The organism is Virgibacillus xinjiangensis (assembly GCF_042643145.1).
Lineage (GTDB): Bacteria > Bacillota > Bacilli > Bacillales > Amphibacillaceae > Virgibacillus_O > Virgibacillus_O xinjiangensis.
This window is the reverse complement of the sequence record NZ_JBHRSA010000003.1, coordinates 1-172,755: the sequence shown is the minus strand read 5'-3', so window position 1 is coordinate 172,755 and position 172,755 is coordinate 1. Positions and strand designations below refer to the sequence as shown.

Here is a 172,755-nt window from a genome sequence, read left to right as displayed (position 1 = left end):
TCACCCCGGACACCCTTGCCTTTAGCTAACGGTTACAATGACCTTCACCGCTCGGGACTCGAACCCTAAAGCGTGCGCACATGCCGGGCACACAAAGAGAAGGCATAACCCCAGTTATGGGTCATGCCCTCTCTTTTTATTAGAATTAGAATATCAAGCATCCAGCACTTTCATCAGTTTACGCAGCCCCTTCAGGAGCCGGGGAGAAGGTCTGCAGTACAAAGACTCCTCCAGTACATGGATGTTGCCATTTCTGACCGCTCGCATCTCATCCCAGCCCGGGCGTTTCTTCACCAGCTCAGGATTCATTTTTTCTTCCTTGACGCCGACCCAAACCATACAGATATGGTCGGGATCCCTTCGCTTGACATCCTCCCAGTTTGTTTGAACACTTGCCTCTTCTTCCGTTGAGTAAACATTCATGGCACCGGCAAGTTCACTGATCTCCGTGAGCCAATTCACTGCTCCCGGTGTAAAAACCGGCTTCGGCCACCATTCCCAATAGAGTCTCGGCCGCTCTTCCCGCATGTCTGACTGTTTGCGACAGGCATCGATCTCCTGAAGGAATTCACCCGCCTTTTCAGCCCCAAGGTCCGGACATCCAAGGGAGTCAGCTGTCTTACGAATATCAGCGGCAATCTCTTCCAGGGAGTTCGGATTGAGGATGATATAGGGAAGTCCTTGCTGCTCAAGTGCTTCAATATTTTTTTCCATTCCCGGGACACTTAAGGAGGCAAGGACCAAATCAGGTTCCAGTGAGGCCACCCGCTCCATATCGATGGATAGATCAGGACCTACTTTGGGCAGTTCCCTCACCTGTTCTGGCCAGTCGGAATAATCATCCACACCTACCAGTTCCTCTGTCTTCCCCAGATATTCCACAATCTCCGTATTGCTCGGACATATGGATACAATACGCATATGACTCCCCCCGTAATGTACTATTCTCCTTGATCAGTGGTAAGCACAGGCCCATCTTTCGTGATGACGATGGTATGCTCATATTGTGCGGACCGCCCTTGGTCCACCGTACGGGCGGTCCAGCCGTTATCGTCCATTTTACTGTGCCAGCTTCCTTCATTGATCATTGGCTCTATGGTGATCACCATGCCCTCTTTCAGACGAAGTCCTTTATTAGGCAATCCAAAATGCGGGATATGCGGATCCTCATGCAAGGTTGGTCCAATGCCATGCCCAGTGAAATCACGGACGACCGAGAAACCTTCCCCTTCAGCATATGTCTGGATCGCATGGCCGATATCTCCGAGCCTTTTACCGACCTGCGCCTGTTCGATTCCTTTGTAAAGAGCGGTTTTCGTGACATCCATCAGACGTTTCCCTTTTTCATCCAAATTTCCAACAGCATAGGTCCAGGCAGAATCAGCAAGACCTCCATCCAAATTGACGACCATATCCACCGTCACGATGTCCCCATCCTCAAGCTTTTCATTCCGCGGAAAGCCATGACAGATTTCATCATTGATGGATGCGCAAGTGGCATATTGATATCCTTGGTATCCTTTCTGCTCCGGTGTCGCCCCATGCTTTTTCATATATTCCTCTGCAAAGGCATCGATTTCCATGGTGGTGATCCCCGGTCGGATCATCTTGGCGATTTCCTGATGGATTTCGGCAAGCAGATCTCCTGCTGCCTGCATTTTTTCAATTTCTCGTTTACTTTTTCTTGTGATCATCTAATTCCCCTCTTTCCGTCTATAACACCATCTATATGTTAAAATAACTGGTATACATGTTTTCAAGTACAAACTCCATCATAAAGTGTATCATAAAACACGCGGCTTTTCAGTAGGCACTATTCATTACAGGAGGCATTTATTTGATTGATATAAAGCATGTCGATAAAAATTATGGCGGAAAGAAAAAAGCCATCGATAATTTGAATCTCACCATCCCAGATGGAAAAATCACCGGTTTCCTCGGCCCAAATGGTGCAGGAAAGTCCACGACCATCAAAATGATGACAGGGGTGCTCCCGTTGGATAACGGAACCATCACCTTGAATGGCATCGATATTGAGGAATCACCTTTGGAAGCAAAGAAGATCTTCGGTTATGTTCCAGACCAGCCGGATATGTTCCTCCGCCTGAAAGGAATCGACTACCTGAACTTCATCGGAGATATATACCAGGTGCCGGCACCTGTCAAGAAAGAGAAAATTGAAACCCTGACAAAGCAGTTCGATATTTATGATGCACTGAATGATTATATCCAAACCTATTCGCATGGAATGAGGCAGAAAATCATCGTGTCCGGTGTATTGCTGCATGACCCAGATATATGGATTCTCGATGAACCGTTGACCGGCTTGGATCCTAAATCAGCCTATATACTGAAAGAAATGATGAGGAAGCATGCCGACCAGGGAAATGTTGTCTTCTTTTCCAGCCATGGGCTCGAAGTCGTCGAACAATTATGTGACGAAGTAGCAGTAATCAACCAAGGGAACGTGCTGTTTCACGGAACCTTGGACCAATTGAGGGAAACCTATCAGACCGGGGATTCGTTGGAAAAGGTATTTTTGGAGTTGACCAACGATGCGTAATACTTGGCTGCTCACCAAAACTGTACTGAAAATGCAATATTCCCGTTCAGGGGGTAACAATTCACAACTGTGGGTCTATGTATTTGCTGCCTTGTTTTTGGTTCCGATGGCCATCATCTACTTGACTGTCGTCCATAATCTTGTTGGGTCGTTATATTCAATCCTCGCCCCGCTCGAACAGGAACATTTGATACTCGGTCTGCTGTTTCTTATGGTACACCTATTGCTTTTCCTAGTCGGCTTTATGACGGTGGTTGGCGCTTTTTATTTTTCGGAAGATGTGGCATCCTTTATCCCATTTCCTTTCCATCCCTATCAGATACTCTTGGCCAAAGCTTCCAATCCTCTCATCTACATGTATGTCATCAGTGCTGCCGTGTATTTTCCTGTGTATTTAGCCTATGGGGCGGCTAGCGGTGCCTCGTTGCTTTTTTACATATATGGCTTCTTCCTGTACCTTGCATTGCCGCTGGTTCCGTTTACCGCTGCCTCACTCGTGCTGATGGTCATGATGCGGTTCATCAATATCTCGAAAAACAAAGACCGCTCTAAAGTGCTTGGCGGTATTTTATCATTGTCCATGATTATTCTGGTGAATGTTCTCATCCGGATGAATACGGGTTCAGATGATACCATACAGAACCTGGCAGGATTACTCCAGGAAAACGGGGGATTATTGAAGGCGGCAACTTCTTTCTATCCGCCTGCATATTTCAGCGCAATGGCATTAGGTAATGCAGCTGCATGGTCCGGTGCTCTCCATCTTTTGCTGATGATGGGCATCAGTCTGGCGGCTGTCCTGCTGTTCATCTGGATGGGGCAACACCTATACCTCAAGGGCGTACAGGGAACAGGTGGTGGTAGCCAAAGAAAAACAGGGAAAAATCCCAGGGAGAAAATAAAAACCCGTCCGGTATGGATGGCTTATATCCTCAAAGAACTGCGGCTGATCTTCCGGACACCGACGTTTCTGATGCAGTGTGTCATCCAAAGCTTGTTTGCTCCCATTTTTATTTTGGTGCTGTTCATCATGGACTTCGGTGATAACCCTCTAGGAACGCTAGGAAGCATGTTCAATGCCAAAGAGTGGCTATTGCTCTTGTCCGTCATCGGCCTGTTTACCCTGGCAGGAAATGGTACATCGATATCCTCCATATCCCGGGAAGGGAAAAACTGGCAGGCCAATCTATTTCTCCCACTTCCTATGAAACAGGTGCTATTCAGCAAGATTGCAACAGCTTGGATCATCAACCTGTTGGCAATCAGCCTGGTTTTTATTTTGGGATTGTTCATGGGCGCTCCATTGATCATTCTGCCGTTCTGGTTGATGATCATGTTCACTGCCAGCTGGCTGATCAGCCTATTGGGAACCTACCTGGATTTTCTCAGCCCCCGGTTGAATTGGACAGATGAACAGGAAATTTTCAAAGCTCGTGTGACCGGCCTGTTCCTCCTGCTCTTTTCTATGGTGCCTATTGGTATCCTTGTCCTGTTATTGTGGCGGATACCTGTTTTCCAGGGCATATGGTCCACCGCTTTTCTGTTGATGGCCTTTCTGTTGGGGGGAATCTTCCTCATCCACCAACTTCTGGTCAAGAAATTGGATACCGACCACCATCAACTCCTCTAGAAATATAAAAAATGCAGCGGCCCATCAAATGGAGCCGCTGCATTTTCTATTCATTAATAACCGCCATAACCTCCGCCGTAGCCGTGACCATTATAAGCAGTTCCGATGATAATCAACAAAATGAAAAGTACGACCAACAGCGCAAAGCTGAACCCGTTACCTCTACCTTTATCGCTCATGAATAATTCCCTCCCTATTTTCAATCTACATTACTGTATGCATTGAAAATAATTTGGGTAGGGCATTCGCACAGATTATAGATAATCTTTTACATTATAGATTTCTCCATTTCTGATCCCCTCATCTGTGAGAATATCCACAAGGACGCCTCCAACTGCATCCGTGTCCCGGAGCAGATTCTTTTCCTTGTAATTTTTGAAGGTATCGACAGCAGTGAACTGATCTTGGGAACTGGTACGGATTTTTTCCTGCATATCTGTATCCATGATTCCTGGACTGAACGCAATTACTTTATTATCGGTCTTCAACTCTGCCTGTTCCAAGGCAACCGTCTTCGTATACATGTTGATGCTTGCCTTTGAGCTGCTGTAGGCACTCCAACCGTATGTGGCCCTCTCAGCCGCTCCCGAGGTCACGTTGGCTCCATAAAGAGGCACATCAGCCTCCACGGATTTTTTCAGAAAAAGATTCATTAATGTCATCGGTGCGATGGTATTGATTTGATAATGCTTGACTAAATCACTGCCACTCACGTTCATGGCCTGATCGATCGGTTCCACCACTCCGGCATTATTGACCAAATAGACAGCATGTAGATCTTCTGTGTATATTTCTTCCTCAATTTTCTCAAAAGTGTCCGTCAGTTCATCCATGTTTGCTAGATCACAGGAGAAATGCTGGTATTGTACATGATTTTCTTCTGCATGTTTCGGCAGGGTGCTGCTTTTGCTTCTGGAAATACCAATCACATTGATTCCTGACTCCAGAAACAACTTGGCTACAGACTCCCCCAACCCCTTGGAAGCTCCTGTTATAACTGCGTATTTCATCGGTTTCCCCCCTTATGTTGACTACCACTACCTCATATTTCCCCGTTATTAACGGTTGAAAACTCGGTTATTCCTTGACCTCATTCCAGTAATGTACCAATGTCTCCATTCCTTTGTCGAAACTGTCGATAGGAAAGCTCTCATTCGGTGAGTGCAGCCGGTCTTCTGGTGTACCGAACCCAAGCAATACAATTGGCATTTGATAGATGTCATCCATCCACTCCACCACTGGGATCGATCCGCCCATCCGGACAAACACCGTTTCCTTGTCATAGGCTTTCGTATAACTATTTGCCGCTTTTTTGATCAATGGATGATCGGGCTCCACTTTGTATGCCTTCGCAGATAATTTCTCTTTTTTGACATCCACCGTTACACCGGAGGGAGCCACCCTCTTGACATGGTCTTCCAGCAGCTGTTGAATCCGGTCCGGTTCCTGTCCAGGCACAAGGCGGCAAGTGATTTTAGCTGTTGCAGAAGAAGGGATGATGGTTTTCGTTCCTTCCCCTTGATATCCGCCGTATATTCCATTGATCTCGAAAGTCGGCCGGGCCTGTGTATGCTCTTTTGCAGTATACCCTTTTTCCGAGACGGTTTCCGGCACCCCTGTTGCCTGCTGGAAATCCTCCCCTTTGACCTCGGCAATCAGCTTTCTTTCCTCTTCGGTAATCGGCTCTACACCATCATAGAAGCCATCGACCGTCACCACTTCTTCTTCGTTCTTCATCGAGGAGAGGATATGGCTGAGAGCCATGATCGGATTTCGAACCGCGCCACCGTACATGCCGGAATGGAGGTCATGATCGGGCCCGTCCACGGTTATTTCTACACCGGTGAAACCTTTCAGTCCATAGAGAATGGTCGGCTGATTTTCGGCCACCATGCCAGAATCGGATATTACAGCAAAATCGGCCGAAAACTGCTCCTTTTTTTCCTGCAAAACATTGTAGAGGTTTTCGCTGCCGATCTCTTCCTCCCCCTCGATACATACTTTGACATTGAGGGGCAGTTTTCCTTCTGTTTTCATAAACGCTTCAAAGACAGCAAGATGTATGAATACCTGTCCCTTATCATCGCTGGCTCCTCTTGCATAAAGACGTCCATCCCGGATTTCAGGCTGGAATGGATCGCTGTTCCATTGTTCAAGCGGATCTGCAGGCTGCACGTCATAGTGGCCATAGAACAGAACAGTCGGGGCTTCCTCACCCGCTCCATTATATTCAGCGTATACCAGCGGATGTCCGCCAGTTTCCTGTTTTTCTACCTTCTCAAAGGGAATGTCCTTTAGATATGTAACGATAAAATCTGCCGCCCGCTGTACATCCTCTTTATGTTCCGGATCGGTACTCACGCTTGGGATGGAAAGAAACTCATTCAATTTATTCAGCAGTTGCTCCCGATTTTCATTCAGATAGGCCAAAACGTTCTCCGTCATCAGAAAGCCCTCCTTCTTCTTTGTCCCATTAATTTTAGCATATTCTGCCACTGGATAAACAGCAGAGTACCATTTATAATCGCCCAATATAGGGGAAGGGGTATGTAATGTGTCGGTAAAATTTCCCGGGCAATAAAAATGAGCGATCCTTATTATCGAATCACTCATTTTTATGTCATTAATTGTTGCCGTTTTGCGGAAAAATACGCTGAATCATGTTGCCCATTTGGTCGAACATTCCTTCAACAGGATCCCCATTGTTTGCATCATCCACATAATTATTGGTCAAATCTAGAAACTCTGGGTTCGTTGACACATATACGTTATCAATTTCATTATCGACAGATTGTACAACGTCACGGATCTGTTCTTTCACTTCATCGCTCAACTGGTCTTCACCATCGGCATTCCCGGTATCACCCTGATCACCGCCATTGGTGCCATTGATTTCACCTGCACCTTCATTGTCTCCACCGTTTGTACCGGTCAAATTTCCATCATTTCCAGCATTATTTTGGCCATTCCCCTGATTTCCGGCTTTGTCATTTCTTTCCGTACTGTCTACATCCATGCCCGCAGCAACATAGGCTGTGTTTTCTGTAGTCAGAACGTAAGCACGATTAATTCCTTCCACTTCTTCGGTTATTCTTTCCGCCGCTTGTTCAGATACATCGTATCGTGTTGCACCATTGCCGTCCTCCTGATCGCCTTCAGAATCCCGGATCAGTTGATATTCTCTATCCCTGTTCATTCGTTCACCAGTATCATTCACATTATTATACCTGGTTTGATCGACTTCCGGATCCCCTGCAGCTCCATTGTCATCTGTATTTCCTCCATTGCCGCAAGCTGCGAGGATGACAAGCAATGCACTAAGCAAACTCAGTATTTTCCATTTCATCATTTATTCCTCCTTACTGATTTGCTTTTAGTATGCAACATAGAACACTTATTATTCCGTTGTAAAAATCTCCTGATTTTGGCAACGAAGCCACTTTAAATGCTGGAAATATTATTGGGTGATGGGGAAGGATATAAACAACCCTTACACTTAGAGGAGGGGAACCATTGAAGATACCTGATTATGACAAAGCGCTCTACTATACACTCTGGGGACACTGGGACGATCTACTGGTGCTGATGGTACGGACCGATGATGATCTGCTTTCCAAAAAAATCCAGCTATTCCTCAATTCCTACCATCACTCGCTTGATGAAAGGAAAATCATGCAGAACCACGACAACCTTCTTTATTACTTGGACCACGCCATGAAACAGGAACCCGTCGTACTGATGGAAGTCTAAAATAATAATCCGGGATGCCAAAGGTGGCATCCCGGTTTTGATTTATTGTGTGCTGCCGATATATTCGCTCTGCCGAGGATATCGCGGGCGTCCTGCTGATTTGTTCGCTCTGCGGAGGATATCGCGCAGGTGCTGCTGATATATTCGCTCTCCCGCGGATATCCAGCAGGTGCTGCTGATATATTCGTTCTGCGGAGGATATCGCGCAGGTGCTGCTGATATATTCGTTCTACGGAGGATATCGCGCAGGTGCTGCCGATATGTTCGCTCTTCCGCGGATATCGCGGGCGTTCTGCTGATTTGTTCGCTCTGCGGAGGATATCGCGCAGGTGCTGCTGATTAATTCGCTCCCCGCGGATATCGCGCAGGTGCTGCCGATTAATTCGCTCTCCGGCTGATTTCCTGCACACGACTCACCGATTATCAACCATTTTCCCCACTATAAAAGAGTGCCCGTGACCCGGCACTCCCTTCGTTTATTTATCTCCCATGGGGCACGTTGCTTGGAGGTCCATTATTTCCTGGTCCTCCCCGGCCATTGCCGTTATTTTCAACCGGGCCATTTCCATTTTTTCCCATACTCCCATTTTTGCCGGGCTTCTCCCTTATGCTGTCATTGTTTCCATTTTTCGCTGGAGGTTTTCCATGGGGAGGACCTATATCTTCATCTTTTCCTCTTCCATTATTATTTCCTTTGCCAGGGCTTGCATTCTTGGCGTTTTTTTCAGAGGGGGGATGATCATTGTTTCGTTCATCCCCCCTCTTCGGTCCCTTGGGTTCTTCTTTTGCTTTGTCGCTGTTCCCTTTCATGGATTGTCCTTGGTTGGCATGATTACCTGGTGTTTTCTCTCTGTTATTGGCCGAGTCTGATCTATCCTTTTCTGCAGAAGGGGGTGTTTTGTTTCCTTCCGCATTCTGCTCTTTCCGTTCACTTGGATGTTTAACCGGTCCGGATACAGGGTCCTCTTCCTCTTCCTTCGATTCCTGACGGTTTGCTGATTCTTGTTCAGTCGCTGAAGTTTCTTTCTCTTCCCCATAATAAGAATGAATAATATCTATATCTTCTTCACTTAATGAATCAGCTGTATCCTCCGGTATTTCCTCTTGGTTTTCCAGTACATCCGCCATTATTTCGTTCATCGATCTATTTTCTTCCATTGCTTCCTCGTGCCAATCCCTTGGAACTTGGAAGGAGGCAATGTTCCAATTCGTTTCTTCATCTTTGATAAACTTCTCGATGTTTTGGTCGAGGGAAGGGTCGTTGCGATGTTCTGATATGTAACTGATTCCGATCAACATGCTCCGCTCTTCTCCCAGCTGGATAATCCCTGCCTCTTTTCCTTCCTCGATGATGCGTGCTATTACCTTATCCAGCTTCTCATGTTGATAATCCGTCAGATTATCGACGATATTGCGGGCATCTTCATTGATGGCACGAATGCCCTTGACCTGGAATGCTTCGCCAATTTCGAGTTCAATACTTGGATTGATTGCCAGGTTGACATAGGCATAGCTCTTTTCAGCCTGTGTCAGGAAGTAAACGGGAAATACCGCAAGCAGCAGGATGGAGGCAATCGCAAGCAGGCGGATATACTGGCTGCCACTTAAAGACCTCGGCGGCTCAGTCAATGGTTCGAAACTGACTTCCATCCCAACATGTGCATCCTTTATTGGCGCAGCTTTTTGAAATGTGCCATCCCTTGTGAGAATGATGGTACATTTCTTCTCATGTTCCATTATGATTCCCTTTGGCATCCATCCACCCCCTTCAAATAATCCTTGAGATATAGATAATCCTCACTTAATATGATGAAAATAGCCAGAATGAATTTCCGGTTTCTTTCCAAGGTTTTCTTACTTACATTCACTGACTTCACTAGTTCTTTTATTGGCAGTTTCTGTTTCTTCTGCACCTTCTCACGCAAATGCTCGTCATCATACAGCACCATTGCCGTATGTATGGCTGATTCACGCGCGTCCCGGTGCTTAGGCGAAACGTCAGCGATCTCAGCTAAACTCAATTTATATTCTGCCAACTTTTCCTTGAAATCCGCAATTTCCTCACGAAGATGCCAAGCGTCTTTCTCTATCTGGTATCTCTCCTGAACGGCAGTGATTTCCCTTGGAGTCTCAGCCCGATCCATATCATACGTTTCATCCAAAGAGACCACCTTTGGCCTCTTGACCATGGACCTGATATAGTCGATGACCCTCCGTTTCACTACCAATTTCGCAAAAGAAAGAAACGAACTGCCGCGCTCAGGGGAATAGGAGAATATGGCATCATTGAAAGCGGAAAGTCCTATACTGAATTCGTCATCTCTGTGCGGGTCGATATACCTTTTACAAACCTCGCAAACGCATGTTGCAATGAAGGGTTTATATGTATCGAGAATATAATTCTGTATAGAATGATCACCGTTTTGCGCCATTTCAACCATTTCTTCCAAAGAAGGGTCATTCAATCTGCTGCTCATCATCAAACAGAGGCACCCCTTCCTTCATAAATTTCGTTATCGTCCAATCTTTTGTGGGTATAATTTTCAAGTAAATATTGCCACCTATTGCAGTTATATCCATCATGGGTTCACCAGCTTTTATCGTAGTCATCATTACTTTTCGAGAATAAACCATCTTTCATCATAAACTATCCAGCAATGGGAAGCTATCTCATTCACATTACAGTTTATTTAAATATCAGTTGCAGATATTTTTGCCTGACGTATTCATAAAAAAAATGCCTCTGAATAGAGGCATTCTGGATCTTATCAGCGTTCGACAAGAATATCCGCTTTTTTGGGGTACACTTGCTTTTGATTAACTGTTTCCAACGGGATATCCAGGTAGATATCCTTCTCATACCAATCAACGGATTCTATCTCTTCCGGTACCGCCAGCAGATATCTCTCTTCGATATAGCTTTCACTGCTCTGAATGACCAGCTGCTGGATTTTCCAGTCTTCATCATCAAAGATCATGTCTGCCACCGTTCCTACTTTTCCATTATTCGCATGGACTTTGAAACCGGTTGTTTCTTCGTCGCTTCGGAGGTTGTGAGAAGTATCCTCGCTTACAGGAACATCATTGGCGGCCTTGTCCCTAAGAGATTCAGCCTGATCGAAGGTAGAAGTGATCGGGCTATTGTCCACATCCCACATGGAGCTGGTCAACCAGTAACGGCTCCAGCCATAATAGCCGATCAATGAATTCTCAGCTTCTGCAGTTATATCCTGCCCTTCTGGTATAGCCGGACTATTTTTTACGGTATCTTTATCATATTCTACTTCAAGCTGTCTTTCTGTTTCGTTCAGATTGGTAAACGAAGACGGCGCCAGCAGGACTTTCCTGCCCGGCAGCCACTTTCTCGTGTCTACCACCGCATAGCGGATCGTCCAATCGGTGTCATCAAAGTATAGATCTTTCACTTTGCCCATCTCACCATCTGTTGCTTGAATATTATAGTCTCGTATATCTGAAGTAAAAAAACGCACGAGAAATCCTCCTTCCAAATGGATGGTACAGAGAATATTCCCTCGATCCTATAACACCAAACCAAATGGACTTTATGGAAGAGAGGATGCCTCATACTTCGCGTGAAAATAATCTATCGGTACAAACAACCCTACCCTGCCATGCTCTTCATGTCTCAGCGTAGCAAAAACAATACCTGCCACTTTCCCATCCATGCTGATCACCGGACTTCCACTGTTTCCCCTATATACAGGAGCATCCATCATCATAACTGGTTGATCCCAATCATCCAACTGCGTAGAGCCGATCACTGACCCTTCGTTGGCAATCCCATTAAACCGCAGGGGGTTACCAATAAAATACACCGGCTCTTCTTCTTGGAATTCTGACTCCTTTTCCAATTGAAGATAAGGAAGGTTCTCTTCTTCGGAATCCACTTCCAGTACAGCCAGGTCAATCGATGGATGGGTCTCCACCACATCTGCTTCAAACAGCCCCTGTTCTGGAAAGGCAACAGTTACGTTCTCCTCCCCCTCGATGACATGATGGTTGGTAAGAATGGTCCCCTCCTCAGAAATTCCGAAGCCTGTACCTTTTCCGTCATCTGTCTCTACTACTACCACCGCTTCTTTATATGTTTGGATATCTTCTTGGGAGGATAAGCGTGCAGAGGTCGTCAGGAATTCGATCGCAGGGATGGAAAATGTTTGGGGAAGCAATGCGGCCACATGGAAAAGCATCACCAGGGCAATCAGCCAGAAGATCCACCTTGGAAACGGGGGCTTCTTTGTTTTCTTCTCTTCTTCTTGCTCCCTTCCCCATGTCTTTCGACGCTCTTCTTCCAGAATTTCATATATCTCTTCTTCCCCGAGATCTTCGTATAGGTCTGTATCGATGATATCCTGCTGCGTCTCTTTGTCTTTATCCATGGAAATCCTCCTGAAGGCTGGTCCTGTATACGATCCGACTCATAAACTACTTCATTTATATGGTATCATCTTGTTGCAGAAAAATCCTGTACTTGCTTCTTCTCTTTGTGTGCTTCACCCGCCGCTTCGAAAGTTCCGCTTCGCCTTCCGCGGGTGACCCGTTGGCTTCCCGGACGGTCGTTCTCCGGGATCTCACTTTGGCCACTGTTCCTGCGGGAGTCTTCGTTGATTTCCTCCGCTAGAGTCATAGCTTGAGTAAAATTCATGGAACGATTGGAATTAAAAAAAATCATATTGACAAAGTGAGAAAGCTTCACTAGGCATTCATTCCATGATCCACGCACATTCGAAAACCAGAAAACTACCCCTAGCGTAGACAAAATACGAAGACTCCAGTGGGAACAGCACGAGCTTGAAGGCCCCGGAAGAAGCGCCCTTCTTCTGAGGAGACTGAAGCCGTGCCCATGGAAAGCGAAGTATTTTGTCGCAGCGGTGGCAGTCCTTATCATTTCTATAAGAGATTAGCAAGAGAGGTTATGGAAACTTAACCCTCTCGCTTCTCTAATCATCTAAGAATCAGAATTTCGCCCCAGCAGAGGCAAAGTGCGAGATTACTGCAGAAACTGAAGAAAAGGCCAAAAAAAAAAGAACACCCTGCCGTTCAAGGTCCTCTGTAAAATGGTATGCTGTTAGCGGGTTTCCGTTCCTAGATTGGTTTTACTGTTGAATCCCAGTTTTACCATCTGTCTAATTTTACTCTCGGCTACACCCGTAGCCAGAGAAATTTCTGAGAGGGATACCTGTGGATTTTTTGTGATAAAGGCACGGACTTTGTCACTTTCTTTGAGACAATGAGGGCACATCATGAAAGGACTGCTTTTCATAGGATCTTTGCATAGGCGGCATTTACGGTCTATGCTGGACATTTCCTCCCCCCTCTTGTTCATTTTCCCACTATTATATAACATTCTGTAAATTATAACAATAAAACGCCGAATAAAAATTGGAATATATTTACAATAGATGGACAATTTCATCTTCTTACAGCTTTTTCTGTGCGAAATTTGGCGTGCAATGCTATAGTAACCATAAAGTTTAGTTAAAACAGATAAGGAGCTGAATGTGATGAATTTGGATGAAATGCTCGCTTTCAATGAGCAGTTTGTTTCCGATAAGGAATACGAAAACTATAAGACGGACGGACTCCCGACAAAACGGACGGTCATCTTCTCCTGTATGGATACACGCCTGCTGGAATTGCTGCCAAAAGCTCTCAACTTGAAGAATGGAGACGTAAAAATGGTGAAGAATGCTGGGGCAGTCATCCGCGATCCCTTCGACAGCACCATGAAGAGTATCCTGGTCGCTATTTACAACCTGCAGGCGGAACAGGTCATGGTAATTGGCCACCATGACTGTGGGATGTCAAAAATGGATGTACCAGCATTGGAAGACAAAATGAAAGAGAGAGGCGTAGCTAAGGAGACACTGGAAACCTTGAGCCATTCAGGAATCGATTTGAATGAAGAATTCCGTGGCTTCCGTTCGGTTGAAGAATCAGTCGAACAGAGTGCGGAGATCATTCGCAACCACCCGCTCCTCCCAGCCGAGGTGAAAGTCCATGGGCTCGCGATCGACCCTGGTACCGGGAAACTCGATTTAGTTACAAGAGATGACTGATGATTTTAGGAAAGACTGCCATATTACTGGCAGTCTTTCCTGCTTTTCCTGGGATTTCCTCATAATTATTCCCTTTCTCCGCATACTATGGGTATCTTGAATCATTCTTTGATTATCTACGGAGGCACCTATGCGTATGCAGCGTCAGAAACGATCCTCAAGCGGCATATTTCCCACCAAACCGGAAAAATTGAAAAACATACTTGAGCAGAAATTTGAAAACAATCCGGATGTCAGCTTTACCGTATATGAAGTACAGAAACAGAAGATTGCTGTCTTCTTCATCACTTATCAAATCAAACCTGAAAAAGTCGAACGTTCCCTGTTGAGCAAACTTCTCAACAAAGACAAGGAATGGACGAATAAAGATCTCTTGAATGAAATCCCGCTTCATAACGGAGAGTCAGTTGAAAAGCTCGATGATATCCTTGATGGACTCATACAGGGAAAGGTATTCATCTATATAGAGGATGAAGATCGTTGTCTCTCCTACCCACTGGTGAATGTGGAAGCCCGACAGATTGGGACGTCTGAAACAGAGTCTGTAGTGGTCGGCCCAAAATCCGCTTTTACCGAAACCCTTACGACCAACTTGAACTTGATCCGCTGGCGGGTAAGGTCCACCGACCTGGTAATGGAAGAAATCAAATTCGGTAGTCGAGCAAAGACCAAGGGACGGCTGGTCTATATCAAATCACTCGCCAATCAGACCGACATCGACACCATGAGGCAAAGGCTGGAAGATCTGGATATCGACCATGTGGATGATACCAATATGCTGATGCAATATGTGGAAGATTCATCGTTCACACTGTTTCCCCAATTCTATACTACGGAATTGCCGGACAGAGCCTCCTATTCTCTGCTTCGTGGCAGAATCTGTGTCATGTTGGAAAACAGCCCATCCGTCATCGTTGCTCCTACTACTTTCTTAAGTTTCTATGAATCACCCGAAGACTTGTATATGCGCTGGAATACCGGTACGTTCCTCCGGTTCATCCGCGTCCTGTCACTGGCCATCACCCTGTTGCTGACACCGATGTATGTGGCTGCTGTTACCTTTCATTATGAAATGATACCAACAGAACTGCTTGTATCTATTGGGGAGTCTAGAGCAGGGGTGCCCTTTCCACCCATTTTTGAAGCGCTGCTTTTGGAATTTCTGATTGAACTGCTCCGGGAAGCTGGTGCGAGGCTCCCGACGAAGATTGGTCAGACCATCGGGATTGTAGGTGGTGTAGTAATTGGGACAGCTGCCGTACAGGCAGGGATCACCAGCGATATCCTGATCATTTTCACGGCACTTAGTGCCCTGGCGTCATTTACTGCTCCTAGTTATTTGATGGGGACTGCCAGCCGTGTGCTTCGCTTTCCAATGATCATACTTGCTGGCAGTCTGGGGATACTCGGCATTATGTATGGTATCTGTTTGCTGATTATCCATCTGTTGAAAATCAAGTCGCTCGGCCGGCCGTATCTTACTCCGCTTTATCCATTCCGCATGAAGGATTTCAACAAAGTCGTCTTTCGCCTGCCACCTCAGTTCCAGGGAAGAAGGTTCGCTTCTTTCCAGCCGAAAGATAAAAGGCGACTGGACAAAAGGAAATCGTCGGCAAAAAAAGATATTGATAAGTAGGTGTAGAAATGGACGTGAACATGAACCTGAAAGAAAACCGAAAACTCCAGGCATTCTACTTATTTTTCATTCTCACCTCGGCACAGCTTGGGGTAGGGATTGTCGGCCTGCCTAGGCTTGTGTACCAGGAATCCGGCCAGGACGCCTGGATTTCCGTTCTCCTGTCCTATGTCTTCCTCGTTATCATCATGACTGTTATGTTGATAATCCTGAAACAGTACAAAAGTGCGGACATCTTCGGCATTCAGGTGGATGTTTTCGGGACATGGCTCGGTAAGCTATTAGGGACGGTCTATATCCTATACTTTCTCTTGCTGCTATTTTCCGTCATCATCACCTATATTGAGATCTTGAGAGTGTTCTTGTTTCCTTATATTCATCCCTTGGTGCTTGGAGTTTTGCTTATCTCCTTAATTGTCTATACCGTAACAGGGGGACTGAGGATTATTGTCGGTGTCTGTTTCCTGTTTTTCTTCATGACCCATTGGCTTGTCCTGCTCTTAATCGAACCGGCAGCCGATATACAGATTGCCCACTTCCGTCCACTTTTTCAAGCTTCTTTCACAGAACTGCTCAGTGGTGCACGGAGCACCTCCTATACGTTTACGGGCTTTGAAATACTTTTTCTTATCTACCCGTTCATCCAACAGAAGGACAAAATCCATAAACCTAGCTATTTTGCTGCTTTTTGGACGGTTTCCCTGTCCTTGTTGGTCACCATGATCAGTATCGGCTATTTCAGTAAAGAACAGTTGCAGCAGAGGGAATGGGTAGGGCTGTCACTGTTTAAGATACAAGAATTTCCCTTTATTGAGCGGCTGGATTATGTGGTGGTGGCCGAATGGCTGATGGTCATCCTTCCAAATATGCTGCTGTTCATGTGGGCGGTCACCTATGGAATGAGCCGCTTATACAAAGTTCCACAAAAGACCACTCTGTACATAACTGCAGCACTGCTACTGGTAGGTTCTGTTTTGATCAATGACCATTTTGCCGTTCAGAAAGTCATTAATATGACAGATACTATAGGATTCTGGCTGGTATATATTTATCCGCTGATCTTGCTTCCCATGGTATTCATCAAGAAAAAATGGAAGAAGTCTAAAGGGGGCAAAGGTAATGCCCGATAAAAAAACTGTTTTCCACCTGTTGATCATACTTCTTCTCTTGACAGCCTGTGCACCAACAAGGGAAATTGAACGGCTGGGAATCATCCACACGTTGGGAATCGATGTAACTGATGATGGCCAGCAGATAGAAACGACCATGGTTATCTTTCAATTTGATGAACAGGCAGCGACCTTGACTAAGAATGTCATTGGCCAAGGTAAAACCGTGAGAGGGGCGCGAAATGATGCAAGCAACCAATCCGCCTACCACCTCGCATCAGGGCAGATGCAGTTGCAGCTTTTCGGTAAAGAGGCGGCAGAACAGGGGATCCTTCCGTATTTGAATATGTTGGTAAGGGATGCCACGGTTTCCGACACCATGTTCCTGACTGTTACCAACCAGACAGCGAAAGAGATACTGACCACCGGTAGGGAGCTTACAGAAATCAACATCGGACAGTTTCTTTATGGCGTTATTGAACAGGAGAAGAATGAACATAAAATCCCAAGAAGCGACTTGCAGATGTTTTCCCGCACGTACTTCGAGCCTGGGCAGGATCCATGGCTTCCGGTGATGGATATAGAAGAGGAGCTTCCAGCCATAGTTTCCATGGGCATATTCCAGGATGACCGCTATGTCGGTGAACTATCGTTGAAAGAAGCATTCTATTTGAATCTGTTCATCAATAAGATTGCGCCTGCTCCGCTTGAACTGTCCCTCCCCAGGGAGCCATTTCAGGATTACATGCCCGAAAAAAACAATGACAGTGAAGAGAGCCTTGATATCAAAATCCAACTGAAAGGAAACACGAAAACAAAACTAGTGGATAAAGAGGAACTTCGTTATCAAACAAATGTAAAGGTACAGTTCCGGCTGGACGAATTCTCTGAAGTTATTGTAGTGGAGGATGAGAAGGTGGCCGAGCTCTTCGAAAAGGAAATCGCCAAGAAGATGGAGGAGGAGTATGGAAGCCTTCTGAGAAAACTGCAGGATATGCAGTCAGACCCATTCGGTTTCGGGAAGTATTACCGTCTCCAGAAAAAGAATGGCGAGATGACTTCAGATGAATGGAGGGAACTCTACCCTGATATTTCGGTCGATTTCAATGTGGACGCTGAACTAATCCATTATGGAACCATCCAATAACTGAAGACAAATGTAAAAACTCCCCTGCATTGGATCTGCAGGGGAGTTTCCGTCATTTGGCCGTTTCTTTTAGAATCTCAAGCACCCGTTCACGCGCCTGTTCACTTTTGTACTTCTTCATATAATCCAGCATGACCGGTGCATGTTCTTTCAGCTGCATGATTTCTCTTACAAGTTTATCGGTCGTAAGCTCCTCTTCCTCCAGCACTCGGGCATAGCGTTTTTCTTTGAATGAGCGGGCATTGACGATTTGGTCTCCTCTGCTCGCCTGTCTGGATAATGGCACAAGAAGCATCGGTATTCTCAAGGCGAGAAATTCAAAAATGGCATTGGACCCTGCTCGGGACAAAACGTAATCCGTGGCAGCGAAGACATCCTTCAGCTCTTCATTGATGTACTCGAATTGAGCATAGCCCTTTTCCTGAATGGACGGATCAGTTTTTCCCTGCCCGCAAATATGGATGATCTGCATGGATGGAAGGAGTTCGGGCAGGCTTTCCCTGACAGCGGCATTGATTTTCTCAGCACCACCGCTTCCTCCCATGATGAGAAGGACCGGTTTAGAATCATCCAATCCCGCGTAGGAAAGTCCTTTTTCCCTGCTTCCTTCAAACAGCTCTTCACGGATGACCGCTCCAACATATTCCCTCTTCTTCTCGGGAAGATACTGCATGGTCTCCTCAAAGGTTGCCAACACCCGTTTAGCAAAGGGAATCGCAATCTTGTTGGCAAGTCCCGGGGTATAATCCGACTCATGGATGACAGCAGGAACATTGCGCAGTTTGGCGGCAGCCACCACAGGCACGGAAACAAATCCGCCTTTGGAAAAGATGACAGCCGGCTTCCTTTTCCCGATGATCCGCCACGCCTGCATGGTCCCCTTCATTACCTTGAATGGATCCTTCAGGTTTTCTTTCGACATATACCGACGCAATTTGCCCGTCGACACGGCATGATAGGTGACCCCTTCCAGCGGTTCGATCAACTTTCGTTCAATTCCATTCTCCGATCCGATATAATCTATCTCCCATCCGTCCTGTCGATATACAGGGATCAAAGCCAGGTTGACGATGACATGGCCTGCTGTACCTCCACCGGTAAAGAGAATTCGTTTATTCATGTTATGTACGTCCTTTCTATCTATCTTATTACAGAACAAAGCAGTATAATGGACACGATGCTTTGCCGACCATTCCAATCCAAACGATCTACGGAACAGGCTGGTGCATTCGTGATTACCTGATTAAAGTGTAATAGATACCTGGAAAAAAAGGAAGAGAAGTATGCATGAAACAAAAACACTGAAAGAAAAACTGAAACTGTTCATGGTGATTGTCATCCCCGTGCTGATCACCCAGCTCGGCATGTCACTGATGAATTTCTTCGATACCGTGATGTCCGGCCAGGCGGGAGCAGATGACTTGGCCGGTGTAGCCATCGGAGCCAACTTGTGGCTGCCGGTATTTACGGGAATCAATGGTGTGATTCTCGCCATTACGCCAATTATCGCTCAGCTGACCGGGTCGATGCAGCAGGATGAGGTACCCATTAAAGTTCAGCAAGGAATCTATTTATCCTGCGCCCTGGCCTTATTTGTCATCACAGCTGGCGCACTGGCGTTGAACCCAGTCCTCTATGCAATGGATCTGACTTCAGAAGTCCGGCATATTGCCAGATATTACCTGGTTACTTTAAGTCTTGGAATCATTCCATTATTCCTATTCAATACCTTGCGCTGCTTCATCGATGCACTGGGCAGAACACGCACCTCTATGTTCATTATATTGATGGCCCTGCCGTTGAATGTATTTTTCAACTATATTTTCATTTTCGGCGGCCTCGGGATTCCAGCATTCGGGGGGATCGGTTCCGGAATCGCCACTGCTGCAACCTATTGGGTCGTCTGTCTGATTTCCCTGGTCATCATCCATAGACTACAGCCATTCCGGGGATACGGGGTCCTGTCCAACTGGGTAAAACCCTCTCTTATCGCTTGGTGGGAACAGCTGAAAATCGGGATACCGATCGGGCTCGCCATTTTCTTTGAAACAAGCATTTTTGCTGCAGTAACACTCTTGATGAGTGTCTACAGCACCTATACCATTGCCGCCCATCAGGCGGCCATGAACTTTGCTTCCCTTCTGTATATGATGCCGTTGAGCGTAGGGATGGCCCTTACCATCGCAGTGGGGTACGAAGTCGGGGCGAAGCGCTACAGGGAGGCGCGCACCTATGGATATATCGGGATATCCGGAGGCCTCCTGTTCGCCATCTTCGCTGGGATTGTGCTGTATGCCTTCAACGAGCCGGTAGCCGCTTTATATAATTCAACACCCGAAGTTGTTGAGCTGACCAAGCAATTCATCATCTATGCCATCTTCTATCAGTTGGCAGATGCCATCGGAGCACCTATCCAAGGTGCCTTGCGTGGCTACAAGGATGTGAATATGACGCTGATGATCGCCCTCGGCTCCTACTGGGGGATCGGCCTGCCGACCGGCTGGATCCTCGCAAATTACACGGCCCTCGAACCATTCGGGTATTGGGTCGGAATCATTACCGGCTTGAGTGTTGGTGCCCTGGCATTGCTGTGGCGCCTGCTCCATATCCAACGCAGATATCAGGGGTAAGGGGCCCTAAACGATGGACACGCAGGAATTCTGTCTGATTATTCGTCTCCAAGCGCGCTCCATTCTCCTAAAAAAGAAAGCGAGAGCGCCCCCTCGCTTTCTTCCTATCCATCCAGATTCCATACAACTAAACGTTCCTCTGTCATCTCCTCGATGGAATATCTCGGGCCTTCTTTTCCCCATCCACTATCTTTCACCCCACCATACGGCATTAAGTCCACGCGGTACTGCGAAGAATCGTTGATCATCAAACCGCCGACTTCCACTCTTCTGGCTGCATGGAAAGCCGTATCCAAGTCACGTGTGAAGATACCTCCTTGGAGACCGTATGGGGACTCGTTCAGTTCGTCAATGCAGGCATCAAGGTCTTCATATTCCAGAATGCTCACCACCGGAGCGAAGATCTCCTCACTGACAACCTTCATATCTTTCCGGACGTCTGTCAAAAGTGTAGGTACATAAACAGCACCATTCCTTGTGCCTCCTCGCACGATCGTGGCGCCAGCTTGCTCTGCCTCTTTCACCCATTCTTCTGCCCGCTCCGCCTCTTCTTCATCGATCATCGGGCCGACCACTGTCGCTTCATCACTTGGGTCGCCCACTTCCACCTCTTTGATTGCTTTGTCCAGCTTTTCCTGGAATTCCTCTCTGACGTCCCGGTGGACATATAGCCGTTGGGGGGTGATGCATGTCTGTCCGGCAAAAGCAAAGCTCGCTGTTGATAAGACGGAAGCTGCTTTATCAATGTCAGCGTCTTTATGGATGATCACTGGCGAATTATTGCCAAGTTCCAGGATCAATTTATTCAACCCGGTGTTCTGCTTGATTTTCAGGCCTACTTCAGCACTGCCTGTAAAGGTATAAGTCGAAATACGGGAATCTTCCTGCATCTGCTTACCTACCACTGAACCTGACCCTACCACGACATTCAGCAATCCAGCCGGCAGGCCTGCCTGGTCAAACAGCTCTGCCAATTTCAGTGCCGACACGGGAGTCGCACTTGCCGGTTTAAGGACAACTGCATTCCCCGCCGCCAGTGCTGGTCCGATTTTATGTGTGACCAGGTTCACTGGAAAATTGAACGGAGTAATGGCGCCAACGACACCGACAGGTACTCGGACCGTGTATGCCATACGATTTTCCGATCCAGGAGCAGCATCCACGGGGACCCCATGTCCACTGATGCGTTTCGCTTCTTCTGCGGAAACCTCCAGTGTCTGTGCAGCACGTTCTACTTCTGTTCTTGCCTGTTTCACCGGTTTACCTGCTTCGGCGACCAGTATCTGAGCAAATTCCTCTTTTTCTTCCAATAGTTGATCCGATACCTTTTTCAAAATTTCATAGCGTTCATAGGGAGATAATTGTGTTGACCGGAAGGCTTCTGCCGCACCGGCAATTGCATCATCCACCTCTTTTTCTCCGGCTTTCGAGACATTGGCATATACTTGCTGTTTATATTTATCCATCACTTCAAGCTTTTCCTCGGTAGTCACCCATTTTCCGTTGATAAAAAGATCTGTCTTGGTACGCATATTCATCCCTCTCCTTCCTATTCATTGTTTATCCTTTTTGAAAAGGAGAGAAACATTTCCATATGGGAGAGGGCCGGTGACACTTGAGGACGGTGATGGAGCTGCGGGATTAGGAATATCAGCAGAACAGGCGCGATATCGACAGGTGCGCACGCTTATCGGCAGCACAGAACGGATATCGCTAGGTGCGCATGGATATCAGCAGCACAGGCAGGATATCGCTAGGTGCGTTGGGTTATCGGCAGAACAGCTCGGATATCGACAGGTGCGCACGCTTATCGGCAGCACAGAACAGATATCGCTAGGTGCGCATGGATATCAGCAGCACAGGCAGGATATCGCTAGGTGCACTGGGTTATCGGCAGAACAGGCGCGATATCGACAGGTGCGCACGCTTATCGGCAGCACAGAACGGATATCGCTAGGTGCGCATGGATATCAGCAGCACAGGCAGGATATCGCTAGGTGCGTTGGGTTATCGGCAGAACAGCTCGGATATCGACAGGTGCGCACGCTTATCGGCAGCACAGAACAGATATCGCTAGGTGCACACCGATAAATCCCACTTCCTTCTAATAGATATAGAAAAAGCAGACGCTATGAGCGTCTGCTTAAAATATTTATTCTCATTTTCTAGCTAGTGTGACTGCTCTTCAAGACCGTTTTCTCTATTTTATAAGAACAGGCCAGCTACTGTAGCGGAAAGGATGGATGCCAGGATAGAACCAACAAGCAGCTTCATACCGAAGCCGGATACGCTTGCTGCTTTCTCACCATCAATCCCTTTAACCGTACCAGCAATAATCCCGATAGAGGAGAAATTGGCAAAGCTCGTCAGGAATACTGTTACAATCCCGATGGTCTTCTCGCTCATTGTTTCCATTAGCGGTTGGAACTCCAACATCGCAACGAATTCGTTGGTCACGATTTTAGTACCCATGACAGACCCTGCTTGCAGGACTTCCCCTGGTGCGATACCCATCAGCAACCCGATCGGAGCCAAAACATAACCGAGAATTTCCTGTAGGGTAACACCTGCGAAGATCAACTGGATCAGCCAGTTCACCAATTCAAGGGAGGCAATAAAGGCGATCAGCATGGCGGCGACAATCAAGGCGATTTTACCACCTTCAAGGGCACCATTTCCCATTGCTTCGAATATACTTTTATCATTTGTAACATCACTGATATCCACTGTATCTTCTGCCTTTGGCACTCGGACAGGCGCAATGACGGAAGCGATCATCAAGGCACTGAACATGTTCAGTGGGAGTGCTACCAGGATATACTCAGCCGGCAGCATTTGGATATAGGCGCCGACAATGGAAGCAGATACAGAACCCATTGCAGACGCACTGACTATATAAAGGCGGTTGTCTGTCAGATGGTGGAACTGTGATCGGATGGCAATCAATGCTTCAGATTGTCCGAAGAAGATACTGTTGACTCCGTTGAACGACTCGATTTTAGGCAGTCCGGTCAGCTTGGAAAGCGCCGTTCCTATCCATTTGATGAGAGTCGGAAGTATTTTCAGATACGTAAGGACCTGAAGAATTGTTGCAAAGAAGATGATCAAAAGAAGTACATTGAAGAAGAACACTCCGCCCTCCTGCACTTCAAAACCTCCAACAACAAAGTTGATTCCTTCTGTCCCGAATTCAATCAATTTATTAAACCCGGCTGAAATTCCATTGATGATGACTTGTCCAATTTGCGTAGTGAACATGAACCAAGTGATCAGCAGCTGCAGTCCAAGCATGATGCCGATCCCTTTGTAATTGATATTTTTCTTATCATTAGATAATAGAAATGCAATCCCCAGCACGACGACAATTGCTAATAACCCAAGGATGATACCCACCTTATAGCCTCCCCATATATATTTTGTAAATGGTTACATTTTATAAAAACCACAGTAATTGTACCAAGATGTCTGACGTCCTGCAAGTGATTATTTATTCTGAATTCACTTGGTGGTTGCATAGTCCTATCTACCCAGTCGCTGTCCTTCTTAAACAACAATTGGTTACTTCTTCCAAGTCCAAAATAGTTATGTATCAAGTACCCAGAAGACAGTTTTAAAATGAGTAGTTTCAAGGAATGAAAAATAGCATACCAATCTATGCGATTTGGTATGCTATTTCTCTCATACTTTCATTTTCCTGTAAAAGAGCATCCCTTATATTTTCTAAAATAAGAAGAAGTGCGGATTAACCCTCCAGCAACAGATCATATGGATCTTCAATCATTTCCTTCACGCGTACAAGGAATCGTACAGCTTCTGCGCCATCCACAATCCTGTGGTCATAAGACAATGCAATATACATCATCGGACGGACCTCGATGGAGTCATCCGGCATGACCATGGCACGCTTTTGAATATTGTGCATCCCCAGGATACCAACCTGTGGTGCATTCAGGATCGGTGTAGACAGCATGGAACCGAAGATCCCGCCGTTTGTAATGGTAAAGGAACCGCCCTGCATTTCATCCAGTCCCAGTTTATTGTCCTTTGCCTTTTTGCCTAGGTTCGCAATCTCTTTTTCGATTCCGGCAAAGTCGAGACGGTCAGCATCCCGTACAACCGGTACAACCAGACCTTCTTCTGCAGATACGGCAATACCGATATCATAGAATTTCTTCACGATCAGTTCTTTATTATCACGGATTTCTGCGTTCAACAGTGGGAACTCTTTCAAAGCACCGACCACAGCTTTGGTAAAGAAGGACATGAAGCCAAGCTTGATATCATGCTTCTCCAAGAACTTATCTTTGCGCTGACTGCGCAGCTTCATTACATTGGTCATATCCACTTCATTGAACGTCGTCAACATCGCTGAATTCTGCTGTGCATCCACCAGACGTTTGGCGATTGTCTGACGGCGGCGGGACATTTTCTGTACATCCACTGGTTTATCGAATTCGGATTCAGTAGATGGTTGTGGCTTGCTTTCTTTCTGCGGCTTCGACGGTTTTTCTTCTTTCCCGCCTTGGGCAGCAGCATCCACATCTTCTGGACGGACGCGACCGAGTGGATCACGAGGGCTCACCTGACTGAGATCGATGTCAAGTTCACGGGCACGCTTTCTCGCGGCAGGAGAAGCGATGACCTCGCCATTGCCATTATTGCTGCTTTCCTGCTCTTTTTCGGATGTTTCTTCGGCAGACTTCTCCTCTTCCTTAGGTGCTTCTTTTTTAGGTTCTTCTTCCTTCTGTTCTTCCTTTTCATCGGAACCTTGGTCAGAAGCGCCGGCTTCCCCATTTTCATCCAGCTTGGCGATGACATCGCCTACTTCTACGTCATCCCCTTCCTCCACGACGAATTCGGTGACGACTCCGGCGAATTCGGAATTCACTTCGACATTGACTTTATCTGTTTCCAGTTCCAGTACAGGGTCGCCTTTTTCGACCTTATCTCCTTTTTGGACGAGCCACTCTGCTACTGTTCCTTCTGTAATCGATTCTGCTAATTCTGGTACTTTGATCTCTTTCACTGGGAATCTCCTCCTTCGGTCGGTTGTAAAGCTTCTTCTATGATATGGTTTTGTTCGGTTTTATGCACATTCGGAACCCCGACTGCAGGTGCAGCACGATGTGGGCGTCCAATATAGCGCAAGCGTTGTCCGTCCTTCAACAATTCTCTCAGGTAGTTGTCGACGAAATCCCAGCTCCCCATATTTTTCGGTTCTTCCTGCACCCAGACAATCTCTTCCAGATTTGGCAGTGATTTCAGTTCTTTCTCCATTTCTTTCATAGGGAATGGATAGATCTGTTCCAAACGGAGGATCTGCATCCAGTCGTATTTCTCCTCGGATTTATCCATGGTTTCTTCCAGATCCACCATGACTTTTCCTGTTCCGATCAATAGACGTTTCACATTCTTCTTCACCGCTTTGTGACCAGGCTGCTGGCGCAATGTCTGGAATTTGCCTTCCGCAAACTCTTCCGGCGCAGATGCCACGCGCTGGTTCCGCAACAGGCTCTTCGGTGTCATCAGCACAAGCGGACGTGCGGACTCGGTGTCACGCAATGCAGCCTGCCTGCGCAGCAAGTGGAAGAATTGAGCCGATGACGTGACATTGGCCACAATCCAGTTATTCTCTGCACACATCATGAGGAAACGTTCCAGGCGTGCACTGGAATGTTCCGGACCTTGTCCTTCATAGCCATGCGGCAGGAGCATCACCATATTCGATTTCTCGCCCCATTTAGCCCGTGCAGCAGAAATGAACTGATCGAAAATAACCTGTCCGGCATTGGCGAAGTCACCGAATTGTGCTTCCCAGATCACTAGCGTGTTTGGTGCCTGTACACTGTACCCATATTCAAAACCAAGTACTCCAGCCTCAGACAATGGACTGTTGCGGATATCGAATGCCGCCTCCGCCTGTTCCAGGCCATGGAGCGGGCTGTATTTCTCATCCGTTTCGGTATCATGGAGAACGAGATGACGGTGGGCGAACGTTCCTCGCTCCGTATCCTGGCCGGTGATTCTGATCGGAATCCCGTCGCTCAGGATGGAAGCATAGGCAAGTGCTTCCCCTGCTCCCCAATCCGCTTTATTTCCTTCTTCCAGTGCCTCACCGCGCTTTTTCAGGATCTTTTCGACTTTTTTGAAGCCGTTGAATCCTTCCGGACGCTTCAGCAGCCCCTCATTCAATTCCTTCAACCTTTCCAAAGGAACAGCGGTTTCAATGGAACTCAAACCATTCCGGAGAGCTTTCGGCACTTCATCCGCTTCCGCTTCCTCCACCTGGTTCTCTTTCATTCCTGTATAGATATCGCGCAGTTTCTGATAGACATCCTCTTTCATCTGCTCGAATGCACCTTCTTCCAGTGCACCTTTTTCTTCGAGCTCATTCGCGAAGACAGTGGCAGCTGTCGGATGGTTGTCAATGTCCTGATAAAGCTTCGGCTGTGTAGAGCGCGGCTCGTCCATTTCGTTATGTCCGTAACGGCGGTAGCCGACCAGATCGATCAGGAAATCCTTATGGAATTTCTGACGGTATTCGTAAGCAAAACGGACGGCGGATACACAAGCAATCGGGTCATCCGCATTCACCCGGATGATCGGGATTTCAAACCCTTTCGCCAAATCACTGGCATAACGGGTCGACCGGCCTTCTGTCTGATTGGTGGTATAGCCAAGCAGGTTGTTCGCAATGATATGAAGGGTTCCTCCTGTCGTATAGCCAGGAATGCCGCTCAAATTCAGGGATTCAGCTACTACTCCTTCACCGATGAAGGCGGCATCTCCATGGATCACTACGCCGAACGCTTTATTTTCATCTCTGTCCGGATACCCTTTCTGGAAACGATAGTCCTGTGCAGCCCTTGTGAATCCAGCAACCACCGGGTTCACAAACTCGAGATGTGACGGGTTATGGGCTAGCGTGATTCGTGTGGACTGTTCATCCGACTTGACTTCCTTTTCCGCACCAAAGTGATATTTCACATCTCCTGTCCAGCCATAGTTGATCCCCATGGAGCCCTCTGAAGGGACGAGCTCTTTGTTCGGAGACGTATGGAATTCGGAAAAAATCTTGTCGAACGGCTTCCCAAGCACGTGGGCCAGTACAGAAAGGCGGCCACGGTGCGCCATCCCCATCATGATGTGTTCAAACTTGTCATTGGTCGCATACTTGACGATCTGGTCCAGCATCGGAACCATGGACTCGAGGCCCTCGATGGAGAAACGTTTTTGCCCGACAAATGTCTTATGAAGGAATCCTTCGAAACCTTCCACATCCACCAGACGGCCAAGCAACTGCTGCTTCTCTTCATTCGAAAGGTTGGCACGTGCATTCCCTTCTTCGATGAAATTCGTCAGCCATCTGCGCTCCTGTTCATTATTAACGTGGTCAAATTCAAAAGTAATGGTACCTGTGTAGTACTTTCTGAGTTCCTTGATCGTATCCAAACCATTATCCACACCAGCAGGTGCCTTGTCCCATAACCAGGACGCGGGGATACTTTCCAGGTCCTCTTCCGTCAATCCATATGTAGCCGGGTCAACCAAACTGGACTTCCGGGTCTGGTCATGGCCGACCGGATAAATGTCCGCTTCGAGGTGGCCGAAACGACGAATAGCCTCAACAAGTTTCCATGCTGAGGTTAATTTCTTCACATCTTTTACAGATGTTGTACCAGACGGCTGGATATCGCTTCCTGATGCTTCCAGCCACGCGGGTGCCCCATGTCGCTCGAAAATCTCCCTTGTTGATGGATCTACTGCCTCCGGATCCTTTTTATAAAGTTCATATTGTTCTTCTGCATACCCAATGTTAGGTCCATGAAACTGTCCCCAGAATCTTTCACTAGATTCTTCATTTTGTGCCACGTCTTATTACCCCCATTAGAAGTTAGCTTCTCCCGCTGTGAAACGGTTACATTTTACTTTTACTACTAGCATATAAACTAGTAATTAATCTTCACAAACTAATATACCTCATTTCCCGACAGGAAACAATATATCCAAGTATAAATTTTACCAAACAAATCGATAAATAAAAAATATCGGATTAATCGGAAGAAAGAGACAGGAAATCATACAGAATCCTCGGCTTTTTCCTGATTTTGTTTCCATTCCGGCATATATTTTGTATAATGGAACCATACGACAAGAAGAATGTTTCTTACATACAGCTAAAGGAGGAAGGCAAAATGAAACTGGCATTGTTAATGGGTGTCATCCTGACATTCATCACATCATTTTTCACAGCTGGCTATGACGCTAAACCGGGAGTTCCAAAAAAAAATCAATAACAGTTCAGAAAAAGACGCCACGCAGTCAACCATGCATGGCGTCTTTTTTATGTCATTTCTGGAAAACCCTGCTGCCTCAGTGCTTCATAGATGATGATGGCTGCCGTGTTCGAAAGGTTCAAGGAGCGGATGCTGTCAGTCATAGGGATCCGCAGACATTGTTCCTCTTTTCCTGCCAGCAGTTCTGTTGGGATTCCACTGGTTTCCCTGCCGAATACGAAAAAGATGTCTTCCTCCGGATTGCTGAAATCAACATCGGTAAAATGCCGACTCCCGAAATTCTCTATATAATAATAGCTTCCTGCAGGATATTCGGCATATAGATCATCCAAGGATGAATGTTCCTTGATGGCTACATCCTTCCAGTAGTCCAAGCCCGCCCTCTTGACCATCCGGTCATCAATGGAGAAACCGAGCGGATGAATCAGATGCAGCGTTGCCCCTGTCCCTAAGCAGGTCCTGGATATATTCCCGGTGTTTGCCGGAATCTCCGGCTGAAACAATACGACATGTATACTCACGTTCCATTCTCCTTATCAGCTGAAATTGCGTCAATTATTGATTATACCATCAATCCGCTCCGATCCGGAAAAATTTGTACGTAATTTCCGGCGTCCATGCGGTGGAATCCTCGTAGGACCAGTAACGGTTTCTGCTGTTGTCGGTATGTGCATTCACAAGCGGCATCCCATGGGCATCTTTGGCCACGACGATGGTGTTGTGATCCCAACGGCCGTCCCCTTGGAAATCATAGCAGATGATATCACCAGGGAGCAGCTCTTCTGCGCTTTCCACTTCTCTGCCTTGCAGCCCTTTCGTCGAACCGCTCAAATACCAGCGCAGGGAATGGGCAACGGCCCAGCTGTAACTCCAATTGTCCCCACTATACCACCACCCGCGGTCACGGGCCGGCTGGCCATGCATGGGGGCGCCACCAGCCCGCAGGCATTGGGAAACATAATTGGTACAATCCACATCGAACGTGCGGTAGGCAGGGTTATAGCTGTTCCACCACCGCTCTGCATACTGTACAGCCGCCATCCGGTCATAGGTGAAACGATATTCTCCCGCATCCTCCCCTCTTTGGAGGATATCCAGCTTTCTCTCCGACTGAGGATTTTTCGGGACTTCTCGATGGTCCTCCACTTTTCCATTTATCCAACGGAATTCATAAGGGATCACCAGCTCTTCGACATGGAAACGGTCTTTCTGTTTGATCAGAAAGGTATGATGAAGCAGGTAACGATAGAAACAGTTGCCGTCATAACGGAACTGGCGGTATCTTTCACCTTGTCCGTGGATGCGTACGATTTCGGCGCCCCGGTTCTTCCAGAGTGCCTTTTTGCGCAGCCACCAGCTGTTCTCATTCCTCTCATCTGAAAAGAAACGGAGCCACTCCTTCTTCAATGCTTCCATTAAAAATCCCCTCCATCAACAAGTATATGGAGGGGATGCTTGTATCACGCCTGTTATTTGGATGCCAACGTAAAATCGAGTCCCTTCTGCATCTCTGTAAGGACCCTGTCGTCCGACTCTTTGTGCATCGCCATTTCAATTGCCTCGACTGCTTCTTCTGTTCCGATTTTGCCGAGGGACCAGGCGGCCGTCCCCCGGATCACCGGCCGAGGATCATTGTTCATGACCGCAATCATCTCTTCGACCGCCGTCTTATCTTTATAATGGCCAAGAGCAATCAAGGCATTCCGCTGGAGCGGCTTCTTTCCGCGCCAGGAACCGGATATATGCCCGAAGGTGTCCTTGAATTCCCGGTTGGAAATCCGGAGCATCGGCTTCAGCTTGGGTTTGGCCACATCATGTTCCGGTTCGAATTCCTCATGAAGATGGAAATCAACCTGCTTATTTTTCGGGCATACCATCTGACAGGTGTCACAACCATATACCCTGTTGCCGATTTTCGTACGGAATTCATCCGGAAGAAAATCCTTCGTCTGGGTCAGGAAGGCGATACATCGCTGTGCATTAAGCTGTCCGCCTTCCACCAAGGCACCTGTTGGACAAGCATCCATACACTTGGTGCACTCCCCGCAACTGTCTTCTACCGGATCATCGGGAACGAAAGGGATATTGGTGATCAATTCCCCAAGGTAGACAAAGGATCCGAATTCTGGGGTGATGATGGATGTATTCTTGCCGCTGAATCCGATTCCGGCACGCTCTGCCACTGCACGGTCCGACAATTCGCCAGTATCTACCATCACTTTATTGGAGGTTTCCGGAACTTTTTCTTTAATGAATGCTGACAGCTTCTCCAATCGGTCACGGAGGACGTCATGGTAATCCGTCCCCCAGGAGGCTCTGGCAAACAGACCTCTCCGCTCCTCTTTCGTACTCTTCGGTGCTCCCTTCATCCTCGACGGATAGGCAAGAGCGATGGAGATGATGGACTGTGCTTCAGGGAGCAGGCGTTCCGGTTCGGTCCTTTCTTCCACGGAACCTTTTTCAAAGCCGGATTGATACCCAAGTTCCTGCTGGCGTCTCAATCGCTCCCTCAATTCCCCGAATACATCTGCAGAAGCAAAGCCGATCTTGTCGATACCTATTTTCTTGCTGTATTCAATGATCTCCTGTTTCAGTTGTTCGGTACGCATCGGCCCCGCTCCTTTCCCAATTTTATTATTTATGCTCGACCTTTGCTGTCCGCATACGGTTGAGCACTGCTGCTATTTCATACCTTCTCGGTCGGGCAATATCACCTGGATGCTGTTGCCGGAAGGTAGTGAAAGAGGCCAGACCATCACGGTCCATCTGTCTCTCGATTCCGTCCAACAGTTCATGCAGGGACTTCCCGCCGAGTCCATCCGTCCGGTCCAAATACTGAATGATTTCTGCAATCATGCGGGTTTGGGACGGATCGACAAGCTGCTCTGTATTCTCGAAGGAAATATCCGTTTTTCCCATCAGGATTTTATACAGGCCTTTCGCCTGGGTCTTTTCCCGTTTGCCTTTCTTCGTCTGGAGGGAGCCCCGTTGGAAATAGCGGGCAGAAATAGTGCCGAATCCTTCTTCGACAGCTGCATCCCTCTCAAGCGGATATTCCTCCATGATGGCATTCGCTTGCTCTGTCACATTGTAGGGAACATATTCATCCAGCATGATGACGGTATCTGCTGTATCGAAATAATCACCAGAACCACCCATTACCATGATCGTCGACACATCCAGTTCATCACGCAACTGCCTGATTTTGTCGATGAACGGGGTGATCGGCTCCTTATTTCTGCTGACCAATTGCTGCATCCGGTGGTCGCGGATCATGAAGTTGGTCGCACTCGTGTCCTCATCCACCATCAAAGTAGTCGCACCAGCTTCCAGCGCCTCCATTACATTGGCAGCCTGTGATGTGCTTCCGCTTGCATTTTCCGTAGAGAAAAACCCAGTGTCCTGGCGATGCGGAAGGTTATTGATGAACGGAGAAATATTCACTCCGGTGACCTGCCGGCCGTCTTCTGCCCGGATTTTTACCGCATCCGGGTCAGTCAGTACGAATTCCCTGCCATCACCGGCCGTATGGGAATAGACGCCTCGTTCAATAGCTTCCAGCATTGTACTTTTCCCATGATAGCCGCCGCCGACAATCAAGGTGATGCCTTTCTTGATGGCCATTCCTTTTACAGGCTCTTTCCGGTGTGGGATGTCGATTTCTACCTCATCCTCTGCCGGGCTTTGGAATGCTACTGCCTTTTTCAGCGGACGATTGCTAATTCCGCTTTCCCGCGGCAAGATGGATCCATTGGCCAGGAAAGCAACCCAGCCTTCCTGCTTCATTTTCTCTCGAATGGCATCCTGCTGATCCGCAAGCTCCACAGCCTGCTGAATATCATCATCGGAAATGCTCATGACAGAATCCTTGATAATCGCCGGCAGGGCCTTAGCGAACAGCTTTTCTGCCTCACTTCCATTGATTTTGCGTCCATTCGCAGGCAGTCCGACAGAGATGCAGACCGTGATGGACGTGTCGCTGATCTGTACAGCGCTCCGTTCAAGCATTTCTTGGCCTGGAGCGTCAAATAGGATCATACCGCTTTTTCCCGAGCCTTTGATGAAGAAGCCGCCTTTGGCGACCGCTCTATTCACACTGCGGGCGACTGCATCTTCAGCTGCTGTCTTCCTGGAATAGGTCCGGAGCCATTCCTTTTTCACCGGACGCTTGGCAGCCGGGATTTCCAGCCGCAATTTGGATGGAGTCGCGAACGGGTCCCCTTGTACATAATCTATATACAAACGGAAATCTCCAAAACTGTAATTTCCTTGGATGCTCTTATAAGCTTTGTATCCTTTATGATCAATCTGTTTTAATTGCTGCAATAAATTCTTCATTCATATCCCTCAATCATATCGTTGTTTCTTACAGAATACTATGCGGCAAATGGGGAATTCAAGTGGTGTAGACAAGAGTGGAAGAACTTTAGGTAAATTAAAAACGCAACGCCCCGTAGCTTACTACAGAACACTGCGTTATGACATATGTATGGAGCGGGTGAAGGGAATCGAACCCTCGTCATCAGCTTGGAAGGCTGAGGTTTTACCATTAAACTACACCCGCATTTTGTAAGATGATTTACTTTTTATCAATTCCACCTAAGATGGATGATATGTATTACGTCGACTGCCTTGTTTGCGACGACAAATATTATTATAACGTGGTAGTCATAAAAACACAAGGGATATTTCGACTTTTTTTACCAAAAAATTACCTTTTCTTTAACTGGTTGCAATTTCAGAAATATTTCAGTTTTGTAGTAAAGTCCGTTTACATTGCTGGAGATACGTTATAGAATATTGATATGTTTAAGGAGGAATTTGAATCATGGCTGTTTATCCAATCATTTTATCACAGACAAGTTACACCCACCGCGATGACCTGACATACCCTTATCAGGAACGTGCCCTCCAATTTGGAGACGGTATCTACGAAGTGATCCGTATCTATAATGGAAGGTATTATCTGCTGGAAGAGCATGTGGATCGTCTCTTCCGCTCGGCAGAAGCCGTAAAAATCGAACTGCCGTTCACCAAGCAGGAAGTGACCGACCTCCTGTTGGAACTATTAGAAAAGAATGAGATGAAAGAAGATGGCAAGATGTATATGCAGGTCTCTCGCGGCTCTGCACCACGGGATCATGTTTTCCCTGCAGATGTACCGGCAAACATCTATGCCTATGTACAGCAGTTGCCACGTGCGGAAGAAAAGCTGAAAAATGGTGTACCAGTGATCACCCAACGTGATATCCGCTGGGAGAACTGTTATATCAAGAGCTTGAACCTGCTCCCGAATGTCCTGGCAAAACAGGAAGCTAAGGAACAGGGATGTGATGAAGCCATCCTTCACAGAGACGGCCGTGTCACTGAATGCAGCTCATCCAATGTATACTTGGTCAAAAACGGCGAAATCCGTACCCATCCGGCAACAAACAACATACTCCATGGTTGTGTCCGGATGAAAGTGAAGAGCCTTGCAGAAGAGCAGGAAATCCCTTTTATCGAGGAAGCCTTCCATGTGGAAGACATAGAGGATGCCGATGAATTGTTTTTGACAAGCAGTACATCGGAAGTCATGCCGATCACCAAAGTCGATGGAAAAGATATCGCAAACGGTGCACCCGGCCGGATTACCAGGTTGTTGCAGCAAGCCTATGACCAAGATGCCGGAATTGCTTCTACCGAGATTAAAGAACCGGTATCTTCCGCCGACAGTAAATAACGAGATCATTATGCCGAACAAATGAACTAGCATACCGCCCCATACTGGGTAGGTATGCTAGTTTTTTATCTCCATCGTCTATGCACACTCCCACGAATCGTCTGCCATAACGAAGAGAAACAAAGAATCAGACCTACTAGCGGAGGAAATCCACGGAGACTCCAATGAAATAACGAGCCTTAGAGATCCCCAAGGAGGCACCACGAGGTAGCTCGTAGGGAGTCCGCGGAAAGCGCAGGGTATTTCCGCAGATCATAGCCACTCCATCCTTGCAATCTTCAAATAATTTAATTGATTCGTCAATCGAAGCAGTTTAAACTGTACATACAATCACTTACCAATTGGAGGATCATTCCATGCCAGAAAACAAACGTGCCATCCAAACAGAAGATTTCACCCGCCTGGAAGTATTCAGTGACCCACAGTTCACACCAGACGGCAAAGCATATACCTACACTTCCACCACAGTGAACGATGACCAAGAATACATCTCCCATATCCATTACCATCAACTCGGAGATGCCGCCCCTGTTCAGTGGACGTTCGGTGATAACAAAAACAGCCACCTGCGCTTCTCCCCCGACGGATTAAAAGCCGCCTTCCAATCGAAGCGTTCGGGGCTGCCGCAGATATGGATCCTCTCCACAAAGGGCGGTGAAGCAAGACAGCTGACCACCTTCAAACACGGAGCCATGAATCCGGAGTGGGCAGAAAACGGCCGGTCCATTATTTTCAGCGCCCCATTGGACCCAGATGATGATGTCTCCAGTCAAAAAGAACAGACGAAAGAAGAACGACAGAAAGAAGCAAAGAAAAAGCAGAACCAGCCGCTTGTCGTCAGTCGGCTGAAATATAAGTCGGATGCCAAAGGGTTCCATGACAACAAACGAACCCAGCTGGTCCAGCTTCATCTGGATACAAACACCTTCACCCAGTTGACAAACGAGGACGCAGATCATGGCCTGCAAGGCATCTCACCCGATGGTCAGCAATTATTGCTTGCAGCCAACCTCGGAAAGGATCCGGATTACGAGCTGAGCAATGATCTATTCATTCTGAATCTAGCATCCAAAGAGATTACAAAACTTACAAACAGCAAAGGGAGCTATCATAGCGCCTCCTTCTCCCCCGATGGAAAGAAAGTGGCCTACTTGGGGCATGGTTTCGAGTTTGATGGAGCAACATTGAATGAACTGTTTGTCCATGACCTGGAAACAGGGGAACGCATTTGTCTTAGCAATGAATGGGATATGCAGCTGGGCGATGTACTGATCGGTGATACAAGACTCGGAGAATCCAATGCATCACCTGTCTGGAGCAAGGACGCCAGTTCCCTATACTTCCTTGCCACCGACCATGGAGCAACCGGACTGTATCAGGCAACATTGGAAAAAGATCTGAACCTTCTCTATCAGGAAGATAACCATGTCTTCGGGTTTTCCTATCACGGCAAGACAGGTGCATTCATTCTGGGGATCAGCACACCGACAGACCCTTGCAATTTCTATAAGCTTTCGGAGAACCAGAAGCTGAAACGGCTGACCAATGCCAATGCTGCATTCCTTGATGAGGTATCACTCCGTGAACCGGAAACACTCTCGATCACAGCCAGGGATGGATGGGAGCTTCAAGGCTGGCTCCTCCGCCCATATGGTTTCGAGGAAGGCAAGAAGTATCCGTTCGTTCTGGAAATACACGGAGGACCACACGCCATGTATGGACAGGCATTTTTCCATGAACTGCAACTGTTGGCCGCCAAAGGCTATGTCGTCCTTTATATCAATCCCCGAGGGAGCCACGGTTATGGCCAAGAATTCGTCGATGCCGTCCGGTCCGATTATGGAGGGAAGGATTATGAGGATCTCATGGATGCGGTGGATGTGGCCCTGGAACAATTCAGCTTCATCGACAGAAACCGTCTCGGCGTCACCGGTGGCAGCTATGGAGGCTTCATGACCAATTGGATCGTCAGCCATACCAACCGTTTCCAAGCTGCCGTCACCCAACGTTCCATATCCAATTGGCTCAGTTTTTACGGTGTCAGTGATATTGGCTACTTCTTCACAAAATGGGAGCTTGGCCATCATCTGCTGGAAGACCCTGAAAAATTATGGGATTTTTCTCCGCTGAAATATGCTGCCAATGTCGAAACCCCGTTGCTCATCCTACATGGGGAGGAAGATTACCGCTGTCCGATCGAGCAAGGAGAGCAACTGTTTGTGACATTAAAGCATCAACGGAAAGAAGTAGAATTCGTCCGCTTCCCGAATGCCAGCCATGAGCTGAGCAGAAGCGGCAGACCTGATCTCCGCATCGAACGGCTCAATCATATCTGCCGCTGGTTTGAAGAATATCTGTAAATGCATAGCAACATATAAAAGATCCGCATGGAGTAATTTCCATGCGGATCTTTTTCAAACGATAGATTAAACGGTTTGGCCTGCTTTCAGCATACTGGTATATTCATGCAGAGAATGTGCCGAGAGTGATGGCTCTTTCTCTAGGAGTAAACTTGCAGCTGCACGGAAGGTATCCAAACTGGTAAAGTATGGAACCTGATGGCTTACCGCCAGTTCCCGGACAAGGAAGCCTGCTTTTCCTTTTTCCCTGCCGACGCTTGGTATATTCAACACGAGGTCCGGAACAGCTTCTTGCCAGTCCTCCACGATCTCCTGTTGATTATCCAGCTTATTGGCGATATGGATGCCTTTTCCCTCCAGGAAGGAGGCAGTTCCGGCTGTTGCGGTAATCTCCACTCCTGTTTTTACGAAGTCAGCCAGCAGCTCGGCACTTTCTTCTTTCATCCGGTCAGAGATGGACACAAACAACCGTGTATTTTTCCCAGGCTCCCTTTCCGGCATGACCTCGCCGAATGCCGCATCCACTTTTCTCAATGCTTCTTTTTCCGTATATCCCAAGCCGATAATTTCCCCGGTCGATTTCATTTCAGGTCCCATGACATGGTCGACGCCTTTCAATTTATTGGCGGAGAATATCGGTGCTTTGACGGTAAAGTATTCTGGCTCCTCAAGGAGATCAAGTTGATCGGTAATCTCGGTCAATGGCACGCCCATCTGGGCTTTCACCGCCCACTCGATCATCGGCACATCCGTCACTTTACTGAGGATCGGTACGGTTCTGGATGAACGAGGATTGACCTCAAGCACATAGATGGTGCCGCGGTCCAATACAAACTGGATATTCATCATCCCGATCACCGGCAGTTTTTTGCTGATCTGCCGGGCAATCTCTACCATTTTCTGCTTCACATCGTCCGACAAGGTGACCGGCGGCAGATATGTCATACTGTCCCCTGAATGGACACCCGCTTTCTCGATATGTTCGAAAATGCCGGGAACGACGATATCCTTTCCATCACTGATGACATCCATTTCACATTCCACACCGGAAATATACTGGTCAATCAAAAGCGGGAATCCACGGCCATGGGTGTCTTCCTGGATCCGGTGCAAGCATTTGTCCAATTCCTCTGCATTATAGCAGATGAACATCGACTGGCCGCCGATTACATAGGAAGGACGGATCAGTACAGGGAACCCTAGCTCATAAGCGGAGTTGGACAATTCTCTGGCATTATGGACGATATGCCCTTCAATATGTGCGATTCCCAATTCATCGAGGATATCATAGAATTGTTCCCTGTCTTCGGCACGATCTATATTTTCCGGAGTGGTCCCAAGCACACGGACACCTTCAGCTTCCAGATCATTCGCCAAGTTGATGGCTGTTTGGCCGCCGAATTGGACCAGCACTCCTTCCACTTTTTCCTTCTCAATGACGGCGAGGACATCTTCCAATGCCAGCGGTTCAAAATAAAGCCTGTCGGCAATTGAATAATCTGTGCTGACCGTTTCCGGATTATTGTTGATCACCACTACTTCGTATCCCATCTGTTTCACCGCCAAGGCAGCATGCACCGAACAATAGTCGAACTCCACACCCTGCCCGATCCGGATTGGGCCTGAACCAAGCACAAGGATCTTTTTGCTGCTGTCATCATCCGGTACTTCATCCTGCCCCTGCCATGTAGAATAGTAGTATGGTGTCACTGCATCGAATTCACCGGCACAGGTATCGACCAGTTTATAAGCAGGTTGGATGGAATATTTCTTATATGCCTTCCGCACCTCTTTACTCGTCGTATCAAGAAGTTCCGCAATCCGCTCATCACTCATATTATAGTGCTTTGCCTCCCAAAGTTTTTCCAATGACAGATATGGCCAGCTGTCTTCCAGGAGCGCCTCTTCACAGGCAATGATCCGTTTGATTTTGTGCAGGAACCAATAATCGATCTCCGTGCATTCCTTCACTTTCTCCAAAGTGTAGCCACGACGGAGGGCTTCGGCAAGTGCGAACAGCCTTAGATCATTCGGGTTCGTCAGCAGTTCTTTTATTTCTTCGTTGGACTTGGTCTCCATGCCTGGCCAGTTCAGGCTGTTCACATTCATTTCAAGGGATCTGAGCGCTTTGTTCAAAGCCCCTTCGAACGACCGGTCAATGGCCATGACTTCCCCTGTCGCTTTCATCTGCGTTCCAAGTGTACGGTCCGCCTCCGTGAATTTATCGAATGGGAAGCGAGGCAACTTCACTACCACATAATCCAGTGCAGGCTCGAAAGAAGCGAAGGTATTGCCGGTGATCGGGTTCGGAATCTCATCCAGCATTTGCCCTGCAGCACATTTGGCTGCAATTCTGGCGATCGGATAGCCGGTCGCTTTGGAAGCGAGCGCCGATGAACGGCTCACCCTCGGGTTCACCTCTATGATGCAATATTCATTGGACTCGGGATGAAGAGCGAATTGAATATTGCACCCGCCAACCACATCCAGGGCCCGGATCACTTTCAAGGAAGCGGTACGGAGCATCTGGTACTGTACATCTGACAGCGTCTGGGATGGAGCCACCACGATGGAATCACCGGTATGGACACCGACAGGATCCATATTCTCCATATTACAGACGATGATGCAGGTATCATTGGCGTCCCGCATGACCTCATACTCCACTTCTTTCCAGCCTTTGATGCTTTTTTCCACCAACACCTGGTGTATCGGACTCAATGAGAGCCCCCGCTTCAGCATTTGGGCCAATTCCGCTTCATTATCGGCAAAGCCGCCACCCTCGCCTCCAAGGGTGTATGCCGGACGCAGGATGACCGGATAGCCGATTTTATTGGCAAAAGCGACACCGGCTTCCACCGATTCGACAATTTCCGACTCTGCAATCGGCTCCTCAATATCAATCATCAACTGGCGGAATTCGTCCCGGTCTTCTCCCTTCTTGATGGATTCCACGGTGGTTCCGAGAAGTTCCACTCCATACTTTTCCAATATTCCTTTTTCATACAGATCGACGGTCAAATTCAGCCCTGTCTGTCCGCCCAAGGTTCCAATCATGCCGTCCGGCCGTTCCTTTGCGATGATGGTCTCGAGCATCTCTGTTTCCAGCGGTTCCATATAGACATGGTCGGCGATCTGCTTATCCGTCATGATGGTTGCCGGATTATTATTGACCAGCACGACTTCCATCCCTTCTTCTTTCAAGGCGAGACAGGCCTGTGTCCCCGCATAGTCGAATTCTGCTGCCTGCCCGATGACGATCGGTCCGGAACCGATGACCAGCACTTTCTTCAAGTCATTTTGCTTCTGCATATGCTGCTCCCCCCTTGGCGTTTGCCACCTGCTGTATGAATTCCGTGAAGATATATTCTGTATCACTTGGTCCTGGATGTGCTTCCGGATGGAATTGGACGGACTGTACCGGGAGATGCACATGCCGCATGCCCTCCAATGATTGATCATTCACATTTCGGAACTGGACCTCGAATACCGCATGATCCAGACTGTCTTCTTTCACGACATAGCCATGATTCTGGGAGGTCATGCATACCTTTTTGGTGAACAGGTCCTTTACCGGGTGGTTCCCCCCACGATGGCCGAATGGCATTTTTTCCGTTTCTGCTCCATAGGCAAGTGCAATCAATTGGTGGCCGAGACAGATCCCGAGCGTCGGATAGGTTTCTGTCAGACCTTTGATTACCGGGAAGATCTCTTCTAATTCCATTGGATCGCCTGGTCCGTTGCTCAATACCACACCATCTGGATCCAGGTGCCCGATTTCTTCTAGTGTAGTATGGTAGGGAACCACCGTAACCGTGCATCCCTGTTTCACCAGGTAGTCAAGGATGGACTTTTTATAGCCAAAATCCATGAGTACAATATGTTCGTCGCCCTCTCCAAACACTTTTGGTTCTGTGACCGAAACACCTTTTACCAGAGCGCCTGCCGGCTGTTCTCCCCAGCCGCCGCTTTGATCATTGTTGGAAAACACCAGTTTTCCGCGGACCGTCCGATGTTTACGAATTGCTGCCACTAATGCTCTTGTATCGACCTGGGTGAGTCCCGGTATCCCCGCTTGCTTCAATTCTTCGGAGAACGATGCAGCCGATTCGTAATGGCTTGGTTCGTCACAGGCTTCACTTGAGATTACGGCTGAAACGGCAGGTTGATCACTTTCCCCATTGTCAGCACTTATCCCGTAATTCCCGATCAGGGGATAGCAAAAAGTCAGGATTTGCCCGGCATAGGATGGGTCTGTCATCATTTCCTGATAGCCCGTCATGCTCGTATTGAATACAACCTCTCCCGCGATTTCCTTTTTCGCCCCAATCCAGTCTCCGGCAAAAACCTCTCCGGTTTCCAAAATGAGATAACCTTTTGTCATGCAGAATCCCCCTCTGATTGCGATATATTTATAGAAGCTTTGGAAGCTTTCCAAATTTCCACTGAATTATTCATTAGTATAAAACTACCTCATCGATTATGCAAGTATAATTATTATATTTTTTGTATATTTATTCATTGTTTATGTAAAAAAATCCCTTTTCGTTTATACAAGGGCCCAGGCAAAAGCGTAATAAATAATGGGTATCCCTGCTGCCAGATTTTTCTGGCAGCAGGGATACCCACCACTATAACTAAACCAAAAGGCTTGGAATGTCCAAGCCTTTTTGCAGTGATTATTATCTTATGTGTTACATTGCACGATAACAGAGAGGTCTGAGTGAGAAACCCAGGACAGTCGATCATTTGCCTTCTTCCATATAATGTCTTTTGGTATCTTTGAACACCAGGTATTTCATCATGAAAAAACTTGCAGTGAACGACAGGGCCATGGCGATGCCCTTGGAAATGTTATAGAGCAGCCAGGAAGGAATCCCGATCCATTTCAACACCTCATTGAAAATGACGAACATGAGGTTATTGACACCCAGGCTGATGATGCCCTGTATAATGAACAGGATACGCTGACGCCCATTCCCTTTGGCGGTTCGCTTGAAGGTGAAGCTGGCATTCCAGAAGTAACTGTTCGCTACGGCGAGTGTATAGGCGATGGTGTTGAAGATGATCAGCCATACACGATCTTCCGTATGGAAAAGAATCAGGAGCAGATTCAATGTTCCGATATCAATTGCAGCATTGGAAAAACCGATCATGCTGAATTGCAGAAATTGGAATGGCCCCTTCTTTCTTCTGTGCATCTGTTTGTCCATGATACCCCTCTTGTCTGCTTGGCTGCCGTAATAAGCTGGCGGATCACTCATTCCCCGTGCTGACTCCAGCTGTCTTTTCTTTAGATTGCTCTACCGCTTCCGAATTTATGACAGCGACCTGTTGATATAGCTGAAGTGCTTGTTTCGATTGGCTGTCCCATCCCATATGGGAGATTTCTTTATGGGCAGCAGAGGAAAGACGTTTCCTCAATGTCTCATCCTTGAATTTCAAGATTGTCTCTTTAAAGTCATCCGGCACATCCTTATCATAGAGCAGTCCTGTCCGATTGTCTTCAATCTGCTCACAAGTCGGCCCACTCTTGGCAGCTACAAGCGGAAGCCCGGACGCCATTGCTTCCATGATGACCAGTCCCAGTGTTTCCGTAGTGGATGGGAAGACGAAAACATCAGACGATGCAAATGCCTTTGCAAGTTCTTCCCCATGCATGAAACCGGTGAAGACGGTATTGGTCCCCGAAAAATACGACTCGAGTTCTTGACGGTGCGGCCCGTCTCCTACCACGGCGAGGACAAATTCATCGGAGGAATCCAATACAGCCTTGATCTTTTCGATTTCCTTCTCAGCTGCCAGCCTGCCGACAAACAGCAGCAGCTTTTTCTCCGGCTGTCCGCCAGACAATTTATCCCTCATGGCCTTGTCATACTTATCTGGATGGAACAGTTCCGTATCGACCCCGCGCTTCCATACATGGACATTGTGGAAATCTTTCTGGTCCAACTCCTCTTTTACAGCCTTCGATGTACATAAGTTCAAATCTGCCTGGTTGTGGAGTTTACGGAAATACCACCAGAGCAGTCCTTTGAACATACTCAAGTTATAATAATCCAAATAGATCGGTACATGTGTATGATAGGAGGCAACCAGCGGGTACCCGAGTTTTTTTGCATAACGGACACCGGATGCTCCGAGCAGTGCTGGGTTGACGACATGCACCACATCGGGATTATAATCCTGCAGCATGTTTCTGACCTTCCTGGTCGGCAAAGCGAATTTTTTGGAGCGGTAGAATGGGAGAGTCCGTGGGCGAACGCCTACGACCTCTGCTCCCTCGAATTCCGTGACACCCAGATCAGGCGCGATGACGCGGACATCATGTCCCTGGCCAAGGAAATAACGGATTGAATGAACCAAACGGGTCACCACCCCATCCGTGGAAGGCAGAAATGTCTCGGTTATGATTGCGATTTTCATGGAAGCCACTTCCTTACTTTGTATAGGATTGACGTTGTGCTGAGAGCTCCCTGTCGACAGGGAGCTGCGATTTCTGGGCTGCTCCGTTGCAATTGCCGGAGCATATTATCAGGCCACACGGGCAGACTGTTCGGATGCCTCTGTCGATGTCCGGGAATCCAGAATCACGTATTCGGGGCTATTGCTGGATGCTTTCGGCCACCCATACAACTTCCGCACAGCAAGACCAGCAGGCAAATACACCCTCCCCATATCTATTCTTTCCAATTCTGCATCATGTCCGACATGTTTCCGTCCGTTTGCCGGGATGCTTTTTGCAACCGCCGAATTGGTGATGAAAACATTAATATCCAATAAAAAACTATCACTTAATCATCTTTTTTGCAAACATTGTACGGCATTTCCATAACTCGTCCTTGCAAAGAAAAAAGCCCCCGCCGCCGGGAGCCATTTCCTGTCTAATGGACATATTCATTCAAGAATTCATTCAACTTGTCTACGTACCTTTCCTGATGGATGACGAATGCCTCTCCATGGCTGGAATCCTCAAATAAAACCAGTTCGGACTCACTATTCGTATTGGCATGGAGTTCTTCCGCCATTTCCGTCGGAACAAACGTGTCGTCTTTCCCGTGAATATAGAGGATCGGAACCTCTGCTTTTTCCACCTGTTCCAGGGCCGATGCCTCTTTCAGCGTATAGCCGGCCCTCATCTTCGTCACCATTCCCGTACTCGGCAGAATCGGCACGTCCGGCAGATGGAACATCCGCTCCAGCTGATAATCGAACAAATCGTATACCGTTGTATAAGGGCTGTCGGCAACCACAGCCTTCACATTATCCGGCATGTCCTCTCCACTTGTCATGAGCATGGTTGCCGCGCCCATCGAGACGCCATGCAGCACAATATCCGTATTTTCTCCAGCCTTCTCGATCACCTGATCGATCCATGCCAGATAGTCCAAACGATCATGCCAGCCGAACCCGATGTAGTCTCCTTCACTCTGTCCATGGCCGCGCATATCTGCTGTGAAGATATTGTAACCAAGTTCTTCATGGTAATATTGACCGTATAATCCCATATCCGTTCCCCTGCCAAGATAGCCATGGGCGAAAATAACTGTTTTATCCGTCGGTTCATCCGCCTCCAGATAATAGCCTTTTAGATTCAACCCGTCATGGGTCTGCAATTCCATATGTTCAAAGTCCTGTTCAGACGTCCATTCTCTCCATCCGCCTTCCAACAGCACATCCATTGCTTCAGCGGATACCTCCAAATCTTCATTGCCTGCTAGGAAATCTTTTACATTCCGCTCTATGGCCAGATGATAAAAATAGAAACCGGCAGCAATCGTCACCATGAAAAGGACCATGGCAAAACCGATGCCTGTTCTTATCCAGATTTTCTTGTTCATCCATCGTCCCCCCTTACTATCAACAATCCTATTATACTAGAAAACTGAAACACTGCGGACGAATTTCAGTGGTATTTCTTTACAACTCCCTTGGCATGGCTACTGATCTGGAAGGCTGTTCCCACCTTCCAACTAGCATCATTCACAGCCAGGTGTTCCCTGGGGGGACGGTGTGACGAAGAAAAAAGTTCAAGGTATGTATACTGCTAACGTTTCAGTCAGACGGAAAGGGCGCATCTATGAGGATGAACTAGCTGTGGGACAGAAGTTCCGTAAGCATTATGAAGAAACCAATTTCGAAGCGGAAGTGTTCGGCATCCAGACAGTCACAGACTTGAAGGCTCAGGGGGGATTGATTTTCCGGACTTCAAGGAAACGCTCGATCATTTCCTCCATTCCTACCAGAAATACAAAGACGACCATCTAAAACAACTGGATATCCAATGATTCTAAATAATCATAAATGACTGACTCATGTGAATATTTTACCATTTTGAGGCAAATTACATCTTTTTCCATTCTTTTATAGTATAATGAACGGACAGACAGCGAATCTATGCAGGCTTAATCCCCCAATGGAAGGGGTTGAGCGCGTGATTCCAATTGACAGAACGCTGGAACTGATGTTTCTGTTTTCCACGCTAGTCTTGTTAATTGTAAACAGCCGTGAAAAAAAGTAATCATCCCAGAGAAACATTGTAAGGGATCATTACTTTTTTTCGTTTCCGAAGAGCCTGCATGAAATGCTGCTGTCTGTGCCTGCAGGGGCCGTAAGGTGGAGCTTACGGCTCCATATCATGTTATGCACTCTGGGGTTCATTCATTACCTTGTGACAATATTATACCATAGGTCTGACACAGAAACCGGTTCTGAACTATACCACCTCTACCATTCGGCAAACCTCATCCATCACAAGTAATCGAGCACGATGCTCCAAGCCTCTACTTTCCCCTTAAATGTCTTCGTATACCTGCCAGGGATCGGACTGGTGGACGGCAGTTTCACCACCTTGATTCCGCTTGGTATTTTTTCTTTGAAATTCTTTCGGAAGGTCTGGTAGGACTTGGTGCCATTGCAGGCAATCAACTGGATCGTCGGGTATTGCTTCAGAAGGCCAGGTATATCATTGGGGGTCTCCTCCAGAATATTGGCATCCAGGCTCCCCTCCCTATAGCAAGTGCCAATTGAATCCCATAAGGCAAGCTGTTTCTGTTTGACGAAGTCCAATTTCCCCTCATAGTCGGTGATCGGCTGCTCCTTGAACAATTCGAATAATAGAGGCCAAAAATGGTTCCTTGGATTGCCGTAATACTCCTGCTTCTCCAACGACATCCCTCCAGGCATGGAACCGAGGATCAGAACTTTCGGTTCGATTGGCACGACAGGCTCAAAGGAATGCAACTTTTCCACCCCACATCAACCTCCTTTTTCTCCTATTGATTAAAACATGTTTTTCCCGGGAATACCATATCAAGAAACATCAGGAAAGGAGTGTGGCAAGTGAAAGCCATTGTCATCAATGAATACGGCGATGCAAGCAAGCTGAAGGAACAGGAAATGCCTACGCCTGATATTGGCGAGCATCAAGTATTAGTGGACATGCATGCTACTTCCGTAAACCCGATTGACTGGAAAGCCCGGGAAGGTTATCTGCAGGAAAAACTGCCGTTCGACTTTCCAATCATTCTCGGATGGGATGCGGCAGGAGTCGTCGCAGGTATCGGAAGCAAGGTGGAAAATTTTGCTGTCGGCGACCGTGTTTTCGCACGGCCTGATACGACCAACAGGGGAACTTATGCAGAGTACACGGTCGTCGATGAGAACCTGCTGGCAAAAATGCCTGAAGAAGTCAGTTTTGAAGAAGCAGCTGCTGCCCCTCTTACAGCGTTGACAGCATGGCAATGCTTGGTCGACTTTTCCGAGATCCAGGAAGGAGACAAGGTCCTCATCCATGCAGGTTCCGGTGGTGTCGGCAGCTATGCCATCCAACTGGCCAAGCACTTTGGTGCCTATGTAGCTGCCACAGCGAGCGGTAAGAATGAAGTATTCGTCAAAGAACTTGGGGCAGACAAGTTCATCAACTACCAGGAAGAAGATTTCGAGGAAGTGCTCGAAGACATGGATATCGTATTGGATACAATTGGCGGGGAGACACAAACGAAAAGTTTTTCCGTATTGAAAGAAGGCGGAAAGCTGGTTTCCATCGTCGAGCCTCCAGAGGAAACAGCTGGAGCATCCAAGCGCATCAAAGCAGGTTTCCACTGGTTGGAGCCGGACGGCAGGCAATTGGCGGAAATTGCTGCCCTGATGGTGACCGGGGAAGTCAAGTCCCATGTCGGCCACACCTTCCCTCTTACGGAGGAAGGGGTAAAAGAGGCCCATAAATTGAGTGAATCCGGCCATGCCAAGGGTAAAATCGTCATTACGATGAAATAGACTCCCTCTTTCTATGCAGACGGTTATGATGATTGAATGTTTAATCCCTATTAAACGGTGATATATGTATTGCAAGAGAGGATGAGATGAAATATCATCTTTTCTGAAATCACTATCGGAGGTGGATACCATGGCAGATAACAGATACAAGACTGGTGAAAATGCACCGGAAAGCGGTAAGTATAAGGTAGACAGTCTGGCAAATGGCAATACAAGCAATGATGATACGACCATTGAAATTGAAAAAGGTGATCAGTTTCCGCCATCACCATCCGAACATGAGGCTGCATACTGGGTAAAAGCATAGACAGACATTGATCCCTCCTGCCCATACGCAGGGGGGATACATATTTGCTGGATAGGTGGTTCCTACACGAAGCGGCAACAGACGAGGAGGAGAAAAATGGGATTGATTCCGAAGATCAGAACTAAAGAAAAAAGTGATCGATATGACCTGGAAATCGACCAAGGACCTTTTAAAATCTATTTCACGGAAAAATATGCGACCTTGCAGCTGATCGGTGACATCATGGTTGGGGTTTCTTTTGTCACCGGAAGTATTTTGAATTTCTGGCAGGCAACAGATCTCTACGGAAATATCGCCTATCTGTTAGGAAGTCTGTCACTCACAATCCGGCCGATTTTGAAAATCATTCGAAAAACATGGATTTATGGTATGAAAAAGGATGACGCTGATTCAACCACAGATGGATAACAGCCGGACCATCCTGCATAAATTTATCAATCCTGCAGATAGATAATCCCATACACCTTTAAGGAAAGATGGGATTTTATTGGATATTATGGAACTGATCCTACGTATTGCTATTGGGTTTGTCGTGCTGTTCGGGTTGGCCCGCATCATGGGGAGAAAAGAGATCAGCCAGATGACCTTCTTCAACTTCGCCTCAGCTATTGCCATCGGCTCTCTGGCCGCCAACCTCGTCGTCAGCAATGCCCTAAGCATCCGAAACGGAATCATCGCCTTGACAGGTTGGGCACTCTTCACCCTTCTGATGGACAAGGTGGATATCAACTCGAAAAGAGCAAGGAAAATGTTGAATGGGGACCCGATGATCGTGGTAAAGAACGGCATGATTGTTGATGACGCCATGAGGAAAAGCCGCCTTGACATCGACTCCCTGAAGGCGATGCTCCGTAAGAAAGATATTTTTTCACTTGCTGAAGTGGACCAGGCTGTCTTTGAGACCGATGGTAAGCTTTCCGTTTTAAAAAAAGAATCGAACCTGCCAATCACCAAAGGCGATATGAATATACCGCCATCGGTTAAAAAATATCCGGCAGCTACCGAAGTGATTGCCGATGGAAGGATTATCAGCAACAATCTGGAAAAACTGCATTTGGATGAGAACTGGCTTCGGCAAAAGTTGGAGGAAGCCGGCATCCAGTCTACTTCCGACGTATTTTATGCAGAGGTGTTGCAAAACGGTATTTTATACACCGATTTGAAAGACCACCATACAGACAAATGACAGATGGGCTGTCCACTATTGTGTACAGCCCATCTGTCATTTGCTTTGCCTTGATCTATTGTCCTCAGGTTCTGAGTCCTCACGCTTGCGGATTCTGTTCCGAATTCTGTTGCGGATTTCCTTGTACCAGGAGACAAGGTATTCTTCCGCTTCAAAAAACAAAATCCACCACGTCGCCAAGTATAGGAAACCGGCCAATATCAACACCGTCCATATGTTTCCATCGATGAACTGCGACCAGAAGTGTCCCCACCCGGTCATGTCCCTGGGCCGCTGGGCTGTAAACAATAACATTACCACAGGCAGGAGGAGGGGGACGACTACCGTCCAATAGGAAAGTTTCAAGTTCCTACCCTGTATGATGTAATAGACAGCACTTGCCAATGTAACCAATAAAATTAAGAAAAACATAATCCATAAAGCACTCATAACGTCACCTCTTACATTTCCCTGATCATATCTGTCTTCACTTGCAGCACGAACAGCTCCATAGACCTCTTCGTGATCCAATTCGTTCCCCACACATCGTCATTCTGGAGCATCATGCCCAATAACCAGAACCTGCGGGCAGTAATGAACAATGGCAGGCCCTCCCAGTCATCCGCTTTCAATCTGCGTTGAGCCTGGTAGCCATCAAGGAAAGCTCCCCAACATTCCTGTTCCTGCTCTCCATAATTTGTCAAGAGATTCCACCAGGCTGCCGCTACATCGTATGCACGATATCCGAAAGCAGCAGCGTCGAAATCAAATACTTCCATTTCTGATCCGGTCCCATGCATATTACGCGGATGAAAATCCCCGTGGCAGAATCCTTTTTCCAAATCCAAATGTTCCAGCCTTGTTTTCAGGTTGGATGCGAGTTCCTCTATATCACCTTCCGCTTCCCTGCCAAGGAATTTGCGGATATAAGGAAGAATGAGCGCTGACGGCTCTTCCAGCAGATGGGTGGCATCGAGTTCGAATCCGCGGTCTGCTTCCGGCTGAAAGTCATCTGTTCCATTATGTAATTTACCGAGCGACTCACCTATCAAACGTGCATGTTCCGGCCGGATTTCCGGTCTCTCCCCTTCCACGTAGGAGAATAGGACACCATAGCGGATGCCTTCCGGTGCTGCGGTCTCCGTTATGTAGCTCCCGTCCTGTCTGGAGATTGGTACGGAAAGTCGGTAGGACTTTTCCTTCAGATGCAGCAATGCCTCTATCTCGAATTGCACCGCCTCCCTGCTTCTCCAGCCGTGCCTATACAACCGGTAGATATAACGTTTACGTGGAGTGTTGATCTGATAAGTATCATTCAGCCCCCTCGTCAATAAATAGCAGGTCGTGATCGAGCCGATTCGGTATCCTTCCAACATCTTCCTGATCGAGGCTTCGTCCGCCAGAGTATGTTTCACTATCCATTCCATGATTGTTCCTCCAGTTGGTTCTGATACACCATCTATAACTTATTCTACTCCATCCGTCCAATCTCCTGCATTGCATAAGAATCCAGCCAATAAAAAAGCCTCCCCATATAGAGAAGGCCCTCCTTTTCCTAGGAATTTTCCGTCCTATTGCCCAAATGCCGGAACACATTGTAACCAAAGCAGAAAATACCGGCAACGGTCACTACTCCGCCAAGGCTGGCAATTGGAAAGAAAAGGTTACTGACCCCGGAAATACCGAGCGCAAGCCCAATCATCATTGCGGGCAGTCCCAAGTTATGAAGCCAGAAATGTACCTTCGCAGTGGCTGTTCCTGCCAGGTGAGGAAATAATGTATAAAAGATGCCGGCAATTGCCAGGCTCACCCAACCAAGCAGGTTGATATGCACATGCACCGTCGCCAAGTCATAGACATGGAACACGGACATGTACAGCCCAAATGAAACCCCTACGACAAAATAGAAAACAGAAATCTTGATCAATCTCTCCCCCATGGCTCTCCCCCCTCTTCCGGAATATATGCAGAAGAGCAGGTAATTAGAAGGATAACATTCCTGTTTTTAGTCCTATTGTCCTGCTTTCATGGATCCTGCACCGACTGCCTGCGGATTCTCTTTGACTTGCTCCGGCCTCGTCTCCTTCATCCGGAATGCTAGAATAAGAGCAACAAGCGATAACGCTGCAGCAACATAGAATGCCACATTCACACCGTGGATCATATCACTTGGCAAAGCATTCTCTCCCGTATCAAGAGCTGAATTGGTCATGACGGTAACGAGGATGGCTGTACCAATGGAAGCAGCCACCTGCCGCATGGTATTGGTCATGGCGGAACCATGTGGAATCATTTTTTTGGACAGTTGATTAAGTCCCGCCGTAGTTGCAGGCATCATGATCATCGATATCCCCAGCATCCGCACAGTGAATACGATCGTCAGATATGCCAGCGATGTATCTACTGTCAAGTTCGTGTAGAGAAGGGAGGTGATGGTCAGCAATGCCAACCCGATGATCACCAGCCATCTAGCGCCGAACCGGTCAAATATCCTTCCATTGATTGGTGACATGAACCCCATGAGCAATGCTCCGGGCATGATCACCATGCCAGACTCAAATGCTGTATAGCCGGCCATCCTCTGCATATAGATCGGCAGAATGGTCTCTGCAGCGATCAAGCCGATAAAGGCAATCATGGTGATTACGGTAGTTATGGTGAAAAGCGGGTTTTTCAGTACACGGAACTCCAGTATCGGCTGTTCAAGCTGGAATTGCCTCCGGATGAAAAAAACTAGGGCAATAACGCCTGCTGCAATCGAGATGATCACAACTTGATCGGACCAGCCGTAGTTTCCGGCACTGCTGAATCCATAAAGAAGCCCGCCGAAGCCGACGGTTGATAGAATAATAGAAAGATAGTCGACTTTTGGAAAGGACCGTTCCGTAATATTCTTCATGACAAAGTAAGCAATAATGACATCGAGCACGGCCAACGGAAACACCAGCAGGAATAATGATTTCCAATGATACTGCTCCACCAGCCATCCGGACACCACAGGCCCCATTGCGGGAGCGAAACCGATGACAAGTCCCACCATTCCCATCGCTGTCCCCCTCTTTTCTATGGGAAAGATGAACAGGAAAATCGTCATCATCAATGGCATCATGATTCCTGCACCGGCTGCCTGAATGATCCGTCCTGTCATCAAGACTGCAAAGTTAGGGGCAGCAATACAAATAAGGGTTCCTACCGCAAACATTCCCATTGCCGACAAGAACAGCCTCCTTGTCGTAAATGTCTCAATGAGAAAAGCAGTGATGGGTATCATGATCCCATTGACCAGCATAAATATAGTAGTCAGCCACTGGGCCGTATTTTCCGTCAACTGTAAATCCGCCATAATATGCGGGATGGCGGTTGCCAGCAGTGTCTGGTTCAAAATAGCAAGAAACGCCCCGGTTATCAGTACAGCGACAATGGGGAGTTTATTGATCTGCGTGATGTCCTGTACCTGTTCATTCCTCAATGGCTTCCACTCCTATCTTCTCTATGCAGATTCCCATATCTTTGCTGAATCTGCCAATCATCGTTACAATCAAAATATCAATACGTATCAGTATACTACACCCTGTTCGATTATACCCGCTCCAATTGACATTTAATCTGCCTGCCATCTGGCTGATTATCCAATCCGAGGGAGGATATTCACGATGCTTGTGCTCTTGAATACATTATGGCTTATAATTTTCCTTACCGGGATAGCTGCTGTAGCCAGTATGCATCTATATAAGAAGATAAAAGGCAGACAGCTCCCTTTTCATGATACTGTTTCCTTTGCTTTCTTCTTTCTGCTCATCCTCCTATCCGCTCTTACTGCTTACGCAGAACAGGGCTGGTCAAGCAGGTTAATCCTGTACATCTTGCTGCTTGGCTTTCTCATCAGCTATGCAGGATGGAAATCCATTGGCCGGAAAAACCGTTCGTGACATAGGAATATCCGCACGAAAGCATCGTACCATCGCATGCAAAAGGCCGGCCCCCCTAAGGGGAACCGGCCCGATCATTATCATAGTTACAGCCACATTTGCCGTATGCTTTAATAAAAAGTTTTAAACCACCACTTCACTAAGTGGGTGTTTGCAGGAACATTCCTGTCTTCCGCTACTCCATGACGGCTCGACATTCCAATTCCGATGTAAAACTCCCTATTCATCTGTTAGAGGTTAAAACTTAATTAGATACGCACAATGCAGCGTGTATTTATATAATACCCGGACTGCAGAAAAAAATCAATAGAAACTTTAACCATCCAAATTAAAACAGCAGTTCATAAATTTCTGTAAGTTCCTTCACACGGATATCATGCTGGACACTTTTCGCATAATCCAGTTCATTTTCCAAGACATCATTCAAATACGTCATTTCTTCTTCACTGAGATCCTTCACAAAATGCCCTTCATTCACATAATGGTTTGCTTCCATCTTGCGGGTAATCTCCTGGCACATTTCATTATCCATATAATTGGAAAGAGATTCACGCAGATAATTCAATGTATGATCGATTGGAACCACCCTCTAAATTTTGGTATTCTTCTTTTTCGCCCGATCCTCCAACTGTGATTTCGGTCGCTGATCTGCCCGGTCCTCGGTCAGTCCTTGCGGGTTCACACTTGAATTTACTCGGCGTTGACTACGGTTATCGTTTTTTGCCAATGAAAACACCTCCACCCATAGTTTGCCGGAAACCTATGGTTATATGCCTGAAGATTGTATCTCGGAGGGCGTATGGGATATTCTGGCGATCGCTTCGCTTGCTTGCTGCGGGTATGGGCGGGCTCCTGCTGATTCGGACGCGCTCCTGCCGATTTCGAGCGCCTCCTGCTGATTTGTCTGCTCTGCTGCCGATTTCGACCGCCTCCTGCTGATTCCGACTGCCTCCCGCGGATAAAACCGCGCTTCTGCTGATTTCCCGCGTCTACGGCTGATTTATTTTCTCTCCTGGCGATATCTCAAGCCTCCCGCGGAAATATCTGCTCTCCTGCCGATTTCGACCGCCTCCTGCTGATTCCGACTGCCTCGAGCGGATAAGACCGCGCTACTGCTGATACACCGTTGCTCCGGCGGATATGCCGCCTCTCCTGCTGATAACACCACGATACTGCTGATTTCCTGCGTCTACGGCTGATTTATTTTCTCTCCTGGGGATATCTCGAGCCTCCCGCGGAAATATCTGCTCTCCTGCCGATTTCGACCGCCTCCTGCTGATTCCGACCGCCTCCTGCGGATTTGCCGCCTCTCCTGCTGATAAAACCACGCTACTGCTGATTCCACCACACCTCGAATCATAAATAAAGCACCGCTATCCAGCGGTGCCATTAACTATTTCTCTCCAAGATGCTCATACTGATCCCGTAGCGAGCGCTTCAATACTTTGCCGCTTGGGTTTTTGGGTAGCTCATCAGTGAAGTCGACATATTTGGGAATCTTGAATTTGGACAGCTTTTCTTTACAGAAGTCGACCACCTGCTCTTTAGTCAGCTCTATTCCCTTTTTAGGAACAACGATGGCAGTGACAGCTTCAATCCAATAAGCATCCGGTATGCTGACAACTGCCACTTCCGACACGCCGTCCAACTGGTAGATCGTCTCCTCCACTTCCCTGCTGGATACATTGACACCGCCCGTGTTGATCATATCCTTCTTCCGATCGACGATGGTGATATACCCTTCTTCATCCATCATACCAAGGTCCCCGCTGTGGAACCAGCCATCCTTGAATGCTTCCGCTGTCTTATCAGGATCATGCAAGTACCCCTTCATGGCGTGCGGAGTGCGGTGGACAATTTCGCCCACTTCCCCGCGTGGCGTTTCCTTACCGTCATCATCAACGATTTTCGTCTGGACATTGAGGGTAGGTACGCCGGCAGAGCCGAGTTTGCGCAACTGATCCTCCGGCTGTAGGGCTGTAGCCAATGGGGCTACTTCCGTCTGGCCGTAGAAGTTCCAAAAGCTGGCATTCGGCAGCCGTTCGGCCAATTCTTTCAGAATCTCGCGCGGCATGATCGCTGCGCCGTAATAGCATTTTTCCAGGGTGGACAAATCCCTTCTGTCAAAATCCGGATGGCGCAGCAAAGCGATCCAGACTGTCGGTGGGCAAAATAGCTGGGTTGCCTTCTCCTTCTCTATCGTTTCCAAGATGACTTCCGGGGAAGCTGCGTCAAGGATAATGCCGCTTTGTCCCAGATAAATGGCAGGTCCGAGGAACACATGCAGCTGTGCGCTGTGATAAAGTGGGAGCGCATGAATGGCGACATCCCTTTCCTCCATTTTTCCATCCACGATACTGCTCACATATTCGCTGATCAGACTTTTATGTGTGAGCATGACCCCTTTCGGCCTCGACTCGGTGCCACTTGTATATAGAACATGGGCCAAATCATCATCGTCAATGTCCGCATCCACAAATTCCACCGGCCTGCCTTTCCGGGCATCCGCCAGTGTTGTCCACCCTGGAAGACCTTCATCTGTTTCCGCTGTATCCATTAAATACCGGTGTTCAATTTCCAACCTGGCTGCTGCCGCATCCAGGATGGTTGCGTACTCTGCAGCAGCGATGAACCCGTTTGCCTCGGCATGTTCGAGGATGTACTGGATATCCTCGGTATGCAGCATGTAATTGACCGGAATCATGACAGCACCGATTCTGGCCAGCGCAAAATTGGCGACGACAAAATCCAGACTGTTTTTGGACATGACCATCATCATGTCCCCTTTTTCCACCCCGTCCTCTCGGAAGGCGTATGCCGTCTGGTTCACCATATCATCCAACTCTGCATAGGACAGACGTTTTCCTTTATAAGCGATCGCAAATTTAGACGGCAGTCGCTCCCTTGTCCTTGCAAGCAGATCTCCCAGCGTATTCCTCCGTGCCCTTGCCAGTGTCTTGTCTAATCTATCCGCTGCGTTTGCTTCCAGACCCATCTAGCCACTCCTTTTATCCATTGAATATTTTATTGCTGAATTTTCTATTTATTATTTTAATTCAGTTAAGTATGTATGACAAGCTCTTTTCATCTTGCCGACAAAAAAACAGGACATTCCACATTGTCATGGAATGCCCTGTTTTCTTAATACCTTATTTCGCGTGTACGACTCTTGTATCACCGATCATATCATGGATTCCTTGCTTTTCCGGTGTGAATGCAACCACAAGGTAAAGCAGAACCAATATGCCAAACACCCGGTGAAGAAACCTGCCGACAACTTCTCGAAACAGCAAATCTTTCCACCTGAGGTTACCACCGTCTTCATGGATCACTTCCAGACCGAAGATCATCTTTCCCAGCGTCTGTCTGAAGTACTTGGTCATCAGCAGAAAATAAAGATAAAAGACGATCGAACCAAGTATGCCTGCCAGGGTCCAATAACCAATTTCTGCGGACCCGGCATCAGAAAATACCGTTAAAGGACTGAGCAGGATCCCGTTCACAGCTGCTACAATGAGCAGATCGACCAAGTAGGCCCAAAATCTCATCCAAAACCCCGCATAATTCCTGGTAACGGCTGCAGGTTCAGCAGCCGGATTCTCAATTTCAGTCATTCCTGCAGCCTCCTATTCTGAATATAGATACATTGCCCGTGGGGCGTTTGTTTGTCTCAGCAATTCCACCATCCCGTGAAGTTCTTCTTCATTGCCGAACATGCTCTTCACCGCGCCGCCGAGAAATTGGTTGAAACCGAATCCCGGCTGGTATTCCACTACCTGCGGGTTCTGCAATTCATTTTCTTCCTCCATCATGGCGATGGTATCTGTCAATGTTCCAAGATCATCGACCAATCCGAGTTCCTGTGCTTGGCTGCCAGTATATACACGGCCGTCCGCAAGTTCCATGACACGCTCTTCACTCATGTCCCTGCCATCTACGATTACTTGGACGAAGTCTCCATACATATCGTCGATCATTGTTTGCAGGATTTCCCGCTCTTCCTCGGTCATGTCCCTGGAAGCGGACATGATATCTTTGTATTCACCACTCTTGATGGTATTGAAGTCTACTCCTAAGTCATCTGCCAAATCCGAAAAATTGATGCTTTGCATGATGACGCCGATGGAACCGGTCAATGTAGCCGGATGTGCAACAATCTTATCAGCAGGAGCGGATATATAGTATCCTCCGGAGGCTGCTGTATTCCCCATCGATATGTATACAGGCTTACCGGTCTCCTCTTGTACTTCTATGATTTTATCATGGATTTCCGCACTCTCGACGACACCGCCGCCGGGTGTGTTCACGCGAAGGATGATGCCATCCACCATCGTATCTTCGCCCGCAGCCTCAATCATTTCCAAAAACTTTGCATGGTCGTAACCACTCGCCGTAAAAGAGTTGCCTGTCGTATCCTGGATGACTCCGTTCAAGTTGATGACAGCAATTTTGCCTGCCCCTGAGCCTTCCTCAATGACCTTCTCCTCAAATGGAGTGTCATTGGCATTGAACAGCTCTTCAAAATCGGCCGTCATGAAACTCGTAGCAGCCTGCCAGATCACCGAGAACAGAAGCAGACCTGCTGCAATCACCAGTGCAATCCATCGTTTCTTATTCATATGACGCTCTCCCTTCTCTCTTTACTTATAATCTTGGTTTACTCTCTGCAGTGTAGGACATTTGCCGCCTGCTTTGGCAGGTCAATCCCGACATGGAGATCCCCATTCTAACGGATAGGAAGCCCTTCCCTTAAGGGAGCCACCCAGGTCCTGAACCATTTGACATCACTAAAAATAGATTTTCCTGCTTTTCGCCGCTTTCTTCGACTTGGGCGGATGATAGCCTCGTTCATAAATTCTTCCCTTGGACATCCGGCATTTGGCCAATAAGTCATCCACTTCATCTGTTTCATACGACCTCAAAGCCTGCATGAATACTTTGGCTGCTACTCGCGCATCCTCCAATGCATGATGGTGTTCAAACGAGATGCCATGGTGCTCAGCCACAGTATTCAGCTTATGATTCTGCAGCTCAGGCCATACCTTTTTGGAGATATTCGCCGTACAGAGATAATCCATCTCCGGATACTCCAGGTTGTAATGATCCAATGTCTGCCGGATGACACTCATATCGAAACTGGCATTATGGGCAACAACCAATTGTCCTGTGAGAAAATGATTCAGCTCCGGCCACATTTCCGCAAAGGTAGGTGCATCCTCCACATCCCGTTCAGTTATCCCATGGATTCTGGTATTGAAGCGGTTGAACGGCATCAAGGGATTGATCAAACGGTAGTATTCCTCCTCAATCTCGTACTCATTGGCTACGACTACGCCAACCGCGCAAGGGCTGAAGCGTTTTTCATTGGCAGTTTCAAAGTCGATCGAAACGATTTTCATTCAAATGGACCCTTTCTATGCTGGTATTCTTTACCTATGATAACATCTATCTCGCCACCCGGGCATGTATTCTGTCCAAATACCTTTCCATGGCCGGTTTCCAGAAAATTACTGTTCCAACCTTGTTATTCTTACAGGAAATGGGGAATGCAAACATAGAAAACACTTTACATTCGCGGTACGTCATGAAAGGAGCAGATCGCCTATTAATTCCGTCACATTACTCGTCATTTTCATCATCTCAGCAATTCTTTCTGTCTTTGCCGCTACTCAACTATCAAAGTATGCCAATATTATCAGCCATAAAGCCAAATTAGGCGGATTCCTGGCAGGAACTCTGCTGCTTTCCATTGCCACTTCCCTTCCGGAACTCACAGCAACCATATCAGCAAGTGTCATCGGCAATGCGGATATTGTGATCGGAAATGGAGTGGGCAGCATTCTGTTCAATATGTTTGTACTGTTCCTGCTCGACGTGCACTTCCGGAAAAAACGTCTTTTCCTGACTGTGTCGCATAACCACTTGTATACTGGCTATCTGGCCTTATTCCTCTGCGTACTCATTACGCTGGGTCTTGGTTTTGATTTTGATGTCTCCTTATTTGAGTTGGGTTTCACCAGTCTCGCGCTTGTTACGGTCTACTTGGTTGGAATGAAATTCTTGTCCGGCAGCCCACAAGAGGAGGATAAGCCTGACCCGGTAACCACCAGCGGTCTAGGCTCTGCCATCCGGCGTTTCCTCTTGTTCGCTGTCATCATTTTCATTACAGGCAGCAGCTTGTCGGTCACAGGGGATGCGATTTCCCGGGAAACAGCCATCAGCGCCACAGCTGTCGGCAGTCTGATGATTGCATTGGCGACTTCCCTTCCGGATGCAGCAAGTGTGTATACGGCCCTGCGTTTGTCGAATATGAACCTTGCCGTGGGTACACTGCTTGGCAGCAATGCCTTCAATATCACGATTCTTGCTGCCGGTGATTTCTTTTACCCTGGAGGAAACATGTGGCAGGCAGCAAGCGATGATCTCCTCTATCTATCCATCATCGGTTTCCTGCTCACCACCATCGTGATGGTGACCATTAAGCGCGACAGGACCAGGAATATGTGGACCTACCTGCTGCCTTCATCCCTGGCATTGGCCAGCTATGTAGCTGTGGTTGGCTATATTTTGACCAGTTGATGCGGCCGCTTGTCCAACCACTCTAATAGGCAGAATTTTCCGTCACGCTATGCATCTTGACTTTTCCGGTCGCCAGGTGTAATGTCAGTATTAAATCAATAGAATACTGAATTTTCTTATCCAGAGAGGTGGAGGGACTGGCCCTTCGAAGCCTCGGCAGCAGACTGACTACCGTGCAGTACTGTGCCAATTCCAGAAGCTTGTGTGCTGAAGATAAGAAGAGAATGAGCTTTAAGCCAAGCCCTCTTCTTGTGGATAAGAAGAGGGCTTTCATGTATTCCTAAAACACAAAAAAGGAATAGACGGTTTCCCCAGCAGTTGCAACCTGCTGCAGGATAGCCTATTCCTTGCCGTATGAAATGACAATCAAGGAGATGAAGAAATGACCGACAAGAGCATTGAAACGAAACTGGCCCAGTTGGGGAACAGAAGTGATGAAAAGACAGGAGCCATCAATCCACCGATCTATATGTCGACCGCCTATCAGCACGTGGGTCTCGGACAGTCCACCGGGTATGATTATACACGCACCAAAAACCCTACCCGAACCCTTCTGGAGGACGGAATCGCCGATTTGGAATCCGGTGACAGGGGGTTTGCCTGCAGTTCAGGCATGTCCGCCATCCAGCTCGTGCTATCCCTTTTCAAAAGCGGGGATGAGATCATTGCACCGGAAGATCTATATGGCGGTACATACCGCATCTTGGAGCAATATGAACAGGCATATGATATCCGGACCCGTTATACGGAGTTCATCAGCATAGAGGAAACAGAAAAGCTTATCACCGATCAGACAAAAGCGATTTTCCTGGAAACGCCGACCAATCCACTGATGCAGGAGATCGATATCGCTGAAGTTGCGGAACTGGCCAAAAGCCGCAACCTGCTCTTGATCGTGGACAATACCTTCCTCACCCCTTATCTGCAGCGGCCGATCGAATCAGGAGCCGACATCGTCATCCATAGTGCCACCAAATATATCGGCGGCCATAATGATGTCCTTGCCGGCCTCGTTGCAGCCAAAGGGGACGAGCTATGTGAGAAGCTGGCAGTTCTCCATAACACGTCCGGCGCGGTACTGTCCGCCTTCGATTCCTGGCTTGTCATGCGTGGTCTAAAGACACTATCCCTTAGAATGGACCGGCACCAGGAGAATGCCAGGCAGATTGCCGAATTCTTGGAGAATCATCCGGCGGTTACAGATGTCCTGTATCCAGGAAAAGGCGGCATGCTGTCCTTCCGCCTGGAAAACAGCGATTGGGTCGATCCGCTGCTTCAGAATTTGGAGCTCATCACCTTTGCTGAAAGTCTCGGCGGTGTAGAAAGCTTTATTACCTATCCGGCGACCCAGACACATGCAGAAATACCGAAAGAGGAAAGGGAAAGCCGCGGCATTTCCGACACATTGCTCCGCTTCTCCATCGGCATCGAGCGTGCAGAAGACCTGATGCAGGATTTGGACCAGGCATTGAAGCGACTCTAATCAAAAACAAGAAGCGACCTTCCTCCAAAGGGATGGTCGCTTCTTGTTTCTATTGCTAGAAATCGAACGTTTTTTCTTCCACGGTAAAGCTCCTGACGGCTTCTTCGTCCAATTGAAAACCGATACCTGGCTGTTCCGGCACTACGATCTCTCCATCAGTTGCCGTCACTTCCGGCTGAATGATATCCTTTTCCCAATATCTTGAAGACCCGGAAGTGTCACCTGGCAGCACGAACTGCGGAAGGGTGGTCAATGCGATATTATGAGCACGGCCGACACCCGCCTCCAGCATGCCGCCGCACCAGACCGCTATCCCCTGTTCTTGGCAATAGTCATGGATCCGCCTGGCTTCTGTGAGTCCGCCGACCCGGCTGATTTTCAGATTGACTACCTTGCAGCTGCCCAGCTCTACCGCTTTCGTGGCATCCTCCAAGGATGTAATGCTTTCATCGAGACAGATGGGAGTCCGGATAGCTGCCTGCAGATTTGCATGGTCGATAATATCATCCGCACCAAGCGGCTGTTCCACCATGAGTAACTCGAGGTCATCCAGCTGCCTGAGGTGATCAATATCCTCCAGTGTATAGGCCGAGTTGGCATCTGCCATGATCGGTGCTTCTGGGAAACAGCGACGGACTTCTCTCAGGACATCTATATCCCAACCCGGCTTAATCTTCAGCTTCAGCCGTTTATAGCCCTCCCTCAGATACCTTTCCACCACATCGAGGGTGTCTTTGACAGAAGGCTGGATGCCTATGCTGACGCCTACATCGATCTTCCGCTTTTCTCCTCCTAGAGCCCGGGACAGAGGCAGACCTTCCCGTTTGGCAGAAAGGTCCCATACTGCCCCTTCTATTGCGGCTTTGGCCATGTTATTCCTCCTGACCGCCCGAAAAAGCTCTGTCACCTCATCAGGATGGTGGACCTGATTTTTTTGGAGGATCGGTATGAGGAAGTCTTCCAGCATGTGTCTGGTCGTCTCCACCGTCTCCTCCGTATACCAAGGTTCAGTAAAGGCAGCCGATTCGCCGAACCCACTGTTCCCTTCTCCATCCTTTGCCTCCAATAGAAAGAACTCCTTATGTTCCATGGTGCCAAAACTGGTGGCAAAGGGGTGCTTCAATCTCATTCTCAACCGTTTCATATTGATTTCCCGAATCGGGACTACCATGTGATGACCTCCCCTGATTCTCCATATGTAAAAACAGCAGCCCCGAACGGACTGCTGCCTTTCCTCTTCTCTATTTAAAATACTATAAAATGGGCAATCAATACAATGATCGGCAAGGTGATGATGGTCCGCTCCACAAAGATGATGAACAATTCGAGCAGGTTGACCGGAATATTCGACCGAAGAATCAGAATACCGATTTCAGACATATAGATGATCTGCGTCAGGGACAGGGCACCGACCACGAATCTAGTCAGTTCACTCTCAATCCCGCTTCCCAGCACTGCCGGCAGGAACATGTCCGCAAAACCGACCAGCATGGCTGGTGCAGCGGCAGTAGCTTCCGGAATCCTCATCCATTCCAATACCGGTACTAATGGATAGGAAAGAATCTCAAAAATCGGTGTATATTCGGCGATGATCAATGCGGCTGCTCCGAGGCTCATCACCAATGGAATCAACCCCATCCAAATATCCATGACCGTCTTTGAACCGCTTTTGACGAGTTCTACCGGGTTTTTGGCTTCTCCGGCTTTCCGCATTGCCTCACTCCATCCCCATTCGAATGAAGAAATTCCCTCCGGTACAGATTCATTGATCTGCTTCCCTACCGGCTCATAATAAGTATCCTTTTTTCTGGATAGCGGAGGGATCCGCGGCATGATGAATGCTGCAATGATACAGGCAACAGATACCGTCAAGTAGAAAGGAATGAATAAATTCCCAACCCCGATGACATTGGCAACTACCAGACTGAAAGCAATCGAGGCCACGGAAAACGTGGTGGCAATGACAGAGGATTCCCGCTTGGAATAGAACCCTTCATTATATTGCTGAGTTGTTACCAGCACACCGACCGTTCCGGCACCCATCCAGGAAGCCATACTGTCAATCGACGATCTCCCTGGCAAGGTGAAGATCGGCCGCATGATTTTTCTCAACAGTGCTCCGATGAATTCCATCAGGCCGAACTCTACCAACAATGGAAGCAGAAGACCGGCGAACAGGAACCAGGTAAGGAGGACGGGTGCCAGATCATACAGCACGACCCCTCCCGTATTCATCGACCAGATGAACTCTGGTCCGAATTCGAACAACGTCATGATCCCCACAAGGAAGCCCAGCAGGCGCATCGTGTAACCGAATGGACCTGTCACGAACAAGCTTTTCAGAAAAGGGCTCTCCATCATGAACGCCGGTTTGGCAGCCATACCGATGGTAGTGAATACTACCGATACACCAAGAAGAAGGACGATGAATGCTGGAATCGCCTCACCGAAGGCTCCCTGCAGAGAGGAAGCGAGAATCCCGACACCGATGGTGAACTCCCCGTCCACCTTGATCGGCACAAGGAACAGCAATACACCGATCAAGGAAGGGAGCAGGAATTTCCATACCGGATTGGCACTGACACCTGCCAGCTCTTTCTTATTATTGATCTCCATCTTTCAGCCCTCCTTCCAGTTCAGCAATCACGTCATCCAATATGCTGATGCCGTGTTCTACCTGTTCTTTGGATACAGTTAATGGTGGAATCATCCGGACCACTTCACCGGCATTCCCGCACAGATAGAATAGGACGCCTTTTTCCAGACAGCCGTCGAGAATCTGCATGACGAGGTCTCCATCTGCTTGGTTTGTCACCGGTTTTTCTATCTCTATGCCTAGCAACAGTCCGACTCCCCTGACGTCTTTAATCATTTGATGCTTGTCCTTCAGTTCATTCAGCAGAGAGAGTGCATGTTCTCCCATCGCATTGGCGTTCTCCAGCAGATTTTCTTCTTTGATGACAGACAGGGATGCCCTTGCAGCCGCACAAGCCATCGGATTCCCTCCGAATGTTGTTGCATGCGCGCCCATCGGCCATTGATCCATCAGTTCCTTGCTGGCAACCGTCGCACTGAGCGGCATACCCGCGGCAATCCCCTTGGCGACCGCCATGATATCAGGGGTTACACCAAACGTCTGGGATGCGAACCAATTACCCGTCCGACCGAACCCTGTCTGTACCTCGTCGAAAATGAGCAGGATGCCGTGCTGGTCACAAATTTCCCGGATTTTCTCCAGCCAAGATGCTGGTGGGATGACATAGCCGCCCTCACCCATGATCGGCTCGACAATCATGCAGGCAACTTCTTCCGGGTCTACTTGGTGATTGAACAGACTCTCTGCTTGTTTTTCCAGCTGCTTCGGGAAATACTCTGCAGGGTCTTCCCCTTCCGGACATGATGCCGGGTCCGCGTACGGCAGCTGATAGTTCAACCAGGATGGCTGCTGGTTTTTCCGGTATTTGCTTTTGGAAGTGGAAACACTCAACGCTCCGATCGTCCTTCCATGGAAGCCGCCGGTGAATGAAATGACATAAGGACGCTCCGTGACGAACTTCGCCAGCTTCAAAGCCCCTTCGATCGCTTCCGTTCCGCTATTCCCGAAGAAGAAATTATCCAGATTCCCAGGCAGTATTTCCTGGAGCTCTTCAGCAAATTTCAGGATGGACTCATACATGATGACACCAGAAGGTCCATGGATCAGATGATCGGCACTATCCTTGATTGCCTGTACGACTTTCGGATGGCGGTGTCCCACGTTCTCCACAGCGATTCCTGACGTGAAATCCAGATATTCTTTTCCATCCACCCCGTAATAGTAGCAGCCTTCCGCTTTCACTACAGGCAGGTTCGGATGATCCTTTGCCATGCTTGGCGCCAGATAATCCCCGATGTTTGCCGTCAATTCTTTCCAATCTCTCGATGTCTTGCACATATGATTGCCTCCTGTATAAAAATGAATATTTATTAAATGATATTAATAATTATACATAAAATATGCATACATGCAACAACAAATCGATAGTTTGCGATAAATCATGACATATGGAAGAAAATGGATGAAAGCAAGGATGGAGGCCAAACGCAAGCAAACTTACTGTCTGCCTGGAATATGGTATGCCATCTCCATTGAATGTATAAAATTTTCTGCGTATTCCCTTGTAAAATTAGCGTACACCGCTCTCTTTCATATGTTACTATAAGTATATGAGTCTAGATTTCCCTGATTAAAAGATGTAAGGAGTGTCTGTAAATGGCAGAGAAAATGAACGTGGAAAGCTTCAACCTCGACCATACGAAAGTAAAAGCCCCATATGTACGCCTTGTCGGAGTAACAGAAGGCACAAATGGCGATAAAGTATATAAATATGATATCCGCTTCAAACAGCCGAACAAGGCTCATATGGAGATGGATGGCCTTCATTCCATCGAGCACCTGATGGCCGAAAATATCCGCAACCACATGGATAATGTCCTTGATATCAGTCCGATGGGCTGTCAGACAGGGTTTTACCTATCCATATTGAATAATGATGACGATGATCTGGTACTGGATACATTGGAAAAAACATTGAATGACGTACTGGAAGCTACAGAAGTTCCTGCATGCAATGAAGTGCAGTGCGGCTGGGCAGCCAATCACAGCTTGGAAGGTGCAAAAGAAATCGCCCGCGAAATGCTGGAGCACCGTGATGAATGGAAAGATGTCTTCGGAGACGAAGCCTGATTTCAACGAGGCGAATCACTTGCCTTCCGTGAGATAAATAGGAAAGACAAACAGCAGTCTGTCAGCTATTGATGGAACTGCTGTTTTTTTGGGGATGGAGGCAGAGATGTATGGTGCGTGCCTGTTATCGAGACCGGTTGTTTTGCCATAGCCTCTGCCTCCATTTATAATGAATCAAAAAAGGGGACGAGAAATGTGTGTCTGATCAATTTTCACTTCCAGGAGCACCCGGTCTACCCACTGATTGTGGCGGCAAACCGGGATGAGTTCTATGACCGGCCCACTAAGCCTGCCCATTTTTGGGAGGATGAACCGAATATCCTTGCCGGCAGGGATTTAGAACAGATGGGTACATGGCTTGGGATCACCAAAGATGGAAGATTCGCAGCACTTACCAATTATCGCAACCCGGAACATATGAAAGCCGGAAGCATCTCCCGGGGCGAGATTGTCAAGCAATATCTGAGCGGAAATGCAACACCAGAGGAATACATACAGAGGCTGCAAAGGAACAGGGATAAATATACGGGCTTCAATTTGATTGCAGGCAATAAAGACAAGCTTCTTCATTACAACAATGTATATGATGACATCACTGAGGTGGGACCAGGTACACATGGGCTGAGCAATGACACACTGAATACGCCATGGCCGAAAGTGGGCAAAGGAAAAACAGCCTTGCAGGAGTATGTGGACTCCCATGAAACCATGCAGCCGGACGCATTGTTTTCCATCATTTCCGATGCAGAAAGGGCACCAAAGGAACAGCTTCCTGACACTGGTGTCGGCATGGAGATGGAGAAAAGATTGTCCCCCCTCTTCATCCAGCTGCCTGATTACGGCACCCGCTCCTCCAGCGTCCTGCTGATCGACCATTCCAATAACGTGACATTCATCGAGCGGAGCTTTCAAGAGGGCCAGCCAACCGGGGAGAGGCGATTCGATTTCCAAATCGGCCAATCATAATCATATCCATATATAATAAAGGACCAGCAGATGCTGGTCCTTTATTATTAATTCCTAATTTGCCCGGTCCCTTTGATGAAGAATTTGCTTGATGTCAAAGCCGGCAGTCCCATCGGCCCTCTTGCATGCAGTTTTTGCGTACTGATGCCGATTTCAGCTCCATAGCCGAATTCCGATCCATCGGTGAATCTCGTAGAAGCATTATGATATACCGCAGCAGCGTCGACATTTTGCTGGAACTTGGCGGCATTTTTTTGATCCTCTGTGACGATTCCCTCTGAATGCTTTGTGCCATATGTGTTGATATGGTCGATGGCTTCCTTCGTATCGCCTACCAGCTTCACACTGATGGTAAGCCCCAGATACTCTGCATGCCAATCCTCTTCCGTTGCCTGTTTCGCTTGTGGAAAGGCCTCCGTCACCGTATCGTCTCCGTAAATCGCGACATCCTTTTCGGCCAATTTCTCCAGTAACCCCTTCCCGTATTCCTTGAACCAGGCTGGATGGATGAGAAGCGATTCAATGGCATTGCAGACGGACGGGCGCTGCAGTTTGGCATTGAGCACGATTTCCTCAGCCATTTCCTTGTCTGCTGATTCGTCAATGTAAAAGTGGCAGTTGCCTGCACCTGTTTCAATGACAGGCACGGAGGATTCACGGACCACGGTGTCGATCAAATTCTTCCCACCACGCGGAATCAGTACATCCAAGTATTCATTCAATCGGAACAGTTCCTTGGCCGTTTCCCTGTCCGTATCCTCGATCAGTTGTACAGCATCCACTGGCAGGCTGCTTTTCTCCAGAGCGGTATGGATGGATTTCACCAAGGCGATATTGGAAAACTTCGCAGAGGAACTTCCCCTTAAAACCACAGCATTGCCTGTCTTCAGGGACAATGTTGCTGCATCGATGGTCACATTCGGTCTTGCTTCGTAAATCATGCCCACTACCCCGATCGGAACCCGTTGCTTTTCGATATGCAGACCATTGTCTTTTTCTACCGTTTCCAACACTTCTCCGATAGGATCTTCCATTTCCACCAGTTGTTGAATGGCATCCGCCATATCGCTGATCCTTGCTTCACTCAGCAGGATCCGGTCAAGGATGGAATCGGACAGCCCCTTCTCTTTCCCCTGTTCGATATCCTTGGCATTTTCCTCGAGAATGTACTTCTGATCTGCCTCCAACTGGCCGGCAATCAATTCAAGGGCATGGTTCTTCTCTGCGGTCGTCACCCCCATCAGCTCATAACTCGCTGTTTTCGCCGCCTTCCCTTTCGTCTGCACTTCGGATACTACTTTTTCCACGATATCTCCTCCTCCGTTTTTTATGGTGACCAGGCTGGCTCCTTTCTCTGAAATGCTCAGCCCGGATTCTTCCCTTTATACTTGCACCCAGCCTTCCCGATGGATGACTTCCACGAATGATAGAATGCTAGTATGATGTTCTTCCTTGTTCTCCATCGCCTTTTTCAACTCATCAGACGAGCAGTTGATCTCTCCTTTGCCTATCTGGCCATGTGTACCGAACACTTGGACCACATCGCCCTTCTGGAAGGTACCTTTCACCTTGAATACACCAGCAGGGAGCAGACTTTTTCCATTATAGAGAATTGCTTCTTCCGCCCCCTGGTCGACATAAATGATGCCATTTGGGTCGGAATGAAGAGCGATCCATTGCTTGCGTATATTGACCGGTTTCAGTGACTGGTTGGCGATATAGGTTCCATCTCCATGCCCTTCCAGTACATCCACCAATTTTCTGCTTCCTGTGCCGGTCCCGATGAACACAGGCACCCCAAGGGACATGGCTGTTTTGGCGGCAAGCAGTTTCGATTTCATTCCGCCGGTTCCGACTTTGGAGCCATTGGCGTCTGCCGCCCCGATCATCGGTTCCGTGACCTCCTGGAGATAATCATACTTGATCGCGGATGGATTGGTCCGCGGATTTCCGTTATACAAACCGTTGATATCCGTCAGTATGATCAGCTGGTCGGCATGGACGAAACCGCTGACCAAGGCTGACAGCATATCATTGTCACCGAATGTCAATTCATCCACGGATACCGTATCATTCTCATTGATGATCGGGATCACCCCGCGTTCCAGAAGCTCTATGGTCGTCGCTACTGCGTTTTTGTAGCGGTCCCTGTTGGAAAAGTCATGCCTGGTCAGCAGCAGTTGAGCTGCAGTCAGCTGATGCTCCATGAATTTTTCATTATACGTCTGGACCAGCAACCCTTGGCCGATGGCTGCCGCTGCCTGTCTTCCCTTGATGGTGACAGGACGCGAACAGTACCCAAGTCTGGCAAACCCGGCTGCAACCGCTCCGGAAGAGACCAGTATCACTTCATGCCCTTCCCTGCGCAGCTCAGCCAGTGCGCAAACATGTTCATTCAGTCTACTTTCATCGATTTCTCCCTTGGTATTCGTCAGCGAACTGCTGCCGATCTTCACCACAATGCGTTTTTTCTTCATGACGATAACTCCCGGTTCTGAATTTTTGTTTGGTATCCATGAGGGTAACCCACAATGGACATTCGACTATTCTCTTATTCTATCAAAAAAGGCCCTGCTCATCCTGTATAAAAAGGACGAAAGAGCCGACTTCCGCGGTGCCACCAATTTTTGGATGCGTACATCCCACTTTGCTCCGTTAACGCCGAAGAGGCGCCCGCAGTTTTTACCCTGCAGGACTCGGGATGCACGTTCTGCATGCTGTTTGCGACCGGACCTTCCAGCTTAGAGATCCAGCTCTCTTTCGCCACGATGCATGCGTACTACTCATCCGTCTGCGTTCCATCTTGTTGATATCATTATGGAAAGAAACGGACAAAAAGTCAATAGATAAATAAATATTTATGAGAAAAAACTTATATTTATGCATTCTTATGTTTTTTTATAAATGGACCCTATGACTTGAATAACAGGGCTGACTTTCCCTTATGTAAAATTGGCCGGTAGATTAGTCGGTGTCCGTATACATGGATATTCAGCATTTTTCTGCATTTCAGCATGGTGGACAGAGAAAATTCACCTCCCTTGATCATGCCGCTTCTACCTAATGTGGTTGATGCATAATAAGGAAGGAATTAACATACCAGGCATTATGCCAGCGATAATGTGCGATTCTTGATGATTGTGGCGTGTCACCTGCTAATTCCGACTGCCTCCTGCTGATAACTGCGCGCTACTGCCGATTACGGCTGCCTCCTGCTGATAACTCCGCGCTACTGCCGATTACGGCCGCCTACTGCTGATAACTCCGCGCTACTGCTGATTACGGCCGCCTACTGCTGATAACTGCGCGTTGCTGCCGATTACGGCCGCCTACTGCTGATAACTCCGCGCTACTGCCGATTACGGCCGCCTCCTGCTGATAAACCTGCTCTCCTGCTGATTTCCTCGACATGCATGCAACACCCATAAAACAAACCAAGCCTCCTCGAACTCCATGTTCGAGAAGGCTTGCGAAGAATCATTTTAAAGGGATATACCCAACCAATTTCATTAACCGGCTTTGCTTTCGGATACTTGATATTCATTCAGAGATTTTTGTTTGAACAACTGGCGTACAAACCAGGCAGCTACTATCACCCAAATGATCGATCCGAGAATCATGGAGATTCCATAGTCCATATGGAAGCCTTCCGGTGCGTAGAATACATAGGTGCTGACCACTGCTGTCATGAACAATGCCGGGATGCTGCAAATCCAATGGAATTTATGGTTTTTCAGCAAGTACATCGCGCCTGTCCAAAGCATGACAGTCGCTACTACCTGGTTGGACCAGCCGACATATCTCCATAGGAAATTGTAGTCGATCATGGAAAGGAACAGTGCTGGCACAGCAACCGGGATGATCAGCAGTCCAAGCGCCCACTTTTTCGTCATATCCGTTTTGGTCAATTGGCTCAGCAGCTCTGCCAGCATCATTCTGGAAGAGCGCAAGGCCGTATCACCTGTCGTGATAGGCAGAATGACAATTCCCATGATGGCAAGAATTCCGCCGAATACACCAAGTGTCGAGATGCTTATTTCGTTCACCACGCCTCCAGGTCCGCCTGCATCCAATGCAGCCTGAAGTCCGCCTGTACTGCCGAAGAACGTCATGCCGGCAGCCGCCCAGACCATGGCGATGACTCCTTCACCAATCATGGCGCCATAGAACACTTTCCTTCCTTCGCTTTCCTTCTTCAAGGTCCTTGCAATGATCGGGCTTTGCGTACTATGGAAACCGGAAATCGCCCCACAGGAGATGGTCACCATCAATAAAGGCCAGATCGGCAGTTCGCCAGGGTGCAAGTTGCTCAGTGTCAGGTTCGGAATCGGTTCTTCAAAGAAGAACATCCCTATACCGATGGATACGGCCATGAAGATCAATATGGCTCCGAATACCGGATAAACTTTCCCGATGATCCGGTTGACCGGCAGAACAGCTGCCAGAAGCAGATAGGCAAAGATGATCAGCAGGCATGTCATGAAACTCAATGGAGTCAATGAAGAGATCAGCTGTGCAGGTGCTGCAGTGAATGCTGCTGCCACCAGGATCATCAGACAGATGGATAGAATCGTTGTAAGTACCTTTGCATATTTTCCTAAGTATCTTCCCACCAAGGATGGAAATTGTGCTCCTCCATGCCTCAGCGACATCATGCCGGAAAAATAGTCATGAACCGCTCCGGCGAAGATGCAGCCGATGACGATCCAGATGAAGGCCACCGGTCCATATAGCGCTCCGAGTATTGCTCCGAAGATCGGGCCGGTTCCAGCGATATTCAATAGCTGTATCAAACTTCCTTTCCACCAGCTCATCGGCATAAAGTCCATGCCATCATTTTGGGTATATGCAGGTGTTTTCTCTTCATCCTGGATACCGAAAATTCGCTCGACCACCTTCCCGTAGACGATGTATCCTGCAATCAACAGGACAATGGAAACGATAAATGTAGTCATCGCTGAAACCTCCTTTTTCTAAATAATTTATAATATGCAGTATATTACTCCTCCACTCGACAAAAATCAACCTTTTTACGTAAATTTTCTTATAATTCTTACTAAAACGCTTTCAAACTTTCCGCCAGCTGGCAAAGTTAACTTAATTTATTGACATTATGCCAACATCTGCTATCCTGTAAATTATTTACTATATTAATATCTGTAGAAAGGGGTAGAGAAAAATGCTGCAAGCTCACCACATACCGTCGAATAAACTGCATGCGGAAGAACGCATTTTGAATGTACAGGAGGCCTTGCCTCATGTTTAACATATTGATTGCAGACCCATTGAGCGAAGATGGAATCCGTCCGCTGAGAGAAGCGGAAAACATGAACATCGTGGTGGATACCGGTTTGGAACCAGGAGAACTGATGGAGAAAATCGGGAAGTTCGATGCCCTGCTTGTTCGAAGCCAAACGAAAGTGACACGTGAGATCATCGAACAGGCCTCCAACCTGAAAATCATCGCCCGTGCCGGTGTCGGTGTAGATAATATCGATTTGGAGGCAGCTACCGAGAACGGGATCATCGTGGTCAACGCCCCGAACGGCAATACCAATTCTGCCGCAGAGCACACAATGGCCATGATCATGTCCCTTTCCCGCAATATTCCACAGGCCTATCTATCCTTGAAGAACCAAAAATGGGACCGGAAGAAATATGTCGGTGTGGAAGTGAAGAATAAAACCCTCGGTATCGTCGGGTTGGGCCGGATCGGTGCAGAAGTGGCCTACCGTGCGAAAGGGCAGCGGATGAACATCATGGCCTATGATCCATTCCTGACCAAGGAGAAGGCCGATAATATGGGGATTGGCTATGGTACCTTGGATGAAGTACTCCAAGCAGCTGATTTCATTACCATACATACACCTCTTTTGAAAGACACCAAGCATATGATCAATGCCGATGCATTTGACAAAATGAAGGACGGTGTACAGATCGTCAACTGTGCACGGGGTGGAATCATCGATGAAGATGCTCTTTACAATGCGATCGTTTCCGGGAAGGTTGCCGGAGCTGCCATGGACGTTTTTGAAGAAGAGCCGTTTACCGACCACCGGCTGCTTGAGCTCCCTGAAGTGATTGCAACACCACATCTGGGTGCCAGCACATTTGAAGCACAGGAAACAGTAGCCGTCGATGTGAGCCATGATGTTGTCGGTTTCCTGAATGGAGACCCGGTCAAAAACCCGGTCAATCTCCCTTCCTTGCCGAAAGAGATCCTGAACACCATCGAGCCGTATTTCAACCTCTCGGAAAAATTGGGAGAATTCCTGATCGGCAGGACCGAAGAAGTCGCCGAAGAAATCAATATTTCCTATGCAGGAGACCTCTACGATGTTGAAGTAGCCCCTCTCACAAGGAATGCTGTGAAAGGCTTCTTGAAACGTCACCTGGGCGATCATGTGAATGATGTGAATGCCCTGTATCTGGCGGAACGCAAAGGCATATCCATCCATGAAAACAAAACAGCCTCCACGAAGGGCTTCACCAACTTGATGAGTGTGGAAGTCGTGACCAAATCCGGAAAACGCAGTGTATCAGGTACTCTGCTCAATGGACTTGGTGCGAGAATCGTGAAGGTGGACGGCTATAATGTCGATGTTACGCCGAAAGGGCATATCGTCGTCATCAACCATAAGGACATCCCTGGTGTCATCGGGAAAATGGGTTCCTTGCTCGCCAAGCATGAAATCAACATCGCGACCATGCAGGTGGACCGCTCCGATGTCGGCGGCAAAGCCATCATGATGCTGACCGTGGACAGGCATCTGGACGAGAAAGAACTGGATACGCTGAAGGAACTGGAAGAAATCAATGAAGTGACCGCCATTGATTTGTAGAAGCAAAGCGCTTTTATCCGTATAGTCGCTTGTTTGCAAACAAAGATCCCCGCAGGCCGAATAGACGGCAGCGGGGATTCTTTTTATTCCTGATTGATTCTATCCAGTAATGGAACCAACTCTTCAAGCTTGGATATTTCATAGGTGGGTGTCACTTCTTCTGCTGTTTTTCCTTTTCGGTTGACCCACACGGAATCGATGCCGGCGCGATTGGCTCCCAATATATCTGTCAGGAGATTATCACCGATCATCAACACCTCTTCCTTCTCCGCTTCGAGAAGACCAAGCGCATGCTCGAATATTTCTGCAGCAGGCTTTCCTTTCCCGAAGGCCCCCGAAACAAGGATCTCATCAAAGTAAGGAACAAGTTCGGGCGTGATATCGAGCTTGATTTGCTGCAAATCAGGGGAACCGTTGGTCAATAGCAACAGATTGTATGTATCCTTCAACTGATCAAGCACCGTAAAGGTATCATCGTATACATAGGCATTTTCTTTTCGCTTCTGGGGAAAAGCCAGTGCCAGTTCCCCGCCGAACTTTTCATTCTCCACGCCGGTTCTCTTCAACCCCCTGGTCCAGGCCTCTTTCTGGTAAGCAGGAGCGATTTCCTTCAGCTTGGCGAAATCCTCCCCATCATCCGGAAAGGTCCCCCATAATCCTTCAAAGGGATTGATGCCGATCATTTTAGTGAACTCGAAGGTTTCATAGGAAGCATAAAGCTCCCTTGCCTCATCGCGTACATTCTCCTCCAGCTTATCCGGATCGATTCCGTATTTCTCTTCAGCAATCGCGCATGTTGCACGGAATGCTTCTTTGACACTTTTTTCATCCCATAGAAGGGTGTCATCCAAGTCGAACATCAATGTTTTTTTCATGTGTGATTTCCTCTTTTCCATATGATTGTCCTAACCAATAGCATAACATTTTTCATAAGCAGGAAAAAACTGAAAATTGGGGGTTGCCATTATTTTAAATTAGGTTTAACATAGTTAGTAAAAATTCAACAACAAGGGGATAGTAACATGGAAGAATGGACAGTAAAAGTAGAACAGTCTGACAACAAAAAGGAAAAACCCGATACAGAGCAATTGGAATTTGGCAGAAGCTTCACAGACCATATGTTTGTGATGGATTATTCAGAGCCAGTCGGCTGGCATGATGCGCGGATCGTCCCTTATCAGCCGCTGACCATCGAGCCGTCCGCCATGGCCTTCCATTATGGCCAGTCCGTTTTCGAAGGCATGAAGGCTTACCATGCACAAAATGGGGATATCCAATTATTCCGCCCGGATAAAAACCTCGCGCGCCTTAATCATTCAAACGACCGCCTCTGCATTCCGCCTATCGACGAGGAATTCGTACTGAAGGCAATCAAGCAGCTCGTATATATGGATAAAGAGTGGATTCCTAAGGCGGAAGGCACCTCCCTTTATATTCGTCCATTCATCATTTCCACGGAGCCATACCTTGGTGTAGCTCCATCCCACCACTATAAATTGATCGTCATCCTTTCACCGGTCGGCGCTTATTACAAAGAAGGGATCAACCCAGTGAAAATCGCCGTTGAGAACCACTATGTACGTGCCGTAAAGGGCGGCACAGGGGAAGCAAAGACCGGAGGAAACTATGCATCAAGCCTGAAGGCCCAGGAAGTGGTCGGCAAACAAGGCTACTCGCAGGTACTGTGGCTTGATGGAGTCGAAAAGAAATATATTGAAGAAGTCGGCAGCATGAATGTATTCTTCAAAATCAATGGAGAAGTCGTCACACCTGCATTGAACGGAAGCATCTTAAGCGGGATCACCCGTGATTCCGTGATTGAAATGCTGAAGTACTGGGATATCCCGGTATCCGAACGCCGCATTTCCATGGAAGAATTATATCAGGCTTACCTGGACGGACAACTGGAAGAAGCTTTCGGAACAGGCACAGCGGCAGTCATCTCGCCGATTGGTGAACTGGCATGGGAAGGGAAAAAAATCCATGTCAATGAAGGAGAGATCGGAAATGTTGCCAAGCGGCTATATGACACGATGTCCGGCATCCAATACGGCAAAGTCGAAGACCCATTCGGATGGATAGTAAAAGTGAAAGAAGCAGCACCAGTAAAATAATAGGCTGCATGCGAGAACCCCGGCCGGGCAGCCGGGGTTTTTTCATGGTCGCGCATATCTTCCCTTCCCAGTATCCTATTATTTCCGGAACAGCTTGGAAAGCAGCCAGAATAGAAGCACGATCATGGAGGATCCGAGGAAAAATGCAAGAAATCCCCAAAGACCGGCCATGGCATCAGCAAACTCCATATTCCCCCGATTGGTGATTGCCTGCTGCAGTTCGATCGCAAAGACAAGAACCACCATCACTGTAAATGTATAAATGAAGGACAGGATTGCAGTCCTGCCTTTCATATGCTCAAACAACTTGAAACATACATAGACGAAGAAATACGTAATGATTCCAATGAAGCCGAAAATCCAGAAATGGAGCTCCTTGTCCGTCATATAGACACCGAACACGTCTATCAAAAGGTCATGTATCGTATTGACCGCTTCGGCGATCACCAGAATAATTTCCCTCATGCGTCCCCTCCATATCTCTTTTACTCTCATTATCGCAGAAATTCCTGCAATTCTCCAATTGCCTCCTGCAGCACTTCCATTCTCCTACGATGCGCAACCCGTTATGAATGGCGTACTGGAATCAGGGAAACATAGGGATGAATCAATTTATAATGGAAAGGAGTGGATGATATTGAGATTTATGACCGCCCTTGTTATAAAGTTCGCTATGATAACAGCTGTGTTATGGATTGTACTCGGCGGGTTCTACGATGTTTCATTCGGGGACATCTTTGCCACTAGTCTCATTCTGACCGCACTAGCCTTTCTGGCAGATGTCTATCTCCTCCCGGTCATTGAAAACTTCGGTGCCACCTTGGGCGATTTCGGGCTTGCTTTCGCAGGTGTATGGGTTCTTGGGAACTATCTGTTCGAAGAGACAATCCCTCTTGGCACCGCTACCTTGATCTCCGCGTTGATTATCGCGGCAGGAGAATTCTTCTTCCATCAGTATATGGAAAATGCAGTATTCGAAAGAGGTGGCCATGACAGAACAGAATATAGGCGTAGGGACGATAAACTGCAGACTGAATTCGGAGAAGACATGGACACCGATGCAGAAAGACGCAATCGGAACGAAGAGAAGTAGACTGATTCTGCCGACAAAAGCATAAATTCCGCCTAAATACACCATTGTCCCTCACTAAATCCCCCCTCCACCATATCCTATTAGTGATCCCATGGATAAAGGAGGGAATATGTATGAGCTACGGCGGCGGTTATGGCAACGGTAACGGCTTTGCTTTGATTGTCGTGCTCTTCATCCTGCTTATCATCGTTGGAGCAGGAGGCTATGTCAAAGGCTTCGGCGGAGGATATTAATCCTATAGCTGGATAGAGTGCGAATCAAGGAATGCAACGGCAGACCAAGCGCCTCCCCTTGGTCTGCCGTTATGTATATTACGTGAAGACATACCCTTTAATTTTTGTGCATGGTTTGAAAAAAGAGGGACAAACTATCTATCGTAGCGGATTTGCTGCAAACTTAAATACACAGGAGGATTCCATTCATGGACAATCGTAATAACAACCGCAACAACAACCGTAACAACAACCGCAACAACAATCAGGAAGTGAACAATGTAGAATTCGCGAACGAAAACGAATTCATTGACAACAACGACCTGAACAACAACCGCAATAATAACCGTAACAGAAACCGCAATAACAACAAGAACAATAATAACAACCGCTAAATTCCACAGAAGCCTGTATCCATCAAGGATGCAGGCTTTTATATAGGTATAAATTTCTCCGTGGTGCAGAACCTAACGAAAACTGGACACATGAGGAGGCATCCACACACATGAAAGCTGTCACCTATCAAGGAAAATACAAAGTTGCCGTCAAGAAAGTACCATTTCCAGTCATAGAAGAGCCACAGGACGTCATCATCCGGATTACATCCACTGCCATCTGCGGTTCTGACCTCCATTTATATCAAGGGAACATGCCTACACCGATCGACTACATCATCGGGCATGAACCTATGGGAATTGTGGAGGAAACCGGGCCAGACGTGACAAAAGTGAAAAAAGGAGATCGAGTGATCATTCCTTTCACCGTTGCCTGCGGGGAATGCGCCTATTGCAACAGCCACTTGGAAAGCCAATGCGACAACTCCAACCCGCACTATGACTCAGGTGGCTATTTTGGATACACGGAGAAATTCGGAAATTATCCAGGAGGGCAAGCAGAATACCTGCGGGTGCCATTCGGCAACTATACGCCGTTCTTGGTGCCAGAGGATGCTGAATTGGAGGATGATCAGCTGTTGTTCTTATCAGACGTCCTCCCAACCGCTTATTGGAGTGTAGAAAACGCGGAAGTGAAAAAAGGCGACACGGTCATCGTCCTCGGCTGTGGCCCGGTCGGACTGATGGCACAGAAATTCGCCTGGCAGAAAGGCGCGGAACGGGTCATCGCCGTCGACCATTACGACTACCGTCTTTCCCATGCAAAAAAAATCAATCAGATCGAAGCATACGACTTCACGGAATACGATGATATGGGAGAAACATTGAAAGAGCTGACCAAAGGCGGTGCAGACGTGGTCATCGACTGTGTCGGTATGGACGGGAAGAAATCGCCGCTTGAATTCGTCGAACAGAAGCTGAAACTGCAAGGAGGAACACTGGGGCCGATCCAGATTTCCACCAAAGCAGTGAAAAAAGGCGGCATTGTACAGCTCACCGGGGTATATGGCGGATTATACAATATGTTTCCGTTGGGTCCTTTCTTCACAAGAAACATCACATTGAAAACCGGACAGGCACCTGCGCGCAGTTATATGAGAACCATTTACGACCAAATCAAGGCTGGGGAGATCAATCCACGTGAAATCATCACACATACCCTTCCACTGGACCAGGCCGATCACGGCTTTGATATCTTCAACAGCCGTAAAGACGACTGTATCAAGGTGGTTCTGAAGCCATAAGATTTTCCAACTACCATAGAGAAAGCACATCTCCCGCAGGAGATGTGCTTTTATCTGGGGTTACTCATATTCTTTTTCCAACGTTTTAGTGCTGCGCACCGTATCGATCGGGCGCACCATTTTCTCAATCTGCTCCCGCTCCGACTCGAGGAATGGTGGCAAGGACAATTTTTCTCCGAGTGTTTCATATGGTTCGTCCCCCATGAAACCAGGCCCATCGGTTGCAAACTCAAATAGAATCTGTGGTGCAACACCAGCATACAAGGATTCAAAGAAGTGACGGTTCACATAACCGGACGTGCGAAAACCGAATCCTTCCATCCGCTTGGTCCAATGATCCAGCACATCACGGTTTTCCACACGGAAGGCAGAGTGATGGACCGTCCCATACCCTTGGCGAGCGTTCGGCAAGTCATCATTTTTCTCTACGATCACCCTGGCGCCGTTACCACCCTCCCCTACTTCAAACAGATGGTAGTCTCCGTCCGTATCTATCTCTTTGAATTGCAGCACCTTTTCCATCATTTCCTTGAAGTAGTCAAAGTTGGCGATCCTGACATGGATCGGCCCCAGCCCAGTAATGGCGTACTCCAACGGAATTGGACCGTCCTGCCAAGGGATGCCGGCTTCCACACCGTCAAGACCTTCATCGGACACAAGCTGATACTGTTGATCATCAAAATCGGTAAACGGAAGTGTCTTTACACCGAATTGCTCCTGTATCCCTTCATTCTCCACTTCCAGCCGGTTGAACCGCTTGGCCCAGTAATCCAAAGCTGCATCACTCGGGACGCGGAACGATGTCCGATAAATTTCATTGGTCCCATGCTGGCCTTTCGGTATGCCTGGGAAATCAAAAAATGTCATATCTGTCCCAGGATTGCCCTCGTCGTCTGCGAAAAACAAGTGATATGTCTGAATATCATCCTGATTGACCGTCTTCTTGACCAAGCGCATTCCCAGCACATAGGTGAAGAACTCATAATTTTTTTCTGCGGAACTGGTGATGGCTGTAACATGATGCATACCTTTCAACCCGTACATTGAACTTCCTCCCATATTGTATTTATAGATATATTTATCTGTAATTACGTTATTTTTAATTCAAAATTTAACATGTTGCAAAAGGCATGTCAACTTTCATGAATCGAAAGCATGAGGAGTAAATGAAAAGGGAATGGTAACCATATCCATCTTTAATGCTGGTAGGCTGGTATGCGGATGGTACGAGGGTGGTATCGGCAGGAGACCGGCGATATCGCCAGGTGCTCCACGATTTCAGCAGAAGAGCGGCGATATCGCCAGGTGTGCAGGATTATCCGCTGGAGAATAGCGATATCGCCAGGTGCGCAGGATGATCCGCTGGAGAGCGGCGATATCACCAGGTGCGCTGGGATATCAGCTGGAGAGCGGCGATATCACCAGGTGCGGAGGATTATCCGCTGGAGAACGTAGATATCGCCAGGTGCTCCACGATTTCAGCTGAAGAGCGGCGATATCGCCAGGTGCTCCACGATTTCAGCTGGAGAACAGCGATATCGTCAGGTGTGCCGAGATATCAGCTGGAGAGCGGCGATATCGCCAGGTGCTCCACGATATCAGCAGGAGAGCAGCTATATCGCCAGGTGCGCAGGATTATCCGCTGGAGAACGTAGATATCCCCAGGTGCGCTGGGGTATCACCAGGAGAGCAGCTATATCGCCAGGTGCTCCACGATATCAGCTGGAGAGCGGCGATATCGCCAGGTGCTCCACGATATCAGCTGAAGAATAGCGATATCGCCAGGTGCGCTCACATTATCAGCAGGAGAGCTTCGTTATCGAAGGAGAACCAAGGAGGATGATAGGAATGAATGACAATCTACGAGTTAGCCGGGTGGCGTTGATCGGGACAGGTTTTGTTGGATCCAGCTATGCTTTTGCCTTGATGAATCAGGGTATTGTCAACGACCTGGTTATGATCGACGTCAATAAAGATAAAGCTCAGGGTGATGCGCTCGATCTGAACCACGGGAAAGGTTTCGCCCCCAACCCGATGAATATCCGGTATGGCGAATATGAAGACTGCCGGAACGCAGACATTGTTGTTATTTGTGCGGGGGCCGGCCAAAAGCCGGGAGAGACAAGATTGGACCTTGTGGAGAAGAATTTGAAGATTTTCAAGGAGATCGTCGGAAACGTGATGGACAGCGGCTTTGATGGCATTTTCCTCGTGGCTACCAACCCGGTGGACATCCTGACCTATGCTACATGGAAATACAGCGGGCTTCCGAAAGAAAGGGTGCTCGGTTCCGGCACCATCCTCGACACTGCCCGTTTCCGCTATTCTCTCGGAGAATACTTCGATGTTTCCCCGAACAACATCCATGCCTATATTATCGGCGAGCACGGGGACAGTGAGTTGCCTGTGTACAGTTCAGCGGATGTGGGGACGATTCCACTCCGCAAATATATGGAACGGAGCGATGAATTCCAGACGGAAGATCTGGATGATATCTTCATCCAAGTCCGGGACGCCGCCTATCATATCATTCAAAATAAAGGGGCGACATACTATGGCATTGCCATGGGACTTGCGCGCATAACGAGGGCGATTCTAGCCAATGAAAATTCTATATTGACCATTTCTGCACACTTGGATGGTGAATATGGGGAAAATGATGTCTATATCGGAGTCCCAGCGGTCATCAATCGCAGTGGTATCAGAGAAATTGTCGAGCTCGATCTTGATGAAGAAGAGCAGAAGAAATTCCATCAAAGCTCAGAAATCCTCAAAGGCATTCTGGAACCATATTTCGATGAGGTACAGCCAGATTAGCAGGGAAGAGGATCAGTTCCTCATAGAGGAATTTCCACGGTCCTCCTAGACGAGAAGCAGCCTGCCAGGAACTATGTGTTCTGGCAGGCTGCTTCTACTTTCTATGATGAAAAAGTACCGTACCTGATGATTTCTTCCCTCGGATTATGTGTTTTGCTGTCTGGGACTTCTGCCGGATAACCGAGGCCGAGTCCAGCGACAATACGGATATCTTCCGGAATGCCGAGCAAGTTGCGTACATGGTCTTCCCTTGTCTTGGATTCTTCCTCGTCCTGTGCATTATATACGGCGCCGAACGCGGAGCCCAAGTCATTCTCCGTAGCCTCCAGCCAGATGAATGCACATGCGAATGAAGCATCCTGCAGCCAGTATTTGCTGACATCAGGCTTGCCCGTGACCACGATGGCCGCCTGTGCCTGCTTCATCCATTTCATATATGGAGTGGTATCTGCCAACTGATCAAGTGTTTCTCGATCTGTAACGACAATGAGGTTCTTCGATGGTAGATTATTTCCGGTAGGTGCATAATATCCTGCATCCGCGATTTGTTCCAAGACATCCGCCGGTACGGGATCCTCTTTGTATTTCGTAATCTCCCGCCGATCCTTGATTGCCTGAAAAACATCCATTCCTATCCCCTCCATTTCCATTTGTATAATGCAATCATAGCAAAAAACCGCGTAATTCACTAGGATTTATTGGGAAATTTGGGATAGAAAATGGAAGCAAACAGTCTGATGGGGAGGTTTATGTGGAAAAACATCAATCCCGATAAACCACCCGCGTACCGCATACCATGTCATGCAATGCCTTCTTCTCTTCATTCCATCCAGCCATCATATATCCGATCAAGAAGGTGATAGTGGACAGGAAGTAGGCCAACCATCTGCCAATAGATTTCCACAAGGTGACTTGCGTCATGTCCGTATTGACCACCTTTATCCTGCATGCCAATTTACCGGGTGATCCCATCAGATTGCTGGCGGTGAACAATATCACGAACACTACGGAATAAATCAGTCCGCCGATACTGTCGGCCATAGAGGACACTCCTACTGCTGCCGAAAAATACGCAGTATCGCCGATCAGTACAGCGATCAGGAGCGTAAGGACTCCGCTCAACAGGGAATCGACAAACAGTGCCAGAAACCGAATCCAGAAACCAGCTGGCTTCGGATGCATCCAACCACTCCCTTTCGAGGAATATTGATGACCCCGGTTGAAATCCTGTGTTTCGGCCACACTAACGAGGAGGATGGAGGTGATATTTGTGAAAGAGGATTACCGTGAATATAGAACAGGGCAAGGTGTGCCACATGATGGTGAATTCATCTGTCAGTCAGGGAAAAAAGCAACATTGGCTAAACATGAAACCTTTCCGTCCTGTCCGGTCAGTGGAAACGAAACGACCTGGAAACCGGAGAAACAGTAAAACAAGGGTAGCATCAAGCCGCCCTTGTTTTTATTCTGTAAATGATATGCGATGAAGGATTTGTCCTATGTTAAGTAGTCACTTTTCCTCCCCATACCTAATCCCGCCGGTAAATGAAACGAGTATATATGTAATAGAATTCACTCATAGGTCTGCACGAATAACCCATCACCCTCCAGCCATTCGGCCAGGAATACGTTTTTTCTACGGTTGATTCCCTGCTTGGTGAGTTGCGTCTGCAGCCAAGCTTCGTCAAAACCCGCTTCCTCCAACTCATCCCATAGTATCTTGCCATCCCGAATGAAGGTGATGGGAACCTCCACTTGCTGTATCGGCATGTGGAAATCATCTTGGACCGTTTTTTGGTATTTGGATTTCTTCAAGACACTGATTGCCCCATTTGCCTCCAGATAACAGAAAGCTACCTCCCTTACAGAGAAAATTTCACTCTGTCTCAGTAGGCTCTGCAGCTGATTGAGATTCATCCCATTTTTCCGGAGAGCTTCCCGGCTCACCATTCCCCTTTCGATCAATGCAGAAGGTTTGCCCTCCGACACTCCACGGAACCAAAGGAATTTCTGTCCCATATACTCGACAAAAACCAGGAGTCCTCCCCATAGTCCCATGGCATACATGATATAAAACAGTCCCACCGTCTCCTCATAAAGCGCATTTCCTAATAATTCACTCAATACAATGGCCGCGATGAAGGTGAACGGTGTGACCTGGTTGATGATCTTCTTCCCGGCAAATTTGATGATCACAAACAACAGGAAAAAGCCGACAAGTATCTCGGTCGTCAATGAAACAATATCCATTCGACATGCTCCTAACAATCATATCCATCATTCCATCATCATTTATTGCCATGTTTCTTCATGGGCATACAGGAAGTAGAGGCGATTCTCCACGTTGAAAAGAAGCATGGTCGTTCACCCCGGGTGTTTAGTGATTTGCTTAGGTTACCTGCTCCTTAAATCATTCCGAACATGAACATATAAAATAAAGCCGAAGGAACAGACGCGATGACCGCCCATAAAGGACGCAGGTAATGCAGACGAAGGAACAAGAACATGTGGATCAGAAAAAAGGAAGACCAAAACAGGTTCCAACCATGATCATAGGTGATGACTCCCAAACGATAAGCGATCATCTCAAGCACCAGATAAATGGCCACCCATTTTGCATAATGGATGATTCTCCAAAGCAGTGTCTCCGGATAATTGCTTAAAAACAAAAAAGCGGAAAATGGATAAAGAACCACGGCATGAAGCAGGAGGACCCCTAAATCATCCAGGAAGAAGTCAGGGTGGATCTTCCACAGATAGTAATACTCATTGGCTACAGCTTCATAGGCCAAATCAGCAATCGCCATGATCAACATCGTCGGATAATACTCTCTGATATGGTCCCAATCCCCCCACCGTAGCAGCGCAATCAATAGACCTGTTGCTAATGCAAGATGGATGGCCCTCACCCCTTTTCCTTCCTCATACGTAGATATAATATTCCACATCTTCCCCTCCTTTATGTACATCATTATGGAGAAAATGGGAAACCCTAGGATAAAAAGGAGGCCAATCATGGAGGTGAAAAAAGAAGCAGGCATATTATATAATGAATTATCGCAGTTGTCACAAAATCATCTATTTTTCTGGAGTCAGGAAATCCTGTTCAGCTGGCACTGGTGGATCAGTGTAGCGCTCTCCCTTCTCCCCTGGTTGCTCTGGTGGTTTTTCCGGCCTAGGGAGAGTACGATGCGCCTGCTTACGGTCGGTTTTTTCATCATGCTCCTCTCCACGGTCCTTGATTTGGTCGGCCTTGCTTGCGGATTTTGGTATTATCCTTATCAAGTGACTCCATTCTTCCATGGCTTTCTTCCTTGGAATAATACGCTGATGCCAGTCACTGTGATGCTGTTGCTTCTTGTGCCCAGGTTCTCCCTGCTTTCAAAAGCAGTCACTTTCGGGTTGCTTACCTCCTTTGTCGGCGAGCCTCTCTTCATCTGGATGGGATTATATGTACAACTGGGGTGGCATCACTTCTATTCGCTGCCCATCTACACGATGCTGTATATTCTTTCCCATCTTATCTTCCATGCAACGTCTTTCAAGAGACCAGCACCTTGTTTAAGAAAACAGTAGGACAAAAAAACCAGCCTTCTTCCGCAAAAGGCTGGTTTTTTTTCTGCTATTTCACAATGAGAACCTGGCAATGGGCATGATGGACGACTGTATTGCTCACACTGCCAAGGAACAGTCGCTTCATCCCGCCAAGCCCCCGGCTTCCCATGATGATCAGGTCCATATCATGATCTTCGGCATACTCACATAACATGACGCCCGCATTCTTCTGCGAATGGTCAAGGATGACATCTGCCACTGTTTCCACGTCTTCTGCGGCGATTTCACTCCGGATTCCTTCCAATACAGGCCGGAATTCCTCTGCCACTTCCATGGCAATACTCTGGGATATTGCTGAATTCGTGCTTGGTCCTGCCGGTGTAATCACACAAATGACATGGGCTTCTGTTTCCCCGTAAACGGCTGCCTGCTGTTTTGCTTCTTCTACCGCCTGCTTGCTCAAATCGGAACCATCATATGCGACAAGAATCCTTCTGCTCATCATGATACCCCCTCGGGAGATAGGTTTTCCTGCACTCCAAGTATATCATCAGCAGGCCAGCAACTACGGTTGTTCACAAAGAGTTCGGCTGATGATCATCATTCTAGGGAGCCCATCAACAACCATGACGAGCTCACCACCAAAACGCTATTTCTTTGCCTGTTTCATCAAGAAGCTGACAAACATATCATCTCTGACCAGCCAGGCTTCCCGCTCTTTTTTGAGTGCTTTTTCCGCTTCCCAGAAATCCGGATAGGTTCCATCCATTGTCTTATAGTTGCGATCAATCACCCACTGTCCGTCCTGCTGCGGGTGCACGAAATAAAGGGCGTCACTGCGGTCCTGGTATAGGGAGCCAAAGGAAGATGCCTTGCGGTTATAGCGGTTCCGCCATGCATCTTCACGAAGCGGCTCCAGCGGGAACGCCTCCTGTACAAATGTCCGGAAAGCCTCTTCCGTCATCAGGCTGCCGGCCGCCTTTGCATGTCCCCCGCCACCATACTGGGCAGCGACTTCCGACACATCCACATCCTCATGAATTGTACGGAAACCCATCCGTTTGCCGCCCATATTCAAGATGACAATGTAGTCGAGATGGGGATAGTCCTTGCCGAGCTGATTTCCCAATTCCGAATGGTAGGATTCTGCATGGACGATCCCTGCATAATGGCTGCCCACTTTTTTCTGGATGAGCTGCCGGCGCTTTCTCCGTATATAGCGCTGGATTTTATTCTCTTCCATATCGAGCAGCCTTTTCTCGAAGTCATCAAAGTCGAAGGAAGTACTTTCTGCCAGCCGCTCCAGCATGGTCTGTTCAAATTCATCGATCGACACAAGGAAAAACAGCGCATTCAGCCGCTGTGCCTTCTGGTTGTCATTTGCTTCCCATTCCCATGTATCATACTGGCGCACCAGTTCTACGAATTCCTCTATCCCCTCGGAAGGTTCCAGATGACCTTCTGCCACCAGATGTTCATACAACAGGGCAGTTGCCGATTGCAGGTTTCCGTGCTCATTCTCTACCGTGACATCTGCCCAATCATAGGCATTGAGGGACAGAGCCGTCTTGTGATGATCGATCATCTGCACTTTCCCGCCGGATTGGTAAAATGCTTCCAATGCCTGCTCATTTTCTTCATTCACCGATAAGTCGGTGATGAATAGGAACGTGTCTTTATCCCCATTCTCCAGAAAATACTTCACTTCACGATCCAGACTGGAAACGGAGTTGTACCGGACATCCACATCCTTGCCGAATGCAAGTTTTGCTACGATGCCGCAGCCCACCCCATCCAAGTCATTATGTGAAAGCAATTTATACATATTCCTCACCTCTGCATGTAGTATGGATGAAACCCGGTGAAATTATTGCTCCATTGCAGTCATCCACCCCAAGTTTCCTACCTATGTATCTTTCCAATGATAACCATTGTACAGGAAATTGAACACCCCTGCTATAAACAGTTTCCATCAAATTGTTCTAAAATTGTACGTTTATCTCCAATTTTTGCCGGGTACTACACATCTAAGACACGAATCAACCGAAGGAGGGTATTCATTGGCAGATCAAAAGAATGGTACAGATATGTCCAGACGCCGTTTCCTGAAAAATTCCGGGTATGTCGCCGGCGGTGTCGTCGGTGGAGGACTTCTTGGTTCTCTGCTGGGTGTGAATATCGGAGATGATTCCCAACAGGCGACTACTTCTCCTCAGGAGCAGCAGACCAATCATCAACGGGCACTCATGTTCTTCACCAGGCAAAAAGATTTCAACGTGCTGAGTGCAGCTTCTGAACGTATATTCCCGGAGGATGATAACGGCCCTGGGGCCATCGGATTGGGAGTCCCTTACTTCATTGACCACCAGCTAGCCGGAAGCTATGGAAATAATGAAAAAGAATACATGCAAGGGCCATTCTATCCTGGTACCGATTATCAAGGGTACCAATCCAGGCTGAAACGCAAGGAAATATTCATGGAAGGAATCCGGGCGCTTGAACGGCAGAGCAATTCAGCTCATAACGCATCATTCACAGAGCTCGAAGGAGAGCAGCAGGATAAGATCTTGCAGAAATTTGAAAATAACGAAGTGAATCTGAAAGGCGTGACCAGCAGCGACTTTTTCGAATTGCTGCGTTCTGCGACCATTGCGGGCGCCTATGCCGATCCACTCTACAACGGAAATGATGACATGGAAGGGTGGAAAATGAAAGAGTTCCCAGGCCATCAGATGAGCTATCTGAACCAGATTGACAGTGAAGAATTTGTAGAAATCGAACCACAGGCATTGCAAAGCCAATTAGATTAAACAAAAAACGTAGATAAAGGAGGATACATATGGCAACCACTTTGGATAAAGTCCAAGTAGTTACCGTTGGTGTCGGCTGGACAGGCGGCATCATAGCAGCCGAATTGGCTAAGCAAGGAACCCAGGTGGTCGGACTGGAACGCGGACAAAACCGGTCCACCGAGGATTTCCAGATGATCCACGATGAGTATCGTTACGCGATCCGTCTCGGGCTCATGCAAGATGCATCTAGGGAGACGCTGACTTTCCGTAATAACAGAGATGAGCGGGCATTGCCGATAAGACAGTGGGGATCTTTCCTCCCAGGCGAAGGTGTCGGCGGTGCAGGTGTTCACTGGAACGGCCAGACCTGGCGTTTCCTGCCCTATGACCTGCAGATCAAATCCATGACCGATGAGAGATATGGGGAAAACAAACTGGGCAGCGAATATACCCTCCAGGACTGGGGGATCACCTATGAGGAACTGGAGCCGTATTTCTACCAATATGAACAGACAGCAGGAATCAGCGGAGAGGAAAACCCAATGGGCGCCCCACGCAGCAATGATTATCCAACACCGCCGATGAAAAGCACCCCACTCCTGGACCGATTCAAAAAGGCGGCCAGCAATTTGGGGCTGCATCCATTCCAGATGCCGTCGGCGAACCTTTCCGAGAATTACGAGAATCCGGATGGCCAGCAGATCAATGCCTGCCAGTACTGCGGGTTCTGTGAGCGGTTCGGCTGCGAATATGGAGCCAAGTCGACTCCAAATGTGACGGTGATTCCTACTGCACAGGAGACAGGGAATTTCGAACTGCGCACAGATGCCGATGTCGTAGAAGTCATCAAAGAAGGCGGCAGAGCAACGGGCGTACGGTACGTCGACTTGAAATCCGGTGAAGAATTCATCCAACCTGCAGATGTTGTCGTGATGACTAGTTATGTAATGAACAATACCCGGCTACTTCTGCAATCCGGATTGGGTGAACCGTATGATCCGGAAACAGGAACAGGAGTGATCGGCAAGAATTACTGCTACCAGATCCTTCCTGGAGCGACAGGCTATTTTGAAGAAGAGAAATTCAACACGTTCATGGGTGCCGGAGCCCTGGGTGCATCTGTTGACGATTATAACGGAGATAACTTCGACCATTCCGACTTGGATTTCATCCATGGCGGTGTCATGTCTATCACCCAAACCGGTCGCCGGCCGATTGCCAATAACCCAGTACCTAATGATACTCCATCTTGGGGAGCGGAATTCAAGGCCAAATCCCTGCATTATTTCAACCGTGCTCTTTCCATTGGGGCACAAGGAGCTTCCATGCCGCATAAGGACAACTATATGGACTTGGACCCAACCTATACCGATGTACATGGTAATCCACTACTCCGCTTGAACTATGACTTTACGGAACAAGACCGTAAATTGCATGAGCACTTGTCGGACCGGGCTGCCGAAATCATGAAAGAAATGGGCGCCGATACAGTAGAGAAAAAGAGCATGCCGGAGCATTATGATATTGTCCCATACCAGACCACTCATAACACGGGCGGTGTAATCATGGGAGGAGATCCGGAAACTTCTGCGGTCAACAACTACCTGCAGATGTGGGATCATGATAATGTATTTGTCGTAGGAGCTTCCGCCTTTGCCCATAACGGCGGCTACAATCCGACCGGAACCGTCGGCGCGCTAGCCTACCGAGCAGCAGAAGGCATCCAGCAATTCCTTGAGACGGATGGCCAATTGGTAAAAGCACCAGAAAAAACCAAATTGGTATGATACCAGGATTCTAGAACAGGATTCAGAAAAAAAGCAGGTCGACCTCTTAGGGGCGACCTGCTTTCTTCCTATAGAAAGGCATCCAGGTAATAATCTTCTTCTTGGGCGTACAAGACATTGCTGTCTTCCAGCTGTTTGCTGGCGATTTCATGTGCTTCCTGCTTGCTTTCCGCCTGGACGACCGTCCTTCTGATCAGACCTTCATCTGTCTGATACGTGATACAATACCCACTCATTGCCGTATAAACTCTCCTTTGATTTTTGTCACCATTTGTTCTTCTCCTATACTTTATAACATATTCTTATTTATTTCTATACTTATTAGAAATTATACATTTCTGTTCGTGCGGATGCCCGCCAAATCAAGAAAAATCGTCCCTATGAATTTTTGAGCTACATTTATTACAAATTGCAGTGTACCTCTATGTGCAACAAAATAGATTTTTTGTCGAACTTCCAGGAGGACAAGCTGAAGATAATGGATGTATCATATCCGTACCTCAGGCTTGATTTTTCTCGTTCATGGCCTCTATTACGAGAAATATATTCTTCAGGAAGGACTCCACTTGAGTGATATGGAAATGGTTTTTCACCATGGTGTATGTGTCCCTGTTCAAGTGACAGCCATCACACAACTTTTTCCATACCGGTGTCAACCAATCCTGCAGATATCCCAAGTGTCCTTCCACTTTCACATGCTCCAAAAAAAGAATCGGTGCTCCTGGTTTGCACACCCTGCCGATTTCTTGAAGCGCTTTATCCGGCTTCGGTATGGTGCAGAATACCAGGGTAGCTGCAACAACATCAAACGTGTTGTCTTCGAATGGCAAATGCTCAGCATCTGCTTTCAGCAATTGAATAGGAACGTTCGCTTCCTCCACTCTTGCCAATGATTTCTCTCTCATAGTATCGTCAGGTTCCACGGCAATCACTGTATCAGCTCTGTCATAATAAGGAAAATTCAATCCTGTCCCTGAACCGACCTCCAGGATGGTCCCTGTACGGCCGGATAACAGCTTACTGCGGAGCTTTCCTAAATATTTCTGTTCTAGTGGTTTCATCAGCGGATCATATAATTTGGGGAAGTAGGTACCCATCTTCAACCCTCCATCCAGCTTTTCTTTTCCTCATAAAAAGCCGGACCCCTGGAGGGACCGGCTTCCTATTATGCTACATCATAGCCTTGATCTTCTACTGCTTCACGCATGTCTTCCTTGGTAACTTTGCCTTCTTCATGCGTAACCGTCACTTTGCCACTGGCAAGATCGACTTCTGCGCTTTGGACGCCATCCAATTCTTTCAACGCTCCTTCTACAGACATCTTGCAGTGGCCACATGTCATTCCTTTTACATCCAATGTTGTTTCCATGTCTATTTCCCCTTTTCTTTTCTATTATATTTTAACCCGCTTCAATCGAAGGGAGTTAGTAACTACACTGACAGAACTGAGCGCCATGGCACCACCGGCAACCCATGGAGCCAGCAACCCCAACGCAGCAATCGGAATGCCTGCACTGTTATAGGCGAAGGCCCAGAACAGATTTTGGCGGATATTCTTGATCGTCGAATGGCTGAGCCTGATAGCCTTTGGAATCAGTAGCAGCTCACCGCCCAATATGGTGACGTCGGCTGCTTCAATGGCAACCTCTGTACCGGTGCCGATGGCAATACCGATATCTGCTACAGCGAGCGCTGGAGCGTCATTCACGCCATCCCCGACCATGGCTACCTTCTTGCCCTCGAGCTGGATTTCTTTGACTTTGTCCGCTTTTTCATTCGGCAGGACTTGCGCGATCACCTGGTCTATTCCGACCTGGCCGGCGATGGCATTGGCTGTCCGTTCATTGTCCCCGGTCAGCATCACCACCCGCAGTCCCTGCTCCTGCAATTGCCGGACAGCTTCAGGAGCCGTATCTTTGATAGTATCCGCTACAGCGACAATTCCTTGAAAAACATCGTCCACAGCTATCAGCATCGCCGTTTTTCCATCTATTTCATACATGGTAAGCTCACTTTCTGCATCATCGGTCGGAATGCCATGTTCGGCCAGCAGCTTTCTATTCCCGACAAGCACACGCTTACCGGAAATCACTGCTTCGATACCGTGGCCGGGTACTGCTTGAAATGCCTCGGCTTCTGCCAATTTCAAATCCTGCTCTGCTGCATAGGCCACAATCGCTTCTGCCAATGGATGCTCGGAGCCTTTTTCGGCACTTGCCAGCAGCCTCAATGTTTCTTCATCTGCCGTAAAATCCGTCACTTCCGGCTTCCCACGTGTTATGGTACCTGTTTTATCCAGCACAATGACATCCAGCTGATGGGTGCGTTCCAAATGTTCTCCGCCTTTGAACAAGATGCCCGACTCAGCGCCTTTGCCGGTCCCGACCATGATGGAAGTCGGCGTAGCCAACCCGAGGGCACATGGGCAGGCAATCACTAGGACTGCAATGGCGGCTACCAGGGCAGGCTCCACATTGCCAGGCGACACCAAGGTGATCCAAATGAGAAACGTGACGAAAGCTATGCCGACAACAATGGGTACAAAATAGCCGGAGATGATATCGGCCAGCCGCTGGATTGGTGCTTTGGAACCTTGCGCATCCTCTACTGCTTTGACAATGGAGGCAAGTGCCGTATCCTTGCCGACCTTGGTCGCTTCCATTTCAATGCTGCCATTCTTATTGAGTGTCGAACCGATGACGGCCGCCTGTTCGTCCTTCTCGATCGGGATGGACTCACCGGTCAACATGGACTCATCCACCGATGTCCTGCCCTTTACTACGATACCATCCACGGGTATCTTCTCGCCTGGCTTGATGAGAAGCCGGTCACCGACCGCAACCTCTTCCACCGGGACCATCACTTCTTCCCCGTCCCTGATGACACGCGCCTGTTTAGCCTGGAGATTGAGGAGTTTGGAAATGGCCATCGTCGTCCTTCCTTTTGCCGTCATTTCCAAATACTTGCCGAAAAGGATCAGGGTAATGATGATGGCACTTGTTTCAAAATATAAATGCGGCATATAGCCGGGATTCCCGATGGTTCGGAATGCTTCATAAAGGCTGTAAAAATACGCTGCACTGGTACCGAGCGCCACCAGCACATCCATATTGGCACCACCGCTTCGGAGATTTTTGTATGCTCCTATATAAAACTGCCAGCCGATGCCAAATTGGATCGGTGTAGCAAGAACCAACTGAAACCAAGGATTCATCAGAATGCCCGGTAATGCTATGCCGAACAGATGGTCAAGCATGGTAATCAGCAATGGAAGCGTCAAGATGGCCGAGGCGATCAATTTCTGTTTCATCCGCTGCAGCTGTTTCTCTTTTTGTGATTGTTTTTCTGCTTTATCCGCTTTCGGCTTGGCATCATAGCCGAGCTTTTGAATCCTTCCGATAATGTCTGCTTCCTCCACCATCCCCGGATTATATTCAATCGAGGCACTTTCCGAAGCAAGGTTCACACTTGCTTGGCTGATGCCTTCCTGCTTATTCAGCACCTTTTCAATCCGGCTAGAACAAGCGGCACAAGTCATGCCTGTCACATCGAATTCCACTTTCTCTGTCTGGACACCGTATCCAAGCTTCTCTATCCGGTTCGTGATGTCCTCTACAGATACTTCTTCTGGCTGGTAGTCGATGCTCGCCTTCTCTGTCGTCAAGTTGACCTGGGCATCGACACCCTCCATCTTGTTCAGCACTTTTTCAACCCTGGTGGAACAGGCAGCACATGTCATGCCCGTCACACCGATATCCATATGTTTTGCTTCGCTCATTTCTTTCCCTCCTTTACTTGGAGAACTGTTTCATAACCTGGAGAAGCTCATCAATCGCTGCTTCGCCTTCCCCGGATTGCACTGCATGGCTGACACAGTGTTTTGCATGGCGTTCTGCAACGGTGAATCCAACCTTTTTCAACGCAGCATTTATCGCACTGATCTGGACCAGGATGTCGACACAATAACGATCATCTTCGACCATTTTCTGGATCCCCCGTACCTGTCCTTCAATCCGCTTCAGCCGGTTAACTACCTGCTGCTTTTCAGCGTCCGTACGGGGGGTAATCGGGTGTTCATGCAGAAATTCATCCATGTGCTTCACTTCCCTTTGTGGTTTTCTAACTATAGGATACCCCCCTATCGTATGAAAGTCAATAAATTAGCAGTGACACTTATGTTAAGAAACTGTGCAGTTTTTGTGGAATTCATGCAAGTGAGTTTAAGGGGGCATGGAACGTGAAACATATAACAGTAAGAAATCATGAAGGAGGAATAAAATATGGCACATCAACAATATCAGGAACTGCTGGAGACATTACATGAGTGTATGGAAGAATGTAATCACTGCTTCGATGCATGTCTGAAAGAAGACGATGTCAAAATGATGGCAGAATGCATCCGTTTGGACAGGGAATGCGCTGACATTTGCAGCTATCTGGAACAAGCCATTTCCCGTAATTCCCCATATGTTTCCGAACTGGCTTCCGTCTGCGCCAAAATCTGTGAAGACTGTGGAAATGAATGTAAAAAACATGACCATGACCATTGCCAGAAATGTGCAGATGCCTGCTTCAAATGTGCAGAAGCTTGCAAGAAAGTAGCATAATACTTCGTTTACTATAGTCAAATAGGAACGTCACCGGTAAATCACCGGTGCCGTTTTAGTTTTATATTGGCTAAGAAGAAAGCTTGCCATTCTGGGAAAGCCATTTATAGCCGACCCCCCATACCGTTTTAACATGCTCGTCCACCGGAAAGCCGGATTCACGGATTTTTTCCCGCATGTTCCTGACATGGGAATCTACTGTCCTGCCTTCCGTCTCCGCATTGATCCCCCAAACAGCATCAAGCAGCTGTTCTCTGCTGAAGACCTTATCAGGATTTTTCATCAATAGTCCCAGCATCTCAAACTCCTTAGGCGTCAACTTTATAGGCTCTTTATGATAGGTTAGCTGGTGACGGTCCTTTTCCCAGACTAGCCCATTCCATTCGATCCTCGATTGTGATGCTCTCCTCCGCAACAGTGCCTCCATCCTGGCAAGCAGTTCCTCTTCATCAAATGGCTTTGTGATATAATCATCAGCCCCGATACGTAATCCTTTAACAATATCCTCCTGCTGTTCTCTGGCCGTGAGCATAATGACAGGGACATCAGAGAACAGCCGAATCTTCCGGCAAAGTTCCCACCCGTCTATTTCCGGCATCATGATATCAAGCAAAACAATATCAAATGTCTCTTGGTCCAAGTATTGCAAGGCATCCTCGGCCCCATATGCTTTTACACATATATAATCGTACGGTTGAAGATAAAGATCCAGAAGGTCCACCATCCGCTGCTCATCATCCACTAACAGGACTTTATGCAAGGTCGTTCCCCCTCTCGATATATATGGTCACTTTTGTTTCTTTCCCAGGCTGGCTCGTCATTTCTATGGAACCTCCATGGGCTTCGACAATTTCTTTGGCGATGGAGAGTCCTAATCCGGCCCCTCCTGCGGCACGGGAACGGGATTTCTCCACCCGGTATAAACGGTTGAATACATAGGGAAGCTCTTCTTTAGGGATCCCCTCCCCCGTATTGGTGATGGAGAGACGTACATCCCTCTCCACAGGGCTGGCTGTCAGATAAACGACACTATATGGATCCGCGTGTTTTCCCGCATTATCAAGGATATTCAACAATACCTGCTGGAAACGCTCGGGATCCGCTCTCATTGTAATTTCTTCCGGGCAGGATACAGATAAGCTGATATCCTTTTCTGCAAACACTGGCTCTACTAGTCCCACAATAGACTGGAGGAAGGTGTCCAGCCGTACAACTTGCTTGTTGATCACAAACTTATGCTGGTCCATTTTCGCCAGATCGAAAAGATTTTTAACCAGTGTGGCCAATTGTTCCGTCTCCTCGCGGATGATGTGGATATAAGACTCTCTGTCCTTCTCGGAGAGGTCCTTCCTCGTCAGAATATCTGCATAGCCTTTAATATAAGTCATCGGGGTCCTCAGTTCATGCGAAATACTGGAGAAAAATTCCCTCCGTTCCCTCTTCATCCTTTCCAAGTCATCGGAAAGGGTGCTGATTGAATTGGCTAATTCCCCTAACTCATCCCCTCGTCCCGTCTGGAGTTTCACTTTGTTCCTCCCTTTACTGAGCTGCTCGGTCGCTTCTTTCATCTGGATCAACGGGTATGTGATAAATCTGGATAAGATGAAAATGGTAGCGATGGTAATTCCTACAGTAAGGAAACCGATCACGATGAATTGATCACTCAGTTGATCCAGCACCCTTTTTACATGTTTGGTATCCGCAAACATGAAGACATGGCCTTTATGCTGTCCGTTCAAAGTAATGGGACTGTCGGTGGCTATATAGTTCCGTTCTTTCCAGCGTTCCTCTACCACTTCCCCCTCCCGGTCCGCATGATGATCCTCGGTATGTTCCATGACAGCCGTCATTTCCGGTACAAGGGGGTCAGAATGTGTTACAACGTTACCATCCTCATCGGTAATGATCACAATAAAATCGGAAGCAGCCTCCATCATTCCTACATGTTCCATCGTCTGCTCATCGAAATTGTCTTCCAGCACGTCCCGATGGGTATTCCCTCGTGCCAAAAGATTCTCCATCACTTCTTCCACCCGTGTGTTGGCCAGATTGATATACAATATAAAAAATAAAAGGATTTCCAAAATGGTAAGGAAAACCAAAAACAATAATCCTATTTTAAATGAAATTCTATTCAACATCTTCATAGCCTCTAGTCTTATATTTCCTTTTTGTAGCGGAGAGTCTCAGCAGGTTCCTCTGTCATACAGCGGGATTTTTCCCTTCTACGGATTGACCTCACGCCATTCTCCTCTCAATATAACGGACAGCCAAAAAGATTGCATCTCTAGCGAATCACGTAAAAAATTTGTAACAGCATCTGCATAGAAATTGCATAATTCTCGGGTAGAGTAATCATTGTACGCATAAAAAATACGTGCACAAAGGAGGAGCTTACAATGGATTGGAAGAAAATATGGGTGGGAATGACCGTGCTCGTACTTAGCTTTATGCTGGCTGCCTGTGGAGGAGGCAGCCAGGAGGAAACCGGCACAACGGAGACTAACGAAGGTACAGAGACGGAATCCACGGAAACGGAAAATGATGAAGGAGATGAAAGTTCGGAGGATAATACGGAATCCGCTGGAGAAGGCATGGAAGGACATAACCACTCAAGCTCCGGTGAAGTGCCGGACGAGCTGAAGGAAGCCGAAGATCCGACATATGAAACAGGAAGCACGGCCATTATCGAAGCAAGCCATATGAATGGGATGGAAGGTGCAGAAGCAACCATCTCCGGTGCTTATGATACCACTGCTTACGTAGTTTCCTATACACCTGTTGACGGTGGCGAACCGGTAGAGAACCATAAGTGGGTCATCCATGAAGAACTGGAAAATCCCGGCGATGAGCCAGTGGAAGCCGGGGAAGAGGTAACCTTGGATGCTGATCATATGCAGGGCATGGATGGAGCTGTTGCAGAGATAGACGAAGCAGTGGATACCACAGTTTATATGGTAGACTTCACTACTACCGGCGGAGAAGAAGTGACCAATCACAAATGGGTGACAGAGAGTGAATTAACCGCGGAATAATAGGTGAATGATCAACCCCTTCCAGGACGGAAGGGGTTTTTGAATGATATGGCTTAATTGGCAGGTTGGTGGAGCGGGGATGCCGGCGCCCGAGTTGGAGGTGCTGAGGCCCGAGCAGGAATTGCTGGGGCACGAGTGTGTGTGGGTGCGGCACGAGCGGAGGGGGCTGGCGCCCGAGTAGGAGTGACTGGCAAGCATGAGAGTTTCTATTAAAGAGAGTCAAATACAGATACCCTCCTGCACCTACTGGAGATTAATGCCTCGCAGGAATTGCCTCCCTCACCTCTTGGGAGGCAATTCCATATTCCTTCTAACGTTTACTATACTTCAGCAGGCAGTGCCTCCATCCTCTTTTTCCCTTTTGAACGGTTGAAACGGATCAGCCTCATCGCATTGAGGATGACGATCAGGACGCTTGCCTCGTGGATGAACATACCGGATGCCAGATGGATATCTCCCATCAGGACACCGATCAGCAGGACAAATACAATCCCGACCGCGAACAAGGTGTTCTGCTTCATGTTGCGGACCGTTGCTTTCGCTAGAGAATAAGCATGGGAGAACTGGTTCAGTTTGTCGGCCATCAGTACTACATCGGCCGTTTCCATGGAAATATCCGTTCCTCCCTCTCCCATCGCCAGACCGATATCAGCGACAGCGATTGCCGGTGCATCATTGATTCCATCACCCGCCATGGCCACCACATGGCCGGTTCGTTTGAGGTGCTGGACATATTCCACCTTCTGTTCCGGCAGCAGTTCTGCATGGAATGCATCCAGGCCGAGGCGGTCGGCTACAACCTCTGCCGTATGGCGGTTGTCTCCTGTCAACATGACCATCTGCTTGACACCATTCCTCCTCATGACAGTTAGTGCTTCTACCGCATCCTCACGAATTTGATCGGCAATGGAAATGATCCCGGCGATTTCCCCGTCAACCGCCGCGAATACAGCTGTATTTCCTTCTTTCTCTTTTGTGAGGGCATGGTTGTTGATTTCGTCCGGGATGAGGATTCCCTGTTTTTCCATCAATTTTCTATTGCCGATAGCCAGTTGTCGATCATCCACTATAGCCAAAAGTCCGTTTCCCTTCAAGACTTCTCCTTGCACGTCACCCTCAGCCAACTTGAGTTTCCTCGAAGCTGCTTCTCTGACAACCGTCTGTCCCAAATGATGCTCGGAGATAGTTTCCGCTTTAGCAGCAAGCCGTAGAAGTTCGGTCGAATCATGTCCGTTAAACACTTGGATGTCCGTCACTTCGGGTTTCCCCTTGGTGAGTGTTCCGGTCTTGTCAAAGACGATGGTATCTACCTTGGATAATTGATCCATGACTTCCCCACCCTTCAGTAGCACACCATGTTTCGCTCCATTGCCGATCCCCGCTACAGTGGAAACCGGTGCACCAATCACCAGGGCTCCCGGGCAGGCCACAACCAGAAACGTGATGGCGAGATGGAGATCTTTTGTCAGGGCGTAAACGAGGATGGACAACAAGACAACGGCCGGTGTATAGACATTGGCAAAGCGATTCAGAAACTTCTCTGTTTTCGATTTGGTCTCCTGAGCTTCCTCGACGAGTTCAATGATTTTGGCAAAGGTCGTGTCATCTCCGACTCTTTCAGCAATCACTTCTATATAGCCATGGTCGACGATCGTTCCACTGAAGACTTGATCCTTCTGCGTTTTCGCCGCTGGCACCGACTCACCCGTTATCGCTGCTTCATTCAACGATGCCTGGCCGGTGAGAACCCTGCCATCCACCGGCACTTTTCCGCCAGAGCGAATGACAATCGTCTCTCCTTCTTGAACATCCTCCACCGGAACGTTCACCTGATTTCCATCACGAATGACTACCGCTTCCTGTGGTGCCATATCAACCAGATCCTTCAACGATGAACGGGTCTTTTCCAATGTTCTCGCTTCCAAATAAGCCCCGAACAAGAAAAGGAACGTTACAGCTGCCGATTCTACATATTCTCCGATTAGGAGGGCACCCACCACCGCGATGGTTACCAGCAGTTCAATACTGAATGCCTTCATACGGAGCGCCTGGTATGCCTTGATGGCAATCGGCACGCCGGCAATGGCCGTTGCAGCCACCAACGTCCCCTGTCTCACTCCATCAAAACCGCCGATATAAGCAGCGAGCGCCGCCAGCAGCAGCAATCCCGAAACAGCAGTGATTTTATTGATTTGCTGATGGATCCAACCAATCATTATCATCTTCTCCTTTGTTGAGACAGCATTGCCGGTAAAAATCTATCTCTCTAAGATTTCCGGCTGCCATCTGTATTTCCTCATGGTTCCATCATACGACCAATGTCCGAAGAAATAATTGACCTGCATCAACTTCGACCCGATTTCTTATGGGTTCCTGGCAGTCCTCCGCTGGAAAGACTGCAGGCAGCCCTGTTGGACTGCCTGCATGATTATCTATGAGACTTTGGAAGACTGCACAGGATAGCCCAAATTGGAGATGGTCTCCTCCAGGTCTTTGGCTTTGACCTTGGATTCGTCATATTGTGCCTTCACCTTGCTTGAGTGAAATAGAACCTTTGCTTCAGAGACCCCTTCCATCCTACCTAATTTCCCTTCAATTTTTTTGATGCAGGATGGGCAAGTGAGTGGTTCCAATTGGAATTTTGCTGTTTTCATTGGGTATCTCTCCTTTGTTTTATTCTATCTTCAGTATAAGACGTCAGGCTTGTGGCTTCCTTGACGCAGGTCAAAATTTGAAGAAATTTGTGTTGGGGGTGTTTGGGGTTGGGGGCGGTGGCGCCTGAGTTGAGGTGGGTGTGGCACGTGTAAGGCTGGGTGGGGCACGAGTGGGAGGCGGTGTGGCACGGGTGAGGCTGGGTGGCGCCCGAGTTGAGGTGGGTGCGGCACGAGTGAGGCTGGGTGGCGCCTGAGTTGTGGCAAGTGCGGCATGTGTGAGCGGCGGCATGGCCCGAGTTGGGACGAAACGGACAACTCCATTAAACGAAACTGTCCGCTCAGTCATTTTCTTTTAAATAGTGTCAGCGGGCTTGTAAGATTTCTTCTTCCACTGGGCTCCTTATTGCTGTCTTCTGACTCTGGGACTCTTTTATAAAGAAGGTCAACCCAAAGCATAGAAAGGCAGCGGCCCCGATTGTGAGGAAGAAGAAAACGGGGTTAACCATATGGAGAACTGCCAGGAAACAGACCGATCCTATATTTCCATAGGCACCAACCATCCCCGACACCTGTCCCGTATTATTCTTTTTCACCAAAGGAACCAGTGAAAATACCGAGCCAGATGCTGCCTGCCCGACCATGGAACAGCACATCGTCAAGATGACTGCTATAACAACCGGCCAGTGGGAGGAAAGAAATGACATGCTGACATATAAAATCCCCAGAAGTAACAATAGTGTCATTAACACTCGCTTCCGTCCAAACTTATCACTGAGCCAGCCGCCTGCAGGGCGGGCAGCAAGATTTGTGAATGCAAAACTGCTGGCAATCATCCCGGCTCCTACAGCACCAAGCATAAACGTGTCTTGATAAAACATGGGCAACATGGATATAACAGCCAATTCTGCACCAAATGTGGCAAAATAGGAAATGCTTAAGATACTCACCTGACTCATGGAATATCTTTCTTCTCTTGGAATCTCCTTTTTCAAATGGGCCCAGTTGGCTGTCCATATCCTCACCGCTCGGGTCAGGTACAAGCCCCCCAGCAGGATATACAGTGCTATCACCCATTCTGCAGGAAGCATGGAAGTTCGCTGCAGTGACCAGACAAGTACCGCAAGTCCGCCATAAAGCGGGAATGAAGTCACCATCAGGAGGAAAAGGTCAGGTACACTGGTAACCTTCATGACACCGGAGGAAGAAGATTGCTTAAAATCCTTCCCGGCCGGAGAATCCTCCGCTGTAAAGTAATAAATAACTCCATAAACCAGGGCAATGACCCCTGTTAAAGCAATAGCAAATCTCCAGCCATTGTCTCCGCCGAAGATGAGAGCCACCCCAGGCAGGGAAAAGGCGGCCGCTGCCGATCCGAAATTTCCCCACCCGGCATAGATACCTTGTACAAACCCAGCCTGGCGCTGCGGGAACCATTCCGACAGCATGCGGATACCAACCACAAAACTCCCGCCAATTCCACCAAGCAGCAACCGGGAAACCAGCAGCTGACTGTATGAATTCCCGAAAGCGAACAGGAGACAGGGAATACTCATTACCATCAAGAGAATGGAAAAAACTTTCCTCGGTCCGAACCGGTCCACCCACTGTCCCATTATAACCCTCGCCGGGATGGCCAGAGCCAGGTTCACCAGCATCAACACCCCTATTTCATCCCTCGACAGTCCCATCTGTTCCATGATGAGGGATTGGAAAGGTGCCATATTGAACCAGACTAGGACACTTACAAAAAATGCCAGTGTAGTCAGGAAGAGAATCTGTCTGTTACCTTGATATGTGTTCGGCATAGTATCCTCCTTCTCAGCATAAATTTCAAGTATGTGACATAACCTATCAGTCCTGAGCAGGACTGATATTGACTGCTGTGAGTTTCAGACCAGGCATTCTGCAGGCAGGATCCAGGTCATTTGCGACAAGCTGGTTCACATTCTGCGTCTGTGTCCAATGAAAAGGGACGAACACCGTATCCTTCCTGATCTTATCTGAGCACCTGCTTCTCACCACGACACTGCCTCTTTTTGACTGGACCCTTACCAATGCCCGATCCTTCAATTGATACTTTTTTGCGGTATCCGGGTGGATTTCCACGAAAGATTCGAAATCCCTTGCTGCCAGGGAGGCGCTCCTTCTCGTCTGTTCCCCTGTCAAGTACTGGGACATCACTCTTCCCGTCGTTAAGAAGAGAGGAAATTCATCCGTAGGTGTTTCTTTCGGTACCTCGGGTACATGGGAGATAACTGCCATCTCTGCTTTCCCATCCAGGTGCGCAAAGGAAGATTCAAACAGTCGTTGCGTACCCTTGTGGCTCTCATCCGGGCAGGGCCAGAGCACCCCCGAGTTCTCCCGCAGTTTTTGGTAGGTTATTCCATAATAATCTGCTTTTCCTCCCCTGCTTGCGATCCTCAGCTCTTCAAAGATTTCCTCTGCAGAGCGGTAAGGGAAGTACTTGCCTTTCCCGAGGACCTCTGCCATATCACAAATGATCTGCCAGTCATTCCTCACTTCTCCCGGCAGCGGCCGTTTCGCTTCCCTAAGTGTCACTCTCCCTTCTACATTGGTCATGGTACCTTGATCTTCCAAATAAGAGGACGCCGGCAGAATCATGTCAGCCAATTTGGCCGTTTCCGACACGAACATATCGGCCACAACCAAAAACTTCAATTTCTTTAACGCTTTTTCTACAAAATTTGCATTTGGTTGAGAGATCAGCGGATTGGAACACATCAGGAACATGCCGGTGATCGTCCCTTCATCGATCCGCTCAACCATCTCATAAGCGGAAACCCCCTTGCCCGGCAGGTCTTCCTCGCTGACTCCCCAAATGCCGGCAATATACTCGCGATCGGCCTTATTTTCTATAGAACGATATCCGGGAAGCTGGTCCGCTTTCTGTCCATGCTCTCTGGCTCCCTGGCCGTTGCCCTGCCCGGTAATCGCCCCATAACCGGAGTAAGGTCTGCCTATATTCCCGGTTGCAAGCAGGATATTGATATAACCGCGGACTGCAGCTGTCCCGTCTGTCTGCTGTTCAATCCCTCTGGCTGTGAAAATCATACCGGTTGCTTCCTGCCCGAATATAACCGCTGCCTGGTATAATTGTTCTTTGGAAACTCCTGTGATTTGTGCACATTCTTCCAGATCAAAAGAGGCAAGACTTTCTTTTACTTCCTCAAAACCATGGACCCGCTCCTTGATGAATGTTTCATCTGTTAATCGTTCCTCGATAATTATCTTGAGCAGCCCGTTGACCAGCGCAACATCGGAACCCGGCTTATTTTTCAAATGGAGATCCGCCATTTCTGTGGTAGCCGTTTCCCTCGGATCCACCGCAATAATATAAGCCCCATTATCCTTCGCCTCTTCAAAATAGGGCAAAATTGTCGGCTGGCATTCTGCTATATTTGTCCCTGCCAGTATGATGGTGCGTGTATATGGAATTTCATCCAAGCTGTTGGTAAACCCACGATCCATCCCAAAGGACTGGTTGGCTCCAGTAGCTGCAGAAGCCATACACAGACGGCCATTGTAGTCAATATGCCTGGTCCTTAGTGCTACGCGGGCAAATTTCCCTAATAGATATGCCTCCTCATTGGTGACCGAGGCGCTTCCATAAACAGATAAGGCATCCAGGCCGTCTTCCTGTTGAATGGAGGTGAACTCCTGCCTGATACGTTCCAGTGCCTCCCGCCATGAAACCGGCACAAATTCTCCATCCACTTTCATCAAGGGATGTTTGACCCGTTCACTACTGAGTGCGTGCTGATGGGCATTATTTCCTTTAATGCAGAGCCGCCCTCCTGTTGTCGGATTATCCTTCCCTATGGTTTTGTACGTTTTCCTGGAAACAACCGTCTGTTCAATCAACTGCATTTTGCACTGCATGCTACAGAAAGGACATTGAGAATCATAGACTTCCTCCTTCTGTACCTCCTGCTGCTTTGAGCGAAAATATTTCAACATTAACTCCGTCAAGCTGCTTCACCTTTCTCTCCTATGATTGATCAGCTTCTTTCATCAAGTACTGACCGTGGTCAGGGAGCTCTTTCTTTGTGTAACCGCTGCATCCATTCCTTTTAATAGAAGATCCCGGGATTCCTTATCGAATAGTGCCTCACGGATAGGCACAAGCCCTACCCGACCGATCCACTCCCATGTCCTTTCTTTATAGTTGGCGGACTCCCGGTAATATTGAACAAATGCCAGGATCATCTGAATAACTTCTTCATCCGTTTCCACCACACATAGTAATTCCCCGGGTCGGGCGTTCCTGCCGCTGCTGCCTCCAGTATAAATCTCCCAACCTCTATCGATTTTTATTGCCCCTGCATCCTTGGTGGTCGATCCGGCTCCATTATGGACACAGGCGGAAATGCCGATCTTCACTTGGTAAGGTGTTTTAAGAAACTCCATTTTCTGTTCCAACACACCAGCCACATAAACGGAAGGCTCTTTATCACACCTGCATATATGCTCCCCAATACTGGTTTTAATTGTTTCGACACAATGACCTGCACGCGAAATAAGCGGCATATTCAGTTCCTGGCACACATTCGATAGATTCCTCTCTCCTATCCCCGACAGATGGATTCGCTGATCCCCTGCAACGGCAAGCCGGATCAGCGGATATCTCTCCACCACTTTATAGATCCGTTTCAGCTGTTCTGCTTCGAGCACACCACCGTACAGTTGTGGCACGACCTCATATGTACCATCACTTAGCCGGGCCGCATTCATGCACTCGTTCAGATAGATGGTCTCCTCCGGGGTTTCATATTCCGGATAGATCATATCCAGATAGTAGTCGAGTGCAGGTTGGCAGACGCCACAGCCTTCCTCTTTTCTCCAGCCAAGCTCCTCCCTGACTTCCTGTGCAATCTTTAAATTTCTGCGCTGGATCTGCTCGACAACTTCTTCTTCTGTCAATGTGGTACAGCTGCATAACGCTTCCGAACCAATCCCTTCAGCAAAATAGTCACTATGGATATAATCGAGCAGCTCTGATACTACAGGCCTGCACCCCCCACAAGAACTGGATGCCTTTGTGCAGGTTTTCACATCTTCTACAGTAGAGAGATCGTTCTCCTGTACAGAGCGGATAATAGCTGCCTTGGAAACACTATTACAGGTACAGACATGTTCCCCAGGTGGAAGAACGGCGACATAGGAGTCGGCTGGGTCAGTTGGTTCCAGTAGATGAGCCTTATCCTGATCGGGCACTACCTTCCGTTTAGTGATAGCTTCCAACAGCCTGGGACCTTGGCCCACATCCCCGAACAGGACAAACCCTGCCACTCTATTTCCTTGAAAAATAACTTTTTTATATACTGATTCGATCCCATTTTGATAGTGGATTTCCTTCGTAGAAGCATCTGTAGTTAACTGTCCAGCGGAGAACACTTCAACTCCGGAAATCTTCAATTGGGTGGAGAGTGTTGAACCATGATATCCATTGGTGGGCTTTCCACATAGATGCTTGGCAAGCACCTCTCCCTGTTGATAGAGCGGGTTCACCAGGCCATATACCATTCCTCTGTGCTCTACACATTCTCCAATGGCATAGATCTCCCGGCTGTCGGTCTGCATGTAATCATCCACGATAATGCCGCGGTTGACAGCGATGCCGCTGTTTTTGGCCAATTGATTATTCGGCCGGACACCTGTAGCCATTACAATCAAGCCGGCTTCAATATAGGTGCCGTCTTTAAAGCGGATTCCTTCCGCCTTCTCCTCCCCCATAATTTCCTCAGAAACCTTATTCATCAAAAAGTTCATCCCCTGGCTTTCCAGTTCCCCCTGCAGCATTCGAGAAGCCTCGGCATCGAGCTGTTTCTCCATCAAGTATTCATTTATGTGTACAACATCCACATGCATGCCGAGATTTAACAATCCTTTTGCTGCCTCCAAGCCGAGCAGGCCACCGCCGATGACCACCGCTTTTTTGCTATCTCTAGAGGCTTCCATCATCCTTTGGCAGTCTTCGATGGTTCGAAACGCCATGACCCCTTGCTTGTCTGCTCCTGGTATCGGCAGCATAAATGGCGAAGAACCTGTAGCAATGATCAGTTTGTCATACACTGCCTCCCTATGTTTATCTGTTTTTACTATCTTCTTTTCCTTATCAATTGCCAGGACAGTTTCTCCAGTGTAAAGCTGAATATTATTCCTTTGATACCAGTTATCCTGATGGATAAAAATGTCATGAACCGATGTTTCCCCCTGAAGGACAGAAGAGAGCATGAGTCTGCTGTAGCCTGCATGCGGCTCCCTGCCAAAAACGGTGATTTCATAACGTTCTGGGTCCTCCTCCAATATATTCTGCAGACAACGCACGCCTGCCATTCCATTCCCGATCATGATCAGTTTTTGCTCTCCCATTCCTAAATGACCTCCATCTGGCTATCAACATACGTTGAACAGTACGCTGAATGATGACAAAAGATATTAATATGAAGATATATACCGATGAATACTGCTGTTTTGCAACCATTTCTCCAATAGCATCAAGAAGTTAATATACTTGATGGAACATCTGTTGCCCGGCCATGACCATTCATCTGTTTCAGCAGTTCGATCCTTTCTTTGAATTGAATGACTTCGCCGATCACAATCATCGCCGGGTTCTCTATCTGTTCCCTTTCCGCTACATCGACGATGGAATCCAGGGTTCCTATGACCGTTTTTTGCAGGTTGGTTGTTCCCTGCTGAATAATCGCTGCCGGAGTGTCTTTCGGTTTCCCATGCTTTAACAGCTCATGCCGTATATAAGGGAGGTTTCCCACCCCCATATAGATGGCCAGTGTATCAACTGCGGTCACGAGACTTTCCCACTTTACATCAGCAGGTTTTCCAGTGTTGCAGTGTCCGGTGACAATGGCAAATGAATTTCCGAGCTCCCGATGGGTAATAGGAATGCCTGCATAGGCCGGCGCTGCAACCCCGGCGGTGATACCCGGAACCACCTCATAATCCATGCCTGCTGCTGCCAATGCTTCTGCCTCCTCTCCTCCCCGTCCGAAGACGAATGGATCTCCACCTTTCAGCCTGACAACTGTTTTTCCCTGCTTGGCATACCTCACCAACAATTCATTAATTTTTTCTTGTTTCATCATATGGAGGGTTGGAAATTTTCCACAGTAAATGCAGTCAGCACCTTGCTTGGATTCCTCCAGTAGCTCAGGATTCACCAGCCGGTCGTATAAAATTACATCCGCTTCTCTCACACACTTCCATGCCTTTATTGTGATTAATTCCGGGTCACCTGGTCCGGCCCCGACTAAATAGACTTTACCCATCCTGCTCCTCCTTCGATTCTGCCGGTTACTACGTGATCACCTTTCTCGTGACGCAAATGGTTGGTCACCCCAAAACGATATAAACGAGTTCATCTTTAACCTCTACCTGATAGGTTTGGACACAGCCTTCGTCCGGTGCCTGAACCTTGCCGTCCATGATGCTTATTTTCCAATCATGCATAGGGCAGAAAACATGGTCCCCACTGACCATCCCCTCTGCCAGTACTCCACCTTTATGGGGGCAGCGGTTCTCGATTGCACGGACTTCCCCATCAGCCAGTTTGAATACGGCTATCTCCTGACCGTCTAAAATTATTGTTTTTCCCAATCTCTCTGGCAGTTCCGAGTACTTTCCAACTAACAACTTTCCAATGGTCTTTTCCATGCAGATTCCTCCCCAAATATTTTTCGTACCTTTTAGCAATGCTCCTCAATTAACTGGAAGTTCCCTTTACTTCGAACCAGTCGGCACATGCACTTTTTCATACAGTTCTTTCAACAATGTTCCGTTATTGACCGCTTCACTCCACGGCTCCTGTACAGCGGACAAGGCCACCTCCATACGCTCATTCAGCTCATCCCGCTGATTACCGTCTTCCACCACTTCCCTGACGTGATCGACACCCATTCGTTCCACCCATTTAGACGTTCTTTCCAGATAATTGGCTGTCTCCCTGTAATACTGCAAATACGCGCCCACATATTCTATTACTTCCTCACTTGTTTCCACTTTTGTCAGCAGGTCTGCTTTCCTGAGTTCTGTTCCTCCATTACCGCCAACATATATTTCCCAGACACCATCAAGGCCGATGACCCCCACATCCTTCACTCCGCCCTCTGCACAATTTCTCGGACAGGCTGATACACTCATCTTGATCTTATGCGGGGTCTGAAGGCCTTCAAATTTCTTCTCCAGATCGATCCCCATCCCTACTGAGTTTTGTGTCCCGAACCGGCAAAAGTCAGCACCCACACATGTTTTCACGGTACGGAGGCCCTTGGCATATGCAGCACCGGAAGGCATATCGAGGTCTCTCCAAATATCGGGCAGATCCTCTTTCTTGATACCAAGCAGATCGATACGCTGTCCACCGGTCACTTTAATCATGCCTGCCTCATATTTTTCCGCTGCATCGGCGATTTTCCGGAGACTGTCCGAGTCCGTCACACCACCGTACATTCTCGGCACTACACTGAATGTTCCGTCCTTTTGGATATTGGCATGCAGCCGTTCGTTGACATAACGGGACTCCTTCTCATCTTCATATTCAGTCGGATTAAGCATACCCATATAGTAGTTCAGCGCCGGCTTGCATTTGGAGCATCCCTCTGCGCTTTCCCATCCGAGCACATTCATCACTTCACGTGTGGTTTTGAGTCCCTTTTCTTTGATTTCCTCAATCACTTCATCCCTTGATAGGGTGGTACAGCTGCAAATTGCCTCCTTCTGATCTTTAATGTATTCATCACCAAGCGTGTATTCCAGCAGATCGGAAACAAGTGACTGACAGGTTCCACAGGATCTGGAGGCATTTGTACAGCCTTTTACTTGTTCAACAGATGTCAGCCCCTGTGATTGGATCGCTTCGACAATGGTACCCTTCGACACCCCGTTACACCCGCAGATCAATTCCTCCTCCGGCATGGAAGCGATCATGTCCATGGCAGATTCATCACTACGGTCGCTTTCGAGGAATTCTTCGACATCGGCTCCTTTTTTGATCAAGCTGAGCAGCCGGTTGCCATCCTTCGTATCACCAAATAGAACTGCTCCTGACAGTTTCCCTTCATCGATTATCAGTTTCTGATAGACACCGTTCCAGTCATCGTATGTCCTGATTGCCTTTGTCCTTTCGTCCTCCACGATCTGACCGGTGGAAAAAACGTCAACACCGGAGACTTTCAATTGGGTAGAGACCACCGATCCTTGGTAGCCTTCCCCTGGTGTTCCACAAATGTGTTTGGCAAGTTCCTGCCCCTGCTCATATAATGGTGCAACCAGGCCATATACTACGTTGCGATGTTCTGCACATTCCCCCACGGCATATATGTCAGGAATTTCCGTTTCCATGTAATCGTTGACCAATATTCCTCGATGGATCGGTATCCCTGTCTGTTTGGCCAAGCCCACGTTCGGTTTGACACCGACAGCCATGATCACGAGGTCTGCCTTCAGTTCCTCACCGTCAGCGAACCTCAGTCCGGTAACACGGTCATCCCCCATGATCTCGCTTGTCTGCCTGTTCAACAGGAAATTCATCCCCTGTTCTTCCAGGGATTCCTGCAGCATCTTACCTGCCGTTTCATCCAACTGCCGTTCCATCAGAGAATCGGCCAGATGGACAACATCTACATCCATTCCCAGATTCAAGAGCCCCCGTGCAGCTTCCAGCCCCAAAAGTCCCCCGCCAATAACGGCAGCCTTTTTATATTTATTGGAATAATCCATCATCTTTTCACAGTCTTTGATATCACGGAAGGCTGTCACCCCTTCTTTATCAGCACCCGGCAAAGGCAGGATGAACGGATGGGAGCCTGTTGCGATAATCATTTTGTCGTAAGGCTCAGTACGCTTCTTATCTGTAAAAACCTGTTTGTTTTCCTTATCGATCTCTGTTACTGTTTCTCCTGGATACAAGCGGATATTATTATCTTCATACCAATGCCATTCGTTCAGGGTAATATCAGAAACCGATGTGTCCCCCTGCAATACCTTCGATAACTGAATCCGGTTATAATTCGGATATGGCTCCGTTCCAAAAACCGTTATATCAAATGCTTCCGGCTTCTGTTTTAAAATCTCTTCGAGTGTTCGGATCCCCGCCATTCCATTGCCAATCACAACCAATTTCTGTTTTGCCATGTGCATATGATCCTCCCTTAATTCTTGTTCTGAATCTTATCTACCCCCAGTTTACCGCAGTAGAAAATTAACACAATTTTCTTGTTAGGTAATCTGACATTAAAAATTAAATATACTTACATAGGAGGACAGTCTTTAGCACACCTTATTTGTTTGCTGGCGCAACAGAAATGAAATTCTTGTGAGGGAAAACAAGGGGGAAAAACATTTTCACTGGAACTTACTTCAAGAGCATAAATTCAGTTCAACCGGCAAGCATAAGCATGAGAATTTCTATGGAAAGTGAGTCGAATGCGGATGCCGCTGCAATTATTGGAGATATATGCCCCTGAAAAATTTCTGGACATGGAGGAAATGAAGGACCTGTTTCCGGTTGTCTCTTTTTGGACGGTCGGATTCGACGAAGAAAAGAAACTGACAAGAGTTTTGGTGGAGACCAATGATTCGGAGAAAATCCTGGATTACCTGGAACGGCTGCCTGGCAAGAAAGATACATACCAGGTGATGCTCCTCCCTGTCCGCACCTACCTCCCACGAGAAGAAAAAGAGGAACAACCCTCGGAGGAAGAAGATAATGAGGAAAAAGATCTACAGCGGGCCAGCCGGCATGAATTGTATACGGCTGTGGAGGAATCAGGATATATGAGCATGAGTTATATGTGGTTCATCCTGTTTTCTTCGATTGTTGCCACTGCAGGCATCATCAAAAACAGTCCGGCCATCGTAATCGGCGCCATGGTGATCGCTCCCATCATCGGCCCGGTGACCGCGGTATCGTTTGCTTCCGTGCTCGGTGATTTCAAGCTGATGAAAAAAGCTCTGCGCACCGCTTTATTCGGTATAGGGGTACCGGTCCTTGTGGCCACCGCTTTCGGTTTCTTTTTCGAGCCACCGATCTACAGTGATGAATTTCTTTCACGGACAGATATCCAACTGGTAGATGTAGCAGTGGCACTGGCTTCTGGAGCTGCCGGGGCCTTGTCCTTCGTGAAAAGGAACGAGGGTGCATTGGTGGGAGTCATGGTTTCCGTTGCGTTGCTTCCGCCAGCTGTCGTTTTCGGCATGGTTCTTGGAACAGGAGATCTGGCCGGCGCCCTGGTCCCGTTCATCCTGCTGATGGTGAACGTGGATTCCATCCTGCTTTCGGCCATCCTCGTATTCTGGCTCACCGGCATCAAACCGGTCAATTGGCAGGATCTGCAGAAAGCGCATATCTCTCGGAAACTGTCCCTATTATTCATCTCCATCATCAGCGCAATACTCATCACAGCGATCGTTTTCATCAATCTTGTTTAGGAAGGTGCTGGGGCCTCAACATCTCTCACTCAGGCCTCAACAATTCCCACTCAGGCCCCAACAATTCCCACTCGGACCGTTCAGCTATTCACATGCCTCTCCTTAGAGAAGATCATGCCTTATATGTTAAAATGTCCAACGTCGTGTTCTTAATGAATATTCAAAGACTTCTATGTCTATCACTATAAGCAAAAGGAGTGGCATGCATGAAAGAATCGGAAGCTGACGGAAGCAGCAACTTACACATAGAGGAAGAAATGTACCGGCAAATCGTGGAATACTCCTACGAAACCACCATCATCCATTCCAATCATGAAATACTCTATATCAATCAATCCGGGGCAGATTTCATCGGCTTACCGAAAGAGGAAATCATCGGCTCCAATATCATAGAAATATTCACGCAGCCATACAGGGAATATGCAATAGATAGATTCCGCCAGTGCACAGAGGAAGACAAAGTCGGAGATTTGGTCGAGACGACAATCCATAAAGCAGATGGCAGCACGGTCGATGTGGAGCTCTTTTGCCATCCCGTCATGTTCGGCAAGACCAAGGCAATCCAATCGACCATTCGGGATATAACGCCGAGGAAAGAAGCACAGAAGCAATTAAGGCAGATCAAAAGTGAAGTAGCTACACCGATTGTTCCTATCCATGACGAGATCTCCGTCCTGCCACTGGTCGGCAATATGGATGAGGACCGGCTGGAACTCCTGCTTGATATCATTCCCCGGAAGATTGAAGGACAAGAGCTTCAATACCTGATCATCGATCTGTCCGGCGCTTACAGTATCGATACGAATGTCATTGATTTTGTTTACAGGATCAATTCTATTTCAACACTGCTGGGCGTCACCACGGTATATACGGGTATCAGGCCGGATCTGACAAAGAATGCTGTAGATGCCTATATCGATACCAGCAACATCTTGACCATGTCGAATGTCAAACAGGCATTGAAAAAACTGGCCCAGTAAAGAAACGTAGCTATGCCGCTATATCTCGATAACCATACTAAAAACCCCCACCGAAATGCCTGGTGGGGGTTTTCTGTCCTGTTTATTTTGTCATTTCTAAAGCGACATGGACCATCATTTGCACACCATCTATGAAACTGTCTTCGTCCAGACCGAATAATGGATGGTGGTGAGGGTAGTCGAAGCCTTTCTCTGGGTTTCCGGCTCCGATGAAAGCATAGGTACTTGGGACCAGACGGGAAAAAGCTGAGAAATCTTCGCCGCCCATTCCTAGTGGATAGTCGAATACTTTATCTCCAAATACATCCTGCGCCATGCGGATTACTTGGTTCGTCTTTTCTTCATCATTGACGACTGCGCTATAGCCATATTGGAAATCGAAATCATATCCAGCATCATAGAAATCGCAGACCGAAGCAACCGCTTGCTCCATTTTATTCTTCACCAATTCTCTCGTTTCGTCTTGGATGGTCCGCACACTTCCACCCAGTCTTGCCGTATCCGGAATAATGTTCGTTGCCGATCCGGCATGGAAGGTGGTCGTTGAAATGACCACGGAATCAAGTGGGGAAGTAGCCCTGGACACGATGGCCTGGAATTTCTCAATCACCTGTGCACCGATCACGACGGGATCAATGGAATTTTCCGGCTGGGAGGCATGTCCGCCCTTTCCCCGGATAAGCAGGTCGAAAGTATCGGAGTTGGATGTGACCGGTCCTGTCGTCATGCCGATCTTTCCGACCGGAATCGTTGAAAACAGATGCTGTCCATAGATGAAATCCAACTCGTCAAATATTCCTGTTTCGACCATTTCTCGAGCACCCCCGGGAGGGGCTTCTTCTGCGTGTTGGAAGATCAGATAAATTTCTCCATTCAACTCGTCTGCCTGGCCTGCCAGCACTTTGGCAGCTCCGAGGAGGATGGAAGCATGTCCATCATGTCCGCACGCATGCATGACGCCCTCTTTTTCAGATGCAAACGCAATGTCTTTCCTTTCTTCCTGAATAGGAAGCCCATCGATGTCTGCCCGCAGACCAATCTTCTTCCCAGGCTTGCCGCCCCTGATGATTCCAAGGACACTGGTCTCGGTCGGACGGGATATTTCTATCCCACCAATTTTCTTCAGCTCTTCTTCGATATAATCGCTGGTCCAGTATTCCTGGAAGGAGAGTTCCGGGTGGCGGTGCATCGTTCTCCTCCACTCATAGACCTGTGGCATAACCTCTTCAATGGCGTTGTTGATACTCATGTTGCAGTATCTCCTTTCTATTTTGGAAAATCCCTCTTCTGCAAAATCTTAATACTCGACTGCTCCACCAGGGCCTAGTGGCAGACCCAGGAAGAGCCATAGAATTACAAGAAGCGTCCATGCTATGAAAAATACAATCGAATATGGCAGCATATTTGCGATCAATGTACCAAGTCCTGCATTCTTGTCATATTTCTTCGCAAAGGCAAGCAACAATGGAAGATATGGCAGCATCGGAGTGATCGGATTGGTGATGGAGTCACCGATCCGGAACAGCATCTGAGTGAATGCCGGATCATAGCCGATCAGCATGAACATCGGAACGAAAACTGGTGCAAGGATGGCCCATTTTGCTGAAGCACTCCCAATAAGCAAATTGATGAAGCTGGCTAGGATAATGGAACCGATGATCAGAGGGATTCCGGTGAAATTCAAGCTCTGCATCAAATCTGCCCCTTTGATGGCAATGATCGGGCCTAGATTACTCCAATTGAAATATGCCAACATTTGGGCTGCAAAAAAGACAAGGACAATATAGCTGCCCATCGTCGCCATCGATTCACTGAGTACATTTCCGAAGTCCTTTGTATTCTGAATCGTTTTCGCTTTCAGTCCGTAGACGAGCCCAGGAACGAAGAATAAAATCGTAATGATGAATACAACACTATTCATGAAAGGCGAATCATTCATGATCGACCCGGTCTCCTGGTTTCGTAGTAACCCATTTTCAGGAATCAGCAGGAAAAGGAAGATAGCAGCCGTGATCAGTGCGGAAATATTCGCCCAACGCAGTGCCTTTACTTCCCTTTCTTCCAATTCTTCCTTTTGCTCTTCCAAATGAGAGCTGTCATAGCTTCCAAGCCTTGGGATGGTCACCTTGGTTGCAAGGACATAAGTCACCACCAGCAGCACGACAGCCGATACAGCGATAAAGTAATAGTTCATTGCAATATTTCCAGTATAATTGCTATCCACCAGCTGTGCAGCCGGCTCTGTGAATGATAGGGCCAATGCGTCCGTCATACCTATCAGGAAGTTAGCCGAGAATGCCCCGACTGCAGCGACATATGCGATGATCAGTCCGGCAAATGGATGATGGCCCAGTTTGATCATGACCATCGCCGCGATAGGCGGAAGTACTACCGGCGCAGCATCACCCGCTACGTTTCCGATGATACCCACAAGAATGATCGCCGGGATGATCAACTTCTTTGGCGAAACTTCAATGACACGCTTCATGGCTGTTTCGAAATATCCGGTTTTCTCGGCGATGCCGATACCGATCATGACAACCAGCACCATGCCAAGCGGCGGAAACGAGCTGAAGTTGTTGATACTTTCCGTCAGTATCTGAACAAGGCCTTCCCCTGTCAGAAGATTGACCGCTTCGACCTCTTCTCCTGTGGCTGGATTGGTTGCCTTCAGGTTGAACATAGAAGCGACAAAGGAACCTACCAATATAATTCCCATCAGGGCAATGAAGATGACGATAGGGTCTGGCAATTTATTCCCCATCACCTCTACTGTGTTCAGGAATCTATCCATCACACTCTTTTTCTGTTTTCTTCCCATATGAAAAACCCACTTTCTCTTGATGTAAAACTTACCCTCCAAATGTACTTGCAAACGGTTCAACAACAGGCCAAAAATCGGGACAGCTAATCAGCCCTCCTGTGATGACCTAATTTGAATGGAAGCCCCCTTGTAAAACTAATTTTCAGAATATTAAACTTTGTGCAGTTTAACACTTTATCAGGATAAACCGATTTTAATGATAAATGGGGGCACCGTCAAGAGTTTTTCACATATTCCAACATTTGCTACAATGGCGAGCTGGCGTCGCAAAGTGTGGAGCTTGTTGCAGACTTGAGAAATTTGGCGGAAAGTCGGATTATCAGCTGCACGAGCGCTATATCAGCGGGTGACCCCCTTTTATCAGCAGCACATCTTCGGTATCCGCTGGTCATCACGTTTATCCGCTGCACAGGCGCGATATCTGCCGGAGACGCCAGTTATCAGCAGCACACCCGCCATATCCGCCGGTGAATTCATTTATCGGCAGGACATTACGGATATCCGCTGGAGATTCCGTTTATCGGCAGCACACCACCGGTATCTGCCGGTGAATTCATTTATCGGCAGGACATCACGGATATCAGCTGGAGATTTCATTTATCACCAGGACATCACGGATATCAGCTGGAGATTCCGTTTATCGGCAGTTCACCCACGATATCTGCCGGTGAATTCGTTTATCAGCAGGACATCACGGATATCAGCTGGAGATTCCGTTTATCGGCAGCACACCACCGGTATCTGCCGGTGAATTCATTTATCGGCAGGACATCTTCGGTATCCGCTGGAGATTCCATTTATCGACAGTTCATCCGTGATATCCGCCGGTGATCCCGTTTATCGGCAGCACACCACCGATATCTGCTGGAGATTTCATTTATCAGCAGTTCACCCACGATATCCGCCGGGGAATTCATTTATCGGCAGGACATCTTCGGTATCCGCTGGAGATTCCATTTATCGACAGTTCATCCGTGATATCCGCCGGTGATCCCGTTTATCGGCAGCACACCACCGATATCTGCCGGTGAACTCATTTATCAGCAGTTCATCCGTGATATCCGCTGGTCACCCCGGTTATCCGCTGCACAACCACGATATCCGCCGCTCATCCCGTTTATCACCAGCACACCACTGATATCTGCCGGTGAATTCATTTATCAGCAGTTCATCCGTGATATCCGCTGGTCACCCCGGTTATCCGCTGCACAACCAAGATATCCGCCGCTCATCCCGTTTATCACCTGCATACCCGGGGTATCAGCAGCACCTTCAGAGTGCCACTGATCCTCCCAGACGTTTAACAAACATAAAAGAAAGGAATCAGAAAGGTAGCAGAAAACAGAAGGAGGATACTTATGAAGGCTGTTACCAATCAAGGCAAGGGAAAAGTGGAAGTCAAAAATGTAGAAACACCGCAAATCCAGCATGATACCGATATGATCATCCGCATCACTTCGACGGCCATCTGCGGCTCTGATCTCCATTTGTATCACAGTACCATGCCGCTTGGGAAAGACTATGTCATCGGACATGAACCGATGGGGATTGTCGAAGAAGTCGGCAAAGGCGTGAAAAACCGTAAGATCGGCGACCGTGTCGTCATTCCTTTCAATGTCAGCTGCGGGGAATGTCATTTCTGTCAGAATAATATGGAAAGCCAATGTGATAACTCTAATCCACATAAGGATACAGGTGGTTATTTCGGTTTTTCCGAAATGTTCGGGGATTATCCCGGCGGACAGGCCGAATACCTGAGGGTCCCATACGCGGATTTCTCGTCGTTTGTCATTCCGGAAGACAGCGAACTGGAGGATGAAAGTGTTCTATTCCTTTCCGATGTGGTGCCGACCGCATGGTGGAGTGTAGAGCATGCCGGCGTGAAGGCAAATGATACGGTCATCGTGTTGGGATCCGGACCAATCGGATTGATGACACAGAAATTCGCCTGGATGAAAGGCGCCAAACGAGTCATCGCCGTGGACCACGAAGACTATCGCCTGGAACATGCCAAGCGCATCAATCAAGTGGAAACCTTCAATTATCATGAATTCGGCGACATGGCCGGCCATCTGAAAGAGATTACCAAAGGCGGAGCTGAGATTATCATCGACTGTGTGGGCATGGACGGGGAAGTCACTGCCAAGGAGCATGCCAAAGCTGCCACTGGACAGATCGGTTCCATCGATCCGATCATCACGGCGGCGCATTCTGTCAGCAAGTTCGGCACCATTATGCTGACCGGTATATATGGTGCTCCAGCCACCCTTTATCCACTGCATTCCATTTTCACCCGTAATGTCACGGTCAAAGCCGGTCAGGCACCGGTCGTCCACTATATGCCGAAGTTGTTTGATATGGTGAACAATGGGGAATTCGACCCGACCGAGATCATCACCCACAAAGTCGACTTGGAGGATGCAGACATGGCCTATGAGATGTTCGACAAACATGATGACGGCTGCATCAAGGTCGTCTTGAAGCCATAAAAATAAGGCGGCGCAATCACGGACAACCCGCCAGCTTAATAGTTATCCCCTTTACGAGATAAGGAGGGTCTCCATCAACGTTTCATGGGACCCTCCTTTTTCTTTGCCTATTTTCCGTCGAGAAACTGCTCCAGTTCTGAAAGTGTGGGCATTCCAGCCTGCGCCCCCGCCTTTTTCACAGATAAAGCCGCAGCAGCATTGGCAGCTGTTACTGCTTCTATTACCGACCTTCCATCCGACAATTGAGCGGCCAAGGCCCCATTGAAGGTGTCTCCGGCTCCTGTAGTATCTTTCACATCTACTTCATGAGAGGGAATCGTCGTGACCTCCCCTTTTTCATAGAAAGCTGCACCTTGTTTTCCTTTTGTGAGAATCAATTTCTCCTTAATGAAGGAATACAAAGAACTCTCTTGCATCGCAGCATTTTCCACCATATTAGGGGTGAGAAAGGCTGCTGATCTCAGCAGGCTCTCCGGGAGTTCCTGGTATGGGGCGGGATTGAGGATTATCGGCACATCGTTCTGCCTGGCTATATCCGCAGCGGCTGCCACTGTCTCAACTGGAAGTTCCAACTGCAACAGCAGAATGGAACTGTCGGCTATTTTCTCCTTCTGCGCCTGTACCAGTTCCGGACTCACCTGCTTATTTGCACCAGGGGCGACGATGATCCGGTTATCGGAGCCTGATAAGATAATGGTTGCCGTACCTGTTGCTATGCCTGCAAGAAATTGAACCGCCTCTGTATGGATTCCTTCTTCTTTCAACGCGGAAAGCAAGACATGGCCGAAGGAGTCATCCCCTACTGCCCCGATCATTTCCACATCCGCCCCTAATCTTGCAGCAGCCACAGCCTGGTTCGCCCCCTTGCCGCCAGGGCTCATGGCAAAACTGTCCCCCAAGATGGTTTCTCCCTGTTCGGGCACCCGGTCAGCAGTGACCATGAGATCCATGTTCATACTTCCTACGACACACACTTTCTTCTTTCTATGCACTCTACTTCCCCTGCCTCATCATGTTATCTGAAAGGGCAAAAGGGCTGCAGGATCATCGATCCCCGAGCAGCCCTTTTCCTTTCTTATAGAATTCCTGCATCTCCGAATCCGGCACCAGTCCTCCGCCAGTAGACCAGGAGATATGGGTGATGTTTTCCGGTTTAATCTGCTTGCCTTTCACATAGGAAGACTGCAGGACCCGTTGGGGTGCCTGTAGCCCAGCAGTTGCTGAAGGCTCGAGCCCGATTCCTGCTTGATCCTGGGTAATTGCAAGGAGCCGGTACAGCTCATCATCTTCTACGGTACAGATGCCGCTCGCCAACTGGCTGCTGATCTCCGTCGCAAATCGGGATGGACGGCCGACCGCAAGACCATCTGCCTCCGTGATGTTATCAAGGCCGAAATCCTGTACACTTCTTCCTGCTCCTTCTCCCGTGCCGATGCCGATCAGGACGGAAGGGGAATGGGTAGGTTCCACAAAGAAACAGTGCACATGATCACCGATGATATGCTTCAATCCGAATGTCACCCCTCCAGGAGCCCCGCCTACACCGCATGGCAGATAGACAAACACAGGATGCTCGGCATCATGGCGGACTCCATTCTCTTCCAACTGTTCTTTCAGACGAAGGGCAACCGTACTATAGCCGAGGAACAATTCCTTGGAATCCTCATCATCGACGAAATAGCCCTGCGGATCCTTCAGTGTCTGCTCCCGCCCTTCAGCGATCGCCACACTGAAATCACCCGAGAACTCTTTCACCTCCGCCCCGTTTTTCCGCAGAAGATCCTTCTTCCATTGTCTTGCATCACGCGACATATAGACAGAGACACGGAATCCCAGCGTCGCTGCCATGATACCGATGCTCAGTCCGAGATTGCCGGTGGACCCGACACCTATTTTATACTGGCTGAAAAACTCCTGGAACTCCGGGCGGGCAAATGCAGCATAGTCCTGATCCGCACGGATTTTCCCTTCCTTCCACGCAAGTTTCTCTGCGTAAGCGAGCACTTCAAAGAAGCCGCCCCTTGCCTTGATCGACCCAGCAACAGGCAAGGAGTGGTCCCCTTTCAGGTAGAAGCTTCCTGGAAACGGCTGGTTGTACAACTGTGTCAATGACTGCTGAACCCCGGGAATGGGCATCAATGGGGATTCGATGATCCCTTCAGCCGAAGCGGTTTCCGGAAATGCCTTTTGAATGAACGGAGCAAATCTTTGCCACAGCCGCTCCGCTTCATGAATATCCTTCTCACTGATCGGAGCTTGCAAATCCTTTACTTCGACCTGTCCCGGGTTCAACCAGAGGATAGGTTCTTTTTTCATGATGTTATCCAGCTCCGGGAATTTCTGCTTATACTTCTCCATTTCTTGTTTGGACAGCATAATGGGTGCCTCCTTTGATCGGGAAAGTTACAGTTGGATGAATGGTTCGACATTGCATCAAATCAGTAAAGCATAATGATAAAAAGAACGTTCCAGAGACTCAGTGCTTGGTTTTTTTCCAGCCCTGGTTCAATGATTCTATTGTAACATGTTTCCCGGAAACTGCCTTATCAAACGGCAGGCCTGTTAAATGTCCCCATCAGCTGATCCGGTAGAAGTTCCTCGTATTGGCAAGCAGCTGCTCATAAACGGTGGCGACCGGTTGTTGTATGCATTCGGCAATCGTTCTTACAGACAGATGGATCATCTTCGGATGGGTCATTTGCTTGAGGAACGGTCCTTCGAATGGCCAAGGTCCGTCTGTCTCGACCATCAATCTCCCCAGCGGATACCTTCTGACCAGATTCTGGGTCCTTTGCTTATAGAGAATGTCCGGTGTCACCGAGACGAAATAGCCGTTAGCCACCATCCGTTCCATCGTCCGATGATCCCCCTTGAACCAATGGAAATGTGCCCATCGGACCGAGTGCTTCTCCAAAAGGTCACAGACAATGGGTGCATCCTCATAAACCGCATGCAATACGATCGGCTTCTCCAACTGGACCGCAAGCTGGATGAACGTCTCGAGCACTTCCAGGCACGGCTCCAAGGGAAGGATCGGGTCCTCCCTGCGCAGATAATGGGGAAGCCCTACTTCACCAACTGCTGTCATTTCTTGGCTGTTCTGCCTGATGAATTGGAATAAATCGGCCAGGTCCTCCTCGGAAGGCAGCCGCTGTTCGGGATGGAAACCGAATGCCGGCAAAATATCAGGGTTCTTCCGTGATAACGATAGATTCTTCTGGGCGGATAATCGATCGCTTGAGACAGCTATCAGTTTTTCCACCCCGGAGCCCGCCATGTCCTGTAGGATGATTTCCCGCTCTTCTGCCTTGTATGCATCCAGATGAATATGGGCATCGATGATTTTCTCCAGCATGAATCATCCCCCGGTTTTAACAGTTTCCAGGGGAATGGGCCATTTCTCCAACCTGTAGGCCATCTCCCAGAATGAATATTCATATTGGCTGCTGATCAGGAAATGCTCCTTCATCCGCTTCAGATCTGCCTGGGTGACATGCTCCGCAATCCCATCGAGACGGTCGATTTGTTCCTCCACCAACGCCTTGAACCAATCACTGCCATAAGCTGCAATCCATTCCTGGTAGATCGGTTCCTCCGGCTTGGAATCTTTCAATCTTTCCCCGATTTCGTAATAGAGCCAATAACATGGGAGGATGGCTGCGATAATATCGCCGAGATGACCATTATAGCTGGCCCGATGCAGATGGGACGTATAGGCATAGGCGGTTGGTGCCGGGATGAACGCCTCCTGTTCCTCCTTTGATATCTCCAGCAGATGATAGAATGTTTCATGCAGTCCCATCTCCGCTTCATAGGACCCCTGGGCATGGGAAGCCATCCGGCTGGTCGTATAGAACTCTTCTGCTTTGGCCGCCCCGATCGACTGTGCTTTTGCGAAATGGGATAAGTAATAAGCATCCTGCATGACATAGTAGCGGAAGCATGCAAGCGGGAGAGTCCCTTCTCCCAACTCTTTAATGAATGGGTGCCGGAAGCTCGCCTCCCAAATTGGATTCGCTGCCTCTCTCAATTCCTCTGAAAATCTCATGATCAACCTCCTTCAATTTTCCATCCAATAGAAAAAACCTCCTTGCTTTACGCAGGAGGGTGGCGGCTGAACAAAAAGGGCATGATGAAACTTTGCCCCGCCCCACTTCCCTACGCTGGTATGAGCCAGATCAGGTGCTAGGAGTCCTAAAGTTTCAACTTTAATCTCAACCTTGTGACAAGGTTCCCCCAGTGGAAGTTTTCACATATTCGAATGGTTGTCCTCTCCAATATATCATTGAATTGGCAATTGTCAAACACAGAGGGCATCCGTTCTAAACGAGGAGGCAATGCCATACGCTTTAATAGACCGGAAAAGGTGGTGAACGACCATGAACGAAACCAATTACCTGGAAGTAAAGGGAATGCATTGCCCGCATTGTGCCGGAAAAATCGAAAACGCCGTCTCTAGAATTCAAGGGGTGTTGGAAATACAGGTGAATGAGAAAACGGAAAAAGGAAGGGTCACCTTCAACCGGAAGCAGACCACGCTCGCCGATGTGCTGCATGCCATTGAAGAAGCCGGATTTGAAGCAGAAAAATTGGACTTATAGGATCGATACCTGATAAAAAGCCTGAATCATGACGATTCAGGCTTTGTTTATATTGTGGGACCGATGAGCTCTCCTGGACGGTTTCTCTATTCACATTTCCCCATTTTTCATCAGCCGCATGGAGTTCAGCACCACCAGCAACGTTGCTCCGACATCTGCCAGAATGGCGATCCACAGCGTCAGCCATCCGGGAATCACCAATAACAGTGCAACCAGCTTGATCCCAAGTGCGAACATGATATTCTGCTTGATGACCGATAAGGCCCTCCTGCTGAGCGAAACGGTGTATGGCAGTTTTTCCAGATCGTCCGCCATCAGGGCGATATCCGCTGTCTCCAGTGCCGTATCAGTTCCGGCACCGCCCATCGCGATACCGACTGTCGCGGCAGCCAGTGCCGGTGCATCATTCACCCCATCACCGACCATTGCCGTGTTTCCGTGATTTTTCCGGATATCTTTGACGGCATCCAGCTTATCCTGTGGCAATAACTCCGCTTTTGTTTCCGTCATGCCAAGCTGCTTCCCTATCGCATTCCCTGCCGCTTGATTATCCCCGGTCAGCATTACTGTCTGCCTGATGCCTAAATCATGCAGTTTACGGATGATGGACGGACTGGTTTTCCTTACGCTGTCCGCCACTGCGATGAGCCCTTCGATTTCCTGTTCCGTTCCTACCAGCATCACCGTCTTGCCTTCAGCCTGCAGACGGCTGATTTGTGTTGCGAGTGATTCAGGCATTTCTTGCATGCCTTCAAATAAAGAAGGGCTGCCGATATAATAACGGGTGCCATCAATGCTGGCAGAAGCGCCCTTGCCCGTCATCGACTGGAAGTTCTCTGCCGGGTATTCACCTGCGCCAGCCTCTTCTGCCTTACGGATGATTGCTGAGGCAAGCGGATGACGGGAAAAAGTCTCCATGGCCCGGGCCTTACCTAGAAGTTCATCCGGAGACATTGTCCCTGACGGAAGAATATCCGTCACTTCCGGTTTCCCTTCTGTCAGTGTTCCTGTTTTGTCAAAGGCAATCGCCTGCAGACGACCGGTTTCTTCCAAGTGGATGCCGCCCTTGATCAGCACCCCATTTCTTGCGGCATTGCCGATCGCTGTGACAATCGCAACAGGGGTGGAGATGACGAGTGCACAGGGACACCCGACAACAAGCACGGCAAGCCCGCTGTATACCCATTCTGTCCAAGAAGCTCCGAAGAACAATGGGGGCACGATGGCAACAAGCGAAGCCAAAGCAATAATCGCCGGTGTATAATACCTGGCGAATTTATCCACAAACTGCTGGGACGGCGCTCTTTCTGCCTGCGCCTCCTCCACTAGATGGATGATTTTAGCAATCGTCGTGTCTTCACTCCGTTTTGTCACCCGGACTTCCAGTGATCCCTCTTCGTTCAGCGTGCCAGCGAATACTTCATCCCCAGGTTGCTTGTATACCGGTATGGATTCTCCGGTAATGGCGGCCTGATTGATGGACGTGGCACCCTTCGCCACTTCTCCGTCCATCGCCAGTTTATCCCCCGGTTTGATCAGCATCATATCACCGATCTGGACATCCTCGACATCGACTTCCATCAGCTGGCCGTCCCTTCTCACCGTCGCCCTATTGGGAGCGATATCCATTAACGACCGGATCGACTGTCGCGCCTTATCCATGGAGTAATCCTCCAAAGCCTCACTCAATGCGAACAGGAAGACAACTACTGCCGCTTCTGCCCACTCGCCGATGATTGCAGCACCAATGATGGCAATGGTCATCAGTGTCCGCATGTCGAATTCCAGTCTGGACAGGTTTTTCAGGCCAGTCTTGAACAAGTCGACTCCACCGACGAGGATAGCCACGACGAATAATCCGGTGGCAGCAATATGTCCCTCTCCCAACTGGACAAGAGCCAGGATACCTGCCATGGTGAACAACAGGGAAATTAGCGGCGGAAGGTTCTCCCTTTTCTTCCAAAAAGGCTCCTTCGGCTGCTGGCGTTCCCGTTCTGGGTAAACCTTGATTCCATCGAAAGCACCAGCCTCTTCCAACTGCTGGACACTGGCCTCTCCTTCCACCGTCACTTTGGAGGCGCCGAAATTGAGCTGGACACCCTCGACCGTCTGGATATCACGGATATTCTTCTCGAACTTTGCTGCACAATTCGTGCAGGACAAGCCTTCCAGACGATATGTCTGTTTAGCTGTTTCCATGTGGATCGCCTTCCTTCGCGTGAGCCATGGATATCTCTACAAGCTGGCGGACATGATGGTCATCAAGGGAATAGAACACGACTTTCCCCTCTTTCCGGGACTTGGCAATGCCTTTCTCCCGCAGTGAACGCAAATGATGGGAAGCAGTTGCCGTTGAACAGTCCAAGATATTGGCAATGTCACAAACACATAGTTCCTCTTCCAGGGTGAGCGCATAAGCGATTCTAAGTCTGGAGGCATCTCCGAGCGCTTTGAAAATCTGCTCCACTCCCTCCACTTCCGCTATCCTCGGTTTGACTAGGTTGACCTTCTCCTCATCAGAAAGAAACGTCTCACAGGACGAAGCTTCCTGTTTATTCAAAACTTTTTCAGACATCTTCTATCACCTTATTCAAATATACGTTTGATTATAATGTATGCCAATTAGCGGGAGATGTCAAACATTTCCGAGATTCATGGTGGAATGGACGAAGAGGTCCATATCCCTCCTACTTTCATCTTTACTGATCCACTGTTCCCACCAGGGGACGATATGACTTCTCTTCTAAATGAAAAAAGAGCTGCATCGGCAGCTCCTTGTGCGTATCATCTTCTCACTACTGGTATCCAAATTTCACTTGTTACGGAAGGTGATGTTAAATCTTCCGTTTTTATCGATAGAATTTCAGGGCCTTCTGTTGCCTGATAATTGGAAGATGGAAACCACTCAGAATAAATCCTTCCCCACGTATTCTGAAGCGTATGAGGGAAAGGTCCTGTGGATTCGAACACTGCCCAAGTCATGGCAGGAACTTCAAGGGCTGAAAAAGTTCCAGGAGATTCCTGTGTGGTCGCCACTCCTATATATTGATCAAGCTCACCTTTTTCTTCCATGCGCCCTTCTGAAAAGTTGGCTGATGCTTGGATCAGTCCTCCGGGTTCGACATCAGAGATCTTCTTTAATTGGTCTATCTTCTCCCTCGTCATGGATTTCCACATCTCTGTAATATGCGGGTTTTCTCCTTCAAAAACAATCGGGACTCTTTTCATGATACCAACAATGTTAAATGCTTCTTTCTGTTCCAGCCGATAGTTCATTTCATTTCCCCCTCTGATGGATAATTGGAAGGACATCTGTGGATAAGCTTTTAATGGCTGACCATCATTTCTTGCTTGTGATGGTGTAACACCATGTAAATGTTGAAAGGCTCTAGTAAAAGCGTCCGGTGAGTTATAGCCATATTTAACCGCAATATCAATGACTTTCCGATCATGATCAACTAGTTCAAATGCTGCCAGACTCAGTCTTCTGCGGCGTATATACTCTGACAAGGTGATACCTGCAAGGAACGAAAACATCCTTTTAAAATGATATTCGGAACAATGAGCAATCCGTGCCACCACTTTCATGTCTAAGTTGCCCGTAAGATTTTCTTCGATATACTTCATCGCCTCATTCATATTCTTCAGCAGTTCCACTATATCCCTCCCTTATCCACAGATTAGCAGGACTGGAATGTACCTACCCGACATTTTGTGCCCCATTATGCAGGATTGATACGCTTACTCCTGCTTCTCAAACCTACCGCACTTCCATCCATATTATAGATCAGGGTGCAAACCCATAAAAAAGCAGTACAAATATAAACAACGAGATATACCCGAAACCCGTTAAAAGAGCCAACGAAAAAACCAGCACAACAGCTTTCGGCCAGATTCTTTTGAACGCTTCATCTATAAATCTGAATAATTTATAGATGGTCAGAATAAACAGTGGGATATGATAGAGGTACGAGAAAAAACTCACCCATTCAAAAAGCGTCGCGAACCCGCCCTCTACTGGGCGGTCGGATAATTGATATGTAGTTGAAATGTAAAAAAGCCCACTCGCGAAAACAACAGACAGCAATGAAAAATATATAAGAAAAGGAAACTTCACCTTGCTATTCTCCTGCTTAACTAAGAGATACATAAGTACCAAAAAGATGAGCAGGACTATCACTTTAAACAAAAAACCACCTCCCACTCCCAATAGCAGCAGTCCTGCCCATGACGCCCTCCAATGGAAGAAGAACCCGGGCAGCCCACTACCAAAGAGGTTCTTCTTCATTCGATGTTTCTATCAGAAACGGTAGAAAACCAAGGATCGATAAACAAAATACAACGTAAATCCCGCCAATAAGATACAGAGAAATATCCAATAGAGTCAAAAAAATAAGGAAAGGAATGAGGACGGACACAGCTGCTGTTCTTTTCCTAGACCGCTTTGTGTAATACTGCTTTTCGCCACAGTACGGACACTCCATCGACGTATCCAGGGTGAACATCTTCTTGAACGTTTGGCTCCAACTCCAGTCTTTGCCGCATTTTTGGCATGTTGGCATCTGTTTACACCTCCCTTCTCTGACGTTAAGCTGCCTGCTAGGTTCGCTGTCGAACTTCCCAGTCGCAGTATGGACCTCAACCCCCATCATCTTCTTATCTTACATACAATGTCAGTCCCTATATAAATTGCGAGAGGAGGGCCATTCCAGCAGTTTCTCCAGCCTGTCTTTAACCCTGCACCAATTCAGAAGAAGCTGACCCATGAATTCCCCCCTTCCCTTTGTATCCTTACTAAGTAATACGGAGGAAGAGGAGAAAAGTTCTGAAAATATAGTAACTTATTCATTTTTTCTTCAAACATGATAGTTATACCTTTTACACAAGTGATCATTACCTTCTCTTGTCCTCACCTTGCCCTCTCTTTTCTTCTTTATTGTTTACCCTCTCCTCCTTCTCTTTGTGTTATCACGTCCTTTTCCTGGTTCTTTGCTTCCTGAAGATATGGAAAACAGAAATGCCTACAACGATCCAGAAAACAAAGGAGGAAGTTATTCCGTTTTCTGAATTACCTCCGAGCATTGCTAGGACACCTATCAAGACGAACAAATACAAAACCAGGAATATATCCATTTTCCCATCGTCTCGTTCATCCTCCTCGGTGCTACCTGGTAAATTGGACATCAGATACGTTATCAGAACGATAGGCAGCACCGTCCAGGATGGGATGAACGCCAACCCATTCCACTCAGGGAAAAAATCTTTGACCAAAAAAATGGTAATAATCACAACCAGTAAGGCATTTATAACTTTCATTCATCACACCCCTCCTGCACAACGTATGCACATAGTACCACAGCAAGCAAGGCCTAAAAATGGTAATTTTCTATTATTTTTGAGTATAGATACCCCCGTCCATTACCAAGATAGCAGCTCACGACCCCTAAATCGACACAATATATAGATATTCCATTTCCATATGGAAGGGACACAAACCAAGCGGCTGGGTTGTTGGAATTCTACGCCACATCGTGTTTTTCAGATAAGAAAAAAGACGCGTCGCGCGTCTTTGATCACTCGGGGATGGCAACTTCCAATGGTTCCCGATAGTACCCGGCAAACCGGTAGAGGATGCCCACCCTAATCGTCCACCCCGAACCGGAACAGGGTTCTCTGTTGGTATTCTTCTTCCGGGTCTAAAACAATACGCGGAAACTCCTTTTCGTGAAGAGAAGCAGGTGATCCTTGCGTCTCGAAGCAAACGCCGGAATAGGGCTCTGCCGCTCCTTCTGATAACACCAGGCCATTCTCCAGATTGTTCGAGGTGTACATCACCATGCCCGGCTGATTGGTTTCCATGGTCAGGGTTCGCCCACTACCTTCTTCTTTCACGACTGCTTTTTTCTGTTCCGGTTCATGGAAGAAGAAGTAATGATCATAGCCGTTTCCTGCTAGTTCATTTTGCGCGTTATCTGCTGCGATCCCTTCCCCCAGTTTTCTGCCCCGGTTGAAATCGAAAGGAGTTCCCGCCACGTCCAGTCGTCGCCCAGTAGGAATCAGATCTGCGTCCAGTTCTGCAAAATACTGACTGTCTATCTTAACAAGGTGGTCATGTATCGTGCCTTTCATATCGCCTGTCAAATTAAAATAGGAATGATTCGTCAACGCCAGCGGAGTCCTTTGATCTGTACTAGCCCAATAATCCAGCACCAGTTCATTATCGTTGGTCAGGGTATATGTAACAGCTACCTCGACATTTCCCGGATACCCATTTTCCCCATCCTTGCTTAGATATCGGAGTTTCACCCCAACATTGTCTTCTCGTTCAAACGGTTCTGCATCCCACATCATCTGATGAAACCCATGGGATCCGCTATGCAAATGGTTCCTTCCATCATTCGCTTCCAATTCATATCTTGTTTCATGGATCGTGAAATGCGCCTCTTTTATCCGTCCCGCTACCCGGCCTATCATCGCTCCTAAGAAATAAGGATCTGTTTCATAATCACTTAGTTTCCGATAACCCAACACCACATTTTCCAATTTCCCATGTCGGTCCGGTGTCAGGATTTTTGTGATGATGCCTCCGTAGTTCAGCATATGTACTTCCATTCCTTGCTGGTTCTTCAATTTAAATAGCTTCCAATTTCCAGGTAAAGGTTCTTCCTCTAAAACCATCAAAACATCTCCATTCCAACAGTAAGAGAGGATCAACGCCTCTCCTACTTTTAAATCTTATTTTTATCGGTTGCTTGCTTCCACAGAAGTTAATGGTTCTTTTCTTCCTTTCCTCCATAAATTCTCCAGCTGTTCCAGAGATCTCCCTTTTGTTTCAGGTACCATCTTCCATACGAAGATAGCGGAAATCACACTCATTAAACCGTAAAATCCGTATGTCAATCCACCGCTAATATCGATCATTGCTGGGTAGGTGGAGGAGATGAAGAAGTTTGCCGCCCATTGAGCTGCAACTGCTATAGCCATAGCCTGCCCTCTAATTTTGTTCGGGAATATCTCAGATAACAAGACCCAACAAATCGGACCCCAGGACATCATAAAGGAGGCTGTATAAATGATGATAAAGAACAACGTCCACAACCCGAAGACTTCATTCTGAGCTAATAAAGCGACCCCGAACATTCCAATGGCCATGCCAATGGAACCAACCATTAAGAGCGGCTTACGACCCCATTTATCCACTTTACGGATAGCTATTACAGTAAACCCTACATTAACAACCCCCATAATGACGGTTTGAAGCATGGAAGCATTTCCCCCAGCACCCATGCTTTCAAAGATTCGCGGGGCATAATATAAAGCTACATTAATACCAACGAATTGTTGGAATATGGAAAGCATGATCCCTACAACAACGACGGTTTTTCCAAAAGAAAATAATCTTCCAGTAGAGTCCCTGGAAGCTAGAGATTCGTTTATATCACTCAACACCTCTTTAGCCTTCTCTTTGGAACCATTAATTCTGGATAATATGCCTAGAGCTTCACGCTCTCTATTTTTAGATGCCAAATACCTTGGAGTTTCTGGTACGTAGAATAAAAGGACAAAGAATAATAATGCTGGTATGACTTCTGAAGCGAACATATATCTCCAGCCTATGTCATTCACCCATGCAGTTGATTGCCCGCTCGCAATTCCCCAATTCACAAAATAAACGACTAGCTGCCCAAAGATGACAGCAAATTGATACCAAGAGACAAGTGTTCCCCTGATCCCCTGGGGAGCAATCTCTCCAATATAGGTTGGGGCAGTGGCTGAGGCTATACCGACCCCTATCCCACCTATTATTCTATAGAAATTAAACATTACTAATAGCCCTATGGTTGGGTTATCAACCTCAAAAAACAAGAACTCTGGATAAGCAGATCCTAAAGCTGAGATAAAGAATAAGGTAGCAGCTATAATCAAGGAATTTCTTCTTCCAAAATTATTGGAGAAGAAACCTGACAACAAACCACCGATGATACAGCCGATCAGTGCACTAGAAACGGTTAAACCGTGTACAAATGAACTTAAACCCAAGTTATCAATTAAATAAATTTGCACGGACTGTTCAGCACCGGATATGACAGCCGTATCATAACCAAATAGCAATCCACCCAAAGCTGCAATCAACGCAATAGAAAAGACATAATTATTACTATGTAACTTTCTCATAATCCTGTGAGAGGCATTTCCACCCTCTCACTGCCCCCCCTTCTCATCTGGACATATGTAGAAACAATAGAATTTAAATAGTTTCCAGTTACTCTACTGTTTCTGTACGTATTCCCATATCGCCATCACCTTGCAAGTATGAAAGCAGGCTGCCAATTTCTATTGACAGCCCTCTACACCTCACCCACTTATTTCTCTTTATAGATAAAGTAATCGAAATCAGCAGGCCTGTTTTGTCCAGAAGTATCTTGGCATTGCATCCCGACAAATGCACCCGTAAAGAATCCGCCGCCCCGAATATAATCATCCGACAGCTTATAGGAATACAAGTCGATCGGAATTGCCGACCAATTTTCTCCATCGAATGAATAGGAATAATGATACGTATTGACATCCACTTCTGCACGCATATATACATACGCTTGATCTTCTGGAATGACAATCACATTCTTTTTTAGAGGTTGGTCGAATGTAAAATTGTCACAGGTTGTAAGCTGAAGAATTCTCCCCTTCTCTTCATCCCAAGTAATCTGCAGTGCCGACCAATTTTCCGTATTATAATAGTTGACGAGACCGGCACCTTGTTGGAAAGTATCCGGATGGAAAGACACCTTTGTTTCTGCCATGAATGCAAAATGCTGCCAGCGTCTTGCTACGAAGGCTTGTTTGAACTTGGATGTCAGTGAATCCTTTCCGTATAGACGGAGATGTCCTGGTTGATCTTCAAGTGATAGGGCATCTTCCTCCAACGGGATACGGAGGGTTTGAAAATGAGCGTTCAATTCATGGCTGTTGAACTCATCCTTCTCTGGATATTCCTGCTCCCATTTCACCTCTTCTATATCAGGACCTTGCACTTCCAAGGATGGCTCATTACCGCCTACAACATATGGCCAGCCGTCAGCCCATTCCAATCGTTGAATGGCTGTTTCACGGCCAAGCGGGCAATACCCCCGTGGATCCAATAAAGGTTGGCTTTCTTCAGGTAATGGGCGCCCAGTGAGATGGACCAGGAACCACTCATCCGTATGGGTTTGGACAATGGAAGCATGCCCTGCTTTCTGTAATGGATTTCGCGGGTATGGCCAGGAAGTAATCAAAGGATTATCAGGATGAACTTCATATGGTCCCTTCAATTGCTTCGACCTTGCAATGGTAGCCATATGATCATACTTTGTTCCGCCCTCTGCGGTTAACAGATAGTAATATTCACCTATTTTATAAATATGAGGGGCTTCTGTTAATTTTACATCCGTCCCTTTGAAGATGACCTCTGCCTTCCCTACCAGCTTTTTCTGTTCATGATCATATTCTTGCATTACAATCCCGTAAAAGTTATGATTCCCTACTCGGGGATCCCAGAGCATGTTGACTAGATATTTCTTTCCGTCCTCATCATGGAATAAGGATGGGTCAAACCCTGAACTGTTCAGATATACAGGCTCTGTCCATTCTCCATCAATTTCGTCACAAGTTACCAAGTAGTTATGACAATCTTTCCATTGGCCATCCGTCACCTTCACATCCGTATAGATGAGCCAGAACTTTCCATCATGGTAAGATAATTGAGGTGCCCAGACTCCTCCAGAATCAGGATTCCCCCTCATATCCAGTTGGCTCATCCGGTTCAGCGGCCTTGAAATGAGCCTCCAGTTTTTCAAATCCTTTGAATGGTAAATTCCTACACCAGGAAACCATTCAAATGTGGATACGGCAATATAATAGTCTTCGCCTGCCCGGCAAATACTGGGGTCTGGATGGAAACCAGTCAAAATCGGATTCTTTATGGTAGTCATGTAGTTTGCCTCCTAAGATAAGTTTCTAATAGTTTATTAGGTGTTCGGTACGATCCTTTCCGACTCTTCCTTCTTGAATTTCCCTTTTGACAATTGGGATGAATTTTTCATAATTCAACGAAGCCATTGTGATGATCATCAGGACAACCATCAGGAAGGGGGAATAGATCAGCATGGTTTTCATGGCAGCAATGGAACTGTCCGGCTGGGTCGATGCCCCTGCAACATAACCGCCAATTGACAGAGCCCAACCGACAATAGCTGCTTGCAGCCCCGACCCTATCTTCATGCCAGCGCTGGTCAAGCTGAATACAGAACCTTGAACCGGCACTCCTGTCTTCCAATAGACCAAGTCCCCGACATCCGCTACAATAGCGCTAAGAGCTGCTTGTAAAGGTACTAGACCAAGGGCGTTTATAACCAACCCGATCAATAGCATGGTCAGGCTTTCGGAGAATAACGTCATGATGATGTAGGAAATCACGGAAATGGCCAAGCCCATATTCACGCTTTTTCTTACACCAAACTTGCCGGCAATTTTCGGAGCAAAGAGCAGGCCGATGATCATAGGCAACAGTGCAGCCGTACTCAGCAAAGCCATGACATTAGGCTCATCAAACACATAGGTTGCATAGTACACTCTTACGCCATTTTCTGTTTGTCTCAAATACCATAGAAGATACAGAACCAGCGTTAAGATAAAGTATTTGTCTTTGAAGAGGACTTTCATAATGATGGTAAATGACGCTTTATGTTGATCATTTTTCTTCTCGGCAATATTCCTTTCTTTCACAAACCACCCAGTAGCCATCAAAGGAAGCGCACATAGCAAGCCGTAAATCGCTGCGGTAATCGTCCAACCTTGTTGTCCGCCGCCAAATCCATCTACAAGGAACGTCGTAAAGGTGGTGATGGACAACACTGCAATATTCGCAAAGATAAAGCGGATACTCCCTAAAGACACACGGTCTTTTTTATCATTCGTCATAAACGAAGTCAGGGATGAATAAGCAACATTGTTAGCAGTATAGAAAATAGTCGAGATCAATGTATAGACGACAGCTATATACACGATCTTCCCTGTCTGCCCCAGGGCATCCGGCACATTGAACAGCAAAAATGTCAATAAGCCTAAAATGGGAGCCGTATAAAACACCCAAGGTTTCGCTTTCCCCATTTTTGCTTTAGTATTATCGATCACCGTTCCCATAAACAAATCGGAAACCCCGTCCGTAATGCGGGAAATGAAAATGATGGTACCAATTATCCCAGCACCGATGCCTACTATGTCCGTCATATAAATGATTATAAAGGAAGCGATAAACGTCCAGCTGTAATTGGCGCCGAAATCTCCTAAACCGAACGTCAACTTCTCACTCATTTTCAGTTTGTACGTGTTCACGATGTGATGATCATTTACTTTTGGTTCTTTGATCTCCATATTTATCCCACCTTTTTTATGGCCCTTTTGACACCTGGTGCTGGCTGCTGGACATGTAGTAGTAAACGTTGATTGCCCCACCGGCTGGTAATGGAGGGCATCCTTTGCTCCACCCTTCCAATCCCCCGGCTTACCTGAACCCAACTAAATCATCGATAATCCATCAATTTACGATTCAACGAGGCTGTCGAGGAATAGACTTGCTGGTATAGTTCGAATAATTCCTCATAGATGGTTGCGTTTTCAACATTCGGCTCATAGATTTTTTCTTCCTTCAGGAATGCATCCGCACAGTGGTTGAGCGTCTCGAACCAGCCGCAGCCATATGCAGCCAACATGGCGGCCCCCATCCCAGGCCCTTGCTCACTCGTCAATTTGACGACTCTGGTATTGAAAATATCCGCCTGGAGTTGAAGCCAGCTCTCGTTTTTAGCACCACCACCGATGGAAACGACTGTATCAATGGTTTTTCCGCTCTCCCGAAAGATTTCGAGTGATTCCTTCAAGGAAAATGTAATCCCTTCCATAACAGAACGAGCAAAATGTTCCATGCGGTGGGAAGCATCCATTCCGATAAAGCTACCGCGGATGTCTGGGTCGACATGCGGGGTTCTTTCTCCAACTATGTATGGCGTGAACAACAGGCCATTAGAACCTGGAGGTACAGTATCAACCTCAGCTAGCAATTCCTCAAAAGCGACATCCTTGGCGAACACATCCTTGAACCATGACAGACTGTAGCCCGCAGCTAGTGTCACCCCCATGGTATAGTAGCCGTCCCGAGTACCATGATTGAAATAATGAGCTTTCCCTTGAAAGTCTTTGTCACCGCTTTCTTCATATGAAAGGACTACACCTGAAGTACCGATGCTTGCCATTGTCTTTCCTTCTTCCAAGATCCCTGCCCCTATTGCGCCACAGGCATTGTCTGCTCCACCGGCAAATACTCGGGTGGAAGGGTTCAGGCCAGTCATTTCTGCCACTTCAGAAGTGATTGTTCCTACTTCGTCAAACGAGTGGACCAATGGTGGACAGATATCCGGATGTATATCAAGCGTTTCACAAATTTCTCTGCTCCACTCTTTCTGTTTCACATCCATTAATAGTGTACCTGCTGCGTCGGAGTATTCCATATGCAGCATGTCTGTCAGTCTATAACGGACATAATCTTTTGGTAACACGAATGTTTGTGCTTCCTTGAAAAGATCTGGTTCATTATTTTTGACCCAAAGTATTTTAGGTAATGTAAATCCCTCGAGTGCCAGGTTTTTCGTTATGTCCAATAAACGGTCCTTGCCGACTCGCTCATAAATTTCGTTACATTCTTGAGTCGTGCGCGTATCATTCCAAAGAATCGCATTCCTCAGCACTTCATTTCTATCGTCCAGCAACACCAATCCATGCATCTGACCAGAAAAACTGATGCCTTCAATATCCGTGGGATCCCCTTCAAATTGACGGGTCAGATCAGACAATGCTTTGATTGTCTGATCAACCCAATCCCTAGGATCCTGTTCGCTATATCCAGTTCTTTCCTGGTATAATGGATAATCTTTGGAAACTTCCTGAGTAACTACGCCATCTTGGTTGATTAATAGAACCTTGACAGCGCTTGTCCCTAGATCGACTCCAATTACGTATTTCACTGCAAACCCTCTCCTGTATATGAAAGATTATTCACCTGCAAAAGCCGTCAACAAATATTGGTTGATGGTAGCTTTGATCTGCTCCACTTTTCCTGATTCATTCTTGATCTCCTTCAGTCCCAGTGCATGCTCTTCAAGTTGACGGAAATCTGTCTCTCCATTTACGACGGCAAGACCTATCCCGCTTCCAAAACTGTTATAACGTTCTTCCACCAGTCCATCAAGCACACGGTCATCCACCAGTTTCTGGGCGACTTTCAGGCCGACTGCAAAGCTGTCCATACCGGCAATATGCGCATGGAACAAGTCCTCGGGAGCAAACGATCCGCGTCGCACCTTCGCATCAAAGTTCAATCCGCCCCGGCCAAGGCCACCGTTTTTGATAATCTCATACATTGCTAGAACAGTAGAAGACAAGTCTGTCGGGAATTCATCGGTATCCCATCCCAGTAATGGATGTCCTTGGTTGGCATCGACAGAACCTAACATGTCATGGGTTCTAGCGTAACGCAGCTCATGTTCGAACGAATGGCCTGCTAACGTTGCGTGGTTTGCTTCAATATTGAACTTGAAGTGATCCTGCAAACCATAATGCTGCAAGAATGCATAACCGCTCGCTACATCAAAATCATATTGGTGGGTGGTCGGTTCCTTCGGTTTCGGTTCGATAAGGAATTGGGCGTCGAATCCGATTTCCTTCGCATAGTCCACGGCCATATGGAAGAAACGTCCGAGGTTGTCCATCTCCAGTTTCATATCCGTATTCAACAGCGACTCATAACCTTCCCGGCCGCCCCAGAACACGTAGTTTTCAGCGCCTAATTCCTTGCCGATATCCAAGCCTTTCTTCACTTTTGCTGCAGCGTAAGCGAATACATCCGCATTATTGGAAGAGCCGGCACCATGGACAAAACGAGGATGGCTGAAGTTATTTGCCGTATTCCAAAGCAGTTTCGTTTTGCTGTCTTTCATATAATCTTTGATCATGGAAACGATCGTATCCAGGTTTTGGTTGGTTTCCCTTAATGTCGATCCTTCCGGAGCTATATCGACATCATGGAAACAGAAATAAGGGACATCCAGCTTCTCGAAAAATTCGAAAGCAGCTTCCACTCGTGCCTTGGCCAGATCCATACCCGTATAGTTATCCCATGGACGTATCGCGGTTCTGGCACCGAATGGATCGGACAAATCCTCGGTGAATGTATGCCAGTAGGCCACACCGAAGCGAAGCATTTCTTCCATCGTTTTTCCACCGATTTTCTCTTCCGGGTTATAAAATTTGAATGCATATGGATTGGTCGATTTAGGACCTTCATACTTTATCTTGTCTATATTTGAAAAATAACTCATATTTCCAACTCCCTCTCTTGTTGTTATGTAACTAACTTTGTTTAACCTTTAAACTAAGTCTAAATCTTTGTGTAAACGTTGTCAATAGATTTTCTCGGTTATTTTCTTTATTTTTACAACGAAACTAGCATTGAAAACGCTTGTAATTCATTTAAATTCTTTCATTTAGATTAATCAATAAACAAAGTGGCTACAATAACTCAAACACTGGGAATTTTTATGGTAGAATGAGAAAAACCGATGTTTTAAGGAGAAAACAATATGAAAAAACAGCGAACAGGCGACCAGAACTTCGTGAAACAAATGAATAAGTCTATTGTTTTTAATTCCATTAAAAATAAAGGTCCCATGTCCCGGACGCAAATCTCTAAAAATACCGGATTGAATAAAGCGACCGTTTCAACGATGGCCTCCGAATTGATTGATGAATCATTCGTCAATGAGATGGAGTCAGGCCAATCCAGCGGCGGGAGAAAGCCGGTGATGCTGTACTTCAACAATCATGCAGGTTATTCCATCGGGATAGACTTGGGGGTCAATTATATTTTAGGGGTGTTGACGGACCTGAACGGGACGATCATGGAAGAACTCAGCAGCCCACTCAGTAGCACAGAATATACGGAAGTGAAGCGTTCTTTGAATGCCATCATTGAATCGTTGATGGCGAAAGCGCAAGACAGCCCATATGGTGTGATCGGGATCGGCATCGGGGCTCCTGGTTACGTTGATCTGGACGAAAAAATCTTATTTGCTCCGAACCTGAAATGGAACGAAGTTGACTTGAAAGCCGATATCGAGGGAGAATTCGATATTCCGGTATATATCCAGAACGAGGCAAATTGTGGGGCGCGGGGAGAAAACCTGTATGGTGCCGGAAAAGACATTTCTAATTTGGTATATATCAGCATTGGCATCGGGATCGGCGCAGGGATCATCATCCATAACGAACTCTACTCCGGAACTTCCGGCATATCGGGAGAAATCGGGCATTTCACAATAGAAGCAAATGGACGGAAATGCACCTGTGGGAATCATGGATGCTGGGAATTATACGCTTCTGAAAATGCTCTTCTACAAAATGCAACGCAACAGAAGGTCTTGAATGATCGGGAAGATATTAGCTTAGAAGAGATCATGGCGGATGCTAAAATGGGGAATCCGAAAGTGTTGCACGTCTTGCATACACTGGGGGAGTATATAGGCATCGGATTGACCAATGTCATCAATACCTTCAACCCGGAAATGGTCATTATCGGAAACAGGATATCCCAGCTGAACAACTGGATTGAAAATCCGATCAAGCATGTGCTGCAAGAAAGGTTGTCTGAGCTGCATAAAGAAAATACGGTGGTCAACTTCTCTGTTCTTGGCAAATATTCCAGTGCACTAGGGGCTGCTTCCATATCCATTTCCAACTTTTTCTCAACCCAGAGATTAGAAAGCCTGCATTCCTTTCCCAAGACCATACAAATTTAAGATACTCATAGGAAGTATTGCTCCGAATAGATGAATGGTAAAAAAAAGCGCAGTCCCTCCAGGATTGCGCCCCTTCATAACGGACTCTACTGTTGAACCAGCACCAATAGCCCAAACAAACGACGGGAAATAAGGCCGAACGGCGGCTCCTTTTATCATGGCCAACATGTCGACTCACTGTCCGCTTGCCGTCCTCCTGCCACTTTTGCGAAAGAAGAAGACGAACAGGTAGAGAATGGTGAGGGAAGAACTCAATAGAAAGGAGATGTTGACCATCCCGCTGCCTACTTGAATACTAGTAGCAACTACTTCCCTTGTCCCATTCACGACCTCATATTCCACTGCATGGCTCTTGATCAAATGCCAGCCTTTACCTATACTCTCGCCTGGCTCCAAGTCCAAGGTCATGGCATAGATGCCAACCCCGCCGAAGACGAGTAAAAAGGAGATCATGAAAAGTGTTGCTGCTCTCGTAAATAATTGCATACGATCACCCCTTCTCTGTTTATCCTTACACAGAGCATCATGGTTTTCATTTTATCAAACCCCACCCCATAAGGCACGGTATATTCAGAAAATAGGCACATCATACCACGTGGAAAACCATTTTCCATGGACGGCCCATAGAAAAAGCGGCCAGCTCCATTTCAGGATGAACTGACCGCTCTATTCCAATGCCTTCATCACATGACATTGCCCTCTGCCGGAATCGGGTTGCTTTTAAGCATCCGGGCAAAATGGATGAGATTGTATGACATCATTTCCGTGTATTTTTCGGTGAACTCACTATCCTGCCCTGCTTCAATGTACGATGGGCCGGGGCCTGCTTCACCGACCCAGTAAGCATTCACATTAGGCGGGACCGTAAATCCGAGGTTTACCATGCCAAAGAGAATGGACCTCCCTGCCTCTTTCGCTCCATCTTCGTTCCCTGTGACCAGGGAACCGAAAACTTTGTTGTAATAGATGGATTGCCCTTGGTCGTTTGTTTCCCCACTCTGGGCATATAACCGTTCCATCACCAGGGACGCCAGGCTGCTTTTTTCTCCATTCCAGATCGGTGTCCCCATGATGATGATGTCAGCCTGCATGACTTTATCCATGATTTGTGGCCATTCGTCCCCCTCACCCATATCCGGGCTCATTCCAGGTATGATGGTATGATCTGCAATCCGGAGGACTTCTGTGTCAACATTCTCTTTCTTCATCCACTCGATGGACTTTTCGATAAGGGCTTCGGTGTTAGAAGTCTCCCCACTCTTTTTCAATGATGTGTTCAAATACAATGCTTTCAGAGACATGGATGACCTTCCTTTCTTCATCAATACGATACAAATCTCTACCCCTTTGGTTCCAGGAACCAAACATCATGGACAGCGCCGTTGCCAGGAGAAAAGAAAAAACGACCAGAAGAGCCGCTCCAGGTTCTTGCTGATCGTTTTATTCCCTATTATTTCACTGTCCAGTAATATCCTGTCTCCGTATAATAATCCTTGCCGCTCGCATCCCGAACCAAGATATCGATGGAATATGTACCATTCGGTAGCCCGGTTTTGCTCACCTGGTATGGGTTGGCGGCCATTCCCGGTACAGGCGCGTGGATGTTTCCATTGGTTCCAGCGTGATAGGTTAAGGACACTCCATGTTTCAACGGATCAAGCACCAGATACACATCATTGGTATCTGATTCGGTTTCGACGCTGCCTTTTATAGCCAGCAGGTTGCCTTCATCCTGGAATTCCTCCCACGCTAAAGCGGAGGGGCTTAATGCTGCGGCGTCTTCCGGTGAAAAGTTGATTTCTGCTTGTGGAGTTTCATGGAGCTCTCCAAGCCGTTTGGCTTTTTTCTTCCCGAGGTCATATTCATCCTCTTCCACATACAATACATTCCGCTCGGTTCGATAGGTATAGCCAAGGTCTGCTTCCAATACGACTTCATCATCCACTACTTCGACAACGGTTCCCTCCACATAATTCTCTGGCAGGGTCTGGGAGAACAGATTGCCGATTACTTCTCCATCATCATTCGTAATATGACCTCCGAATGTCATGAGGTAGCTGTTGCCGCCAAGATGATCCGCGTCCGATATAAACGGTGTGAAATCTTCACTCCCACGTTCCTCTCCATAACTCCATACCTGTTCGACGGTCCTATTCTCTTTATCTATTTTATATTCAACGGCGCGTGAATAATTGTCGTTCACATCTTCCGTCCGCCCATTCCCGTTGTCATAGAGAAGGATATTGCCGTTGTCCAATTGAGAAACGGCATGCTGGCCATACTGCCATTGGAAATCTTCCCCTACCGGTGTAAGCAGTTTATCCTGAAGCTCTTCCGGCCACTCCCCTCTGTCCGGATCACTCAGAACCCAGATTACTTCTCCTGTCGCTTTGTCAAATTTAACGACAGCATCCTGGTGCCGGGAAGAAAAGATGATGGAATTGTCTTCCTCCACGTAGAAAATGGAATTTACATGCAAGTAATCTTTTTTATTGAAAGCGATCGCCTGCTGTTTGATTTCTTCCTCCGAGGCATCAGGCATCAGTTCACGGAAGCCTTCGATCGTTTCATGAATATACTGCTCATTGGAAATTCCACCTTCCATTTGGACAATTTCCCCAAGCTCATACTCATTGACAATTTTGCCGGAGTTCCGGTGGATCTCAATGGCATAATCTTCTACCGTCTTGGCATGCTCTTTTTCAGCCAGTGTAAGAATGTTGCCATTCGGGAGCTCCACTGCATCGTGATGCTGCCCGTTTACATTATAAATCTTATACACTTTGCCCATCAGATCCATTTCCAGCAGGCCGGTCTTATAATAGACTGGTGCCTGCAGCTGATCGGTCTGCACGAGGAAATTCCCATTTTCGAGCCTCGTCATCGAACTTTGCTCCTCAATCGGGGCTTCCTGGTAATCAGCGGAATTTATGTACCAGCGCACATCTCCATTCACATCAAAAGCAAACATATTACTGGTGAACGTGAGCCCATCCTTCATTTTCTCCGGGTTTGCTGTTTTCACCTCCACCTCCTGTATGGATTCAGGCAACGGATCGGTTGTGATCGTCAATTCGTTTGATTCCTTGTTTCCTTTTTTATCCGTGATGGTAATAGTCACTTTATTGTCCGTTCCAGCATACAGCCCATAAACAGGCACCTGATGTTTCTTGGTAAATTCATCGAAGGTATGCTTGACGCCGGTATGTTCGTCTTTTCCTTCAACCTCCACCGTCACTTTTGATTGCCGATCTGTTTCAAATAAGACAAGTGCCGTCAGCGGCGACCATCCATATGGATCTTCCGCGACCAACGGATCGGCTAACGTATAATCGCCTTTTTTGTACTCTTTTTTCAGGCTCTGTTCCAGCGTGGTTTGGGTTTCCAGCACATCACTGTCCGGTACATTATCGGCAGCCTGCTGATTACCCGACCATTCCGGCTTCCCTTGCGCATCCACTGCCAATGTTGGCGCAGAGCATGTCAACAGAAGCAAGAAAGCAACTGCAGTAAGCGCTGTTTTTCTGAATCTCATGGTTTTGTCCTCCCTTGTTGTGTCACAGTCCACTAATGTAAACTGATAGTATACTAATTTACCTAACGTTTACAATCATAACTTTACCCTCATTTGAAAATCAACTAATTTCATAGAGTGGTTGTAAAAATAGTCCAAAAGTAATAAGGGGATGATGCATCCCCACAAAAGGTTATGGCATGATATAATCATCGTATAGTAATGGGGGAGAAACACCTCCGTGCAACGAATGGATCTAACGGGAGACTTCTCCGAAAATGCAATAATAAGGACTGAGTGTATGACAGGACCATTTTCCAGAAAACAAATCCAACAACAGCGGGAAGCTTATATTCTTGAAGTCACAGAAGCACTGTTAAAGGAAAAAGGCTATTATGACATGTCCATGGACGAAATAGCCGCCCGTGTAGGAATTACGAAAGTCACCCTCTACCGACATTTCAAATCAAAGGAGGATCTTATCTTCCATCTGCTTTTCGGTGACTTGCCAAGCTTCTTGCAGCATCTTGATGAGAAGATCTCGACGGACCTTCCAGTCATCGAACAAATCGAATCTTTTATTTATAGGAGCATCTTGAACTTTTTACAAAAGAATTCATCGCTGTCTCTATCATTCCTGTCCTCCCTTGGGGAGCTCTCGATATTCCTGAAGAGCAAACAAAAGGATCTACAACAAGTGGAAGATACCATTGCCGAATATTTCATCCCCTTGCTGAAGGATGGCCAATCAGAAGGCTTGATTGATTCGACGGTTCCGCCCTCCATCCTTTTGGGAACTCTCTCCGGGATCATCTCCTCCGTGAGCTTACAGCAGATGAAGACAGAGAATGACTTGAGCGAGGAGGAACTAGCCGACATCGGCACCCGTCTGTATATGAAGGCGATCAGGGCTTGAGTCCACCACGCAAAAAAGCGCCAACCCCCTCGAGGATTGGCGCTTTTGCGTGTTTATTCCGTCATGCATCTCCATTATTTCTTCTATTATCCTTGCAACAAGTACGTGGATCATGATTCCAGATAAGATGGCAAGGCCGTTTTCCCCATCAGCTGCTCATCCACTTCATGGGCCAGCTCACGACCTTCGTTGATGGCCCAGACAATCAGGCTCTGCCCCCGTCTTGCATCACCTGCAGCAAAGACATGTTCTTCATTTGTTTCGAAGGTACCGTATTTGGCATCTGCCTTTTGGTTGAATGTTTTCACCCCGAAGCTTTCGAGCACCTCTTGCTCCGGTCCTTCAAAACCGATTGCAATGAACACCAGCTGTGCAGGCCATACTTTTTCCGTCCCGGGGATTTCCCTGTAGGCCATTTGCCCATGTTCATCCTGGACTTTCTCCATCTCGACCGTATGCAATTCTTTCAGATTGCCTTGTTCATCTTTGACGAAGCGTTTTGTCTGGATGGAATATTGCCTCGGGTCCTCTCCGAATGCTGCCGTGGCCTCCTTATGGGCATACTCGACACTGAATACATTCGGATATTGCGGCCACATATTGGCTTCCGTACGTACCAGCGGAAGTTTCGGATGTTTGCCGAATTGGACGATACTGCGGCAGTTCTGTCGCAGAGCAGTTGCAATGCAGTCTGCTCCTGTGTCACCACCACCGATGACGATGACATCCTTCCCTACTGCATCGATGGACTGCTCCTCCTCCACTTCTGATCCAAGCAGCTTTTTGGTGGATTCCTTCAGGTAATCCATGGCAAAATGCACACCATCCGCTTCCCTGCCCTCGATGACAAGGTCCCTCTGCTTCTGGGCCCCTGTACAAAGAAGTACGGTATCATAGTCGGCCTTCACTTCCTCTGCGGAAATATCCCTGCCCACCTCGGTATTCAAGATAAAATCGATTCCCTCCTGCTCCAGCAGACGGACACGCCGCTCAACGACATCCTTATCCAGCTTCATGTTCGGAATCCCATACATCAGCAGGCCGCCGGCACGGTCATCCCGTTCAAAGACTGTCACCGTATGTCCGGCTTGGTTCAACTGGTCGGCAGCCGCAAGCCCGGCGGGACCGGAACCGATAATGGCCACCTTCTTCCCTGTCCGCTCTTTTGGCACCCTTGGTGTGATCCACCCGTTCTCGAATCCCTTGTCGATGATGGTCCGCTCGATGCTCTTGATGGTTACAGCAGGATCATTGATGGCTACCGTACAGGAGCCCTCACACGGTGCCGGGCAGACCCTCCCGGTGAATTCCGGGAAGTTATTGGTCTTCATCAGCCGGTTCAGCGCCTCTTTCCACTGCCCTTTGTATACCAAGTCATTCCATTCCGGAATCAGGTTGTAGATCGGACAGCCGGAGGTGACACCTTGAATCTCCTCCCCCATCTGACAGAAAGGCGTACCACAGTCCATACACCTTGCCCCTTGTCTGCTCAACACTTCATCAGAGAAAGGAGCATCGTATTCCTGCCAGTCCTTTATCCGTTCAACGGGGTCACGTTCCTTCCTGTTTTCCCGCTTATAGTCGATAAACCCTGTTAGTTTCCCCATCGCTTACGCTCTCCTTCCCTTTCATAAAGTCACTAATTTTTCATTTTTCACAGGAGCAGTGGCCGCCTTCTTCTGTTTCTTCTCCTCGAAAGCATGCATGGCTGCCTCTTCCTCTTTCAAGCCCTGCTGCTTGTAGTAATCCATCCTGGCAAGCATCGCTTTATAATCTTTCGGGATCACCTTCACGAATTTCTGCCGGACGTCTTCCCACTGGTCAAGGACGAAGGAAGCTTTTCTACTGTCCGTGTAATTGGAGTGCCGACGAATCATTTCTTTTACCTCTTCCACTTCCTTCTCCGCATCCAGCTTCTCCAACGTGATCATTTCCATATTGCACAGTTTCTGGAACTTTTCTGCATCATCAGCCAGGACATAGGCGACACCACCGGACATGCCCGCCGCAAAGTTCTTGCCAACGTTCCCGAGGACCACGACACGGCCGCCGGTCATATATTCACAACCATGGTCACCGATCCCTTCGACCACTACGTCCGATCCACTATTCCGTACCGCAAAACGCTCTCCTGCATAGCCATTGATATAGGCTTCACCAGCCGTTGCACCATAGAAGGCGACATTCCCAATGATCACTTGTTCCGATTCATGCCTTCCTTCCTGCTCCGGTGCGTTGACAATGATTTTCCCGCCGGACAGCCCCTTGCCGACATAGTCATTGGCATCTCCGGTCAGCCGCATCGTCATGCCTTTTGGTATATACGCACCGAAACTCTGGCCCGCAGACCCATGGAACCGGAGGGTAATCGTGTCCTCTGGCAGTCCTGCACTTGCGTAACGCTTGGAAATTTCACTGCCTACAATGGTCCCTGCCACCCGGTCGGTATTGGTGATCGCCAACGCAACATCCACCGGTTCCTGATTCTCGATGGCATTTTCAACAGCTGGCAGCAATTCTCTCATATCAAGGCTTTCCTCCAGCTTATGATCCTGGGTGGTTTTGCAAGTGCGTGTGCCTTCTGCCTGGAACAATAGGGTAGAAAGATCCAATGAACCTGCTTTCCAGTGGTTCTTCGCCCTGTCGCTCACTTCCAGCACATCTGTGCGTCCAATCAATTCATCCATTGTCCGGAACCCGAGCTCCGCCATGATTTCGCGGACTTCCTCGGCAATATAGTACATGAAATTCACCACATGATCAGGATCACCCATGAACTTCTTCCTCAATTCCGGATTTTGAGTGGCAACCCCTACCGGGCAAGTGTCCACATGGCATAGACGCATCATCACACAGCCAAGTACGACAAGTGGTGCAGTAGCAAATCCGTATTCCTCTGCTCCAAGAATCGCGGCCATTACCACATCTTTCCCGGTCATCAATTTTCCATCGGTTTCCAGTACTACCCGGTCCCTCAAGCCATTCAGCATCAAGGTCTGATGGGTTTCGGACAGACCTAGTTCCCATGGCAGGCCGCTATGCTTGATACTCGTTCTCGGAGAGGCACCTGTCCCTCCGTCATAGCCGCTGACCGAAATTACATCGGCAGAGCCCTTCGCCACACCTGCCGCAATCGTGCCGATACCCGCTTTGGCCACGAGCTTGACACTGATCCGTGCATCACGATTGGCATTTTTCAGATCATGGATCAGCTGGGCAAGGTCCTCGATCGAATAGATATCATGATGCGGTGGCGGTGAAATGAGCCCGACACCCGGTGTGGAACCACGCACTTCGGCTACCCAAGGGTACACTTTATTCCCAGGCAGCTGGCCGCCTTCACCAGGCTTGGCACCCTGCGCCATTTTGATCTGCAATTCATCAGCATTCACCAGATAGTGGCTGTTGACGCCAAACCGTCCGGAAGCGATTTGTTTAATCGAGCTTCTTGCGAGATCTCCATTCGCATCTGGGATGAAACGTTTCGGGTCTTCTCCACCTTCCCCACTGTTGCTTCTTCCACCGATCCGGTTCATGGCGATGGCCAATGCCTCATGCGCTTCCTGACTCAAGGAGCCGAACGACATTGCGCCTGTCTTGAAGCGTTTGACGATGGAATCGGCTGCTTCCACTTCCGAGAGCGGCAATGCATCTTCTTTTTTCTTGAAACGGAACAGGTTTCTCAGGAAACTGAGGCGCTCCTCATTAGCTGCAGTGGAATATTCTTTAAAAAGATCATAATCCCCTCTCCGGCAGGCCCACTGGAGCTTGTGGATGGTTGTCGGGTTGAAAGCATGATGTTCCCCTGTTCGTCTCCACTGGAAATCAGAGCCTGAATCCAATGCTCCGTCGATGTCATCTGCATATGCCTGCTGATGACGTTTCTTGGCTTCTTCGGCAATGGTTTCCATGCCAATGCCGCCAATTTGCGAGGCGGTACCGGTGAAGTATCGGTCGATGACCTCCCGGCTGATCCCTACGGCTACGAAAATTTGCGCACCCCGATAGCTTTGGACAGTGGATATGCCCATTTTGGACATGACTTTCACCACGCCCTCGGTGATGCCATCGATATACTTCCTCACTGCCTCCGAGTAATCTTCGTGAAGCATCCCTTCCTCGATCGCCTGGTGGATGGTCTGCAATGCGAGATAAGGATGGATGGCATCTGCACCATAGCCGATCAATGCAGCAAAATGATGGACCTCTCTCGCCTCTCCGCTTTCCGCGACAATGCTCACCTTTGTCCGGGTTCCCTGACGGATGAGATGCTGATGCAGCGCACTTACCACAAGCAAGGATGGGATAGCTGTTCTGGTTTCATCCATTTCCCTGTCCGACAGAATCAACAGGCTGATCCCTCGTTCGATCGCATCCTCCGCAAAACGGAAGACTTCCTCCAGTGCCGCTTCCAAATCATTTTCAAACAGAGCAGGAATGATTTCTGCTTCAAACCCATCAAACTCATTATTTTTCAGACGCCTCATCTGTTGGCCGGAAAGCACTGGTGAAGCCGATTTCAGTCTGCGGCAGTTGGTCTGATCAGGGTGGAGGATATTGCCTTCTGCACCCAAAAGTGTCATCGTCGACGTTACCAGCTGTTCTCGGTAGGCATCGATCGGAGGGTTCGTTACCTGGGCGAATAATTGCTTGAAATAGGAAAATAGTGATTGCGGCCGGTCGGATAATATCGCCAGTGGCACATCATTCCCCATGGCACCGATCGGATCCTTTTTCTCACTGACCAACGGCACCAGATATTTCTGTACATCCTCATACGTGTACCCGAATGCTTTCTGCCGTTTCAGCAAGTCTTGCAAGGAATGCTCTGCCTCTTCCTCTTTTCCGTCCTCCAATTCCATCAGCTGGTCATCCAGCCAATCCTGATAGGGCTCGCCCGCTGCCATTTCTTCTTTGATCTCCTCATCCGAAATGATCCGGCCTTCTTCCAAGTCAAGCAGGAGCATTTTCCCTGGGCTCAGTCTATCTTTATACAGGACGTTTTCCTCTTCCACATCGATGACACCGACTTCCGAGGAGAAAATAAGATAGTCGTCTTTGGTCACATAATACCTTGCCGGGCGCAGACCATTCCGATCAAGAATAGCCCCAATCTGTTTTCCATCCGTAAAGGATATGGCAGTAGGTCCGTCCCACGGCTCCATCAAGGTGCTGTGGTACTCATAGAAAGCTCTCTTTTCCGGAGACATATGCGGATTGTTCACCCATGGTTCCGGAATCATCATCATGGCTGCATGGGCAGGCCGTCTGCCGGCCAGCACAAAGAATTCCAATGCATTATCGAGAATGGAGGAGTCGCTTCCATCCGGGTCCAGTATCGGAAATACTTTATCCAGATCATTACCGAATGCTTCGGAAACAAGCTGCCCTTCCCGAGCACGCATCCAATTGACATTGCCCCTCAATGTATTGATCTCGCCATTATGCATGAGGTAACGGTTCGGGTGGGCCCTTTCCCAGCTCGGGAATGTGTTGGTACTGAACCGGGAGTGCACGAGGGAAAAGGCGGACACGAAATCCTCATCCTGCAAATCGAGATAGAATGCATCCACTTGCTCCGGTGTCAGCAGACCCTTGTAGACAATCGTCTGCGTAGAAAGACTGGTGAAATAGAACCGATCTTCCTTTCCCCTTGCTGCATTCTCCGCCTGCTTGCGAATCAAATACAACTTCCGCTCCAACTCTATTTCTTCCTCGATCGATGCATCCGCTCCGATGAACACCTGGCGGATGACCGGACAACTGGAACGCCCTTGTTCACCGAGCACATCCGGCTTCACAGGGACCGACCTCCATCCGAGCACCCTTTGCCCTTCCTGCTCAATAAACCCATTGATTTTCTGTTCCATCTCCTCCCTCGCTTCATCGTTTTGGGAGAAGAAAATCATCCCTACACCATACCTTCCTTGTTCCGGCAGTTCTATATCTGTCAGCACCTTTCGGAAATACTGATCAGGTACCTGTACCATCAATCCGGCCCCATCCCCTGTCAAAGGATCACTCCCCTGGCCGGCGCGATGATCGAGCCTGCGCAGCATTTCCAGTCCCTTTCGGACAATATCATGGTTCGGATTTCCGTTCATCTCTGCATATAAGCCGATGCCGCACGCATCATGTTCAAACTCAGGACGGTAAAGGCCTTGCGCTTCTGGTAGTTGATGATAATCCATCCTTTATACCTCCGTTCGTAGGAATCTGTAATTTCAATCTCATTTAATTATAAGACTATTCATTCATCTATACAATATGGATTTTAGCTAAAAATAATCTCAATTTGATATGAATTATATCGGGAATGGCATAACACTTTGTCCAACATGCTATATCAATGGGATGGAATGGGATATCTCCGCCACTTAGATTACTTCCCCTGACTATGGGGAAACTGAAAGGTAAGTCCAACGAATGTTATGGAGGTATGTATATGGATATTAAAGCTGCAGTAACGCATGGAAAAGGGGAGGATTTCCAACTGGAGGAAGTCCAACTGGATGATCCTAAGCACGATGAAGTGATGATCAAAGTAGTCGCATCAGGTGTCTGCCACACAGATGCCGTGGCACGGGATCAGGATGTGCCGGTCCCGCTTCCTGCCGTTTTGGGGCATGAAGGGTCAGGCATCGTAGAGAAGGTAGGATCCAGCATCCAAACGGTAGAGCCTGGTGATCATGTGGTACTCTCCTTTTCTTCCTGCGGGCACTGTGAAAACTGCCTGACCGGCCATCCCGCCTATTGCCTACGGTTCAATGACCTTAATTTCGGCGGAATCATGAACGACCAGACCAAGCGACTGCATCAAGATGGTCAGGAGGTATCCAGCTTTTTCGGGCAATCTTCTTTCGGGACATTCGCTGTTGCCAACGAACGAAATGTGGTGAAAGTGGATAAAGATGTGGATCTGGAGCTGTTGGGGCCGCTCGGTTGCGGAATCCAGACCGGCGCCGGCACCATCCTCAATAAGCTGCAGCCCACCTTCGGGGAAACCGTGGCAGTGTTCGGCTGTGGTGCCGTCGGATTAAGTGCCATCATGGCAGCCAAGATTGTCGGCTGTTCCAAAATCATCGCGGTCGACCTTCATGAGAGCCGGCTAGAGATGGCCAAGGAGCTCGGCGCGACCCACACCATCAATGGAAAAGATGCCGACACAGTGGAAGAAATTAAACGTATCACCAATGGAGGCACCAATTACTCGGTGGAAACAACCAGTGTACCGGCACTGGCCATCCAATCATTGCATGCATTGAAGCCGCGTGGCACTTCAGCTGTAGTCGGTGTCACCCAAGAAACAGAGTTCAATGTGTTCGAAGACATCATGGCGGAAGGAAAAGGCCTGGTTGGAGCCATTGAGGGAGATTCCGTTCCCCAAATATTCATCCCGAAATTGGTGGAGTATTATAAACAAGGACAGTTCCCTTTCGATAAACTGGTTAAGTTCTATGAAATGGAAGAGATCAATAAGGCCTTTGATGAATCTAAAGAAGGAAAAACCGTGAAACCGATCGTGAAAATGCCATAAAAAACTGCGGCGCATTCAGGCGCCGCAGTTTTCTTATATCCATTACGCTTTTTCCACGACATATGCTTTTTTCTCCCGGAAGTGCTTCTCTGCATCCTCCTCGGAATGTTCGAAAAAACCGTCTAATTCGTGTGTCACCTTGTATTCCCGTTCCGGATCGGTGAACAACTGATTTTCATTATTGGAGAGTAGTACCGCGTCCGTCGTGCTGATGAAACTGTCCAGTTCTTTTGCCGTGTAGTGCTGACCCTTCTTCAGTGTGTTCAGACCTGAAATGGACATTGGAATTACCTCCTTTTGGATGGTCATTAATCTTTTTCCCCACCCCCGTCACCAACTAAACCGGAGGAATATTCCCCCGGAAACCTCACATCCTAATAAGAGTAGATGAAAGAAAGGATTGGAAAATATGCGACATATTTGGGCTTTATTGATCAAATTTTTGATAACAGCAACGGTCCTCTTCTCCATTTTGACCATCTTCGAAGCGGCCAGCCTTGGGGAGATATTGTGGATGAGTCTTCTGATCACCGGTGCCGCTTATCTGATTGGGGATTTATTCATACTCCCCCGTTATGGAAATACAATCGCATCCATTGCCGACTTCGGCCTTTGTGCCGTTGCCGTCTGGCTCCTCAGCATGATTTTCGTGGACCAAGGATTCCCTGTATTCACCGCAGCTCTGTTCATCGGCTTTTTCATAGCAATCAGTGAAGCGCTTTTCCATATTTACATGCAAGAGAAAGTGCTGATTGACGATGATGAACAGGAAAAGGGCCAAGGCATACGGAGAGAACAGCTGCAAACAGAATTTGCTGAAGAACACAGACATGATGAAAAGGAGAAGAAGTAGCCCGGGGCTCCGGGCTGTTCCTTTTAAATCGAGGCTCACTCGCGGATAGTATCGTGTATAACCGAAAAGGAGAATCAGGATATCCACAAATAACCAGAAAAAGCAGTCCAATTGATCAGCAATTGAACTGCTTTAGTCCGTACTATTCACCATGCCGTTCAGAACCTTGCATTCAGAACCTTCCTATTAATGGGAAGTAGAATAGCGGTTGTGTCCGACAGGGCCATTTCTTGTAATATAAATGTGGAAGAAATATTCAGCCCCTGCAATGACCAATGCAGAAATGATCGCTGCTACTGCCATGGACTCCCAAGCAATACTGGACAGCGCCATTCCCAGCAGCCATACCACAACGAACGTCAACCCTAGATCCGACATCGTCGCCATCATATTTCCATTCTTCGGGAGGACACCAAGATCCCCGGCAAAATAGGAGATGGCTCCAAGAACCACCGTAATGATCAATACATTCCAGAAGGACATTCCATAACCAATTCCCAGTACCAAGTACAGTGCGACCAGTGTCAACAGGCCTTTAATCAAAAGCGCCTTTCCATGTTCCATGATGTCTTACCTCCTTTAGATGAATGATAGAAATGCGTTCGATTGTCGCCCGGTCTTCGCTTCTCTCTGGGCTTACTATGCTTTTCCCGGATATGGTGGGAATAAACGTATGTCAAGCCATAATTCCAAAAAAATCCAAACGAAAGGCTGTCTCCTTAAGGGACAGCCTTCGATCACTTCATTATTTCTGGTCATGTGGTGGTGTGTCATGCACATACGGAGGTGCCGGTTCCAATTTCGGTTTTTCCGCATGGGCCACAGGCTTGCTGGCATACTCGAACTTTGCCTTGCCGTCAGGCGCTTCTTTGCCCATCCAATCGAGCTGTGCACTTTCTTCTCCTTCCGAGAAGTTGATCAGCTGATGGGAGAATTCAGTTGCTTCCCATTCTGGAGGAACGGTCGACGGTGCAACGACTCCTTCTTTTTCTTCAAGCTCCCTGATTGCTGCGATCCACTGATTCTGATGCATAGTGTCGCGTGCCAGCAAGAAGGACAGCATTTCCCTGACCCCGCGGTCCTCCGTCATCTCATACAGACGGGCAACCTGCAAGCGCCCTTGGGATTCGGCATTCACATTGGCACGCATGTCCGCCAACAGATTTCCGCTGGATACAATGTAATCAGCGTTCCACGGGTTGCCGTTCGCATCCTTTGGAGCAGCGCCCAACCCATTGACGATTGCATGCTGTGGATTCATGTCGCCCATAATAGAACCGATCACCGGGTCTTTCGCCGCTTCTTCCTGATCTTTTACAGCAGCTTTGTCCAACAATCTCGCAATCATGGTAGCAATCATTTCCACATGGCCGATTTCCTCCGCACCAGTATCCATGATCAGGTCCTTGTATTTTTCATTTCCTCTCGTATTCCAACCCTGGAATAGATACTGCATGGCAACAGAGATCTCTCCGAACTGCCCGCCGAGTATTTCCTGCAGCTTTTTGGCATAGACAGGATCCGGACGTTCCGGTTTCGCGTGGAATTGGAGTTCCTTCTTATGTGTAAACATCAAACATCCGCCTTTCTGAAAAGTAGTTTGGAAGATGGACGGGTTCCCGATCGCACAGCGACTCTACCGACGCATCGGTTGTCCTCAATTATTTCCGGTTCTGCCAGTAAATGGATGACTGGCTCTTTTTGACTATACCCACAGAGAAAGACGTTAAACCTGGAACAGGAATGTTTGACGAAGCAGGGAAAAGGAAATGGACAAGTAAGAACGATAAATAATCTTTTCCATGACAGAAAGGTGGTAGAATCATGACAGACGACAACAAAAAGAAGCATAATCAGGATTCACCAGAACAGGAGATGAAGAAGAATGATCCTGATCAGGACATCAGCCCACAGCGTGAAAATGATACAAACCCAAAACAGAACGACAACCATAAATAAGAAAAAACGGCCCTGGAATAGACTTCCGGGCCTTTTCTTATACTAAGGCTGAACACAAAAGGAGTGTGCTCCCATGTACAAAAAGATCCTTCAGGAAACAGGACATCGTGACAGCCCCCTGCCTGCCGGTCCATGGATGATGACCCAGAAATGGGACGACTTGTTATTCCTCCATCTTCCCGCCTCCCCCGAAACCATCCGCAGATACGTCCCAGACCAAATGGAACTGGATACCTATGATGGCGAGGCTTGGGTCTCCATCATTCCGTTCAAGATCAGCGATATGCGCATCCGGCTGCTCCCCTCTTTCCCCTATATCAGGAAGTTCCTTGAATTGAATGTCCGCACCTATGTGAAAAGGGATGGCATTCCCGGCATCTATTTTTTCAGCCTGGATGCAGAGAAACTCCTGCCAGTGCTTGGTGCCAGAATGGGAACCCTCCCCTACTACTATGCGAATATGGGGATGAAGAAACGAGGAGATTGGTTCCACTACCATAGCAAACGCCATGGCAATCGTGAACTGGCCTTCAAAGGCAGATACCGCCCTATGTCGGAAAGCCGTTTTCCGGAAAAAGGCACACTCGATCACTGGCTGCTCGAACGCTACTATTTATGGACACAGGTGAAAGACCATGTATTCACCGTCGGCATTCATCACCTGCCATGGAAGGTAGCCGATGCTGAAGCAATCATCGAGAAACAAGGGCTTACCCCGTTCCTTCCCGCCGAAGCGACCGGGAATCGGATGCTCCTGCATTATGCCCATTCCCGCCGCGTTCTGTTCTGGCCATTAAAAAAAGCTTAGGCATGCAGAAAAAAGAAGCTTCCGCCACGTGCTGACGGAAGCTTCTGATATTATCGTCGGATCCACTCCCACGCTTCTTCCAATTCATTCTTGCCGAAATGTTCGGTCATGATCCCCGGGAGAACATCACCTATTTTCACTGCATTCTCCACCCATTTCTTCTCGCTGACCACGGCGAATTTGCGGAACTGGTCCCAACGCTTGGCATCCACTTTCGGACCCTTCAACAGCCCCTGCAAGGTCATACCGTCTATATCTTTTATGATCGCCAGGATATTGAATGGTTCATCTTCACCGAAAGTGTCTCTTACATGCTGATCCATTTTTTCTGCATCCTCTCCGGTCGCCTTGCCGTCCACCTCTACACAAATTGTGGATGGGTCACGGCTCGGAAGAATACGGAACATCGAATGACCCTCCTTTATGGTTTATAGATGCAGTTCCCTGCATGGCATAAGGCGAAACGACCCATTCCTTTCCTTCATCTTTTACAAAATCATGACATTTCCCCAGGACGTCCTGCTTAGGTACGTTTTCCTTCCCGTCCATTGTGGTAGTTCATCTATTAGAGTAGTAGAGTTATAGAGAGTGTGGTGAAAACAGAAAATGAAACATATATTTCACAAATTTCAAAGCCGATCGGTCTTCATCATTTCCGCCATCATCATCTTTACGGTGGTATTATGGGGACTTCTTTCCCCCAGCTCGATGACCGGGATCACTACTGGGCTGATGGACCAGATGACCCAGAGCCTCGGCTGGTTCTATGTCATCTCAACCGCCCTGTTCATCGGTTTCTGCCTGTATCTGGGCGTCGGTCCATACCGCCGGATGAAGCTGGGGCAAAAGGATGATCAACCGGAGTATTCCTACCTCGCATGGATCGGCATGCTGTTTGCTGCCGGCATGGGGGTCGGGCTCGTCTTCTGGGGAATCGGAGAACCCTTATCCCATTTTGCACAGCCACCTGCCGGTACGGAAGCCGGTACCCAGGCTGCAGCAGAAAGAGGATTGCTTCTCAGTGTCTTCCATTGGGGATTCCATCCATGGGCCATCTATGCGGTGGTCGCTCTCGGCCTCGCCTTTGCAAAATATAGGAAAGACTTGCCAGGCTTGGTCAGTTCATCCTTTTACCCCTTAATTGGAGAACATGTCCATAAATGGCCTGGCAAGCTGATCGATATCGTAGCAATCGTCGCTACGACCGTGGGGATCGCCACCTCATTCGGCTTGAGCACCATGCAGTTCGGAAGCGGTCTGTCCCAAGTATTCGGACTGCCGAACAACAGCTGGATGCAGTTGATCATCATCGGCACGGTAACAGCCATCTTCCTTATCTCGACCGCTTCCGGTCTGGACAAAGGAATGAAATACCTCAGCATATCCAACCTTGGAATTGCCGGAGTCCTTATGCTGATGGTCCTCATCCTTGGGCCGACCGTGTTCTTGATCGAGCATATATCCAAAACCATCGGACAGTATGGTTCCAGTTTGTTTGAGCTGAGCTTCCGCACCACTCCATATACAGAAAACGAGTGGATGGGGACATGGACCCTCTTTTACTGGGCTTGGATCATTTCCTGGAGCCCATTCGTCGGAACCTTCATCGCCAGGGTCTCCAAAGGACGTACACTAGGTGAGTTCATGTTTGGCGTATTGGTCGTACCGACACTTCTGACCATTTTCTGGTTTGTCATTTTCGGCGGAACCGGTTTGCATATGGATTTGACCGGACAAACGGATTTCGCCTCTGACATCGCACAAAAACCGGAGATTGGATTGTACCTGGTATTGGAACAGCTGCCGTTCGGTTTCATCATGAGCCTGGCAGCCCTGGTACTGATCGGCATCTTTTTCGTTACGTCAGCGAACTCTGCCACCTATGTTCTGGGCGTATTCTCCTCTTCAGGCAATTTGAACCCGAAAAACAGTATCCTGATCATATGGGGCCTGCTGATCTCTGCCATTGCCACCGTATTGCTTTTGAGTGGAGGACTCAATGGGCTGCAGGCAATCGCCACCATCACCGCCCTGCCATTCGGTATCATCATGCTCCTGATGATGGTCGCCATTCTCCGCAACTTCAAAAGAGAAGGCAGAGAAAAACAGAAAGTGGAAGAAGAAGAAGACTGGTAGAATGATGATCGACCAGGGGTAGGCGTGTGTGGGGCTGTATATCAGCAGCACAGGCAGGATATCAGCGGGTGCGCGGGGATATCCGCTGTTCAGGCTGGATATCGCCTGCTGCTCCGATTTATCCGCCGCTCACCCCACATATCGCTTGGTGCTCCGGGTTATCGGCAGCACAGGCCGGTTATCGCTAGGTGCTCCGGTTTATCCGCTGCTCAGGACGCATATCGCCAGATGCACAGATTTATCAGCTGCTCACCCCACATATCGCCTGGTGCTCCGATTTATCAGCTGCTCACCCCACATATCGCCTGGTGCTCCGATTTATCAGCTGCTCACTCCCGATATCGCTAGGTGCTCCGGGTTATCAGCAGCACCCGCCACATATCAGCTGGTGCACTGGTTTATCCGCTGCTCACGCTCGATATCGCCTGGTGCGCCAGGTTATCAGCAGCACCCGCCACATATCAGCTGATGCACTGGTTTATCCGCTGCTCACTCCCGATATCACCAGGTGCGCCAGGTTATCAGCAGCACCCGCCACATATCAGCTGATGCACTGGTTTATCAGCTGCTCACTCCCGATATCGCTAGGTGCTCCGGGTTATCAGCAGCTCACCCCATTATCGCTAAAAGTCACTTCAGCAATTCCGTTAAAATTCACCTACCGTACCAGCGGAGGCAGAATGCGTAGACTCCTGTGGGAATAGCACGAGTCTGAAGGCCCCACAGGAAACGTTTTTTGCTTCCGAGGAGACTGAGGCCGTGGCCACGGAAAGCGAAGCGTTCTGCCGGAGCGATTGCAAACAAACTTTTTTCCTTTCAGACGAATGGAGAGAATTTCAATGATGCTGTATATATGATTTGAATCAATAGTGAACAAAAACAACCCACGAGGAATTCCCCCGTGGGTTGTTTTTGTTGAATGTCGTTTATTGTGCTGCCATACCGCCATCGATCCGATACTGCGAACCACTGATGAAGCTGGACTCATCGGAAGCCAGGAATAATACCAGATTGGCAATATCCTCGGATTCACCATAGCGTTGCATCGGAATCGCCTGCTCTTGCTGTGTCTTCGCAGATTCGGCGTCATCCGGATTGAACCCTTTTTCCAGGGAACGCATCATTCTGGTATTTACCGGGGACGGATGGATGGAATTGACGCGTACATTCGAATCAGCCACTTCCAATGCAGCTGTTTTGGTCAACCCGATAACCGCGTGCTTGGAAGTGGTGTACGGAGCAACACCCGGAGTTCCGATGAACCCGGCAACAGATGACGTATTGATGATGCTGCCGCTTTCCTGCTTCGCCATGACCGGCATCACATATTTCAAACCGAGGAAGACCCCTTGGACATTGACACCGAGCACCTTATTGAAGTCTTCCAGGCTCTGTTCCGGAATCGGAGCCACTTTGCCCTCAATCCCCGCATTATTGAAGAAGATATCGATGGAACCGAATCGATCGACGGTTTCATCTACATATTTTTTCACATCCTCTTCTTTCGTGACGTTTGCTTCCACTGTAATCACTTCGCCAAGAGAGTCCAGTTCCTTCTTCGCTTCATCCAAGGCATCCTGGTTCATATCGACCAAGGTCACTTTAGCCCCTTCTTTGAGAAATTTCTCTGCGGTCACTTTACCAATGCCACCGGCTCCCCCGGTGATGATTGCTGTCTTTCCTTCCAGTCTAGCCATTTCCATATGCACTCCTTTCAAATAGGTTGGTTCAATAGGTTAATATTCATAGGAAAATGTTACTTATTACTCATGTTCCCCTTGGCACAGACAGTAAACATCGGAGACCGCCGTGCGATAACATAAGTGGCTCACCTGCCGCCAGTGGAAAGCTAGGCATATTTCCCTAGCGGCTATCTCCACGAAACCAAAGGTCAATTTTCCTTGGGATGAGACAATCCTGTCCCATACTCTATACTCTTTTCCTCTATCAAAAACCGCTGAACCATTGTCCGAGCGCTACGCCGGCATAGTTTCCCACGATATAGCCGATCGTGCCGACAATCAATATCGGGGCGACCAGTTTGCTCCATCCTTTGGAAATGGCCATTGCAGCCGCTGTAGTAGGCCCGCCGATGTTCGCATTGCTGGCGATGATGACCTCCTCCAGATTGAATTTGAACAGTTTGCCGAAAATGAAGGAGAACAGCATATTCACGGCAACCATCACAAATACGAGCACGAACAGCATCGGCGCGTTCTGCAGAATGACAGGCAGGGATGCAGGAACGCCAATCACGACAAAAAAGATATAAATGAGATAAGTGCCGATTTCCTGTGCCCCCCTGATGCTTTCAAAATAACGGGAAAACACGGTGACCGCTACCAATGTAAGTGTGGTCAACATCAAATAGCCGTCCCCTAATATGGTGTTCAAGATGCTCAACACGACATTTTCCCCGGATGGTATAATGGAAGCGAAAATTTCCGCCAGCTTGAAAGAAACAGCAACCAGCGCAAGTGCCGTACCGACTGCCAGTGCAATATCTTTCAAGGAAATCTCTTTTCCTTTCCAATAGGAGGCTGCCAGGTTTTCATCCTTGTCCGTCCGGGTCTCCTCCACTTCCTTGATATGTGGAGTGGAAAATCGTCTGGTGAAGAATTTCGAAGCCGGGATGGCCATAAGTACAAGAAAGTACAGTGCCATCATCATATTATCGGCCACCACAGTGGAAGAAATGACCTCCCCCGGTGTCTCGAAGCGTGCAGACAATGCGGCCAGGTTGACGCTCCCGCCGATATACGATCCGGTCATGATGGCGGCTATCTCATCCAGTCCTGGTATCACATCCTTTAAAAGGAAAAACGCGGTGATCGCCCCGGCGACCGTACCGATCCCGCTCAACAGGAACATGAGCAAGAGACGTCCGCTTTCATTCCATATTTTGATGATGTTGGATTGGAATAGCAGCAGCGGAATAGCGAGCGGAACGACATAGGCCCAGACTGCATCATAGACAGGCGATTCCAATGGAATGACCTGTAAATTGGCCAGGAGCATCGCACCGACCAGGGCAATGATCGCCCCGGACACTTTGGATGCCCAGCTGTATTTCTGTTCCAAATAGATGCTTATTGCTGCCCAGCCGGCCAAAAATGCCCAAAGCAGCCAGGTCTCGTCCGGCTGGATAATCGAATAAATCATGATCTCTCTCCTTTTTCTATGTGTGTAATATGCACATATTATACAGAAACAAAGGAACATTCTCAAAACTATCCCTTGTTTTATCCATGTACTACCTCTCTATTCGCTGTTTACAGGGTTTCCCCCTTTTCTATTCGTGGAAAATGTTATATCCTATAGGAGTTATAGGATTTTTCTGAAGTGACCAAAGGAGGACACACGATGACCATGAAAAAGACATTGACACTTGCCGGTTCTGATTCCAGCGGCGGTGCAGGTATACAAGCAGATTTGAAAACATTCCAGGAACATGGAGTCTATGGGATGAACGCTCTCACTTCCATTGTAGCCATGAACCCGGAGGACTGGAGCCATGACGTAACAGCCATCGATACAGACGTGGTGGAGAAGCAGTTGAATACCATCCTTTCCGTCGGCATCGATGCCATGAAATCAGGAATGCTGGGCTCTGTCGAGATCATTAAACTTGGAGCAGAGAAGATCGATGAATTCCATATCGATAAGTTTGTACTCGACCCGGTGATGGTATGTAAAGGGGAAGATGAAGTGCTGCAGCCGGAAAACACCGATGCGATGAGAGAATATCTCCTCCCTCGTTCCCTGATCACCACCCCGAACCTGTTTGAAGCAGGACAACTTGCCCAGACTGGCCCGATCAAGACCATTGACGGCATGAAAGAGGCCGCCAAGAAAATCCATGAGCTTGGCGCGAAGCATGTGGTCATCAAAGGCGGGAAAGAATTGGACCATGATAAAGCCATCGATCTATTTTATGATGGACAAGATTTCACCCTGCTGGAGCAGGATAAGATCAATACCACTTATAACCATGGGGCAGGCTGTACATTTGCTGCAGCTGTGACAGCCAACCTGGCCAATGGAAAGTCTGTTAAAGATGCGGTCAGCGATGCAAAGGATTTCGTCACTGCAGCCATTGCCCATGGCTGGAAACTGAACCAGTTCGTCGGTCCGGTCATGCATGGTGCGTATAACCAGACAGGCGGCAATCAATAAGACAGCAAAGACCCGGAGCGGCTATCAGATGCCGTTCCGGGTCTTTTATCTGTCTATTCCTCTTCCTTTTTTGTCTGATCAGATTCCTGCTGGTCCGCCTCAGCTTCAGCATGCTCCGTTTCTGCTGACTCCTTTGCGGCCGAAATTTCTTCATAACTGTTCCTCATCCCGGCATCAAAGTTATTGACTTGGCCCCGGGAGACATAGCTTTCCAGCATGGCCTTCAAGTCTATTCCTGTTGTCTCCTTCAACGACTCTTGGATGCCAAGCATGGTGGATGTGACACTGCCGGCAACCTTCGATGTACCACCTCGCGAGTCGGATCCACCCATATCGATGACCTTCATATCCTTGATTTGCGAAATAGGTGCAGACACCTTCTCCGCATATTCAGGCAATACGTTGATCAGCATTTCCATGACGGCAGCTTCTCCATACTGTTCCATGGCTTTGGCCATCCGTTCTTTCGCCTCTGCTTCGGCAATACCGCGCTGGCGGATGACTTCTGCTTCGGATTCCCCGCGGATCCGTTCCTTTTCTGCCAGTGCTTCTGCTTCTTTCGTTGTCCGGTATGCTTCCGTATCCGCAATGGACCGGCGCCGTTTGTTCTCTTCTTCCTCCAACTGTACCGCCCGCTGGCGCTCGATGTACTGTACTTTCAATTCCTCTTCCTTGACCTGCTGGGCCAGCTTCTGCCGTTCCAGCTCGCCCGCCTGCTCGGCGTTCGCTTGCGCCCGGTTGGTCTCCTTCTGGAATTCCGCTTCTTTAATATCCTTTTCGTTCTTCGACTGGGCGATCGCCGTCAATCGGCGGTTCGACTCTTCCTGTGCCTCTTGGTCGTTTTTCGCCTGATAGATGCGTGTTTCCTTCTTGGCATCAGATTCCGCCATATCGGCATGCTTCTGCACTTCCGCAATATGCGGGCGCCCAAGAGCATCGATGTAGCCATTTTCCTTATCAACATCCTCTACATCATTCAACGCAAAGGACGTGATTTCAAAGCCCATCCCCTTCAAATCGGCTTCCGCTATCTTTTTCACCTGTGTATTGACTTCCTTGAAGTCATTGTAGATCTTTTCAATCGGCAGGGATGCAATGATGGACCGGAGATGCCCGTTCAGCACATCCTGCAACTCAGACTCACGCTCATTCTGTTTCTTACCCAGGAATTTCTCAGCAAAGTTGGCCATGATCGCCAGCTCGCTTCCGATACTGATTACCGCCGTACTGGCGACCCGTACCGGAATCCCTTCCTTTGTATAAGCTTTCTCGGAATCGACCTGGAGCTGAAAGGATGTAAGATCGATCGGAGTTGCCGTCTGGAACATACGCAGACGGTAACCGCCGCCACGGATGATCTTCACCGAACGTCCGTTATCATCCTCGAATACATTCTTCTCTTTTTCGGGATCTCCCAAATTCGGCCCCGTGACAATCAAGGCTTCATTCGAACTGGCTGTCTTATAACGAAGCCTGAAGATGATGAATGTGCTGATTCCGCCAATGAGAGCCACCGCTCCCAGAATGACAAGAATAATCAAAACTAGTGCGTTTTCAAACATAAAACTGACCCGCCCCTTTTCTAGATGTATGTACCAGCTTTTTGAAGCCGGTATAACTGTAATACGGATGAGTTTTCAAATGGTTTCAGTATAAATGGAATTTTCTGCTGATGGATCTGTTAAAAATAGAGTTCCGTTTATCCCCTGCCAAACTAGGGTACAATGGATAAAAACAAACGGAGGGGGGCCCATCCAATGGGTGTGATTGACAATAAATTCTCCAAAGGACCGCAAATCAACTATTCCAGCCGCAATTTGTGGTCCGGTATCCTTTTCGGGCTTGGACTGGTGGCTTTTCTGGATGAAATGATCTTTCACCAGTTGCTCGGGTGGCACCATTTCTATGACAGGTCGACTACCCAGATCGGGCTCCTGTCGGATGGCCTGTTTCATGCCTTCAGCTGGTTTGCTACGGTCGGCTCCTTGTTCATGGTGGCAGATCTCCGGCGACGGAGCGCATGGTGGGTGAAACGATGGATTGGCGGCGTCCTCCTCGGTCTCGGCGCCTTCAACTTGTATGACGGAATCGTCCAGCATAAGCTGATGCGCCTCCATCAAATCCGCTATGATACCGACAACCTTCTTCTCTATGATCTAGCGTGGAACCTTATTGCAACGATTATCTTAATCATCGGTATTGTCGTTGTCCTGCAAACCAGGAAACTAATGAAAGGAAAGGTCAAGTGATATGAAAGACCATCATCTGCCTGTTTTCGCAGAATGGGTCCTTTCCCTTCCCTTCCTTGCCGCCCTGTTCATTTACATAGCAGCTTTGATTGTTTCCAGAAAAAACGGCAGGCACTGGCCGATCTACCGTACAATGCTATGGTTGGCCGGAACACTGCTCTGCCTGATATCTGTTGCAGGTCCGCTGGCACAACTCGCCCACGGAGATTTCCGCGTCCATATGACAGGCCATCTCCTGCTCGGAATGCTTGGCCCTTTGCTGATGGCCCTCGGTGCACCGGTGAAATTGCTGCTTCGTTCGCTGCCGGTTGAGCATGCAAAGAAATTCACCCGGATTCTCCGCAGCAGGATCCTCGGCTTCTTGAGCAACCCGGCTGTCACAGCGACAGTGAATCTCGGCGGCCTTTGGATTCTCTATACAACGGATCTATATCAGCTGATGCATGAAAGTACGCTGCTTCATATCCTCATCCACTTGCACATCTTTTTGGCCGGATACCTGTTCACCGTATCTTTGATTTATGTGGAGCCGATTCCGCATCGAACCAGCTACCTGTATCGCAGTGCCATCCTGGTGCTCGCACTTGCTGCCCATGGGATCCTATCCAAGCATATTTATGCCAATCCTCCTCAGGGTGTCCCTTCGCAGGAAGCGGAAACAGGCGGCATGCTGATGTATTACGGTGGGGATGCAGTCGATTTGCTCATTGTAGTGATCCTCTGCTATCACTGGTATCAAGCCGCCGCACCGAAGGAAACGGACAGGGAGGTTTCCGCCTCCGGCTAATTCGAAAAACGAAAAAACAGCATACCTAGCACTGATGCTGGTATGCTGTCTCCTATTCTTCTCTTATTCATTCATGCCTATTATTCAGGCTTCCTTCCTCAACACAACGGTATGTTGCTCCTTCTTTGCCTTCGAGGCTGATGGCAGCATATGGAAGACGATGTTCAGGACGATGGCCGTGGCACTTCCCGCTACAATCCCATTGCTTGTCAGTATTTGGATGCTCGATGGGAACGCGGCGAAAATCTCAGGCACCACCGTCACACCAAGTCCCATCCCTACCGAACAGGCCACAATCATGGAGTTCTCCGGAGAATTCGGGATGACCTTGCTCAGCATCTTGATTCCCTGGGAAATAACCATACCGAACATGGCGATCATTGCTCCACCCAAGACAGGAGTCGGAATGATGGTAGTCAGTGCCGCAATCTTCGGCACCAATCCAAGCCCGATCAGCATGAAAGCTGCGACAAATATGACCCTTACCGATTTGACGCCAGTCATCTGGATCAGTCCGACGTTCTGGGAAAATGCTGTATATGGGAAGGCATTGAAGATTCCTCCCAGGAGGATGGCCAGCCCTTCCGCCCGGTATCCCCGGGCAAGGTCTTTCTGCTCCAATTCCTTCTCCGTAATATCCCCCAACGCAAAATACACACCGGATGATTCTACCAATGACACCATCGCTACGAGAATCATAGTCACAATGGCAGACCACTCAAAGGTCGGCATGCCAAAATAGAAAGGCTGGGCAAGATGGAAATACGATGCTTCTCCCACTGCTGAAAAGTCGACCATTCCCATGAAAGCCGCAGCGGCTGTTCCGAATACAAGCCCCAATAGAATGGAAATGGAACGGATAAATCCTCGGCTGAACCGGTACATCAAGATAATGAACAACAATGTTCCAAAGGAAAGAGCGATATTGGATAGGGAGCCGAAATCTTCCGCACCTTGTCCGCCACCCATGTCATTGATCGCTACCGGAATCAGCGTAATACCGATGATCGTGACCACCGTGCCAGTTACGACCGGTGGGAAAAAGCGGACCAGCTTGCCGAAGAATTTGCTGATCAGGACGACGAATAAACCGGAAACGATGATCGCCCCATATATCGCAGAAACTCCATACTCGCCGCCGATCGCGATCATCGGCCCGACTGCCGTGAAGGTACAACCGAGAACAACAGGGAGCCCGATGCCGAAGTAGCGGTTTTTGACTACCTGCAAAAGGGTCGCCACCCCGCACATCAAAATATCGATGCCGACCAGATAGGTCAGTTGTGCAGATGTGAGACCAAGCGCCCCACCTACAATCAATGGCACCAGAATGGCTCCTGCGTACATGGCCAATACATGCTGAATCCCTAATGCTGCTGTTTTCATACGGCTGCCTCCTCTTTGCTGAATTGGATTTCCCCTTGTTTCAGAGATTCAATGATTGCCAATGACTCCACACGGATACCCTTCTGGCGCAACTCGTCGCCGCCATCCTGGAATCCTTTCTCAATGACGATGCCAAGGCCCGCCAGATCAGCTGACGCCTGCTCGACCAGATGGATCAACCCCCATGCGGCCTGTCCATTCGCTAAAAAGTCGTCAATGACGAGGACGGTATCCTCCTGCTGGATATATTCTTTAGAGATGGAAATCTCATTACTCTCCTGTTTCGTATAAGAATAGACGTCAGCCGAGTACAGATCATCCATCAATGTCAGCGATTTTTTCTTTCTTGCAAATATGACCGGCACTCCCATGTACAAACCTGCCATGACAGAAGGTGCGATTCCGGATGATTCCAAGGTGAGTATCTTGGTCACTCCCGCCTCTTTAAACCTGCTGTCGAATTCCTCCCCAATGGCTTGCATCAAGACCGGGTCCACCTGATGGTTCAAGAATGCATCGACTTTCAATACCGTGTCGGACAAGACCTTGCCTTCCTGCATGATCTTCTGCTTCAGTCTTTCCATGATAATCCCCTTTCTTTCTGGTCAAAGATGATATCCACTTCAGCATTCCATATCCCAGCAGACGAAAAAGCCCGAAAAGTGTACTTCTACCATCGCCATGATAAAAGCAAACTTTTCGGGCTTTTTGAAAACCGAAAAGGAATGGCGACGCCTTGTTCAGAGACGTCCCCCATTCACTCCGCTGCTTTCCATAGTCGGTTCATTTACGGTAAACCGGTAGAGACTTGCGGGCCATATCCCCGCGATTATATGAAAATGCCTTATTGAATTGTTTACAGTATAGCATGTGAATCGGGAAAAACAACCCCGCACCGAATAGAAAGACGATTCAAACAATTCTACCCTCTATGCCTTATCCTCCTCAATCGGATGGAAACAGGAAACACCGTCCACCTCTACCCGGCGGATTCTTCCCTGTTCTTCTAAATAAAGGAGACGGGTGAGACTGGCCATAAACGTACTGAGCATGGAGGGAAACGGCCTCTCTCCATAGATTTTCCGGCAGACTTCTGCAGCTGTAGTTGGCTTCTCGTTCACCAAGGACATCACCTGTTCCAAGCGTTGATCATGTTTCTGCCTGGTCTGGCGAACCCTCTCCTGAAAGTTCTCCATCACTTCTCCATGACCCGGAAGAGCAAGAGCCGTTTCATATGGCTCCACCGCCTTTAGTGAATGGTAATAATCTTTCAGCGGGTTGCCTTCCTCCCCTTCCCATAACCCGATCACCGGTGAAATGGCCTTCAGGATATGATCCCCGACAATCATCAATTTCCTCTCCCGGTTATAGAAACAAAAATGGTCCGGCGCATGACCCGGTGTCCAGATGACTTCATATGCATCATCCCCCAAGTAAATCTTATCCTGTTCATGGAATATTTGATCAGGCTCGACAGCAAAAATGAATGAATCATCTTCCATCATATCCGACGGCAACCTCGGTCCGCCGTAGTTGGGGAGAATATTGTTCAACCGCTCCACATTAGAGGCGGATCGTAGCCTTTTGGTCAGCTGGTACCCCTTCTCCGACATGACAACGGGCACCCCTAATTCCCGTTGAAACCAGCCTGCGAGACCTATATGGTCCTGATGGACATGGGTGAGCACCACCTTCTCCACCTTAATGTCTGTTCCAAGTGCTTTTCTCCATATCTGGATGGCGTGCTCCGAGTATATTCCGGTATCCACCACCGTGTAACCGTTTGCCCCTTTTATCAAATAGCAGTTCGTCTCTTCGTTTCCCGGAGGAAATTCCACCACGAGACGATAGATGTCTTTACTTATTTGTTCCAGCATAAAACGTTCCCTTTCCCCATTAGGTAAAATATGTAATTCACTGCCCTTTCTCATATTTTACCGTTTCTATACCTTATTGCAAATTGGCGGCTCTGTGTCGGCTTGTGGTTGGGTGTATTTCCTGGCTCACATTATATTTGTAAGATTTTCTTACATAAGGAGTGACATTCTTGTTTTTATAAACTAAACTGATAATTAAGATAAATGGGGTTATAGTTAGGGAGCGAATTCTGTTTTCTAAATATCGCCCGTATTGAGGCTGATGTGAGCAGGATGTGCGCCTTACACACCGCTGCGGAAGTTCCACTTCGCTTTCCGCGGGTTTGGTGATTTGATTTTAGTGATGTCTGTCGCTGTAATAGAGAGAATAGAAGAATTCAATGATAGCCGGGTGACTTTAGGCTATTGATCCTCCACAGTCATTCAAAAATCAGATCGATTCACATAGCGGAGGCAGAATGCGTAGACTCCTATGGGAACAGCACGAGTCTGAAGGCCCCACAGGAAGCGCTCTTTGCTTCCGAGGAGACTGAAGCCGTGCCCACGGAAAGCGAAGCGTTCTGCCGTAGCGGTGGCAGCCCTGCTCATTTCTATAGAAGATTAACAAGAGAAAAGCTGGCGATTTTCATGCCCGTCGCTTCTCCTGAAACATAAATTCACATCCAGCGGAGGCAGAATGCGTAGACTCCTGTGGGAACAGCACGAGTCTGAAGGCCCCGCAGGAAGCGTACTTTGCTTCCGAGGAGACTGAAGCCGTGCCCACGGAAAGCGAAGCGTTCTGCCGTAGCGGTTGCAGTCCTTCTCTTTTCTATAAAAGATTAGCAAGAGAGAAGCTGACGATCTTCATGCCCGTCGCTTCTCCTGAAACATAAATTCACATCCAGCGGAGGCAGAATGCGTAGACTCCTGTGGGAACAGCACGAGTCTGAAGGCCCCGCAGGAAGCGTACTTTGCTTCCGAGGAGACTGAAGCCGTGCCCACGGAAAGCGAAGCGTTCTGCCGTAGCGGTGGCAGCCCTGCTCATTTCTGTAGAAGATTAACAAGAGAAAAGCTGGCGATCTTCATGCCCGTCGCTTCTCCTGAAATATAAATTCACATCCAGCGGTGGCAAAAGTCATTTCAACTGTATCGTTGATCGCCGGTAGAATGAAATTTAAAAGGAAAGGGAGAAAATATTGACTAGTTACCGGGAAAAGAAAGTCATTACCATCGGAGTCGTTCATGAACTGACCGGATTATCGGAAAGAAAAATACGCTACTACGAAGAAAGGGGGCTGATATTCCCTGCACGCAGCAAGAAAGGAACAAGAAAATACTCCTTTTCTGACATCGAAGCATTGATGAACATCGCCGATCAACGAGAAGAAGGCGTACAGACGGATGAAATCAAGAGAGACATGATGAAAAAGAAAAATTCCAAGCAAATACGGGAAGAATTGCGGCGCGGCCAGCTCAATGCCCACTTCAATATGAGAAAACCCTAGGATCAGCCACGCACAAAAAAAGCGGACAGGAATCTCTCCCTGCCCGCATGGTCTTGGCTTTATTTTCTCCAGGAACGGATCTGCTCCTCCCCCTCTTTTTCCCTCACTGGCGTTCTGATGAAAAAGGAGATGATCAATCCGATGATTGCAGTTACTCCAGCAAAAATGAACGATACATTCACACCATGAATCATGCCGCTGATCCCTTCTTCCGGAATGGCTGCAGTGGACATGATGGTAATCGGAAGCGCCGTTCCGACCGCACCAGATACCTGGCGCATGGTATTATTCAAAGCCGTACCGTGCGGAATCATGTCCGGCGGCAGATCGTTCAGGCCCGCCGTCGTGACAGGCATCATTACCATGGCGACCCCCAGCATCCGAAAGGCATGGACGATCGCCAGATAGGTCAACGAAGTCTCTACAGTCAGCACGGTCAACATAAAGGTAGTGATCACGATCAAGGACAATCCGATAATGGAAAGGTACCTGGCACCAAATCGGTCAAATAGCCTACCTGTCACTGGATTCATCAGCCCCATGATGATCGCCCCAGGCATCAGCATCAGACCGGATTCAAACGCCGTATAGCCGAGCATGTTCTGTACATACATCGGAAGGACCACGGCTGCACCGATCATCGCCATGAATGTGACCATCCCCAGGGCCGTCGTCAACGTGAACATCCGATACTTGAAAATCCGGAACTCCAGCATGGGCTGTTTCAATTGGAATTGCCTGCGGATGAAAATGACCAGGCTGACAAGTCCGACAAGCAACGATACAACCACAGGAACACTTGACCACCCGGTGCTTCCGGCTATACTGAAGCCATACAGCAGCCCACCAAAACCGAGCGTGGACAAGATGATGGAAGAGACATCCAGTTTCGGGAATGTCCGCTTCGTTACGTTTTTCAAGACGAAATAAGCAATCAATATATCAATGATGGCAATTGGCAGCATGATGAAGAACAGTGTGCGCCACGGATAGTTTTCCACAATCCAGCCCGATAAGGTTGGGCCGATAGCCGGTGCAAAAGCGATGACCAGTCCGAAGAATCCCATGGCAGTCCCTCTCTTTTCCACCGGAAAGATCAGCATCACGATCGTCTGCATCAGCGGCATGATGATACCTGCTCCAGCAGCCTGCAAGATTCTCCCTGACAGCAGGAAACTGAAATTCGGTGAAACCGCACATAGCAATGTCCCAACCGTAAATGTCCCTATGGCTGTAAGGAAGAGGGCCCTTGTGGTAAAACGCTCGATCAAGAAGGCGGTGACCGGTATCATGATTCCATTGACCAGCATGAATATGGATTGCAGCCACTGTGCAGTAGCAGCGTCCAATTGCAAGTCTTCCATGATATGAGGAATAGCTGTCCCCAACAGGGTCTGATTGAGGATGGCCACAAATGCCCCGGAAATAAGGACAATCATGATGGGCACCTTCTGAATAGACTCAGGCTCCCCTGTTCCCGGTATATCATTGTTCCCCATAGTTTCCCCTTCTTTCTTCTATTGGATAAGGATTAGTTTATTGCAAAACAAATCAGGCTATGTACTAAAGCCGCTTGAACATACTAACACAAAAGATAATCCTCCTCCAGAATCTTACTCAACCAGCGGTGCATCCGAATGTTGAGAAGAAAATAGATCAGACAGAAGAACCAGCAGCTATCCAAGGTAAAAAAATTGCTGCCCCAGAACTGGAGCAGCATAAGTTGTATGCCGATTATTTTTTTATTAGGTGAACTCCCTCTCTATCTATCGATTGCCGCTATGACTTGCTTAGCTGTAGCTGCCGCTGAGATGGGCGCCTACACCGCTTTCACGGACAGCGATATATTCTGGGCGCGGCTTCCCTCCTGAATATGGATCAACCAGGCGGTTCTCCACACTGTTATACACCATGAACAGATTGTTACGAGGGTATGGTGTCATATTGCTGGTAGAGCCGTGCATCGTGTTCGACTCGAATAGTGTGATAGAACCAGCCTTGCCGGTCGGTACGGAAATTCCTCCGCCGGTTTCAGCCAAGAAGCGCAGGCTGTCTTCATCCGGAACTCCCAATTTCTGTTTCTTCAGGGATTCTTTATAGTTATCATCCGGAGTCTCTCCTGCACAGCTGATGTAGTAGTTCTGGGATCCAGGAATCAGCATCAGCGGGCCATTGAACGTATAGTTGTCAGACAAGGCGATGGATACACTCACCGCTCTCATCCGCGGCATACCGTCCTCTACATGCCACGTTTCAAAATCGGAATGCCAGTCGAATTCTTTCCCTTTGAACCCCGGTTTGTAGTTGATGCGGGACTGATGCACGTATACATCACTGCCAAGCAAATGGTTGACAATGTCAAGAATACGCTGGTCATTAGCCACTTTTTGGAAGTAGTTATCGTCATGATGTACGTGGAAGATGGACCGGATATCCTCGCTCTCCGGTTCACGGATCACTTTTTCGGATTCTACTCCTTTAGTAGCATCTTGCAACTCAAAAATGGCTTTCTGCATATCGGCCACTTCATCATCGGAGAAGAGGTCCGTTACCTGCAGAAACCCATTCTTTTCGTAGGAATCCAACTGTTCTTTTGAAATAGGAGCCTGATCATCTTTGGATCGGTCCGTGTGTATGACAGGGTCTTTTCTATCCAGAATCTTAAATGTGTCATTTTTTCTTGAAGGATAAAGATCTTGCATGATATCCGCTCCTCTTTAAAAAAATTTTCACGCTTTTGAATCTGTTGCATGTATTTCCAAATTCCGGCATACCTTGAGGAAATTCCCTGTATACCGACATCTTAACATAGTTAATTAAAATGTAAACACCTAATATATAAAAAGTTTAAAATAATAGGAAATTAATTGGTATAGAAATTCCCCAGCCAATTCAGGGGATTCCTACCGTCTCAGGTTGAACAGGTCATGGCAGCTCATTTCCGGCAGCACGGTAAATTTCATACCATTCCTGGCGTGTTATCTTCAACTCTGATGCTGCAACAATTTTCTTCAATCGTTCCGGTGTCATCGTACCTACGACCGGTTGGATTCCCGCTGGATGGCGGAGAATCCAGGCGATGGCAGCCGCCGATTTATTAACACCATACTTTTCGCCGATTTCCTGAAGCTTTTCATTCAGCTCGGGAAACTCTTCGTTATCGATATAGAACCCTTCGAACATTCCATAGCGGAACGGTGACCAGGCTTGGATGGTCATATCGTGAAGCCTGCTATATTCAAGGACCCCACCATCTCTGTCGAGACCGCTTCCACTTCTGGTATTCACCTGTAGTCCACGATTGATCATCCCTGTGTGCATCACACTGAACTGGAGCTGGTTGATGATCAATTCCTGATCTACATTTTTCTTCAACAATTCTATTTGCCGGGGATGATGATTACTGACCCCGAAATGTCTTACCTTCCCACTTGTGTAGAGCTGATCAAATGCCTCTGCCACCTCCTCCGGCTCCACCAATGTGTCGGGACGGTGAAGAAGAAGGACATCCACATAATCGGTATGTAACCTGTGCAGGCTGTCTTCAACCGACTTCAGTATATGTTCCTTCGAAAAATCGTAGAACCCTTTACGTATACCCACCTTTGTCTGAAGATAAACATTTTCCCGAATAGAAGATTTCATATCGATTGCTTTTGCGAAAGTTTCCTCCGACTGTCCGCCGGCATAAATATCAGCATGGTCGAAGAAATCCACCCCAAGTTCCAATGCCTGACGCACAATTTTCTCCGTTTTCTCCACCGATTCCTTGCCCATATTCATACAACCCAATGAAATATTGGAAACTTCCAGCCCACTGTTGCCGAGTCGCATCTTTTCCATATAAAACTTCCTTTCTCCCATAGTACTGCCATTCTACCATTTACCAATGGAAAGTACTTATAAGACACCTTAACCACACCATTATTATGAGAGTTTAGAAAGGAAACGGACAGGAAATACTACTTTTGAAATCAAATAAAAGGACAGGAGAGATGGTTGATGAAGAGACTGCTGGGATCGGCAGCAATTATAGCACTTACATTATTACTTGCTGCTTGCGGAAATGGGGGCGAGACAGATGAATCCCCCGCAGATCAATCGGAAGGACAACCTGCGGGGGAAAATGAGCAAATGGATAATGCCTCGGAAAATGACGGAGGCACTGATCAGACGACCGGTGCAAATGACGAAGAAGCAACAACTTCCTCTCAATCATACGGATTCACGCAGTTCAGCGTGGAAGCAGATATTGATGGTACCCGGGATGCCGTGGAAGTGGAATATGAGCAGGAAAACGATACAACCGAAGCATCCTACCAGGATGAGAATGCAGGCATCCAGCTGAAAGGTGATGAAGCCATGGAAGAGCTGGACAGCATCTTTACAGAATTCACCTTTGATGAAAGCACACCCGAAGAAGAGGTAGCACAAGAAGTAGCACAAGCGTTCAACATCCCTGAGGATGCCGAAGAATTCGAAGTAGAAATTGAATTCGATGACCAAAACGAACTGGAATATGAGCGAAATTAATTGAACAGCGGACGCCTTCAGAGCGTCCGTTTGTTATGTAATGGCTGCTGTCACATGGACGCACACGGCGGATAATCTCACGGCTCCTGCTGATTTCTCCACGCTCCGGCGGATTTCTCGCGCCTTCTGCTGATTCCCTCGCGCTCCGGCTGATTTCCCGCGCCTTCTGCCGATTTCGCCGCGCTCCCGCTGATTCCTCGCGCCTCCTGCCGATTCCCTCGCACCTCCTGCTGATTCCCCGCGCCTTCTGCCGATTTCTCCGCGCTCCGGCGGATATCTCACGGCTCCTGCTGATTTCCCGCTCCTCCTGCCGATTTCTCCGCGCTCCGGCGGATTTCTCACGGCTCCTGCTGATTCCCTCGCTCTACGGCGGATTTCCCGCTCCTCCTGCTGATTCCCTCGCGCTCTCGCTGATTCCCTCGCGCTCTCGCTGATTCCCTCGCGCTCTCGCTGATTCCCCGCGCCTTCTGCCGATTTCGCCACGCTCCGGCGGATTTCTCGCGCCTCCTGCTGATTCCCCGCGCCTTCTGCCGATTTCTCCGCGCTCCGGCGGATTTCTCACGGCTCCTGCTGATTCCCTCGCTCTACGGCGGATTTCTCTCGCCTCCTGCCGATTCCCTCGCGCTCCCGCTGATTTCCTGCACCTCCTGCTGATTCCCCGCGCCTTCTGCCGATTTCTCCGCGCTCCGGCGGATATCTCACGGCTCCTGCTGATTTCCCGATTAAGTCCGTATAATTGTGTAAAAGTGTAAAAAAAAGAATGGATCACATCAATTCTTGGTTACA

At 48.0% G+C, this 172,755-nt stretch carries 164 protein-coding genes, 1 tRNA gene, 1 other RNA gene and 3 riboswitches; of the genes, 56 read left to right on the top strand and 110 right to left on the bottom strand.

Annotation, left to right across the window (positions count from 1 at the left end):
• Window positions 1–153: 153 nt before the first annotated feature.
• Both ACFOGI_RS00960 and map read right to left on the bottom strand, forming a co-directional pair.
• The gene (locus tag ACFOGI_RS00960) at window positions 154–921 is read right to left on the bottom strand and encodes a cobalamin-binding protein (protein WP_390267029.1); all 768 of its coding nucleotides are present in this window, start codon (window positions 919–921) and stop codon (window positions 154–156) included.
• A gap of 20 nt (window positions 922–941) precedes the next feature.
• Window positions 942–1,694, bottom strand: coding sequence for a type I methionyl aminopeptidase (gene map / locus ACFOGI_RS00955; protein ID WP_390267027.1), 753 nt, complete (start codon window positions 1,692–1,694; stop codon window positions 942–944).
• A 143-nt stretch (window positions 1,695–1,837) separates the two neighbouring features.
• Here map and ACFOGI_RS00950 point away from each other — a divergent pair, with 143 nt between their 5' ends.
• Window positions 1,838–2,563: an ABC transporter ATP-binding protein gene (locus ACFOGI_RS00950; RefSeq protein ID WP_390267024.1), complete on the top strand. Its 726-nt coding sequence runs from the start codon at window positions 1,838–1,840 to the stop codon at window positions 2,561–2,563.
• Window positions 2,556–4,193 (top strand): putative ABC transporter permease subunit, encoded by a 1,638-nt coding sequence (locus tag ACFOGI_RS00945; RefSeq protein WP_390267021.1) that lies wholly within the window; start codon window positions 2,556–2,558, stop codon window positions 4,191–4,193. The genes ACFOGI_RS00950 and ACFOGI_RS00945 overlap by 8 nt, the downstream gene beginning before the upstream one ends.
• A gap of 53 nt (window positions 4,194–4,246) precedes the next feature.
• Here the strand turns inward: ACFOGI_RS00945 and ACFOGI_RS00940 are convergent, their stop codons facing one another.
• From ACFOGI_RS00940 to ACFOGI_RS00925, 4 genes are all read right to left on the bottom strand, one after another.
• Window positions 4,247–4,372 (bottom strand): YjcZ family sporulation protein, encoded by a 126-nt coding sequence (locus tag ACFOGI_RS00940; RefSeq protein WP_390267018.1) that lies wholly within the window; start codon window positions 4,370–4,372, stop codon window positions 4,247–4,249.
• Window positions 4,373–4,447: 75 nt separating this feature from the next.
• The gene (locus ACFOGI_RS00935) at window positions 4,448–5,203 is read right to left on the bottom strand and encodes a (S)-benzoin forming benzil reductase (RefSeq protein WP_390267015.1); all 756 of its coding nucleotides are present in this window, start codon (window positions 5,201–5,203) and stop codon (window positions 4,448–4,450) included.
• A gap of 67 nt (window positions 5,204–5,270) precedes the next feature.
• On the bottom strand, window positions 5,271–6,638 hold the full coding sequence (locus ACFOGI_RS00930) for a dipeptidase (protein ID WP_390267012.1): 1,368 nt from the start codon (window positions 6,636–6,638) through the stop codon (window positions 5,271–5,273).
• Window positions 6,639–6,816: 178 nt separating this feature from the next.
• A complete protein-coding gene (locus tag ACFOGI_RS00925) occupies window positions 6,817–7,539 on the bottom strand; it encodes a YhcN/YlaJ family sporulation lipoprotein (protein WP_390267009.1) in 723 nt (240 codons plus the stop codon).
• 167 nt (window positions 7,540–7,706) lie between these two features.
• Here ACFOGI_RS00925 and ACFOGI_RS00920 point away from each other — a divergent pair, with 167 nt between their 5' ends.
• Window positions 7,707–7,943 carry a YhdB family protein gene (locus ACFOGI_RS00920; RefSeq protein ID WP_390267006.1) on the top strand — a complete coding sequence of 79 codons (237 nt, stop codon included), beginning with the start codon at window positions 7,707–7,709 and terminating at the stop codon, window positions 7,941–7,943.
• On the opposite strand, the gene ACFOGI_RS00915 is transcribed toward ACFOGI_RS00920, so the two are convergent.
• The 6 genes from ACFOGI_RS00915 to ACFOGI_RS00890 all read right to left on the bottom strand — a co-directional run bounded on the left by ACFOGI_RS00915 (window position 7,940) and on the right by ACFOGI_RS00890 (window position 12,660).
• Window positions 7,940–8,353 (bottom strand): hypothetical protein, encoded by a 414-nt coding sequence (locus ACFOGI_RS00915; protein WP_390267003.1) that lies wholly within the window; start codon window positions 8,351–8,353, stop codon window positions 7,940–7,942. The two genes, ACFOGI_RS00920 and ACFOGI_RS00915, sit on opposite strands and share 4 nt — an antisense overlap.
• A gap of 70 nt (window positions 8,354–8,423) precedes the next feature.
• The gene (locus ACFOGI_RS00910; RefSeq protein ID WP_390267000.1) at window positions 8,424–9,698 is read right to left on the bottom strand and encodes an anti-sigma factor domain-containing protein; all 1,275 of its coding nucleotides are present in this window, start codon (window positions 9,696–9,698) and stop codon (window positions 8,424–8,426) included.
• Window positions 9,680–10,423 (bottom strand): RNA polymerase sigma-I factor, encoded by a 744-nt coding sequence (sigI, locus tag ACFOGI_RS00905; protein WP_390266997.1) that lies wholly within the window; start codon window positions 10,421–10,423, stop codon window positions 9,680–9,682. The genes ACFOGI_RS00910 and sigI overlap by 19 nt, the downstream gene beginning before the upstream one ends.
• A 288-nt stretch (window positions 10,424–10,711) precedes the next feature.
• The gene (locus ACFOGI_RS00900) at window positions 10,712–11,434 is read right to left on the bottom strand and encodes a PRC-barrel domain-containing protein (protein WP_390266993.1); all 723 of its coding nucleotides are present in this window, start codon (window positions 11,432–11,434) and stop codon (window positions 10,712–10,714) included.
• Between the two features lie 72 nt (window positions 11,435–11,506).
• Window positions 11,507–12,343, bottom strand: coding sequence for a S1C family serine protease (locus ACFOGI_RS00895; protein ID WP_390266990.1), 837 nt, complete (start codon window positions 12,341–12,343; stop codon window positions 11,507–11,509).
• Between the two features lie 65 nt (window positions 12,344–12,408).
• Complete coding sequence (locus ACFOGI_RS00890; RefSeq protein ID WP_390266988.1) at window positions 12,409–12,660, bottom strand: hypothetical protein; 252 nt, start codon at window positions 12,658–12,660, stop codon at window positions 12,409–12,411.
• A gap of 805 nt (window positions 12,661–13,465) precedes the next feature.
• Between ACFOGI_RS00890 and ACFOGI_RS00885 the strand changes: the two genes are divergently transcribed.
• From ACFOGI_RS00885 to ACFOGI_RS00870, 4 genes are all read left to right on the top strand, one after another.
• A complete protein-coding gene (locus tag ACFOGI_RS00885; RefSeq protein WP_390266986.1) occupies window positions 13,466–14,023 on the top strand; it encodes a beta-class carbonic anhydrase in 558 nt (185 codons plus the stop codon).
• Between the two features lie 136 nt (window positions 14,024–14,159).
• Window positions 14,160–15,659: a spore germination protein gene (locus tag ACFOGI_RS00880; RefSeq protein ID WP_390266983.1), complete on the top strand. Its 1,500-nt coding sequence runs from the start codon at window positions 14,160–14,162 to the stop codon at window positions 15,657–15,659.
• 8 nt (window positions 15,660–15,667) lie between these two features.
• Window positions 15,668–16,789 (top strand): GerAB/ArcD/ProY family transporter, encoded by a 1,122-nt coding sequence (locus tag ACFOGI_RS00875; RefSeq protein ID WP_390266980.1) that lies wholly within the window; start codon window positions 15,668–15,670, stop codon window positions 16,787–16,789.
• Window positions 16,779–17,915 carry a Ger(x)C family spore germination protein gene (locus ACFOGI_RS00870; RefSeq protein WP_390266978.1) on the top strand — a complete coding sequence of 379 codons (1,137 nt, stop codon included), beginning with the start codon at window positions 16,779–16,781 and terminating at the stop codon, window positions 17,913–17,915. The genes ACFOGI_RS00875 and ACFOGI_RS00870 overlap by 11 nt, the downstream gene beginning before the upstream one ends.
• A gap of 52 nt (window positions 17,916–17,967) precedes the next feature.
• Here ACFOGI_RS00870 and ACFOGI_RS00865 read toward each other — a convergent pair whose 3' ends face one another.
• Window positions 17,968–19,035 (bottom strand): undecaprenyldiphospho-muramoylpentapeptide beta-N-acetylglucosaminyltransferase, encoded by a 1,068-nt coding sequence (locus ACFOGI_RS00865; RefSeq protein WP_390266975.1) that lies wholly within the window; start codon window positions 19,033–19,035, stop codon window positions 17,968–17,970.
• A 163-nt stretch (window positions 19,036–19,198) separates the two neighbouring features.
• Here ACFOGI_RS00865 and ACFOGI_RS00860 point away from each other — a divergent pair, with 163 nt between their 5' ends.
• Entirely contained in the window at window positions 19,199–20,545 is a 1,347-nt protein-coding gene (locus ACFOGI_RS00860) for an MATE family efflux transporter (RefSeq protein ID WP_390266972.1), read from the top strand.
• 104 nt (window positions 20,546–20,649) lie between these two features.
• On the opposite strand, the gene ACFOGI_RS00855 is transcribed toward ACFOGI_RS00860, so the two are convergent.
• Window positions 20,650–22,077 carry an aldehyde dehydrogenase family protein gene (locus tag ACFOGI_RS00855; RefSeq protein WP_390266969.1) on the bottom strand — a complete coding sequence of 476 codons (1,428 nt, stop codon included), beginning with the start codon at window positions 22,075–22,077 and terminating at the stop codon, window positions 20,650–20,652.
• 76 nt (window positions 22,078–22,153) lie between these two features.
• Here ACFOGI_RS00855 and ACFOGI_RS00850 point away from each other — a divergent pair, with 76 nt between their 5' ends.
• The gene (locus ACFOGI_RS00850) at window positions 22,154–22,636 is read left to right on the top strand and encodes a hypothetical protein (protein WP_390266966.1); all 483 of its coding nucleotides are present in this window, start codon (window positions 22,154–22,156) and stop codon (window positions 22,634–22,636) included.
• 114 nt (window positions 22,637–22,750) lie between these two features.
• Here the strand turns inward: ACFOGI_RS00850 and ACFOGI_RS00845 are convergent, their stop codons facing one another.
• From ACFOGI_RS00845 to ACFOGI_RS00810, 8 genes are all read right to left on the bottom strand, one after another.
• Window positions 22,751–23,938, bottom strand: coding sequence for a NupC/NupG family nucleoside CNT transporter (locus ACFOGI_RS00845; RefSeq protein WP_390266963.1), 1,188 nt, complete (start codon window positions 23,936–23,938; stop codon window positions 22,751–22,753).
• 349 nt (window positions 23,939–24,287) lie between these two features.
• The gene (odhB, locus tag ACFOGI_RS00840; RefSeq protein WP_390266960.1) at window positions 24,288–25,571 is read right to left on the bottom strand and encodes a 2-oxoglutarate dehydrogenase complex dihydrolipoyllysine-residue succinyltransferase; all 1,284 of its coding nucleotides are present in this window, start codon (window positions 25,569–25,571) and stop codon (window positions 24,288–24,290) included.
• Entirely contained in the window at window positions 25,568–28,417 is a 2,850-nt protein-coding gene (locus tag ACFOGI_RS00835) for a 2-oxoglutarate dehydrogenase E1 component (protein ID WP_390266957.1), read from the bottom strand. Before ACFOGI_RS00835 ends, odhB begins: the two co-directional genes overlap by 4 nt.
• 472 nt (window positions 28,418–28,889) lie before the next feature.
• Window positions 28,890–29,363, bottom strand: a complete 474-nt coding sequence (locus ACFOGI_RS00830) for a tRNA (cytidine(34)-2'-O)-methyltransferase (RefSeq protein ID WP_390266954.1) — start codon at window positions 29,361–29,363, stop codon at window positions 28,890–28,892.
• 49 nt (window positions 29,364–29,412) lie between these two features.
• Entirely contained in the window at window positions 29,413–30,258 is an 846-nt protein-coding gene (locus ACFOGI_RS00825; RefSeq protein ID WP_390266951.1) for an amidase domain-containing protein, read from the bottom strand.
• A 53-nt stretch (window positions 30,259–30,311) separates the two neighbouring features.
• Window positions 30,312–31,451, bottom strand: a complete 1,140-nt coding sequence (queG, locus tag ACFOGI_RS00820; RefSeq protein WP_390266948.1) for a tRNA epoxyqueuosine(34) reductase QueG — start codon at window positions 31,449–31,451, stop codon at window positions 30,312–30,314.
• Window positions 31,452–31,476: 25 nt separating this feature from the next.
• A complete protein-coding gene (locus ACFOGI_RS00815) occupies window positions 31,477–33,180 on the bottom strand; it encodes an ABC-ATPase domain-containing protein (RefSeq protein ID WP_390266945.1) in 1,704 nt (567 codons plus the stop codon).
• A gap of 152 nt (window positions 33,181–33,332) precedes the next feature.
• Window positions 33,333–33,406: transfer RNA gene (locus tag ACFOGI_RS00810), tRNA-Gly, on the bottom strand.
• A 264-nt stretch (window positions 33,407–33,670) separates the two neighbouring features.
• Here ACFOGI_RS00810 and dat point away from each other — a divergent pair.
• Both dat and ACFOGI_RS00800 read left to right on the top strand, forming a co-directional pair.
• Window positions 33,671–34,564, top strand: coding sequence for a D-amino-acid transaminase (dat, locus tag ACFOGI_RS00805; protein WP_390266942.1), 894 nt, complete (start codon window positions 33,671–33,673; stop codon window positions 34,562–34,564).
• Between the two features lie 356 nt (window positions 34,565–34,920).
• On the top strand, window positions 34,921–36,924 hold the full coding sequence (locus ACFOGI_RS00800) for a S9 family peptidase (RefSeq protein ID WP_390266938.1): 2,004 nt from the start codon (window positions 34,921–34,923) through the stop codon (window positions 36,922–36,924).
• 66 nt (window positions 36,925–36,990) lie between these two features.
• Here ACFOGI_RS00800 and carB read toward each other — a convergent pair whose 3' ends face one another.
• From carB to ACFOGI_RS00770, 6 genes are all read right to left on the bottom strand, one after another.
• Window positions 36,991–40,236, bottom strand: coding sequence for a carbamoyl-phosphate synthase (glutamine-hydrolyzing) large subunit (carB, locus tag ACFOGI_RS00795; RefSeq protein WP_390266935.1), 3,246 nt, complete (start codon window positions 40,234–40,236; stop codon window positions 36,991–36,993).
• Entirely contained in the window at window positions 40,220–41,308 is a 1,089-nt protein-coding gene (locus ACFOGI_RS00790) for a carbamoyl phosphate synthase small subunit (protein ID WP_390266932.1), read from the bottom strand. Before ACFOGI_RS00790 ends, carB begins: the two co-directional genes overlap by 17 nt.
• Before the next feature lie 361 nt (window positions 41,309–41,669).
• Entirely contained in the window at window positions 41,670–42,188 is a 519-nt protein-coding gene (locus ACFOGI_RS00785) for a GtrA family protein (RefSeq protein ID WP_390266929.1), read from the bottom strand.
• On the bottom strand, window positions 42,181–43,350 hold the full coding sequence (locus ACFOGI_RS00780) for a glycosyltransferase family 4 protein (protein ID WP_390266926.1): 1,170 nt from the start codon (window positions 43,348–43,350) through the stop codon (window positions 42,181–42,183). The genes ACFOGI_RS00785 and ACFOGI_RS00780 overlap by 8 nt, the downstream gene beginning before the upstream one ends.
• A gap of 108 nt (window positions 43,351–43,458) precedes the next feature.
• On the bottom strand, window positions 43,459–43,704 hold the full coding sequence (locus ACFOGI_RS00775) for a hypothetical protein (RefSeq protein ID WP_390266922.1): 246 nt from the start codon (window positions 43,702–43,704) through the stop codon (window positions 43,459–43,461).
• A 104-nt stretch (window positions 43,705–43,808) separates the two neighbouring features.
• On the bottom strand, window positions 43,809–44,765 hold the full coding sequence (locus tag ACFOGI_RS00770) for an alpha/beta hydrolase (RefSeq protein WP_390266919.1): 957 nt from the start codon (window positions 44,763–44,765) through the stop codon (window positions 43,809–43,811).
• A 172-nt stretch (window positions 44,766–44,937) separates the two neighbouring features.
• Between ACFOGI_RS00770 and ACFOGI_RS00765 the strand changes: the two genes are divergently transcribed.
• A complete protein-coding gene (locus ACFOGI_RS00765; protein WP_390266916.1) occupies window positions 44,938–45,192 on the top strand; it encodes a hypothetical protein in 255 nt (84 codons plus the stop codon).
• A 483-nt stretch (window positions 45,193–45,675) separates the two neighbouring features.
• On the opposite strand, the gene ACFOGI_RS00760 is transcribed toward ACFOGI_RS00765, so the two are convergent.
• Window positions 45,676–46,176, bottom strand: coding sequence for a DNA-deoxyinosine glycosylase (locus ACFOGI_RS00760; RefSeq protein WP_390266913.1), 501 nt, complete (start codon window positions 46,174–46,176; stop codon window positions 45,676–45,678).
• 90 nt (window positions 46,177–46,266) lie between these two features.
• Between ACFOGI_RS00760 and ACFOGI_RS00755 the strand changes: the two genes are divergently transcribed.
• The 4 genes from ACFOGI_RS00755 to ACFOGI_RS00740 all read left to right on the top strand — a co-directional run bounded on the left by ACFOGI_RS00755 (window position 46,267) and on the right by ACFOGI_RS00740 (window position 48,695).
• Entirely contained in the window at window positions 46,267–47,202 is a 936-nt protein-coding gene (locus ACFOGI_RS00755; protein ID WP_390266910.1) for an NADP-dependent oxidoreductase, read from the top strand.
• Between the two features lie 130 nt (window positions 47,203–47,332).
• Complete coding sequence (locus ACFOGI_RS00750; RefSeq protein ID WP_390266907.1) at window positions 47,333–47,509, top strand: YjzC family protein; 177 nt, start codon at window positions 47,333–47,335, stop codon at window positions 47,507–47,509.
• A gap of 96 nt (window positions 47,510–47,605) precedes the next feature.
• Window positions 47,606–47,917 carry a YrhK family protein gene (locus tag ACFOGI_RS00745; RefSeq protein ID WP_390266904.1) on the top strand — a complete coding sequence of 104 codons (312 nt, stop codon included), beginning with the start codon at window positions 47,606–47,608 and terminating at the stop codon, window positions 47,915–47,917.
• A gap of 88 nt (window positions 47,918–48,005) precedes the next feature.
• Window positions 48,006–48,695 (top strand): YetF domain-containing protein, encoded by a 690-nt coding sequence (locus ACFOGI_RS00740; RefSeq protein WP_390267038.1) that lies wholly within the window; start codon window positions 48,006–48,008, stop codon window positions 48,693–48,695.
• Between the two features lie 36 nt (window positions 48,696–48,731).
• Here the strand turns inward: ACFOGI_RS00740 and ACFOGI_RS00735 are convergent, their stop codons facing one another.
• From ACFOGI_RS00735 to ACFOGI_RS00715, 5 genes are all read right to left on the bottom strand, one after another.
• The gene (locus ACFOGI_RS00735; RefSeq protein ID WP_390266901.1) at window positions 48,732–49,124 is read right to left on the bottom strand and encodes a hypothetical protein; all 393 of its coding nucleotides are present in this window, start codon (window positions 49,122–49,124) and stop codon (window positions 48,732–48,734) included.
• Window positions 49,125–49,135: 11 nt separating this feature from the next.
• On the bottom strand, window positions 49,136–50,101 hold the full coding sequence (locus ACFOGI_RS00730; protein ID WP_390266898.1) for a phosphotransferase enzyme family protein: 966 nt from the start codon (window positions 50,099–50,101) through the stop codon (window positions 49,136–49,138).
• Between the two features lie 128 nt (window positions 50,102–50,229).
• A complete protein-coding gene (locus tag ACFOGI_RS00725) occupies window positions 50,230–50,613 on the bottom strand; it encodes a cytochrome-c oxidase (protein ID WP_390266895.1) in 384 nt (127 codons plus the stop codon).
• Between the two features lie 72 nt (window positions 50,614–50,685).
• Window positions 50,686–52,143, bottom strand: coding sequence for an MDR family MFS transporter (locus tag ACFOGI_RS00720; RefSeq protein WP_390266892.1), 1,458 nt, complete (start codon window positions 52,141–52,143; stop codon window positions 50,686–50,688).
• A complete protein-coding gene (locus tag ACFOGI_RS00715; protein ID WP_390266889.1) occupies window positions 52,133–52,291 on the bottom strand; it encodes a hypothetical protein in 159 nt (52 codons plus the stop codon). The genes ACFOGI_RS00720 and ACFOGI_RS00715 overlap by 11 nt, the downstream gene beginning before the upstream one ends.
• Window positions 52,292–52,327: 36 nt before the next feature.
• Between ACFOGI_RS00715 and ACFOGI_RS00710 the strand changes: the two genes are divergently transcribed.
• Window positions 52,328–52,603 (top strand): hypothetical protein, encoded by a 276-nt coding sequence (locus ACFOGI_RS00710; protein ID WP_390266886.1) that lies wholly within the window; start codon window positions 52,328–52,330, stop codon window positions 52,601–52,603.
• 86 nt (window positions 52,604–52,689) lie between these two features.
• Here ACFOGI_RS00710 and ssrS read toward each other — a convergent pair.
• From ssrS to ACFOGI_RS00670, 8 genes are all read right to left on the bottom strand, one after another.
• A non-coding RNA gene (gene ssrS, locus ACFOGI_RS00705) (6S RNA) lies at window positions 52,690–52,876 on the bottom strand.
• Window positions 52,877–52,931: 55 nt separating this feature from the next.
• Window positions 52,932–53,189, bottom strand: coding sequence for a sporulation protein (locus tag ACFOGI_RS00700; RefSeq protein WP_390266883.1), 258 nt, complete (start codon window positions 53,187–53,189; stop codon window positions 52,932–52,934).
• A gap of 3 nt (window positions 53,190–53,192) precedes the next feature.
• Window positions 53,193–53,330, bottom strand: a complete 138-nt coding sequence (gene sspL / locus ACFOGI_RS00695) for a small, acid-soluble spore protein L (RefSeq protein WP_390266880.1) — start codon at window positions 53,328–53,330, stop codon at window positions 53,193–53,195.
• 382 nt (window positions 53,331–53,712) lie between these two features.
• Window positions 53,713–53,931, bottom strand: coding sequence for a hypothetical protein (locus ACFOGI_RS00690; RefSeq protein ID WP_390266877.1), 219 nt, complete (start codon window positions 53,929–53,931; stop codon window positions 53,713–53,715).
• 65 nt (window positions 53,932–53,996) lie between these two features.
• Window positions 53,997–55,598, bottom strand: a complete 1,602-nt coding sequence (locus tag ACFOGI_RS00685; protein WP_390266874.1) for a fatty acyl-CoA synthetase — start codon at window positions 55,596–55,598, stop codon at window positions 53,997–53,999.
• 154 nt (window positions 55,599–55,752) lie between these two features.
• Window positions 55,753–56,217 (bottom strand): RDD family protein, encoded by a 465-nt coding sequence (locus ACFOGI_RS00680; RefSeq protein ID WP_390266870.1) that lies wholly within the window; start codon window positions 56,215–56,217, stop codon window positions 55,753–55,755.
• Between the two features lie 12 nt (window positions 56,218–56,229).
• Window positions 56,230–57,222 (bottom strand): signal peptide peptidase SppA, encoded by a 993-nt coding sequence (sppA, locus tag ACFOGI_RS00675; RefSeq protein WP_390266867.1) that lies wholly within the window; start codon window positions 57,220–57,222, stop codon window positions 56,230–56,232.
• Window positions 57,223–57,390: 168 nt separating this feature from the next.
• A complete protein-coding gene (locus ACFOGI_RS00670; protein ID WP_390266864.1) occupies window positions 57,391–58,002 on the bottom strand; it encodes a 3'-5' exonuclease in 612 nt (203 codons plus the stop codon).
• 64 nt (window positions 58,003–58,066) lie between these two features.
• Between ACFOGI_RS00670 and ACFOGI_RS00665 the strand changes: the two genes are divergently transcribed.
• The gene (locus ACFOGI_RS00665; protein WP_390266861.1) at window positions 58,067–59,182 is read left to right on the top strand and encodes a sodium:calcium antiporter; all 1,116 of its coding nucleotides are present in this window, start codon (window positions 58,067–58,069) and stop codon (window positions 59,180–59,182) included.
• Window positions 59,183–59,295: 113 nt separating this feature from the next.
• A riboswitch (SAM riboswitch) is annotated at window positions 59,296–59,402 on the top strand.
• A gap of 162 nt (window positions 59,403–59,564) precedes the next feature.
• Complete coding sequence (locus tag ACFOGI_RS00660; RefSeq protein ID WP_390266858.1) at window positions 59,565–60,665, top strand: methionine biosynthesis PLP-dependent protein; 1,101 nt, start codon at window positions 59,565–59,567, stop codon at window positions 60,663–60,665.
• Between the two features lie 55 nt (window positions 60,666–60,720).
• Here ACFOGI_RS00660 and menC read toward each other — a convergent pair whose 3' ends face one another.
• The 3 genes from menC to ACFOGI_RS00645 all read right to left on the bottom strand — a co-directional run bounded on the left by menC (window position 60,721) and on the right by ACFOGI_RS00645 (window position 64,599).
• Window positions 60,721–61,836 carry an o-succinylbenzoate synthase gene (gene menC / locus ACFOGI_RS00655; RefSeq protein ID WP_390266856.1) on the bottom strand — a complete coding sequence of 372 codons (1,116 nt, stop codon included), beginning with the start codon at window positions 61,834–61,836 and terminating at the stop codon, window positions 60,721–60,723.
• Between the two features lie 74 nt (window positions 61,837–61,910).
• Window positions 61,911–63,281: a YjiH family protein gene (locus tag ACFOGI_RS00650; protein ID WP_390266853.1), complete on the bottom strand. Its 1,371-nt coding sequence runs from the start codon at window positions 63,279–63,281 to the stop codon at window positions 61,911–61,913.
• Window positions 63,268–64,599 (bottom strand): aspartate aminotransferase family protein, encoded by a 1,332-nt coding sequence (locus ACFOGI_RS00645; RefSeq protein WP_390266850.1) that lies wholly within the window; start codon window positions 64,597–64,599, stop codon window positions 63,268–63,270. The genes ACFOGI_RS00650 and ACFOGI_RS00645 overlap by 14 nt, the downstream gene beginning before the upstream one ends.
• Window positions 64,600–64,917: 318 nt before the next feature.
• Here ACFOGI_RS00645 and ACFOGI_RS00640 point away from each other — a divergent pair, with 318 nt between their 5' ends.
• Both ACFOGI_RS00640 and ACFOGI_RS00635 read left to right on the top strand, forming a co-directional pair.
• The gene (locus ACFOGI_RS00640; protein ID WP_390266847.1) at window positions 64,918–65,391 is read left to right on the top strand and encodes an S-ribosylhomocysteine lyase; all 474 of its coding nucleotides are present in this window, start codon (window positions 64,918–64,920) and stop codon (window positions 65,389–65,391) included.
• 195 nt (window positions 65,392–65,586) lie between these two features.
• Window positions 65,587–66,357: an NRDE family protein gene (locus tag ACFOGI_RS00635; protein ID WP_390266844.1), complete on the top strand. Its 771-nt coding sequence runs from the start codon at window positions 65,587–65,589 to the stop codon at window positions 66,355–66,357.
• Between the two features lie 47 nt (window positions 66,358–66,404).
• Here the strand turns inward: ACFOGI_RS00635 and ACFOGI_RS00630 are convergent, their stop codons facing one another.
• The 4 genes from ACFOGI_RS00630 to ACFOGI_RS00615 form a co-directional block, all read right to left on the bottom strand.
• A complete protein-coding gene (locus ACFOGI_RS00630) occupies window positions 66,405–67,598 on the bottom strand; it encodes a glutamate-5-semialdehyde dehydrogenase (RefSeq protein WP_390267035.1) in 1,194 nt (397 codons plus the stop codon).
• A gap of 141 nt (window positions 67,599–67,739) precedes the next feature.
• Window positions 67,740–68,834 carry a glutamate 5-kinase gene (gene proB / locus ACFOGI_RS00625; protein ID WP_390266841.1) on the bottom strand — a complete coding sequence of 365 codons (1,095 nt, stop codon included), beginning with the start codon at window positions 68,832–68,834 and terminating at the stop codon, window positions 67,740–67,742.
• 802 nt (window positions 68,835–69,636) lie between these two features.
• A complete protein-coding gene (locus tag ACFOGI_RS00620) occupies window positions 69,637–69,768 on the bottom strand; it encodes a hypothetical protein (RefSeq protein ID WP_390266838.1) in 132 nt (43 codons plus the stop codon).
• A gap of 98 nt (window positions 69,769–69,866) precedes the next feature.
• Entirely contained in the window at window positions 69,867–71,312 is a 1,446-nt protein-coding gene (locus tag ACFOGI_RS00615) for a carbon starvation CstA family protein (RefSeq protein ID WP_390266835.1), read from the bottom strand.
• Between the two features lie 303 nt (window positions 71,313–71,615).
• On the opposite strand from ACFOGI_RS00615, the gene serA reads away from it, so the two are divergent.
• The gene (serA, locus tag ACFOGI_RS00610; protein ID WP_390266832.1) at window positions 71,616–73,199 is read left to right on the top strand and encodes a phosphoglycerate dehydrogenase; all 1,584 of its coding nucleotides are present in this window, start codon (window positions 71,616–71,618) and stop codon (window positions 73,197–73,199) included.
• 83 nt (window positions 73,200–73,282) lie between these two features.
• Here serA and ACFOGI_RS00605 read toward each other — a convergent pair whose 3' ends face one another.
• A complete protein-coding gene (locus ACFOGI_RS00605) occupies window positions 73,283–74,074 on the bottom strand; it encodes an HAD family hydrolase (RefSeq protein WP_390266829.1) in 792 nt (263 codons plus the stop codon).
• Between the two features lie 147 nt (window positions 74,075–74,221).
• Here ACFOGI_RS00605 and ACFOGI_RS00600 point away from each other — a divergent pair, with 147 nt between their 5' ends.
• Complete coding sequence (locus ACFOGI_RS00600) at window positions 74,222–75,313, top strand: branched-chain amino acid aminotransferase (protein WP_390266826.1); 1,092 nt, start codon at window positions 74,222–74,224, stop codon at window positions 75,311–75,313.
• A gap of 78 nt (window positions 75,314–75,391) precedes the next feature.
• On the opposite strand, the gene ACFOGI_RS00595 is transcribed toward ACFOGI_RS00600, so the two are convergent.
• The gene (locus ACFOGI_RS00595; protein ID WP_390266823.1) at window positions 75,392–75,778 is read right to left on the bottom strand and encodes a hypothetical protein; all 387 of its coding nucleotides are present in this window, start codon (window positions 75,776–75,778) and stop codon (window positions 75,392–75,394) included.
• Between the two features lie 181 nt (window positions 75,779–75,959).
• Between ACFOGI_RS00595 and ACFOGI_RS00590 the strand changes: the two genes are divergently transcribed.
• From ACFOGI_RS00590 to ACFOGI_RS00575, 4 genes are all read left to right on the top strand, one after another.
• Window positions 75,960–76,406: a YndM family protein gene (locus ACFOGI_RS00590; protein ID WP_390267032.1), complete on the top strand. Its 447-nt coding sequence runs from the start codon at window positions 75,960–75,962 to the stop codon at window positions 76,404–76,406.
• 113 nt (window positions 76,407–76,519) lie between these two features.
• Window positions 76,520–76,639 carry a YjcZ family sporulation protein gene (locus ACFOGI_RS00585; RefSeq protein WP_390266820.1) on the top strand — a complete coding sequence of 40 codons (120 nt, stop codon included), beginning with the start codon at window positions 76,520–76,522 and terminating at the stop codon, window positions 76,637–76,639.
• 188 nt (window positions 76,640–76,827) lie between these two features.
• Window positions 76,828–77,013: a hypothetical protein gene (locus ACFOGI_RS00580; RefSeq protein WP_390266817.1), complete on the top strand. Its 186-nt coding sequence runs from the start codon at window positions 76,828–76,830 to the stop codon at window positions 77,011–77,013.
• Window positions 77,014–77,123: 110 nt separating this feature from the next.
• Complete coding sequence (locus tag ACFOGI_RS00575; RefSeq protein ID WP_390266814.1) at window positions 77,124–78,257, top strand: zinc-dependent alcohol dehydrogenase; 1,134 nt, start codon at window positions 77,124–77,126, stop codon at window positions 78,255–78,257.
• Between the two features lie 60 nt (window positions 78,258–78,317).
• Here the strand turns inward: ACFOGI_RS00575 and ACFOGI_RS00570 are convergent, their stop codons facing one another.
• Entirely contained in the window at window positions 78,318–79,301 is a 984-nt protein-coding gene (locus ACFOGI_RS00570) for a ring-cleaving dioxygenase (protein WP_390266811.1), read from the bottom strand.
• 188 nt (window positions 79,302–79,489) lie between these two features.
• Here ACFOGI_RS00570 and ACFOGI_RS00565 point away from each other — a divergent pair, with 188 nt between their 5' ends.
• The 3 genes from ACFOGI_RS00565 (at window position 79,490) to ACFOGI_RS00555 (ending at window position 81,074) form a co-directional block, all read left to right on the top strand.
• Window positions 79,490–79,615 (top strand): hypothetical protein, encoded by a 126-nt coding sequence (locus tag ACFOGI_RS00565; RefSeq protein WP_390266808.1) that lies wholly within the window; start codon window positions 79,490–79,492, stop codon window positions 79,613–79,615.
• A 27-nt stretch (window positions 79,616–79,642) separates the two neighbouring features.
• On the top strand, window positions 79,643–79,912 hold the full coding sequence (locus ACFOGI_RS00560; protein ID WP_390266805.1) for a hypothetical protein: 270 nt from the start codon (window positions 79,643–79,645) through the stop codon (window positions 79,910–79,912).
• 193 nt (window positions 79,913–80,105) lie between these two features.
• Entirely contained in the window at window positions 80,106–81,074 is a 969-nt protein-coding gene (locus ACFOGI_RS00555; RefSeq protein WP_390266802.1) for an L-lactate dehydrogenase, read from the top strand.
• A gap of 101 nt (window positions 81,075–81,175) precedes the next feature.
• Here the strand turns inward: ACFOGI_RS00555 and ACFOGI_RS00550 are convergent, their stop codons facing one another.
• Both ACFOGI_RS00550 and ACFOGI_RS00545 read right to left on the bottom strand, forming a co-directional pair.
• Complete coding sequence (locus ACFOGI_RS00550; protein WP_390266799.1) at window positions 81,176–81,703, bottom strand: nitroreductase family protein; 528 nt, start codon at window positions 81,701–81,703, stop codon at window positions 81,176–81,178.
• Between the two features lie 133 nt (window positions 81,704–81,836).
• Window positions 81,837–82,256 carry an RDD family protein gene (locus ACFOGI_RS00545; RefSeq protein WP_390266796.1) on the bottom strand — a complete coding sequence of 140 codons (420 nt, stop codon included), beginning with the start codon at window positions 82,254–82,256 and terminating at the stop codon, window positions 81,837–81,839.
• Between the two features lie 79 nt (window positions 82,257–82,335).
• Here ACFOGI_RS00545 and ACFOGI_RS00540 point away from each other — a divergent pair, with 79 nt between their 5' ends.
• Entirely contained in the window at window positions 82,336–82,506 is a 171-nt protein-coding gene (locus ACFOGI_RS00540; RefSeq protein WP_390266794.1) for a hypothetical protein, read from the top strand.
• Between the two features lie 140 nt (window positions 82,507–82,646).
• On the opposite strand, the gene ACFOGI_RS00535 is transcribed toward ACFOGI_RS00540, so the two are convergent.
• Both ACFOGI_RS00535 and ACFOGI_RS00530 read right to left on the bottom strand, forming a co-directional pair.
• Window positions 82,647–83,324, bottom strand: coding sequence for a DUF421 domain-containing protein (locus ACFOGI_RS00535; protein WP_390266791.1), 678 nt, complete (start codon window positions 83,322–83,324; stop codon window positions 82,647–82,649).
• Between the two features lie 155 nt (window positions 83,325–83,479).
• A complete protein-coding gene (locus tag ACFOGI_RS00530; RefSeq protein ID WP_390266788.1) occupies window positions 83,480–84,022 on the bottom strand; it encodes a CBO0543 family protein in 543 nt (180 codons plus the stop codon).
• 67 nt (window positions 84,023–84,089) lie between these two features.
• Between ACFOGI_RS00530 and ACFOGI_RS00525 the strand changes: the two genes are divergently transcribed.
• Window positions 84,090–84,650, top strand: coding sequence for a CBO0543 family protein (locus ACFOGI_RS00525; protein ID WP_390266785.1), 561 nt, complete (start codon window positions 84,090–84,092; stop codon window positions 84,648–84,650).
• 46 nt (window positions 84,651–84,696) lie between these two features.
• Here ACFOGI_RS00525 and ACFOGI_RS00520 read toward each other — a convergent pair whose 3' ends face one another.
• Both ACFOGI_RS00520 and ACFOGI_RS00515 read right to left on the bottom strand, forming a co-directional pair.
• Entirely contained in the window at window positions 84,697–85,131 is a 435-nt protein-coding gene (locus tag ACFOGI_RS00520; protein WP_390266782.1) for a universal stress protein, read from the bottom strand.
• A gap of 147 nt (window positions 85,132–85,278) precedes the next feature.
• On the bottom strand, window positions 85,279–86,454 hold the full coding sequence (locus ACFOGI_RS00515; protein WP_390266779.1) for a DHH family phosphoesterase: 1,176 nt from the start codon (window positions 86,452–86,454) through the stop codon (window positions 85,279–85,281).
• Window positions 86,455–86,689: 235 nt separating this feature from the next.
• Here ACFOGI_RS00515 and ACFOGI_RS00510 point away from each other — a divergent pair, with 235 nt between their 5' ends.
• Together ACFOGI_RS00510 and ACFOGI_RS00505 are read left to right on the top strand one after the other, a co-directional pair.
• On the top strand, window positions 86,690–87,439 hold the full coding sequence (locus tag ACFOGI_RS00510; protein ID WP_390266776.1) for a gluconate 2-dehydrogenase subunit 3 family protein: 750 nt from the start codon (window positions 86,690–86,692) through the stop codon (window positions 87,437–87,439).
• A 29-nt stretch (window positions 87,440–87,468) separates the two neighbouring features.
• Window positions 87,469–89,208 (top strand): GMC family oxidoreductase, encoded by a 1,740-nt coding sequence (locus ACFOGI_RS00505; protein WP_390266773.1) that lies wholly within the window; start codon window positions 87,469–87,471, stop codon window positions 89,206–89,208.
• 68 nt (window positions 89,209–89,276) lie between these two features.
• On the opposite strand, the gene ACFOGI_RS00500 is transcribed toward ACFOGI_RS00505, so the two are convergent.
• The 5 genes from ACFOGI_RS00500 to ACFOGI_RS00480 form a co-directional block, all read right to left on the bottom strand.
• Window positions 89,277–89,444, bottom strand: coding sequence for a hypothetical protein (locus ACFOGI_RS00500; protein WP_390266770.1), 168 nt, complete (start codon window positions 89,442–89,444; stop codon window positions 89,277–89,279).
• A gap of 264 nt (window positions 89,445–89,708) precedes the next feature.
• Window positions 89,709–90,305, bottom strand: a complete 597-nt coding sequence (locus ACFOGI_RS00495) for a class I SAM-dependent methyltransferase (RefSeq protein WP_390266767.1) — start codon at window positions 90,303–90,305, stop codon at window positions 89,709–89,711.
• A gap of 68 nt (window positions 90,306–90,373) precedes the next feature.
• Window positions 90,374–90,577 carry a copper chaperone CopZ gene (gene copZ / locus ACFOGI_RS00490; RefSeq protein ID WP_390266764.1) on the bottom strand — a complete coding sequence of 68 codons (204 nt, stop codon included), beginning with the start codon at window positions 90,575–90,577 and terminating at the stop codon, window positions 90,374–90,376.
• Window positions 90,578–90,601: 24 nt separating this feature from the next.
• Window positions 90,602–92,986, bottom strand: a complete 2,385-nt coding sequence (locus tag ACFOGI_RS00485; RefSeq protein ID WP_390266761.1) for a heavy metal translocating P-type ATPase — start codon at window positions 92,984–92,986, stop codon at window positions 90,602–90,604.
• A gap of 13 nt (window positions 92,987–92,999) precedes the next feature.
• On the bottom strand, window positions 93,000–93,302 hold the full coding sequence (locus tag ACFOGI_RS00480) for a metal-sensing transcriptional repressor (protein ID WP_390266758.1): 303 nt from the start codon (window positions 93,300–93,302) through the stop codon (window positions 93,000–93,002).
• A 186-nt stretch (window positions 93,303–93,488) separates the two neighbouring features.
• On the opposite strand from ACFOGI_RS00480, the gene ACFOGI_RS00475 reads away from it, so the two are divergent.
• On the top strand, window positions 93,489–93,815 hold the full coding sequence (locus ACFOGI_RS00475; protein WP_390266755.1) for a four-helix bundle copper-binding protein: 327 nt from the start codon (window positions 93,489–93,491) through the stop codon (window positions 93,813–93,815).
• Window positions 93,816–93,885: 70 nt separating this feature from the next.
• On the opposite strand, the gene ACFOGI_RS00470 is transcribed toward ACFOGI_RS00475, so the two are convergent.
• Both ACFOGI_RS00470 and ACFOGI_RS00465 read right to left on the bottom strand, forming a co-directional pair.
• Entirely contained in the window at window positions 93,886–94,575 is a 690-nt protein-coding gene (locus ACFOGI_RS00470; protein ID WP_390266753.1) for a response regulator transcription factor, read from the bottom strand.
• Entirely contained in the window at window positions 94,568–95,956 is a 1,389-nt protein-coding gene (locus ACFOGI_RS00465) for a sensor histidine kinase (RefSeq protein WP_390266750.1), read from the bottom strand. Before ACFOGI_RS00465 ends, ACFOGI_RS00470 begins: the two co-directional genes overlap by 8 nt.
• A gap of 258 nt (window positions 95,957–96,214) precedes the next feature.
• Here ACFOGI_RS00465 and ACFOGI_RS00460 point away from each other — a divergent pair, with 258 nt between their 5' ends.
• Window positions 96,215–96,850: a YdhK family protein gene (locus tag ACFOGI_RS00460; RefSeq protein ID WP_390266748.1), complete on the top strand. Its 636-nt coding sequence runs from the start codon at window positions 96,215–96,217 to the stop codon at window positions 96,848–96,850.
• 320 nt (window positions 96,851–97,170) lie between these two features.
• Here the strand turns inward: ACFOGI_RS00460 and ACFOGI_RS00455 are convergent, their stop codons facing one another.
• The 8 genes from ACFOGI_RS00455 to nirB (ACFOGI_RS00420) all read right to left on the bottom strand — a co-directional run bounded on the left by ACFOGI_RS00455 (window position 97,171) and on the right by nirB (ACFOGI_RS00420) (window position 109,677).
• Complete coding sequence (locus ACFOGI_RS00455) at window positions 97,171–99,066, bottom strand: heavy metal translocating P-type ATPase (protein WP_390266746.1); 1,896 nt, start codon at window positions 99,064–99,066, stop codon at window positions 97,171–97,173.
• A 216-nt stretch (window positions 99,067–99,282) separates the two neighbouring features.
• Window positions 99,283–99,504 carry a heavy-metal-associated domain-containing protein gene (locus ACFOGI_RS00450; RefSeq protein WP_390266744.1) on the bottom strand — a complete coding sequence of 74 codons (222 nt, stop codon included), beginning with the start codon at window positions 99,502–99,504 and terminating at the stop codon, window positions 99,283–99,285.
• A gap of 362 nt (window positions 99,505–99,866) precedes the next feature.
• Window positions 99,867–101,309, bottom strand: coding sequence for an MFS transporter (locus tag ACFOGI_RS00445; protein WP_390266742.1), 1,443 nt, complete (start codon window positions 101,307–101,309; stop codon window positions 99,867–99,869).
• A gap of 46 nt (window positions 101,310–101,355) precedes the next feature.
• Window positions 101,356–103,494 (bottom strand): assimilatory nitrate reductase catalytic subunit NasC, encoded by a 2,139-nt coding sequence (gene nasC, locus ACFOGI_RS00440; RefSeq protein ID WP_390266740.1) that lies wholly within the window; start codon window positions 103,492–103,494, stop codon window positions 101,356–101,358.
• A gap of 42 nt (window positions 103,495–103,536) precedes the next feature.
• Complete coding sequence (gene nirB, locus ACFOGI_RS00435; protein ID WP_390266738.1) at window positions 103,537–105,897, bottom strand: nitrite reductase large subunit NirB; 2,361 nt, start codon at window positions 105,895–105,897, stop codon at window positions 103,537–103,539.
• A gap of 125 nt (window positions 105,898–106,022) precedes the next feature.
• Window positions 106,023–106,814, bottom strand: coding sequence for a uroporphyrinogen-III C-methyltransferase (cobA, locus tag ACFOGI_RS00430; RefSeq protein ID WP_390266736.1), 792 nt, complete (start codon window positions 106,812–106,814; stop codon window positions 106,023–106,025).
• A gap of 64 nt (window positions 106,815–106,878) precedes the next feature.
• On the bottom strand, window positions 106,879–107,199 hold the full coding sequence (nirD, locus tag ACFOGI_RS00425) for a nitrite reductase small subunit NirD (protein ID WP_390266734.1): 321 nt from the start codon (window positions 107,197–107,199) through the stop codon (window positions 106,879–106,881).
• 66 nt (window positions 107,200–107,265) lie between these two features.
• Window positions 107,266–109,677 carry a nitrite reductase large subunit NirB gene (gene nirB / locus ACFOGI_RS00420; protein WP_390266732.1) on the bottom strand — a complete coding sequence of 804 codons (2,412 nt, stop codon included), beginning with the start codon at window positions 109,675–109,677 and terminating at the stop codon, window positions 107,266–107,268.
• Between the two features lie 291 nt (window positions 109,678–109,968).
• Here nirB (ACFOGI_RS00420) and ACFOGI_RS00415 point away from each other — a divergent pair, with 291 nt between their 5' ends.
• Both ACFOGI_RS00415 and ACFOGI_RS00410 read left to right on the top strand, forming a co-directional pair.
• A complete protein-coding gene (locus ACFOGI_RS00415) occupies window positions 109,969–110,973 on the top strand; it encodes a TIGR00341 family protein (RefSeq protein WP_390266730.1) in 1,005 nt (334 codons plus the stop codon).
• 206 nt (window positions 110,974–111,179) lie between these two features.
• Window positions 111,180–111,953, top strand: coding sequence for a PAS domain S-box protein (locus ACFOGI_RS00410; RefSeq protein WP_390266728.1), 774 nt, complete (start codon window positions 111,180–111,182; stop codon window positions 111,951–111,953).
• Window positions 111,954–112,035: 82 nt separating this feature from the next.
• Here ACFOGI_RS00410 and ACFOGI_RS00405 read toward each other — a convergent pair whose 3' ends face one another.
• Together ACFOGI_RS00405 and ACFOGI_RS00400 are read right to left on the bottom strand one after the other, a co-directional pair.
• Window positions 112,036–113,202, bottom strand: a complete 1,167-nt coding sequence (locus ACFOGI_RS00405; RefSeq protein WP_390266726.1) for a M20 metallopeptidase family protein — start codon at window positions 113,200–113,202, stop codon at window positions 112,036–112,038.
• Between the two features lie 48 nt (window positions 113,203–113,250).
• Window positions 113,251–114,774, bottom strand: a complete 1,524-nt coding sequence (locus ACFOGI_RS00400) for an AbgT family transporter (RefSeq protein ID WP_390266724.1) — start codon at window positions 114,772–114,774, stop codon at window positions 113,251–113,253.
• Between the two features lie 349 nt (window positions 114,775–115,123).
• Here ACFOGI_RS00400 and ACFOGI_RS00395 point away from each other — a divergent pair, with 349 nt between their 5' ends.
• The 4 genes from ACFOGI_RS00395 to ACFOGI_RS00380 all read left to right on the top strand — a co-directional run bounded on the left by ACFOGI_RS00395 (window position 115,124) and on the right by ACFOGI_RS00380 (window position 117,266).
• On the top strand, window positions 115,124–115,528 hold the full coding sequence (locus tag ACFOGI_RS00395; RefSeq protein WP_390266722.1) for a hypothetical protein: 405 nt from the start codon (window positions 115,124–115,126) through the stop codon (window positions 115,526–115,528).
• A gap of 76 nt (window positions 115,529–115,604) precedes the next feature.
• Window positions 115,605–115,808: a hypothetical protein gene (locus ACFOGI_RS00390; RefSeq protein WP_390266720.1), complete on the top strand. Its 204-nt coding sequence runs from the start codon at window positions 115,605–115,607 to the stop codon at window positions 115,806–115,808.
• Window positions 115,765–116,064: a hypothetical protein gene (locus ACFOGI_RS00385; protein ID WP_390266718.1), complete on the top strand. Its 300-nt coding sequence runs from the start codon at window positions 115,765–115,767 to the stop codon at window positions 116,062–116,064. Before ACFOGI_RS00390 ends, ACFOGI_RS00385 begins: the two co-directional genes overlap by 44 nt.
• Before the next feature lie 71 nt (window positions 116,065–116,135).
• Complete coding sequence (locus tag ACFOGI_RS00380; protein ID WP_390266716.1) at window positions 116,136–117,266, top strand: alcohol dehydrogenase catalytic domain-containing protein; 1,131 nt, start codon at window positions 116,136–116,138, stop codon at window positions 117,264–117,266.
• A 107-nt stretch (window positions 117,267–117,373) separates the two neighbouring features.
• On the opposite strand, the gene rbsK is transcribed toward ACFOGI_RS00380, so the two are convergent.
• The 4 genes from rbsK to tenA form a co-directional block, all read right to left on the bottom strand.
• On the bottom strand, window positions 117,374–118,258 hold the full coding sequence (gene rbsK, locus ACFOGI_RS00375) for a ribokinase (protein ID WP_390266714.1): 885 nt from the start codon (window positions 118,256–118,258) through the stop codon (window positions 117,374–117,376).
• 52 nt (window positions 118,259–118,310) lie between these two features.
• A complete protein-coding gene (locus ACFOGI_RS00370) occupies window positions 118,311–119,642 on the bottom strand; it encodes a D-serine ammonia-lyase (protein ID WP_390266712.1) in 1,332 nt (443 codons plus the stop codon).
• A gap of 199 nt (window positions 119,643–119,841) precedes the next feature.
• Complete coding sequence (locus tag ACFOGI_RS00365) at window positions 119,842–120,621, bottom strand: TatD family hydrolase (RefSeq protein ID WP_390266710.1); 780 nt, start codon at window positions 120,619–120,621, stop codon at window positions 119,842–119,844.
• A 3-nt stretch (window positions 120,622–120,624) separates the two neighbouring features.
• Entirely contained in the window at window positions 120,625–121,314 is a 690-nt protein-coding gene (tenA, locus tag ACFOGI_RS00360) for a thiaminase II (RefSeq protein WP_390266708.1), read from the bottom strand.
• A 90-nt stretch (window positions 121,315–121,404) separates the two neighbouring features.
• A riboswitch (TPP riboswitch) is annotated at window positions 121,405–121,514 on the bottom strand.
• A 131-nt stretch (window positions 121,515–121,645) separates the two neighbouring features.
• On the opposite strand from tenA, the gene ACFOGI_RS00355 reads away from it, so the two are divergent.
• Window positions 121,646–121,867 (top strand): cation transporter, encoded by a 222-nt coding sequence (locus ACFOGI_RS00355; RefSeq protein ID WP_390266706.1) that lies wholly within the window; start codon window positions 121,646–121,648, stop codon window positions 121,865–121,867.
• A 90-nt stretch (window positions 121,868–121,957) separates the two neighbouring features.
• On the opposite strand, the gene ACFOGI_RS00350 is transcribed toward ACFOGI_RS00355, so the two are convergent.
• From ACFOGI_RS00350 to xylA, 11 genes are all read right to left on the bottom strand, one after another.
• Window positions 121,958–124,066: a heavy metal translocating P-type ATPase gene (locus ACFOGI_RS00350; protein WP_390266704.1), complete on the bottom strand. Its 2,109-nt coding sequence runs from the start codon at window positions 124,064–124,066 to the stop codon at window positions 121,958–121,960.
• The gene (locus ACFOGI_RS00345) at window positions 124,053–124,442 is read right to left on the bottom strand and encodes an ArsR/SmtB family transcription factor (protein WP_390266702.1); all 390 of its coding nucleotides are present in this window, start codon (window positions 124,440–124,442) and stop codon (window positions 124,053–124,055) included. Before ACFOGI_RS00345 ends, ACFOGI_RS00350 begins: the two co-directional genes overlap by 14 nt.
• A gap of 209 nt (window positions 124,443–124,651) precedes the next feature.
• Window positions 124,652–125,524 carry an AraC family transcriptional regulator gene (locus ACFOGI_RS00340; RefSeq protein ID WP_390266700.1) on the bottom strand — a complete coding sequence of 291 codons (873 nt, stop codon included), beginning with the start codon at window positions 125,522–125,524 and terminating at the stop codon, window positions 124,652–124,654.
• Between the two features lie 608 nt (window positions 125,525–126,132).
• On the bottom strand, window positions 126,133–126,429 hold the full coding sequence (locus tag ACFOGI_RS00335) for a TIGR04104 family putative zinc finger protein (protein ID WP_390266698.1): 297 nt from the start codon (window positions 126,427–126,429) through the stop codon (window positions 126,133–126,135).
• 406 nt (window positions 126,430–126,835) lie between these two features.
• Complete coding sequence (locus ACFOGI_RS00330) at window positions 126,836–127,183, bottom strand: hypothetical protein (protein WP_390266696.1); 348 nt, start codon at window positions 127,181–127,183, stop codon at window positions 126,836–126,838.
• 324 nt (window positions 127,184–127,507) lie between these two features.
• The gene (locus tag ACFOGI_RS00325; protein WP_390266694.1) at window positions 127,508–128,545 is read right to left on the bottom strand and encodes an aldose epimerase family protein; all 1,038 of its coding nucleotides are present in this window, start codon (window positions 128,543–128,545) and stop codon (window positions 127,508–127,510) included.
• A 63-nt stretch (window positions 128,546–128,608) separates the two neighbouring features.
• Entirely contained in the window at window positions 128,609–130,042 is a 1,434-nt protein-coding gene (gene xylE / locus ACFOGI_RS00320) for a D-xylose transporter XylE (RefSeq protein ID WP_390266692.1), read from the bottom strand.
• 188 nt (window positions 130,043–130,230) lie between these two features.
• Entirely contained in the window at window positions 130,231–131,838 is a 1,608-nt protein-coding gene (locus ACFOGI_RS00315; RefSeq protein ID WP_390266690.1) for a glycoside hydrolase family 43 protein, read from the bottom strand.
• 25 nt (window positions 131,839–131,863) lie between these two features.
• The gene (locus ACFOGI_RS00310) at window positions 131,864–133,279 is read right to left on the bottom strand and encodes an MFS transporter (protein WP_390266688.1); all 1,416 of its coding nucleotides are present in this window, start codon (window positions 133,277–133,279) and stop codon (window positions 131,864–131,866) included.
• Between the two features lie 149 nt (window positions 133,280–133,428).
• A complete protein-coding gene (gene xylB, locus ACFOGI_RS00305; RefSeq protein ID WP_390266686.1) occupies window positions 133,429–134,925 on the bottom strand; it encodes a xylulokinase in 1,497 nt (498 codons plus the stop codon).
• 27 nt (window positions 134,926–134,952) lie between these two features.
• Window positions 134,953–136,278, bottom strand: a complete 1,326-nt coding sequence (xylA, locus tag ACFOGI_RS00300; RefSeq protein WP_390266684.1) for a xylose isomerase — start codon at window positions 136,276–136,278, stop codon at window positions 134,953–134,955.
• Between the two features lie 261 nt (window positions 136,279–136,539).
• On the opposite strand from xylA, the gene ACFOGI_RS00295 reads away from it, so the two are divergent.
• On the top strand, window positions 136,540–137,754 hold the full coding sequence (locus ACFOGI_RS00295) for an ROK family transcriptional regulator (protein WP_390266682.1): 1,215 nt from the start codon (window positions 136,540–136,542) through the stop codon (window positions 137,752–137,754).
• A 174-nt stretch (window positions 137,755–137,928) separates the two neighbouring features.
• Here the strand turns inward: ACFOGI_RS00295 and ACFOGI_RS00290 are convergent, their stop codons facing one another.
• From ACFOGI_RS00290 to ACFOGI_RS00280, 3 genes are all read right to left on the bottom strand, one after another.
• Window positions 137,929–138,240 (bottom strand): hypothetical protein, encoded by a 312-nt coding sequence (locus ACFOGI_RS00290; RefSeq protein ID WP_390266680.1) that lies wholly within the window; start codon window positions 138,238–138,240, stop codon window positions 137,929–137,931.
• Window positions 138,241–138,437: 197 nt separating this feature from the next.
• A complete protein-coding gene (locus ACFOGI_RS00285; RefSeq protein WP_390266678.1) occupies window positions 138,438–139,055 on the bottom strand; it encodes a flavodoxin family protein in 618 nt (205 codons plus the stop codon).
• Window positions 139,056–139,204: 149 nt separating this feature from the next.
• Window positions 139,205–141,289 (bottom strand): aryl-sulfate sulfotransferase, encoded by a 2,085-nt coding sequence (locus ACFOGI_RS00280; protein ID WP_390266676.1) that lies wholly within the window; start codon window positions 141,287–141,289, stop codon window positions 139,205–139,207.
• Between the two features lie 280 nt (window positions 141,290–141,569).
• On the opposite strand from ACFOGI_RS00280, the gene ACFOGI_RS00275 reads away from it, so the two are divergent.
• On the top strand, window positions 141,570–142,184 hold the full coding sequence (locus ACFOGI_RS00275) for a TetR/AcrR family transcriptional regulator (RefSeq protein ID WP_390266674.1): 615 nt from the start codon (window positions 141,570–141,572) through the stop codon (window positions 142,182–142,184).
• A 110-nt stretch (window positions 142,185–142,294) separates the two neighbouring features.
• Here ACFOGI_RS00275 and ACFOGI_RS00270 read toward each other — a convergent pair whose 3' ends face one another.
• The gene (locus ACFOGI_RS00270; RefSeq protein ID WP_390266672.1) at window positions 142,295–143,791 is read right to left on the bottom strand and encodes a glutamate synthase subunit beta; all 1,497 of its coding nucleotides are present in this window, start codon (window positions 143,789–143,791) and stop codon (window positions 142,295–142,297) included.
• Between the two features lie 21 nt (window positions 143,792–143,812).
• Complete coding sequence (gene gltB, locus ACFOGI_RS00265; RefSeq protein ID WP_390266670.1) at window positions 143,813–148,375, bottom strand: glutamate synthase large subunit; 4,563 nt, start codon at window positions 148,373–148,375, stop codon at window positions 143,813–143,815.
• Window positions 148,376–148,629: 254 nt separating this feature from the next.
• Between gltB and ACFOGI_RS00260 the strand changes: the two genes are divergently transcribed.
• Window positions 148,630–149,721: an NAD(P)-dependent alcohol dehydrogenase gene (locus tag ACFOGI_RS00260; RefSeq protein ID WP_390266668.1), complete on the top strand. Its 1,092-nt coding sequence runs from the start codon at window positions 148,630–148,632 to the stop codon at window positions 149,719–149,721.
• A gap of 42 nt (window positions 149,722–149,763) precedes the next feature.
• On the opposite strand, the gene ACFOGI_RS00255 is transcribed toward ACFOGI_RS00260, so the two are convergent.
• Complete coding sequence (locus tag ACFOGI_RS00255) at window positions 149,764–150,003, bottom strand: hypothetical protein (RefSeq protein WP_390266666.1); 240 nt, start codon at window positions 150,001–150,003, stop codon at window positions 149,764–149,766.
• Window positions 150,004–150,130: 127 nt separating this feature from the next.
• On the opposite strand from ACFOGI_RS00255, the gene ACFOGI_RS00250 reads away from it, so the two are divergent.
• A complete protein-coding gene (locus ACFOGI_RS00250; RefSeq protein WP_390266664.1) occupies window positions 150,131–150,574 on the top strand; it encodes a YndM family protein in 444 nt (147 codons plus the stop codon).
• Window positions 150,575–150,760: 186 nt separating this feature from the next.
• Here the strand turns inward: ACFOGI_RS00250 and ACFOGI_RS00245 are convergent, their stop codons facing one another.
• Both ACFOGI_RS00245 and ACFOGI_RS00240 read right to left on the bottom strand, forming a co-directional pair.
• Complete coding sequence (locus tag ACFOGI_RS00245; RefSeq protein ID WP_390266662.1) at window positions 150,761–151,138, bottom strand: YndM family protein; 378 nt, start codon at window positions 151,136–151,138, stop codon at window positions 150,761–150,763.
• A gap of 181 nt (window positions 151,139–151,319) precedes the next feature.
• Entirely contained in the window at window positions 151,320–152,147 is an 828-nt protein-coding gene (locus ACFOGI_RS00240) for a manganese catalase family protein (protein WP_390266660.1), read from the bottom strand.
• 251 nt (window positions 152,148–152,398) lie between these two features.
• Between ACFOGI_RS00240 and ACFOGI_RS00235 the strand changes: the two genes are divergently transcribed.
• Both ACFOGI_RS00235 and ACFOGI_RS00230 read left to right on the top strand, forming a co-directional pair.
• On the top strand, window positions 152,399–152,533 hold the full coding sequence (locus ACFOGI_RS00235) for a hypothetical protein (RefSeq protein WP_390266658.1): 135 nt from the start codon (window positions 152,399–152,401) through the stop codon (window positions 152,531–152,533).
• A 73-nt stretch (window positions 152,534–152,606) separates the two neighbouring features.
• Window positions 152,607–153,341, top strand: a complete 735-nt coding sequence (locus tag ACFOGI_RS00230; protein ID WP_390266656.1) for a YqjF family protein — start codon at window positions 152,607–152,609, stop codon at window positions 153,339–153,341.
• Between the two features lie 50 nt (window positions 153,342–153,391).
• Here the strand turns inward: ACFOGI_RS00230 and ACFOGI_RS00225 are convergent, their stop codons facing one another.
• Window positions 153,392–153,748 carry a SpoIIAA family protein gene (locus ACFOGI_RS00225; RefSeq protein WP_390266654.1) on the bottom strand — a complete coding sequence of 119 codons (357 nt, stop codon included), beginning with the start codon at window positions 153,746–153,748 and terminating at the stop codon, window positions 153,392–153,394.
• Between the two features lie 199 nt (window positions 153,749–153,947).
• Between ACFOGI_RS00225 and ACFOGI_RS00220 the strand changes: the two genes are divergently transcribed.
• Complete coding sequence (locus ACFOGI_RS00220; RefSeq protein WP_390266652.1) at window positions 153,948–155,477, top strand: BCCT family transporter; 1,530 nt, start codon at window positions 153,948–153,950, stop codon at window positions 155,475–155,477.
• Between the two features lie 26 nt (window positions 155,478–155,503).
• The gene (locus ACFOGI_RS00215) at window positions 155,504–155,665 is read left to right on the top strand and encodes a hypothetical protein (protein WP_390266650.1); all 162 of its coding nucleotides are present in this window, start codon (window positions 155,504–155,506) and stop codon (window positions 155,663–155,665) included.
• 738 nt (window positions 155,666–156,403) lie between these two features.
• On the opposite strand, the gene ACFOGI_RS00210 is transcribed toward ACFOGI_RS00215, so the two are convergent.
• Both ACFOGI_RS00210 and ACFOGI_RS00205 read right to left on the bottom strand, forming a co-directional pair.
• The gene (locus tag ACFOGI_RS00210; protein ID WP_390266648.1) at window positions 156,404–157,174 is read right to left on the bottom strand and encodes an SDR family NAD(P)-dependent oxidoreductase; all 771 of its coding nucleotides are present in this window, start codon (window positions 157,172–157,174) and stop codon (window positions 156,404–156,406) included.
• Between the two features lie 250 nt (window positions 157,175–157,424).
• Complete coding sequence (locus ACFOGI_RS00205) at window positions 157,425–158,639, bottom strand: DUF819 family protein (protein ID WP_390266646.1); 1,215 nt, start codon at window positions 158,637–158,639, stop codon at window positions 157,425–157,427.
• 201 nt (window positions 158,640–158,840) lie between these two features.
• Here ACFOGI_RS00205 and pdxK point away from each other — a divergent pair, with 201 nt between their 5' ends.
• Window positions 158,841–159,653 carry a pyridoxine/pyridoxal/pyridoxamine kinase gene (gene pdxK / locus ACFOGI_RS00200; protein ID WP_390266644.1) on the top strand — a complete coding sequence of 271 codons (813 nt, stop codon included), beginning with the start codon at window positions 158,841–158,843 and terminating at the stop codon, window positions 159,651–159,653.
• A gap of 53 nt (window positions 159,654–159,706) precedes the next feature.
• Here the strand turns inward: pdxK and ACFOGI_RS00195 are convergent, their stop codons facing one another.
• Window positions 159,707–161,215, bottom strand: a complete 1,509-nt coding sequence (locus ACFOGI_RS00195; protein WP_390266642.1) for a flotillin family protein — start codon at window positions 161,213–161,215, stop codon at window positions 159,707–159,709.
• A 195-nt stretch (window positions 161,216–161,410) separates the two neighbouring features.
• Here ACFOGI_RS00195 and ACFOGI_RS00190 point away from each other — a divergent pair, with 195 nt between their 5' ends.
• Window positions 161,411–161,902: a DUF2243 domain-containing protein gene (locus ACFOGI_RS00190; protein ID WP_390266640.1), complete on the top strand. Its 492-nt coding sequence runs from the start codon at window positions 161,411–161,413 to the stop codon at window positions 161,900–161,902.
• Between the two features lies 1 nt (window position 161,903).
• A complete protein-coding gene (locus ACFOGI_RS00185) occupies window positions 161,904–162,689 on the top strand; it encodes a cytochrome c oxidase assembly protein (RefSeq protein WP_390266638.1) in 786 nt (261 codons plus the stop codon).
• A gap of 84 nt (window positions 162,690–162,773) precedes the next feature.
• On the opposite strand, the gene ACFOGI_RS00180 is transcribed toward ACFOGI_RS00185, so the two are convergent.
• From ACFOGI_RS00180 to ACFOGI_RS00170, 3 genes are all read right to left on the bottom strand, one after another.
• Window positions 162,774–164,075 carry a nucleobase:cation symporter-2 family protein gene (locus ACFOGI_RS00180; RefSeq protein WP_390266636.1) on the bottom strand — a complete coding sequence of 434 codons (1,302 nt, stop codon included), beginning with the start codon at window positions 164,073–164,075 and terminating at the stop codon, window positions 162,774–162,776.
• Window positions 164,072–164,659, bottom strand: a complete 588-nt coding sequence (locus tag ACFOGI_RS00175) for a xanthine phosphoribosyltransferase (protein WP_390266634.1) — start codon at window positions 164,657–164,659, stop codon at window positions 164,072–164,074. Before ACFOGI_RS00175 ends, ACFOGI_RS00180 begins: the two co-directional genes overlap by 4 nt.
• A gap of 171 nt (window positions 164,660–164,830) precedes the next feature.
• A riboswitch (purine riboswitch) is annotated at window positions 164,831–164,932 on the bottom strand.
• A gap of 72 nt (window positions 164,933–165,004) precedes the next feature.
• Entirely contained in the window at window positions 165,005–165,952 is a 948-nt protein-coding gene (locus tag ACFOGI_RS00170) for an MBL fold metallo-hydrolase (RefSeq protein WP_390266632.1), read from the bottom strand.
• Window positions 165,953–167,127: 1,175 nt separating this feature from the next.
• Here ACFOGI_RS00170 and ACFOGI_RS00165 point away from each other — a divergent pair.
• The gene (locus ACFOGI_RS00165; RefSeq protein WP_390266630.1) at window positions 167,128–167,436 is read left to right on the top strand and encodes a MerR family transcriptional regulator; all 309 of its coding nucleotides are present in this window, start codon (window positions 167,128–167,130) and stop codon (window positions 167,434–167,436) included.
• A gap of 59 nt (window positions 167,437–167,495) precedes the next feature.
• Here ACFOGI_RS00165 and ACFOGI_RS00160 read toward each other — a convergent pair whose 3' ends face one another.
• The 3 genes from ACFOGI_RS00160 to ACFOGI_RS00150 all read right to left on the bottom strand — a co-directional run bounded on the left by ACFOGI_RS00160 (window position 167,496) and on the right by ACFOGI_RS00150 (window position 171,279).
• Window positions 167,496–168,935, bottom strand: a complete 1,440-nt coding sequence (locus tag ACFOGI_RS00160; RefSeq protein ID WP_390266628.1) for an MDR family MFS transporter — start codon at window positions 168,933–168,935, stop codon at window positions 167,496–167,498.
• Between the two features lie 291 nt (window positions 168,936–169,226).
• Window positions 169,227–170,138 carry an ectoine hydroxylase gene (gene thpD / locus ACFOGI_RS00155; RefSeq protein ID WP_390266626.1) on the bottom strand — a complete coding sequence of 304 codons (912 nt, stop codon included), beginning with the start codon at window positions 170,136–170,138 and terminating at the stop codon, window positions 169,227–169,229.
• A 223-nt stretch (window positions 170,139–170,361) separates the two neighbouring features.
• The gene (locus ACFOGI_RS00150) at window positions 170,362–171,279 is read right to left on the bottom strand and encodes an aldo/keto reductase (RefSeq protein WP_390266625.1); all 918 of its coding nucleotides are present in this window, start codon (window positions 171,277–171,279) and stop codon (window positions 170,362–170,364) included.
• Window positions 171,280–171,438: 159 nt separating this feature from the next.
• Here ACFOGI_RS00150 and ACFOGI_RS00145 point away from each other — a divergent pair, with 159 nt between their 5' ends.
• Window positions 171,439–171,969, top strand: coding sequence for a YusW family protein (locus ACFOGI_RS00145; protein WP_390266623.1), 531 nt, complete (start codon window positions 171,439–171,441; stop codon window positions 171,967–171,969).
• 33 nt (window positions 171,970–172,002) lie between these two features.
• On the opposite strand, the gene ACFOGI_RS00140 is transcribed toward ACFOGI_RS00145, so the two are convergent.
• A complete protein-coding gene (locus tag ACFOGI_RS00140) occupies window positions 172,003–172,452 on the bottom strand; it encodes a hypothetical protein (protein WP_390266621.1) in 450 nt (149 codons plus the stop codon).
• Entirely contained in the window at window positions 172,334–172,738 is a 405-nt protein-coding gene (locus ACFOGI_RS00135; protein ID WP_390266619.1) for a hypothetical protein, read from the bottom strand. The genes ACFOGI_RS00140 and ACFOGI_RS00135 overlap by 119 nt, the downstream gene beginning before the upstream one ends.
• Between the last annotated feature and the right edge of the window lie 17 nt (window positions 172,739–172,755).

Bases quoted from the DNA above. Each gene is read 5' to 3' on its own strand.
- ACFOGI_RS00315 (WP_390266690.1), bottom strand. From the start codon at position 131,838: ATGACTACCATAAAGAATCCGATTTTGACTGGTTTCCATCCAGACCCC.
- ACFOGI_RS00735 (WP_390266901.1), bottom strand. From the start codon at position 49,124: ATGAGTGCTTTATGGATTATGTTTTTCTTAATTTTATTGGTTACATTG.
- nirD (WP_390266734.1), bottom strand. From the start codon at position 107,199: ATGGAAAAGACCATTGGAAAGTTGTTAGTTGGAAAGTACTCGGAACTG.
- ACFOGI_RS00960 (WP_390267029.1), bottom strand. From the start codon at position 921: ATGCGTATTGTATCCATATGTCCGAGCAATACGGAGATTGTGGAATAT.
- ACFOGI_RS00515 (WP_390266779.1), bottom strand. From the start codon at position 86,454: ATGTATAAATTGCTTTCACATAATGACTTGGATGGGGTGGGCTGCGGC.
- carB (WP_390266935.1), bottom strand. From the start codon at position 40,236: ATGCAGAAGCAAAATGACTTGAAGAAAGTGCTGGTCATCGGTTCCGGA.
- ACFOGI_RS00825 (WP_390266951.1), bottom strand. From the start codon at position 30,258: ATGGAAGCATTGAAGAAGGAGTGGCTCCGTTTCTTTTCAGATGAGAGG.
- sppA (WP_390266867.1), bottom strand. From the start codon at position 57,222: ATGAATAAGAAACGATGGATTGCACTGGTGATTGCAGCAGGTCTGCTT.
- menC (WP_390266856.1), bottom strand. From the start codon at position 61,836: ATGGTAGTCCCGATTCGGGAAATCAATATGAAACGGTTGAGAATGAGA.
- ACFOGI_RS00715 (WP_390266889.1), bottom strand. From the start codon at position 52,291: ATGGCAGGCAGATTAAATGTCAATTGGAGCGGGTATAATCGAACAGGG.
- ACFOGI_RS00160 (WP_390266628.1), bottom strand. From the start codon at position 168,935: ATGGGGAACAATGATATACCGGGAACAGGGGAGCCTGAGTCTATTCAG.
- ACFOGI_RS00800 (WP_390266938.1), top strand. From the start codon at position 34,921: ATGCCAGAAAACAAACGTGCCATCCAAACAGAAGATTTCACCCGCCTG.
- ACFOGI_RS00240 (WP_390266660.1), bottom strand. From the start codon at position 152,147: ATGTTTACACATAAGAAGGAACTCCAATTCCACGCGAAACCGGAACGT.
- ACFOGI_RS00940 (WP_390267018.1), bottom strand. From the start codon at position 4,372: ATGAGCGATAAAGGTAGAGGTAACGGGTTCAGCTTTGCGCTGTTGGTC.
- ACFOGI_RS00445 (WP_390266742.1), bottom strand. From the start codon at position 101,309: ATGCCGAACACATATCAAGGTAACAGACAGATTCTCTTCCTGACTACA.
- ACFOGI_RS00680 (WP_390266870.1), bottom strand. From the start codon at position 56,217: ATGACTGAAATTGAGAATCCGGCTGCTGAACCTGCAGCCGTTACCAGG.
- ACFOGI_RS00935 (WP_390267015.1), bottom strand. From the start codon at position 5,203: ATGAAATACGCAGTTATAACAGGAGCTTCCAAGGGGTTGGGGGAGTCT.
- ACFOGI_RS00255 (WP_390266666.1), bottom strand. From the start codon at position 150,003: ATGTCCATTTCAGGTCTGAACACACTGAAGAAGGGTCAGCACTACACG.
- ACFOGI_RS00335 (WP_390266698.1), bottom strand. From the start codon at position 126,429: ATGCCAACATGCCAAAAATGCGGCAAAGACTGGAGTTGGAGCCAAACG.
- ACFOGI_RS00190 (WP_390266640.1), top strand. From the start codon at position 161,411: ATGGGTGTGATTGACAATAAATTCTCCAAAGGACCGCAAATCAACTAT.
- ACFOGI_RS00605 (WP_390266829.1), bottom strand. From the start codon at position 74,074: ATGAAAAAAACATTGATGTTCGACTTGGATGACACCCTTCTATGGGAT.
- ACFOGI_RS00670 (WP_390266864.1), bottom strand. From the start codon at position 58,002: ATGAAAATCGTTTCGATCGACTTTGAAACTGCCAATGAAAAACGCTTC.
- ACFOGI_RS00660 (WP_390266858.1), top strand. From the start codon at position 59,565: ATGACCGACAAGAGCATTGAAACGAAACTGGCCCAGTTGGGGAACAGA.
- ACFOGI_RS00525 (WP_390266785.1), top strand. From the start codon at position 84,090: ATGGAGGTGAAAAAAGAAGCAGGCATATTATATAATGAATTATCGCAG.
- ACFOGI_RS00460 (WP_390266748.1), top strand. From the start codon at position 96,215: ATGGATTGGAAGAAAATATGGGTGGGAATGACCGTGCTCGTACTTAGC.
- ACFOGI_RS00280 (WP_390266676.1), bottom strand. From the start codon at position 141,289: ATGAGATTCAGAAAAACAGCGCTTACTGCAGTTGCTTTCTTGCTTCTG.
- ACFOGI_RS00150 (WP_390266625.1), bottom strand. From the start codon at position 171,279: ATGGAAAAGATGCGACTCGGCAACAGTGGGCTGGAAGTTTCCAATATT.
- queG (WP_390266948.1), bottom strand. From the start codon at position 31,451: ATGCGTACCGAACAACTGAAACAGGAGATCATTGAATACAGCAAGAAA.
- ACFOGI_RS00555 (WP_390266802.1), top strand. From the start codon at position 80,106: ATGAATGACAATCTACGAGTTAGCCGGGTGGCGTTGATCGGGACAGGT.
- ACFOGI_RS00640 (WP_390266847.1), top strand. From the start codon at position 64,918: ATGGCAGAGAAAATGAACGTGGAAAGCTTCAACCTCGACCATACGAAA.
- ACFOGI_RS00485 (WP_390266761.1), bottom strand. From the start codon at position 92,986: ATGAGCGAAGCAAAACATATGGATATCGGTGTGACGGGCATGACATGT.
- ACFOGI_RS00630 (WP_390267035.1), bottom strand. From the start codon at position 67,598: ATGGGGGTGACGACCGCAGAGAAGAACCATGCCCTTGAATTGATTGCC.
- dat (WP_390266942.1), top strand. From the start codon at position 33,671: ATGGCTGTTTATCCAATCATTTTATCACAGACAAGTTACACCCACCGC.
- ACFOGI_RS00505 (WP_390266773.1), top strand. From the start codon at position 87,469: ATGGCAACCACTTTGGATAAAGTCCAAGTAGTTACCGTTGGTGTCGGC.
- ACFOGI_RS00285 (WP_390266678.1), bottom strand. From the start codon at position 139,055: ATGTCTCTGAAAGCATTGTATTTGAACACATCATTGAAAAAGAGTGGG.
- ACFOGI_RS00770 (WP_390266919.1), bottom strand. From the start codon at position 44,765: ATGAACAAGAAAATCTGGATAAGAACAGGCATCGGTTTTGCCATGGTC.
- ACFOGI_RS00250 (WP_390266664.1), top strand. From the start codon at position 150,131: ATGCGACATATTTGGGCTTTATTGATCAAATTTTTGATAACAGCAACG.
- ACFOGI_RS00225 (WP_390266654.1), bottom strand. From the start codon at position 153,748: ATGTTCCGTATTCTTCCGAGCCGTGACCCATCCACAATTTGTGTAGAG.
- ACFOGI_RS00685 (WP_390266874.1), bottom strand. From the start codon at position 55,598: ATGGGTCTGGAAGCAAACGCAGCGGATAGATTAGACAAGACACTGGCA.
- ACFOGI_RS00475 (WP_390266755.1), top strand. From the start codon at position 93,489: ATGGCACATCAACAATATCAGGAACTGCTGGAGACATTACATGAGTGT.
- ACFOGI_RS00910 (WP_390267000.1), bottom strand. From the start codon at position 9,698: ATGCCAAAGGGAATCATAATGGAACATGAGAAGAAATGTACCATCATT.
- ACFOGI_RS00600 (WP_390266826.1), top strand. From the start codon at position 74,222: ATGGAAGAATGGACAGTAAAAGTAGAACAGTCTGACAACAAAAAGGAA.
- ACFOGI_RS00865 (WP_390266975.1), bottom strand. From the start codon at position 19,035: ATGAATAAACGAATTCTCTTTACCGGTGGAGGTACAGCAGGCCATGTC.
- ACFOGI_RS00480 (WP_390266758.1), bottom strand. From the start codon at position 93,302: ATGGATGAATTTCTGCATGAACACCCGATTACCCCCCGTACGGACGCT.
- ACFOGI_RS00650 (WP_390266853.1), bottom strand. From the start codon at position 63,281: ATGGAGATCAATAATAAGAAAGAGCTGGCAGGTGTCAGTGCCAATCCG.
- nirB (WP_390266738.1), bottom strand. From the start codon at position 105,897: ATGGGAGAGCAAAAACTGATCATGATCGGGAATGGAATGGCAGGCGTG.
- ACFOGI_RS00590 (WP_390267032.1), top strand. From the start codon at position 75,960: ATGACCGCCCTTGTTATAAAGTTCGCTATGATAACAGCTGTGTTATGG.
- xylE (WP_390266692.1), bottom strand. From the start codon at position 130,042: ATGAGAAAGTTACATAGTAATAATTATGTCTTTTCTATTGCGTTGATT.
- thpD (WP_390266626.1), bottom strand. From the start codon at position 170,138: ATGCAAGATCTTTATCCTTCAAGAAAAAATGACACATTTAAGATTCTG.
- ACFOGI_RS00295 (WP_390266682.1), top strand. From the start codon at position 136,540: ATGAAAAAACAGCGAACAGGCGACCAGAACTTCGTGAAACAAATGAAT.
- ACFOGI_RS00260 (WP_390266668.1), top strand. From the start codon at position 148,630: ATGGATATTAAAGCTGCAGTAACGCATGGAAAAGGGGAGGATTTCCAA.
- ACFOGI_RS00365 (WP_390266710.1), bottom strand. From the start codon at position 120,621: ATGCTGGAGAAAATCATCGATGCCCATATTCATCTGGATGCATACAAG.
- ACFOGI_RS00645 (WP_390266850.1), bottom strand. From the start codon at position 64,599: ATGTGCAAGACATCGAGAGATTGGAAAGAATTGACGGCAAACATCGGG.
- proB (WP_390266841.1), bottom strand. From the start codon at position 68,834: ATGAAGAAAAAACGCATTGTGGTGAAGATCGGCAGCAGTTCGCTGACG.
- ACFOGI_RS00880 (WP_390266983.1), top strand. From the start codon at position 14,160: ATGCAGCGTCAGAAACGATCCTCAAGCGGCATATTTCCCACCAAACCG.
- ACFOGI_RS00780 (WP_390266926.1), bottom strand. From the start codon at position 43,350: ATGAAAATCGCAATCATAACCGAGACATTTCTGCCTTCCACGGATGGG.
- ACFOGI_RS00725 (WP_390266895.1), bottom strand. From the start codon at position 50,613: ATGGGGGAGAGATTGATCAAGATTTCTGTTTTCTATTTTGTCGTAGGG.
- serA (WP_390266832.1), top strand. From the start codon at position 71,616: ATGTTTAACATATTGATTGCAGACCCATTGAGCGAAGATGGAATCCGT.
- gltB (WP_390266670.1), bottom strand. From the start codon at position 148,375: ATGGATTATCATCAACTACCAGAAGCGCAAGGCCTTTACCGTCCTGAG.
- ACFOGI_RS00520 (WP_390266782.1), bottom strand. From the start codon at position 85,131: ATGAGCAGAAGGATTCTTGTCGCATATGATGGTTCCGATTTGAGCAAG.
- ACFOGI_RS00620 (WP_390266838.1), bottom strand. From the start codon at position 69,768: ATGTCGAGGAAATCAGCAGGAGAGCAGGTTTATCAGCAGGAGGCGGCC.
- ACFOGI_RS00500 (WP_390266770.1), bottom strand. From the start codon at position 89,444: ATGAGTGGGTATTGTATCACGTATCAGACAGATGAAGGTCTGATCAGA.
- ACFOGI_RS00310 (WP_390266688.1), bottom strand. From the start codon at position 133,279: ATGGAGATCAAAGAACCAAAAGTAAATGATCATCACATCGTGAACACG.
- ACFOGI_RS00495 (WP_390266767.1), bottom strand. From the start codon at position 90,305: ATGGGTACCTACTTCCCCAAATTATATGATCCGCTGATGAAACCACTA.
- ACFOGI_RS00925 (WP_390267009.1), bottom strand. From the start codon at position 7,539: ATGAAATGGAAAATACTGAGTTTGCTTAGTGCATTGCTTGTCATCCTC.
- ACFOGI_RS00570 (WP_390266811.1), bottom strand. From the start codon at position 79,301: ATGTACGGGTTGAAAGGTATGCATCATGTTACAGCCATCACCAGTTCC.
- ACFOGI_RS00205 (WP_390266646.1), bottom strand. From the start codon at position 158,639: ATGATTTATTCGATTATCCAGCCGGACGAGACCTGGCTGCTTTGGGCA.
- ACFOGI_RS00195 (WP_390266642.1), bottom strand. From the start codon at position 161,215: ATGTTTGAAAACGCACTAGTTTTGATTATTCTTGTCATTCTGGGAGCG.
- ACFOGI_RS00550 (WP_390266799.1), bottom strand. From the start codon at position 81,703: ATGGATGTTTTTCAGGCAATCAAGGATCGGCGGGAGATTACGAAATAC.
- ACFOGI_RS00860 (WP_390266972.1), top strand. From the start codon at position 19,199: ATGCATGAAACAAAAACACTGAAAGAAAAACTGAAACTGTTCATGGTG.
- ACFOGI_RS00345 (WP_390266702.1), bottom strand. From the start codon at position 124,442: ATGTCTGAAAAAGTTTTGAATAAACAGGAAGCTTCGTCCTGTGAGACG.
- ACFOGI_RS00185 (WP_390266638.1), top strand. From the start codon at position 161,904: ATGAAAGACCATCATCTGCCTGTTTTCGCAGAATGGGTCCTTTCCCTT.
- ACFOGI_RS00575 (WP_390266814.1), top strand. From the start codon at position 77,124: ATGAAAGCTGTCACCTATCAAGGAAAATACAAAGTTGCCGTCAAGAAA.
- tenA (WP_390266708.1), bottom strand. From the start codon at position 121,314: ATGAGATTTTCAGAGGAATTGAGAGAGGCAGCGAATCCAATTTGGGAG.
- ACFOGI_RS00855 (WP_390266969.1), bottom strand. From the start codon at position 22,077: ATGCGTACCAAGACAGATCTTTTTATCAACGGAAAATGGGTGACTACC.
- ACFOGI_RS00895 (WP_390266990.1), bottom strand. From the start codon at position 12,343: ATGGATAAAGACAAAGAGACGCAGCAGGATATCATCGATACAGACCTA.
- pdxK (WP_390266644.1), top strand. From the start codon at position 158,841: ATGACCATGAAAAAGACATTGACACTTGCCGGTTCTGATTCCAGCGGC.
- ACFOGI_RS00785 (WP_390266929.1), bottom strand. From the start codon at position 42,188: ATGAGTGATCCGCCAGCTTATTACGGCAGCCAAGCAGACAAGAGGGGT.
- ACFOGI_RS00220 (WP_390266652.1), top strand. From the start codon at position 153,948: ATGAAACATATATTTCACAAATTTCAAAGCCGATCGGTCTTCATCATT.
- ACFOGI_RS00945 (WP_390267021.1), top strand. From the start codon at position 2,556: ATGCGTAATACTTGGCTGCTCACCAAAACTGTACTGAAAATGCAATAT.
- xylA (WP_390266684.1), bottom strand. From the start codon at position 136,278: ATGAGTTATTTTTCAAATATAGACAAGATAAAGTATGAAGGTCCTAAA.
- ACFOGI_RS00580 (WP_390266817.1), top strand. From the start codon at position 76,828: ATGGACAATCGTAATAACAACCGCAACAACAACCGTAACAACAACCGC.
- ACFOGI_RS00790 (WP_390266932.1), bottom strand. From the start codon at position 41,308: ATGACAAAAGGTTATCTCATTTTGGAAACCGGAGAGGTTTTTGCCGGA.
- ACFOGI_RS00870 (WP_390266978.1), top strand. From the start codon at position 16,779: ATGCCCGATAAAAAAACTGTTTTCCACCTGTTGATCATACTTCTTCTC.
- ACFOGI_RS00290 (WP_390266680.1), bottom strand. From the start codon at position 138,240: ATGCAATTATTTACGAGAGCAGCAACACTTTTCATGATCTCCTTTTTA.
- ACFOGI_RS00615 (WP_390266835.1), bottom strand. From the start codon at position 71,312: ATGACTACATTTATCGTTTCCATTGTCCTGTTGATTGCAGGATACATC.
- ACFOGI_RS00175 (WP_390266634.1), bottom strand. From the start codon at position 164,659: ATGGAAAGACTGAAGCAGAAGATCATGCAGGAAGGCAAGGTCTTGTCC.
- sigI (WP_390266997.1), bottom strand. From the start codon at position 10,423: ATGATGAGCAGCAGATTGAATGACCCTTCTTTGGAAGAAATGGTTGAA.
- cobA (WP_390266736.1), bottom strand. From the start codon at position 106,814: ATGGGTAAAGTCTATTTAGTCGGGGCCGGACCAGGTGACCCGGAATTA.
- ACFOGI_RS00875 (WP_390266980.1), top strand. From the start codon at position 15,668: ATGGACGTGAACATGAACCTGAAAGAAAACCGAAAACTCCAGGCATTC.
- map (WP_390267027.1), bottom strand. From the start codon at position 1,694: ATGATCACAAGAAAAAGTAAACGAGAAATTGAAAAAATGCAGGCAGCA.
- copZ (WP_390266764.1), bottom strand. From the start codon at position 90,577: ATGGAAACAACATTGGATGTAAAAGGAATGACATGTGGCCACTGCAAG.
- ACFOGI_RS00235 (WP_390266658.1), top strand. From the start codon at position 152,399: ATGACAGACGACAACAAAAAGAAGCATAATCAGGATTCACCAGAACAG.
- ACFOGI_RS00530 (WP_390266788.1), bottom strand. From the start codon at position 84,022: ATGTGGAATATTATATCTACGTATGAGGAAGGAAAAGGGGTGAGGGCC.
- ACFOGI_RS00455 (WP_390266746.1), bottom strand. From the start codon at position 99,066: ATGATTGGTTGGATCCATCAGCAAATCAATAAAATCACTGCTGTTTCG.
- ACFOGI_RS00465 (WP_390266750.1), bottom strand. From the start codon at position 95,956: ATGTTGAATAGAATTTCATTTAAAATAGGATTATTGTTTTTGGTTTTC.
- ACFOGI_RS00410 (WP_390266728.1), top strand. From the start codon at position 111,180: ATGAAAGAATCGGAAGCTGACGGAAGCAGCAACTTACACATAGAGGAA.
- ACFOGI_RS00585 (WP_390266820.1), top strand. From the start codon at position 76,520: ATGAGCTACGGCGGCGGTTATGGCAACGGTAACGGCTTTGCTTTGATT.
- ACFOGI_RS00730 (WP_390266898.1), bottom strand. From the start codon at position 50,101: ATGGAATGGATAGTGAAACATACTCTGGCGGACGAAGCCTCGATCAGG.
- ACFOGI_RS00370 (WP_390266712.1), bottom strand. From the start codon at position 119,642: ATGCTGTCCAAACAAGAAATGGAGAAGTATAAGCAGAAATTCCCGGAG.
- nirB (WP_390266732.1), bottom strand. From the start codon at position 109,677: ATGGCAAAACAGAAATTGGTTGTGATTGGCAATGGAATGGCGGGGATC.
- ACFOGI_RS00750 (WP_390266907.1), top strand. From the start codon at position 47,333: ATGGCAGATAACAGATACAAGACTGGTGAAAATGCACCGGAAAGCGGT.
- ACFOGI_RS00350 (WP_390266704.1), bottom strand. From the start codon at position 124,066: ATGGAAACAGCTAAACAGACATATCGTCTGGAAGGCTTGTCCTGCACG.
- ACFOGI_RS00145 (WP_390266623.1), top strand. From the start codon at position 171,439: ATGAAGAGACTGCTGGGATCGGCAGCAATTATAGCACTTACATTATTA.
- ACFOGI_RS00450 (WP_390266744.1), bottom strand. From the start codon at position 99,504: ATGAAAACAGCAAAATTCCAATTGGAACCACTCACTTGCCCATCCTGC.
- ACFOGI_RS00330 (WP_390266696.1), bottom strand. From the start codon at position 127,183: ATGAAAGTTATAAATGCCTTACTGGTTGTGATTATTACCATTTTTTTG.
- ACFOGI_RS00230 (WP_390266656.1), top strand. From the start codon at position 152,607: ATGTACAAAAAGATCCTTCAGGAAACAGGACATCGTGACAGCCCCCTG.
- ACFOGI_RS00930 (WP_390267012.1), bottom strand. From the start codon at position 6,638: ATGACGGAGAACGTTTTGGCCTATCTGAATGAAAATCGGGAGCAACTG.
- ACFOGI_RS00325 (WP_390266694.1), bottom strand. From the start codon at position 128,545: ATGGTTTTAGAGGAAGAACCTTTACCTGGAAATTGGAAGCTATTTAAA.
- ACFOGI_RS00275 (WP_390266674.1), top strand. From the start codon at position 141,570: ATGACAGGACCATTTTCCAGAAAACAAATCCAACAACAGCGGGAAGCT.
- ACFOGI_RS00355 (WP_390266706.1), top strand. From the start codon at position 121,646: ATGAACGAAACCAATTACCTGGAAGTAAAGGGAATGCATTGCCCGCAT.
- ACFOGI_RS00740 (WP_390267038.1), top strand. From the start codon at position 48,006: ATGGAACTGATCCTACGTATTGCTATTGGGTTTGTCGTGCTGTTCGGG.
- ACFOGI_RS00380 (WP_390266716.1), top strand. From the start codon at position 116,136: ATGAAGGCTGTTACCAATCAAGGCAAGGGAAAAGTGGAAGTCAAAAAT.
- ACFOGI_RS00710 (WP_390266886.1), top strand. From the start codon at position 52,328: ATGCTTGTGCTCTTGAATACATTATGGCTTATAATTTTCCTTACCGGG.
- ACFOGI_RS00665 (WP_390266861.1), top strand. From the start codon at position 58,067: ATGTATTCTGTCCAAATACCTTTCCATGGCCGGTTTCCAGAAAATTAC.
- ACFOGI_RS00400 (WP_390266724.1), bottom strand. From the start codon at position 114,774: ATGGGAAGAAAACAGAAAAAGAGTGTGATGGATAGATTCCTGAACACA.
- ACFOGI_RS00535 (WP_390266791.1), bottom strand. From the start codon at position 83,324: ATGGATATTGTTTCATTGACGACCGAGATACTTGTCGGCTTTTTCCTG.
- ACFOGI_RS00545 (WP_390266796.1), bottom strand. From the start codon at position 82,256: ATGCATCCGAAGCCAGCTGGTTTCTGGATTCGGTTTCTGGCACTGTTT.
- ACFOGI_RS00815 (WP_390266945.1), bottom strand. From the start codon at position 33,180: ATGAAGAATTTATTGCAGCAATTAAAACAGATTGATCATAAAGGATAC.
- ACFOGI_RS00210 (WP_390266648.1), bottom strand. From the start codon at position 157,174: ATGGCTAGACTGGAAGGAAAGACAGCAATCATCACCGGGGGAGCCGGT.
- ACFOGI_RS00180 (WP_390266636.1), bottom strand. From the start codon at position 164,075: ATGAAAACAGCAGCATTAGGGATTCAGCATGTATTGGCCATGTACGCA.
- ACFOGI_RS00245 (WP_390266662.1), bottom strand. From the start codon at position 151,138: ATGGAACATGGAAAGGCGCTTTTGATTAAAGGCCTGTTGACACTGGTC.
- ACFOGI_RS00270 (WP_390266672.1), bottom strand. From the start codon at position 143,791: ATGGGGAAACTAACAGGGTTTATCGACTATAAGCGGGAAAACAGGAAG.
- ACFOGI_RS00745 (WP_390266904.1), top strand. From the start codon at position 47,606: ATGGGATTGATTCCGAAGATCAGAACTAAAGAAAAAAGTGATCGATAT.
- ACFOGI_RS00595 (WP_390266823.1), bottom strand. From the start codon at position 75,778: ATGAGGGAAATTATTCTGGTGATCGCCGAAGCGGTCAATACGATACAT.
- ACFOGI_RS00405 (WP_390266726.1), bottom strand. From the start codon at position 113,202: ATGAGTATCAACAACGCCATTGAAGAGGTTATGCCACAGGTCTATGAG.
- ACFOGI_RS00415 (WP_390266730.1), top strand. From the start codon at position 109,969: ATGCGGATGCCGCTGCAATTATTGGAGATATATGCCCCTGAAAAATTT.
- ACFOGI_RS00170 (WP_390266632.1), bottom strand. From the start codon at position 165,952: ATGCTGGAACAAATAAGTAAAGACATCTATCGTCTCGTGGTGGAATTT.